Origin of the sequence: Dactylosporangium sp. CA-139066 (assembly GCF_050936175.1) — a bacterium.
Taxonomy (GTDB): Bacteria; Actinomycetota; Actinomycetes; order Mycobacteriales; family Micromonosporaceae; genus Dactylosporangium.
This window is the reverse complement of record NZ_JBNJNH010000001.1, coordinates 2149082-2378780: the sequence shown is the minus strand read 5'-3', so window position 1 is coordinate 2378780 and position 229699 is coordinate 2149082. Positions and strand designations below refer to the sequence as shown.

Genomic DNA, 229699 nt, shown 5'->3' with positions numbered 1-229699 from the left:
GGTAGAAGTACGTCTTGCCCCACTTGAGCACGCCCGCGTTCGGTGTCCAGACGCTATTGGCGGACAGGCCCGAGTCGGCGACCTGGTTGCCCTGGTCGTCGAAGACGACGAACTGGTACTGCAGAGCGTAGCCCGGCCAGTTGTCCGGGTCGTGACCGCGCGCCGAGAACTCCGGCGTCAGCGTGGTCACTGACGTGTTGTTCGCCGGGTACTGCGCGTCCATCTCCGGTCGCGTGTTGTCGGAGTAGTTCGCCTCGATCCACGGCGCACACGGGATCGAGCCGAACACAGAGTCGTTGCAGTTCAGGCCGGCGTCCTGCGACGTGAACCGCTTCCACGACAGATTGTCGCCTTCGTCGGCCCGGATCAGCAGGCCGTACTTGTTCTTGTGAACGCCCCAGTCGACCATTGCTGCCGTGTCCAGCCACGGCGCCGACCACGTCCCGTTGTTGCGGATCTGCGCCGTGTTGGTGCACGCCACCGAACTCGACGGGCTCGCCGACGCCACCAGCACACCGTCGTCGCCCGGCTGGTTGTTCCACGTCAGGCTGCTCTGCGACCAGTTGCCGGTGATCCGGTACACGTTGTAGGCGTGCCCGGTGCACTGCCCCGACGAGCCGGGGACCTGGTACGTCATGAACAGGTGCAGCCGCGCCGAGTCCAGCTTCACCCCGGACATCAGCGTCTCGAAGTCCTGGAACCGCAGAAACCCGCGAGCCTTGTTCTGCGTCGAGCCTGAGTCGTAGCGACCGGCCGCGACCGTGTCGTTGCTGCCGTGCGTCGTGCCGGCCTCGGTCGACAGCGAGTACGTGTCGCCGTTCGGGTAGACCTTCACCTGCGGGTCGAGCCGGACCGGGAACTGCCGCGCCGGGTCCCGCAACCACGCACCGTCGATCGTCATCCGCACCGCCGGCGCCCCGTTGACCGTGATCAGCTCGTAGCGCATGTCATACGACGTCGCGCCCGCACCGCTGCGGTCCGTCTTGGCGTCCTCGAGGTACCCCAGCGGCATCGTGGCGACCACCGCCCCCGCGCCGTCGGTGAACTCCACCGAACCTTCGGCGCCGATCCGCGGTGTCAGACCCTTCAGCCGCAGCGGGTACACGTACGACGTGGGCGCGTCGGCCGAACGCAGCACCAGCGTCTCCTTGGCCCCGTACGACCGCGCACCCAGCTGCAGATCAACACCGGGCAGCACCTGGCTGTACGTCGCCTGCTGCCCGTCCACGGCCGCCTTGCCCGGCGTCGCACCCGCCAGCGAGTACGCCAGCTCCGTGCCCTTCGTCGGATTGATCCGCACCAGATCGTCGTTGATCGGCGCCGCCGACGCGCTCAACACCTGCCCATCGGCGTCCAGCTTGCGGTTCACCCCGGCCGCGAAGCTCAGCTGGAACGCGTTCGCCCCCGCCTGCGGCCGCCCCTGCGCGTCCGCCCGGAGATTGTTGTCGATCGGCTGCCACGAACCGTCGCCCGTCTTGAAGTTGATCGGGTCCTGGAACACCCGCTGCGTGAACGTCCCATCGGCGTTCTGGAAGACGTCGGCGCGCTCCGAGGACTTCGCCGCGACCCGTTTGCTGGTGCGCGCGTCGAAGCCCTTCTTCGCTGGGCCGGTGCTGACATTCTCGGCCTTGGGCTGGTTCGGCTTGTACTTTGCCAGCTCGCCCTTGGCGTGCACCTTGGACTCGCTGTCCTTGGCCCGGTCCGCCGCCTGGTAGTGGCTGTTCGGGCCCTTGCCGAACAGCTGCTGCGGTCCCTTCGGGTCCTTGGCCCAGGACGCCGGCTGCCCCAGCCAGTCCCACAGCCAGGACACCGGGAAACCCTCGCCACGGCCGGTTGGCAGCACGCCGGACGGCACGCCGATGCTGAGCAGCATCGCCGCCATCACCACGACGCCGAGACGCCGTGTCAGCTGGCGCGGCCGCCGCTTGCGCATGGGCACAGCAGGCAGCACCGATCGACCGCTCACCGCAGCCTCCCCCGTGGAACCATCGATTGGGGTAGCAGTCTGCATGGTGGGCATCACGGAGCGCAAGGAATTCACAGATGAAGATAATTACAGCCGTCGAATGTCCTATTTGGAGTGATCACTGCCTCGGAGGTGCAATTTGCGGGCTACCGCAGCAGGCCGGGACCCGCTAGTGTCCGGACCGCGTGCCTGATCACACGGGGAGGTCGGCGATGCTCCGCACCCTCACGCACCGCCGTCTGGCCGTCGGCGGAGTGCTCCTAGTCGTTGCCGCCGCGGTCGTCATGTGGCTGGCGTGGCTCGACGACCCGGCGCCCGCGCCGCGGGAACGGCAGTACAAGGCGACCACGGCCTGTCTGCTCACCGACGACCAAGGGCTCGCGGGTCCCCTGGCCAAGCCCGCCTGGGACGGCATGCAGGACGCCTCGCTGGCCACCCTCATCAAGGTGCAACACCTCGCCATCACCGGCCCACAGACCGCGGCCAATGGGCTCACGTACTACAACACCCTCGGCGTCCAGCGCTGCACCGTCATCATCGCCGCCGGCGAGGTGCCGGTCGCCGCGATGATCCAGGGCTACGCCAGCTTCCCATCCATCAAACAGGTCGCCATCCACGGCGACACCAAGGACAAGCCCATCACCGTCATCGACACCGCCACACCCGACACGATCCGCAACAGCGTCAAGACCATCGTCGCCGCGGCCGCCTGACTCCGCCACCTACCCCGTCGTGCAGCACACCGCGATCTCCGCACCGTGACCCAGCCCTGAACAATGCCGAAGCCGGGGTACCGGTCGCGCCCGTACCCATGGACGGATTCCATCTCGCGACGTCGAACCCGAGCGGCTCGGCCTTCGCGACCGCAAAGGTGCGCCCGACACCTTCGACGTTGTACCTGTCGAAAATGACATCCGTGCAGGTCGCGGGCCCTCTTGGCGTCCGGGTCCGACCTTGGTCTGGTTCGGGGGCGTCGCCCGTGCCGATCGTCACCGATGACTACGCGATGATGCCGCCTCATGCTGCTGCGACTGGCGTACCTGGGCATCACGAACGCGTTTATGCTGCTGCGGCTGCTGCCTGGCGGCGACCGCGACAAGGACATCGAGATCCTGTTGTTGCGTCACCAGCTCGCGGTGTTGCAGCGCCAGCTCGACGGGCAGCGGGTCCGGTTCGAGCCGGTCGATCGGGCGTGGCTGGCCGCGCTGCTGCACCCGCTGCCGAGGCCGACCCTGCGGCGCCTGCGGCTGCTGGTCCGGCCCGACACGGTCCTCAAGTGGCACCGTGACCTGATCGCGCGCCGCCATGCCGTCGTGTCGCGGCCCCGGCGGCGCGGTCGGCCCCGCACGCTGCGGTCGATCCGGGCTTTGGTAGTTCGTTTGGCGAGGGAGAACGGCAGCTGATCTGGAACCAACGGCATCTGCTGCATGCGCTGCGGGAGTACGAGCAGTTCTACAACCTGCATCGACCGCATCAGGGGGTCGCGAACGTCCGGCCGCTGAAGCCGCTACCCGAACCGATCACCGACCCGGACCAACTCGCCCGGCTGGACATCCACCGACGCGACCGCCTCGGTGGCGTCCTTCACGAATACGAGCACGCCGCCTGAGCTGCCCGGATGGCATTTTCGGCAGGTACAGGGCTGACTCCAGCTCAAGCCCACGCCGACCCCGTGCGAATCCTCGCGTCCGCTGTCGACGTGCCGGGCATGGCCATCCAGCCCCTGCCTGGCCTGATGCCGACAGAACTGGACTCCGTTGACGAGCTGCTGTATTTCCAAGCCTATCTGCAGGCCGTCGGGCAAGCGCGCCGGACGCCGATGCTGCTACGTGCCCTGCTCGTGGCGGCGGTGTCCACGTTCGAACCGCTGGTTACCCGCATGATGCATCTGCTGCTGCAGCACACCGATCCCAGCACGTACCCGAACTTGACCTCACCGGAATTGGATGCGAAAGCCCGGAAGCTCTGCTTCGGTGCGCCAGAGCAGTGGCGTGACGTCCTGGTCAACCGATTCGGGGTGGCTGCGGCCGCCGACGCGGTCGACCGGCACGTGATCGCACACCGAGGCAGCGTCACCGACCAGCGGCACAGCGACAAGACCGGCACTGAACCGGGCACCGTCCTCACCCCGACCGCGGAGGACGTTCAAGCGGCGATCGACGACATCGGCGCCGCGCGCTTCGGCATCGTCGCCGCGGTCTGGGATCACCTCTCCCCGGGCATGGGCCGACGCCTGGCCGAATCCGGAGTTCCGTTCCACGAAAGTCTGCACGCCGGGCGGTGGCGGCAGGCCGCCGTGCTCGCCCGAGTCGAGGAAGCACTGGCCGCCGACGCGGCCGGCATTGCGGTCGCCAAGGTCAACCGGTGGATCACACTCGAGCAAGGAATGGGCTATGAAGCGATCCGAGACGGCGTCCAGGACTGGAACGTCGATGACCTTCCCACCGTGTTTTCGCTCGCCCGCCTGATCCTGCTACGCGACGATGAACGCGCACTGCGCATCGCACAGCAGCTGCTTACCTCCGGTGAACTGACCCAACAGCACATTGAGGACTGGCCGCTCTTCGACGGACCCAAGAGGACTGGACGCCTAACAACGCTCATCGCTGCCGAATCACCCGCGGACCGCAGCGCCACCCTGTAACCGCAACGCTTCCCGCCATCGGCCACGCAGCCCACCCCATTCATGCCCCGTTGTTCCCTCCGCGCGACTCAGCGGATAAGCGGGGCGGCTGGGTCGCTCAGCGATGCCACCGGAGCTCCCGCGGCCAGCCGCGGGAGCTCCGGTGGACGGCTTACGGGTTCCAGCCCCAGATCTGCTGACCGGCCTGGGTCGGACAGGAGGTGAGGCCCTGCGTCGTCGAGATTTCGTTGCCGTCGGTCATGACGTGGACGTTGTTGTAGTAGGTGTCCTGGTGGTTGAGCGAGTAGTTGCAGACCAGGACCCGCTGGCGGACAGTGGTCCCGGCACTCTTGATCGCCGGGAAGTAGGCGTTCTGGATCGTCTGATGGTGGTTGACGGCCGTGTCGTTGCCGGACATGACGATCAGGTGGTGGTTTCCTGGCAGCCCGAGCCACCAAGCGAGGGTCTGGTCCGCGCGGACGTTGGGGTGGTTGTAGTCGCAGGCGCCAAAGTCGGCCGGCGCGCCCGGATCGAAGAGAACGATGTACGTGATGCGACTGGCGCGGTCGGCGCCGTTGTGGTCTTTGAGGTATTTCAGGGCGTAGATCGGGCCGAGGCGGCCGAGGCTCCACCCGCCGAGGCGGGTGATGTCGCTGCCGCCGAAGTTGACCGCGGAGCTGTCGGGGGTGCACGCGGCACTGGGGTGCCAGCGTCCGTTAAACGTGCCGTTGTCGGTCAGCACCCGCGCGACGCCGAGGTCGCGGGCGGCCTGAGCGCCGGCGTCGCCCACACCGGAGTAGTAGGCGACATGGGCAGCCTGATTGACGGGCGGCGGCGGGGTGCCGCACTGGTTGACGCCGGCCACGACCTGGTTGGTGTTGGTGCCGTCGTTGATGTAGTGCGCGTTGAGGTAGCCGGTATTCGGCGTGCCAGACCCGGGCACCGTCGGCCGAGTGATGTTGGAGACGAAGTACCAGAGCCGGTTGGCGTAGGGACCAACTGCGTCGCCCCAGATGTAGCACTGCTCTTCGACGACGTCGCCGGCGTAGACGCCGTGGCCGGTGACGCGGTCGGTGTCGTTGACGCTGCCGCTGTTGCGGAACCAGACGCCGTCGGGCGGCTGCTCCGACGTGTTCATGACTGAGAACCGGGGCCCGGCCGCGGCGGCAGGGTTGGCGGTAGTCAGAACCCCGGTGGTGGTGGCGACCACCAGAATGGCCGCCATTGCGGGCCACCGCATGATGTTCTTCATCGTTGCGTGCTCCTTTGGAGTCGATGTGAGGATGCAGGGACGACTCCAATGGTTCGCTCGGCGCTGGCGGCGGTCGAGGGACAATTGTCGCCCGCGCCACGAACTGGTGAATCATCTAATTCGATCTTCGCGGCTCGCGGTCCTTCACCCGTGGGTGTCCAGGGACAATTAGCGCTTGTCCGTCTCTGCCTCTCTCCGGCATCATTGCCGAGCCACACGCTCGAATATGGAGGAGGATCATGCCGGACGATGTCCGCCCGATCCGCCATGCGGGAAAGATCTTTATTTGCTGGGCGTCTCTGCTCGCGAATTTCGCCATGGCGGCATGCAGCTCCGGCCACGATGCCACCCCACCGCCGTACCGGCTGCCGACCCCAGCAGTGTCGGACACCGCGGCGGCAAAGGCCCACCTTGACGGGCCCGGCGCGTCGATCATCGCGCTGCACCACATGGTTCAGCCATTGCTGGCCAGCTACTCTGCCGCGGCCTGCACGGACGTGATGACTGCGCTGCGAGGCCCCGCTGGCGTAGACGCCGCCGCGGCGGCATCCACGACACCTGACTCCGTGCTGGGTGAACTCGTCGTCGACGAATTGCACGTGCTCGCCGGCATGAATACCTGCCCGGCAGGCGCGTCCACCGGACAGCTCGCCACTGTCGATCGCCTACTGGGCGAGCGACTCCACCAACTGGGAGAGCCCGCATGAAGCTGCGTTGGTCGACCCTGCACATCGCCGTGCTCGCTGTTACAGCCGTCGCCGTCGGCCAGCCGACGGTCGCGTCCGCAGCGCCCAGGCAGGCCCCGAGCCGACCGGTCCGGTGGCTGGCTGCCGGCGACTCCTACTCCTCCGGCCAGGGTCTGCCCAACGCCTCCGGCGAATGCAAGCAGGCCCAGCCAGGATCAGGCTCGCGGGTCTACGCCACCGTCGCGGCACAGAAACTCGGCGCGTCGTTCGTCCGCCCGAACGATTTAGACCTGGTCGCGTGCGGCGGCGCCACCATTCGCGACGCGCTGAAGAATGTCGGCGCGCATCCGGCTCAATGGACGGCGGACGCCGGGAGATATGACCTGGTCACATTCACTCTCGGTGGCAACGATATCCGGTTCTCCGCGGTTATCATGCAATGCACTGGTATGCAGCAATTGCTGGGCAATTTCGCCACCGTCGGCGCCGTCGGCGCCGCTACGACCGCTCAAGGACAGCGACTGCCCTCTGACCCGGGGCACTACTGTCCCCAGGAAACGATCATTCGCCAGCGCATCGATGAGCTCGCCACAGCGTACGCAGACTTCCTGAAGACGGTGGCCGAGAACATCCTGGTACGCGGCGGCAACATCGTTGTCCTCGGCTACCCGGAGCTGATCGAGGACCCGAACCAGTGGACGGGCCTGCCACAGGCGGTGGACATCTGCCAGACCATCGGCCGGGCCGACGCCAACGAACTTCGCGGCCTCGGCGGATACCTCAACGCAACCATCGGCAATGCCGCCACGCAGGCCGACGGCAAGTGGAACGGCGTCCACGTGTCGTTCCTCGACGTGAACAGCGGCGGCGGACTGGGTATCGCCCGATCCGACGCCCGGCTGTTCGAACCATCGACCGGCACCCGACACAACCTGTGCTCCGCCGACTCGTGGATCAACGGCTTCACCAGTGTCGGCAACGGCGTCGGCTCTTTCCACCCAAAGCAGCAGGCGCATGACACGCAGGGCTCCCTGCTCGCCGACGTCCTGCCGCGATTGGACTGGAGCCAGACGCGAGGCCCAACCACAACGCCAGCGCCGACCGGTAGCGGTCCAGTCGGTGGCGGCCCGGCGAGCGGCGGGGGCGGTCCCGCTGGCCCACTGCAGTTCTCGATCGAAGGCTCCTGCACGAACACCGGCGGCACCCTCAGAGGCGCTTCGAGCGGCTTCACCCCCGGCGGCCGGTTCACCGTCTCCGCAACACGTCCGGACGGATCGCCCTACCCGCTGGGCGGGCTCGGCGGCGGGTCCGTACACAGCAACGGCAGCGTCACATGGTCGTGGCCCTGCGCAGGTAACCCACCCGGCGTGTATCACACGACGCTGGTCGACTCCGCGACCGGACGCAGCACCGGTCCGGTGGCATTCACCATCGGCACCGCGCCGCCACTGGACAGCCATCCGGTCTTCACCGTCATGAACACATCCGAGACGTCCCCGGACGGCGTGTGGTTCCGCAACAGCCCGCACACCGCGGACACCGATCGGGTTACCGGCCACGGCGTGTACGCCGGAAACCAGGTGCGGCTGGACTGCTATGGCTGGGGTGACGTCGTCGCCCCGTACAACAACAGCCTCTGGTACCGGGCGTCGAACTTGACCCGGCCCACCACACCGAATGGTGGCGCGAACACCGGATGGCTTAACGCCCACTACATCGACGACGGGCAGAAGGCGAACGTCGTCGACACGGGGGTACCGGCATGCTGAGCGTGCCGGCGCCCAGACCGGGCGTCGAGGCAGCGGTGGACGATCCGGCCTCGACGCTCGTCGGCCCCTGGACACCCAGCGATGAACTGCTCGAGAGCACCACGTACAAACTGATCCGGCCGTTCGAGACGGTGGCATTGCTGCTGCAGGCAACGAACCTCTTCGCCAGCGCGATCAACGACCGCTACGGGCCTGGCGGCGTGCCGGCGGCGCTGGCGTTGGGAGCCGCGCACCTCGCCCTAGCCGGCGTCGTGGTGCGGCATCGAGGTCCGCTGACCCGCGGCCGCACCTGGGCGGCGGCATGGATCGCGTTGATCTTCGTGGTGCAGCTGCTGCTCGCGCGTCTGCTCGCCCCGGGCGACTTCGCGGCGTACGGCATCGGCGTCCCAATGGGGAACTACGCCCTGATACCGCTGGCCGTGTTCGCGTTCTACCCCTGGGGCGGGTTCCGCAACGCCCGGCAACGCAGATTGCTCGAAGCAGGGCTCATCGTCGCCATCGTGCTGCACCCACTGCTGATCCTCGGGCTCATGCATCGGTGGGAGCTCACCGACAAGCACCTGCGCAGCATCGCGATGTACGCCGGATGGGCCCTCGTGTGGTTCCTGGTCGGCAAGGGGATGGCATGGCTGTGCCGCATCGCCGTCCGGGTAGAGACCAAAGCCCTGTCCGCCAGCTACACAGCGGCCCTCGGCGACCTGCACACCCACGTCGACAGGGCCGCGGATGAGATCGAGGCCGGAGACGACGCCCGCGCAGTGGCGCGGCGGCTGCGGCTGCTCACAGCCACCCGCCGCCGCCAGCTCCTACTGCAGGAGGACAACGTCGGCGCCGTCGACATTTTCAAGAACGAGATCCGGGCGTACGGGGACCGGCTGGAGCTTCTGTCCGGCCCTGCACTCGGCGGGCTCACGATCCCCCGCGAGCATGCGGTCCTGCTCAGCCAAGGACTCGCCGACCTGCTCAAGAACGTCGTCGTGCATGGCGGCGGGTCGGTCGAGGTCGACTTCGACGTTGCGGACGCGACGATGACTCTCGACGTGCGCGACCACGGCCCGGGCATGGACCCTGACCGGTTCGCCGCCCCGGGCAGCAGCTTGGAGCGGCTGCGAAAGAGGCTCCTGGAGCGGGGCGGAGATCTGCACCTGCTCCCGGCGCCGCTCGAAGGAGGCGTAGCCGTGCGCCTCACGCTTCCACTGCAACCCGAGAGGTGACGGCCGTGCGAATTCTGGTGGTCGAGGACATGGGGATCGCCGCAGAGATGGCCCACACCGAACTCGCCCAGGCGATATCGTGCGAGCCGGTCGTCGTCGCCGACCCGGTCGTGGCGCTGGACCACCTGCGACGGGAGCGCTACGACGCCGTCGTGGCGGACATGCTCTTCCAACCGCACTCCGACGACTTCGAACGGAGGCGACGCGACCGCAAGGTCCAGTTGACCGACGCCCGGCTGCACCTCAGCGGCCTGGCCCTGCTGCAGGCGGCCACCAAGGCCGAGACGCCGGCCGTCCTGTGGACCTCGGGGGAACCCAACAGGCGGCTGCACATGATGTTCGCTCGTGAGCAACTTCGCTGCCGTGGAATGTGCCCGAAGGACGTGAAGGGCAAGCTCGCGACAGCGGTGCAGGCCGTGGTGGATGGTCGCGAGTACATCGACCCGCTCCTGCGGATGCACCTGCCGCCAAGGTCCGCCCCGACGCTGCGTGAGACGTTCTTCAGTTCCAGATCGCGGCTCTCGATGTGGAGAGCGATGGCAGTGGGCCTGCACGACCACTCCCGCATCGGTCATGCCGCTGGCGTCAAGAGCGGCACGGTGCGCCGCAGCGTGGAGGAGATGCGTACGAAGCTGGTGGAGTTCGATCCCGGTTGCTCCCGCGACGGGCCGCCGACCCCGGAACTCGTTCGCTACGCGAGCCAAAACTGGGAGTTCTTCCTCGACGACACGGTTCGCGAGATCTACCCATGACCGGGCCTCAACTCAGCGCCGCGCGACGCCTGGAAGCGTGGATCCCGCGTGTCGCCCTCGTCGTGCTCCCGGCGGTCTGGGGCGTCCTCGCCGCCACCCTGCCCACATCGACCGACCGCGATCTCACCATCGATGTCTTCTGTACCACGGGGAACCCAGTCGTCGGAGTCTGGATCGAGTCCCAGTCCGGAGGCTCCGGATTCGCCCAGCCCGGCGAGCCGGGGACCGCTGCGGTCATCCGGTACACCTTCCGCCAGCAGTTCACCGGCCGCTACCAGGCACGGGTCGGCTGTGGTGGCAACAGACAGCAGTGGGGCCTCAGCGTCTCGTCCTCATTCAGCGACCGCACCTACCGACGGCTCGCCTGCAACGACGCCGACGCCGACACGGCCCGATCCGCTGGCTGCCGGGATCAGCCAGCGTGATGAACCAGGCCAACATTTGTCCGCAGTGCTAACGGGTTCTGACGACGAAAGTCAGAGGTGCCAGGGCAAGCGAAATGCAAGCCCCGCAATCGAAGGAGCACCTCAGATGTACAAGACGGCGCAGCGCGCACTACGCGCAGGCGGCCAGGCGGCACTCGTCGCGGCGATCACGGTGACCGCCGCCGTGGCCACGGCGAACCCGGCGTCCGCCGATACGGTCAACGGGTGCGCCCAGGGCTGGTCCCAGGACGTGGGCACCTGCATCTGGGTCGACACCGGTGCCAAGAACACCACCGACCACACCCAGTGGGTCAGCCAGATCAAGGTACAGAGGCCCCGCAACGCGTCGTCCGGTTTCCTGGAGGCGTGGGCCGGCAACGGCCCCACCGGCGTTGCCTGGTACCAGTCGGGCAACGGCGAGACCAAGACGTGGACGATCAACAAGTGGATCAAGACGGACTCGGGCATCTGCGGCGCCTACACCTGGCCCGGATCGTCCGACCGCTCGATCGCCTGCATCACCATCAAGGCCTGAGCCTCGGCGGGGCCAGGAAGCCGTTGGGTCGGTCCGGCTCTCAAGCCGGACCGGCCCCGCGGACGCCGGCAGGTCCATGTTCGACCAGTCCGTCGAGAGCGGTCCGGCACCGTCGAGCGCCCGAGCGCATCCTCCGCTCCAGTCGCATGATCTGCCGGCAGCACGCTCAGGGCAGCAGGCCAACAATCGTCGATCGGTGCGTCGTCACCCGAACGAGTAATCCGCTCGACCGATCGCATTGTCGAAGCAACACTCACCAGCGACGCCACGCATCGCATCGCCACGCTCGAAATCACCGCGCTATCCCGCCTGCGGCCAGATAGGGGCCCAATGCCAACAATCGTGCCACGCCATGTGCTACGTCAGCATCGAGCATCATCGAGTGCGGCCACCCCCATCAAGATCGGTGCGCGCGCCATGGCGGTCGCCGCCGCGTTCGCCACCGTGCTCGCTGGGGCAGTCTCGTCTGCGCACGCCGATACCACGGCGGACCGCAACGAGCAGCGCCGCTACACCGTGGAGACCGTCAATCTGGGCAACGGCCAGTTCATGCAGCGCAAGACCAACTTCGCCCAGGCCGGCTGCATGCCGAACAACACCTGCCGCAAGCCGTCGCCGTACAACAAGTTTGACTGGGGCACGGACAGCTGCAGCCCGCCCACCTTCGCGAGCTGGCGCAAGCTCTTCGACCAGGCATGCCAGCAACACGACTTCGGATACCGCAACCTCGGCAACGGTCTCGCCCTCGCCCGGGACGAGAACACCCGCAAGTGGGTCGACGACCGGTTCCGCGCCGAGATGAAGGCCATCTGCAACTACCGGTTCAGCGACTGGACCCAGTACGCCAACCTGCAGGCCTGCTTCAAGGAAGCAGACACCATGTACGGCTTCGTCCGCCTGTTCAACAACTGGCAGAAGCCAGCGACTACGCAACAACCTCCGGCAAACCCAGCTCCGCAACAGCCGGCCACGTACGCCGAGACCACCGGCGGCGCGACGAACACATGGACCAACTTCAGCAACGCCGGCGGCAGTGCCGGTCCGACCATCCCACGCAACACCAAAGTTCAGGTGGCCTGCAAGGTCACCGGCTTCAGGGTCGCCAACGGCAACACCTGGTGGTACCGAATCGCTTCAAGTCCCTGGAACGGCAGCTACTACGCGTCAGCCGACGCGTTCTACAACAACGGTCAGACATCAGGATCATTGCGCGGAACGCCGTTCGTTGACGATCGCGTCCAAGCCTGCTGAAGGAAGACGTCGTGACAGGCGCCTGGGACCCTCAGCACCCGGGCGCCGCCCGTAGTGCGGTGTTCAGCGGTGGGCGCCGCCAGCGCGCTCCCCGTGAAGGTCTCCGGCCGAGCAAACCCTGATCAGTGTCAGCTGCTCCTGTGGCAGGTCGGCGCTCGTCGGGATCTGATTCCGCCGGGCGTGGATCGTGGCCGTCGCGATCGGCGAGGCCCGACCGGCGCACCTCGCGCGATGAAGCTCACTGTTACCGGCGGCGCTCGGGCGTCCCGCAGCGGTCTGCTGGCGACCGGCCGTCGCGGCGGGGAGGACGACGACTACTCGAGCGCTCACCGTTCAGGTTGCCCGACCGGGGAGCGCCCAACGGAACGGAACGGACCTGCTGCGTTGACGAGTAGCCGCGTGCGAACGCACGGGAAGCATCGATGAGTTGTCGAAGTTCCCGCGCGGTGCACATGCTACGCGTCGATAGTCAGGACTCAGCCTTCCTCGCCTACATCAGCCTCCTCGTCGGCTGCCTGTGCTGTGCGGCGATATTGCGGATGGTCCTCGTCCATCTGTACTGCCGCGTGCAGGGCGACGGGGTAGCGGACACGACTGAGCCAGTTGAGCCACCCCCGCTTTCATGGAGCTTCTCGATCATGGTCTGATGGCCGTGGGGAGGAAGATCCGTGGCACCACCGAAGAAATATCCCGACGAGCTGCGGCAGCGTGCTGTGCGCCTGTATCGGGAGTCGGATCCGAAGCCGGTGATCCGGCGGCTGGCAGCGCAGCTCAACGTGCATCACGAGGCGCTGCGGCACTGGATCCGCCGGGCCGAGGCCGAGGCCGGTGAGCGCACCGACCAGCCCACCAGCGATCTGGTGGAAGAGAACCGCAGGTTGGCGCGGGAGAACCTTGAGCTGCGGCGGGCGAACGAGATCCTGAAGGCGGCGAGCGCGTATTTCGCCTCGGAGCTCGACCCGACCCGGCGACGGTCATGACGTTCATCGACGAACATTCGGACCGCTTCGCGGTCGCGCTCCTGTTACGGGTCCTGCAGATTAGTTCTTCCACCTACTACGCCTGGCTGCGTCAGGCCGTCCAGCCGTGTGACCGGGATCTGGTCGACCGCGGGCTGCTGTCCAACATCTACGAGATCTGGACTGCCTCGGGCTGCACCTACGGCGCGGACCGGGTCCACCGGCAGCTGCGCCGCGACGGCATCCGCGTCGGCCGCAAACGTGTGGAACGGCTGATGGCGGACCAGGGCTGGCAGGGGGCGTTCCTGCGCCGCGGCTGGCGCGGTGGTTCCACCCGTCAGGACCCGCGGGCGACGCCAGCGCCCGATCTGGTCAACCGCCAGTTCACCGCGACCGGCCCGAACCGGTTGTGGGTCGCTGACGCCACCCGCATCCGCTGCGGCGAGGGCGTGTTCTGGCTGGCCGCGGTCCGTGACGCGTTCTCCAACCGGATCGTCGGATGGAAGGCCGGCGACCGCTGCGACACCGATCTGATCCTCGGCGCCCTCGAGTACGGCATCTGGTCCCGCGATGTGCGCGACGGTCAGCTGATTCACCACTCCGACCGCGGGTCGAACTACACGTCGTTCCGGTTTACGCAACGCCTGTCCGACAACGGGATCCTGCCGTCGATGGGCTCGGTCGGCGACAGCTACGACTGTGAGACTGGTAGTCGCCGGTAGGCGGCCTGACTCTTGTTATGACTGACCCCGCGGTTTGGGTGTCCTTGCTGTTGAACTGTCGTCTGCCTGCCGGTGCAGCACCAGTGGTGCTGGCCGGGCGGGCAGTGACCTCATAGGAGCCTGATCGCAACAGGTCCCGTCACAGTCCCGTCCACCCGACCGGCCAGCGTCGCGAACCCCGTCGTCTCTGGTCTGAGGTGGAGAGAGCCCGCAATGCCCAGCATGAACCGCGATCCCCGGCTGCGTCGAGTCGTCATCGGCGTCGACACCCACAAGCATGTGCATGTCGCCGTCGCCCTGGACGACATCGGCGGCCGGCTCGACGCCCAGTCGTTCCCCGCCGACAAGGCCGGCTACGAACAACTGCTGGACTGGGCAGCATCGTTCGGTGCCAAACGGCTCGTGTTCGCCATCGAGGGCACCGGCTCCTACGGTGCCGGGCTGACTTCAGCCGTCCGGCGCCGCGACATTGGCGTCATCGAGGTCCTGCGCACCGACCGGCGCGACCGCCGGCTTCGCGGCAAGAGCGACACCATCGACGCCGAGAACGCGGCCCGCGCCGCACTCAACGGCACCGCCACCTCGGTCCCGAAGACCAACGACGGCACCGTCGAGATGCTCCGCCAGATCAAGGTGGCCAAGGATGTCGCAGTCAAGGCGCGCACCGCCGCGATGGTGACCCTCAAGGCCGTCATCGTCACCGCCAGCCCTGAGCTCCGTGAGCAGCTCCAGCCACTGTCGAAGATGGCGCTGATCGAACGCTGCGCCGGACTGCGCCCCGGCAGCATCGACACTGTCACCGCCGCGACCAAACACACCCTGCGTGCCATCGCCCGGCGCTGGCAATACCTCAACGACGAGATCAAGACCCACGAAGCGCTGCTGATCGAACTGACCGGAACCCTTGCACCGCAGCTGGTCGAGGCGTTCGGTATCGGAGCAGACACCGCGGCGGAGGTACTGATTGTCGCCGGCGACAACATCGACCGGGTCCGCTCCGAACCAGCCTGGGCCCGACTCTGCGGCGTTGCGCCGATCCCCGCCTCCTCCGGCATGACCAACCGCCACCGACTCAACCGCGGCGGCCACCGCCAGGCCAACGCCGCGCTCTACCGCGCCGTCATCGTCCGCATGCAACACCACCAACCCACCCGCGGCTACGTCGCTCGCCGCACCGCTGAAGGCAAGACCAAAGCCGAGATCATCCGCTGCCTCAAACGACTCCTCGCCCGGGAAATCTGGGCCCTCCTCCGCCCGCTACGCAGCACCAATGCGGCAACTTGACAAATATAGGAGCGTCAACGCGCTGATGGAGAACTTCTGGTCCACCCTGAAGATCGAACTCGTCTACCGCACCTCATGGCGCACCCGGGACGAGGCCGAGAACGCGATCTTCGCCTACATCGACGGCTGGTACAACACCCGCCGCATCCAACGCGACCTCGACTACCACAGCCCCGACGAATACGAGACCGCCTGGCACCGCCAAGCGGAGCCAGACAACCTCACCCCTGCACCAACCGGAGGCAGGTAACCACCGCTCCATCAAAGCGGGGGAAGCTCACGTCGAGCGCGGCGGTGATGACGGCTTTGCCGTAGCAGTCGGTGGCTTGTTCCCAGCGCTGGATGAGGGCGGGGCCGGCGGCGAGGACTTGGGTGAAGCCGGCGTCTGTGGCGTCGAGCGCGACGCGGATGCGCGGGTCGGTGGGGGCGAGGGTTTCGCCGCGTCGTCGTTCGGCCGGGCTGAGCGTGTCGGGTACTCGGATGGTGTGGGCGAGCAGGAGCAGGTCGCGGTCGTTGGCGTACGGGTCGGGCTGGCCGGCCAGGGGCCGGGCGGTGCGCATGCCGTACTCGTCGGGCCATAGCGTCGCGACCACGGCGGTCCCAGCGGTGATCAGCTGGCGCAGGGTGCCGGCGGGGAGTCCGGTCGGGTGGTTGAGGTAGCGCTGCAGTTCGTCGAGCCACAACACCGTGCGTGACGTTGGGGCGGTGGCGTGGTTGGTGATCGCGGTGGTGTCGCCGGGGTGCAGCAGCCACCATTCCGGGAAGTCGGCCCGGATCGCCTCGTACAGGGCTCTGGTCTTGCCGACTGACGACCCGCCGACGAGCAGTACGAACCCGCCCTGCGCCGTGGCGGCGGTGAGCGCGGTGCGCAGGTCTGCGTCCAGGTCGCGCGGAACATATGGGGGCAGCTCTCCGGCGGCGCCGGGGATCTGAATGGCGGCGTGCACGCCGAGGAGCCGCGGCCGGGCCTGTCGAGCTCGCTCAGCGCCTGCTGGGCGTGGTTGGTGGGCGGTAGCGACTCGTTCCCACGCGGCGAGCCACGGTCGCTGTGCCGCGTCATCGTCCAGGCCGCACGCGAGCAGGAACGTGCTCACCGTCTCGCGGGTCGGGGTGGTTTTCGCGTTGAGCAGGTCGCTCAACGTCGCCGCCGGCAGGGACCGAGGCCGTGCCGCCTTACGCAGCTCGGCGTAGGAACGACCGGCCCGCAACCGATCACATGCCTGGGCAAAGTCGGCAAGGGACTGCACCGCGTCCAAGCTGATCTGGCGGCTGCCGCTGGCCGCAGGTACCTGGTCGTCGGCCATGCGGGCGTCCTCCCGGCTGTTCGGCGTGTCCGTCGAACACTGACGGACCACCGTAGAACGCCACCGCACCCGGCCGGAACGCCGAGGTCACCCAGACCCGGTGACCCGACCCGCGGATCGGCCTTCTTCGCACCCCTTGCCGGACCTCTTGACCAGGCGCTTCCTCGAAGACATCGGGAGAGCGGCCGGCTCCCCGCCCGACCTCACGGACCCGGCCCAGCTACGACAGGCTCGGGACGCACTGGCCAACCTCCGCAGTCTGCCGGCAGACTCGGGACTCGACCCCGCCACCCGGGACGCGACGATTGCCGCATTGGTCTCAGCGCTGCCATGGCAGGCCGCCGTCACCATGACCGGGGCTCCGCGCGACAAGCTCACCGCGACCTACACCACCACGGCGCCCACATTCACACCCGATGCCACCAGCCGGCAGAGCATCGCCGTCGCCGCGTGGCCGAACACCGCCCCGCTCGCGCTCAACCTCCAACGCGTCCAGCCCACCGCATCCGACTATAAGGGCACCCTGCGCCTGCAGCGGCCCGACGGCACGACGGTCGACGCCACCGTGTCACTGGTCTGGACTCCCGGCACCAAGACGCTGCAGGGCAGCTACAAGTCCGCCACCGGCGCTGGTGGCCTGCAGATCACCTTCACCGCGCCGTGACCGTCCGGTGCTGGGAGGGCCGCCAGGCCGGTAGCCCTCCCAGCACCAACAAGAGCAGGAGCCACGTCCACGATGCCAACGCCGACCGACCGCATCCGACGAAGCCGCAGGACCATCCGCTTGGCCCGTGCGGTGGTTCCGTCGAACTGCAGACGGCGACGGCACGGTACGAATCCTCGATGCCACCGCTACCGCTGCGCCGCGGCGCATAGTTGTACGGCTGCGAATATCAAACGTTGGCCCGACGCGAGCCGTTTACGCCATCGAACTGTCGGACCCGACCACGGACATGGGCCACCGCGGCGTCACCGTGCCGTTGGATGGCGGCGCGACCACGACGGTGTCGATCGACGTAGACGCCGGTGGCTGGCAAGCCGGACAGCACACCATCACCGCAACGCTATCCAGCGACCTCGCCGGCAATGCGCTAGCGACCGACACCACAATCATCCAGATCAGCCCCTGACCCACCAGGGTCCACCACACGTATCCACATCTGGTGACTCGACTGTCCGACTACTTGAAGGAACCGCGATTCGTCGATAGGTTAGTACGCATGCATACCCGTTTCATGCGGGGATGCTACGGGTGGGGGGTAATGTCCCCCCTTCGACACAAACCATTACCCCAACGGTGGGCGTCCGATCTGTACCTGGACGTCCACCGTTTGCGTTTCAGGTTGGTATGTCAGCCGCACGCCGAGTTGGCGGTACACCTCGGCTTTGTCGGCGGGGTCGGCCCGGCGCAGGACGGTGATCGCGTCTGTGATTCCGCTGACCAGTTCCCTGATCTGAGTGGGGGTCAGCTTCCGGGCAGAAGCCGGCCGGCCGGCGATCTCCGCCTCGGCGACGGCGCGTTCGGCCTGCACCTGAGCGATCCAGCCAGTCACCACGGCCGGGCCACTCCCCGCCTCAAGCGCCGCGCGGCAGCGGGCCAGCCTGGTGTCACATTCGGCGAGTGCGGCCCTTGCCCGCAGAACCCCAGGTGGGATCTCGTCCTGCTGGACGGCCGCCAGGGCACTGATCGTGTCGTCACGCCGGATCGGGGTCGAAGAGCTGCGCCAGCCAGTTGTCGACCGGCTCGAAGACGACGTCCTCGCGCAGGTAGACGTTGCGCGAGTGCTCGATCCGGTTCGGGAGGGCGTACTCCTGCGGGAAACGGCAGCGGTAGTACGCCACGCCGTGGGCGTACTGGCCCTGCATCCGCCGCTCACAGACACCACAGTGCACCGCGCCCCGGAAGACGTACGGGTGGCGAGTGCGGTGGGTCACGTGCTTACCGACCTTTCGCAAAGTTACTTTGAACGCCGCAAGATCATCCGCAATCTACGTCCGAACGCCGCAATCCAAGCGAAATCGGTTCGGCGGATGACATAACCGAACCCATTCACAGATTATGCTTCCCCGTTGCCGTGACCGTGGGTCACGAGATCTGCCGCACCGGGAGCGAATTGCCTGGACCCCGGTACACTGGATCGCGGCTGAGTGCGCCAAGCTCGGCGGATCGTGTCTCTATCCGGATTGACGACGGCATGACCGCCACCGGCAACGAGGAGGTCCGCCGCCGCAAGCCCGACGACCAGTCGAGCGCGGCGACGCCCAGCACGAGGCCGAGTTGGGCGCCTTCGCGGCCCGCTGGCGCGACGCGTAGCGGCGGCCGGCTACCGCATGAGCGGGAACTTGGTCCAGTGCCGGCCGTCCGACGACTGGTACAGCGCGTACGCCATCGTGTCGAGCGCGAAGTACCCGTCGCCGCTGCGGTTCCGGCGTACCGGCATCGCCGTCGGTGAGAGGCCGTCCAGGTCCGCTGGGGCGAAGTGGCCGTTGCGCAGCTCGAGGTAGTTGAGTTCCTCGCCCACCTGCAGCGTGCGGGACATGCCGACGAAGAGCGTGCCGTCCGCGGCGACGAACGACCTGTAGAAGCTTTCGGTGCCGGTGTACGCGATGACGTCGCCGGTGCGTGTCCAGCTCCCGCCGAGGTGCTGCGAGTAGACGTACACCTGCCGCCTTTCGGGGTCCTCGACGATCGCATAGAGCGTCGTGCCGTCCGGCGACGACTGGACCGAGATGCTTTCGTTGCAGTCCTTGGTGCACGGCAGATCCGTGAACGCGTGGGTCTTCCAGGTCCGGCCCCGGTCGTCGGAGAACGCAACCGCCGGCCGCCCGGTGTTCTGCGCCTCGCCGGCGACCACGATGCGGTCGCCGCCAGGCTGGATCTCGCCGAAGGGATCGACAGCGTTGTACGCCGACATCAGGTCCGGTTGGTGCGCGAGCGGCGAGATCCGGCGGGTCTGCGGATCGACCGCGGACAGTTTGCACGGAGTCATCGCGACGGGCGCGCGGCACACCACCGCGGCCCCGGCGGGCACGGCCGGCACCGTCGCCGATCCGTCCGCCAAGTCGGCGAAGGTGCGGCCGCCGTCGGTGCTCAGCCGCATCGGCGGTGAGTCGTCGCCGCTCGAATTGGCCTTGGTGAGCAGTACGTTCACGCTCAATGCCGTCATGTCCTGCACCGCGAGACTGCTGCGCGCGGTCCAGGTCCGGCCGCCGTCGTCGGTCCCGAAGGTCGTGTCCGCCGCGCGGGCGTACGCGTGCTGCGAATCGGTCACCTCCGCCCAGCCCACTGTGACGGTCCGCGCGGAGACGGACGGGGACGGCGAGTTGTCGACGGGCGGCAGGGCGGTGTGCCGCTCGGGCAGCCACACGATCGCGGCCCCCACCGCGAGGATCGGGACGATCGCAAGCGCGGTCGCGACCACCGTCCGCCGTCGGTGGCGCCGCCGCCCGGCATCGAACAGCGCATCGGACGCGGCACGCGGCGCCGGTGCCGGCGAGCCCGCAAGGTCGTCCAGCAGATGCCTCAGTTCTTGCACGACTCCTCCTTCAGCCCCGCGCTGAGCCGCTCCCGCAAGGCACTGAGTGCCTTGGCGGTCTGGCTCTTCACGGTCCCCTCCGAGCACCCGAGCACCGCGGCGGTTCGGCGACGTCAAGCCCCTGGTAGTACCGGCAGACGATCGTCGTCCGCTGCCGCGGCGGCAGCTGCTGCAGCGCCGCGGCGAACAACATCCGGCTCGCGCTCGACTCGGCGCCCTCGCCGCCGACGGCCCCGTCCGGCACGTCGGCGTACGAGCGCTCCCGCCACCACCACGACCTGCGCGTATCGGCGAGAAAGGTCCGGACCAAGCAGGTGCGCACGTACGCGTCGAGCACCTGCGCGTCGCGGATCCGATGCCAGCCCGCCGCGACCTTGATGAACGTCGACTGCGTCAGGTCGTCGGCCCAGTGCCAGTCGCCGCACAGCAGATACGCCGTGCGGCGGACCACGATGTGCCGCACCGCGAAGTACTCCCCGAACCGCCGCCGGGCGTCGTCATCCGGTCGCATCCCGCCTCCTCGGCGTTTAAGTGCCTGGATCGCCCCGATGCGTTGCCCGCCGCCGCAAGGTTTTCACCGGAAGTTCGGCGTGATCGTAGGCTCAGGCCGCGAAGCTCCGCCCGGTGACGCCCGGCACCGTGACGGCGGCATGACCGGATACCCGCCGGAGGATGTCCGTCGGTCCGATACCTTCCGTTGTGCTGGCGGTGAGGGCTCGGACAACATGGAAGATCCGGGCTGCTCTGGCGATCCCGACTCGATCATGAGATTGAGCGTCGGTCAGGAGCGTGGAGCTCAGCTGATGACGGCCCGGTGCTTTGGTCGCGAGTGGCGGACAGCGTCGGCGAGCGAACGGACCGCGTCGGGGATCGCGGGGATGGGTAGCTGCGCGTAGCCGAGCAGGAGGGTCGGGCGCCCGGTGGTGGGCGGGATCCAGAACTCGTGCATGGTCGTCAGATCGATGCCACGGCGCCGGGGCCTGGCCGAGGATCGCTTGTTCGTCGTACTCGTCGGGTAGCTCGACGGTGGCGTGCAGCCCGGCGGCGATGCCGCGGGTGGTGGCCTCAGGCAGCGCGCGGGCCAGGTCCTCGAGGAGGAGGTCGCGGCGGCGTCGGTACCGGGTGCGCATCCGCCGACCTCGGCAGTCCGAAGCTTCGTCGCAACCACAGAGGTGGACTGGTCGGACCCCTCGTCGGTGGTCCGGTACCACGTCGACTACCGGCGCGCGCTGAGCGGTGACCGCCCATTCGACGAACCGGCTTACCGGGACCTCGTCCGCCGCGATGTCGCGCGGGCCCGCGACATCGCGGCTATGCAGAACCACGATCTCGTCGCGGGCGTCGAAGGGCCCGACCACCACTGGCTCGCGGCGCCGCCGCACGCTCGGCGGGGCTCAACCAGCCGTACACTTCGGCGGCGGGCAGACGGCGGCGGACCTTGACGCGCCCTCATGAGGAGGAAATCGCATGCAGGACCCTTCGGACTCGACAGAGATCGCCGAGCCCGCGGAGAACAGCCACACCACCGCCGATGCATCGACCACCTCAACGATGCTGGCGGAGGTGCTTCCGGGGGTCGCGGTCGTCTTCGGTGATGTTCCGGCCGAGCTCAGGGCCAATCTGATCGACTTCGGCCTCGTGTCGACCGCCCATCGGGAGCAGATCTCCGCAGTCCTGGCCTCCGTCGGTGCCGCGGCAACCACAGCCGGCAACCTCGGCACAACGTTCGCCAGCATCCAAGGGCTCTATCGGATCAGTGACGAGACCCGGGCCCTGCTGATGAGCGGCGCGTCACTCGCCGTCAAAGACGGAGCGAACCTGGGAGCCGTGATGGTCCCCGGCCGCATCGTCGCCCAGGCCCGCTTCATCCCGGTGAAGGCGTTCAGCGCGGCGCGGGCCGCGGCCGCGCTCGGGCCGGCCCTCGCCCAGATCGCCATGCAGATGCAGCTGACCGAGGTGACGGACCTGGCCAGGACCAATGTCGCGCTGACCAGCCAGGTCCTCACGGCCGCTCGCCACGCCCAGTGGGCCGAGTTGACGGCGCTCGTCGCCACCATTGATCGCGTCCTTGACCAGGCGCGGGAGATCGAGGCGGTTCCGACGTCCCTGTGGGACACCGTCGCGGGCAAACGTGCGGACCTGCAGACGCAGCTGGAGGTGTACCGGCTGAACGTCAGCGGTCACATCCGGCAGATCCAGCGGCTCGACACACGCGCCCGCCGCGAGTATCTCGAAATGAACGCCGAGGCGATCGTCTTCGACGCCAACGCCCTGCTGGCCTCCGTCAAGGCCTGGATCGGCTACCAGGCGCTGCACGCCGCACGGGCGAGGACCTCCGGACACGACGACGCTGACGAGGCACGGCTCGTCGAGGTCATCGCGCGCGACACTCAGCGGGAGTTCGACGCCGCTCTCGCCGAAACCACGAGCCTCGTCGGGTCGCTGACGCGAGAACTGCGCATCATCGCGGAACTCCCCGGGCGCGATACATTCACACTGTCGCTGCCGGGGATGGGCGGGGACGCGAAGGCTGCCCGACAAGCCTCAGCCCGCCTCCTCAAGGCAATCGAGCCACTTGCCGACGCCCTGCGCCCACCGGCCCCGCCCCTGGAGGCTCCCGGGATCGTGTGTGCACCCGCGTCGCTGGACCTCCAGCCGTACCTTCGCGTCCTGCGATGGTTCCTCGAAGACGGTGAAACGCTACGGGTCCTCGGCTTCCCCGACCAGGTCGATACCCTCGACCCCATTTCCGCGATTTTCGGCGGCGCGCTGGAGAAGCTAGCCGCGGCGCTGGACAAGGCCACGCCCGGAACACTGGTTGCCGTCACTGACCGCCGCATCGTCACAGCGAAAACCGACGCGTTCCTCGAACAGGGCGAGCTCCGTCTCGACATCCCGGTCGACCAGGTGCGATACGTCCGGGCGGCGACCGCAAAGGACAAGGCCGCCCGCCCGGCGATCGACCTCATCACGCGCGACGAGAACATCCGGTGGCTCTTCCCGGCCGACATCGACAACGCACACGTGGGCGCGCTCGCCGCCGTGCTCGCCGAGTCGATGACGATCCCAGAAGCCGAGCGCGACGAATTGCTGCGGTGGCGCCGCGCCTCCATCGAAGCCGGCGAGCGCAACGAGAGCGCAGCGGCGGACTCCATGGTGCCGGCCGCTTCTCCGGCAGGCGACACCGGGCCCTGACGGCCGGTCCGCCACCTGTCGCGGGTGGCCTGATCCTGGTTGCTGTACCGGCGGCACGCTACTGAGATACAGCGGGATCGCCACTAGACTTTCGTCGTGGCCGACATCAACGGGGGGTCGCACCGCCGGCCGCGGTGGGGCCGGTGATGACGGCGCGAATGCGGCGGCTCACGGTGGACCTGCCGCCGTGGGCGGTCGACGTCTTCCTGGCGGTGTTCGCCGGGGCCGCGACGGTGTACCGGATCGGGGCCGGCGTGCGGGAGGCCGGCGATCGGGCGCCGGACGCGGTCGGCTACGGCATCGGGCTGGCGATGTCGGTCGTCCTGCTCGCCCGGCGCCGGTGGCCGGCGCCGACGTTGACCATTGTCGCGGCGCTGTGGGTGTGGTACCACATGCGCGACTACCCGGGCGGCGCTCCCGCGGTGCCGGTGTGGGTGGCGTTGTACTCGGTGGCGGTTACGGCGAGGCGGCGTGCCGGCCTGGCGGTCGCCGGTGGCCTGCTGGTGTCGGACGCGCTCGCCCGCACGGCGCAGACCGGCGCTCGCCTGTTCGACGCCGCGCTCGACAGTTCCACGGTACTGTTCCTGGCCGCGCTCCTGCTCGGTGACGGGGTGCGCAGCCGGCGGGCCTGGCGGGCAGAGCACGAGGCACGCGCGGCGCTGCTGGTCGCGGAGCGGGAGCGGGCGACGGCGCAGATGCTCACGGAGGAGCGGCTGCGCATCGCCCGGGAGCTGCATGACGTTTCCGCACACACGCTGGCGGTGGTCTCGGTGCAGGCGAGCGTGGCCGCCGAGCTGATCGACGACGACCCGAAAGGGGCGGGCGAGGCGTTGGGCGTGGTGCGTAGCGCCTGCCGGGAGGCAATGGGCGAGCTCCGCGCGGCGGTCGGTGTGTTGCGCGCCGCCGACGTCACCGGTGTTCACGGTGCCGGTACGCCCGACGCACCGGCACCGGGGCTGGAGCGGTTGCGGGATCTGGCGACCGCGCACGGCGGGCGTGCACCGCGGATCAGCATCAGCTACGCCGGTGACCGGCGCCCGTTACCGCGACTGGTGGAGATCACCGCCTATCGGATCGTGCAGGAGTCGGTGACCAACGTGCTGCGGCACGCCGACGCGACCCGGGTCGACATCACGGTCGAGTTCGGCCGCGACGGGCTCGGGCTGGAGATCCGCGACGACGGCCGGGGCGCGCTCGCGTCGCGCGGGGATGCGTCGCCGGGCGGCAACGGGCTGGTCGGCATGGCGGAACGAGCGGCGAGCCTCGGTGGGTGGCTGGACGCAGGTCCGGGCGGCGAAGCCGGCGGGTTTCGGGTGCGGGCCTGGCTACCGGTGGGGGTGTGAGCGTGCCGATCCGGGTGCTGCTGGCCGACGACCAGACGTTGGTCCGGGCGGGCTTTCGCGTCCTGCTGGAGCGCGCCGACGACATCGAGGTCGTCGGCGAGGCCGGTGACGGCGACGAGGCCATCACGCTGGCCCGGGCGCATCGACCCGACGTCGTCCTGATGGACGTGCGGATGCCTGGCACGGACGGGTTAACCGCCACCGTGCGCCTGCTGGGTGACGAACGCCTGCCCGGCACGAAGGTGCTCATCCTGACCACGTTCGACCTCGACGAGTACGTTTTCGCCGCGCTGCACGCCGGCGCGAGCGGGTTCCTGCTCAAGGACGTCGGACCCGAGGAGCTGCGCAACGCCGTGCGCGTCGTCGCCGCCGGCGATGCCCTCCTCGCGCCGAAGGTGACCCGCCGGCTCATCGCCGCGTTCGCCGGCCGCACCGGCCGGCCGGGACCGCCGCTGGACCGCCTGGCCACGCTGACCGACCGCGAACGGCAGGTCGTCGCGCTCGTCGCGGACGGCCTGTCCAACCAGGAGATCGGCGACCGGCTCGGCATGAGCCCGGCGACCGCCAAGACGCACGTCAACCGGGCGATGGCCAAGCTCGACGCCCGCGACCGGGCACAGCTGGTGGTCATCGCCTACCGGTCCGGGCTGGCCGGCATACCGCGGTTGCGGTAGTCGCCGTAGCGCGGACGCGGTAAGGAGGTCGCGGCGCCGAGCGGACGGCCGCACACCGGCGGATCCCTACCGTCGACAGCATGACAACGACGAACGCAACCACCCGGGGATCGGGACCGCGCCCCGGCTCGGCGGTGCGACTCCTGCGCCGCTGGCCCTGGCGGTCCTCCGGGATCGCCGGCGGCGTCGGACTCGCGCTGATGCTGCTGCTCTACGCCGGAACGCCCCTGCGCGGCATCGCCCTGGCCAGCGCAACCAACATGGCAACGGTACTGTTCTTCCTGGTCGGCGGGGTGGTGCTGGCCGCGGCCGCCGGCACCGGTCCCTGGCCGTGGCGGCTGCTGGCCCGCCCGTTCACCGTCGCGCTCGTGCCGGCGTTGTCCTGCTGGTGCGTCATCGTGGCGCTCCGCGTCGCCATTCTCACCGGCGAGCCGTTCGCCGAGACGGTACTTCACGACGGCTTCGGCCGGGCGGTCGTGGTGTACCAGGCGGCCGTGCTCGCCGGCCTCGTGGCCGGCGCGCTCCGCTGGGTCGCGAGCCGCCTCACCGCGCTGCGGGAGGGCTGATGCGCCGGCTGACCGGCATCGTCGCCGGCGCGTGCCTCGTCGCCGCGCCCACGATCCAAGCGCTGTCCACGTACTTCTGGAACGACGGCTACCAGGGCGTCAACACCGGCACGCTGCTCATCCTGGCCACCGTCTGCTGGATCGTCGGCCTCACCGCCGTGTTCCGCTCGATCGAGGACCGGGTGCCGCGGTACACCGCGATCGCTCATCCCCTCGCGATGTACGGCTGTGTGGGCGGCGCCGCATTCGCCGTGCAGGGCATGCAGGAGGAACTGTTCAACGCCGACCACGTCGAGGCCGTCCGGCTGCTCGGTGAACACCCGTCCGCCGCGTTCCTGGCGTTTTGGGTCGCCGGCGTGCTGTTCCCCACGTCCGTCTTCGTCCTCGGCGCGGTCCTGACCCGAATCCGCGCCGTACCGGTCCCGGTCGGCCTGCTGACCTGCGCGGGCGCGTTGGCGTTCCCGCTCAGCCGCATCCCCCGGGAACCGGGCCTGGCGTACGTGGCCGACCTGCTGCTCCTGCTGCCGTTCGCGTACCTCGGCATCCGCCTCGCCGCCCAGGCACTCGGCACGCGGGCGCGGCAGCCGGCCACCCCATGAGACCGAAACACCGATCCCCCACCGGCACGACACTCAGTCAAGGAGAGAGCATGGAGCTCACCGTTCACACCTTCATCAGCCTCGACGGCGTCATGCAGGGACCCGGCGGCGCCCAGGAGGACACGAGCAACGGCTTCGACCGCGGCGGCTGGCTCGTCCCGCACAGCGGCGCCGGCCAGCTGACCCCGATCGACGCGTGGTTCCGCAAGGCCGACGCCGTCCTGCTCGGCCGCACCACGTTCCAGATGATGCGCGGCTACTGGCCGCAGGTGACCGACCCGGACAACGCCGTGGCCACCGTGCTGAACACGGGGCAGAAGTACGTCGTGAGCAACACCCTGTCGGACGCGGACTGGGGCAAGACGACCGTGCTGCGCGGCGACGTCGTCGAACAGGTGCACCGGCTCAAGGAACAGCCGGGCGGCGAGCTGCAGGTGCACGGCAGCTGGCGCCTGGTGCGCACGCTGCACGACGCCGGGCTCGTCGACGTCTACCGGCTGATCGTGTTCCCCGTCGTGGTTGGCGACGGCAAGCGCCTGTTCGCGCCGGGCGCCGTGCCGGCCACCTACCGGATCACCGAATCCGAGGCGATGGCGGGCGGGGACGGCGCGGTCGCGCTCAGCTTGCGCCGGACCGGGTTCGGCACGACGGGCACCGGCGAGTTCGTGGTCCGCGACGGCAAGGAAGCCATCGCCTGAACCGTACCGCTCAACCGCGGAGCACAGCTCGGCGCCCGCGTGCGCGCGCTCACCGTACGATGACGCGCGGTCGTTCCTACGCCCGGCCGCGCGCCACCAGCAGCCGTGCGTCGCTTTCGGCACCCAAACGTAGATCCACTCGGCACCCTCGGGGCTTGTTCCGCATTTTCAACATCCTTGACGTGCCTTGCTCGTCCGACTGGCCCGTGCGGATCGTCTGACCGGATCGACCTGCCCGTGACCACGTCAACCGGCTCACGTCTGCGTGAACCGGCTCGCCGCGCATGCTCCGCCAGGCGATCGTTGACTGCGTTACGCCCCGCCAGAACAGATTGGATCCGGCCCGTGTCCGCCGCCGTTTCCCAGACGCTGATCCTCGCCGAACGGGACTACATGTTCGGCGCCGGGACCTTGCGGCTCCGCGTCGAGAGCGTGTCCACCCACCGGTTCATCCAGGACAATGACATGTGGGTAATGGTCGAAGGGGTCGAGATCGGATGGGACGGGGCACCGCGCGACCAGCGCCAGGTGGCCGTCCGGGCGTCTGAGCTGAGCCGTTGATGCAACACTGCCCGGCACCCATCGGTACCCGGTACCCTGCTCAACAATGTATGTCTTAGATCGTGCGGAGCGGCCGATCGGCGCGCGCTCGATGACCACCGCCGACGTCGACGAGGCGCGGGTCACCATCAGCACGTACTTCTACCCGACCTTCCTCGACGTGCTCGGGCCCGCCGCCGATCTGTCGGCCCGGTTCGAACTGGTGGCGTCGGGGCCGGTGACGATCGGCGACATGCGCTTCGGTGTCGACGTGGGTATGCGGTTCGGCGAACTGGGCGCATACCACGTCGACCTGCCGTTGACCGGCGAGCTGTGGTGGCGGCAGGGCCGGCGGCCGGCGGTCGCCACGCCGGCCACCGCAGCCGTGTTCCAGCCCGTGGGTGACACCATTCTCGAACGGTGGCACGCAGACTGCCGGCTGCTGGCCGTCAAGATCGACCGATTGGTCCTGCAAACGCAGCTGGCGAGCCTGCTCGACGCCCCCGTCCGAACCCCGGTCGCCCTGGACACCGAGTTCGACGTATCCTCCGGGCCTGGCCGCACCTGGGCGGGGCTGGTGCGGGTGCTCGCAGCGGAGTCCCGCCTCTCCGGCGGTCTGCTCGGTCATGCCGGGCCCGCCGAGTACCTCCAGCAGAGCGTGATCGCCGGCCTGCTGGCGCTGGCGTCGCCGCAGTACCGAGAAGCGGCTGGGCCGGGCATCCGCGGCTGGGCGCCCCGCACCGTCAAGCGCGTCGTCGAGGCGATGCACGCCCGTCCCGCGTACCCGTTCACGATGGCCGCGCTCGCCGAGATCGCCGGCGTCAGCGCCCGCGCGCTTCAGGACGCGTTCCGCCGTCACGTCGGGACACCGCCGATGACGTACCTGCGCGAGCTGCGGCTGGCCAACGCACACCGGGAGCTGCACCGCGCCGGGCCGGAGGAGACCACCGTCGCGCAGGTCGCCTACGCCGCCGGTTTCGCTCACCTGGGCCGGTTCGCCGCCGCCTACCGCGCCCGCTACGGCGTCCCGCCGTCACAGACCTTGCGCGACTGAAGCTCGTGAAGGCTACGACCGCGCGGCGGTGATACGGCGTGACGTGGCCGTTGGCTCACGCAGGCGGATGCGGCGACAGCGGCCGGCACCTTGGCGACTTCCCGCAGGCACTCACCCATCTGGCCCTCATCAACGCCCCTGATCGCCGCGGGCCGGAAATGTGCCGGTCAGCGCATGCGCAGCGCGTCGAGCATGCCGTGCAGATGCGCCACGGCGGTCTCGACGTCGACGTAGTGCTGCTGGGCGGCGCGGACCTCCGCCGACAGCACGCCGCAGCGGTGGACCGCAGAGAAGTCCCCGTACGGAAAACGGTATCGGGCCTTGCGCTCCTGCGGCACCCCAGGATCGATTCCGAGGTGCCAGCGGCCGTACTCGACCCAGCCGTGCTCCTCGATGAACGCGTTCTCCTGGCGCGCGGAGGGCTGGTGCTCGCTCCACGCGTCCCGGTCGTCGAGCACGGACCGCCCCGCCTCGATGAGCTGCCTGGCGTGCCGGTATCCGGCGTCGTTGAGCGTGACCGCCATCCGCCTCGCCTCCTTCGGTCGGTGCCGCGGCCCGTCAAGGCATCACGGCGGCGAGCTGCTTGGGCATGCTGGCCTTGATGTCCGCCCACTCGGCCGCGGTGCCGAAGCGCTTCAGCGCGTTGAGCACGACGGTGATGAGCTGCTCGATGCCGCCCTCGACGTCGAACGGGAACTCCCGCCGCACCCGCGCCTCGAACTCCGCGCGGTGCATCTTCACCGGCACCCGGCTCGGATCCCAGCCGTCGTAGTAGATGCCGCGCACCAGCATCGGCAGCTGCGCCGCGAGTTGTGCAGACTCGTCGACCGGCAGGCGGTCGCGCAGCGCGTGCAGCACCGCTCTGAGCGCGGCGTACGACTGGGTGCGCCGTGTCCTGGGCCACCCGAACTCCTGCTCGATGTCGTGCAGCAACCGGTTCGTCTTGTCCACGGTGGCGTCGAATGAGTCGTAGCCCGTACCGCCACTCATCTGGTCCTCCTCCGGTAGGTAGAAGCGGCCATTACCCCGCCAGGGCGCGGCCATGCGAACGACACGGCCCAGCTCAGCTCCGGCTCATCGATGACCTCGCCGGCTGGTAGCTGTACGCCGCCTCCCGGACCGACTCGTCGCCCGGTGGCGCGATACCGGCGGTGTGAGGCGGCAGGCGCGGTTAGGCGTTACCGATCCGGGTAGTGGTCTGGGTTCGCTACGCGACCTGCGCCGGGCTGTCCCACACCGGAGGGACTTTCGCATGATCTCCCAAGACGTCGTCAACCGCATCATCCGGTTCCACGGTGGCCGCTTCCCGGTGATCTCGATGTATCTGGGCATCGGGCCGGACAAGTCCGCCCGCAGCCAGGTTGCGAGCCTGCTGCGCCAGATCGAACCGCTGAGCGAGGACCAGTCGCTGGACCACGACGTGCGGCTGTCGGTCCGGACCGACCGGCAACGCATCGAGGACCTCGCCCGCGAGGAGCGGCTGCAACCTGGCGGGCTCGGCATCTTTGCCTGCAGCGGCAACGGACTGTTCGAGCAGGTCTCGCTGCCCCGGCCGGTCCGGGATCGCATCGTGGTGGACGCGAAACCGTGGGTCCGCCCGATGCTGGCGGTCCTCGACGAGTACCACCGGATGTGTGTGGTGCTGGTAGACAAGGCCTGGGCACAGGTCTGGGAGCTGTATCTGGGCGAGATTCGGGAGATCACGCAGATCAAGGACCCGGCGCTGCGCAAGCCCGACTTCGCTGGCGGCATGGCAGAGTACCGGGTTCGCAACAAGGCCGACGAACTGAGCAAGCGCCACTACCGACGGGTCGGTTCCGTGCTCGACGAACTGCTGCGGACCGAACGCTTCGACGTGGTCGCCCTCGGCGGGCATCCGCACGAGATGACGGCCGTCACCGGGTTCCTGTCCCGCGACGTGGCAGCCCGGGTGGCCGGGACCTTCGCCGTTGACCCCGACACCGCGACAGTGGCCGACATCCGGCGCAGCGCCGAGGCCGTCATGGACCGCTACGAGCGCCACGAGGAACAGCGGCTGGTCGACGAGATCTTCGAGGCGGCCGCGGAGGGCCGGCCCGCCGCGATCGGTCTGGAGCCGTGCCTCTGGGCCGGCTCCGTGGCCGCAGTACAGCACCTGGTGATCGACGACGGCCCGGCCGTTCCCGGTGTTGTCTGCGACGAGTCCGGCTGGCTGGGCGCCTCCGGCCGGCAGTGCCCGCTGTGCGGGCAGCCCACCCGGGAGACACCGGACGTTCTCGACGAGCTGGCCGAATTCGTCGTCGAGGAGGGCGGCGCGGTGAAACATGTCGCGGACAACTCGCAGCTGCGCTCGCACCGTGTCGCGGGGAAACTGCGCTTCCCGCTCCCTCCCGCCCCACAACTCTGAGCCGCGCCGCTCACCCCCGCAGAGGGTGTCAAACCCCCATCGCCGGCGTCATCTCGGCGGCTCCGGCCGGAAGGCGTGGATCACGTCCTGTCCGCCCGCGATAACGCTGTACGTCGACTCCGGCATCTCGTTCCAGACGCCCGGCAGGTCGACCAAAGGTTCGGAGACGATCAGCCGGGACCCGTCCGACACCAGCCCGAGCGTGGGGATCTCCGGGTGGAGCATGCGCAGGCAGCGCGTCTCGGTGCTGTAGAACAGCGACCGCGATTGGTGCCGCGTGGAGTACCGGAACGCCCAGACCGTCGATCCGTCGGACGTGGCGACGGTCATCTGTACCGGGTCCGCGACATCGTGCCGGAGCGCGACGGCTTCGACGAATCCGACCATGCGGGCCACCGCGCCGGGCGGGTCGTCGCGCAGGCCGAAGGTGAGCGCCAGGAAGAACATCAGTTCGGAGTCGGTGGATCCTTCAATCGCGGGGAAGAACTCGGGGTCGACGGCCAGCATGAGGTCGCGTTTCAACGTGGCGAACCGGGCGATGGAGCCGTTGTGCATCCAGAGCCACCGCTCGTACCGGAACGGGTGGCAGTTGGTCTGCTGGACCGCCGTTCCGGTCGAGGAGCGCACGTGCGCCAGGAACAGCGGCGAACTGACATGGGCGGCCAGCTCGCGGAGGTTGCGGTCGCTCCACGCCGGGCTGACGGACCGGAGCAGCCCGGGGACGTCGCCCACGCCGTACCAACCGACGCCGAACCCGTCGCCGTTGGTGGTGTCCACGCCGAGGCGGGCGTGGCGACTCTGGTCGATGAGCGAATGGTCCGGCCTGTAGAGCATCTCCTCGAGCAGAAGTGGTGAGCCCGAGTACGCCAGCCACCGGCACATCGCCGCCTCCGCCCATCATCGTCCGTACGACACGAGTCTGTCTCGGCACCGTCCCGCCCTGTCGGCCCGGCGGAGGATTCGTGGGATGAGACGGCTATGGGACGTTGATGCGGTTCGACCTTGTGGATCGCATCGATACCCGGACGGCACGGGTCAGGCCGCGGCAACGGCGCGGCCTGACCCGTTATGAGACAGCCTCCGGTTACTCCGAGTCCGGGCCGGCGCCGGGGTCGGCCACGAACGCCGGACGCAGGCGACGGCGGCGGATGGTGAGCAGGGCGGCACCGGCGGCGACGAGGACGGCGCCGGACGCCACCATGCCGGTCACGGCGACGCCGGTCACCGGCAGGCCGCCACCATTGGTGGGCGGCACGGCGGGCGTCGTCGAGGGACCGTCCGTGGGGGGAGCCGTGCTGCCCTCCACGGTGCCCGAGTGGCTCGGCGACGGGCTGAGGGAGCTCCCCGGGGAGACCGAGACCGAGGCCGACGGCGAGGTCGACGGCGACACGGACGCGGACGGGGAGGTGCTGGCCGGGGTGCCGACGCAGGTGTGCGTCAGGTTGAAGTCCTTGGCCTTCGTCGCGGTGTTGTCGACGACGGCGGTGCCGTTCAGCAGGGTCCAGCCGGCGGGGACGACGACCCATGCCTTGCTGGTGCCGTTGGTGGTGATGCCGTCGGGGTACGCGTCGGTCGAGTCCGGCACGGCGATCGCCACGGTTGTCCCGCCGGTGTCGCGGAACGACAGGGCCAGGCTGACGAACTTGGCGTCGTTGCCCGGCAGTACGAAGACGAAGCCGTCCGAGGAGCCGCCGCGCAGGGCCGAGGGGATCTGGTCGCAGCTGTGCGAGGAGAAGCCGGCCGCCGTGGTGTTGCGGTGAGCGGAGTGTAACGGAAGCGTGGCCGAGGCGGCCGCCGTGCCGCCGAACAGCAGCACAGCCGTCGCGGCGGCGGCGGTCGCGGCGGCGCCGCGGGCGAGGATATGGGTCAGCACAGGGGGAATGCCTCCGAGTAAGAAGGGTGCAGATTGCGGCGCAAGCAGCGGCGCGGGGCGGCGGGGTGTTACAGGTGGGGCGGATGTGACGATGGGTGCCCGGGTGCGGACGGGCTGATACCTTGGCGGGCAATCGTGGCGCCGTAGTTGGGAGGCAACCGTGAGCGATGCCGGGCCGCGCGGTGAGCCGGCGAAGCGGGACGCCGTGCCGCATTCCGTGCAGAACGTCCACGCCAGTGGGGACGGCAGCGTCGCCATCGGGGTCATGAACGGTGGGGCCGTCTTTCACCAGGCGGCGGCGCCGGCTCGCAGCGCGGCCGGCAGGCGCATCCGGATCCTCATGCTGGCGGCCAACCCCGAGCCGACCGCCCGGCTGGCGCTCGACGTCGAGGCCCGCGAGATCAACGAGAAGCTGCGGCTGGCGCAGGACCGGGACGGCTTCGACCTGATCACGCGGTGGGCGGTGCGGCCGGACGATCTTCTGCAGGGGCTCAACGAGCACCGGCCGCACATCGTGCACTTCAGCGGGCACGGCACGAGCGCCGGGGAGATCATGCTGGCGGGCGCCGGTGGGGGGCAGCAGCCGGTCGCGGCGGAGGCGCTTGCGGCGGTGTTCCGGGCCACTGTGGACAACGTGCGGGTCGTGGTGCTCAACGCGTGCTACTCCGCCGTCCAGGCCGAGGCGATCGGGCGGCACGTCGACTGCATCGTCGGCATGCGGGCGCCGATCCACGACCGGTCGGCGGCGATCTTCGCCGCGGCGTTCTACTCCGCGCTGGGGTTCGGACGGTCGGTCCGGCAGGCCTTCGACCAAGGGGTGGCCGCCCTGATGCTCAACGGCATGCCCGACCACGACGTGCCGGAACTGGTCGTCCGGGCCGGCGCCGACGCGGACCGGCCGGTCTGAGGCGGCGGGCTCAAGCCGCGCCCTATCGAGGGATGCCAGCATCCGGGGCAGACCACGACGAACGTTCGCCGCGGCGCCCGGCCGCCGTGCCGACGACGCCGGCGATGAACTCGCCCACCGCCCGGTCGACGACGTCCCCGCTCGCGCCCAGCCGCGCCACGAGCGCGCGCAGGTCGCCGTCAACCGCGCCCGCAACGGCGTCGACGGAAGTCGTGATGGCCAATGTCATGGCTCCGGACGCGCAGGTCAAAACCCTTGATCCACGCTCCACCGCCCCTCGAGCCGGGCTCGATCGGCGGCTCCTCGTCCGTTCGGGGCGGCGTTGCAAGATCCTCGGACGAACCGGCGGCGGGACCCGGGCGGTTAAGGTGGCCCACGTGGCGCGCCTCGAGTTCCGGATCCTCGGCCCGATCGAGGGCCGGGCGGCCGACGGCGCCCCGATCGACCTCGGCGCGCGCAAGCAGCGGGCCGTGCTGGCGATGCTGCTGCTCGAACCGGGGCGGGTCGTCTCCGTCGACCGGATCGTCGCGGGGCTGTGGAACGGCGAGGCGCCGGCCAGCGCGACCGGGACGCTGCAGGCGTACGTCTCCCAGCTGCGCCGCGCGCTGGAGCCCGACCGCCCGCCGCGCACCCCGCCGGCCGTGCTGCTCACCCGCGAGCCCGGATACCTGCTCGCGATCGACGGCGACCAGGTCGACGCGGTGCGCTTCGCCGCCGGCGTCGAGGCGGCCCGCACCGCCCTCGCGCGCGGCGACCTGGAGGCGGCCGAGCGCGACCTGAACGCGGCGCTGCGCGAGTGGCGCGGCGCGGCCCTCGCCGACGTGGCCGACGAGGCGTTCGCCGCGGCCGCCGTCGCCCAGCTCGACGAGCTGCGCGACGGTGCGCTGGAGGACCTGTCCGAGGTCCAGTTGGGCACCGGGCGCACCGCCGCGGCGATCGCCGGGGCGCAGGGTCTGCTGGAGCGGCACCCGTTCCGGGAGCGGTCGTGGCGGCATCTGATGCTTGCGCTGTACCGGGAGGGGCGGCAGGCCGAGGCGCTGGCCGCCTTCCGCCGGGCCCGGACGGTGCTCGACGAGGAGCTGGGGCTGCCGCCGGGGCCGGAGCTGCGCGCGCTTGAAGCGGCGATCCTGCGCCACGACCCGTCGCTCGACGCTCCTTCGGCCCCGGGGTCCGCTGATTTTTCGATAAGTCGGGCGCTCCGCGCCACGACTTATCGCCTTTATCGCCCGGCGGGGGAAAAATCGGATATGTCGTGGCACGGAGTGCCCGACATATCCGGAGGGTCCGGAAGCTCCGCGATCGACGGAAGCGGCCGCGGGCCCGGAACCAGCGGAAACGACGGGAGCAGCCGAGCGCCGGGAAACAGCGGAAACGACAGGCCCGACCGAGGCCCTGCAACCGGCGGAGACGGCGCAGACGAGGAAAGCCGGGGACCAGGCCGAGGTCCAGCAAGCGGAGACGGCCGATTCCCCGGCAGCAGCGGACACGGCGGACTCGGCCGAGGGCCCGCAGGCAGCGGAGACGGCGCAGACGAGGGAAGCGGCGGACCGGGCCGAGGCGCTGCAAGCAGCGGAGACGGCCGGCTCCCCGGAAGCGGCGGAAGCGTCGCGAGCGGCGGAAGCTTCGAGCGTTCCGGCGACGGCCGTAACTTGCAAAGTGCCGGAAGTGGCCAAAGCCCGCAAAACACCCGAACCGCCGGAAACGGGCGAGCTCATGAGCACGGCGAGCCGCTCGTCGGGCGGCGCGCCGAAGAGGCGCGCATCCGTGAGCGCGTCGAGCAGGCCGGAGCGGGAGCCGGCGGCGTGCTGCTCGTCGCGGGCGAGGCCGGCATCGGCAAGAGCCGCCTCGCGGAGCGGGCCGCCGAGCTCGCGGCCGAGTACGGGATCGCGGTGGCCTGGAGCCGCTGCGTCGAGGCGAGCGCCACGCCGGCGTTCTGGCCGTGGGTGCAGGTGCTGCGGGCGCTGCCGCCGACCGGCGACGGGCAGCGCCTGCTCGACGTCCTGGCCGGGCGGGGCGAGACGCCGTGGCGCTCCGAGGACCCCGACACGGCGCTGTTCCACCTGCACGAGGCGGTGGCCGAGACGCTGCGGGCGCACGCCGAGGCGCGGCCGGTGCTCGTGGTCGTCGACGACCTGCACGCCGCCGACGCGTCGTCGCTGCAGCTGCTGGCCCACCTGGCGCCGGCCCTGCACCGGCGGCCGATCCTGGTGCTGGGCACGCTGCGGCCCGAGGCGGCCGACGCCGACCCGGCGCTGCGCGAGACGCTCGCGCTGCTGGCCAACGAGCGCGGCGCCGAACGGCTGCGGCTGGACGCGCTGACCGCCGAGGACATCGCCGTGTACGCCGGGCGGGCCGCCCCGGTCGCGCAGGCGCTGCTGGAGCGCACCGGCGGCAACCCGTTCTACCTCAAGGAGCTGCTGCGGCTGCTGGAGGCCGAGCACCCGGACGGGTGGGGCGACGCCCAGGCCGTGACCGGGACCGGGGTGCCGGAGAGCGTGCGCGACGTCATCGGCCGCCGGCTGTCCCGGCTGCCCGAGGCGACCCGCGCGATGCTGGAGACGGCGGCGGTCATCGGCCGCGACGTCGACCTGCTCCTGCTGGAGGCGGCGACCGAGGACCGCACCGCCGGCGGCCACGAGCTCGTCATGGCGGCGCTGGAACCGGCGGTCGCGGCCGGGGTGCTGCTGGAGGTACCGGACGGATGGGATTATCGCTTCTCGCACGCCCTCGTCCGGGACGCCGTCTACGGCGGGCTGAGCCGGCTGCGCCGGGCCCGGCTGCACCGGCGGGTCGGTGAGGCGCTGGAGGCGTACGACCGGGCCGAGGACCCGGCGTCGCTGGGGCGCCTGGTGCACCACTTCACGATGGCCGCGCGGCTGGGCGTCGCCGACCGGGCCGTGCGCTACGCCACCCGGGCCGCCGAGCTGGCGATGGCCCAGCTGGCGTACGACGAGGCCGCCCGCTTCCTGGAGCTGGCGCTGGGCGCGCTGGACCCGACCGGCCCGGGGGCGACCGGGCGGCGCGGGCGCCTGCTGGTGCAGCTCGGGGTGGCCCGGCGGGCCGCGGGCGACGTCGCCGGCACCCGCGCCGTGCTCGACGAGGCGCTGACGCTGGCCCGCGGGCTCGGCGACGACGAGCTGGCGATGGATGCGGCGACGCTCTTCGGCGGGGTGACGCTGTGGACGTGGCGGCCGTACCTCGTCGCCGACGAGCGGATGATCGGCATCCTGCGCGACCAGCTGGCCCGCCTCGACCCGGCCGACGGCGCCCGGCGCGCGGTGCTGCTCGGCACGCTGGCCGTGGAGCTGTACCACCACCCCGACCGCGAGCAGGGCCTGCAGTACGCCGCCGAGGCGGTGCGCCTGGCCCGCGAGCTCGGCGACCCCGAGCTGCGCTGGCGGACGCTGAACAACTACTGGAACGTGGCCTGGGCCCCGCAGCACGAGGCGGAGCGGCGGGCCGTCATCGGCGAGATGCTCGCGATCGAGCCGCTGCCGCGCACCGTCGAGGTGACCGCGCGGCTGCACCGGATGATGCTGGAGGCCGGCGACGGCGACGTCGCCGGGTTCGACGCCGACCTGGCCCGGTGCGTGCGCCTGGCCGAGGACATCCGCACGCCGGTCCTGCCCGCCCAGGTCGGCTACGCGCGGGCCGGCCGCGCGGTGCTGGCCGGCGACTGGAGCGCCGCCGAGCGGCTGGCCGACGAGGCGTTCGCCCTGCAGGAGCACACCAGCCTGTGGGGCACCCACTGGATCCGGCTGGTCCTGCTGTACACCAGCCGGCGCTTCCAGGGCCGCCCGGGCGAGCTGGTCGAGGAGCTGGTCCGGCGGGCCGACGAGCCGTTGCTGGAGCTGCTGCGCCCGACCGCGGTGCTGGCCGCGTGCGAGTCGGGCCAGGAGGACCGGGCGCGCGCCCTGGTCGAGCGCTGGGGCACCGCCCGCGAGCGGCTGTGGTGCTGGGAGTTCGTGGCGATGCAGTGGGCGCTCGTCGCCGCGCGGCTGGGCACCCCCGATCCGCGCGAGCTGTACGCCGAGATGCTCCCCTACGCCGAACGCTTCTGCACCCTCGGCTCGTCGTGCGCGACCTGGGGCACGCTGGACTTCGCGCTCGCCGCCCTCGCCGAGCGGCTGGGCGAGCCGGCCGCGGCGCTCGAGCACGCCCGGCGGGCCCTGGCCGCGCACCGGCGGCTCGGCGCGGCCCACCTCGTGGCCGCTAGCGAGGCCCAAGTCGCCGCCCTAGCGGTCGCCAAGTCCTGACCAACCGGCGTGCGGCACGGTGACCGCATGACCATCTCACTGAACTCTCTGCCGGCGATCGCCGGTCCCGTGTTCGTTCCCGGCGACGAGGGCTTCGCGGCCGAGATCGCCGCCTGGAACGTCGCCACCACCCACGAGCCGCTGGTCGTCGTCGGCGCCACCGGGCCGCAGGACGTCGCGGCCGCCGTGCGCTGGGCCGGCACGCAGGGCCTGCCGGTCTTCGTGCAGGCCACCGGGCACGGCGCGGTGCGCCCGGCCACCGGCGGTGTGCTCATCACCACGAGCCGGATGCGCGACGTGTCGGTCGACCCGCTCACCCGCCGGGCCCGCGCCGCCGCGGGCGTGCGCTGGTCGCAGGTGATCGAGGCGGCCGCGCCGCACGGCCTGGCCCCGCTCAACGGCTCCTCGTCGCAGGTGGGCGTGGTGGGGTACACCCTGGGCGGCGGCGCCGGCCCGCTCGGGCGCCGCTTCGGCTTCGCCGCCGACCACGTCCGCTCCATCGAGATCGTCACCGCCGACGGCGCGCTGCGCACCATCGACGCCGACCGCGAGGCGGACCTGTTCTGGGCGGTGCGCGGCGGCAAGGGCAACTTCGGCATCGTCACCGCGATCGAGTTCGACCTGTTCGAGGTCGACGGGTTCTGGGGCGGCGGCATCTACTTCCCGGGCACCCACGCCGCCGAGCTCCTGCACGCGTACCGCACCTGGTCGGCCGGCCTGCCGGAGGAGATGAGCACCTCGGTGGCGCTGCTGCGCCTGCCCCCGCTGCCCGAGCTGCCCGAGCCGCTGCGCGGGGCGTTCGTGGTGCACCTGCGGGTGGCCTACCTGGGCTCGGACGAGGACGGCGCGGCGCTGCTGGCGCCGATGCGGGCCGTCGCGCCGGCGCTGATCGACGACGTGTCGCGGCTGCCGTACGCGGCCGTCGACGCCGTGCACCGCGACCCGGTCGACCCGATGCCCTCGCGCGAGCGCGGCGTGCTGCTCGGCGAGCTCACCGCCGCGACCGTGGACCGGGTGCTCGACGCGGCCGGGCCGGCGGTGGACGTACCGCTGGCCATGGTGGAGCTGCGCCACCTGGGCGGCGCGTTCGCGCGGACGCCGGCCGTCCCCAACGCCGTGAGCGGCCGCGGCGCGCAGTACTCCCTGTTCGCGATCGGCCTCGGCCTGCCGGATCTGGTTCCGGTGGTGGACGCCGCGATCGACCGGGTGCTCACGGTGGACCGGCTGCCGAGCGGCCTGCTCAACTTCTCGGGCGAAGCGGCGCCGGAGGCGCTCCTGGCCAACTGGGCGCCGGCCGACCGGGACCGGCTTCTTCGGGTCAAGCACGCCTACGACCCGACCAACGTGTTCTGCGGCGGCCAGGCGATCGTCGCCTGACCGCCGCCTACGCCTGGTACGCGGGGACGCCGAGCAGCTCGTCGACCGTGACGAAGCGGTAGCCCCGCGCCAGCAGGCCCCGGATCGTCTCGCGCACGGCGACGACCGTCTCGGCGCGGTTGCCGCCGCGGCTGTCGAAGCCGTCGTGGAAGATGAGGATCGAGCCCGGCCGCGTCTTGGCGACGGCGCGGCGGGCCATCCGCACGCCCGAGGGCTGGAACACCTCGAACGCGTGGCCGAACTCGCCGGCCACGGGGTGCAGGCCGTCGCGGCGCAGCATCCGCAGCAGGGACGGCCGGCGCCACAGCCACGGGGTGCGGGCCAGCGCCGGCGTCCGGCCGAGGACCCGGGCCAGGATCCGCTGGCTCTGCTCGACCTCGCGCTCGAACGCCCGCGGCCGCAGGTAGGTGCCGAACCGGTGGGTCAGCGAGTGGTTGCCCACGACGTGCCCGGCGCCGACCGCGCGCACGGCGACGTCAGGGTGACGCTCGACGCACTGCCCGACGTGGAAGAACGTCGCCCGGACCTCGTGCTCGGCGAGGATGTCGAGGATCTGCGAGGTGTACGGCTCGTTCGGGCCGTCGTCGAACGTCAGTGCGACGACGCGTTCGGAGTCCGGGCCGCGGTACGGGTAGTCGCGCGCGGTCGGCGCGAAGGGCGACATCAGCAGCCAGTACGCGAAGGCGAGCGCGGCCGCCAGCGCCAGCAGCCCGGCCAGGACGGTCATCGCGCCGCCTCACGGAACGCCGGGGCGGACCCGAGTACGCGGCGTCCCGCGACGCGGTTCACCGCGTAGGTCAGCAGGTAGTGCACCGAAAGGCTCACGAAGACGTTGTACGCGAACCCGCGGGCGAGGCGCCGGCCGGAGGTGTAGGTCGGGTTGCCGTGGTCGTAGACGACCCGGCCCTGCTGCCGCAGCCGGCGCAGCTGGTCGAGCTCGTCGCCGCCCTGCGTGAGGGTGGTGTCGTAGCCCGTCCAGGCCTCGCGGCGGAAGGCGATGTTGGTCGCGCTGGCGTACACCGCGCGGCCGGTCATCCGGTAGGCGCCGTTGACCGCACCGAACAGCGCCCGGGCGTACACCTGGCCCCAGCGCGGCCCGTCGGCGTACCGGCAGGGCCCCACGACGGCCACGATGCGCTCGTCGGCGCGGAACCGCGCGTCGATGCGGCTGAGCCAGTCCTTGCCGTAGACCGTGTCGGCGTCGGCCGAGACGACGATCTCCCCGAGCGCCGCCTCCGTCCCCCGCTGCCGGGCGTTGCACACGCCGGGCACCGGCTCGGCCACGACGCGCGCCCCGAGGTCGCGAGCGATGCCCGCGGTGTCGTCCGTGCAGTTGTTGTCGACGACGATCACCTCGTACTCCCCGTCGAAGTCCTGCTTGCGCAGCGACAGGAGCGCGTCGGTGACGTAGTCGGCCTCGTTGAAGCACGGGATGACGATGCTGAACCTGGGCCTCTCTGACATGCGATGAGTCTTCAACAGCTGATCTACCGAATCGATCCGGAAGTCCCCCTATTTCCATCGGGGGCTTCCCCCCGACCCCGCGGTGGGACAACCCCGAGGCACGGGCCCGCCGCCGGGTGCGGCGGGCCCACTGCCGCGGGTCAGCCGCGGGTCAGGTGCCGTACGACCTGGAACTCCCCGAGCGAGTCGCCCCACTGCGTCGCGCACTGGGTGCAGTTCACCCGTCTGATCTGTCAATGCCCGCCCGCGAGGCGGCGCTACGCCGCGGCCCGGCGCGGGAGCACGATCATGAACGCGACGTACAGCGCGACCAGCAGCAGCGGGCCCGGCCCGATGGCGAAGAACGACCCGAGCAGCCACACCACGGGCCAGAGCCCGAGCATCCACCGCGGCACCAGGCCCGAGCGCCACGAGCCGGCCGCGAGCAGCCCGAGCGCGATGAGCGTGAGGAAGGAGCAGAGCACGTACGTGGGGCCCCAGCGCAGCTCCTCGCCGGCGAGGACCGAGGCGGCGCACTGGACGCCCAGCTCCGCGCAGGCGGCCGCGTTGAGCCAGGTGCCGACGGCGCCGAGCGCTCCGTCCCGGCCGTGCTGCAGCCGGTGTACCGCGAATGCATGCACGATGCCGACGATCGCGATCGGCACGCCGGCGGCGGTGTACCAGTAGTCGGCGGCGTACTTGAATACGCCGCCGTCGACGGTGGTGAAGAACGTGGCGACGATCGCGAACAGGATCAGCGTGAGGATACCGATGCCGAGCGCGACCTGGTCGACGCGGACCAGCCTCGCGTCGGCGGAACGGGAGCCGGTGGCGTTTACCGTGGTAGTGGTCATGGCCCAGGACGGTAGGCAGCGGCGGCGGCCGGATCGTCGCCCCGGCGGGCGAACGGTGCTCGTCCCGCCGGGGCCGGACGGTGCGGGCCCGGCGGGCGCGGCTGGCGGTGCTGCGCGAGCAGCGCGGGCGGATCGAGCGCGAGCAGCGGGCCAACGCGCGCTCGGCGGTGCTGGCCGAGCGCCTGCACATGCTGGAGCGGCTCCGGCCGACGCTGCTGCACGGCCTGCGCGCCCTGTCCGACGGGGCCGAGTCCGGCGCGGACCCGGCCGCGGTCGAGGCCGGCGCCCGGGAGCTGCTCACCCGCACCCGCGAGGAGGTGGTCGCGCTGAGCGCGCCGGCCGGCGAGGCCGGACCCGCAGCGCCGCCCGTCGCCGACCACCTGCCGGCGCTGCGGGCCGCCGCCCAGCCCTGGGTGGTGCTCGCCGCGGGCGCGATCGCGGCCGGCCTCGCCGCGGAGTCGGTCGGGGTCCTGGCCGTCCCCGCGGCCGGGTGGGTCGCCGTGCTCGCGAGCGTCGCCGTCGGGCTGCCGCTGGTGGTGGGCTGGCGGTGGCCGGTGCCCGCGGCCGCGCTGGCCTGGCTGGCCGCCGCGGCGTACTCCCGCCTCGGCGCGCCGCTCGTCGAAACCCTGTCGGAGGCCGGGCTCGTGTTCGTCACGTCGTTCCTGGCCGGTGCCCTGTCGCGGCGGCGGATGGCGGCGGTGGGCCTCGTCGTGTGCTGGGCCGGCCACGCCGCCACGGCGGCCAACCCCGAGATCCTCGGCGACGAGGCGGCCGTGCTGGTGTTCTGGCTCGGCGGCCTCGCGGTCAACGAGATGAACCGGCTGGTCGAGCAGACCCGGGCCAACAACGAGATCCTCGCCGGGCAGGAGGCCGCGGCGGCCCGCCGGGCGGTCGTCAGCGAGCGGGTCCGCCTGGCCCGCGAGCTGCACGACGTGATCGGCCACAGCCTCACGGTCGTCGCGCTGCAGGCCGGCGCCGCCCGGCGGCTGTCGGCCACCGACCCGGCCCGGGTGCCCGCCGTGATGCACACGATCGCCGCGGCGGCGCGCGATGGCCTCGCCGCGCTGGAGCCCACCGACGCCGAGCCGGACCTCGTCGCGATCATCGAGCAGACCCGCGCCACGGGCCTCCCGCTCGACACGGACGTGACGGACCTGGCCGCCCTGGCCCCGCCGCAGCGCGCCGTCGCACTGCGGGTCATCCAGGAGGCGCTCACCAACGTGCTGCGCCACGGACCCGGCTCGCGGGCCACGGTCGCGGTGCGCCGCGACGGCGAGCAGGTCAGCGTGCGCGTCACCAACTCGGCCCCGGACCGGCCGGGCAGCGGCCCCGTGATGGGTCGCGGGCTGGCCGGCATCCGCGAGCGAGTCACCGCCGCCGGCGGCCGCGTGAGCTGGGGCCCCCGCGCCGACGGCGGCTTCGAGGTGCGCGCCGTGCTGCCGCTGCCCGCGCCGGCGGACGCGCAGGCCCGGGCATGATCCGCGTCGCGATCGCCGACGACCAGCCACTGGTGCGCGGCGGGCTCCGGATGATCCTCGAGGGCGAGGCCGACATCGCGGTCGTGGCGGAGGCGGCCGACGGCGCCGAGGCGGTCGCCCTCGTCGCGGCCCACCGGCCGGACGTGCTGCTGCTCGACGTGCAGATGCCGGGCGTCGACGGCCTCGCCGCGATGCGGCAGCTCGCCGCGCGGGACACGGCCACGCGCGTGCTGATGCTGACGACGTTCGACCTGGACGAGTACGTCTACCACTCGATGCGCGCCGGCGCCTCGGGCTTCCTGCTCAAGGACATGCCGGGCGAGGACATCGTCGCGGCGGTACGCCAGGCCGCCCGCGGCGCCGACTCGTTGCTGGCCCCGTCGGTGACCCGGCGGCTCATCCGGCAATTCGCCGCCGCGCCGCCCCGGCCGGCCACCGCCGAGCTCGACCGGCTGACCGCCCGCGAGATCGACGTGCTGCGCCTGCTCGGGCACGGCCTGTCCAACGCCGAGATCGCCCGCGAGCTGTTCATCGGCGAGACGACGGTGAAGACGCACGTGGCCCGCGTGCTCATGAAGCTCGGCCTGCGCGACCGCGTCCACGCGGCGATCGCCGCGCATCAGGCCGGTCTGGTCTAGCCGGCCCCTCGTCGCCGGCGGCGGTCGCGGCCCGGGCCGGCCGTCGCCGTGCGTGACGACGATTTCGGGGATCACGTCCCGGAACGCTCGGTCCGCGCCCCGAGTCTGGAAGGAACCGTTTGGCGCCCTTGTGTCGTCTATCAACGAGAACTTCCCGACGGGGGCGAGGGGACGACATGCGAACACGGACCGTAGCGGCGCTGCTCGGGGCCGTCGTGGCGCTGGGCATGGGGGTCGACCTCGCAGGCGGCGCGGGCAGCCTGCCGCAGCCGGCGCTCGTGCGCACCGACAACACGGTGCCGGCCTGCGTGCGGGCCTCGACGGTGGCCGAGCTGCACGGGCACCGGCTGCGGGCCGACCCGCGGCGGCACCGGCAGTGCCGCAGGCGACCGCCGTCGCCGGGGGTGCCGTCCGGGCGGGCCGGTCGCCGGTGATGGCGCCGCTGGAGTGGTCGCTGCTGCACGGCAAGGTGCCGATCGCGACCGGGATCGCGGCCGCGGCCGGGATGGGGTGGCTGCTGTACCGGGCGGCCCGCGGGCGGGTGCGCCGCGGGCTGGTCGCCGGCGGGGCGGCGGTGACCCTCAGCGCGGCCGGCGGGTGGTGCGTCGACCACGTCTGGCGGCCGTTCCCCGATCCCCTGCCGCTCGCGGTACTCGGCTGGGTCGCGTTCGGGCTCGCCGGCGCGGGGCTGGCGATCGTGTGCTGGCCGAAGGCGGGCTGGCGGCGCCGCGGTACCGCCGTGCTGGCCGCGGCGGCGACCGTGCTCGGCGGGGCGCTCGCGATCAATGCGCTGTACGGGCAGTACGGCACGCTGCGCTCGGCGCTCGGGCTGCGGCCCGCCAACCAGATCGGGATCGACGACGTGGCGCCGCACGCGCGCCGCACCGTCGAGGCGGGGCCCGACCGGCCGCTGGCGCAGGTGTGGCACCGGCCGGCCCGGCTGGCCGACGCCGGGCGGCTGCTGAGCGCGTCCATTCCGGGCCGGCGGTCGGGCTTCGCGGCGCGGCCCGCCTGGGTGTACCTCCCGCCGGCCTACCTCGCCGCCGAGCGCCCCGTGCTGCCGGTCCTGGTCCTGCTCTCCGGGCAGCCGGGCAGCCCGCGCGACTGGATCGACGGGGGCCGCGTCGACCAGGTGATGGACCGCTTCGCCCGCGATCACGACGGGCTGGCGCCGCTGGTGGTGATCCCCGACGCGCTCGGGTCCCTGATGGCCAACCCGCTGTGCCTCGACTCGCGGCTCGGCAACGCCGAGACGTACCTCAGCGAGGACGTCCCGGCGTGGGTCCGGGCACACTTCGACGTCGACCCGAGCTTCCGGCACTGGGCCGTCGGCGGGTACTCCTACGGCGGCACCTGCGCCCTGCAGCTCGGCGTGCGCCGCCCCGACCGGTACGCGACCCTGCTCGACATCTCCGGCCAGAGCGAGCCGACCCTGGGCGACCGGGCCGGCACCGTGAAGGCGGCCTTCGGCGGGGACGCCGCCGCCTTCACCCGCGTCAACCCGCTCGACATCATGGCCGCGCAACGCTTCCCGGACACGGCGGCGCTGGTGGTCGCCGGGCGGGACGACAAGGACTACGGGCCGCAGCAGCGCACCGTGCGGGCCGCGTGCGAGCGCGCCGGGATGGCGGTGCAGTGGTGGGAGCTGCCGGGCGGGCACACGTGGGAGGTGTGGGGCGCGGGGCTGGTCGTCGCCGTGCCCCGGCTCGCCGTACGGATGGGCATCACCGCGTCATGAGAGCCGTGCTGCTGGGCGCCGCGGGCCTGCTCATCGTCACGGTGGCGCCGGACGGGCCGCTGGCGGTCGGGCCCGCGCCGGCGGCGATCGGGCTCGCCATGGCCGGGACGGCCCGGCTCGGGCCGCTCTGGCGCCGGCGGCTGCGGCTCGTGGCGTTCGCCGCGCTCGTCATGCTGCTGCTGTACGCCGGGCGGCCGGCCCACCTCGCCGCGTTCCTGGCCGCCCTGGCCGGGCTGGCGCTGGGGCGGCTGCTGCGGCGCGGCGATCCGCCGGTCGCCGCGCCGCCGACCCGGCCCGAGATCCGGGTGCAGCTGGCCCTCGTGGTCGCCGCCGGCGCCGTCGGGCCCGTCGTGGCGACGCTGATCGCGCGCCCGGAGGGGCCGCTCGCGCCGCTGCGGTACATCGTGCTCGCCCTCCCGCCCGCCCTCGCCGACGCGAACGCGGCCTGCGGCGACCCGGAGGAGCTCGCCGAGCAGTGCCACGCGATCCTGGCCCAGCTGCGCGACGCCGGGCTGGGGCCGCTGCTGCTGTCGGTCCTGCCGGCCGCGCTGCTGCTGCTCGCCGCCGAGGGCCTGCGGCGCGGGCGCCGCTTCGCGCTGCGGCTCGCCGTGCTGACCAACCTCGCGCTGGCCGGGCTCGCCGCCCGCGCCTTCGGCCTGGTACCGCGGCCCGGCGCGCCCGGGGACCTCGCGGAGACGGTGTCCGTGCTCGCCGCCGTGGGCCAGCCGCTGCTCGTGGCCGGGCTGCTGCTGGCGTGCCGCCGCCACTTCCCGCTGGTGCCGGCGCGGCGGCGGTACCGGGCGCTGTGGCTGCTCGGCGCGGGCGGGCCGGCCCTCGCCGCCGTGGCCTACCTCGTGGGCGGCTGCCTGCTGCGCCACCAGTTCGACCCGGCGCCGACCCCGGGGCAGCTGCTGGCCGACCTGCCGCTGCGGTTGCTGCCGGTCGGGTACCTCGACCTGTTCCCGCCCGCCTTCGTGCCCCGCGAGGCGCCGGCGCGCGTGCTGCACGGCTGGATCGGCACGGCGGCGTGGCTCGCGCTGCTGACCGCGATCGCGCGCACCTACCTCGGCGACGAGCCGGCGCCGGCCGGCGGCGACCCGGACCGGGCCCGGCGGCTGCTGGTCGAGCACGGCGGGGACGCGCTGTCCTACATGGTCACCTGGCGCGGCAACAGCTACTGGTTCAGCGACGACGGGCGCACGATGCTGGCGTACCGCGTCATCTCCTCCGTCGCCCTGACCCTCGGCGGGCCGGTCGGCGACCCGGCCGCGCGCGCCCCCGCGCTCGGCGAGTACAGCCGGTACTGCCTGGAGCGCGGCTGGACGCCGTGCTTCTACGGCATCACCGAGCAGTGCGCGGAAACGCTGCGCGAACACGGCTGGGGCCTGGTCCAGGTGGCGCAGGAGTCGGTCCTGCCGCTGGCCGGGCTGTCCTTCCGCGGACGGGCCTGGCAGGACGTGCGCACCGCGCTCAACCGGGCCCGGCGCGACGGGATCGAGGCGCGCTGGTGCCGCTTCAACGACACGGCACCGGAGATCGCCGCGCAGGTGCGGGAGCTGTCCGACGCCTGGGTCGGCGCCAAGGGCATGCCGGAGATGGGGTTCACCCTCGGCGGGCTGGACGAGCTGCGCGACGACGAGGTGCGCTGCCTGCTGGCCGTCGACCGGGAGGGCCGGGTGCACGCCGTCACGAGCTGGCTTCCGGTGTACGGCGGGGGCCGCGTCGTCGGCTGGACGCTGGACCTGATGCGCCGCCGCCCCGACGGCTTCAACGGCGTCATGGAGCTGCTCATCGCCACCGCCGCGCTGCACTGCCAGGCGGAGGGCGCGCAGTTCCTGAGCCTGTCGGGGGCACCGCTGGCCCGCGGCACCGCGGCGGCGCCGCCGAGCGGGCTGGCCCACCTGCTGGACCGGCTGGGCGGCGCCCTCGAGCCGATCTACGGGTTCCGTTCGCTGCTGGCGTTCAAGGCGAAGTTCCAGCCCGAGCACCGGCCGCTGCTGCTGGCCTACCCCGACCCGGCCGCCCTGCCCACGATCGGCAACGCGGTCACCCGCGCGTACCTGCCGCACCTCACCCTGCCGCAGGGCCTGCGCCTGCTGAGCCGGCTGCTGCGCGCGGCCCGCCCCGCCGAGCCGGCCCGGCGGACCGCGGGAGCATCCCGAGGTACACATGGGGCATGAGTCCTCGACGCCGGGTCATGTTCGCGGTGCTGGCCGCGATCGCGGTGCTCGCGGCGGGCGGCGTGGCCCTGCGGGCGGTCCTGCGCCACGGGCCGGCCCGCACGCCGGCCCAGGACCGGCCCGGCGCCGTCCTGCTGGTGCCCGGCTACGGCGGCGGCACCGACGGCCTCGACCGGCTCGCGGCGGCCATCCGCGCGACCGGCCGGACGGCGAGCGTGGTGGCCCTGCCCGACGGCGGCACCGGTGACCTGGCCGGGCAGGCCGACGCGCTCAACGCGGCGGCGGACGCGGCCCTGCGCCGGGCGCCGTCGGTCGACGTGATCGGCTACTCGGCCGGCGGGGTGGTCGCCCGGCTGTGGGTGCAGCGCCACGACGGGGTGCACAAGGCCCGCCGGATCGTCACCCTCGGCTCGCCCCACCAGGGTGCCCGCCTCGCCGCGGCCGGCGCGGCCGGGCTGCCCGGGGCCTGCCCGGACGCCTGCCAGCAGCTCGCGCCGGGCAGCCGGCTGCTGGCGCAGCTGCACTCGCCGGTGCCGACGCCGCCGCAGTGGCTCAGCATCTGGACCGAGCAGGACCAGACCGTGGTGCCGCCGGACTCCGCCCGGCTCGCCGGGGCCGTCGACGTCGACATCCAGCAGGCCTGCCCCGGCCGCACGGTCGGCCACGGCGACCTGCCGACCGACGACTACGTCACGGGGCTCGTGCTCGACGCCATCGGCACCAACCCGATCGGGCCGGCGCCGCCCTGCTGATCCGTCAGCTCGTGATGTCCTTCGTGGCGAAGTTCGCCCAGGCCAGGCCGAGGAAGACCGCGACGTACACCAGCTGGATCCCGATGCCGCGCTCGATGTCGCGCCAGAGCACGGGCTCGCGGAAGAAGTCGATCCAGGCCAGCCAGTAGCGGGTCGGCAGGTAGGGCCGCACGGCGGCGGCCGCGTCCAGCGCCGTGAACAGCTGGCTGGCCACCAGCGCGGCGAGCGCGCCCAGCGTGGCGCCCAGCGACGAGTCGCTGACCGTGGACAGGAACAGCGCGATCGCGCCCACGCCGAGCATGGACAGGGCGACGTAGAGCATCGCGGCCCCGATGCGCAGGGTCACCTGCCCCGGCGACAGCGCCGGGCCGGAGACCGAGACGACCGCCTCGCCGCCGGGCTGGACCGGGAAGAAGACCAGGCCGATGACGTACCCGCTGGCGACCACGGCCACGACGGCGCCCAGCACGAACGCCATCATCGACACGAGCTTCGCCAGCAGCAGGCGGGTCCGGCCGACCGGGCGGGCGACGAGGTAGCGCAGCATGCCGCTGCTCGCCTCGCCGGCCACCGCGTCGCCGCCGACGATCGCCACCGCGACCGGCAGGAACAGCGGCAGCACGATCGCGAGCGCGGCCGCCGGGAACAGCGACCCGTTGGCCAGCACGGCCGACAGGAACGCCGGCCCCTGCCCGGCGGCCGTGCCGATCCGGGTCGTGGCCAGCAGGATCGCCACCGCCAGCGGCAGCGCGCACAGCAGCGCCAGGCTGACCAGGGTCCGCGGGCGCCGGTACAGCTTGCGCAGCTCGACAAGGATCATCGCCGCTCCATCCGGTCGGTGCCGGCGCCGGTGGCCGCCAGCACCACCTGCTCGAGGGTGCGCCGCTCGGCGCCGATCTCGGCGACCCGCAGCCCCGCCGCGACCAGCTGCGCGTTGAGCGCCGCCGCGTCCGGGTGGATGACGGCGACCCGGTCGCCGTCGCGGTCCGCGACCCGCCCGTCCAGCAGCGCCACGACCCGGTCGGCGTCGGGGCTGCGCAGCACGACCCGGCCCGTCGGCGCCTGCAGCGCGGCCAGTTCGTCCTGCCCGACCAGCCGGCCGCGGTCCATGATCCCGACCCAGGTGCACACCTGCTCGACCTCGGCGAGCAGGTGGCTGGACAGCAGCAGCGTGGTGCCGGCCGCGTTGACCTCCAGCAGCAGCCGCCGGATCTCGTGGATGCCCTGCGGGTCCAGCCCGTTGGTCGGCTCGTCGAGGATCAGCAGGCGCGGGGTGCGCAGCAGCGCCGCGGCCAGCCCCAGCCGCTGGCGCATGCCCAGCGAGTACGCGCGGACCGGGCGGGCGTCGACCCCGGCGAGCCCGACCCGCTCCAGGGCCTCCTCGACGCGGCGGCGGCGGGTCCGGCGCACCGAGCGGCCGGCGGCGTCGAGCAGGCGCAGGTTGGCCCGGCCCGACAGGTGCCCGTAGGCGGCCGGCCCCTCGACGAGCGCGCCGACGTCGGGCAGCACCTCGTGCAGCCGGCGCGGGACCGGCCGGCCCAGGACCGAGATCTCCCCGCTGGTGGCGAAGACGAGCCCGAGCAGCATCCGGATGAGCGTGGTCTTGCCCGAGCCGTTGGGCCCGAGCAGCCCGTAGCGGGCCCCCTCGGGCACGGCCAGGTCGACGCCGTCGACCGCGCGGACCCGGCCGTAGGTCTTCGTCACCTGTACCGTCTCGATCACCGCAGCTCCCCCGCGGCCGCGGTCAGCCGGTCGGCGGCGACGAAGCCGGCGACGAGGTACGTGCGCCGGCCCGACCGCGTCACCACGATGTTGAGCACCGCCGAGCGCACCAGGTAGCCGGTGCCGGAGGCGAGCGGCTCGCCGCCGGCGTCGCGCAGCGCGGCCAGCGTGCGCTCGCCGAGCCGCCCGGGCACGGCGACGACGAAGAACCGCGACAGGCCCGCGCCGTAGGCGCCGAGAGCGCTGAGCGGCCCCGGCACCCGGTTCCGGCCGGCGAGGGTGGCCGGCAGGTTGGCCCGGGCGACCGAGTTCAGCGACGAGGTGATCTCCGACTGGGTGCTCGAGGCGAAGCCCGACGACCCGGCCGCCCGGGGCTGCAGCACGTCGGCCGCCGGCGGGTCGGTGCTGACCTCGAGGAACCGGGTCGTGAACGCGCCGCCCACGTCGACCTCCAGCGGCAGCCCGCTGCGCGGGTCGGCCCAGACGTCGATCGCGCCGATGGTCGTCTCCGGGTCGGCCGGCACGACCCGCAGCCCGGGCGCGGCGATCCCGGCGACCCGCCGGGCGGGCCGGGCCGACAGGGCCGCGCCGGCCCCGGCGTCGCGCAGCAGGCGCCGGGCCAGCTCGGGCGGGACCAGGTCGGAGGCCTGCGGCGGGCGCACCGCCGGCTCGCCGGCCGTCTCCGTCCACAGGTTGCGGCCGTAGTCCCAGGTGAACGCGGCCGACGCGGTGCGGAAGTAGTCCTTCTCACCCACCGGGTCGAGGACCGCCACCCGCCAGGCGTCCGGCCCGGCGTGCCACGCGCGCAGGCTGGTGGTCCCGCCGAACAGCGCGGCGGCGTCGCCGAGCTGCGGCAGGTCGGGCAGCACCACGGAGCCGCGGCTCTCGGCGTACCCCTGATAGGGCCCCTCGGCGGCCGCCAGCATCCGCTCGCGCAGCTCGCCCGGCGCGATCCGGGGCGCGTCGACCGGGGCGAAGGCGACCACGAGCGGGATCGCCACGAGCGCGCCGAGCATCGCCGCGACGACCGCCCACCGCCGTCGCGCCTCGCGCCGGACCACGCTCACCCGCCCAAGGGTACGACGGGCCGGCGGCGCCACCGCTGGTGTTCACCGGCAGCTCATCCCGCCCACCACTGCGGGCCGGGCGGGGTTGCGCCGGCGGTGCCAGGGTGAGCGGTCATGAAACGTACCGCTCGCGCCGGCTCGGTGCTGGCCCTCGCGCTGCTGGTCCTGGCCGTCCCCGGCACCGCGATGGCACTACGCGGCCGGCCTGCCCACGGCGGACCAGGTCTGGGCGATCGGGCCGGAGGACGACCGGCTCAAGCTCGTGTTCGACAAGATCGTCAACGCCGGCGGCGGGGAGCCGGTCAAGACGCCCCGGACGCTGGTGTACCAAGGAAAGACCCGGTATCAGTATCCGCAGTACGGCACCGTGCTGTACCGCCGGCAGGATTGGCTGGTGCGGCAGTGAAGCGGGTCGTGGCGCTGGTCGTGGCGCTCGTGCTCGGGGCCGGATGCTCGCTCGGCGACACCTTCGCCGACAACGGCACGGTGCGCGCGGACCCGCCCGAGGACGAGCTCGTCGGCGTCTGGACGGGTTACAGCAGCGCGGCCCGCTACGAGCTGAAGGCCGACCACACCTTCGTCGCGACCGCGGTCCCGCTCGTGCAGCTCTCCTCGGATCCGGCCGCGCGCCCGGAGAACGGCGGCCCCTTCCACGGCGACGGCCGATGGACCTACGAGCCCGGCCCGGACAACACGCGCGACCCGGTGCTGCGCTACGAGCACGTGTACGACCAGAACGACGTCCCGGTCCCGGGCACCCACTTCTTCCTGCACACCTCGACGCGGACCGAGACGGTCTCCCCCGACCACCGCCTCATCCTGAGCCTGACCGACGACTACCTCTCGAAGGCCGGCTGAGCGGGGTCATCGCGTCAGCTCGTACAGGCTGTTGAACGGGTTGTCCATCTCGACGCGGCGGACCCGCGCGAAGCCGGCCCGCGCGGCCAGGCGGGACAGCACCGGCTCCGGCAGGCCCAGCGTGCCCAGGCCCTCGCCGCCCTCGGCGAGGGAGGTGGTCATGCAGTACAGGACCGAGAAGCCGTACAGCAGCGCCGCGACCGGGCCGACGTTCTCGGCGGTGCGCTCCGAGCAGTTGGTCTCCAGGCAGAGGTGGCGGCCGCCGGGGCGCAGGGCGTCGCGGATCGCGCGGAGCAGGCCGGCCGGGTCGGCGGCGTCGTGGACGACGTCGAACGTGGTGATCAGGTCGTACCGCTCCGGCAGGCCGGCCGCGGCGTCCCGGACCTCGAAGCGCACCCGGTCGGCGACGCCGGCCGCCGCGGCCGACTCGCGGGCCGCGGCGACCGCGGCGGGCGAGACGTCGTAGCCGACGGCGGTGATCGCGGGGTAGGCGCGGGCCAGCTCGACCAGGGCCTGGCCGGTGCCGCAGCCGACGTCGGCGACGCGGGCGCCGGCGCGCAGCGTCGCCTCGGCCGCCGGGACCAGCGGAAGCCAGACCTGCACCAGCAGGTTGCGGTGCCAGTGGGCGCTGAACCGGCTCGTGCCCTCGGCGACGTCGGGGTGCAGGTCGCCGTGGCGGACCCCGCCGCCGCGGCGGAAGGCGGCGGCCACGTCGTCGTAGCGCTGGATGGCGCCGATGAGCTCCTGGTGTACACCACCGAAGAAGGCCGGACCGGGCTCGGCCGCGAGGGCCGGCACGTGCTCGGCTGGCAGCTCGTAGCGCTCCTGTGCCTCGTCGTAGGTCAGGTACCCGGCGGCGTGCAGGCCCGCGGCCCACTCCCGCACGTAGCGCTCGGCCAGGCCGGTGCGCCCGGCCAGCTCGCCGCTCGTGCCCGGGCCGCCGGCGGCCAGCTCCTTGAACAGGCCGGTGCGGTCGCCCAGGGCGGCGAGCACGACGGTCGCGGCGGCGGCCGTGTCGGCCAGCACCCGGCCGGCGAACTGCGCGGCGCGGTTCTCGTCCATGGCGGTACCTCCAGGAGACGTCGGTCGGACCGCGTTACCCACCCCGGCGCGCACTCCTTCGCGCATCGGGGATGAACGGGCCGGTCCGCACCCGGCCCGCAGGACGTTCGTTCGCGGGTTACGAGGTGTGACGCCGGACGTCATGTTCCGCGCCGACGTCGAAAACGGGGCGATCACCGACATCGCCATTTCCTGCACCGGGGACTGGGACGAGGCGACCGTCCGCCGCCACGCCGCGGAAGTCAAGCTGCTGCGCCCATGAACGACGACGGGTGGCGCCGCGCCGAGGCCGCCGACCTCGCGCTCGCCGCCGGCGACCTGCCGCCGGCGACCGAGGCGGTGCTTGCGCTCGCCCGCCGGCAGCGCTTCGATGCGCGGCCCGGGCTGATCCCGGCCCGGGTGCACGAGGTCTACGTGCGGGTCGAGGAGCCCGCGGCCCAGGCCGTGCTCGCCGCGGCGTCTCCACCGGCGCCGTGTGCCGCTACGACCCCGACCCCGAGGCGCCGATCAGCTGGCTGCTCTGAGCCGGCCCGGCGCCCGGCGCGACCCGGAGCACCCGGGCCGCCCAGGCGGGCAGCCACCAGTTCCACCGGCCGAACAGCGACACGGTGGCCGGCACCAGGAGGCTGCGTACGACGGTCGCGTCGAGCAGGATGCCCGCGCCCAACGCCGTGGCCAGGATCTTGATGTCGGTGCTGGGCGCGGTGGCCAGCGACACGAACGCGAGGAACAGGATCAGCGCGGCGCTGGTGACGAGCCGGCCGGTGCGGGCCAGGCCCTCGACGATCGCGGTGCGGGTCTCGGCGGTGGCGTCGTACTCCTCGCGCATCCGGGCCAGGATGAAGACCTCGTAGTCCATGGACAGGCCGTAGAGGAACGCGAAGCCCATGAGCGGCACCCAGAAGGTGATGGCGCCGGTCGCCGGCACGTTCCAGATGGTGGCGGAGCCGTGGCCGTCCTGCCAGACGAGGACGAGCACCCCGTAGCCGGCGGCCAGGGACAGCAGGTTGAGCACAACCGCCTTCACCGCGAGCAGGATCGAGCGGAACGCCCGGGTCAGCAGCACGAGCGTGACGGCGCCGATGAGCGCGAGCAGCCACGGGAACGGCGCGTACAGCGAGTGTTCGGCGTCGTACAGCAGGACGCCCAGTCCCCCGACCGGCGCGCCGGCGAACGCCGCGCGGACGCGGACGATGGTGTCCTTGCCGGCCCGGCTGCTCGCCTCGTCCCGCGGCAGCACCAGCGTGGGTCCGCGGCCGGCCTCGACGATCGCGTAGACGCCCGGGTCGTCGTCCAGTGTGGACGGCGGCCGGGCGCCGCCGGGGGCGAGCACCTCCATCGGGGTCAGGACGCCGCCCGGAATGCCGGCGGCGGTGAGGTCGCGCAGCCCGGTCGCCGCGGCCGGCCGCGCCGAGTGGGCCAGGGCCGCGCTGTCGGCGTCGCCGAGCCGGATGCCGGTCGCGGCCGCGGCCAGCAGGCCGAGTACGGCGAGGGCGCCGGCGGCGGCGAGCCAGCGGGCGCGCACGACGCCGCCGGCCCAGGCCCGCCAGGCCCGGCCCGCCGGGCGCCCGGGCCGCGGCCGCCGGGCGCGGGGCCACTCCAGGCGCGGGCCGGCCGCGGCCAGCAGCACCGGCACCAGGGTGAGGGTGACGAGGACGCTGACCAGGGGCACGAGGAGGCCGCCGTAGCCGACGCTGCGCATGAACGGCACGGGCAGCACCACCAGCGCGATCAGGCCGATGGCGACGGTGAGGCCACTGAGCAGCACGGCCCGGCCGGCGCTGGCCATCGCCCGGTGCACGGCCTCCTCGTTGGGATGACCGGCCGCCCGCTCCTCGCGCCACCGGGTGACCAGCAGCAGCGAGTAGTCGATGGCCACGCCGAGGCCGATCAAAGCGACGAGGAACTGCACGATGAAGCTCACGTCCGCGACGGCGGTGAGCCCGAGCACGATGAGGAACGTCGTGAGGATAGACACGGCGGCCACGAGCAGCGGCACGAGGGCCAGCAGCGAGCCGAAGACGAATGCCAGCACGAGCAGCGCGCCGAGGGCCCCGATGAGGGTCTCGGTGAGAACGCTGGTGCCGGAGCCGGTCCCGTCCACCGTGGACAGCTCGTCGAGGCCGGTGACGTTGACGGTCGCGCCCGGCGGCAGGGCGGCCGACATCGCGGCGCTCACCCGGGCGGCGTAGTCCGGGCCGCCCCGCGCCGGGGGCGTGAACACCAGGCCGAAGATCGTCCGGCCGTCCTTGCCGATGAAGCGGCGGTCGCCGGTGGTCGAGTACGACACGACGCGCAGCGACGGGTCGGCCGCCGCGGCGGCGAAGGCGCGCCCGAGCGCCGGGTCGTCGGGCGTGACCGCCGGCGGCAGCACGACGACCGGGACGAGCGGGTAGGCGGTGGCGCCGTTGCCGTAGGTGGCCAGGATCGCGTGGTTGGCCCGGTCGGCGGCGGTGTCGGGGAACGCGAAATCGTGCGACAGGCGGCCCGACAACCGGCCGGCCGCGGCCCCGCCGGCCACCAGCAGCACGAGCCAGGCCAGGACGACGGCCCGCCGGTGACGCAGCACGAACCGCGAGAGCCGTGTTATCTCAAACATGATTGTTCAAGATAGCGGAAGACCGGGGCGCGGGCTATCGTCGGGCAACATGAACTCGACTGTTCACGTTATCGGCGGCGGCCGGCCGCTGCGGGCCGTCGCCGGCGCGACCGCGATCCCGGGCGCGCTGCTGTTCCTGGCCGCCGTGGTCGTACACCCCAAGCGGGACGGGATGCACATCGCCGAGGTCGGGCAGCTGTACAGCGTGACGCACGGCCTGGAGGCGATCGGCCTGCTGCTGCAGGCGATCGGGCTGTTCACGATCGCCTGGGCCGGCGCGGAACGGCTCGCACGGCCCCGCGACCTGACCGCCGTGTACGCCGCCCTGCTCGGCACGATCTGGTACTTCGGCCTCATCGTCGTGGACGGCACGCGCAACCCGGTGACCGCTCGGTACGCGCCGGATCTCGTGCACACCCCGGCCGACCTCGACTCGGGCACGGCCATCATCGTGCTGCCGGCGCTGGTGTTGTTTCCGCTGGGGTACATCCTGCTGGGCCTGCTCAACGCCCGCCACGGCGCCCGCTGGGCGGGACTGCTCCTCGCCGCGGGCGCGGTCGTCTACACCACCGGCGGGCTGGCGATCTTCGGCCTCGGCCCCTCGTCGCCGGCCATCGAGGTCCTCGAGATCGTCGGCGCGGGGCCGTACGCGATCGGCTTCGTCCTCATGACCCGCTTCTGGACGGCGCCGGCCCGCCGGGTGGGGTGAGCGCGGCCAGGACCGTGGCGGTGATGTAGCGGGGCGCGTCGCGGGCCGAGAGCCGGCCCGCGGCGCAGTCCTCGGCGGCGGCATGCATGAGGCTGATCGCCGTCGTGGTGAGCCACTTCGCCGGCAGGTCGGTGCGGAAAGCCCCGGCCCGCCGGCCGCGCTCGACGACGCTCTGGATGCGCCGGCGCACCCTGTCGTGGCTGCCGTGCAGGCGCTCCGGGGGCAGCTCCCGCCCGGCCGCCCGCAGCACGGCCCGGAAGCGGTGCACGATCTGCCAGGATGCCTCGACCAGCCGGGCCAGCGCCGCGCCGGGCTCGCCGGTGGTGTCGACGCCGTCGAGCACCTCGTCGGCCTCGGCCATGGTGCGGGTCAGCACCGCGTCGAGCAGCTCGGCGCGGCTCTTGAAGTGCCCGTACAGCGTGACCCGCCCGACCCCGGCGGCCCGGGCGATGTCGCCGAGGCTCGCGTCGGGGTCTTCGGCCAGGCCGGCCACCGCCGCGTCGAGGATCGCGGCGATGTTGCGCCGCGCGTCGGCCCGCGGCATCCGGACGTCGTCGGTCATCGGCCCGACGCCCGACGAACGTCCGGATGCCGCACCGCGCGGGCCTGCGCCACCTGCATGCTCACTCCCTACAAGCTAGTGCACGTCAGACGCCGCCGAGTTGGCCCGTGCCGCGCCCCTGAAATTTCGCGCCGCCGCGCGGTGGGTATTGCGCGCGCAGCCTATGTACATGTATCGATGGTCTGTTTTCCTTTGGCACACCCCCCGAGGAAAGGACCACCGCACATGAGGAAAGCTCGCTCGGCGGCCATCCTGACCGCCGCCGCAACCGCCGCCGCCCTGGCCTTCCCCGGCGCCGCGCACGCCGCCGTGATCAGCCAGGCGTTCGCCGCCGACTCCGGCGACAGCTGCCACTACGGCTCCAGCTCCGGCACGCTGGGCTGGCAGGTCGGGCCCTCGCCGCTGCCGGGGCCCGGGGTCGCCGTCAGCGGCAAGGTCGCCGACCGTCCGCTGCCCGTCGACCCCGGCGCCGTCTGCCGCAACGACGGGTACTCCAGCACCGTCACGTTCGTCGCGTACCTCAGCGGCGCCGAGGTGGACCGGCAGAGCCGCACCGCCGACAACGCCACGGTGACGTTCTCGTTCACGCTCGGCGCCGCCGCCAAGGGCGTCGACCGCGTGGACGTCCAGGTCTGCCGCAACCCGGTCATCACGCTGCCGCCGAGCTACTGCGGGCGGGCGGTGACCTACCTGCGGCCGGCCGGCGCCTGAGCGCGGTCGCCGGCGCCTGAGCGCGGTCGCCGGCGCCTGAGCGCGGTCGCCGGCGCCTGAGCGCGGCCCGGAGGCAACCGGGTTCCGCGAAGGGTGCAGGCCGGTTGCGAGTCAACGGGTTCCGCCCGACATCGCGTCGGGTGGTTGGGCGGAACCCGCCTCCGGGCGGCCGGATCCGGCGCACAGCCCGTGATTCCTTGCCTGCGGTGGGTCATCGTGGACACCGGCGCCGCGACGGACCGCGGCGGGAACTGGAGCACCCAATGGCCTCATCTTCTTGGCGGAAGCGCGGCGTCGCGGCCCTCGCGGTCGCGGCCGCGGCGGCCGCCGGGCTCGGCGCGGCGGAGCCCGCCCACCGCATCACCAACGGCGGATGGGCCTCCGGCGCCTGGCTCGGCACCGCGGGCACCGCCACCGGCACCACCCTCTCGGCGGTACGCACCGCCATCAACGCCTCGACCGGGGCCGCGGCCACGCTGACCGGGCAGGGCGTCGGGGTCGCGCTCATCGACACCGGCGTCGCGCCGGTGCCGGGGCTGGCGGCGAGCCAGGTCGTCAACGGGCCGGACCTGTCGTTCGAGTCGCAGGACCCGGACCTGCGCTACCTCGACACGTACGGCCACGGCACGCACATGGCCGGCATCATCATCGGCAACGACACCGCGACCGGCACCGTGGGCCTCGCCCCGAAGGCGAAGCTGACGTCGGTCAAGGTCGGCACGTCCAACGGCGCGGTCGACGTGTCGCAGATGGTGGCGGCGATCGACTGGGTGGTGGCGCACCGCAACGACGACCCGGCCAACCCGATCCGGGTCATCAACCTCTCCTACGGCACCGGCGGCACGCCGAACTCGTGGACCGACCCGGTGCAGTACGCGGTCGAGCAGGCCTGGATGAAGGGCATCGTGGTCGTGGCCGCGGCCGGCAACGACGGCAACGGCGACCTCGTCGTCAGCGACCCGGCCAGCGACCCGGCCGTCATCGCCGTCGCCGCCGGCACGACCAAGGGCACGGCGAGCACCGCCGACGACGACTTCGCCTCGTTCACCACGATCGGCGGCAACAACAAGAGCATCGACCTCATCGCGCCCGGCGAGTCGATCGTCTCGCTGGCCGACCCGGGGTCCAACGTCGACCTGTCCTACCCGTCGGCGAAGGTCGGCACGACCCTGCTGCGCGGCAGCGGCAGCTCCCAGGCGGCCGCGGTCACCTCGGGGGCGATCGCCCTGCTGCTGCAGGCCCGCCCGACGCTGACCCCGGACCAGGTCAAGACGGTGCTGACCACGTCCTCGACGTACATCTCCGGCCTGGCCATGCAGCGCAACATCCGCGAGCTCAACCTGAACGGGGCGATCGCCTCGCAGAACCTGTGGGCGACCGGCTGGAACCACTCCACCGGCACCGGCAAGCTCGACGACGCCCGCGGTTCCAGCCGGGTGGTGCGCGACAACGTCGCCCTGAGCGGGGACAACAGCGTCTGGGGTCCGATCAGCACGGCCGCCTGGGCGCCCAAGAGCGCCAACGTCACGTCCTGGTCGGGCGGGACCTGGATGGGGTACCGCCTCGCCGGCGACGGCTGGACCGGCTCCTCGTGGGCGTCGAAGACGTGGGCCGCGGCGTCCTGGTCCGGCAAGCCCTGGAACGGCGCCACGACGTGGGCCGACCCCGACTGGGACGGCCACTACTGGTCGGGTCACTACTGGTCCGGGCACTACTGGTCGGGCCACTACTGGTCCAGCGACGACTGGTCGACCGCGATCTGGGACTGACCGCCGCACCGTGAACGCGCCGGGTTCCCCTTCGGGAGCCCGGCGCGTTCGCGTGCTCAGAGGTCCAGCAGCTCCACGGAGACCGACGCGACGTCGCCGACCTCGAGGCGCTGGGCGACGCGCACGGCCCGCTTGAGCGGCAGGGCATAGGCGTCCTTGCCCGGGAAGATCGAGGTCTTCCACGTGGTGGCCCCGATCCGGGCGCGCACGCGCAGCGAGCCGAAGCCCCGGCGCGTGCCCGCGGACAGCTCGCGGATCTCCTCCGACACGTCCTCGGGCAGGTTGACGAAGATCCAGGAGTCGCCCTGGCGCGCGTCCCACTGCCAGAGCCGGGCCTCGAAGTCGACGATCACCCCACCAGCATCACATGACCGCCCCCGGCCCGGCCGTCAGCAGCGACAGGGCGTGTTCGGCGACGGTGATGAGGGTCTGCTTCACCGAGTCGCGGGAGCGCGCGTCGAACAGCGCGAGGGGCACGTGACCGGCGATGGCGAGGGCCTGGCGGACCTCGTCGATGTCGTAGCGGGGCGCGCCCTCGAAGCAGTTCACCGCGGCCAGGTACGGCAGGTTGCGGTGCTCGAAGAAGTCCAGGGCGGCGAAGCTGTCCTGGATGCGGCGGGTGTCGATGATGACGACGGCGCCGAGCGCGCCGCGGATCAGCTCGTCCCACATGAACCAGAACCGGGTCTGCCCGGGGGTGCCGAAGAGGTACAGGATCAGGTCGTCGGCGATCGTGATGCGGCCGAAGTCCATCGCGACGGTCGTCGTGCTCTTGGCGGGCACGGCCGACGCGTCGTCCACACCCACGCCGGCCGACGTCATCACCGCCTCGGTGGTCAGCGGGGTGATCTCCGAGATGGCGCCGACGAGGGTGGTCTTGCCGGCGCCGAAACCACCGGCGACCAGGATCTTCACCGCGGTGATCCGGCTCGGGCCCGTGCGGTTGCGCCCGGACCGCCGCTCAGAGGTTGCGGAGTCCAATGAGAACCCTTTCCAGTACGTTGATCCGCTCCTCCGTGTCGCCCGCCTCCAGGGGCTCGTGGAGCGTGAGGATCCCTTCCGTGATCATGTCCGCCACCAGCACGCGGGCGACGCCGAGCGGCACCCGCAGGCTCGCGGCGATCTCCGCGAGCGACTGCGCCCGGTCGTTGCAGAGGTTTGCGATCAGCTGCCGGTCGCGCCCGGCGTACCGGCTGGCCTCCACCCCCCGCTGCATGGTCAGCAGCACGGCCTCGATGGCGATCTCGCGCGTGGGCTCGGTCCGGCCGCGGGTCACCGCGTACGGCCGCACGAGCGCCCCGCGCGGATCGTCCTCACCGCCTTGCACCATCACCGCCCGCCCTTCAGCCGCTCTCCCCGCCGGAGTTGCTTACCGGGCCACCGTCTCGCGCGGCGGCGACACCAGCGACTTGCCGACCCGCTCGACCAGCAGCGCCATCTCGTAGCCGACGTGACCGACGTCGCAGTGCCGGGACGCGAGCACCACCAGCGACGACCCGTCGCTGATCGCCATGAGGATCAGGTAGCCCGCCTCCATGTGCACGATCGTCTGCGCCACCTTGCCGCCCTCGAAGTGCCGGGCGGCGCCGTAGGTCAGGCTGACCAGGCCGGCCGTGATCGACGCGAGCTGCTCCGCCCGCTCCGGCGGGAGGTCGCCCGTGGCCGCCAGCAGCAGCCCGTCGGCCGAGACGGCGATGACGTGCGCGACCCCCTCCAGCGGCTGGGCGAAGCTGTCGAGCAGCCAGCTCAGGCTTTCCAATGCGCCGGACCCCGTCATGAGCGATTCTCCTCCGTTGCCTGGGACTGGTCCGCGGCCGCCCCGCCGGCCTGACGTCCACGCTGAACACCCCGCTGGTACGACGACAGCAGCCCCCGCAGCTCCTCGGCGCTCGGCCGCTTGAGCTTGGCCGGCCGGGCGGCCACACCGCCGGGCACGAGCTGGGCCTGCGGCGTGCGGATCGGCAGGCCGGAGCGGGTGCTGGAGTCGATCTGCGGGTTCTGCGCCGCGGCGGCGGCGCGCCAGCCCTCGTCGGCCCGGGTCCGCCAGCCGGCGGGCGCGGCGCCGGCGGCGGCCGGCGCCGGGGCCGGGGCCGGGGCGGGCGGCGGCGCCGGCGGGCGGGTGGCGGCGGGCGGCGGGGCGGCCGTGGGCGGCACCGGGGGTGCCGAGTAGCCCGGGACGCCGGTCGGCACCGTGGGCCCGGTCATCGCGCTGTGGCCGCGCTCGTGGAACCAGGTCGCCTCGATCTCGCGGAAGATCGGCAGCTCGGTGGTGTCGTCCTCGGCCACGACCGGCGCCCAGGACCGCTCGGGCCACGGCGCCACGAGGTCGGCCCAGCGGTCCTGCGCCGGCGCCTGCGGGGCCGGCGCCGGCTCCGCGGCCGGCGGCGGCCAGGACGGCGGCCGGGTCCTGGTGGCGTCGACCATGGTCGCGGTGCCGGCCGGCGTGGCGGCCTCGTGGCCGTTGCCGGCGTACCCGTTGCCGGGGTGGCCGTTGCCCGCGTACGCGCCAGGGCGCTCGGGCAGCGGCGCGGCCGGCCGGCGCGACGGCAGCGACGCCGGACGGTCGTCGCGGGGCAGCACGAGCGCGTTGGCGGGCAGCACGATCTCGGCGACGGTGCCGCCGCCGACGCTGGAGCGCAGCTGCACGGTGATGCGGTGCCGGGCGGCGAGCCGGCCGACGACCGCGATACCCATGAGGCGGAAGGCGCCGACGTCGACCGGCGCCGGCTCGGCCAGCCGGCGGTTGTAGTCCTCCAGCACGTCGGGGGCGATGCCGAGGCCGCGGTCCTCGATCCGCACGATCGTGCGGTCGCGCAGCCGCTGCCCGGCCATCACGACCGGCGCGTGCGGCGGGGAGAACCGCGTCGCGTTGTCCATGAGCTCGGCGAGCAGCCGCACGACGTCGTTGACCGCCGGGGCGGCGACGTAGACGTCGTCGTCGACCTCGGCGAACTCGACCCGCTCGTACAGCTCGATCTCCGACTGGGCGGCCCGGATCACGTCGATGAGCGGCGCGTCCTGGCGTCGCGGCGGCGCGGTGTCGGCGCCGGCGAGCACGAGGACGTTCTCGTCGTTGCGGCGCATCCGGGTGGCGAGGTGGTCGAGCTGGAACAGCTGGGCCAGGCGCTTCGGGTCCTCCTCGCCCCGCTCGATGCGGTCGAGCTGGCCGATCATCCGGTCGACCAGCGTCTGGCTGCGCCGGGCGAGGCTGAGGAACATGGACGAGACGCTGTTGCGCAGCACGGCCTGCTCGGCCGCGACCCGGACCGCCTCGCGGTGCACGGTGTTGAAGGCCCGCACCACCTCGCCGATCTCGTCCCGGCTGTCGAACCCGCCGGGTGCGCGGACCTGGGCGGCGATCTCCTGCGGCGAGCGCTCCTGGACGGTGCGGGCGTCGCGCAGCTGGAAGACCAGCTCGGGCAGGTCGTGCTCGGCGACGGTGAGCGCGGTCTCGCGCAGCCGGCGCAGCGACTGGATCATCGAGCGCGCCGTGATGAGCGCGAGGCCGATGACGAGCGCGAGGATCAGGAAGATCACGGCCGACTCGATGACCACCTGGCGGCGCACGACGGTGCCGATCGCGCCGGCGTCGTCGACGAGCTGGCCGTCGAGGCGCTCCTCGGTCCAGCGCATCAGGTCGTTCACGGCGCCGAAGACGGCGACCGCCTCCTCCGCCTTGAACGGCGGCGCCTGGCCGACCGTGCGCTGCAGGGTGCCGGTCATGTCGTCGGCCATCTGGGTCGCGTCGCCGGCGATCGTGGCCTCCACGATCTGGCGCTGCCGGACGCTGGCCGACAGGGAGAAGGCGACGAACGCCTCCTGCTGGCCGGTGAGGGTGGCCAGCAGCGCGGAGAGCTGGTGCGAGTCGAGCGGGCCGGCCTTGAGCGCGGCGTACGCGATCGCCTCCTGCTCCGACACCCGCGACTTCGCCTTGGAGAACGCCGCGGCCGCGCGCAGCTCGTCGGCGAGGGTCTGGTCGGTGGTCACCTGGGCGACGGCCTCGCGGTAGGAGACGAGGTCGTCGACGACGACGCCGTAGCGCAGCAGCACCTCGGCGACCGACACGCCCCGGCGGTCGCCGACGTCCTTGCGGATCGTGGCGAGCACCTCGAGCTGGGCGTCGATGCGCCGCAGCCGGTCGCGCACGCCGGCCGGCACGCCGCCGAGGGTGTCGCGGCGCTTGGTGTACCCGGCGACGGCGGCGTCGGTGCGCACGATCTGGCGGTTGTACGCCTCGGGCGTCGCCGACGGCGTGGAGAGCAGGGCCGCCGCGGCCATGCGCTCGAGGTGGACCTGCTGCGCGAGGCCCGACACGTCGGCCGACAGCCGGGTCAGGGCGCCGACCTGGGCGGCGTCGTTGGCGCGGCGGCCGGCGTCGCCGATGCGCAGCGCCGCCAGCGTCACGATCGCGATGATCGGGATCAGCAGGATGAGGCCGAGCTTGCTACGGATCCGGGCGTTGGCCAGCCGCGGCCGGCGTATGCGAAACCCGCGGCCGGCAGGCTTCTTCGATGCGGGCATGCAGATCTCCGCGTGCTCATGGTCGCCTATGGGTCCCGGCGGACGCTTTTGGGCCACCGTTTGCGTTCCGCGGCGGTGCCGGGCAGGTGAGGCCCGGTGGCCCGGGCGCAGGACAGGGCATTTCACCATGAACGACACGACCGGGGAAAGCCCAGCGGCAGGCTACCGGTAGGTGATCGAGCGTAGTGACGATCGACGATCAAGCACTTGGCCTCGGCATTCATGTCTGCCGCTGAGTAAAGCCCAGTCCGGGACCTGGGTAATTTAATCGAGTCGTTAACATCAGATTCAGCAGTGATGCCGGAACGCGCATTTCGAACCTCTTGACCACCCTCGTACGAGTTGGCAAGGTGTGGGTCGGCCAAACGCCGTCCACGACGGACGCGACTTCGATCGAGGGGAATCGACTTGCGGCGCTGGCACTATCTTGCCGCGATGCTTGCGGTGATCCTGACATCGACGACGGCATGCACTTACGTCAATGCCGAAGAAAAGGCGGACATCGTCGTCGGGGCGAGTCTCGAGCTCTCCGGCAGCACGTCGGACATCGGCGTGGCCTACCAGCGCGCACTGGAGCTGAAGGCGGAGCAGATCAACGCGAGCGGCCTGCTCGGCCGCCGGCGGATCGTCGTGCGCGTCCAGGACAACCGCGGCGACCCCGCGATCGCGCTGAGCCAGCTCACCGCCTACACCCAGGACGACTCGGTGACGGCGATCATCACCGGCGTCTGCGCCGACTGCATGAGCGGGGCCGCGAAGCAGATCCAGGACCGCAAGATCCCGGCGATCGCGCTGACCCCGGTCGCCGACGTCACCGCGCCGGCCGCCGATCGCAGGTACATCTTCCGCCTGGCCCCGAGCGCGGACGACGACGCCATCGTGCTCACCCGCGAGCTGGGCCAGGCCGGCCAGCGCAAGGTCGCGCTGCTGGCCAGCGACGACGCCTACGGGCGGGGCGGCGCGGACGCGCTGGCCCGCGAGGCCGGCAAGATCAACGCGAAGGTCGTCGCCCGGGCGCAGTACGCGCCGGCCGACAGCGACCTGGGCCACGCGGCCAGGGCGGCGCTGGCCGGCAACCCCGACGCGGTCGTGGTCTGGGGCTTCCCCCCGCAGGCCGCGCTCGCGGTCGGCGCCATCCGCGGCGCCAACTACCACGGCCAGGTGTACCTCGACGCCGCCGCGGCCGGCGACCTCTTCCTCGGCGGCCCGTTCGCGGCCGACGGCACGGCGCTGGTGTTCACCCAGACCCTGGCGATCGACGACGTCATCGCGACCACGCCGGCGAAGGCGGCGCGGCGGCAGTGGTTCCAGGACTACACGTCGCGCTACGGGACGTACCACGGCCACGCCTCGTTCGCCGCGGACGCCCTGCAGCTCATCGCGAACGCGGTGGCGCGCGCCGGATCACTCGACGGGCCCACCCTGCGGGCCCGGCTGGAGACGTCGCAGATCGACGGCCTGAGCGGACAAATTCGATTCACGCCCGACAATCATTCCGGTTTCATGCCGCAGTCTCTGACGATGCTCGAGGCGCGCGGCGGCCGGTGGCGGTTGCTCGGTTAGACCATCCGTTTAGCCCATACGTTCGAAAAGCGTCATCGGACATGACGGCGGGCCCCACCGCGACGGGCCCCGCCGAATACTGGAAATGAGAAATGGGGGCCAGGTAATGAGGCGTTATCGCGCTCTGCTCGCATCGGTGCTCGCCGTGGCGCTGATCGGCGTGGCGGGCTGCTCGGACTCGAAGGCGGAGCCCGCGGCGGCCGCCGGGGAGAACAAACAGCCGGACAAGGTCACCTATCTGACGGCATTCGGCGCGGTCGGCCGCGACGCATTCGCCTGGGTGGCGCAGGACAAGGGGTACTTCAAGGACGCCGGCATCGACGTCACCATCCAGCTCGGCGCGGCCACGGGTGAGAACCTCAAGGGCCTCGCGTCCGGCCAGGCCCAGTTCGCCAACCTGGACCTGATCGGCGCCTGGATCCTGGCCGGCCAGGGCCAGTACAAGGACTTCCGCACGATCGCGGCGATCCACCAGCAGACGCTGGTCTCGATCATCGCGCTCGACGGCGCCGGCATCAGCTCGCCGAAGGACCTCGAGGGCAAGAAGCTCGGCGCGGCGACGGGCTCGGTGAACCAGCTGCTCTTCCCGGCGTACGCCAAGCTCGCCGGCATCGACGCCACCAAGATCGAGTGGGTCAACGCCCAGCCCCCGCAGCTGCCCGGCCTGCTCGCCGGCGGCCAGGTGCAGGCGCTGAGCACGTTCCTCATCGGCCAGAAGGGCATCGAGAAGGCGGCCGGCGGCAAGAAGGCGGTCGTGCTGCCCTACAGCAAGTACCTCGGCGACCTCTACGGCAACGGCATCATCACCACGTCGAAGATCGCCAAGGAGAACCCGGACCTCGCCAAGCGGTTCCGCGACGCCTGCCTCAAGGCGCTGAAGTACACGATCGAGCACCCGGACGAGGCGGCCCAGATCCTCAAGAAGGCCCAGCCCGCCGCGGACATCACGGCCGCCGTCGGCGAGATCACGCTGATGACGCCGTACGTCAGCTCCGGCGCCGCGATCGGCGCGATGGACCAGGAGCGCGTCGCCCGCGCGATCGCCACCCTGCAGGCCGGCGGCCTCATCCAGGCCGGCCTCACGCCGGACGCGGTCGTGGACTTCTCGCTCACCCCGAAGGCGTGACGGTGACCGCGACGATCGACCCCGCGCCGGCGTACTCCTTCGACAACGACGACCCCGAGTCGGCCGGCCGGCACAGCCACCTGTCCGACATCCTCGACGGGTTCACCTTCGCGCGGCTCGGCACCCTCGGCGACCTGACCGGCAAGCGCTGCCTCGAGGTGGGCGCGGGCGGCGGCAGCGTCGCCCGCTGGCTCGCCGAGCGGGCCGGCGCAGGCGGCGACGTCCTCGCGACGGACCTCAACGTCCGGCACGTCCCGATCGGCGCCGGCTTCCGCGTGCAGCGGCACGACCTGGTGAGCGAGCCGGTGCCGGAAGGCCCGTGGGACCTCATTCACGCCCGGCTGGTCCTGCTGCACATCCCCGAGCGCGAGGAGATCCTCGCCCGGCTCGCGGCCGCCCTGGCCCCGGGCGGGGCGCTCGTCATCGAGGACTGGGCGACCGAGTTCGGCAACCTGACCCTCGCCGCGCCCGACGCCGAGACCGCCGGGGTCATCGAGCACTACCGGGACGTGCTGGTGAACCGGGTGCTGCCCAAGCGCGGCAACGACCCGACGTGGGCGGCCCGGGTGCACCAGGTGATGGTGGACAACGGGCTGGTCGGCGTGGACACGGCCATCGAGGCCGCGTCCTGGCCCGGCGGCAGCCCGGGCGCCGTGCTCATCGCGGTCAACGTGGCCCAGCTGCGCGAGGACTTCATCGCCGCCGGATTCTCCGAAGACCGCATCGAGCAGCTGTACGCCGCCGTGCACGATCCGCGCCTGGTCGTGCGCGGCCACTTCACCTACTCGACCATCGGCCGGCGGTGACCCGTGCCTGAAGAGCGCGTCGCGTCCCGCTGGTCCGGGCTCCCGCTGCCGATCGCCGGCGCCGCGGTCGCCGTCGGCCTGTGGTGGGGCGCGACGGCGCTGTTCGGCATCCGGTCCTTCTTCCTGCCATCGCCGCCGGACATCGTGGCGTCGTTCCGGGCCCAGCCGCAGTACCTGCTCAAGGAGGGCTTGACGACGCTGCAGGAGACGGCGGTGGGCTTCGTCATCGCCGTCGCCGCCGGCCTGCTCATCGCGATGGCGCTCACGATGTCGCGGGCCGTCGAGCGGGCCACGATGCCCCTGCTCGTGGCGCTCAACTCGATCCCGAAGGTGGCGCTCGCGCCGCTGCTCATCGTCTGGCTGGGGTACGGCCAGACGCCGAAGATCGTGATGATCGTGCTCATCGCCTTCTTCCCGATCGTCGTGGCCGCCGCCGCCGGGCTGACGTCCACGCCGGCGGACCTGGGCGAGCTCGCGTCGTCGCTGTCCGCGTCGTGGTGGCAGGCGTACCTCAAGGTGCGCCTGCCCTGGGCGCTCCCCCAGGTGTTCGTGGGCCTGAAGCTCGGCATCTCGCTGGCCGTCATCGGCGCGGTGGTCGCCGAGATCGCGAGCCCCAACGGCGGCCTCGGCGCGGTCATCGTGCTGTCCGGCAGCTCCCTGGACACCCCGCTCGCGTTCGCCGCCATCGCGCTGCTGGCGATCCTGAGCATCGTGCTGTTCTACCTCGTCGTCGCCCTGGAGCGGCTGCTGCTGCCCTGGGCGCGGGCGATCTCCGCGTAACCCGGGAAGATGGTGCTGGAGTGGCCATGATCGAGCTGACCGGGGTCTCCCGGACGTTCCGCACCCGCCGCGGCGACGTCGAGGCGCTGCGCGCCATCGACCTGACCGTCGCCGCGGGCGAGTTCCTGGCGGTCATCGGGCGGTCCGGCTGCGGCAAGTCGACGCTGCTGCGGCTCGTGGCCGGGCTGCTGCGCCCGAGCGAGGGCCGGGTCGCCATCGCCGGCACGCCGGTCGCCCGGCCGCGGCGGGACGTGGCGCTCATGTTCCAGCGCCCCGCCCTGCTGCCGTGGCGCTCGGTGCTCACCAACGTGCTGCTGCCGCTGGAGATCCGCGGCGGGGTGCGCGCCGAGGACCGCGACCGGGCCCGCGCGTTGCTGGACTCCGTGGGGCTGGCCGGCTTCCACCGGCGGCTGCCGCACGAGCTGTCGGGCGGCATGCAGCAGCGGGTCGCGATGTGCCGCGCCCTCATCCAGCGCCCGAGCGTGCTGCTCATGGACGAACCGTTCTCCGCCCTCGACGCCCTCACCCGGGAGGAGCTCGCCGGGCAGCTGCAGCAGCTGCACCTGGAGATGCGCCCGACCACCGTCTTCGTGACCCACTCGATCCAGGAGGCGGTGCTGCTCGCCGACCGGGTCGCCGTGCTCAGCTCGCGCCCGGGCCGGGTGCAGCGCATCATCACCGTCGACATTCCGCGACCGCGCTCGTTCGGCCACAACGCGCACCTGGCCGACGTCGCCTCGCACGTGGCCGAGCTGACCGACCTGCTGCACGCCAACGACGCGCAGCCGCTCGACGCACCGCGGATCGCCTAGGGACGGCAGTACGCCCAGCAGCAGCCGCCGTTTCCGCCGGGTCAGGAGGCGCTCAGGCGGCCGCCGCGGGGATCCGCGCCGAGCGGACGGGCTCCCGCAGCGGGCGGCCGGCCCGGAACACGGCCAGGGGCCACTCCCCCGGCGCCGGCTCGAGCAGCGCGGCGAGGCGGGCGGCGGTCGCGTCGCAGTCGATGATCTGGCTCAGCGGGTGTACCGCAAAGCCGCGCTCCGACAGGCCCAGCCACACCCGCAGCAGCGCCCGGCCGTGCTCGACGAGGGCAGCGGGCGACTCGGGCCGCCCGACGAGGACCAGCACGCTGCCGTCGTAGCGCAGCAGGCTGCGGGAGGCGGCGGCGAGCATCGCGGGCGCGCCGAGGCGCCGCGCCACCGGGTACACGACGGGGCTCAGCACCGCGGCGAGGCCCGACGCCTCGGCCCGGGACAGCTCCATCGCCTTGTCGGTGAGGCCGTCGACGGCGTAGCGCGGATGCCGCGGCGACAGGCGCATCCACTGCCGCAGCTCGGCGGCGACGGCCGGCGTGGCGAACATGTGCCGGTCGGCCGCCTCGAGCTGGACCGCGAGCGGGCGGGACGCCAGCGCGCGCAGGTCGGCGCCGGCCGCCACCTCGGCCACGACGGCGGGGTCGAGCGGGCCGGGCTCGTAGGCGCCGCGGGCGCACCGGCGGCGCTCGACGGCGGCCGCCGGGAACGGCGTCGCATACAGGGCTTCGGCCGGCACCAGGCGCGCGACCCGGCGCGCGGGCTCGTCGACGGCGATCTCCGCGCGGACCGGCAGACCGGCGTCGGCGGCGACGATGAGGCACGCCTCGACGAACGCGCCCAGCGACAGGAACAGGTCCCGCCGCGTGGGGTCGGAGTCGGGCAGCGCCCGCTGCGGGTCCCAGTGCACGTCGACGGCGTCGGTGCCGTACCGGATGACCCACGGCTGCGTGTTGTGCGCGCTCGGGGCCCGCCGGCACGCGTCCTCGCGCGCCCGCAGCTCGTCGACCCACGTCATCGGGGACCTCGCTCGTAGAAGGTGTAGCCGTGCAGGATGCGCCCGCCCATCCGGCGGTACTGCGACTGCGAACCCGGGTTGTCCCGCTCGACGTACGTGCTGCGCAGGCTGCGGTAGCCGCCGGCGCGCAGGTTGCGGTGCAGCTCCCGCGACAGCAGGCTCAGGTAGCCCTTGCCCTGCTCGTCCGGCACGGTGCCCTTGATGATGAGGATCGCCTCGCGGCGGTAGCGCCCGCGGGTGGCGAGCAGCCGCAGCTGGTTGAGCAGCCCGAGGCGGCCGCCGGTGCGCATGAAGAACTCCGACACGTCGGGCACGGTGACGATGAACGCGACCGGCCGGCCCCGCTTCTCCAGCCACAGCAGCAGCTTCTCGTCGAGCAGGTAGGCCAGCCCGTCGGTCTGCGCGGCGAGCTCGTCGGCGGAGATCTCGGTGTAGTACCCCAGCTGCGCGAAGCTGGCGTTGAGCATCTCCCGCAGGATCGGCAGCTGCTCCTTGAACCGCTTCCGGGAGCCGTAGCGGATCGCGAGACCCTCGGCGGCCACGCGGGCCTCGTCGAACGGGAACAGCGCGTCGGCGCCGGCGCTGGGCCCGGCCAGGTCGCAGATCCAGGTGTCGGACTCGAACCGGCGGGCGAAGCCGTGCCGCTCGTAGGCGGCCGGGTAGTACGCCGGGTTCCACGCCGAGTCGATGAAGCCGCGCTCGTCGAAGCCCGACGTGATGACGCCGCCGGTCTGGTTCGGCAGCAGCGCGACCGGGCCGAAGAGGGCGTCGGCGCCGGCGCCGTGGCGGTCCATCAGCTCGAACAGGGCCGCGGCGACCTCGTCGTCGTCGGCGAACTCGGTGAGGCCGAACAGCTGGTGGCGGCGGCCGAGCTTGGCGTCGAACTTGGCCTCGGTGTGCAGGCCGGTGCGCCCGACGACCTCGCCGTTGCCGTCGCGGACCACGTAGAGCTCCACCGGGCCGCGCCACCAGCGGGTGATGACGGCGGTGTCGAGGGGCACGTACCGGTCGGCCGGGTGCAGGCGCAGGGGCAGGTCGAGGAACGCCTTGAGCGTGGCGCGGTCCTCCACGCGTACGACATCGAGCGTCACGGCCGGTGCACCGCCGGGCCCTCGGTCTCGCGGGACAGCGCGGTGTACCGCTCGATGTGGGCCATCGTGCTGCCCTCGGCGCGCCAGACGCCGTTGGAGTAGCCGCTCTCCTCGGCGTTGTACAGCCGGATGTAGCCGCCGGTCGCGTTGCGCGTGCCGTGGTCGGTGATCCAGCACATCAGGTCGCGGTGGTGCTTGGTGCGGGCGAACTGCAGCAGCGCGTCGCGGTCGCGGAAGAACGCGATGGTGCCCAGGGTGAAGGGCCACTGCCAGTAGACGGTGTGCCAGCAGTACCCCGGCAGCCGCTTCATCTGGCGCACCATGCGGAACCAGGTGAACGACAGCACGAAGATGGAGTGGGGCCCGCGGTATCGGGTGGCACCCACGAACATCGCGCCGGCCTGGGCCAGCGGGGGTGCCTTGGAGAAGTCGGTGGTCCTCATGAGGCGGCGCTCCGGGCGAGGTAGACGTTCTTGATCTTACCGGTGGCGGCGAAGGGGCCGGTGCCGTGGTCGTGGACGTACACGCGCAGGTCGGCCGAGGTGGGGTCCTCGGCGAGGGACTCGGCGAAGTCGCGGCTGACCTCGGCGAGGTAGCGCAGCACGCCCTGCCGGCAGACGTCGGCGAGCTTGCGCCGCTCGTCGTCGCCCAGGTCCGCGCCGGAGCGCAGCTGCAGGTGTACCGCGGGCCGGCGCTCGAGGTCGTCGTACTCCTCCAGGGTCAGGCAGAACCCCTCCAGGAGATGGGCCTGGTCGTTGCCCTGGTACAGGCCGTTCTCGACGTCCTGCGGGTAGATGTTGGCGCCCATGTACGACACGGTGCTGTCGCGCCGGCCGAAGAGGAACAGCAGCGGCAGCCGCATCCGGTCGACCCGCAGCGCGGCCCGCAGCTCGGCCAGCGCCGCCGGGTCGGCGGAGACCACCTTGACGAGGTCGCCGAAGGAGAGCAGGCGGCCCTCGTCGCCGATGTTGTACCGCGCCTTCGGGGTCATGACGGCGGTGGTGTTGATGGTGCAGAGGATCTCGTCGTCGTCGGTCGTCTCGAGGTACGTCTCCAGGGGGTTGTACTGGAAGACCATCGGCAGCCGGTGCTCGTCGGGCCCGAGCAGCGCGGCCCGCAGGCGCTCGTCGGTGCGCAGCCGGCGGCGCAGCCACACGGTCAGGTCGGTCTCGCCGGCCATGCCGATGGTGAGGTCGCTGGCGCCGTAGCCGGAGCGCACCTTGACGAAGCGCCGCTCGAGGTAGTCGCGCAGCGCCTCCGTCATGCCCTCGCCGCCGACCAGGGCCGACAGCCGGTAGTCCGCCCACGGAAATGCCTCCGCGTCCATGCGGTCGAGCAGGTGCTTGAGGAACGGCGGGTACGCGGTGATGACATAGTCGAAGCCTGGGCCGAAGTGCCGCAGCGTGTCGATGATCTTGTCCAGATCCGGACCGGTGTTCTTCACCATCGCCACCCGCGCCATCGCGATGCCGGTGTTGGTGCCGGTCGCCCACGCCCCCATCGAGTACGCGTTGATGACGAACCGCCGCCGCGACGGGAACACCAGGGTCGTGTACCCGGCGAGGTTCTTGTGCACCGTGCGCAGTTCGCGGCGGCTGCGGATCCAGTTGTACGGCCGGCCGGAGGAGCCGGACGACTCGTCCACGACGCTGCCCTCGATCTCGATGCGCCCCTTCCAGCAGCGCTGCTCCTCGGGGTAGGCCTTGACGTAGGACAGCTTGTCGGTGGGCGGGTAGGACGCCAGCACGAACCACCGGAACTGCCAGCCGTTGCGGCGCAGGAAGTCGCCGTAGGCCGGCACGTCGATCGCCGCGAACTGGCAGGTCATCCACGCGTGCAGCCGGGCGAAGCGGCCCATCCACGGCCGGTAGTTGCGCGCCATGAGGCGCCAGACCGCCGGATGGGCGCGATACACGCCGTAGATCCAGGTCAGCGCGAAGCTGCAGATCCGCAGAAGCCATTGCCGCACGAAGCTCACTCGATCATTGTCCGGCCGGGGGCAACCGGCACGCCTGAGGCTCCCTACTCGGATCGGGTTGAGTACCGTCATCCGCATGGCCGGTACCCTGCTGCGCGCCGCCACCGTATGGGCCGGCCCGTCCTGCACGCCTTCGGCGGGCCCGCTGCTCGTCGACGGCGACCGCATCGGCGCGGATCCCTCGTCCGCGGACGAGGTCGTCGAGCTGCCCGGGGCGCACATCCTGCCGGGGTTCGTCGACTCCCACGCCCACGCGACCGTCACCGCCTGGCAGCCCCGCGGCGTCGACGGCGCGGCCTGGCCCGACCTCGACGCGGCTCTGGGCGCGATCCGGGCCGCCGCGGCGACCGACCCGGCCGCGCCGTGGCTGCTGTACTGGAACGCCCGCCCGTTCGCGTGGCCGCAGCGGCGCCTGCCGAGCGCCGCCGAGCTCGACGCCGCCGCCCCCGGCCGCCGGGTCCTGGTCAGCGGCGTCGACGTCCACCGCGGCGCCCTGTCCACGCCCGCGATGCGCGCCGTCGGGCTCACCACCGCGCGGGCGCGGGCCGGCGACGTCACCCGGGACCGCCGCGGCCGCCCGACCGGCGAGGTGTGGGAGCAGGCCTACGGCGAGGCCCTGGCCCGCGCCCTGGCCGACGTCGCCGACCACGTCAGCGAGTGCGACGCCGACACCCTGGTCCGCCTGGAGCTGGACCGCTGGCTGGCCCACGGCATCACGCACGTCCACGAGGCCTACGTCGCGCCGCAGCACCACGAGCGGATGCTGCGCCTGGCCGCCGCCGGGGCGCCCCGCCTGTCGTGGGCCGTCGGCGCCGCCGAGGGCCTGCTGACGCCGGTGCCCGGCCCGCAGGCGCTGCCGGCCGGCGACTACGGCGCCTCCGCCCGCGAGGCGAAGCTGTTCCTCGACGGCGGCGACCGCTGCGCCCTGCACCTGCCGGCCCGCGCCCTCGGCCGCCTCACCGCCGGCGCCCTGCGCGCCAGTCTGGCCGTGCGCAACGTGGGGCCGCTGCGCGACGCGATGCACCGCCCGGCCCGCGTGCACGGCGGGGAGCTGCGCGTGGAGTACCTGCGCTACCCGGACCGGGAGCTGGCCGACGTCCTGGCCCGGTTCGTCGCCGCCGGCGTGCGCCCCCGGCTGCACGCGCTGGGCAACCTCGCGGTGCGCCAGGCCGCGACCGCCCTGCGCACGATCGGCGCCCCGCCGGGCGCCGCCGTCATCGACCACCTGGTCCTGCTCGACCCGGCCACCACCGACCTGGTCGCCGCGTCGGGCGCCACGGCGACCCTCCAGCCGGGGTTCCTGACCACGTTCGGGCCGCAGATCGTCGGCACGGGCAGCCATCGGTACCTCACCGTGCTCGCCGGCCGCGCCCTGCTCGACGCCGGGGTGCCGCTGACCATCGGCTCCGACCACCCGGCCGGCCCGCTCGACCCGCTGGTCAACCTGCGGCTCGCGGTCGCCCGCACCCTGCCGGACGGCACGCCGCTGCAGCCGGCGCAGGCCCTGACCCCGGCCGAGGCGCTGCGCGGCTACACCACGGCCGCGGCCGCCGCGCTGGGCGCCCCGGGCGCCGGCGGCCTGTCCCCCGGCGAGCCCGCCGACCTGGTCGTCTGCGACGCCGACCCGTTCACCCCCGGTGCCCGGGTGACCCAGACGTGGGTCGCCGGCCGCCGCGTCTGGCCGCGCTGACCGCGTGGCGACGCCCCTGGTCGCCGGGGCGTCACGGCGCGGCCGCGGCCTCCTCGACGCTGCGGTACACGGGCAGGATGCGGTCCAGGTTGGTGATGTCCAGGACCTTCTCGATCATGGGCGGCGCGGCGGCCAGGCGCAGCCAGCCGCCCGCGCCGACCAGCGCGGAGTGGGTGCGCACGAACAGGTTGAGGCCGCTGGAGTCGCACATCGGCGCCTGGCTCAGCTGCAGCACGACGTGCGGGTCGGCCGCCGGGTCCAGGTCGCCCAGGGTGTCCGCGAGCGGGCGGAGCGTGTCGTACATGATCCGGCCGGTGACCTCGACCACCACCGGGTCACCCGGGATCATCCGCACCTCGATCGACTCCGCCACGCCCCGAGCCTAGCGGTCCCGATGGTTCGCGCATCCGGCGGCGGGTACGAGGACGCAGGTGAACGCAGCGAACGACGCCTGGCCGTGGCGCGCGGCGCTGGCCGAACTCGTGCGGCAGACCCGGCTGGCGCAGCCGGACGAGCTGGCCGGCGAGGTCGCCGCGGCGGCCGGGCCGCTCGCCCGCGACGCGTGGATCTACCTGGTGGACCAGGAGCAGCGCGAACTGATCGCGATGCCGCGGCCCGGCGCCGAGTCGCCGCCGTCACTGCCGGTCGAGACCACGCCGGCCGGGCGCGCGTTCATGGCGGTGGAGCCGGTGGCGCAGCCGGGCCGCCTGTGGATGCCGATGCTGGACGGGACCGAGCGCCTCGGCGTGCTGGAGCTGGTCACCGGCGGCGACGCCCGCTTCGACGACGAGGACTTCCTCGCCGGCTGCGACCTGTTCAGCCAGCTCGTCGGCCACCTGATCGCGACCAAGATCCCGTACGGCGACGCGCTGCTCAAGGTGCGCCGCCGGCGCCGTATGTCCGAGGCGTCCGAGCTGGTGTGGCGCCTGCTGCCACCGCTGACCTTCGTGTCGCGCCGCGCGGTCGTCTCCGCGATCCTCGAGCCGTGCTACGAGGTCGGCGGCGACGGCTTCGACTACGCCGCCGACCGCTCGTCGCTGTTCTTCGCGATCTTCGACACCGCCGGGCACCACCTGCGCGCGGGGCTGGGCACGGCCGTGGTGCTGGCCGCCGTGCGGGCGTCCCGGCGCAGCGACGAGGGCCTGGCGGAGATGGCCCGGGCGGCGGACCGGGCGCTGGAGGAGTACCTGCCGGAGCTGCGCTTCACCACGGGCGTGCTCGCCGAGCTGAACCTCGAGTCGGGCCGGCTGCGCTACCTCAACGCCGGCCACCCGCCGCCGCTGCTGCTGCGCCGCGGCCGGGTGGTGCGCGCCCTGGCCGCCGGCCGGCGGATGCCCTTCGGCGTGGCGGACCCGCACCTGGAGATCGCCGAGGATGCGCTGGAGCGCGGCGATCGGCTGCTGCTGTACACCGACGGCGTCACCGAGGCGAGGGACCGCCACGGGGAGGCCTTCGGCGCCGACCGGCTCGCCGTCCTCGCCGAGCGGGAGACCGGCCAGCTCCCGGCCCCGGAGGCCCTGCGCCGGCTCTGCCACGCGGCCCTGGCGCACTACGACGGCCCGCCCGCCGACGACGCCACGCTGATGCTGGTGGAGTGGTCGGCCGAGGCCGTGCGCACGATGCTGCCGGTCCCCTCGGCCGCGCCCGACTGAACCGCGAATGCCGGGCCGGCGGGCGGGTAGGGATGGGCCTGACCGAGCAACCGACCTCTTCCGGGGGTACACCGTGACGGCCACCAGCCTGCCGATGCTGCAGACCTACCCGCAGCCCATCAACCTCGACCGCGAACGGCTCGCCGGCGCGATCGACGCGCTCGTCTCCTGCAGCGAGGCGTGCACGGCGTGCGCGGACGCGTGCCTGAGCGAGAAGGACATCGCCGGGCTCGCCAAGTGCATCCGCACCAACATGGACTGCGCCGACATCTGCGCCGCGACGGCGCGGGTGCTGTCGCGGCACACCGGCTACGACGCCAACATCAGCCGCGCGCTGCTGGACGCCTGCGTGATGGCCTGCGCCAGCTGCGCCGACGAGTGCGAGCGGCACGCGGAGGCGCACGAGCACTGCCGCATCTGCGCCGAGTCCTGCCGCGAGTGCGAGGCGGCCTGCCGCGACCTGCTCACGACGATGTCGTCCTGAGCGACTCGGGCCGGGCCCGCAGGCCGCGCAGGACGACGTCGGCGAAGAAGGCGGCGGTGGCCTCGGCCCGCTCGGGCACCAGGCCGGCCGTGTAGCCGACGCCGCACAGGATGTTGCGCAGGTCGGCGGCGCCGACGCGGGCGTGCAGCACGCCCGCGTCCCAGGCGCGCCCCAGCAGGGCCTCGACCAGCCCGGCCATGTCGGTCATGGCCGCCGCCGTCCGCGGGTCGGCGGCCACCGCCGTCGCGAGCACCTCGCGCACGCCCACGTGCGCGACCTCCATCCGGACCTGGGCCCGGACCACCCGCTCGAGGCCGGCCCACGGGTCGGGGTCCCCGGCCGCCTCGACGAGCTCGGCCCGCAGCTGCTCCAGCGCCTCGAACGCGACGGCCTCCAGCAGCGCCTGGCTGGTCGGAAAGTGCCGGTACACGGTCCCGACCCCGACCCCGGCCCGGCGCGCCAGCGCGTTGAGCGCGACCGGGTGCCCGTCGGCCTCCAGCATCGCGCGCGCCTCGGCCAGCAGGGCGGAGCGGATCCGCAGCGAGTCGGAGCGGGTCGGGGCGGGCGGCATGCCTCGACTATAGCCGAAAGCGGATAGCCCGTCCTATCGGATAGTTCATCCGTTCGTGGTAGCGTCCAGAGCGGATGAACTATCCGATCTCACGGACGGAGCTGACCAATGGACGTCTTCATCACCGGTGCCAGCGGATACGTGGGCGGCGTGGTGACCGGGCGACTGCTCGCGGCCGGGCACCGGGTCGCCGCGCTCGCCCGGTCCGACCGGGCGGCCGAGCGGGTGTCCGCACTCGGCGCCGCGCCGGTCCGCGGCGACCTGCGGGACGCCGCCGCGCTGCGCGAGGCGGCCGGGCGGGCCGACGCCGTCGTGCACGCCGCCGTCGACTACGCCGATCCCGCCATGGCCGAGGCGGAGGCCGTCGCCCTGCGGGCCATGCTCGGCACCATCCCGTTCGTCTACACCAGCACCGGGCTCGTGTACGGGGGCGGGGCGGCGAGCGAGGACGACCCGGTCGACGAGGCGACCTCGGCGCAGCCGCACAAGGTGGCCGGGGAACGGATCGCGCTGGCTGCGGGCGGCACGGTCCTGCGGGTGCCGCTCGTGCACGGGCGGGACGGGTCCGCGCTCATCCAGGGGCTGCTGGCCATGGGCCGGACGCGGGGCATGGTGCCGTACATCGGCGAAGGCACCCAGACGTGGGCCGCCGTCCACGTCGACGACCTCGCCGACCTGTTCCTCCTCGCCCTGGAGAAGCCCCAGCCCGGTGGCGTCTTCAACGCCGCGCCGGGCGACACGTTCCAGATGCGGCGGCTGGCCGAGGCGCTCGCCCTGCGGGCCGGTGCCGCGGCCGTCTCGCTGTCATTGGACGAGGTCGCCGGGGTCGCGCCCCAGCTGGCGGTGCTGGCCCGCGACGGCGCGATGGACGGCGCCCGGGCCCGCTCGGCGTTCGGCTGGGCGCCGCACCGCCCGGCGCTGCTGGACGACGTGCGCGGCGCGGTCAGCTGACGCCGATGCGGGCCCACAGCGTGTCGGCCCACAGGTCGGCGGCGTACACCTCGGTGCCCGGCTCGTGCTTGCGGCCGCCCTCCCCGAGGTGCCCGGCGTCGACCGGCTCGTAGCCGATCTGCTCGATGAGGTCGAACACCTGGCGCTTGGCCTCCGGGTCGTCGCCCGACACCGGGATGCCGTAGCGGCGGTTCGCGCCCGCCGACCGGCCGTGGTCGAGCAGGTGGTCCCAGCGCATCGCGTTGAACGCCTTGACCACGCGGGCGCCGGGCAGGTGGAGTTGCAGCAGCTCGCTGCTCGTCACGCTGCCGTGCTCCAGCCGCTCGTCGCGACCGTCGCGCTCCGGGTCGTAGTTGGTCGCGTCGACGACCGTGTGGCCGGCCAGCGCGGCGGCGGGCAGGTCGCGGTAGTGGCCGAACGGTACGGCGATGATGACGACGCCGCCGTACCGGGCGGCCTGCTCGGCGGTGCGGGCGTGCGCGTGGTGGCCGAGGTGCGCCTCGAGGTCGAGCAGGGTGTCCGGGCCGCGGGAGTTGGCGATCGCGACATCGTCGCCGGCCGCGGTGAAGAGGTGGGCCAGCGTCGAGCCCATGTGACCCGCGCCGATGATGCCGATCTTCATTGCGGCCCCTTACCCGCCGCCGCCCGGATCACGCAACGGCTTCAGCGCCGGGGCAGCCGGGCGGCGGCGATCGCACAGCCGGCGGCGAGCAGGACGCAGGCCGACAAACCGGTCACCGCGCCCGCCTCCCAGCCCGACCGCGCCGACACCGCCACGAACAGCGAGCCGACCGTCGCCACGCCCGCGGCCAGGGCGGCCTGCTGCGCGGTGACCAGCGCCCCGCTCGCCGCGCCCGCGACCGGCGGCGGCACCTTCGCCAGCACCGCGCCGAACAGCGGCACCATCACCAGGCCGCCGAACAGCCCGGCGACCAGCATCGCCGGCGTGACCGACAGCGGGCTCAGGTCCGCGAAGCCCCACCTGACCTGCAGCGCAAGCGCGGCGAGGCCGGCGGCGAACCCGGCGGCGCCGGCCACGATCGCCGCGACGCCGCGGCGGGCCACGATGCGCTGCGCGACCAGCGACATCACCAGGAAGCCGGCCGCCATCGGGGTGAGCCCGAGCCCGGCCCGCAGCGGCGACCAGCCCAGCCCGGACTGCGCGAACACGGCGAAGACGAACATGAACCCGCCCACCGCCGGGAAGTACAGCAGAGCCACCGCCAGCCCCCGCCGCACCGCCGGCTCCCGCAGCAGCGAGGGCGGCAGCATCGGTGCCCGCCGGCCGCCGCGCTCGGCCGCCCGCTGATCGAGCCAGAAACCAAGCCCCAGCAACGGTACGGCGACCAGCCCGCCCACCGTCCACAGTGGCCAGTGCAGCTCCCGGCCCACCGACAGCGGCCCGAGCAGCAGGGCGAGGGTGCCGGCCAGCAGCAGCGCGCCGCGCGGGTCGACGGGCGACGGCGAGCCCGACCGGGACTGCGGCACGAGCCGGGCGGCGAACAGGCCGGCGATCCCGAGGGGCACGTTCACGAGGAAGATCGAGCGCCATCCGGTACCGGCGACGTCGGCCCGCAGCAGCAGCCCGCCGATCAGCTCGCCGGCGACGCTGCCCGCCCCGATCGTGGCGCCGAACAGCCCGAGGGCCCGCACGCGCGGCGCCCCGGTGTACGTGGCCTGGATCGTGGCGAGGACCTGCGGCACCATCGCGCCGGCGGCGACGCCCTGCAGCACCCGGGCGGCGATCAGCGTGCCCGCCGTGGGCGCGATCCCGCACAGCAGCGAGGTGAGCGTGAACGCGGCGAGCCCGAGCACGAACAGCCGCCGCCGGCCGTAGGCGTCGCCCAGCCGCCCGCCGGTGACGAGGCAGCAGGCGTACGCCAGCCCGTACCCGGCGACCACGAACTGCACGGCCGCCGGCCCGGCGCGCAGGTCGGCGCCGATCGACGGCAGCGCAACATTGACGATGAAGAAGTCGACGACGGCGAGAAACTGGGCCAGCAGGATCACGGGCAGCGCCCGCCACGCCGTGGCGGCGGCCGCCGGCTCGGTCCTCGGCAGCGTGAGTGTCATGCGACCAGTCGACGCCGGGCCCGGTACCGGAACCAGTGCGTGGTTATCCAGGTATCGATGCCACCTGGATCGGCCCCCCGGCGCGGGTGCATGCTGGTGACATGCCGGGTCGCCACACCGAGCTCGCCCAGTTCCTGCGCTCCCGCCGCGAGCGCCTCGCGCCGGCCGACTTCGGCCTCCCGGCCGGCCCGCGGCGGCGCACGCCGGGCCTGCGCCGCGAGGAGGTCGCGCAGCTCGCCGGCGTGGGCGTCACGTGGTACACCTGGCTGGAGCAGGGCCGCGAGATCACGGCTTCCGCGCAGGTGCTCGGCGCGGTCGCGCAGACCCTGCGCCTGGACCCGGGCGAACGCTCCCACCTGTTCACCCTCGCGGGCGTCTTCGACAACGCGGCGCCATGCGAGGCGGTGCCCCTGCCCCGGGCCGTCCTCGCCACCATGGAGGCCGTCCGCCCCTTCCCGGCGTACGTCGTGAACGGCCGTTTCGACCTCCTCGCCCACAACCCGGAGGCGGAGGAGATCCTCGGCGGCTTCGCCGGCGTCCCCCCGGCCCGGCTCAACATCATGTGGCTCGCGTTCGTGGAGCGCACGCTGGACGGCCGCATGGTCGAGTTCGACGAGGAGAGCGCGCGGCACGTGGCCCTGTTCCGCGCCTCGATGGCCGACCACCCCGACCACCCGGCGTGGAAGCGCCTGCGCGACGACCTGCTGGCCGCGTCGCCGATGTTCCGGGAGTACTGGGAGCGCTACGACGTCGGCCGCCCGATGGTGCGCCACAAGACGTTCCTGCACCCGCGGGCCGGTCGCATCAGCGTGGAGACGGCGAGCTTCACCATCAACGGCGGCCCGCCCCTGGCCCGCCTGGTCGTGTACTCCCCCGCCGACGAGTCCTCGGAAGCCGCCATGCACGCCCTGGTCCTCACCCCCGACGCCGCGTCGGTCGCCCCGGCCTGACCCCCGCAGCGTTGACATGTGACCAACGGGTCACCTTTCCGGGCATGACCGACATCGGACGCCGGCCGTCGGCCGGCTCGTTGCTGCTCGCCGGGGCCGTCTCCGGGCCGCTGTTCGTGGTGCTCGTGCTCGTGCAGGCCGCCACCCGGGACGGGTTCGACCCGGCCCGGCATCCGCTCAGCTCGCTCGCGCTCGGCGACCACGGCCGGCTCCAGATCGCCAACTTCGTCGTGTGCGGCGTCCTCGCGATGGCCGGCGCCGCCGGGCTGCGGCGGGCGCCCAGTCCGGGGCGGGCGAGCACCTGGGGGCCGTGGCTCGTCGGAGCCGGCGGCGCCGCGCTCGTCGTCGCCGGGGTGTTCCCCGCCGACCCCGTCAACGGCTACCCGGCCGGGGCGTCCGCCATGGAGCACCACTCGGCGGGGGGACGCGGGGCCCGGAACCGCGACTGCCGCCCGTGCCGCTCGAGGACCACGTTGCCGGCGTTGGCGGCCGCGGCGTCGTCGGCCACGTCGAGCTCGAGGACCTCGACGCGGGCCGGCGCGAGCCCGGCCGCCGCGCGGGCGCCCTTCGCCGCCGACCGGGCGCCGAGCAGCACCGTCCAGCCCCGCTCGGCGAGCCGGCGCGTCACCTCGAGGCCGATGCCCCGGTTCGCCCCGGTCACCAGCGCCACCCGCTCCTCGGTACCCATACGGCGATCCTACGGACCGTCACTGGGCCCGGCGGAGCCGTTCGCAGGCGTCCAGGGCCTGGTACAGCGCGCGCTCGACCCCGTTCAGGTCGCTGCGGGCCAGGGCCGTGCGGACCCGCGCCACGGAGGCGACCAGCAGGCGGGTCTCGCCGCGCGGGGCCGGTGGGCGGGTGGCGCCGCCGCGGATCCGCGTGATGGCGCCGCTCGTGGCCAGGCGGGCCAGGTCGCGGCGGGTGGTGGCCAGCGACGCCCCCGTCGCGTCGCGGACCTCGGTGAGCGTCACGTACTCGCGCTGGGCCAGCAGCTCGATGATGCGTTGGTGCCGGAGGGCGGGCAGCACGGCGGGCTCACGAGATCGGGTAGAGCTGGCCGCCGGTGTCCGACGCGACCGCGGGCGTGAAGTCGACCTCGCGGCCGTCGACCGTGAACCGGTACCGCGCCAGGCGGCGCACCGCCGGCGTGCGGTCCAGGTACTCCCGCAGCTGCTCCAGCTCCGCCGGCGTGAGCCAGCTGGGCGGGTCGGACACGGCCCGGAAGCCGCACACGTCCGCGAGGTCCCGCAGCCACTGCAGCTGCTGCGGGGTCAGCAGGTTGAGCTTGCTGCGGAAGTACACGACGTCCGGGTCGACCTCGGCCAGCGGGGACTGCCACAGGCGGTGGACGCTGTTGACGACGGCGTTTCGGGCCGTGGCGTCCGACGGGTCGACCGAGGCGTAGTTGTCCCACATCGGGGCCACGTCGGGGCCGCTGCGCAGGCCGTCGAGCAGGCCCAGCGAGGGCAGCAGGATGGCGCCGGAGCCCAGGAGGTACACGTCGTCGCCGGCGGTCTCGCGGATCACCCGGAGGGCCTCGCGGTAGATGCGCTCGCGGTCGCGGCCGGGGAGGTGGACGGCCGCGGCGTTGATGAAGTCGAGCTTGAGGTAGCGGAAGCCCCACTCGTGCACGACCTTGTGCACCAGCGCGGCGACGTGGTCGAGGGCCTCGGCCCGGGCCAGGTCCAGGGCGTAGTACGGGCCGCCCCAGTTGTAGCCGGCGACGACCGGCTCGCCGGAGCCGTCCCGCAGCAGCAGCGACGGCTGCGAGCGGGCCACGCGCGAGTGGGGCAGCGCGATGAACGGGGCCAGCCACAGGCCCGGCGTGAAGCCCGCGTCGGTGATGCGCTCGGCCAGGGCGCGCATGCCGCTGGGGAACTTCGCGTTGGGCTCCCAGTCGCCGACCAGCTCCTCCCACCCGTCGTCGATCTGCACGACGTCGAAGGGCAGGCCGGTCAGGTCGGCGACGTCCTTGGCGAGCTGGGTCTCGGTGACGTTCTCGTAGTAGGCGTACCAGCTGCACCACACGTTGCCGGCGCGGTTGCGCCCGGCGCCGAAGCGGGCCGCGAGCTGGTCGGTGTAGGCCCGGAAGACCTCCTCCTCCGGGCCGTAGGCCAGGAACCACTCGGATCCGGATGCATTGGGCCGTCCGGTGGCGTACCAGCCGGTGAGGGTGTCGTGGTCGGCGGTGAGCCGCGGGGTGTCCAGGCCGAGGGCGCCGAGCAGCAGCGTCCCGCCGTCGGGGCCCTGCAGCGCGGCGACCGCCGAGCCGTGGTGGCGGCCCGGGTCGTCGAAGGCCGGGTCGTCGGCGGTGACGAGCCGGGTCGGGTTGGGGATGCGCAGCGGCGGCTCGCTCAGCCGCCGCCAGCCGCACGGGCTCCACGAGTTGTGCCCGTGCCGGTAGAAGGAGGCGTCGCCGAGCCCGTGCAGGATCGCGACCCGGCCCGGGGGCAGCAGGAGGCCGCCCGGTACGGACTGGGGTGTCCCGTCGCCGGAGTGCTGGAGGGCGAAGTGGCGTCTGCCGAGCTCGACGACCTGAGCCATTGTTCTCCTTAGAGCTGAGATACGTGCCGTTTATTTGAAGAGCGCGTTGACCTGGTCGTTCGCCTTCTTCAGGGCGTCGGCCGGGGAGGACTGGCCGAGGACCGCGCCCTGCAGGGCGTCCTGGACGATCTGGGAGACCTCGTTGCCGTGGTCGGTGATCGGCAGGAAGAACGTGCCGCCGGGGGCGGAGGCCTCGTCGGTGAACACGTGCACGTCGCGGCCGGCCGCCTTGTGCGCGGCGAGGGCCTTGTCGGTGGCCGACTTGATGGCCGGGAAGACGACCGCCTTCTCACCCACGATGTCCTGGCAGGCGGACGAGCCGAGGAACTTCACCCAGGCCCAGGCCTCGTTCGGGTGCTTGGTGCCGGCGTAGATCGCGTCGGAGAGGCCGTTGATGGGGGTCTTGCGCCCGGTCGGACCCTGCGGCAGCGGCGCGAAGGCGTACTTCTGCTTCGCCCCGTCACCCAGGTACGAGCCGATCGTCCAGGAGCCGACGATGGTGTACGCCCCGTTGCCCGCGTCCATGACGGCGTCGCGGCTGAGGGTGGACTGCTTGTCGAACTTCGGGGCGTAGCCCGCGTCCATGATGTGCTTGAACCAGGTGATGGTCGCGGCCAGCTTCGGGTCGTCGTAGTTGTAGTGGGTGCCCCACGGGTTCTTGTCCGTGTACGTGAAGCCGTTGGAGACGGCCAGGTCGCCCCAGCCGTTCTGGCCCTGCGAGCCGTCGGCCCACTCCGGCAGGAAGCCGTAGACCTTCACGTGGGCCTTGTCGAAGGCCGGGTCCAGGCCGTTCTTGCCGTTGGCGTCCACGGTGGCCCTGGCGATCGCCTGCTCGAACGTGCCGCCGTCGGCCGGGTTCCAGGTGAGCTTGTCCAGGCCGGTGGCGTCGGTGACGTACTTGGTGTTGTAGACCAGGGCCATCGTGTCCCAGTCCTTCGGCAGCCCGTAGCGCTTGCCGTCCTTGACGAACAGGTCGGCCAGGCCCGCCTGGTACTGGCTCAGGTCGACCTTGTCCTTGTCGACGAAGGGCTGGATGTCGAGGATCTGGTTGCTGGTGACGAACTGCGGATAGTAGGAGGCGTGGTCGGTCCAGACGTCGGGGGCCGAGCCGCTGGCCAGCTGGGTGGTGAGGTTCTGCCAGTACTGCGCCCACGCCGTCTGCGAGATCTTGACGGTGACGTTCGGGTTGGCCTTGCTGAACTCGTCGGCGCAGGCCTGGTAGGCCGGCTGCTGCTTGTCGTCCCACAGCCAGTAGTTGAGGGTGACCTTGCCGCCGTCGGCGGCGTCGTCGGTGCCCGAGCAGGCGGCCAGCGGTAGGGCGAGCGCCGCGGCGGTGAGCACCGCCGCCGTGCGGGATGTTCTCAACACGGGGGTGTCCCTTCGACGTTACTTGATGCCGGTGAAATTGAGGGATTGCACCAGCCGCTTGCCCAGGAAGATGAGCAGCGCGAGGACGGGCAGGACGGACAGCGTGGAGGCGGCCATGAGCCCGGTCCAGTCCGGCTGGGTGTTCGGGGACTGCTGGAGAAACACGCCGAGCGCCACGGTGAGCACCCGGGTCTGCTCCCCGCGGCCGACGAGCAGCGGCCACAGGAAGTCCTTCCACGCCCACACCGAGGTGGTGAGCGCGATCGTGATGAGCGGCCCGCGGCTCATCGGCATGACGACCCGCCAGAAGATGCCCCAGCGCCCGGCGCCGTCGATCGTCGCCGCCTCCTCCACCTCGTGCGGGATGGACAGGAAGAACTGGCGCAGGAAGAACACCGCGAACGGGGTCATCAGCAGGTTCGGCGCGACCATGCCGAGGAAGTTGTCGATGAGGCCGAGGCCCTTCACCAGCGTGAAGTTGGGCAGCAGGGTGAAGATGGGCGGGACCATCAGCGCCGCGATGAGCACGCCGAAGAGCAGGTCCCGGCCGGGGAAGCGCAGCCGGGCGAAGGCGTAGCCGGCCAGGGCGCAGCAGAAGGTCTGCACGGTCGCGATGAGCGCGCAGTAGACGATGGAGTTCAGGGTGTACCGCACGAAGTCGATCTGCGCGCCGGAGCCCCCGGCCTTGCGCGCGGTGTCCGCGTCGACGAAGCCGAGCACCCGCCAGAAGTTGATCATCGTGGGGTGGGACGGGAACACGGCCCCGGCGTCGGCGTACAGGTCGGCGTCGGGGGTGAGCGCGGTGCGCACCATCCAGTAGAACGGCGCGACGGTGAGCACCAGGAACGCGATCAGGACGGTCCAGGCCAGCAGCCGGCCCAGGCGGAAGCGGCGGGTCATCGCGGGCCCTCTCAGGTCAGGTCGGATCGGGAGGCGCGCAGCAGCCACATCTGCACGGCGGTCAGCACGCCGAGGATGACCACGAGCACCATCGCGGCCGCGGAGGCGTAGCCCATGTGGAAGTACCGGAACGCCTGCTCGTAGATGTAGTAGTAGATGACCCGGGTCCCGCCGGCCGGGTCGCCCTTCGTCGTGACGGCCACGGTGTCGAAGATCTGGAACGAGCCGATCAGCGACACCACGAGCACCAGGGCCAGGATCGGGCGCAGCAGCGGCAGCGTGATCCGCCGGAACATCCGCCACTCACCCGCACCGTCCAGCGCCGCGCTCTCGTAGAGGTGCGGCGGGATCTGCAGCATGCCCGCGTAGAGCAGCAGGGCGGTGTACCCGGTGTACGCCCACGTGTTCATGAGCCCGACCGCCGGCAGCGCCCACGTCGGCGAGTTCAGGAACGCCGTCTTCGGCAGGCCCAGGCCCACCAGCAGGTGGTTGACGAAGCCGAGGTCGGCGTCGAGCAGCCACCGCCACACCAGCGCGACGGTCACGTTCGGCACCAGCCAGGGCAGCAGCATCGTGGCCCGCACGACCACGCTGCGGGTCAGCCGGTGCATGAGCGCGGCCAGGCCGAGCGCGAGCAGCGTCTGCGAGCCGATGTTGACGACCACGTAGTAGGCGGTCACCTTCAGCGCGTTCCAGAACTGGGTGTCGTCGACGAGGTGGGCGTAGTTGTCGCCGCCGACGAACTTCGGCGTGTTGAGCAGGCTGTAGTCGGTGAACGAGTACCAGACGCCGCGGACGGTCGGGTACAGGTAGAACACCGCGAAGCCGATGAGCACCGGCGCCAGGAACAGCCAGGCGACCCGCCGGTCGTCCCCGGCCCGGCGGCGCGGCGCGGGCGCGTCCGCCCCGTCGGGCGGATCCGGCACCGTTGCGGTGGCCACCGCAACGGTGTTACGCATCGTCACGATCCGACCTCGTTTCATTGAGGAACAGCTGATCGAAGATCTTCAAAATTGATGTCTTGCGGCGGGGGGTGGGCGGTCGCTAATAATGATGAAGCTCATGGAAACTTTGTCAACACCTCCTCGTATCGATTCGCCGTGCGAGGAGTCCGCCACCCCATCTCGTGGGAGGAACATCCATGCGCACCACCCCGCGGTGGCGCCGCTTAGCGCGCGCTGTCGTCACTTGCACGGTCGCCGCCACGGCCGTGCTCGTCCTCGGCCCGAGCGGCAGCGCCGCCGCGTTCACGGCCGTCCCCGCCGGTCCGCCCGCCCGGCCGGCCGCGCCCGGATCGCCCGGCGCGGGCCTGACCGACCACCCGCTGACCGCCGCCCCGAGCCCGCTGGACAACCCGCTCAAGGGCTTCGCCCGCTTCTACTTCCCCGGCGACAACCAGAACTCCGGCTACCCGCGCTCGCTCGCCTGGAGCTACTTCGGCCTGTCCGAGGTCATGACCAGCGCGACCGACTGCGGCAGCTACAACTGGTCCATCGTGGACAGTGCGCTGAACGAGATCGCCTCGTACGGCAACCAGGCCGCCATCCGGTTCTACATGGAGTACCCGGGCGGGACCGGCAGCCACCCCGGCAACGCCATCCCGCACTGCTTCGACGGGCACGTCACCTACCGCAACAACACCTACTGGGGCACCGTCTCCCCCGACTACGACAGCCCGTACCTGCTCAGCGCCGTGCAGAACTTCATCGCCGCGTTCGGCGCCCGCTACGACGGCGACCCGCGCATCGGCTTCATCAACCTCGGCCTCGTCGGGCTGTGGGGCGAGTGGCACACGTGGCCGTTCGACACCGACACCGCCGACGGCTACCCCAACCTCATGCCGACCGACGCCCACGCGGCGCAGATCGTCGCCGCGTTCGACGCCGCCTTCAACACCACCAAGCTCGAGATCCGCTACCCGGACTCGGCCGGCGGCGCCGCCAACGCCCGCGACATCGGCTACCACGACGACTCCTTCTGCTACAAGGAGGGCTCGCCGCTGGCCGGCGTCACCCTGCCGCAGTCCCTCGGCGGCGCGAGCTACGCCCAGCTGCAGCGCGCGCTGAACCAGGGCGTCGAGAACAAGTGGATCACCGACTCGATGGGCGGCGAGGTGCGCCCGGAGATCCAGAGCTCGGCGTTCACGTCGTGGCCCGGCGGCTCCGGCCAGGTCGACAACATGAAGGCCTGCATCGAGCTCGAGCACACCACGTGGAAGATCAACCAGACCAGCCAGAGCTACTCGCCGACCGACCCGAACGTGGCCGCGGCCGTGCGGCTCATGGGCTACGACCTCAGCGCCACCCACGCGTACTACGCCAACAGCGTCTCCGGCAGCACCGCCACCGTCGGCGTCACCATCGCCAACAACGGCGTGGCCCCGTTCTACTACCCGTGGACGGTGACGCTGGGGCTCAAGAACAGCGCCGGCACGGTCGTGAAGACCTGGGACACGCCCTGGGACCTGCGCACCGTGATGCCGCTGAAGATCCGGGCCTTCCCGGACTGGAACGTCGGCGCCGACCCCACCTACCGGGACTTCGGCTACCCGCAGTACTTCCAGAGCAGCGTGAGCCTCAGCGGCGTCGCGTCCGGCTCCTACCAGCTCGTCCTGCGGGTGAAGAACCCGCTGGAGGCGCTGAGCCCGGCGGCGAAGAAGCTGCGCTTCGGCAACGCCACCCAGAACGCCGACGGCTGGCTCGGCCTCGGCTCGATCGGCGTCGGCACCGGCGGTGGCGGCCCCGACACCACCCCGCCGTCGGCCCCCACCGGCCTGGCGTCGACGGGCGCCACCACGACGTCGATCTCGCTGTCGTGGAACGCGTCCAGCGACGACGTCGGCGTCACCGGCTACCAGGTGTTCCGCAACGGCACGCAGGTCGGTACCCCGACCGGCACGACGTTCACGGACACCGGGCTGACGGCCGGCTCCTACACCTACACGGTCAAGGCCCGCGACGCCGCCGGCAACGTGTCGGCCGCCTCGGCGCCGCTCACCGCCAGCACGTCGAGCACGCCGCCGCCCCCGCCCGGCCTGGTGCTCGACGACTTCGACGGCACGCCGGCCTACCCGTCGGCCGCCCAGAACGACCTGCACAAGTGGACCGGCGGCAACTGCTTCCTCAACGGCGGCGGCAACGGCGTCGTCTCCGGCGGGGCGCTCGCGCTGCAGTACAACAACTGTGGCTGGTTCGGCAGCGACGTCAACCAGGACGTGTCCGCGTACCAGTACCTCGTCGTGCGCATCAAGGGCGCGAGCGGCGGCGAGCAGACGCAGTTCAACCTGAGCCTCGGCGGCACCACGAAGGTCTTCGGCGACTACACCCTGGACGGCGGCGGCCACCCGGCCATCACCACCGCCTACCAGGACATCAAGATCCCGATGGCCGCCAACGGCATCAGCCGCACCAGCCCGGCCCAGCTCGCGATGGGCTTCTGGTACGGCGGCAACAGCACCATCACCATCGACAGCTTCTCCTTCAGCAACTGAGACGGGGCAGCTACCTGATGAAGCTGTTGAAGGGCAGGGCGGCCGCCGTGGCGGCGGCCGTCCTGGCCCTCCCCCTGCTCGGCCCGGCCGTGCACGCCGAGGCCGCACCGCCCGCCACCGTCGCCTACTCCGGCGACTACTCCACCGTCTTCACCAACCCCGAGCGCGGCTTCCACAACCGCTACGAGATCATCAACGACCCGAGCGTCAACGACTACGCGAGCAACACCATCCCGGGCTTCAACCCGGACATGCTCGACCGCACCTTCGCCCGGGCGAAGGCGGACGGCGACACGCTCATCCACTCCTACGTCCACCTCGACAAGTACCAGACGACGGACCTCCCGCCGGCGCTGCTGACCAACCTGGACAGCGGGCTGGCCGCGATCCGGGCCCAGGGACTGAAGATCGTCCTGCGGGTCGCCTACGTCTGGGACGGCTACTCCGCGGTCACCGAGCCGCAGATGGAGCGGCACATCGACCAGCTCGCCCCGGTGCTGGCCGCCAACGCCGACGTCATCATGCACCTGGAGGCCGGGTTCTTCGGGGCCTGGGGCGAGTGGCACGAGAGCCCCTACACGGCCGCCTCCGAGGAGAGTCAGGCGCCCGTGCGGTACCGGCTCGTCAAGAAGCTGCTGTCCAGCACCCCGGCGTCGATTCCGGTCGCGATCCGGTACCCCATCTTCAACTACGAGTTCGCCCAGCGCACCGCGCCGCCGCCGGGCTGCCCGCTGCCGGACAACTGCCTGCTGACCACGCAGGACTTCGACCGGCTCGGCTTCCACGACGACTGCTTCCTGGCCGACTCGGCCGACATGGGCACGTACGACCAGAACTCCTGGCTCGGCTGGTTCGACGTCGCCACCAAGAAGCAGTGGGTGTACGACATGGCGACCTCGACCGGCGGCAACAAGATCGTCGGCGGGGAGACCTGCAACGCCTCCGGCGGCAACGACGCCGCCGGGGTCAACGCGCAGTACGAGCTGTCCCGCCAGCACTGGACCGAGATCAACGAGGACTACGCGGCGGTCAACACCGACCTGTGGAAGAGCGCGAACATGGCCGCGTCGGGCAACGACCCGGCCGAGACGCTGTTCACCCGCATCAAGCGCAAGCTGGGCTACCGGCTGCGCCTGGTCGACGCGACCTTCCCGCCGCAGTCCGCGGCCGGCGGCGCCTTCACGTTCTCGGCCCACCTGGCCAACGACGGTTACGCCGGCATCATCAAGCCCCGGCCGGTGTACCTCGTGTTCGACGACGGCACGCACCGCTACAACGTCCCGTTGAACGGCGTCGACCCGCGCACCTGGCGGCCCGGCAACGTCACCGTGGCGACCCAGACGGTGACGCTGCCGGCGATGGTCAACGGCACGTACCGGCTGGCGCTGTGGCTGCCGGACCAGGCCTCCGGGCTGCGGGCCAACCCCGCATACTCCGTCCGGCTGGCCAACACCGGCACCTGGGACGCGGCCAAGGGCTACAACGTGCTGTCCAGCACCGTCACCATCGGCGCCTGCACCGGCGACTGCGCCCCGCCGACGGCGCCGGCGCTGGCCGCCCCGGTCGTCAACGGCACCTCGGTGTCGCTGTCGTGGTCCGGCGCGACCGACAACGTCGGGGTGACGGGCTACCGGGTGTACCGCGACGGCACGCAGGTGGCGACCCCGGCCGGGACGTCGTTCACCGACACCGGCGTGGCCGCCGGCGCGCACACCTACACCGTCACCGCCCGCGACGCCGCCGGCTTCGAGTCCCCGGCGAGCAACGCGGTGACCGCGACGGTGGCGGTGGTGACCCCGCCGCCGCCGGCCGGCCTGGTGCTCGACGACTTCGACGGCACGCCGGCCTACCCGTCGGCCGCCCAGAACGACCTGCACAAGTGGACCGGCGGCAACTGTTTCCTCAACGGCGGCGGCAACGGCGTCGTCTCCGGCGGGGCGCTCGCGCTGCAGTACAACAACTGCGGCTGGTTCGGCAGCGACGTGGCGACCGACCTGTCCGCGTACACCTATCTCGTCGTGCGCATCAAGGGCGCCGCCGGCGGGGAGCAGGCCCACTTCAGCCTGTCCCTCGGCGGCGCCACCAAGGTATTCGGCGACTTCACCCTGGACGGCGGCGGCCACCCGGCCATCACCACCGCCTACCAGGACGTCAGGATCCCGATGACCGCCAACGGCATCAACCGGGCCAGCCCCTCGCAGCTCGCGATGGGCTTCTGGTACGGCGGCAGCAGCACCGTCACCATCGACAGCATCTCGTTCCAGTAAGGATTCCGGTAAGGCGCACCCGCGGGGCCGGGCTCACCAGGGCTCGGCCCCGTCCGCGCTGAAGAAGCCGCCCGTCGGCCCGCCGGGACCGATCGCGGCGTAGCGGACCACGACGCTCGCCCCCTCGGCCGCGCTGAGCTGCCCCTGGTGGTTGTTGAGGTCGGTGGCGCACCAGCCCGGGCTGACCGCGTTCACGAGGATGCCCTCGGCCCGCAGCTCCTTCGCGTACTGCACGGTCAGCGAGTTGAGCGCGGTCTTCGACGGCACGTAGGTGGCCGAGGCCGGCATGGCGTCCCACTCGCCGTTCGCCGCCCGGTGCAGCGACCCGACCGTGCTGGAGACGTTGACGACCACCGCCGCGGCCGAGCGGCGCAGCAGCGGCAGCATCGCGTTGGTGACGGCCAGGACGCCGAACACGTTGGTCTCGAAGACCAGGCGCAGCCGCTCCAGGTCCATCGTCGACGGCTCCCCCGGCCGCCCGCCGGTGACCGCCGCGTTGTTGACGAGCACGTCCAGCCGGCCGTACTCCCGGTCGATCCACGCCGCCGCCTCGCCCGCCGACGCCGCGGCGGTCACGTCCAGCGCCACCGGGTGCACGTCGAGCCCGCCGGCGCGCAGCTCGGCGACCGCGTCCTCGCGCCGGCCCTTGTCCCGGGCGCCGAGCAGCACCGTCGCGCCCCGCGCGGCCAGCTGCGCGACGACCTCCCGCCCGATGCCCTTGTTGCCGCCGGTCACCAGCGCGATCCGGCCGGCCATGTCGTTGTCGCTCATGACGCCAGCTCATCACGCGCGAGGGCGGGGAACCATGACGGTCCGGGTCGCGAACGATACCCTGCGGGTATGGAACGGCTCGAGACGCGCGAACTGGCGTACTTCGTCGCGGTCGCCGAGGAGCAGCACGTCGGCCGCGCCGCCGACCGCCTCGGCATGGCCCAGCCGCCGCTGTCCCGGGCGATCCGCAAGCTCGAGCGGCGCATCGGCGTGCCGCTGCTGGAGCGGGCCGGCCGGGGCATCCGGCTCACCCCGGCCGGCGAGGTGCTCGCGCACGAGGCCCGCAAGGTGCTCGACGCCGCCACCGCCGCCGGCCTGCGCACGCGCAGGGCGGCCGAGGCGGGCCCGCGGCTGGTGCTCGCGATGAAGGCCGGCGCCGACGCCGGGCTGCTGCCCGAGATCCTGCGGCGGCACCGCGAACAGCCCGGCGCGGCGGCCGTCGACGTGCGCGTGTGCGGCCCCTGCGAGCAGGCCGAGCTGCTGCGCACCGGGGTCGCCGACGTGGCCCTGCTGCACCTGCCGTACGACGACGCGAGCGGCTTCGACACCGAGCTGCTACACGTCGACGGCCAGGTCGCCGTGCTGCGCCCGGAGCACCCCCTCGCCGGCCGCGCCGCCGTCCGCCTCGACGAGCTCGAGGGCGAGACGTTCCCGCGCTGGCCCGGCATGCCCGGCACCGGCCCGCTCATCCGGGACGGCTCGCAGCTGATGCAGCTGATCGCGCTCGGCGAGACGATCGCCCTGCTGCCCGCCGCGTCGGCCGAGCACCTGCGCCGCGACCTGGTCGCCGTGCCGGTCGCGGACGCCGGCCCGGTCTCGCTGGTCCTGGCCTGGCCGCAGCGCAGCCGCTCGCCCGCGCTCGCCGCCTTCGCCCGCGCCGCCGCCGACGTGGCCGGCGCGCCCGGGACGCCGGCGGATCAGCCAGGCACGAACCGGCGCTGAGCCGCGGCGGCGACCGGCGTCCGCGCGGCCTGGACGGTCGACGCGCCAGGGCGGCAGGGACGGCTCCCGCCGGCCCGGCCGGCCGCGGTGGCGGGCTTGCCATAGATCAGCGTCACGTTCCCGCCGATCGGTCAAGCGTTGCCGATCGGCGGGAGGCCGCGGTCGCGGGCTTGCGATCCACCGTGCAGTTTGTAAACTCCATAGCAATATTGGGCATCTCTTGGCGCGGCGAGGGGCAGACTGTGGCAGATCCGGTCATCGCGGGTACGGACCTGTCGCGGCTGCGTGAGCTCAACTCGCTGACGGTCGTGCGGGCGCTGCGGGACCAGCCCCCGGCCACCGTCACCGAGCTGGCCAAGCTGACCGGGCTGTCGCGGCCGGCCGTCGACGTCATCGCGCAGGGGCTCGTGAGCGGCGGCTGGGCGACCATCGTGGAGCCGGGCGGCAGCAGCGTCGTGGGCCGGCCGGCCCGCCGCTACCGGTTCCGGGCCACCGCCGGGCACGTCATCGGCGTCGACGTCGGCGTGCACAAGGTCCTCGCGCTGATGGCCGACCTCGACGGCAACGTGGTGCAGACGGCCCGGCGCTCGGTCGCCGCCGACGCCGACCCGTCCGAGCGGCTCGCCGCCCTCGACGAGGTGCTCGCCGCCTGCCTGCGGGAGTCGGGCAAGGCGGCCGCGGACATCTGGGCCGTCTCCGTCGGCGTCACCGGCCCGGTCGACGCCTCCGGCAAGACGACGCTGTTCACGCCGCTGCCGGGCTGGCAGACCGTCGACCTCGCCGCCCACCTCAGCGACCGGTTCACCTGCCCGATCGTGGTGGAGAACGACTGCAAGCTGGCCGCGCTCGCGGAGCGCTGGCGGGGTGCGGCGCGGGACGCCAACGACATCGTGTACCTGCTCGCCGGCATGCGCAACGGCGCCGGCCTCATCATCGACGGCGTGCTGCGCCGCGGCTTCGGCGGCGCGGCCGGCGAGATCGGCGCGCTCAAGGCGGTGCGCTGGCTCGCCGCGCCGTCGCACCTGCAAAACTGCCCGGGCGTGCCGGCCACGGTCAGCCCGGACGACGCCGCCGCGTGGGTGTTCAACGCCGCCCGCGACGGCAACCGCGACGCCCGCACCGCCGTCGGCCGCTACGTGAAGGACCTCGCCGTCGGCACGGCCGCGCTCGTGCTGGCCCTCGACCCGCAGATCGTCGTGTTCGGCGGCGGCTTCTCCCGCTCCGCCGACCTGGTCCTCGACCCGCTGCGCCGCGAGCTGCAGAAGCTCTGCCTGCGCGTGCCCGACGTGCGCGCCTCGACCCTCGGCGCCGACAGCGTCGCGCTCGGCGCGCTGCGCCTGGCCCTCGACGAGGTCGACCGCCGGGTGTTCACCCTCGGCCTGAGCGCTCCGGTGGCCCCTCGCCGGGACTGACGCTCTCCAGGCGCAGGAAGTGCTCCTGGGCCACGAAGCGCAGAGCGTCCAGGATGACGTCGAACATCACGATGCGCACGACGATCGTGGCCCGGTCCGACTCGGCGTCCTGCTTCGCCAGGGCCGCCGCCTCCTGGTGGCCGAGGGCCTCGACGGCGTCCAGGTAGGGCGCCAGGATGGCCACGTCGGCCTCGCCGGCGAACTGCTGCACGGCCGCCAGCGCGCCGGTCAGCGTGGCGTGGCCGGCCGAGTGACGGTCGACCCACCAGCCGCGGCCGGCCAGGGAGCGGTCGATCGTGGCGCCGGCCCGGCTCAGCGGGCCGTCGTCGAGCGGCACCGGGCGGCCGGCGAACAGCGCGGCCCCGACCACCTCGTGCAGCCGCACCAGCGACAGGTTGGGGTCGTCGACGGCGGCCAGGATCTCGCGCACCGCGGCCAGGCCGAGCCGGCCGACGGTGGTCAGGATCGCGATGAGCCGCAGCCGGCGCAGGTGGCACTCGTCGTAGCGGGCCTGGTTCTGCGCGGTCCGGGTGCCGGCGGCGACGAGGCCCGCGCGCAGGTAGAACTTGATGGTCGGCACCGGCAGGCCGCTGCGGCGGCTCAGGTCCGACATGCGCATCGCGGGCTCCTCACGTCACTTGCGGGTCGGGCGGGGACGGCGCAGCAGCAGGACGCCGGCGCCGAGCGCCACCGCGAGGTCGGCCAGCAGCAGCGAGCCGCCGAGCGGGTCCACACCGTGCTCGTGAGCGGCGTGGACCGGCGGCGCCGGGACGGCCCCGCGGGGGCGGGCGCCGGTGCCGACGCTGAAGGTCCGGGTGCCGATCGTCTCGCCGCCGCCGGAGAACACGACGTGGTACGCGATCGTGTAGTCGCCGGCGCCGGCGATGCGGACCGCGACCCGCAACCGCGTCCCGTCCGCGGCCGGCGGCCCGGCGTTCACGGCCCGGCCCGCCGCGTCGCTCACCGCCACGTGCGAGGCGGCCGCGTCGACCGGCCGCGAGCCGATCAGCTCCACGACCGCCGGCGGCGTGGACAGCGCCGCGCCGCCGGGCGGCACACTGTCCACAATGGCCGGTGCCGGGGCCAGCGCGAGCACGGCCCCGGCGAGCACGGGCAGCATCCGCTCAGCCCGCGACCGGCACGCAGCTGCAGTGCATGCGGTCCAGCTCGGCGTGGCTCGGGCGCAGGTGGAGGTACACCGCGACGACCATCGGGATGAAGACGATCGAGTTGTAGAACAGGTGCAGCTCGACCCGCGGGTAGACCAGCTGCAGGATGCTCGTCGGCACCGGGCGGCCGAACCACGGGTGGCCCGTCTGCGCCTGGATGAGCAGCAGCAGGTGCTCGATGTGGTGCCAGAACTGGATCGCCAGGGCGACCGTCCACCACGTGCGGGCGCGGCCGACGAAGCCGGGCCGCAGCAGCGCCAGCCCGATCAGCATCAGCAGCGCGTAGCCGTAGTGCATCCACTCCGACGTGACCAGCCACGGGTAGGCCAGGCCCAGCAGCCCGTTGGCCTTCGGTCTCGGCCAGCCGAGGACCCAGATCTGGTACGCCTGCGCGATGTGCTCGGCCCAGTGCCCGAGCACGACCACCATGAAGGCGTTGAGCGCGAACCGGTGGAAACGGTGATTCAGCGCGACCATGCCGCCACCATATCCACGGGCCGCCGCCGCCCGGTTCTTCGTGCTTGCCGACTTCGCCGCGTTGCCGCATGCCGGCTTGCCGGGTCGACCGGGCCGGTTGAGGTCGGCGAGCTTGCGGACGTGGTGCACCTCGATGTTCCCTATATGTTCCGATAGTTTCGACGAAGGCCGTCCACGACGGAGGGAGACCACCATGCCCGAGTCACCGGCCGACCTCGACGCGGCCGTGGCCCTGCTGGGCGACGTCACCGGCCGCAGCGTCGTCGACCTCGGCTGCACCGAGCCGGCGCTCGGCCGGCGCCTGCTCGACGACGGCGCCGGCGGCTACGCGGGGCTGGCCCGAGACGACCGGGCGCTCGCCGCCGCCGAGGACGCCCTGCGCGGCACTGCGGCGCGGCTGCGCGAGGAGGATCTGGACCGCTGGTCCGGCGCCGGGCTGGGCCGCTTCGACGCCGCCGTCTCGCTGCGGGCCCTCGACCGGGTCCGCAACCTGGCCCGCCTGTTCGACACCCTCTTCCATCACCTGCGCCCCGGCGGCCGGCTCGTGTTCTCGGTGCGCCACCCGGTGGCGAGCGCCGACCCGGAGCGGGGCTACCTCGACGAGGACCATCGCCGCTTCGACACCTACGTCCGCGAGCTGCGCTACAGCGGCTTCAGCGTTGTCGAGCTGGCCGAGCTCGGCGCGGGCGGGCGGCCTGAGTGGCTCGTGGTCCGCGGACAACGAAGGGAAGGCAGCACGGCATGAACGTCAAGGAGCAGCAGCGCACCACCTGGGACTCGATCAGCGCCGGCTGGCTGGCGGCGATGCCGGTCTTCGAGCGCGGCGCCGCCGCGGTGACCGCGGAGCTGGTGCGCCTGGCCGGCATCGGGCCCGGCGACCGGGTCCTGGACGCCGGCACCGGCCTCGGCGAGCCGGCCCGCACCGCCGCCGGGGTCGTCGGGCCCGCCGGGCGGGTGGTCGGCGTCGACCTGTCCGCCGCCATGCTCGACGCCGCCCGGCGGCGCCTGGGCCGCCTGTCCAATGTGGAGCTCGTCGTCGCCGACCTCGAGGCCGTCCCGCTGCCGTCCGGGTCGTTCGACGCGGCGCTGAGCCGGTGGGGGCTCATGTTCGCCGTCGACCACGCGGCGGCCTTCGGCGAGCTGCGGCGGCTGCTGCGGCCCGGCGGGACGCTGGCCGCGGCCACGTGGGCCGGGCCGGCCGAGGTGCCGATGATCGCCGCGGGCTACGCGGCGCTGAACGAGCGCCTGCGGTTCCCGGCGCCGCCGCCCGGCACGCCCGGGCCGTGGAGCATGTCCGACCCGGCCGCGCTCATGGAGGAACTGGACCGGGCCGGGTTCGTGGACGTGTCGGTGGCGCCGTTCCCGGTGCCGTTCCGCGTCGCCGACCCGGACGAGTACGCGGCGTTCACCCGGTCGGTCACCCCGCCGGCGGTGCTGGACATGATACGAGAGCGGTACGGCGCCGCCGACCACGCCGAGACGTGGGCGGACGTCGGCGCGGCCGTCGCCGACCATCGCGACGCCGACGGGCTCGACCTCACGTCCACGGCGCTGTGCCTGCGCGCGACCGCGCCATAGCTGAAGGGATTCGCACATGACCGACGCGCTCTGGCCCGCGGGGGCCGGCGAGGAGTACCGCAAGGCGCGCTCGGCGCTGCTCGACGCCGAGCGCGCGCTGCGCGACCGGGTCGAGGAGGTCGCCGCCGCGCGCCGGGCGCTGCCGCCGGGGGCCGTGCTCCCGGCGTACACCTTCGAGGAGGGCCCGGCCGACCTCGGCCTGGACGAGCCGGTCACCACGCCGGCCCTCGCGGACCTCTTCGGCGGGCACGACACGCTCGTCGTGTACCACCTCATGTACGCCCCGCAGGACGACGGCGCCTGCCCGATGTGCTCGATGTGGGTCGACGGCTTCCAGGGCGTCCACCACCACCTGGCCCGGCACACCGGGTTTGCCGTCGTGGCCAAGGCGCCCCTGCCGAAGCTGCGCGAGTGGGGCCGCCGGCGTGGCTGGGACGGGCTGCGGCTGCTGTCGAGCCATCGCAGCGACTTCAACCGCGACCTGCACGCCGAGGACGACGAGGGCCAGCGGCCCGGGCTGAGCGTGTTCCGGCGCCAGGACGGCACGGTCCGGCACTGGTACACCATGCACGCCGACTTCTCGCCCGAGGAGCGCGAGCGCGGCATCGACTCGTACTCGCCGGTCTGGTCGGTCCTGGACCTCCTGCCGCAGGGCCGCGGCGACTGGTACGCCGGTAACGACTACGCGGGGCGCTCGCGGGCCTCACTATAGAAAATTCAAGCGACCGGCCTTAGGGTGGTTCTTGACGTGCGGCGTTGATCGCCGCCAATGCCGAGGACTGGAGCAGCCGATGCCGGTCACCAACCCAACACCACGGCGAGCGCGGCGGTTGTCCGCGTTCGCCGCGTTCGTCGCCCTCCTGCCCGGCCAGGCGGCCGTGCCGATCGCGTCCGGCTACGGGCCGATCACGGTCGTCTCCCCCGGTGTGCAGGGCTCCGACGGCAAGACCTACCAGCTGACCAACCACCTGACCCGGGCCGCGACCCGCCACGACGGCAAGCGCGAGTGGCTGCTGGCCTGGGCCGGGGACGCCGACGGCAAGGACGGCGCACCCGACTTCGTGGCCGTCGTCGACGCCACCAAGGGCTCGCCGACGTACGGGCAGGTCGTCAACACCGCGACGTTCACGCCGCAGCTGCAGAACGAGCCGCACCACATGCAGTACGTCTGGCACAAGGGCGAGCGCATCTACGCCGGCGGCATCCTCTCGGACACCACGCTCGTCATGGACGCCTCCCAGCTGCCGGCGCTGAGGCTCACCGGCGTCAACCTGCCGGCCGACACGCCCTGCGGCTCCGCGCCCGACGCCTTCACCGTGCTCGGCGACGGCACCGCCTACGCCACCTACATGGGCGGGCCGAACGTGTCCGGCGAGTGCCGGTACAGCAACGGCGAGACCCGCGTGGGCAACGGCTACGGCGGCTCCCCCGGCGAGATCGTGCGCATCGGGACCGACGGCCGGACGCTGTCCGAGTCGCCGGCCGCGCTGCCCGGCGGCGAGGACCCGGCCCAGTGCACCAACATCCCGGCCCTGCTCAAGGCGTCGTGCGCCAACCCGCACGGCGCGCAGCTGCGCCCGGACCTGCACCGCATGGTGCAGACCGACTTCGCCGAGATCCGCAACTACCTCAACCAGCAGCCGCAGTTCGACCCGCACCTCATCCGCGACACCGTGCGCATCTACGACACCACGGACGTCAACGCGCCGAAGGTGCTGTCGGCGGCGCACCTGCCGATCGGGCCGCGGGCGGGCACCGAGAAGTACCCGGTGTTCAACGAGTCCCGCCTCGTCATGGAGACGACGGTGACCAACCGGCCCGAGCACCGCGGCGCGTTCGTGTCCACGATGTGGGGCGGCGCCGTGTACTACACGCCCGACATCACCGCGCCCGATCCACAGTGGACCGAGGTCTTCGACGACGAGGCGGCGTACCGCACCTTCCACCCGGACGGGACCGTGCCCAGCGGCGGCGACGGCGGGAGCTGGCTGCAGCTGAGCCCCGACGACCGGTTCCTGTTCCACACCGTGATCGGCGCCCAGCGCACGCTGTCGGGGCTGCCGCAGAACACGACGGTCGGCATGGTGTACGCCCTGGACGTGCGCAAGCTGCTCGCGGCCGGCAACGACCCGAAGTGCCGCATCGACACGATGGACGAGGTCGCCCGCGGCGGCGGCGAGCCCGACTGCCCGGCCCTGGCCGGCGTCCTGCCCGTGCACGACGAGACGTCCGGCGGCCCGCACTGGGGCACGATGGACAACTTCACGCTCGGCCACGACGGGTACTTCCACGAGACCGACCGCATCTCCCGCCTCGCCGTGGCCAACTACTTCGTGTGGAGCCTCGGCGGCGACGGCAACCACGAGGTGTGCATGGTCGACGTCGCGCCGAACGGCAAGCTGGGCCTGGACAGGTCGTTCCGCGACGAGCGGACGCACCAGCCGTGCGTGGCGTTCAACCGGGCCGACTGGCCGCACGGCTCCTTCGGCGACGCCCGGCCGCACGGGGTGCTGTTCGTCGTCAACGATCGGAACCTGCGATGACCGCATTCGCGCGGCGGGCCGGGACCCTTGCGGTCCTGGCTGCCGCGCCGCTGCTGCTGTCCGGCGCCCCGGCCTGGGCCCACGAGCACGGCGCCCCGGCCGGGGCGTCCGCGCCGGACGTCACCGCGGTGTTCGTGCGCTGCCTGGCCCTGCTCGGCGTCGCGGTCGCGGCCGGCCTGTCCGTCTCGGGCCGCCCGGGCGTGCGGCGCTGGACGATCGCGGCCGCGGTGACCGGCGCCGTCGCCGAGCTCAGCGCGGCGCCGTCGGTGGTGTCGGCGCTGCTGGCCGCCGCCGTCCTGGCGCTGCCCTGGCTGCCGGTCCGGGCGGCCGCCGCCGTCGGCGCCGCGGCCGGCCTGGGCGTGGTCCTGCCGGCGGCACCGCTCGGACCGCTCACCGTCGTGCTGCTCGCCGGGCTGGGCTGCGTGGCGCTGCAGTGCGCCCGGCCGGCGCCCGCCGTCGGGTGGCCCCAGGCGGCGGCCGCGGCCGGCGCCGTGGCCGTGGCCGTGTCGCTCGCCGGGGCGCCGCAGCCGCCCGATCCCGGGGTGCCGATGCTGCGCACGGTGGCGGTCGGCGCCGGCGCGCTGCCGGTGTTCGTCACGCCCCAGGCTCCCGGGTGGAACCTCGTGCACTTCGGCGCCGAGGATGTCCAGGCCGGCCTCGACCCGGGGGCGCTCACGCCGGCGCGGGCCCGGCCCGGTACCGCCGGATCGTGGGCCCTCGTCAACCTGCCCGCCGGCCGCAGCCGCCTCTGGATCGCCCGCGGCGGCGCCACCGGCTCCCTGAAGCTCGACACGGGCCGCACCCCCTCCCGTGCCGACGTGACCACCGACGACGGGCCCGAGTGCGCCAGCGCCGCGCTGGGCGCCGTCCTCGCCGGCTCCCGCGAGCGGGCCGGCGCCTGCCCGGCGCAGGAGCTCACGCGCGACGACGCCGGCGCCCTGCGGGCCATGGTGGCCTTCGTCGCCGGCCGGCACGCCGCCGCCGTCTCCGTCGTCTCCGACGGCTCGCCGCGCGGCGCCGCCGCCCGCGCCGTGGTCGAGTCCGCGGCCCGCGCCGCCGGGCTGCCGGTGACCGGGCCGGGCGAGCACCCCCTGTTCGTGCTGTCCGGCTGGGCCGCGGCCGACGCGACCCTGCGCGACGTCGGCGCCGGGCGGGTCCGGGCGCAGGGCTCCTACCTCGCGCCCTGGCTGCTCAACGGGCCGCTGCTGACCGCACCGAGCGCCCCGCTGCTGCCGCTGCGCTTCGACGTGCACGACAGCACGCCGTCGGGCTACCTCGCGGCGCTGACGGCCGCGTTCCCGGGCGAGGCGCCGACCGGGGTGGGGTACACCTCCTGGATGCGCCGCCACGACGTGCCCGCCGGGCCGTTGCGCCTCTACGCCGCCTCGCAGCTGTTCGTCCCGGGCGACCAGGGCCACGACCACCAGCACAGCGCCTCCTGGGTGCCCAGCGGTACGGTCACCGCGGTCACCGGCCGCCTCGCGTAGGTGCGCACAAAGGAACCGAGGCGCGGCGGCAGCCGCGCCTCGGTTCTGCTTTGCGGGCGGCGCTAGTGCAGCACCGCGTCGCTCACCACGAACAGTACGCCGTGCGGGCGCGCCCCGCCGACCGTGCCGTGCGGCCAGGTCTGGCGGTTGAAGCTCACGCACGGCTGGTGCGTCTGCTCGTCCTGGAACGACTGGTCGAGGCTGAGCGCCCCGGCCGGGCTGAGGTTCAGCATGCAGACGCGGTGGTCGCCGTCGATGCCGGTCTTCGCCACGAAGTAGTCCGACGTGGCGATCCGCTCGATGTGCCGGGCCTCGGTGTAGAACCCGCGGTGGTCCTTCGTGAACAGGTCCTCCGTGCCCCAGTGCGGGCCGACGCCCACGCCCGGCGACACCGAGTCGGCGATCGGCACGACGCCGGTCAGGGCCGGGCAGTCCGGCTCCCGGCCGCCGGCGGCGACCTCCTCGACGGTGTCGATGCGGCACTTCGGGTCGTTGCCGGCCGCGATGAGCTTCTGGATGTCCAGCACGAACACCATGCCGCTGTTGGACTTGCGCGGCACCCGCGGGTCGGAGCCCATGACGCCGTGGATGAGGAACCGGTCGTCGGGGGTGACCTGCAGCCAGCTGCCGCCGTCGTTCGAGCCGCTCAGCACGCCGCTCGGGTCGAACTTGCGGTAGGCGGCGGTGTCGTCGAACACCTCGTGCCACTGCGGCGCCGTGCTGGTGATGTCCGGCGTGTAGTACACCGCGCCGCCGGCCATCGTGGAGGCGAACGCGCCCTTGTGCTGGTGCTGGTTGGTGACGGCGTTCTCCATCACCATGCGGTTCTCGTCGAACGCGGGCAGCTGGTCAACCCGCGGCCCGGCGTCCAGGTACGACACCGAGCGCATCTTCGGGTTGTTCCGGTCGGTGATGTCCATGATCCGCACGGTGTTGCGCAGCAGGAACGGGTCCGTCTGCACCGTGCTGGAGTCGAGGAAGTTCTTGATCTCGGCGAAGTCGCTCACCACCATCAGGTTCAGGTCCTCGCGGACCTGCAGCCCGTGCGGGTTGGCGCACGTGGCCGGGGTGATGCTCGGCGTGTTGTGGCACTTGGCCGGGTCCTCGCCGCCCGGCAGCGCCATCGGGATCTCGGACAGCGTCCGGCCGTCGGCGCCGACCCGCACCACCTCGCCGGGCGAGCCGTTCGCGCCGTTGCCGACGCGGGTCTCGCCGTTGGTGTAGGTGCACGGCCCGGAGACGTCCGGGCCGCCGAGGTAGGTGGCGTAGGCGGTGCCGTCGCGCAGGGACCAGAACGCGTCCGGCGCCGAGCCGCACGGCGTGTCGGCGGCCAGGTTGATGCCGGTGATCTTCAGCGCCGGCAGGGCCTTCGAGTCGAACACGAAGCTCGAGTCGCTGAACATGCCGGCGGCGAAGATGTGCTGGCCCTTGTGCCAGATGTACTGCAGGTGGTGCGGCTCGTTCTGCTCCTGCGGGCTGACGGTCACCGTGTTGACGACCTGCCCGTAGGACTTCGAGCCCTTCGTCGCGTCGATGACGGCGATGAAGTCCTGCGCCGCGGGGTCGTTCGCGTTCGCCGCGCCCGCCCAGGCCAGCAGCCACTCGCGCGGCCCGCCGCGCAGCGCCGCCGGGGTCAGATGGTTGGTGGCCGTGTAGGTGCGGCCGTCGGTGCCGCGCACGCTGGAGGAGACCTCCGTGACGGCGTAGGCGGTGGCGCCCGCCCCGGCGACGAGGGCGGCGCCGGCCAGCACGACCAGTGCCGCGGCCCGCGCCGCGGTGGCCGCCCCCAGGCGGCCTCGGATCTGTTGACTGAGCATGACTGATACCTCAGGACATGTCGGCGGTCAGTTTGATCATGGCGTCCACCGCACGGTCGACCTCCTCGAGCGTGTTGTAGAGGTGCGGCGCCAGGCGGATCGCGTAGCGCTCCGACTCCGACTCCGCGCCGCGCACCGGGAAGAAGGTGAACCGCAGGTTGAAGCCGTGCTCTTCCTCCATTCGCTGCTCGAACTCGTGGAACTTGGCCAGGTCCAGCGCCAGGGCGTCGTCGCGGAACGGCTGGAACGCCACCATGCCGGAGTGCAGCCGCGCATCGTCGTACGGGCTGAACAGCGACGCGCGCCCCCAGTGCTCGACCACCCGCTCGCGGATGTGCGCGCAGAGGCCGAACACGTAGCGCTGGATGTGCTCCTGCCCGATCTGCTGCCAGATCTCGCTGGCGGCCCGCAGGGCGGGCGCTCGGGACAGGTCCGTGGTGCCGGTCTTCTGGATGAACGTCGCCATGTCGTACGCCGGCTCGGCGCCGTCCGCGCGGGGCGGAAGGGCGCCCTCGATGGGGTACCACAGCGAGATCACCGGCCAGAACGCCGGCAGGGGCAGCGGGTTGTGCTGCGGGAGCACCTTGTTGCGGGCATAGAGGATCCCGGTCCCCATGGGTCCGCACTGGTACTTCGAGCCAGAGCCGCTCAGGAAGTCGATGCCCAGCTCGTGCAGGTTGAACGCGAACTGGCCCGGCAGGTGCGCCCCGTCGACCACGGTGATGAGCCCGTGGCGCTGGGCCAGCTCGGCCAGCAGGCGGGTCGGCATCGTGGTGCCGGTGGTGAACGTGACCGCGGCCCACTCGAGGACCTTGGTGCGCGGGGTGATGGCCGCCTCGAACTGCTCGACGATCTCCTCGGCGCGCACGTCGTGGCCCAGGCGCGGGGTCAGCTTGCGCACGACCACGCCGCGCCGGTTGTGCAGCAGGTTGAGCGGCGCCTGCATGGTGTAGCACTCGTGGGTGGTGGTGACGACCTCGTCGCCCTCGCCGAGCTCGAGGCCGTTGAGGATGCGGGCGTTGCCGTCGGTGGCGCCCTGGACGACGGCGAGCTCGTCCCGGTCGCAGCCGTACGCCTCGGCGAGCACCTGCCGGGCCTCGTTCATCGTCGTCTCCGGGTACGGGTCCCCGGGGTGGCGCGCGTAGTGCTCGTCGCGCCGGCCGAGCAGGTCGAGCACGGGCCGCGGCACCGAGCCGATCGTCCCGGCGTTGAGGTGGGTGACCGCGGGGTCGAGGATGAAATGCTGTCGCAGCCGCTCCCAGTTGGCGCGGTTCGTCAGCGGCCCGGACGCCACGTCCCACACGGTCCGCTTGACGTCGATGGCCGATCGGGCGGCCTCCTCGGCCGCCGCGCGCAGCGCCTGCTCCACGGCGGCGGAGGCGGCCACCGGCGCGCCGGTCTCGGTCTTGTCCACGACAGGTGCCCCTTTCGGTTGCGTTGGTCAGGTCCGCGCCCGCAGCGCGGCCGGCGTCAGCGGCTCGGCGATCAGCCGGGCGTACCGCGGCCAGGCCTCCCCCGCGGCCAGCCAGCCGCCGACGAGGCGCTTGCCCTCGATGTAGGTGGTGGTGTAGGCCCGCCAGAGCGGGTCGGTGAGGAAGCGCAGCATCTGCCGGGCGCGGGCCTCGGTGACGAGCATCCAGCGGCCCAGGTACGCCACCACCTCGTCCTGGCTCGCGCCGCGGTCGTGCAGCAGCAGCGCGGCGTCCTGGCGGGCGGCGAGCAGTTGCCCGGTCAGCGCCTCGACGCGCTCGGCCAGCTCGCCGTCCAGGCGCAGCCCGGCCGGAGCGAGCACCGCCTCCGTCCACGCTCCCCAGCCGGGCCCGACGAGGGCGGCCAGCGCGGTCTCACCGGCCCCCTCGGCCAGGAGCGCCTGCGGCGTGTTGACGAGGCTGATGGCGTGTTCGCGCTGCCCGCGCCGCCGGCACAGCTCGGCGTCCTTGACGCAGTGCTCGGTGTGGTGGCCGGGGTACGCCTCGTGTGACATGACGAACGGCAGCGCGGTCATGCGGTGCCCGACGTCGGCGTTGAGGCTGATCCGGGAGCGGAATCCGCCGCGGTACTCGTTGAAGGCGTTCCACGGCTTGTCCGCCGTCAGCACCAGTTCGACGTGCTCGCCCGCCGGCAGTTCGACGAGCCCGGCCACGCGCTCGCGCAGCGCGGCGGACATCGCCTCCGCGCCGCGGCGCAGGTCCTCGCCGGCGAGGCGGTCGGCGTCGCAGAACGCCGCGACCCGCTCGGCCAGCGGGCCGGGGCCGGGCAGCAGCGAGCCGAGCTCGGCGTGCAGCTCGGCATAGCGCTGGGGGTCGGCCGGCTCGATGTGGACGTCGAAGTACTCCTCGACCTCGGCCACGAAGCCGATGTCGATGCCGGCCAGCCGGCGTCCGGCGCAGGCCAGCGCCCGCAGCTGCCCGTCGAGGAAATCCCGGCGCTGCGGCGGCAGGCCGTCGAGGCCGGCCCGCAGGGTGTCGGCCCGCCGGGCCAGGTCCGCCGGGTCCGGGACCGGCTCCGCGGCGACCTCGGCGCGCAGGCGCTCGCCGCCGGTCCAGCAGTCGACGTAGCCGTCCACGAGCCGGCCGAAGCGCAGCCCGAGGCGCAGGTACTCCTCGACCGTCGCCCCGGCCGCGTCCGCGGTCATGACGGCTTGACGCCGCAGACCACCAGCGCCTCGCCGGTCGGCCGGACCGGGCCCTCGGGGAACGCCTCGGCGAACGTGCGCCGCGCGTCCTCGTCCATCGCGCGCCGCTGCTCGTCGCTCAGCGATGCGAACAGCTTCATGAACGGCCCGGCTGTGTCGACGAACAGCCGCCACGCCGCCGCCGGGTCGGGCGCCTCGAAGATGGGCGCGATGAACCGGTCGCTTTCGAGGTCCACGAAGCCGGCGTCGCGCAGCACGCCCTCGAGCTGCTCCACGGTGGACAGCCCGACCGGACCGGGGGTGTCGGTGCCGAGCTTCGGCAGCGGCACGTGCCGGGCCACGATGCCGTTGGTGAGCATGAAGGGCATGCACAGGTCGGGCGCGCCGAGGGTCATGGCGACGAACCGGCCGCCGGGGCGCAGGGCCGCGAAGACCGCGCGGGCGGCGCCGACGCGGTCCGGGATGTACTGCAGGCCGGCGCGGCAGGTGGCCGCGTCGAACGTTCCCGGCTCCACGCCGAGGTCCGTCTCGTCGGGGATGACCCGGAACTCCACGTTGGCGATGCCGTGCCGCTCGGCGAACGCGGCCCCCTCGTCGACCATCGCCTTGGTCAGGTCGACGCCGAGCACCCGGCCGGCCGGCCCGACCGCCTCCGCGGCGGCGAACGTCGGGTTGCCGTTGCCGCAGGCCAGGTCGAGCACGTGCTCGCCCTCGGCGAGCTTGAGCAGCTGCAGCATCCGCTCGGTGATCGGCGCGCTCGGCCCGGCGAAGTTCGCCCGGTAGTCGCGCCAGCCGCCCGCGCACAGCGTCCACTCCTCGCGCTGCTGACGGCGCAGTGCCTCGGCGTCCATGGCCGCTCCCTCTCGTAGAGATCCACACGAATACTATCTTTTTCTAAAGTAGAGTCAACTTCCGCGAAGATCGCTAGTGCCCTGTTCGATCGGGAGTTCTTCCGGCTTGCCGAGATGCCGATGGATCGACTTCTGCTACCGTTTTCTGTATGACCGCAGTCATCACCGAACCGGCGATCGAGGTCGAGGGACTGGTCAAGACGTTCGCGGGCACGCGGGCGCTCGACGGTCTGGACCTGCGCGTGGCGCCCGGGACGGTCTACGGCTTCCTGGGCCCCAACGGCGCCGGGAAGACCACCACCGTGCGGATCCTGGCGGGCCTGCTGCGACCGGACGCGGGCACCGCGCGCGTGTTCGGCCACGACGTGGTGCGCGAGGATCGGGAGGTGCGCCGCCGCGTCGGGCTGACCGGCCAGTTCGCCTCCGTCGACGACGACCTGACGGGCCTGGAAAACCTGAAGCTGATCGGCCGGCTGGTCGGCTACCGCCCCGCGGCCGCGCGCGAGCGGGCCGGGGAGCTGCTGTCCGCGTTCGGCCTCGAGGAGGCGGCCGGGCGGCTCGTGAAGGGCTACTCCGGCGGCATGCGCCGGCGCCTCGACATCGCGGCCAGCCTGGTGTCGGTGCCCGAGCTCATGTTCCTCGACGAGCCGACGACCGGCCTCGACCCGCGCAGCCGCAACCAGGTCTGGGACATCGTGCGCGCCCTGGCCACGGCCGGCACCACGGTCGTGCTCACCACGCAGCACCTCGACGAGGCCGACCGGCTCTGCGACCGGGTCGCGCTCATCGACCACGGCCGCGCGGTCGCGGAGGGCACGCTGGGCGAGCTGAAGGCGTCGCTCGGCACCGGCTCGGTGCGCGTCCGGCTGGCCGACCCGGCCCGCCAGGCCGACGCCTCGCGCGTCCTGGGCGCGGCGCTGCGCGCCGAGGTGCATGCCTCGGACTCGGGCGAGCCCGGCCTGCTGGCGGCCGCCGTGTTCGACGTGGAGCGGGCCTCGGCCGCGCTGCGCGAGCTGGGCCGCGCCGGCATCGACATCACGGAGTTCACGCTCGGCCAGCCCACCCTGGACGAGGTGTTCATGGCCCTGACGGCCCGGCAGGAGGACCCGCGATGACCACAGCCGCCTTCACCCGCCGCTCGGCTCCGCAGCCGCCCGGCGCGATCGCCGTCGTGCTCGCCTTCGCCACCCGCACGCTGTGGAAGATCCGGCACAACCCGCAGCAGCTGTTCGACGCCGTCTTCTTCCCCATCGTCGTCACCCTGGTGTTCACCTACCTCTTCGGCGGCGCGCTGGCCGGCTCGACCCACGACTACCTGCAGTACCTCCAGCCGGGCGTACTGGTGCTGGCGGTGTCGCTGATCAGCATGAACACCGGTGTGGCGCTCAACGTCGACGTCACCAAGGGCATCTTCGACCGCTTCCGCTCCCTGCCGATCTGGCGCCCCGCGGTGCTGGTCGGCGCGCTGCTGGGCGACACGCTGCGGTATGCCTCGGCGGCCACGGTCAGCGTCCTGGTCGGCCTGCTCCTGGGCTTCCGCCCGGCCGGGGGCGCCGGCGGCGTGGTCCTCGGGATTCTGCTCATCGTCCTGTTCGCGTTCAGCTTCTCCTGGGTATGGACCACGATGGGCCTGATCGCCCGCAAGCCCGAGACCGTCATGAGCGTGAGCGGCCTGGCGCTGCTGCCGTTGACGTTCCTGTCCAACCTGTTCGTGAAGACCGACACGATGCCCGGCTGGCTCTCCGCCGCCGTGCAGGCCAACCCGGTCACCCACGTGGTGGCGGCGGTGCGGGGCCTGATGTCGGGCACCGCGACGGCCGCCCAGATCGGCGCCGCCCTGCTGGCGTGCGCCCTGCTGACCGCCGCCTTCGGCGCCGCGACGGCGATCCTCTACCGCCGCCAGTCCGAGGGGGACGGCCGCCTGCTGCGCCGCTGAACCGGTGAAATCCGCGAAGGTGGCGTGCGCGGGCGCGCACACTGCCGGATCATATAGCGGTAACGTACTCGATCAGAGGAAGGCCCGAGCATGACGACCAAGTCGCAGGAACTCATCGATCGGTACTTCGAGGCATACGCCGCCCACGACCTCGAGGCCGTGCGCGAGGTGCTCGCCGAGGACGCCACCTGGCACTTCCCCGGCCACCACGAGCTCGCCGGCACCAAGCGCGGCCCCGAGGAGATCGTGGCCTTCTTCGACCAGATGGCCGGCATGCAGCTGCGCCCCGACAAGTATGTCGTCGGCGCCAACGACGACTACGTCCTCGAGGCCCAGCGCGTCTTCAGCATCGACGAGAAGTTCGCGTTCGAGACCGAGACGTGCGTGCTGTGGAAGTTCGCCGACGGCCGTATCACGTCCGGCACGCACTTCTTCGCCGACCAGGACAAGGCCGACGCGTTCTTCACGGCCCGCCTGGCCGCCGCGAAGCGGCATTAGCACCGCGTTGCCCGGGGCGGCGCAGCGCACCCGCCGGGTGCGACGGCGCCGCCTCGCCGCGTGGCCCTCGCTCACTCCTTGGCGAGGACGATCACACGGTCGTCCGGGCCGAACGTCACGCTCGCCGCCTTGTCCGGGTTGAGCACGATCCCGTACGCCGGCGCCGCCTGCGCGTTCGCGGCCAGCCGGTAGCCGATCGCCGACTCGCCACGGATGCGGGCCGCCTCCAGCACCGTCTGGAAGTTGAGCGGGCGGCCGGCGCGGACGTACAGCTCGGCGGGCTTGAGGTAGATCTCGCAGCCCGCGGCGTCGAACAGCGTGCCGAACACGTCGGCGAGGTGCGGGTTCTCCGAGATCTGGGTCGTCATCAGGCTCAGCAGCTTGTCGCTGACGATGAAGTCGTCGGCCTGGGTGACCTGGGCAAGCTGGCGGTTGCGGTCGTCGCCCATCTCGCTGACGATCGAGAACTTCCCGTCGAGCTTCTGCTCCATGTCGCGCAGGTGCAGCAGTGTCACGAGGGTACGCGAGTCGGCCACCTGCCGGTCGACGTCGTCGTAGCACAGCGCGATGACGTGGTCGAAGCCGCCGATGCCGAGCGACTCGAGCACGGCCCGGTCGGCGCTGTCGTCCTCGGTGAGGGTCAGCGACAGGTTCCGCACCTCGGCCGTGAGCCGCTTCAGGCTGAGCGACACGTCGTGGTGCCGCGCCACGACGACGACCTCCGACCCGGCCGTCAGGTACTGGTCGAGCTGCTCGATGACCCCGACGGCCCGCTGGTTCCAGCCGAGGATCAAGGCCCGCTTCGGCGCCGCCACCGGATCCGGGCCGGCCACGATCAGCTCATGGTGGATCGGCGCGGGCGGCGCCATCACGACGGTGTCGTCGTCGGCCGAGATGGCGAGCAGGTCGTCGGCGGCGGCGATGCGGTAGTCGCTCGGCGGATTCAGCAGCACGGTCCCGTCGCCCTGGCGCACGCCGATGATCGCCGACGTGGGGTACGAGTGCAGTGCGGCGGCATACGTCTGGCCGGCCAGGCTCGGCTCGCGCCGGAAGTAGATCTCGTCGCCGCCGAAGTCGAGCAGGTCGGTGTACACGACGGACAGCCCGGACTGCAGGCACGTCTGGACGATCAGGCGGGCCGCCACGGCGGTGGCGTCGATGAGGTACGCGCCGGGACCGCCGGCCAGGCGGGCGGCCGGCATGTTCGACTGGTCCGACACGCTGCCGACGACCGTGCACCGGTTGTCGGCCTTCGTGACGGACAGCAGCATCTTGACCAGATGCGCGTCGCGGTCATCCCCCGAACCGGTGAGGATGACGACGGAACGGGCCTCGGCGATGTTCACCAGCGCGATGTCGTCCGGGTCGAGCGGGTCGCCGGTGCGGCACACGACCTTCGTACTGCGCAGGTCGCCGACCTTCGCGCGGATCTCGTCCTCCATCTCGACCTTGTCCTTGTCGGCGAGGACCGCCACGCACGCGCGGCGCTTGTTGCTGTTGGCCTCGACGAGTTCGCCGATGACCGTGAACACCTGGTCGGACCAGCCGAGGATCACGGTATGACCGGTCTCCAGCACGATCGAGCGGCCCTTGCGCAACTCCTGCAGCTTGCCGTCGAGGCCGGTGGTCAGCACACCGATGAACGCCGTGACGATGAAGATGCCGCCGATGGTGATGAGGAACGCGATGGCCACGAAGTACCAGTGCCCGGTGTCCCCGGCGACGGTACCGGGGTCGAGCGCGTGCAGCACGGCCTGCCACACCGACGCGAAGAACCCGCGGCGCCCGCCGTCCGCCGGCGTGGGGTCGATCAGCCAGACCAGGAGCCCGCCGGCGACCACAACCGCCACGGAGGCCAGCCCCAGCCACGCGACGAGGGCCGACGTACCCTCGGACATCGTCTTGTCGAACCAGTATCGGAAACGGCGACGCAGCGTGGCGGCGGCCATGGGCACCTCGGCTGGGCTGGGAATCGGGGAAGACCGGCGCACAATATAGCCGTTGTCCTGGCCGCACTGTCACATGTCTGTCGGGGTGCGTGCAGTGGCCGGTGATCCCCTCTCCCGGAACTTGCCGCGCAGGTGCTACGGGCGGCGGCCGACCGCCCCGTACGCCATGACGCGGGCGCTCGGCGTGCCCGGGTCATCGCCCGGCTCGGGGCGCCAGTCCGGCAGATACACCACGCCCGGGGCGAGCAGCTGGAAACCGTCCAGGAACGCGGCGATCTCTGCGCGGCCGCGCATGTACGCCGGGTTCTGGCTCTCCGCCGCCGTCAGGTCGATCATGTCGCGCACCGGCTCCGGGCGGCCGTCGTCGGTGCCGTGCGAGACCACCAGGTAGCTGCCGGGCGCCACGGCGTCGCGATAGCGGGTCACGATCGCCCGCGGGTGCTCCTCGTCCGCGACGTAGTGCAGCACGCCCAGCATCAGCAGCGCGACCGGGCGGCTCAGGTCCAGCAGCTCCGCGACCTCCGGGCTGCCGAGCACGCCCTCCGGGTCGCGCAGGTCGGCGTAGCCCATCCGGGCCCGCGGCTCGCCGGCCAGCGCCGCCCGGCCCCGCTCGACCGCGACCGGCTCGAAGTCCAGGTACACGACCCGGCTGTCCGGACGCACCGCGGCGGCGAAGTCCAGGGTGCTGTCGCGGTCGGGTATGCCGGAGCCGATGTCCAGGAACTGCTCGACGCCCGCCCGCGCGCAGGCCTGCACGGCGCGGCGCAGGAAGGCCCGGTTCAGGCGGGCCACGATCGGCACCTCCGGGACCGTCGCGATCATCTGGTCGGCGAACGCGCGGTCGACGGCGAAGTTCTGCTCGCCGCCCAGATAGACGTTGTAGACGCGGGCAGCGCTGGCCCGCGCGGTGTCGGCCTCAGGTTGCTTCGTCACAACGCCGATGCTAGATGTTTTTCAAGTGCATTGCTAGATTGCCAACATGGACGCACTCACCGGCATCGTGCTCGCCGGCGGGCGCGGCACCCGGCTCGGGGCGCTCACCGAGCGCACGAGTAAGCAGCTGCTGCCGGTCGGCGGGCGGCCGCTGGTATGCCGGGCCATCGACCAGCTCGTCGCCGCCGGGATCGAGGACGTACTGGTCGTCATCGACGAGCGGCACGCCACCCAGTTCCTCGGCACGCTGCGCGACGGGCGCGGGATCGGCCTGCGCAGCCTCGGGTTCGCCTGGCAGCCGGCCCGCGGGGCCGGGCTGCCCTCGGCGATCGGGCGCGTCGAGCGCCTGCTGCGCACCGACAAGTTCATCGCCGTGTGCGGCGACGTGCTCGTCGAGGACTCGCTCGAGCGGGCCGTGCGCGCATTCGCCGTACAGGACCGGGGTGCGCGCATGGTCGCCACCCACACCGCCGACACCGCCGGGCAGACCACGCTCGCCGTCGGCGGGCCGCTGGTGCGCGCCCTCGGCGACAAGGACCCGGACCGCCACGGGCCGGGGCTGATGGACATGGGGTTCTACTGCTACCACCGCGACGTCTTCGACCGGATCCGCGCCCTGCGGCCCTCGGGGCGCGGCGAGACCGAGATCTGGGACCTCAACCGGGCGTACGCCGCGCGGGGCGAGCTGTGGTGGACCGAGATCTCCGGGTGGTGGAGCGACGTCGGCGGCAGCCCGGAGGCCTACCGGGCCGCCGACTCGCGGTTCGCCCGGATTGACGCTTTAAAATCACATAGTTAGCCTGACAAGGACCAGACAGGACAGGAGTCAGACCGTGACGACCCAAGCCGGTCCCACCGACGTCGACGTCCGCGCGGAGCAGGTGTTCTTCGAGTTCCTCGGCAATCCGCCGGACGTCGAGCCCTACGCGAGCTACCGCTGGTTCCACGAGCACGCGCCGGTGTTCCGCGGCAGCAACGGGATGATCGTGCTGTCGCGCTTCGCCGACGTCGACGCCGTGCTGCGCCACCGCGACATGGGCCGCGGCGAGGAGTCGGTCCAGCATCTCACCGACCTGCCGCCGCGGCTGCTGGAGCCGGTGATGCGCCGCTGGAAGCGCACCATGGTGTTCGCCAACCCGCCATTGCACACGAAGATGCGGCGCAAGGTCGGCGCGCAGTTCCTGCCGCGGCACGTCGAGGCGATGCGCGAGCTGGTCGCCCGCCGCGCCCGCGAGACCATGGACGCGCTGGCGGACTCCCCCGGCGCCGACTTCGTCACGACGGTCGCCTCGCCGCTGGGCGGGGCCGCGGTCGCGGACCTGCTCGGCGTGCCCGAGGACGACCGCGCCGAGCTGGCCCGGCTCTCCCCCCGATCGATGGGCGTCTTCGACCCGATGACGGCGACCAGCGACCTCGAGGCGGCCGCCGCGGCCGAGATCACCATGGCCGACTACTTCGCCGACGCGCTCGAGGAGCGCCGCACGGCGCCCCGCGACGACCTGCTCACCCGGCTCGTCGCGCCGGCCGACGGCGACCCCCTCGAGCCCATCGAGATGGTGGCGGCCGCGGCCAACCTGACCAACGCCGGCAACGACACGACGACCAACCTGCTCAGCAACTCGATGTACGCGCTGCTGACCCACCCGGAGCAGCTGCGCCGGCTGCGCGAGCACCCGGAGCTGGTGCCGCGGGCGGTGGAGGAGCTGGCCCGCTTCGACCCGCCCCTGAACCTCAACCCGCGCACCGCGCTCGTGAAGACCACGGTCGCCGGGCTGGACCTGGAGCCCGGCGAGATCGTGGTCGGCATCCAGGGCGCGGCCAATCGCGACCCGCGCCGCTACACCGACCCCGACGCGCTCGACCTGGGCCGCGACGAGGGCGTCTCGCTCGCCTTCGGCGGCGGCGCGCACTTCTGCATGGGCGCCCACCTGGGCCGGCTGGTGATGAGCGAGTTCCTCACCTGCCTCATCACCCGGTTCAGCGGCGCCGAGCCGGCCGCAACGCCGCGGCGCCGCCCCGGCCACAACCTGCGCGGCTTCGCCGAGCTGCCGGTGCGCCTGAGCCGCTGAGTGAGGAGACGACCGTGCGGGTCCTGTTCCTTTCCACGCCCCTGCCCAGCCACACGTACCCGATGGTCCCGCTCGCCTGGGCGCTGCGGGCCGCCGGGCACGACGTGCTCATCAGCACGACCGACGACGCCATCGGGGTCACCGCGGCCGGCATCGACGTGCTCGACTTCGACCCCTCCGGCGAGTGCCCGTCGCTGGCCGAGATCAACGCCACCCGGCCCGACATCGTGGCCAGGCGGGCGACCCAGGTCGCCGACGGCGAGGTGCTGCTCATCGAGGCCACCCGGCAGTACGTCGACCGGATGGTCGCCGTCGCCGAGCTCTACGGCCCCGACCTCATCATCCACTCCCAGCTGCAGGGCGGCGGCCCGATCGCCGCGGCGAAGCTGGGCGTGCCGGCCGTCGAGCACGGCGCCAGCCTGCTGCGCAACGACGACTTCTACGACCGGCTGAGCGTGCTCATCCCCGACACGTTCGCCGAGCACGGCATCGACGGGCTCGACCCGCGGCGGGCCGTGCTGGACGTCGCCCCGCCGAGCATGGTGCCGGCCCAGGGCGGCGGCGAGCAGTGGCCGATGCGCTACGTGCCCTTCAACGGCGGCGGCCTCGTCCCCGGTGCGCTCGTCGCCGACGGGTCGCGCCCGCGCGTGGCGGTGACGATCGGCACCAACATCATGGCGCCCAACATGCGCGAGCTGCTCGACCGGCTGCTCGCCGCGGCGCCGGCCGTCGACGCGGAGTTCGTGCTGCTGCTCAGCGGCGTCGGGGCGGACCTCGGGTCGCTGCCGGCCAACGTCCGGGCGGTCACCGAGTGGCTGCCGCTGCGCGCGCTGCTGCGGGGCTGCGCCGCGATCGTGCACCACGGCGGCGCGGGGTCCATCCTGGCCGCTCTGGATGCGGGTGTACCGCAACTCGCGGTCCCGTCGGGCGCCCCCAACTACATGCAGTCCGACGCGGTGCGCGAGCGCGGCGCCGGCCTGAGCGCGAGCGCCGGCGAGCTCGACGCGGCGCTGCTGCGGCGGGTCCTCGACGACGACAAGCTGCGCCGCGCGGCCGCCGAGGTGCGCGACGAGATCGCCGGCCTGCCCACGCCGGTCGCGCTGGTGCCCCGCCTGGAGCGTTACGCGGGGACAGCGGCATGACCGCCACCGACCGCGCGTCGGTCGCGGAGCGGGCCGGCACGCGGCCGAGCCTGACGGGCCCGGCGGTGTTCGACGCCGCCGCGGCCGTGCGCGATGCGATCACCGTGGAGATCCGCGGCTGCCGGTACCCCGTCTCGCCGGTCGCCACCGGGTTCCTCGCGGTCCACGTGCGGGCGCCGGCCGATCTGGCGGTCGTCGCGCGGGCGCTCGCGCTGGGGCGGGCCGTGGCCGTCACCGGCGACCACGCGGCGGCCGCCGATCTCGCGGCGGCCACCGGCAGCCGGTTCACCGGTCACGGCCCCGTCTGCTTCCTCGTCCCCGAGGCGTTCGTGCGCCGCCACGCCGCCGTCCTGCGCCGCCGCCTCCCGCAGACGCCGGCCGGCCCGCCCCACCCGATCGCCCAGCGGGTGAGCGCGGTGCCGATCAGCGCCGGCCTCCTGCCCGTGCGCCCGGCGACCCGGTCCGCCCTCGCCCGCGCCCGGGCCGTGGTGATGACCGACTGGACGGCCGGCAACACGCTGCCCCTGTCCGGCCTGCGCATCGACGCGCCGCGGGTCACGGTGCCGTACGACATCGACGACTACGACGCCACCATCGCCGGCTTCAACCGGGCCCTGGACCGCCTGCGCGACGCCGGCGTGACCGAGGTGGCGCTGCTGGTCGAGGGCAACCCGGACACCCTCGACGTCCTCGACGGCATCGCGCTGCACCGCCGCACCGTCGAGGTCGTGCCCGGCGTGCCGGTGGCCCTGGCGGCGGCCGGCGAGTACGCGCGGTCGCTGCCCGCCGACCCGTTCCGCACCGGCCTGGCGTACCTGTCGGGCCTGCCCCACCGGCACGGCCAGACCCGCGCCGAGCTGCACGAGGAGCTGGCCGCCTACCTGTCCGCCGGCGTCACGTGCGTGCTGGTCGAGATGACGTTCGGCGACCTGCAGACGGCGATGCACGCCATCGACCGCACCGGCGAGGCCCGGCGCCTGGCGCTGCTCACGGATCTGTGGTCGCCGGCCCCGTCGATCCTGGTCGTCGACGCCGACCTCGCCGGCGCGGCCTCCGTGCGCCGGGCCCGCGCCCGCGGCACCCTCAACACGGTGCTCATCCACGCCGCGCAGGGCTGAGCCGTGCCCCGCGTCGGCGAGCTGCCCGGCGTCGAGCTCGTCTGCGGGGCTCCGGACGCGCCGGCCGGCACGGTGCTGGTGGCCGCCGAGGCGAGCCCCGCGGCCCTCGAGGAGGCGATCGCGGCCGGCGCCGGCGTGCTGCTCACCCACCGCCCGCCCGGTCCGGCCGGCGCCCCGGCGGCGCCCGCGACGACACCCAAGGGCCGCCTGATCCACCGGGCCATCGCCGCCGGGGTCGCGCTGTGCGCCCGGCCGCACGACGACCCGTTCCGCCCGCTGGCCGCCGCGCTCGGCCTCACCCGCCTGCGCGGGCCGGGAACCGATCTCGAGCCCCGGGAGCTGATCGCGACCGCCGTGCCGGCCGGTGCCGCCGGCCGGGTCGCCGACGCGATGGCCGCGGCGGGCGCGGGCGCCATCGGGGAGTACACCCGCTGCGCCTGGACCACACCCGGCACCGGCCTGTTCACGCCGGGCGACGCCGCGACGCCCGCGCTCGGGCGCCATGGCAGGGCCGAGGCGGCGGACGAGATCCGGGTCGAGATGCTGCTCCCCCGCGGGCGGCGGGCCGCGGTCCTGACCGCGCTGCTCGCCGCGCATCCGTACGAGGAGCCGGCGCTGCACATCGCCGACGTCCTCGTGCCGGGCCCGGGCGTCGTCGGCGAGCCGGCCGAGCCGCTGCCCCTGGCGGGGTTCGCCGAGGAGGTCGCCGAGCGGCTGGCCACCGCCGCGGTGCGCTACTGGGGCGACCCGGACCACCCGATCAGGACGGTCGCCCTCGGTACCCCGGCCGCCGACGCCTGGCTGGGCCTGGACGTCGCCGCGGCCGAGGCCGCCGGGTGGCGCGCGGTGCTCGACGTCGCCCGCGGCCCCGCCCTGCGTCCCTGGGCCGACGCGACCGCGCGGCGGCTGGCCCGCGCGGGGTTCTCCGCGCGGGCCGCCGAGCACCGGGGCGAGACCTGGCGCGTCACGCGAACGCGCTGACCTCCCACGGCTCGGTCGCGCCGTCCAGCCACAGGCTCGTCACGTCGAAGAAGCCGCAGTGCGGCAGGTACCGCACGTTGCGCAGCCGCGGCGAGTGCCGCCGGGGCGACACCATCGCGCAGGCCAGCAGCGGCACCACGGCGACGTCGCCGGTCACGAGGCGGTCCACGCGATGCCACAGCTCCTCCGCGCGGGACCGCGAGCCGGCCCGCAGCGCCGCGGCGACGAGCCGGTCGACCTGCGGGTTGTGGTAGCCGCCGTAGTTGGTGGTGCCGGGCGCGTCGTTGGACTCGAACAGCGGCTGCACCACGGCCCGGCCGTTGTCGCCGAACCAGTCGGGCACCCAGCCGGCCAGGGCGAGGTCCCAGGCGCCGGCGCGGGCCTGCGCCGGGTCGCCGAGCAGCCGGTCGTAGTACTCCCCCGGCGGGTAGGGCACGACGGCCAGGTCGATCCCGGCCCGGCCGAGGTCGGCGGCGATCGAGTCCAGCACGGCCCGCTGCTCGGGGATGTCGCGGACGGCGGCGACGAGCGTGAGGCGCTCTGCGGCCAGCCCGGCGGCGGCGAGCTCGGCCCGCGCCGCGCCCGGGTCGCCGCGGTCGCCGGGCGTCGGGAACGCGTTGAACGGCCGGTGCCCGACGCAGCCGGGCGGGATCACCCCGTGCTGGACCACACAGGGCACGCCGCCGCCGGCCAGGATCCCGGCCAGCGCCCGCTTGTCGACGGCGAGCGCGACCGCCCGGCGCAGCGCCGCCCGCCCCGTCAGGCCGCCGCGATTGGGGCTGCGGAGGTTGAAGACCAGATACGGGTTCAGGGTGTACCCCGCCGAGGTCGGCGGCCCCTCCTCGCCCCCGGCCGGCTCGCCGGTCCACGAGACCTCGTCCATCGACCAGGCCAGGTCGGCCTCGCCGCGGTCGAGCCGGCCGGCCACGACGCCGGCCGGCTCGCCGGTCGCGCTCACCTCGATCGCACCCACGAACTGCCCCCGGACCTGGTCCTCGTCGGGGTCCCACACCGGGTTGCGCTCCAGGCGCAGCAGCCGCCCGCCGTCGCGGTACAGCGCCAGGCTGTAGGGGCCGGCGGAGCGCAGGTGCCCGAACAGCTCGGTGCTGCCCGGCACGAACCGGTCGTACTCCCGCGGCACCGCCGACGCGCACGACAGCGCCAGCAGGTGCGGCAGGTCGTCGGCCGGCTCGACGAGCCGGATGCGCAGCGTCGCGTCGTCGAGCGCGGTGACGCCGGCGATCTCGTGCGCGTTCTGGAAGTCCGCCAGGGCCCGGGCGGTCGGCGGCCGGTCGCGAAACGCCGCCCGGTACTCGGCACAGTACTGCGCCATGCCGCCGATCGTGCTGGTGAAGTAGCGGATCGCGCCCGCGCCGGTGACCGGGTTGGCCAGCCGCTTCAGCGCGCGCACGAAGTCGCCGGCGACGACCGGCCGGCGGGGCACGCTGTCCCAGAGCACGCCGCGGCGCAGCCGCACGGTCCAGGTGCGCCGGTCCGCGCTGATCCCGCCGTTGCGCCGGGTCGGCAGCTCCTCGGCGACGTCGGCGACGAGCCCGAACGCCCGGCCCGGGTCGGAGAGGTCCACTGTGGATGGATAGGTGAACAGCTGGCGGGTCACCGCCCGCAGCAGCTGGGCCGAGGCCAGGTCGTAGGCGCAGGCCGGGTCGAGGTGGGTGACGGGGCCCGGCGCCGCGATGCGCAGCGTGCCGCCCCGGACGGGCTCGCCGGACCGCGCGCGGTCGAGATCGGCGGTCAACTGTGTCACATCGCCGAGAATACTATAGATTTATCAAGTATGGAGTCGATGATGAAACTTGCCGACGCCGCGCTCGGGCGGGCCGCCGGGCTGGGCGCGGGCCATGCGGCCGTGCGCGTCGCCCGCACGCGCCGCGGCGGGCTGCTGCTGCACGACGGGGGCCTGCGCGCGGCCGAGGACGTCACCGACAGCGGCCTGGCGGTGCGCGTGCGCCACGGCGGGGCGTGGGGCTTCGCCGCCGTACCGGAGCTGACCCCGGAGGCGGCCGCGGACGCCGCGGCGCGGGCGGTCGAGCTGGCCCGGTCCACCGCCGGGCTCTTCGGGCCGCCGGTCGAGCCGGCCGGCGAGCCCGTGCACCGCGACCGGACCTGGGTCTCGCCGCACCGGACGGCGCCGTTCGACGTGCCGGAGCCGCAGCGGGTGGCGCTGCTGGCCGACTGGGCGGCACGGCTGCTCGCCGCGCCCGGCGTCGCGCACGCCGTGACGAAGGTGCGGATGGCCGACGAGCGGACATTCTACGCCGACCTGGCGGGCTCGAGCATCACGCAGCGGCGCGTGCGCGTGCACCCGATGGCGGTCGTCATGGCGGCCGGCGGGCGCACGCAGCGCTCGCTGGGGCCGCCGGTCGCGCGCGGGTGGGAGTACCTGCTGGGCGAGGGCTGGGACTGGGACCGCGAGCTGGCCGGGCTGCCGGGCCTGCTCGCCGGCAAGGTCGCCGCCGAGCCGGTGCGGCCCGGCCGCTACGACCTGGTGATGGCGCCGTCGCACCTGTGGCTCACCATCCACGAGTCGGTCGGGCACGCCACGGAGCTGGACCGCGCGCTCGGGCACGAGGTGTCGTACGCCGGCGGCACCTTCGCCACGCCGGAGCAGCTGGGACGGCTGCGATACGGCTCGCCGCTCATGCACGTGACCGCGGACCGCACCACGGCGCACGAACTGGCCACGGCCGGCTACGACGACGAGGGCGTCGCCGCCCAGCGCTGGGACCTCGTGCGCGGCGGCGTGCTGTGCGGCTACCAGACCGACCGGGCGACCGCGGGCGCGGCCGGGCAGGACCGCTCGACCGGCTGCGCCTACGCCGAGTCGGCCCGGCACCTGCCGATCGCCCGGCTGGCCAACGTGTCGCTGCAGCCCGACCCGGCCGGCCCGGCCACCGACGCGCTCATCGCCGGCGTCGCCGACGGCATCTACCTCGCCGGCTCGGACAGCTTCTCCATCGACGCGCAGCGCCGGCAGTTCCAGTTCAGCGCGCAGACCTGCTACCGGATCCGCAACGGGCGCCTCGAAGGGCAGCTGGGCGGCGTGGCGTACCAGGCGGAGACCGTGGCCTTCTGGAACGCCCTGGCGGCGATCGGCGGGCCGGCCAGCTACGGCTCGTTCGGCGCCGACCTGTGCGGCAAGGGCCAGCCGGTGCAGGCGGCCGCGGCGAGCCACGGCGCGCCGGCGGCCGTGTTCGAGGGAATCACCGTCGTCAACACCGGGGAGGACGCATGACGAGCGTGCAGGAGACCGCGGAGCGCGCGCTGGGCTTCGGCCGGGCCGGCGGCTCGTACGTGGCCATCGTCGACGAGACGGCCGCCGCGCACCTGCGCTGGGCCCGCAACGCGCTCACCAGCAACGGCAGCACCCGCGTGCGGGACCTGACCGTCGTGGCCTTCGTCGGCGCGGGGGCCGGCGTCGCGGCCGGCGCCGTCAGCCTCGGCGGCGCCGCCGACGACGACGCGCTGCGCGAGCTCGTCCGGGCGGCCGAGCGGGCCGCCGAGCACGCCGGGCCGGCGCCGGACGCCGCGCCGCCGGTCCGGCCCGGCCCGGACGACCCCGGCTGGGAGCGGCCGCCGGAGGAGGTCACGGTCGACGCGCTGCGCGGCGCGGGGGCCGGGCTGGGCGCGCTGCTGGCGCGGTTCCGCGCGGCCGGGCGGGAACTGTACGGGTACGCCGAGCAGCAGGCCCGCACCACGTACCTGGCGTCGTCGACGGGACTGCGCCGCCGCCACGCGCAGCGCACGGCCCTGGCCGACCTGACCGCCCGCGACCGCGACGGCCGCTCGACGTGGGACGGCACCGGCGGCGAGGACCTGTCCGACCTGGACCTGCACGCGGCCGGCGACCGGCTCGCCGATCGCCTCGCCTGGGCCGGCCGGCGCCTGCCGCGGCCGCCGGGCCGCTACGAGGTGCTGCTGTCGCCGGCCTGCGTCGCCGACCTCATGATGCACGTGTACCTGGCCGCGGGCGCCACCGCGGCGGCGGACGGCGGCACGGTGTTCAGCCGGCCGGGCGGCGGCACCCGCATCGGCGACCGGCTCTCGGCGCTGCCGCTGACCCTGTCCAGCGACCCGGCCGAGCCCGGGCTGCGCTGCGCCCCGTTCGTCGTCGCCCGCTCGTCCAGCGCCGTGCGCAGCGTCTTCGACAACGGCCTGCCCCTCGCGCGCACCGACTGGATCGCCGGCGGCCGGCTGGAGGCGCTCGTGCAGACCCGCCGGTCCGCCGCCGACTCCGGGCGGCCGCTCACCCCGGAGGTCGACAACCTGACCCTGCGCGGCCCCGGCCGGGCCACGCTGCCGGAGATGGTCGCCGGGACGCGGCGCGGGCTGCTCGTCAACAGCCTGTGGTACCTGCGCGACCTGGACCCGCGGCAGCTGCTGCTCACCGGCGTCACCCGCGACGGCGTCTACGTCGTCGAGGACGGCGAGGTCGTCGGCGAGGCGGACGACTTCCGCTTCAACGAGAGCCCGGTCGCGCTGCTCGACCGGGTGGCCGAGGCGGGCGCGACCGAGCGCACGATGCCGCGCGAGTGGGGCGACTACTTCACCCGCACCGCGATGCCGCCGCTGCGGATCGCGGACTTCGCCATGTCAGCCGTCAGCCGGTGGAGGTAGCTACCCGAGTCGCGCGGACATGCGGGCAATGTGCGCCGGGGTGCAGCCGCAGCAGCCGCCGACCGCCGCCAGGCCGTAGTCGTCGCGCCAGCGGGCGGCCAGGTCGGCGAACGCCTCCGGGTTGAGGGCGGCCTCGGGCGCGCCGTCGCGGTTCTCGAGGTTCGGGTAGGCGCCGATCGGGCCCGCGCAGGCGCCGGCGAGGACGCGCAGGCACTCCTCGGTGTGCTCCGGCGTCGTGCAGTTCACCATCACCATCGCGGCGCCGTCGGACTCGACCGCCTTGGCGGCGGTGGCGAGCGGCTCGCCCGACAGGAGGCGGGCATCCGCGGTACACGCGAAGGAAACCCAGGCGCCCAGCCCGGCGCTCTGCGCGGCGTGCACGGCGATGCGGGCCTCCCGCTCGGTGTTCATCGTCTCGACGAGCGCGTCGCGCACCCCGGCCCGGGACAGCTCGGTGGCCAGCCACGCGTGCTCGGTGCGCAGCTCGTCGTCGGCCGGCACGAGGTCGGGCCGGTAGCAGTCCTCGACGGGCGCGACGGAGCCGACGATGCGCGTGTCCGCGGTGCCGGCGGCCAGGCGAGCGGCGAGGGCGACGCCGACGGCGGCGTGCACCATCCAGGCCAGCCCGGCGTCCTGCAGGCCGGCCCGCTGCAGGGTGCGCAGGTTGCAGCGCAGCGTGTTGGCGGTGATGACGTCGGCGCCGGCGCGCAGGTACCGCTCGTGGACGCCGCGCAGCACGGTGCGCCGCTCGTCGGAGAGCACGGCCCGGGTGGTCCACCAGGGCGCGGTCACCGCGATGCCGCCGCGCTGCAGCTCCGTCGCGGTGCCGCCGTCGAGCCGCAGGGTCTGCTCGGTCATGGGAGTCCTTTCATCATCATGGGAGCCGTTTCGTCATCAGGAGGACAGGGCGGCCGACAGGTCCTCGACCAGGTCGGCCGGGTCCTCGATGCCGATGGAGAGCCGGACGAGGGCGTCGGTGATGCCCAGCCGCCGCCGGGTGGCGCGCGGGACCGGCCGGTGCGTCATCGCGGCCGGCACCTCGATGAGCGAGCGCACGCCGCCGAGGCTGACGGCGGCGCCGAACAGCGTCACGCGCTCCAGCAGGCGCATGGGGTCGCCGCGGTACTCGAACGACACCAACGCCCCCGCCGCGCGCATCTGCCGCGCGGCGACCGCGTGCCCGGGATGCCCGGCCCGGCCCGGGTACAGGACGCGCTCGACGGCCGGGTGGTCCTCGAGCGCGGCGGCGACGAGCCCGGCGGTGCGGACCTGCCGCTCGACGCGCACCGCGAGCGTCTTGAGGCCGCGGTGCACGAGGTAGCAGTCGAGGCCGCCGGGCACGTTGCCGACGACGGTGCGGTAGCGCAGGAAGCGCTCGTGCAGGCCCGGCTCGTCGCAGACGACGGCGCCGCCGAGGACGTCGAGGTGCCCGGCGATGAACTTCGTGGTGCTGTACACCGAGATGTCCGCCCCCAGCGCGAGCGGCTGCTGCAGCACGGGGCTGGCAAGGGTGTTGTCGACGGCGAGCAGCGCGCCGCGCTCGTGGGCGAGCCGGGCGACCCGCTCGACGTCGACGATCTTCAGCAGCGGGTTGCTCGGCGTCTCGACCCACACGAGGTCGCACGGCCCCGGGTCGGGGTCGGCGGCCAGGTCGGCCCGGCGCACCTCGACGCCGCGCTCCCCCAGCAGCTCGAACAGCTCGTGCGTGCCGCCGTAGAGGTCGTCGCCGGCGACCAGCCGCGCGCCGGGGCCGAGCAGCGACAGCACGGTGGCCGAGGCGGCCTGGCCGGAGGAGTACACGGTGGCGAACCGCGCGTCCTCCAGGCCGGCCAGGCACTCCTCCAGATCCTCGCGCGTCGGCTGCTCGCCGCGGGCGTAGAAGTACCGCAGCGGCTCCTGCGAACCGCGGTCGTAGGCGACCCCGACGTGCACCGGCGGGACGAGCGCGCCGGTGCCGGGGGCCGGCCGCTGCCCACCGTGGACGAGACGGGTGTCGAACCTCATAGGAAGCGGGTGCCCGGGTGCTCGGCCGTCCACGTCGCCGGCTTGACGGTGGCGAGCGCGGCGCGCACCCGCTCGACGTCGGCCTCGGTGTTGTAGACGCCGAACGACAGCCGCACGGTGCCGAGCAGGCCGAGCGCGTCGAGGAAGACGCTGGCGCAGTGCACGCCGCAGCGCACGGCGACGCCGCTGGCGTCGAGATGAGCGCCGACATCGTACGGGTGGATGCCGTCGACGACGATCGACACGATGCCGCTCGGCTCGGACACCGGGTCGCCGACGATGCGGACCCGGTCGAGGCCGGCGAGGGCGTCGGCGGCGGCGCGCACGAGCGCCGCGCCGTGGCCGCGGACGGCGTCCCAGCCGAGGTCGCCGAGGTAGTCCAGCGCCGCGGCGAGCCCGACGGCGCCGGCCACGTGCGGGGTGCCGGCCTCCCAGCGCGCCGGGCCGGGCACATAGCGGACCGGCTCGTCGAGGCGGACGCCCTTCACGGTGCCCCCGCCGACCTGGTACGGCGGCAGCTGCGACAGCAGCTCCCGGCGCCCGTAGAGCACGCCGACGCCCATCGGGCCGTAGACCTTGTGCCCGGAGAAGCAGTAGAAGTCGGCGCCGAGCGCGCGCACGTCGACGCGCCCGTGCGGCACCGCCTGCGCGCCGTCGACAACCAGCGGCACGCCGCGGGCGTGGGCGGCGGCGGCGAACTCGCGCACCGGGTTGACGGTGCCGAGCACGTTGGAGACGTGGGCGACGGCGGCCAGGCGCACCCGGTCGTCGAGCGAGGCGGCGAACGCCGCGGGCGTCACCCGGCCCTGCTCGTCGGCCGCGGCGACGGTGAGCTCGGCGCCGGTGCGGTCGCACAGCTCCTTCCACGGCAGCAGGTTGGAGTTGTGCTCCAGGCCCGTGACGAGCACCTTGTCGCCGGCGCCGACCCGCCGCTCGCCGAGCGTCGCGGCGAGCAGGTTGGTCGCGGCCGTGGTGCCGGCGGTGAACACGATCTCCTCGGGCTCGGCGGCGCCGATCGTGCGGCGCACGGTCTCGCGAGCCTGCTCGAAGCGGTCGGTGGAGGCCATCGCGAGGCGGTAGTAGCCGCGGCCGATGTTACTGTTGGCGTTGGTGTAGTAGTCGGCCATCGCCTCGAGCATCCGGCGCGGCTTCTGCGTCGTCGCCGCGTTGTCCAGATAGGACAGTGCGGCGCCGGGCGCGCCGGGCGCGAAGAACGGGAAGTCGTCGCGGACCGCGGCCGGCAGCGGTCGCGCCGCGGTGGTCACGGAAGTCATACCAGCTCCTGTACGTCGGACGAGCGGGCGAACGTGCCTGTGAACCGGGCGGCGATCGCGCCGTCGAGGCCGATCACCTTCTGCACCGGATAGGGGCGGCGGGCCGGCGGCACGTATCCGGCCTCGCCGGGGCGCCGCCGGCGGCCGCCGGGGCCGCGGGTGTGCGGGCCGAAGAAGAACCAGCAGATCTGGCCGATCTGCTCGGCCAGCAGGACGGGGTGCACCGGCGGGGAGTACAGCTGCAGATGGCACCAGGTGGCCCGGAACTCGCCGCGCGGCCCGAAGCCGGCGCCCGGCAGCACGTGGCCGAACGCGTCGTGCACCGCGCGGAAGACGTCGTTGTGCGCCAGCCGGACGCCGTCGCTGACGATCCCGCTCGGCTCGGCCATCGGGTGCCCGCCGGTGGCGCCCGCGGGGCCGTGGCCGGCGCTGGTGAGGAACACGCGCAGGGTGCCCGTGCGGGTGACGCGCTCGATGAGGTCGCGGGAGTCACGGTACGGCTGGCCCTCGCCCCGCCACGGCCGCACCTGGATGCCGGCGGCCCGGACCGCGTCGAACTGCTCGAGCGTCTCGGCCTTGAGCCGGCGGTAGCGCCCCGGCACGGCCGGATCGTCGCTCACGACCGGGGCCGCCTCGTAGGCGTCGGCGATGTCGAGGCACAGGGCCTCGTCGGTCGGCGGGTCCAGCGCGCGCAGCCGGGCGAGCGAGCGCCCGGCCCCGGGCAGCCACGGCCGGCGATCGACGTAGCGCTGAGCCGCATCCGCGAGGTCCGGCACGATCCGCCTCCCGTCTCCTTCAGCTCACCACTCGGCGTTACTTCAATATAGTATAGCTTCGTACGGACATTCCCGTTGAGAGGTCGAGATCCATGACAACGACCAAGGACCGGCCGCCCCGCTATGGCGGCACGCTGCGACTGATGGGCCCCGGCGGGGTCGACCACATCGACACGGCCAGCGCGTACTACGCCACGTCCGCACAGATCCTGCGAGCGCTGTCGCGGCACCTGTTCGCCTACCCGGCCACCGACGACCTGTCCTCGCCCGAGGAGTCGTTCCGGCCGGCGCCCGACCTCGCGGCCGAGGTGCCGACGCTGGACAACGGCGGGATCAGCGCGGACCGGCGCACCTACACGATCCGGCTGCGCCCGGGCGTGCTGTGGGACTCCGCGCCGCCGCGCCCGGTCACCGCGCACGACGTGATCCGCGGCATCAAGCGCCTGCCCAACCCGGTCAACGGCGCCGGGGCGCTGCACTACTTCACCAGCACGATCGAGGGCATGCAGGAGTACTGCGACGCGTACCGGGCGGCGTTCGCCGACCGGCCGCCGACCCCGGCCGCTCTCGCCGAGTTCCAGGACACCCACGACATCGCGGGCCTGCGCGCGGCCGACGACCTCACGCTGGTCTTCCGGCTGCGGGCCCCGGCCAACGACTTCCTCAACATCCTGGCGACGGGGTTCACCGCGCCGGCGCCGGCCGAGGTCGACGCCTACGAGCCCGACAGCCTCGAGTTCCGCCGCAACCTGCTGTCCTGCGCCCCCTACCGGCTCACCCACTACGCCGAGCACGGCGAGGAGATCCGGATGGAGCGCAACCCGGTGTGGCGCAAGGAGACCGACCCGATCCGCAACCAGTACGTCGACGGCATCGAGATCACCGTGGCGAACCTGCCGGTGGACGAGATGGAGCGCCGGATGGACGCGGGCGAGGTCGACCTGGCCTGGTCGTTCACCGCCGTGTCATGGGACCGCCCCAAGCCGGGCCAGGACGCCGCGCCGCGCAGCTACCCCGGCTTCGCGCTCAATCCCTATCTGGTTTTCAACCTGCGCAGCCCCAACCAGGGCGGGGCGACGAGCAACCTCAAGGTGCGCCAGGCCATCGCCTACGCGGTGGACAAGGTCGCCATCGGCGAGATCCTCGACGTGCTGGACGCGCCGAACCGCCCGCTGCACTCGGTCATCCCGGCCGGCAGCGTCGGTCACCGCGAGTTCAACCCGTACCCGACCCCCGGCGACCGCGGCGACCCGGAGAAGGCCCGCCGCCTGCTCGTCGAGGCCGGCTACGGCGACGGCCTCACCCTGGTCGCCGCCGTGCGCAAGATCGGCATCCACGTCAAGGTGATGGAGTCGGTCGCCGCCGACCTGGAGAAGATCGGCATCACCCTGGACTGGCGCACGTTCTCCCAGGCCGAGTACTACGGCGGCGCCCTGTCCAACCCCGAGGCCGGCCGCGCCGGCGCCTGGGACATCGCCGAGCCCGGCTTCACCCCGGACTGGTTCGGCAACAACGGCCGCGTCGTCGTCCAGCCGCTGTTCCAGACCAACGACGCGCAGGGCACCACCAACTACGGCGGTTACAGCAACCCCGAGGTCGACGCGATGATCGAGCGGGCGCTGCAAGAGCCGGACCCGGACCGCGCCGAGGAGCTGTGGCACCGCATCGACGAGCGCATCATGCAGGACCTGCCGATCGTGCCGATCCTGTCCTTCGCGGCGATGACGTCGCGCTACTACGGCAAGCGCGTCCGCAACGCCGTGCACGTGCCGCAGATCGAGTTCTTCGACATCACCAACATCTGGCTGGACAGCGCGGCCTGATGCACGAATTGCGGGGGAAGGCGGTGCAGCCTTCCCCCGCTGGGCCGCGGGGGATTACGCGTGGTCCGGGTCATTCCCCCCGGGCCACGGTCCAGGTCGACGTGCGGCGGGCCGTTGGGACACGGGCTGCGTCGTTCTTGCCGCCCGAGCGCGGCGACGGCAATGTTGTCGGCGGCCTGCTCCCCCTGCCTTGCTCCGGGCCGTGGTGACACGTACGCAGATTCACTTGGACGAGGGGCTGTACAACGACGCTCGGCCGATGGTGGCGGGCGCCGGCGCGCCCGCTGCAACGCATAAGCGTGGTCCGGGTTCGTCGTTGCGCACCGGACATTCCTCCGGGCCGTCTGCCCCCGGCAGGCTCGCGCGGGTCATCATTCGGTGGTCCCGGCCGAAATGCGGTGGAAAATGGGTTGGCTGAATTTCCACGACGGCGATCTCGCGTCACGGTCTGCGCATTCTCGCCGCCTGGTCGAGCCGATAACAATGCGTCGTGAGTGCCGGGCCGCATTTGGGCGCGGCGTTGCCCGGCAGCATCGCGTTGCGTAATGGTTCTGGCTGCCGACGTCTGCGCCGGTCCGGCGGGGTCGGACAACCCGGTCGGCGATGGCGTCGAAGCTGGGGTTGGGGCAGAGCTGGCGCAGGCGCGGAAGCTGGCGCGGGGGCTGGCGGCGGCGCAGGGGCTGGCACGGGCGCGGGCGCGGGAGCTAGCGGCGGCGCAGGGGCTGGCGCAGGCACGGGAACTGACGCTGGCACAGGCGCGGGAGCTGGGGCCGGCGCGGGAGCTGGGGCCGGCGCGGGCGCGGGAGCTGCGGCCGGCGCGGGCGCGGGAGCTGGCGGCGGCGCGGGCGCGGGACCTGGGGCCGGCGCGGGCGCGGGAGCTGGCGGCGGCGCAGGCACGGGAACTGGCGGCGGCGCAGGCACGGGAACTGACGCTGGCACGGGCGCAGGAGCTGGGGCTGACGCAGGGGCTGGCGCAGGCACGGGAACTGACGCTGGCACTGGCGCGGGAACTGGGGCCGGCGCTCGCGGCGGAACTGGGGCTTGGGCTGGGGCCGGAGGCGGCACCGCTTCGGTCCGATGGTCGCCGCCCGCGGCCCCCGCTGCGGCCTTCTCGCGGGCCCGACGCAGCCGCTTGCTCGCGGACGCTGAAAAATCCTTTCTGACGGACAGTTGAGTCCCGGCTCGCGGACACCGGAATTCCTGGTGGGCGGTCAGGTGATCTCCGTCATGACCTCGTGTAGTGGATCTCCCCGGCGGGTTGGCTGGCGGGTTGCTGACCTTGCCGCCGACCGCACCGGGGAGACCGTGACCAAGTCTGACAGGGAGATCATGGAAATTTTGGAGGCGTACGACCTGACCGGGTGCGCGCACTCGGCGGGGCAGTTGGCCGGGTGTGACCCGAAGACGGTCCAGCGGTATGTGGCGCGGCGGGACGCCGGCGGCGGGGATCCGTTCGCGCGGGCGGTCCGGCCGAAGCTGATCGACGCGTTCCTGCCGAAGGTTGAGGAGCTCGTCGAGGCGTCGAAGGGCAAGGTTCGCGCGGACAAGGTGCATGAACGCCTGGTGGCGTTGGGGTTCGCCGGCACGCAGCGCACGACCCGGCGGGCGGTCGCGGCGGCCAAGAGCGCGTGGCGGGCTGGGCGGCGGCGCACCTACCGTCCGTGGGTGCCCGAGCCGGGGCTGTGGCTGCAGTTCGACTGGGGCGACGGGCCGCGGATTGGCGGGCGTAAGACGAGCCTGTTCTGTGCGTGGCTTTCCTGGTCCCGGTTCCGGGTGGTGATCCCGACCTGGGACCAGACCCTCGGTTCGTTGATCGCGTGTATGGACGCGACGCTGCGCCGTATTGGGGGCGCGCCGACGTATCTGCTGGGTGACAACGCCCGCACGGTCACGGTCGAGCATGTGGCCGGGGTCGCGGTGCGCCATCCGATGGTGGTCGCGGCGGGCCGGCACTACGGGGTCACGGTGCATACGTGTGAGCCGTTCGACCCGGAGTCCAAGGGCGGGGTCGAGGCCACGGTGAAGGTCGCCAAGGCCGATCTGGTGCCCACCGAGGCGAACCTGCGCGGCGAGTACGGCTCGTTCGCCGAGTTGGCCGCGGCGTGCGAGGCGTGGTGCGAGCACATCAACGCCCGCCCGCACCGCGAGACCGGCGTCGCGCCGGTCGAACGCCTCGCCGTGGAGCGGGGCCGGCTGCACGTGCTGCCGGCCAGCCCGCACACGGCGGCGCTGGGTGAGGAACGTCTGGTCGGCGACGACCAGACGGTGCGGTTCGGGTCGGTGCGCTACTCCACCCCGCCCGGACACGTCGACACCAGGGTGTGGTGCCGGGTCGTCGGCGACGAACTGGCGATCGTCGCGATGGGCCCGGCCGGAACCGTCGAGATCGCCCGGCACGCGCTGTCCACGCCGGGCAACCCCCGCATCCTCGACGTCCACTATCCGCACCATCCCGGCGGCAACCACCCCCGCCCGCCCCGGCCACGGGCCAGGTCGAAGGCCGAGGCGGACTTCCTGGCCATCGGTGACGGCGCGCACCAGTGGCTGATCGAGGCCGCCGCGACGGGCGTGGTCCGGGTCCGGGCGAAGATGGCCCGGGCGGTCGAGTTCGCCACCATCCTCGGCGCAGCCCGGGTCGACCAAGCGCTCGGCCTGGCCGCCGCGGCCGGCCGGTTCGACGAGCACGATCTCGGCTCGATCCTGGACCACCTCGACCGCCGCGGCGCCACCGGCGACCTGGTCCACGCCGACGAGACCCACTCTGCCCAGCCCGGCACCAGCGGCTGGGGACGGTTCGGCCGATGAGCCACCACGAACCGGTCCACCGGGTGCATCTGGACCGCGACGACGTCGACGACCTGGCACGGCTGCTGCGCCGGGTCGAGGACTGGCTGCGGCACGCCGGTGCCGACACCCGCGACGACCTCGCCGAGTTCCTCAACGGCCCCGGCAACGGCGTCCTCGCAGCCACCGGACTGCTCCACGCCCTCGACCACCACACCCTGCAGCTGCACCAGTTGCTGCGCGAACAGGACACCCAATGACCCGACCGACAACCCGACGCACCACCCCACCAGCAGCAGCACCCGCCGCGCCGGCCCTGCCCGACGAACTCGACCGGCTGCTACGCCGGATGCGGCTGCCCTACCTGCGACAAGCAGCGCCCGACGTCATCGCCACCGCCAAAGCCCAACGGTGGGACCCCGCCGAGGTGCTGCGCGTGCTCATCAACGAGGAAGTCATCGGCCGCGACGCCGCCACCCGACGGATGCGCCGCAAGACCGCGAACTTCCCCACCGGCAAGACCTTCGGCACCTGGCGACCGGACCAGTCCTCCATCCCGGCCCCCACCCAGCAGGCCCTGACCACCCTGGAATGGATCAGCCGGGCGGAGAACCTCGCCGTCGCCGGACCCTCCGGCACCGGCAAGAGCCACTTCGTCGAAGCCCTCGCCCACACCGCGATCGAGGCCGACCTGCGGGTGGCCTGGTTCACCCTCGAAACCCTCACCGGCACCATCGGCAGGGCCAAAGCCGACGGCTCCACCGCCCGCACCGTCGCCCGGATCTGCCGCAGCGACCTCATCATCGTCGACGACATCGGCATGCTCCCCGCCGGACAAGACGCCGCCGAAGCGTTCTACCGCATCGTCGACGCCGCCTACGAACGCCGCTCCATCGCCGTGACCAGCAACATCCACCCATCCGGCTTCGACACGATCATGCCCAAGACCCTCGCCACCGCGACCGTCGACCGGCTCCTGCACCACGCCCACCTGATCACCACCGAGGGCGACTCACACCGCCTGCAACAGGCCCTCGCCGGCAAAGGAGTCAAAGCCTTGACCTAACCCCACCAGGAGATCACCTGACCGTCAGCACGGAAATCTGGTGTCCGCCCACACCGAGCTTCAAAGACCGCAGGACAGGACTTCGTCCTGACCGTTGACACCGCTCGGCGTGCCGCCGGACGAGCCCACAATCCCGGGCCCGTTCATGTTCCCGCCGAAACTGTTCATTCACAGGAGAATAACTTCGCGACCGGCTCCGATCACGCATGGCAACCACTTCAAGCCTGTTAAACAATTGAAGCTGCGTGTGTCCTGAACGTGGAGGAGGTTCGGTAGGTCGAGCTTTGGAAGCGGTGCTGCACGGAAGATGAAGGTTGTTGGCCCTTCGGAGTCGCCCGGCGGCGGGAGGCTTCAAACCACCTCATGCTGCGTTGGCTGAAGACCGTCGTGGTGAGCGATGAGGAAAAGGCGCCCGAGAGGTGTCAGGTAGGGATCAGGAAGACGAACGTAAGTGAATCGTTGCTGACGTGTCGAAACAATTACAGACGACATCGAAACCGGGGTGTGCAGCTGATCCCGGGATGAGCCTGGCGGGTGTGCCGCTTTCTGGCCAGGCGGTGTCCGGCATGGAGACGACGTGAGCCTGGTCTGCGGCTTCCGTGTGGAACAGGAGAAGGCGTGCCCGGATACGCCGTGCTCGTGCGGGCAGGGGAGAGGGAGTGTCCCAAGCGGCGACACCGTAAGGGATCGAGTACCGATGCCGGGTGCGCTGGCGGACCGGCCCGTAGTAGTGGTGAGGGCCCTGTAATGGGGCTGGAGCGAAGGGGCCGGGTTGTCCGTGGCTGGTCTGTCCGATCAACCGGATGTTCTCCGGAAGGAGTCGCGTGGGCGAGCTGAAAGCAGCAGACAAGCCGTTTCAGATTTCGAAGCGGGCAGTCTGGGAGGCGTGGGAGAAGGTCAAGGCGAACAAGGGCGCGCCCGGTGTGGACGGACAGACGATCGAGCAGTTCGAGGCGGATCTGAAGAACAACCTGTACAAGATCTGGAATCGGATGTCCTCGGGGTCGTACTTCCCACCACCGGTGCGTGCGGTGGAGATCGAAAAGGCGCATGGGGGCGGCACGAGAATCCTTGGCGTGCCGGCCGTGTCGGATCGCGTCGCGCAGACGGTTGTGGCTATGGAGTTGGAGCGGAAGGTCGAACGGGTCTTCCACCCGGATTCCTATGGCTATCGGCCAGGGCGCTCCGCACTCGACGCCGTGGCTACCTGCCGGACACGGTGCTGGAAGACGGACTGGGTGATCGATCTGGACATCCGCAAGTTCTTCGACAGCGTGCCGTGGGACCTGGTTGTCAAGGCTGTCGAGGCGAACACCGACCTGCCGTGGGTGGTGCTGTATGTCAAACGGTGGTTGCATGCACCGCTGGCACTACCCGACGGGTCGTTGCAAGCCAGAGACCGGGGAACTCCACAGGGGTCCGCGGTCTCACCTGTGCTGGCGAATATGTTCCTGCACTATGCGTTCGACATCTGGATGGCCCGGCAGTTCCCCGGCGTCACCTTCGAACGCTATGTGGACGACGCGGTAGTGCACTGCGTCAGCCAGGCTCAGGCACGGCATGTGCTGGCGGCGCTACAGGAACGGATGCGTGAGGTCGGCTTGGAACTGCATCCGGACAAGACCAGGATCGTGTACTGCAAGGACAGCAACCGGCGCGGCTCCTACGAGCACACCGCGTTCACGTTCCTCGGGTACACGTTCCGAGGTCGGGAAGTACGGCCCAAGACCGGCAAGCGGTTCACCGGGTTCAACCCGGCGATCAGCAGCGACGCCTTGAAGAGGATCAGTCGTCAGGTGCGGTCCTGGCGGCTGCATCGGCACACCCAGATCTCCGAAACGGACCTCGCAGCATGGGTCAACCCCAAGGTGCGAGGCTGGATGCAGTACTACGGCGCCTTCTACCGTTCAGCGCTGTATCCCCTCCTGACGCGTATCAACGCCTACGTGATGCGCTGGCTCCGCAAGAAGCACAAACGGCTGCGCGAACGAAAGAGAGCACAGGAAGCCTGGACCCGAGCCGTCACCACAAGGCCCCGGTTCTTCGCCCACTGGGCTTGGGTGAACACCGTTCCCGCGGTCTGGTGACCAGGGCAACAAGAGCCGTATAACGAGAGATCGTTACGTACGGTTCTGTGAGAGCCGGGGGCTGAAATGCCCCCGGCTACTCGACCCCATGCCAAAATTATCCCAGATCCCACCCGCAGGGCCGCCCCGAAAACCATTCAGAAGTTCAGATGGTGAAAACCGCTTACGGGCGGGACCACCGAATGATGACCCGCACAATCCCGCCGGCGGCAGACGACCTGGAGGAATGTCCGGTGCGCAACGACGAACCCGGACCACGCTTATGCGTTGCAGCGGGCGCGCCAGCGCCCGCCACCATCGGCCGAGCGTCGTTTGTCAGCCCCTCGTCCAAGTGAATCTGCGCTCGTGCCACCACGGCCCACCATGGCCGCGGACCACGCCACGGCCGCAGACCACGCCACGGCCGCAGACCACGCCACGGCCGCAGACCACGCCACGGCCCCGGACCACGGCACGGCCGCGGACCACGAACACGGATCAGGCACCGTGGCGAGCAACCACCCGCCACGGCACAGCCGCGGACCACGAACACGAATCAGACACCGCAGCGAGCAACCGCCCGCCACCACGCATGGATCAGGCGCGGCGGCGGGTCGTGGTCTTCGTGCGGGTCGGGGGCTTGACCGACGCCGGCAGGTCGTCGGGGACCATGCCCGTCTCGATGCCGAGCAGGTCGCAGCACCGCAGCACCGCGTCCGCGTCGCCCTCCAGGCGCAGGCGGCCCTGCACCATCGCGACCAGCGGGGTCAGCCGGCCGGAGCCGATCTGCACGAACGTCGCCGCGTCCGTGGTGGCCGCCATCGCCGGGGCCTCGGCCGGGCCGCGCACCGCCCGGGCCGCGCCGTCGCGTACGTCGATGTGGAAGACCTGGTCGTCGACGTGGAACTCGTAGCGCTCGCTCACGCCGGCCAGGCGGCGCTGGTCGATCATCGCCTCGACGGCCAGGAAGCCCCAGTGCGGGCGGACGGTGTCGGCCTCGGAGCGCGGGCCGACGTAGTCCATGCCCCAGTGGGCCAGGCCCAGCACGATGGGGCGCAGGCGCTCGCCCTGCTCGGTGAGCTCGTACGCCAGCCGGGAGCCGCCACCGGGCAGGTCGGTCTGGCGCACGACGCCCATGGTGACGAGGAACTTCAGCCGCTCGGCGAGCAGGTTGGTGCCGACGCCGGGGAGGTCGGCGAGCAGGTCGCTGTAGCGGCGGGGGCCCATCAGCAGCTCGCGGACGATCAGCAGCGTCCAGCGCTCGCCGAGCACGTCCAGGGCGGAGGCGAGCCCGCAGTACTGATGGTAGGTGCGTTTGGCACCGGCAGCCGTCTTGTCCACGTCACTATCATATTCGATAGTAGACGTATCGACACCACCGGTTTCCATAACCATCCTTCAGGCCACTCAGGATCGGCCGAACAGCCCCTTCATCAGCACGGGCTTGGCAACCTCCTGGAAGTCGACGGCGGGGTCCAGGTCGCGGACGGTGCCTTCGATTACCAGTAGCGAGAGCAGGGGGAAGATCAGCTCCGGGGCGGCGTGCACGCCGTAGCGGCGCTGCAGGTCGAACATCTCGGTCGCGAACGCCATCAGGCTGAACTGGGCGGCGGGCAGGCCGTGGCTGCGCTCCACCAGGTCGGCCATGTGCTCCAGGAACGTGGGGACGTCGGCGTCGGGGCGCAGGCCGGTGCCGCTGCGCACGACGATCTCCGCGCAGTGCCGGCCGCGCCCGATCGACATGTTCATGAAGAACTCGGCGAACAGGCGGCGCAGCTTCTCGCTGAGCTGCACGCTGAAGCCGGCGTCGAGCACGACGACCTGGGCGCGCTCGGTGAAGTACAGGTTGCCGGGGTGCATGTCGCAGTGGACGAACCCGTCCACGAACAGCATGTGGTAGATCGCGGTCAGGCCGGAGGAGGCGAACCGGCGGCGGGCGGCGGCGGTGCACCTGGCGGCGGCGGTGGTGTCGAGGTCGGGGATGAACTCCATGACGATGCAGCGGGGGCGGGAGGCCTCGGGGTACACCTTCGGCACCCACACCCGCGGCACCCCGGACAGGTTCTGGCGCAGCCGGCGCAGGTTCTCGGCCTCGCGGACGAAGTCGAGCTGGTGCAGCACCGCGTCGCACATGTGCGCGACGACGTCGACGACGGGCACGTTGCGCAGGGCGGGCACGCGGGCGACGACGCCCGCGCCGGCCCGCATGAGGTCGAGGTCCAGCCGCATCGCGCGCTCGACGCCGGGCCGGCGCAGCTTCAGGGCGACGGCGCCGCCGCCGGCCAGCCGGGCCCGGTGCACGCAGGCGACGCTGCCGCTGGCCACCGGCGTGTAGTCGATCTCGGTGAACTCCGGCGGGTGCTCGCTGCCGTACGCCTGGGTGAGCGCGCGGCGGGTCTGCCGGGCGTCCAGCGCCGGCACCGCGTCCTGCAGCATCGACAGCTCGTCGCACAGCGCCGGGGCGAGCAGGTCGCGGCGGGTGCCGAGGACCTGGCCGGCCTTGACGAACGTCGGGCCGAGGGCCGCCAGCAGGCGGGCGATGCGACGGTACCGGTACTGCCGCCCGGCCGCGCGCCCCCTGCGCACCGCGATGGCGGCCTCGCCGGCCAGCGCGGGCACGAGGTGGACGAGCACGACGGCGGCGACGAGGCCGGCCCGGCCGGCCAGCGCGACGAAGCGCGGCATCGGCGCTCACCCCTTCACGATGCCGGGCACCTCGATCGCCCGCAGCTGCAGCGTGGTGTAGTCGCAGTACCAGATCCGGCTGCCGTCCCAGGTCACGCCGGTGGGGTTGCCGGCCACCGAGTAGGAGGCGACGTCGCGGTGGTCCTCGAGGTCGACCACGTTGATCATCGCGTTCTGGTAGTCGGCGTAGACGAGGTAGTTGTCGGAGACGGTGAGCCCGGCGACGCTGTAGCGGACCGGGAAGCTGGCCAGCAGCGACAGGTCGGCCGAGTCGCGCAGGTCGACCTGGCGCAGGTCCTCGTAGCCGAACCAGATCCCGTCGCTGGTCGCCTCCAGCCCGCAGAGCAGGTTGTCGGGGCGCGGGTTGGCCACGGTGTCGAGCTCGGCGCCGGTGGCGGGGTCGATGACCCGCAGGTCGCGCCGCTCACCGACGACCTGGATGAGCCGACCGTCGAGCGTGGTGAGGTCGGTGCGCACGCCCGGGCACGGGATGCGGTGGGTGACCTCGGCGGTGACCGGGTCGAGGGCGAAGATCTGGTTGGAGACGGCCTCGGAGAACCACAGCACGTCGCCGGACCAGGTGAGGCCGCACAGCTTGATGGCCCGGACCGGGATGTCCTTGACGGTCTGCGCCGCAAACGGCATCATGCGCTCCTCTGCCTGATCACGCCGCACTCGAGCCGCCAGTCGGTGGCGACCCGCACGCCGTCGGGGCGGCGCGGGCGATGGATCTCGACCCGCAGCTCGTCGCCGGCGGCCACGGAGGTGGGCCGCAGCGGCCAGATCCAGGTGGCCCAGTTGCAGCCCGCGTACGACGGGAAGTTGGACAGCGCGACGCCGTCGGCGAGGTCGGCCTCGAAGTAGCCCACCAGCGCGTGCAGGCGCCCGGGCTCGTCGATGCTCAGCCGCCGCCCGCCGCGCGGCCTGGCGTCGCCGTCGCGGCCGAGCTCGCTGTCCACGACGGTGACGGGCGGGCCGAGCAGCCGGGGCGCGCGCTGGAAGAAGTGCAGCTGGGCCGCGGGCGGCACGGCGTCCACGACGGCGTCGAGGCGGTAGCCGAGCCGGTCGTCGTCCCACACGCCCCAGCCCTCGCCGTCGAACTGGATCGGGGCGAGCCTGGTGACGAGGCGGCGGGGCACGACGCGGCCGCCGGGGCGCAGCAGCCGCCGGGCGACGGCGGCGAGGACCTCGGCCATCTGCTCCTCCGGCCCGAGGTTGCCCATCATCTCCGACACGAGCACGTCGGCCCGCACCCCGGCGGGCAGCTGCGCCGTCCGCGCGTCGGCCACGATGAGTGTGAGGCGGTCCTTGAGGTCGTTGTCGGCGGTGATGCGCGCGGCGACGTCGGCCATGCGCGGGTCGCCCTCGACGGCGTACACGTGCCCGGCCCCGTGGCGCAGGGCGAGCATGGACAGCACCAGCGTGCCGGCGCCGATGTCGACGACGATGTCGCCGGGCCCGACGGCCCGTTCGATCGCCCGGTCGTAGGCGCGCAGGCGCGGCCCGTCGGAGAGCATCACCTGGTGCGTCATCAGCAGCGGTCGGTCCATGCGTCCTCCCGGTTTGGCGGTGTCCCCTCCGGTGCACGACCGGAGGGGACACCTCGAGCCCGCAATACTTTACTTTTTTATAGTTGTACCGCGGGTTCGGTGCGCCGTCAAAGTCAGACGTTGACGGCGGCGTGCTCGCCGACGTACGCGTCGCGCATGACCAGGTTGACGCCGGTCAGGCGGGCGCGCGGGGTCTCGTCGGTGGTGACGAGCGCCGTGTCGGTGCCGCTCAGGCGCAGCTCGGTGCCGGTCGCGTCCATGTCCCGCAGCTTGCCGTCGATGTGCACGGCGTTGGCCGCGTAGAGCGTCTGGCTCGGCGTGACCAGCTCGAACTCCGCGTCGATGTGCAGTTCACCGGGGAACTTGACGCGGCTGAGGCTGTCCTCGGTGCCGTCGCCGAGCGTGCCGCCGGACACCCGCGGCCAGCTGGCGCGCAGCATGACCCGCCCGCCGAGCTCGTCGCTGTGCCCGACCATGGCCACGCGGGCCAGTTGCGCCAGCACGCCGGCGCCCTCGTCGTGCTTTTCGGGGCCGAACAGCAGGACCTCGGCACCGCCGGCGAGGCGGTGGTCGCCCTGCAGGTCGATGCGCGCGGTCTTGCCGTTGACCTCGACCTCGATCTGGCCCTCCATCGACGTCTGCATGATCATCGACGGGTCGACCAGCATCGACATGCACGGGCCGGCACTGGGGGCGAAGAACAGGTTCGGGGTGATGCCGACGGGCTGGTTCTCGTCGTTGGACGGGTACCAGGCCTCGGGCAACGTGGTACCGCGGACCACGTTGGGCGCCTGCATGACCTCGAACGGGCCGTCGCCGCGCGGCCGGCCCAGGTACGGACCGGTCAGCGGCTTCTTGAAGGGCGGCACGCTGTCGACGACACCGTAGATGTCGATGACGTTGCGGTGCGCGAGGCGCAGCGTGCTGGACTCCAGGATGCCGAACCGGCGGATGTAGAACTCCGCCGGGAAGTTCTTGCCCGGGACGATCTGGCGCACGTGACCGGAGTTGGGCAGGAACGGGTTGGAGAGGACCTGAATGCGGTCGTCCAGCTCGTAGCTGAAGCCCTTGATGCCGACCTCAGGAGCGCTGATCAGCTCGGTCTCGAACTCCGCGTAGCCCTTGTCGTCCACGCGGTGCTCGAAGCCCGGCATCGGCCACTTGTTCAGCTGCACGAACCCGGAGAGGTTGATCGTCTCGCGCCGGCCGCTGTAGTAGTCCTCTCCGAACACCACTGTGGCCGCGGCCAGGATGTGCGGTCGGATGGGCTTGGGCTCGAGGTTCAACGACTCGTAGGTCTCCCTGTTTGAACTCAATCCAGACACCTCCAAGGTCTGTTGAGTCGTTGTGCGGCGGGGAGCCGCCGCGTGGGGGCCTCGGCGAGCCCCCATGAGCCAGACACTATATGTTTTTGTAGTAAGTCGTCAATCGGTGCGGGCCTGTCCGCGCGCGAATCCGGCTTACTATACGAACCAGAAGTCACTTGCGGACGGAGGAGGAGGGATGTTCGAGCGGTTCACCGACCGAGCACGAAGGGTTGTCGTCCTGGCGCAGGAGGAAGCCCGGATGCTCAACCACAACTACATCGGCACCGAGCACATCCTGCTCGGCCTCATCCATGAGGGTGAGGGCGTGGCGGCCAAGGCGCTTGAGAGCCTCGGCATTTCGCTGGAGGGTGTCCGCCAGCAGGTCGAGGAGATCATCGGCCAGGGGCAGCAGGCGCCGAGCGGGCATATTCCGTTCACGCCACGCGCCAAGAAGGTCCTTGAGCTGTCGCTGCGTGAGGCGTTGCAGCTGGGGCACAACTACATCGGCACCGAGCACATCCTCCTTGGTCTGATCCGGGAGGGTGAGGGCGTCGCCGCCCAGGTCCTGGTGAAGCTGGGCGCCGACCTGAACCGGGTCCGTCAGCAGGTGATCCAGCTGCTCTCCGGCTACCAGGGCAAGGAGCCCGCCGCCGCGGGCACCGGCGCTCCGGGTGAGGCGGCCCCGTCCACGAGTCTGGTGCTCGACCAGTTCGGCCGGAATCTCACGCAGGCCGCGCGGGAGGGCAAGCTCGACCCGGTGATCGGCCGGGAGAAGGAAATCGAGCGGGTCATGCAGGTGCTGTCCCGCCGGACGAAGAACAACCCGGTCCTGATCGGCGAGCCCGGCGTCGGCAAGACCGCCGTCGTGGAGGGCCTGTCGCAGCGGATCGTCAAGGGCGAGGTCCCGGAGACGCTGAAGGACAAGCAGCTCTACACCCTCGACCTCGGCGCCCTCGTCGCCGGCTCCCGCTACCGCGGCGACTTCGAGGAGCGGCTGAAGAAGGTCCTCAAGGAGATCCGCACCCGGGGTGACATCATCCTGTTCATCGACGAGATCCACACGCTCGTCGGGGCGGGTGCTGCGGAAGGCGCGATCGACGCGGCGAGCATCCTCAAGCCGATGCTGGCCCGGGGTGAGCTGCAGACGATCGGCGCGACCACCCTGGACGAGTACCGCAAGCATCTGGAGAAGGACGCCGCGCTCGAGCGCCGGTTCCAGCCGATCCAGGTCGGCGAGCCGTCCCTCGCCCACACGATCGAGATCCTCAAGGGCCTGCGGGACCGGTATGAGGCGCACCACCGGGTGACGATCACCGACGCCGCGCTGGTCGCCGCCGCGACCCTGGCCGACCGGTACATCTCCGACCGCTACCTGCCGGACAAGGCGATCGACCTGATCGACGAGGCCGGCGCCCGGATGCGGATCCGGCGGATGACCGCCCCGCCGGACCTGCGCGACTTCGACGAGCGGATCGCGCAGGTGCGCCGGGACAAGGAGTCCGCGATCGACGCGCAGGACTTCGAACGCGCCGCCCAGCTGCGGGACAAGGAGAAGCAGCTGCTGGGCCAGAAGGCGCAGCGGGAGAAGGAGTGGAAGGCCGGCGACCTCGACGTCGTGTCCGAGGTCGACGACGAGCAGATCGCCGAGGTCCTGGCGAACTGGACCGGGATCCCGGTCTACAAGCTGACCGAGGAAGAGACCGCCCGGCTGCTGCGCATGGAGGACGAGCTGCACAAGCGCCTCGTCGGCCAGGAAGACGCGGTCAAGGCCGTCTCCAAGGCGATCCGCCGCACCCGCGCCGGGCTGAAGGACCCGAAGCGGCCGTCCGGCTCGTTCATCTTCGCCGGCCCGTCCGGCGTCGGGAAGACCGAGCTGTCCAAGGCCCTCGCGGAGTTCCTGTTCGGCTCCGAGGACGCGCTCATCCAGCTGGACATGTCCGAGTTCCACGACCGCTACACCGTCTCGAGGCTCGTCGGCGCCCCTCCCGGCTACGTCGGCTACGACGAGGGCGGCCAGCTGACCGAGAAGGTCCGCCGCCGGCCGTTCTCCGTGGTCCTGTTCGACGAGATCGAGAAGGCCCACCCGGACGTGTTCAACACCCTCCTGCAGATCCTGGAGGACGGGCGGCTGACCGACGGGCAGGGCCGCATCGTGGACTTCAAGAACACGGTGATCATCCTGACCACCAACCTCGGCACCCGCGACGTGGCCAAGGCCGTGTCCCTGGGCTTCCAGGCCTCCGAGGACACCGAGTCCAACTACGAGCGGATGAAGCAGAAGGTCAACGACGAGCTCAAGCAGCACTTCCGCCCGGAGTTCCTCAACCGCATCGACGACACCATCGTCTTCCACCAGCTCATGCAGGACCAGATCCTCGGCATCGTCGACCTGATGATCGCCCGGATCGAAACCCAGCTCCGCAACAAGGACATGGGCCTCGAGCTGACGGACAACGCCAAGAAGTTCCTGGCCAACAAGGGCTACGACCCCGTGCTCGGCGCCCGGCCACTACGCCGCACCATCCAGCGCGAGATCGAGGACGCCCTGTCCGAGCGCATCCTGTTCAACGAACTGCGCCCCGGCCAGATCGTGGTCATCGACTGCGAAGGCGACCCCGCCCAGTTCGAGAAGGCCAAGCTGGTCTTCGGCGGCGCCGACGAGCCCGCCGAAGTCGCCGCCTGAACGAGCGACGGTCCCGCCCCCGGGCGGGACCGGCTCACGGGCAGGCCGCCGCGGCCAGCCGCAGCGGCTCCGCGGTCAGCACCGGCGGGTCGATCAGCCACGGCCGGTGCAGGAGCCGCGGGTTCGGCGGCGACCACCGCCCGCTCGACAGGCCCGCGGTCACCACCCCCGTGCGATAGCTGTCCGGGACCTGGTCGACCAGCGACGCCGTCACCGGCCAGCCCTCCTCGAGGGCCAGCACCCGCACCCGGTAGTCGCCGGCCGGCGCCGTGGCCTCGCTCAGCGTCCACTGCGGGCCGTGCTCCGCCGACAGCCCCGGCCCTTCGGCCACGGCATCGCCGGGCAGCGGCGACAGGCCCAGCAGCACCATCGGCGCGCGGCGGACCAGCCGGCCGGTGACCTCGCGGGCCAGCCGGCGCAGCCGCTGCGGCGGCATGCCGACCAGGCGGCCGAACTGCGTGGTGAACGTGCCGACGCTGGTGTACCCGACCCGCCCGCTGATCGCGGCGACGGTCAGCTTCGAGTGCAGCAGCAGCCGCTTCGCCTCCGCCATCCGCAGGGCGGCCAGGAAACGCGCCGGTGGCAGCGTCGTGGTCTCCCGAAAAATCCTATGGAAATAGAAGGAGCTGAAGGACACCGTGCCCGCAATCTCGTCGAGCGTCCACGGCGCGGACAGATCGCGCCGCATGGCGTCCACCGCCCGGGACACCACCTCCCGATGCTTGTCGGACCGAAGGTTCTCCACGAGCGAGACGGTCATCACACCTCCCGGTAGAGCGCACGCCGAAGTCGGGGGCGTCCACCACGGACCCCCGCCGCCTTCGAAATTTTCCTATATTTTTATAAAGCTCCGCCATTTGCGCAACCGGTGCGCCGTGATCAACGCATTGAGGTGCGTATATTCCAGGTCGGCCCCTTCGGGTCTACCCTGCCGAGCTCAGCTCGGCAAGTTGGGAGAAGACAGCCGCGACGGGACCTGGCGATTATGAGGAAAGTCCACCGTCGTCGACTGCATTGGACTTGTCATGCCTGGTCCCTGGCTGACCCTCCGGCGCCGCGTCCTCACCCCGGACGTCTCGGACACCGATCTCGCCAAGCGCGGCTTCCGCATCGGCGCCGCCGCGGCCCGCACCACCCTGCAGGACGCCGGGCGCAGCTTCGTCGGCGGGTACGCCGCGGCCGCCGGCACCCGCTCCCCCGCCGGCGCCGAGGCGCTGCTGGAACAGACCCCGGCGCCGCTGCGCGGATTCGCCTACGAGGGCGCCGCGATGGCCTACGCCGTCATGGACGGGCTGCGGCTCGGCCGCGACGGCGTCGCCCGGTTCCTCGCCGGCCCCGGCGCGGCGCACGTGTACATGGTGCACGTCGGCGCCGGCTGGGCGCTGGGCCGGCTGCCCCGGTGGCGATGGCGGGCCGTCTTCCCGCGCGACCCGCTGCTGCGCTGGCTGGCGCTGGACGGCTACGGGTTCCACCAGGCGTACTTCCGCACCGCCCGCTACGTGCGCGACCGGCACGAGGAGGACACCGCCGCCTGGCCGGTGCCGGGCCTCGGCGGATACGGCCGCCGCGCGATCGACCAGGGCATCGGGCGGGCGCTGTGGTTCGTCGAGTGCGCCGACGTCGACGCCGTCGCGGCCACCGTCGCCGGCTTCCCCGCCCGCCGCCACCAGGACCTCTACGGCGGCGTCGGGCTCGCCGCCACCTACGCCGGCGGCGTGGGCGAGGACGCGCTGAACCGCCTGTGGGAGCACGCCGGGGCGCACCGCCCCGCCGTCGCCCAGGGCGCCGCGTTCGCGGCCAAGGCGCGCGAGCGGGCCGGGCTGGTCACGCCGCACACCGAGCTGGCCACCGCGGTGCTGTGCGGGCTGTCCGCGGCCGCCGCGGCCAAGCTCTGCGACGAGACGCTGGCCGGGCTGCCCGACGGGCCCGAGGACGGCGAGCGGCCCGCCTACGCGCGCTGGCGCGAGCGGATCGCCGGCGAACTGCGGCAGCTGGGGAGGTGCTGAGCCGTGGCCGTGCTACGTGGCTGGGCGCGGCGGCAGGCGGCCGGGATCGTCGCCCTGCTGCTCATCGCCGCCGTCTACCTGATCGTCCGCCCGCCGGACGCCGACGCGGCCGAACGGGCCGAGATCGCCGCCGGCTACCGGTTCACGCCCGAGTCGATCGCGCTGCCCGGCGGCTACGAGCAGCACACGATCCGGCAGGTGAACCAGAAGTACGAGCGGATCCGGGCCTGGATCTCCTCGGTCGGCGCCGGCATCGCCATGAACGACCTCGACGGCGACGGCCTCGACAACGACCTGTGCACCACCGACGTGCGCATCGACCGCGTCGTGGTCTCCCCGACGCCGGGCGCGCGCTCGGGGCGCTACCAGCCCTTCGCGCTGGACACCGGCACCCTGCCGATGAACGACCACATCGCCCCGATGGGCTGCCTGCCCGGCGACTTCAACGAGGACGGCCACACCGACCTGCTGGTCTACTGGTGGGGCCGCACGCCGGTGCTCTTCCTGCGCGACCCGGCCGTCACGACGCTGAGCGCCGCCGCGTTCCGCCCGACGGAGCTGGTGGCGAACACCCCGGGCCCCGGCGGCCGGTACACCGGGCCGCAGTGGAACACCAACGCCGCCTCCGTCGCGGACTTCGACGGCGACGGCCACGACGACCTGTACATCGGCAACTACTTCCCCGACGGCCCGGTCCTCGACCCCGGCCAGGACGGCGGGGTGACGATGAACGAGTCGCTCTCGGCGGCGTACAACGGCGGCGACGACCACATCCTGCGCGCCACCGGCGGCGGCCACTACACCGAGGCCAAGGGCGTGCTGGGCCGCGACGTCAGCGACGGCTGGACGCTCGCCTCCGCCGCCGCGGACCTCGACGGCGACCAGCTGCCCGAGCTGTACATCGCCAACGACTTCGGCCCCGACCGGCTGCTGCACAACCGCTCCACCCCCGGGCACATCGACTTCGCGGTGGTGCAGGGCGAGGGCAGCCGGTGGAACGTGCCGAAGTCCAAGCGCATCGGCTACGACTCGTTCAAGGGCATGGGGGTCGACTTCGGCGACCTCAACCACGACGGCATCTACGACATGCTCGTCAGCAACATCACCACGTCCTTCGGCATCCAGGAGAGCAACTTCGCGTTCATGAGCACCGCCCGCGACGAGGCCGACGTGCACCGCAGCCTCGACGCCGGCACCGCGCCCTGGCGCGACGACAGCTCCGGGCTCAACCTCGCCTGGAGCGGCTGGAGCTGGGACGCGAAGCTGGCCGACTTCAACAACCGCGGGCAGCTGCAGGTGGTGCAGACCGCGGGCTTCGTGAAGGGCACCGTGAACCGCTGGGCCCAGCTGCAGGAGCTGGCGACCGCCAACGACGAGCTGACGAGCAACACGCTGTGGTGGCCCAAGGTGCAGGAGGGCGACGACCTGGCCGGCGGGCAGCACCTGCACTTCGACGCCCGCGGCGCCGACGGCCGCTTCCAGGACGTCAGCCAGGAGCTGGGCATGGCCGTGCCGGTCCCGACCCGCGGCATCGCGGTCGGCGACGCCGACGGCGACGGCCGGCTCGACCTCGCCGTGGCCCGGCAGTGGGACCAGCCGGTGTTCTACCACAACGACAGCCCCGACCCGGGTGACTACCTGGACCTGCGGCTCGACCGCGAGACCACGGGCAGCCCGGCGATCGGCGCCGAGGTGCGCGTCACCACCGCCGACGGTCGGCACCTGATCGGTCAGGTCGACGGCGGCAGCGGCCACTCCGGCAAGCGCGCGTTCGGCGTCCACATCGGACTCGGCGCGGCGGCCGGGCCGGTGGACGCGCACATCGTCTGGCGGGACGGCACCGGAACCGTCCGGCAGCAGGACCTGCGCCTCAGTCCGGGCCGTCACACGCTCACGCTCGGCGCGCAGGCCCAGGAGACCACGTTCGAGGAGGGGACGGCATGACCGCGACAACCAGGGCGCCGAAGGACCCGCGGGTCATCGCGCTGCGCAACTTCGCCATCTCGATCACGGTGTTCAACATCGTGGGGTACAGCTTCCTCGGCTTCGAGCAGCCCGCGCTCTGGCCCGTCCTGGCCCTGCTGACCGCCTACGCCACGGAGATGGCGCTCGAGGTCATCGGCGCGCGGGGCGAGGACCGGCCGCCGCGGTTCGCCGGCCGCGGGGTGCGGGGGTACGTCGAGTTCCTCTACCCCGCGCACATCACCGCGCTGGCCGTGAACATGCTGCTGTACGTCAACGACCGCGTCGGCGTGATGCTGCTCGGCGTCATCGTGGCGATCAGCGGCAAGTGGCTGCTGCGGGCCCCGGTCAACGGCCGGCTGCGGCACTTCATGAACCCGTCCAACTTCGGCATCAGCGTCGTGCTGCTGGTATTCCACTGGGTGTCGATCGCGCCGCCGTACCACTTCACCGAGAACCTGCACGGCTGGGCCGACTGGATCGTGCCGGTCGTCATCGTCATCGGCGGCACGATGCTCAACGGCAAGCTCACCAAGCGGATGTGGCTCATCGCGGGCTGGCTGTCGGTGTTCGTGGCGCAGGCGGTCGTGCGCGGCCTGGTGCTGCACACCGCGATCCCCAGCGCCCTGGGCATCATGACGGGCGCCGCGTTCATCCTGTTCACCAACTACATGGTCACCGACCCGGGCACCACGCCGACCCGGCCGCTGTCGCAGTTCGCGTTCGGCGGCGGGGTCGCGTTCGTCTACGCGCTGCTCACCGGCGCGTCGATCGTCTACGGGCTGTTCTTCGCCACCGCCATCGTCTGCGCCGTCCGCGGCGGCTTCCTGTGGTCGCTGCACATCGTGCGGGAGCAGGAGCGACGGCGGGCCGAGGTCGTCCGGCCGGAGTCCCCGGCCGTGCGCCAGCAGCCCGCGCGCGAACCGGCGGTCGCGGCGTGAGCGGGCCGCAGCGTTGCGGAGGAGCCGCGAACCATAGGCACAGCGCTGACTCACGCCGGCGCCGAAGCGAAGCGGAGGTGACGGCGTGAGCGGGCCGCAGCGAAGCGGAGGTGACGGCGTGAGCGGGCCGCAGCGAAGCGGAGGAGCCGCGAACCATAGGCACAGCGCTGACTCACGCCGGCGCCGAAGCGAAGCGGAGGTGACGGCGTGAGCGGGATCGCGATCGTCGGGCTCGGGTGCCGGTTCCCCGAGGCGGCGACGCCGGAGGAGCTGTGGGGCAACGTGGTCGCGAGCCGGCGGGCGTTTCGCCGGCTCCCGGCCGAGCGCACCCGGCTCGAGGACTACTGGGCGGCCGACCCCGGCGCGCCGGACCGCTTCTACGCCCGGTACGCGGCGGTCATCGAGGGCTACGCGTTCGACCGCGTGCGGTTCAAGGTGCCCGGCAGCACCTACCGCTCCACCGACCTGACGCACTGGCTGGCCCTGGACACCGCCGCCGACGCGCTGGCCGACGCCGGTTTCTCCGACGGCGACGGGCTGCCGCGCGAGCGTACCGCGGTCGTCGTGGGCAACACGCTCACCGGCGAGTTCACCCGCACCAACGTGATGCGCCTGCGCTGGCCGTACGTGCGCCGCGTCCTCGGCGCGCAGCTGCGCGAGGAGGGCTGGGACGACGAGCGGCTGGCCGGGTTCCTGGGCCGGCTCGAGGAGCGCTACAAGGCGCCGTTCCCGCCGGTCACCGAGGACACCCTGGCCGGCGCGCTGTCCAACACGATCGCCGGGCGCATCTGCAACCAGCTCGACCTCAAGGGCGGCGGGTACACCGTCGACGGCGCCTGCTCCTCGTCGCTGCTGTCGGTCGTCACCGCCTGCCGCAGCCTGGCCGACGGCGACGCCGACGTGGTCGTGGCCGGCGGCGTGGACCTGTCCATCGACCCGTTCGAGATCGTCGGCTTCGCCAAGGCGGGCGCCCTGGCCACCGGCGAGATGCGCGTGTACGACGCCCGCGCCTGCGGCTTCTGGCCCGGCGAGGGCTGCGGGATGGTCGTGCTGATGCGCGAGGAGGACGCGGTCGCCGCCGGTCGCCGGGTGTACGCCTCCGTGGCCGGCTGGGGGATCAGCTCCGACGGCCGCGGCGGCATGACCCGCCCGGAGCTCGCCGGCTACCGGCTGGCCCTGCAGCGGGCGTACGAGCGGGCCGGCTTCGGCATCGACACCGTGCCGGTCTTCGAGGGCCACGGCACCGGCACGGCGGTCGGCGACACCACCGAGCTGCGGGCCCTGTCGCAGGCCCGGCGGGCCGCCGGCGGCACCCGCACGCCGCCGGCTCCCGCGGCGATCGGCTCGGTCAAGGCCCTCATCGGGCACACGAAGGCCGCGGCCGGCGTCGCCGGGCTGATCAAGGCCACGCTCGCCGTGTACCACCGGGTGGTACCGCCGACCCCGGGCTGCGAGCAGCCCAACGCCGAGCTCACCGGCGAGGGCGCGGTGCTGCGGGCGGTACCGCGGCCCGAACCCTGGCCGGCCGGCGCCCCCGTGCGGGCCGGCGTCACCGCGATGGGCTTCGGCGGCATCAACACCCACCTCGTGCTCGAGGGCGCGCCCGGCGCCGACCCGGTGACCGGCGGCGCGCTCGACGTGCGGACCCAGGACGCCGAGCTGCTGCTCGTCGACGCCGACGACGAGGCCGGCCTGCGGGCGCGGCTGAGCGAGCTGGCCGGCGCGGCCGCCGGGCTGTCCTACGGGCAGTTGGGCGACCTCGCCGCGCAGCTGTCGGACCGGCTGGCCGGCCGGCCGTGGCGGGCCGCCGTCGTGGCCCGCTCGCCGGAGGAGGCCCAGCGCCGCCTCGGCGCCGCTGCGGCTGGCGGGCAGGCCTGCGACCCCGACGGCGGGCTGGTCGTGCACCGCGTCGACAAGCCGGCCCGCGCCGCGTTCCTGTTCCCCGGCCAGGGCTCCGGCCGCGGCGTGTCGGGCGGCGCCCTGCGCCGCCGGTTCCGCGCCGCCGGCGACGTCTACGCGCGGGCCGCGCTGCCGTCCGGGCGCGACACCGTCGCCACCGAGGTCGCCCAGCCGCGGATCGTCACCGGCTCCACCGCCGCCCTGCGCGTGCTCGACGAGCTCGGCGTGCGCGCGTCCGCGGCCGCCGGGCACAGCCTCGGCGAGCTCACCGCCCTGCACTGGGCCGGCGCCGTGGACGCGCCCGGGCTGCTGCGCATCGCGTCGGTGCGCGGCGCCGCGATGGCCGCGAGCGAGGAGGCCGGCGCGATGGCCGGGCTGGCCGCCGGCCCCGACGCCGTGCGGGCGCTCATCGGCGCCGAGCCCGTCGTCATCGCCGGCTACAACGGCCCCCGCCAGACCGTGGTCGCGGGGGCCGAGGCCGCCGTGCAGCGGGTCTGCCGGTCCGCGTCCGCGACGGGCGTCGAGACCACGCCGCTGGCCGTGTCGCACGCGTTCCACTCCCCGCTCATGCGCCCGGCCGCCCGCCGCTTCGGCACGTGGCTGGCCGGCGAGCGCTTCGCGCCGCTGCGCGCACCGGTGCTGTCCACCGTCACCGGCGAGGCGCTGGCGCCCACCGCCGACCTGCGCGAGCTGCTGCGCCGGCAGATCACCGAGCCGGTGCGCTTCGCCGCGGCCGTCGGGGCGCTGCGCGGCGACGCCGACGTGCTCGTCGAGGTCGGGCCGGGCCGGGTGCTGACCGGCCTGGCCCGCCGGCTCGTCGACATCCCGGTCGTCGCCACCGACACCGACGACGAGTCCCTCGCCACCTTCCTGACCGCCGTGGGCACCCTGTGGGCGCTGGGCCACCCGATCGAGCCGGGGCCGCTGTTCGCCGACCGGCGGGTGCGGCCGCTCGATCTCGAGGCGACGCCGCGGTACCTCACGAACCCCTGCGAGGCGGCGCCCGAGGACCTCGTCGAGGCGGCCGCGGCGGAGCCCGGCGCGCAGGACGTCCCCGCGGGCGGCGGGCCGGGCGGGGACGCCGACGTGCTCGAGGTGGTCCGCCGCATCGCCGCCGAGCGGGCCGAGCTGCCGCTGGCCGCCGTGCGGGCCGAGACCCGCCCGCTGGACGAGCTGCACCTGAGCTCGATCGCGGTCGGGCAGCTGGTCAACGAGGCCGCGCGCACGCTCGGGCTGCCCGCCGTACAGGCGCCGCTGAACTTCGCCACCGCGACCATCGACGAGCTGGCCCAGGCGCTGCGCGGCTCGGCCGGCGAGCGCCACGAGCCGGCCGACCCGGATGCGGTGCCCGGCGCCGTGCCGTGGGTGCGGCCGTTCACCGTCGAGCTGGTCGCCGAGCCGCTGCCGGGCGGGGCCCGCACCGCGGAGCCCGACCCGGACGGCTCCTGGCGGGTGTACGCCCCGCCCGAGCATCCGTTCGCCGGCCTGCTCGGCCTGGCGCTGGACAACGCCGGGCTGGGCGCCGGGATCCTCGTCTGCCTGCCCGACGACTGCCAGGACGCCGACCTCGACATGATGGTGCACGCGGCCCGCGAGGCGATGGCGCAGTCGCTGCCGGCCCGCCTGGTCGTGGTCCAGCACGGCCGGGGCGCCGCGGGCCTGGCCAAGACGGCCCGGTTGGAGGCGCCGGGGCTGCGCACCACGGTCATCGACACGCCGTTCGTGCCCGACCTGCTGCAGCGGGTCGTGGCCGAGGTGGCCGCCACGACCACGTTCGCCGAGGCGCACTACGACGAGGAGGGGGTCCGGCGCGTACCGCAGCTGCGCACCCTCCCCCGCGACCTCCCGCCGTCGGCGGCGGCCCCGCTCGGCCCCGGCGACGTGCTGCTGGTGACCGGCGGCGGCAAGGGCATCACCGCCGAGTGCGCCCTGGACCTCGCGGCCGGCGGCGCCGCGCTGGCCATCCTCGGCCGGTCCGACCCCGGCGAGGACGCCGAGCTGGCCGCCAACCTCGAACGGATGCGCGCGGCCGGCCGGACCGTGCGCTACGCGCGGGCCGACGTCACCGACCCCGGCGCCGTGCGCGCCGCCGTCCTCGCCGTCACCGCCGAGCTCGGCCCCGTCACCGCGGTGCTGCACGGCGCCGGTGGCAACGAACCCGTACCGCTGCCGCGCCTGGACCCCGGGGCCGTGCGGGCCACACTGGCGCCGAAGGTCGGCGGGCTGCGGGCGGTGCTGTCCGCCGTCGACCCGCAGCGCCTGCGACTGCTGGTGACGTTCGGCAGCATCATCGCCCGCACCGGCCTGCACGGCGAGGGGCACTACGCGGTGGCCAACGAGTGGCTCGCCGACCTGACCGCGCGTCTGGGCCGCCGGCTGCCGCACTGCCGGGTGCTGTGCCTGGAGTGGTCGCTGTGGTCCGGCGTCGGCATGGGCGAGCGGCTGTCGGTTGTGGAGTCGCTGCAGCGGGCCGGGATCACGCCGATCACGCCCGACGAGGGGGTGCGGGTGCTGCGCGAGATCCTCGCCGTGCGCACGCCGAGCGTCGTGGTGGTGTCCGGCCGTACCGGCGGCCTGGACACGATCGGCCGGGAGCGGCCCGGGCTGCCGCTGCTGCGGTTCCTGGAGCGGCCGCTGGTGCACTACGCCGGCATCGAGCTCGTCGCCGAGGCCGACCTGTCCCCCGCGCACGACCCGTACCTCGCCGACCACGACCTCGACGGCAACCTGCTCGTGCCGGCGGTGCTCGGCCTCGAGGCGATGGCCCAGACCGCCGGGGCGCTGCTGCCCGGGCGCGGCCTGCCGGTCGTGCTCGACGCCGAGTTCGCCCGGCCCGTCGTGGTGCCGCCCGGCGGCAGCACCACGGTGCGCATCGCCGCCGTCGCCACCGCCGCCGACCGGGTCACGGTCGCCGTGCGCAGCGACGAGACCGGCTTCGCCGTCGACCATTTCCGGGCCACGCTCGCGTTCGGGGCCTGCGACGCGCCGCCCGGCGACGCCCCGCCGCCCGTACCGCTGTCCCCGGCGCCGCTGGACGCCCAGCGGGAGCTGTACGGCCCGGTGCTGTTCCAGGGCCGCCGGTTCCGGCGGGTCCGGCACTACCGCCGGCTCGCCGCCCGCCACGTCGAGGCCGGCATCGCGTGCGACGAGGGCGTCGAGTGGTTCAACGCCTTCCTGCCGCAGCACCTCGTGCTCGGCGACCCCGGCGCCCGCGACGCGTTCATGCACGCGCTGCAGGTCTGCGTGCCGGACGCGACCCTGCTGCCGGTCGCGGTGGCCCGCATCGAGCCGGCCGGGCCGAAGCTCGCCGCCGCCGAGCGGGTCACGCTCAGCGCCGTGGAGCGCGGGCGCGACGGCGACACCTACACCTACGACGTCGCCGTCCGCGACACGCTCGGCACCGTCGTGGAGCGCTGGACCGGGCTGCGGCTGCGGGCCGTGCGCAAGAGCGACGGCCGCGGGCCGTGGGTGCCGGCGCTGCTCGGGCCGTTCCTGCAGCGCCGCCTCGAGGAGCGCTTCGGCGCCGGGATCGCGGTCGCGGCCGGACCGGGCACCGGGCCCCTCGACCTCGAGGCGCGCCGCGCCGCCACCGCCGCGGCCCTGGGCCAGGCGCTGGGCCGGCCGGTCACCGTGCGCCATCGCGGCGACGGCCGGCCGGAGGTCACCGGCGGCCCCACCGTCTCCGCCGCCCACAGCGCCGTGCTGCACCTGGCGGTCGCGGCCCCGGGCACCGTCGCCTGCGACGTCGAGCCGGTCGCGCCGCGGCCGTGGAGCGACCTGCTCGGCCCGCGCACCGCGCTCGTCGAGCAGCTCATCGCGCCGGGCGCCGAGTCGCCCGACGCGTCCGCGACCCGGGTCTGGTGCGCCGTGGAGTGCCTGGCCAAGGCCGGCGTGCCCGAGCCCGCGCCGTTGACGCTCGTGCCGGGCGAGCGCGCCGACGGCTGGGTGCTGCTGCGCTCCGGCGACCTGACCATCGCGACGTTCGTCTGCACGTTGCGCGACGCCGGCGCGCCCGTGGCGCTGGCCGTGCTGTCCCGGAGGAGGTGAAACCGTGCACCGCGCCTACATCTACGAGCACGTCGTCGGCTTCGAGGAGACCAACCTCGTCGGCAACGTGTACTTCGTCAACTACCTGCGCTGGCAGGGCCGCTGCCGCGAGCTGTTCCTGCGCGAGCACGCGCCCGAGGTGCTCACCGAGCTCAAGGACGACCTGCGGATGTTCACGCTGCGGGTCGAGTGCGACTTCTTCGCCGAGCTCGACGCGTTCGACGAGCTGATCGTGCGGATGAGCCTGGCCGAGCTGACCCAGACGCAGCTGGAGCTCGGGTTCGAGTACCTGCGCGGGAGCACCCCGGTGGCCCGCGGCCGGCAGCGGATCGCGTGCATGCGGGCCGTCGACGGGCAGATCGCGCCGACCCATGTGCCGGCCGCGCTGGTGCGCGCCCTCGCGCCGTACCGCGCCGCCGACCAGGTGGCCGGCCATGCTTGATGTGACGGTCGAGGCGCCGCTGCGGGCGGTGCTGGGCACGTTCGCCACCGGGGTGACGGTCGTGACGGTCGGCGACCCGGTGCCGCACGGCATGACCGCGAACTCGTTCACCTCGGTGTCGCTGGACCCGCCGCTGGTACTCGTCTGCGTCAACCGCGGCAGCGTCATGCAGCGCCGGCTCGAGCGCGCCGACTGCTTCGCGGTGTCGGTCCTCGACGCCGCGCAGCGCGACGTCGCCGCCCGCTTCGCCGACCGCTCCCGGCCCGGCGGCGCCGCCCAGTTCGACGGCGTCGCCTGCGAGCCCGGCGCCCACACCGGCGCCCCGCTCATCGCCGGTGCCCTGGCCTGGCTGGAGTGCCGGCGCTGGCGCACCTACGACGGCGGCGACCACTGGATCCACGTCGGCCGGGTGCTGTCGGTACGCCGGGCCGCGCACGGCGACGCCCTGATGTTCTTCGAAGGCCACTATCTCGACGGAGGTCACCATGACGCTGACCGTTCCTGAAACCGCGACTCCCGTCCGCCGCGGGCGGACCGTGGCGATCGGCGCCGCCGCCGGCGTCCTGCTGGCGTTCCTGTGGTCGTCCAAACTGGTCGACCAGGTCATCGGCGAGCGCGTGGCCGACGCGATCCTCGGCCGCGACGCCGACGCGAGCGCGATCGCCGGGACGTTCGGCGGGCTGCTGTTCGCGTTCGTCTCCGGCTTCGCCGGCACGTTCACCGCGTGCAACATCGCGATGGCGGCGTCGATCGGGCCGATGAGCGTCGCCGGCGGGGCCGGCGAGCGCCCGTCCGCCCGCGCCTTCCTGCGCCCGGTCGGGCTGCTGGCGCTCGGCATGGTCGCCGTCTCGGCCACCTACGGGTTCGTCGGCGTGCTGCTCGGCGACCGCCTGCCGCAGCTGTCCGGCGCCACGGCCGGTGGGATGCCGGTGCGGGTCATCCAGTCGGCGGTGGTGTTCGGGGTCATCGGGCTGGCCCTGGCGTACCTCGGCCTGGCCATGCTCGGCGTCCTACCCGACCCGTTCGCGACCCGCCCGGCGTGGCGCGTGGTGGCGCTGGGCGCGCTCATCGGCGGCTTCCTCGTCGGGCGCCCCTACCCGCTGTTCAACAAGCTGTTCCACTGGGCCGCCGACACCGGCAACCCGTTCTACGGCGCCGGCGCGCTCGCCCTGCAGTCGCTTGGCAACGTCGTCATCGTCACCGTGGTGTTCGCGCTGCTGATGGCCGGCACCCGGGGCCGCTTCCTGCACTGGCTCACCGCCGACCCGCGCCGCACGATGGCGCTCGCCGGCGCGCTGCTCATCGCCCTGGGCGTCTTCGACGTCGTGTACTGGGACCTGCGGGTGCCCGCGCACTTCGGCTACGGCTGGTTCCCCGCGGCGCCGTACAACATGTGACGCCGCGGGGCCGGTGCTACAGGTAGGCGATGGCGGTGCCGACGATCTCCGTGTTGCGCGCGCACTGGGCGATCGACGTGTCCCGGCCCGGGCCGTACACGAGCGAGCCGTTGGCATAGAACTGGCGCCCGTCGCCGAAGCGCTCGCAGGTCAGCCGCAGGTACCAGCGCTCGGTCAGCGTCGTGGTGCACGTCGCCGACATCAGGTTCTGCGACAGGTTCGAGCCGTACACGCACCCGGTGACCGCCGCCGCGGCCGGCTGGGCGCTCAGCCCGACCAGTCCGGCCGCGGCGAGCACGCCGGCGGCCGCCACATTGCGGATTCGCATTTGCCCTCCTCGATAGGTGTGGACCGAGCGTAGTGAGCGCGGCGACCGGCGAAGTCTCATCGCCGTCTCAACCGCGACCCGCCGGACATCGACGTCGATCTTGCTATCCTGCCGTGATGCCGACCGCGTTACCCGACGCGCGCCGGGTGCTCGCCGGCCTGCTCGGGCCCGCCCGGCCGCCCTCGGCGCCGCGGGTCGTCAACCTCGTCGGCCCGCTGGGCGTCGGCAAGTCGCGGCTGCTGGCCGAGGTGGCCGGCCCGGGCTCGGGGGTGCCGAGGCCGTGGATCTTCGACGGCGCCGACAGCGAGCCCCGTATCCGCGCCGCCCGCCGCCGGATGCGCCGCGCCCCGGCCGGCACCGTCGTCGTGGTCGCCGGCCGGCGGCCCCTCCTGGGCCGGCCGGCCTGGGGCGGCGAGCCGGCCGCCGTCGTCGAGCTTGCGCCGTGGCCGCCGGAGCGCATCCGCGCCCTGGTCGCCTCGCTCGGCGTGACCGGGTCCGGCTCGCTCGACCTCGCCGTGCGCATCGGCGGCGGCATCCCGCTGCTGGCCCGGGCGGTCGCCGGGGCGCTGCTGTCCGGCGCGGATCCCCGCTCGCCGGGGGCGCTCGCCGATGCGGCCGCTGATGTCGTACTGCGCCGCCTCCGCCTGGAGGCCCCCGCCCTCGACCCGGCCGCGCTGCCGGTCCTCGCCACCGTCGACGGCGCCGACGAGGAGCTGCTGTCCGCCCTGACGCCGCTGCCGCGCGGCCGCTTCGACGAGCTCGCGCGCCTCAGCGTGGTGCGGGCGGACGCGCACGGCCTCGCGGTCGCGGAGCCGTTCCGGACGGTGCTCGACCTCGCGTACCGCTGGCGGAAACCGGGGCAGCGAAGACAGCTCGCCGCGAAGGCCGCCGCCCGCCGCCACGGCCAGGTCGCGCTCACCGCCGACGCCCGGCTGCGGGCCCGCATCGCCGAGCAGGTGCTGTTCCTGTCCGCGCGCCCGCGGCTGCGCGACGACCTGTTCGCCGAGCTGCCCGGCCCGATGCGGGTACGCCCGGGCGAGGCCGCCGACGCCGGCCACATGGGCCGCCTGACCCGCCAGTGGGCCGCCACCGAGGGCCTCGACGCCCGCGGCGCCGACCGGATGCTGCAACGCTGGCTCGACGGCGCCGAGCACGGCTTCCACATGCTCGTCGACGGCGAGGACCGCCCCGTCGGCATGGTCAACCTGACACCGCTGGACGCCGGCCCCGCCCCGGTCCTGGAGCCACTGCTGCAGCAGCACGCCGAGGCGCTGGCCGGCTCCGGCACCGGCGGGGCGGTGGTCGGGATGATGGCGGTCGACGAGCGCCACGCCCGCTTCCAGCCGCTGCTCGTACGCCAGATCCTGGCTCAGGGCATCTCCCGCGGCCGGCTCGTCGTGTCGACGCCGTGGCTGCCGTACCAGCAGATGTGCGCCCGCTTCGGCCTGCGCCGGGTCGGGCAGACCCGCGACGACCTGTACCGCTGCGGCCGCACCAACGCGGTCTACGCCCGCGGCTTCCGCCCGGCGCAGCTGCCCGCCTGGCTGGGCCGGCTGCAGGCGCCGCCTTCGCCGGAGCAGGAGCCGGACGTCGCGGTCGTGCGCGCCGCCCTGGAGGCCCTGCGGGCCGGCCGCCCGGCACTGCCGCCGCTGGCCGACCGGGTGATGGCCGCCGTCGTCGCGCTCGGCGCCTCGCCGTCGCCGGTGGACCGGGAGGCGGCGGCGGTTTTGGGCGGCTACTACGTGCGCGGCGCCGGGGGCCACGAGCTCGTCGCGCACTCGCTGCATCTGAGCCGGGCGACGTACTTCCGCCGCCTGCGCCAGGGTTTGGCCCGCGTCGCCGAACTCCTGGCGTGACCCCTGCGGCGGTGACCACGCATACCTCGGGCCTGTTCGCCGAGTTCCCAGCCCGTCGTGGATGTGGGCCCAGTCGATCGCCAGCACTTCCCCGGCCGCATCGCCGAGGTCGCCCCGAGCAGCGCTTGTCGCGGCCGGTGACCGGTTGCACATCGCGCCGACGGGGCGACGGCCGGCGCGGGGCGGGGGAGCAGACTCGGGCCGGTGGCGTGGTGGATGTATCCGGTGCTGCTCGCGGCCGGGTTCGGCGGCGGCCTCGTCGGCTCCGTGGCCGGGGTCGCGTCGCTCGTCAGCTATCCGGTGCTGCTCGCCCTGGGCCTGCCGCCCGTCGCCGCGAACGTCACCAACAGCGTCGCGCTCGTGGGCAGTACCGCCGGATCGGTCGCCGGATCGCGGACCGAACTGGAGGGCCAGGGCCGCCGGATCCGCTGGCTCGCCGTGGCCGCCGTCGCGGGCGGGATCGCCGGCAGCGGCCTGCTGCTGCTCGCCCCGGCCGAGTCGTTCGAGCTGATCGTCCCCTGGCTGATAGCCCTGGCCTCGGTCGCGGTGCTGTTACCCCGCCGCCCGACCGAGGTCGAGCACGGCAACAGCTGGGCACTGACCGGCGGGGTCGCGCTGATCGGCGTGTACGGCGGATACTTCGGCGCCGCCGCCGGCGTCATGCTGCTGGCCCTGCTGCTGGCGATGACGCCGGACTCGTTCGCGCGCGGCAACGCGATGAAGAACGTCCTGCTCGGCGCGGCCAACGCCGTGGCCGCGCTGGCCTACGCGGTGTTCGGGGCCGTGCACTGGATCGCGGTGCTGCCGCTGGGCCTCGGCTTCTTCATCGGCGGCCGGATCGGCCCGGCCATCGTCCGGCGCACCCAGCCGAAGCTCCTGCGGGTGCTGGTCGCCCTGCTGGGCCTCGGCCTCGCCGCGAACCTCGCCTGGCACGCCTACCGGTAAGGGCGCCCCCAGCCACGCGCCCGCCGAGTCTCGGCGCAGCCGCGGGTTTGTTTGTCAGTCCGCACTGACAACCTTCGGGCGCGCCTCCCACCATGCTGTTTGTCAGTGCACACTGACAAACCTCGGCACGCCGGGCCAGCCGCGGACCAAGCCAGCGCGCCTGACGTTGAGAGCGGCCCCAGCCACGCGCCCGCTGGGCTTGGCGCAGCCTCGCGGTTGTTTGTCAGTCCACACTGACAAACTTGGGTCCGCCTCCCACCATGCGCACGCTGGGGCTTGGCCCAGCCTCGCAGTTGTTTGTCAGTCCACACTGACAAACTTGGGTCCGCCTCCCACCATGCACACGCTGGGGCTTGGCACAGCCTCGCGGTTGTTTGTCAGTCCACACTGACAAACTTGGGTGCGCCTCCCACCATGCGCACGCTGGGGCTTGGCACAGCCTCGCAGTTGTTTGTCAGTCCACACTGACAAACTTGGGTGCGCCTCCCACCATGCGCACGCTGGGGCTTGGCACAGCCTCGCAGTTGTTTGTCAGTCCACACTGACAAACTTGGGTCCGCCTCCCACCATGCGCACGCTGGGGCTTGGCACAGCCTCGCAGTTGTTTGTCAGTCCACACTGACAAACTTGGGTGCGCCTCCCACCATGCGCACGCTGGGGCTTGGCGCAGCCTCGCAGTTGTTTGTCAGTCCACACTGACAAACTTGGGGCACGCCTTCCACCATGCTGTTTGTCAGTGCACACTGACAAACCTCGCGACGGCACGCCTGGCCCAGCCGCGCACGAGGCCCGGCCTCATCGGTAGGCGCGGCGAGTCTGGAACGGTAGGCACGGCGAGTCAGGAACAGTAGGCACGGCGAGTCAGGAACAGTAGGCGCGGCGAGTCTGGAACGGCGGGCGCGGCGAGTTCGGCCGCACACCAGGCCGGCGTGCCTACCGGTGAGGCGGTCCCAGCCGCGGGACAGGCGGCGGGCGGCGAACGCGCCGGCCACCGCGCCGAGCGCGAGCAGCGCGGCCGCCGGTAGGAGCGTCCGCGACAGCCGGCCGTCCAGCGCGGACTGCAGCATCGACAGCGCCCAGTGGCCGGGCGAAGCCTCGCCGGCGGCCCGCGGCCACGGCGGGAACAGGATCGTGGGCACCAGCGCGCCGCCGAGCCTGGCGAGCACGAGTGCGCCGATGGCGCTGGCCGCGCCGAGTTCGCCGGAGCTGCGCACCATGGCGGCGAGGGCGGTGCCGAGCGCGAGCAGCGCTGGCGCTCCAGACCGCGGCGGCGAGGGCCGGCAAACCGTATGCGCCGGCACCGCGCGGGTGGGTGCCGGTGAGCGTTGTGCCGTACAGCAGAAGGCTCCCCTACTGCAGCAGCAACACCGCGTAGGCGGGCAGGGTCTTGCCCAGCAGCAGCTCGTAGCCGCGGGTCCGCCTGGCGCGCAGCCGGTCCCACGTGTGCCGGGCGCGCTCGGCCAGGGTCGTGGTGCCCACAATGGACAGTGCCAGCATCGAGTACAGCACCATCATCCCGGTGATCATCTTCGCCGAGCCGCCGGCCGCCGCGCGCTGGAAGACGGGTCGCAGGACCGGCACGAGCTGGCCCGGATCGCGGGGCGGCAGCAGCCTGTTGTGCCGGGCGACGGCGGCGATGCGCCGCAGGGAGCGCCTCGACAGGGCCGGGCTCAGGCCATGTCGAGAGTGGCGTGGCGGCGGCTCTCCCGCTCGAACCACGCCAGCAACCCCAGGCCCACGGCCGCGTACACCAGCCCCAGCCCGGCCTCCGCGAACAGGTCCGCGCGCACCGCGCCGAGTGTCGCGCCGGCCGCGACCCGCCGGGCCGCGTCGATGCCGTGCGTGAGCGGCATCCAGTGGGCCGCCGCGGCCATCCAGGGCGGCAGCGACGACAGCGGCACGTTGACGCCGGCGAAGATGAGCAGGATGCCGAACAGGATGTTGGGCAGCACCGCCGTCTCGCGCACCCGCAGGGCGAGCGCGGCGTTGGCCAGGCCCAGCCCGGTGCAGGCGAAGGCCGACACGGCCACGACGAGCGTGAGCGGGACGGCGGACTCCGGCCGCAGGTGTACCCCCAGCAGCAGCGCCCCCGCGAACAGCGCGACGACGGACACGACGAGCCCGTTGACGATGACGGGCAGCGCCCGGCCGAGGAACAGCGGGATGCGGGCGGCCGGCGAGGCCAGCAGCAGCGGCAGCGTCGCCTGCTGCCGCTCGCCGCTGATCGTGTTGCCCATCGCGAACAGGCAGGGGATCGAGGCGTACTGCACGGCGTTGCCGATGACGAAGAACGCGTCGTCCTGGGCGCCCGCGGCGCGGCCGACGTAGGCGAAGAACAGGATCTGGAAGATCGGACCGAGGACGAACGTGGGCACGAGGATCCACGGGCTCAGCCACGAGAACAGGGCGCGGTAGCTCGTCAGCCCGCCGATGAAGAAGAGCCGGACGGCGTTCACGACAGCGCCAGCGTCGCGTTGGCGCGGGCCGAGTCGAGCAGCCGCCGGGCCAGCAGGGTGCCGAGGATGCCGTAGACGGCGGCGAGCCCGAGGCAGCCGGCGATGCCGGGCAGCGGGTTGCCGCCGACCGCGGCGGCCCGCACCGCGTCGATGCCCCAGGTCGGCGCGAGCAGCCACGACACCGGCCGGCTCCAGCCGGGCAGCAGGGACAGCGGCACGAGGAAGCCGCACAGCAGCCACACCGGGAACTCCAGCGCCGTGCCGAGGGCCCAGGCGGTGCGGTACCGGACGGAGGAGACCGCGACCAGGAAGCCCAGGACGCCGACCGCGGCCACGGTGGCCAGGCAGGCGGCCACGAACGCCAGGGGGTCCCGCACGGTGATGTCGATGCCGAACGCGAACCGCCCCCACAGCAGGGTGGCGACGAGGCTGTACGCCCCGACGGTGGCCATCGACAGCGTCATCGGCAGGATCAGCAGCGGAAACGGCGTCGGCGCGGCGACCAGCAGCTCGAGGGTGCCCTGGCGGCGCTCCTGCTGCAGCGACGAGGCGGCGGTCGTGCTCGTCGACGACCACACGCCCATGATGCTCGCCCCGATCGCCGCCGACAGCAGCGCCGGGCCGGACGCGCCGGCGCCGCGGTACATCATGAAGACGGTGTTGGCGAAGAACAGCGGGTAGAGCACGCCGAGGATGCCGTCGAACGCCGAGCGGCTGCGCAGCTTCAGCTGCAGCCACCAGGCGACGGCGACGACGCGGACGTACCTCACGACTGCCCGACCAGCTCGACGTAGGCGTCCTCGAGCGTCGGCGAGCGGGTGGCGACGCGCCCGACCCGGGCCCCGTCGAGCAGCCCGAGCACGGCCGGCGTCAGCTCGGCGCCCGGCTCGGTGTGCACCAGCAGCACCTGCGCCGGCCCGCGCTCCTCCACGCTGACCGAGCGCACCCCGCCGAGCCCCCGCACCCGGTCGGGGACCTCCCCCGCGAGCCCGAACACCTCGAACTCGACGACGTTGCCGACGCTGACGCGCTGCTTGAGCTCCTCCGGCGTGCCGCCGGCCAGGATGCGCCCGCCGCTGATGACCGCGATGCGGTGGCACAGCTCGTCGGCCTCGAACATGTAGTGCGTGGTCAGCAGGACGGTCGTGCCGATCTCGACGAGCGCCTTGACGGTCTGGCGCAGCTCGCGCGCGCCGACGGGGTCGATGCCGATGCTGGGCTCGTCGAGGAACAGCACCTCGGGCCGGTGCAGCAGCCCGCGCGCGATGTGCAGCCGCTGGCGCATGCCCCGCGAGTAGCCCTCGACCCGCTCGCGTTCGCGGCCGTTGAGCCCGACCAGCTCGAGCAGCTCGCCGATGCGCGCCCGCTGCTCGCGGGCCGGCACGGCGTACAGCTCGGCGAAGTAGCGCAGGTTGTCCAGCCCCGACAGCCGGTCGTAGAGCCCGCGGTCGCCGCCGAACACGTACCCGACCCGCCGCCGCACCTCCCGCGGCTGCGCCACGACGTCGTAGCCGAGCACCCGCACCCGCCCGCTCGTCGGCAGCAGCAGGGTGATGAGCATCTTGATGGTCGTGGTCTTCCCGGCTCCGTTGGGCCCCAGCAGCCCGAACAGCTCGCCCCGCTCGACGCGGAAGCCGACCCCGCGCACCGCCTCGACGACCTTCTCGGTGCGCCGCAGCCGCGAGCGCGACCGGAACGTGCGCGTCAGATCCTCCACCTCGATGACGGGCATCCGCTCCCCCTCGCGACCCATCGACGGCGTCCGTTCAGGGCTCGAACCTAACATCGATCGCCCGCGCGCGATGTCCCCTCACAGCGCAGGGACGACCCTCGACACGTGCCCGGTCGCGGGATCGACGACCACGAGCAGCCCGCCGCCGCGCGCGTACGCCGGATCGCACAACAGCACCGCCACCTCCCCGTCGCGCCGCACGACCTGCGCATCGACCAGCGACCCGTGCCCACGCCGCGCGGCGACGCCCCGCGCGATGGCGATCAGCTCCTCGTCGTCCACGGCCCCGATCGTGGCACGCGCGATCACCCGCCACAGGCGAGGGGCGGCCGCCCGGGACGGGTGAGGCTGGACGAGCCGGGGCTAACCCGGGCAGAGGACGCACGCCCGTTTTGGAGGAGCCATGAGCAGTGTTTCAGGGCACGCCGGGCAGCCGGCGGCCCGGGTGGCGCACGAGGTGGCGGTGCCGTTCTGGCGGCTCATCGGCGTCGGCGCGGTGACGGTGCTGTTCGGGCTGGCGGTGCTCGCGTGGCCGCACGCGACGCTGCGCCTGCTGGGGATACTCGCCGGCGTGTGGCTGCTGGCGATCGGCCTGCTGCGCGTCGGTGGCGCCTTCCGGGCCGGGCCCGACGAGGCCGGTCATCACGTGTCGGTACGCCAGGTCATCGACGCCGCGTTCGGCCTGCTGCTGGCGGTGGTCGGCATCGCGTGCCTGGTGTCGGCGTCGGCCGGCGTGGTGACCGTGTCCGTGCTCATCGGCCTCGCCTGGATGCTCAGCGGCTTCGCCGCGATGCTGCTGGGCACGTTCGCGGCGGGCCCGACGCGGTCCTGGCTGCTGGGGATGGGCACGGCCGCGGTCGTCGTCGGCCTGGTGTTCCTGTTCTGGCCCGGCGTCTCGCTGCAGGTGCTGGTGCTGCTGACCGGGATCGCCGCGGTGGCGTTCGGCATCGCCGAGATCGCCATCGCCATCAGCGCCCGGCGAGCCCTCACCGCCCGCTGACCGGCACCGGGGCCGGGTGCGACCCGGCCCCGGTGCGGCGGGCGATCAGCCGACCGGCACCTCGCGCGCCGCTTCGGCGGCGGGGGCGGGCGCCGGCCGGCCGTTGCGCAGCACCCGGGTCAGCATGGCCGGGGTCAGCAGCGACTGCGGGGGCCGCATGAGGTTGGTGACCTCGAGGAAGCGGCGCGCGACGGCGGCGTCGTGCCCGGTCGCCGCCTGGACGCGGGCGACGTACGCGTTGAGCATCTCGGTCCGCCGGCTGCGCGGCCCGTCGACGAACGGGTACGCCAGGTCGCCGCCCGCCGACATGTCCCACGGCACGTCGACGACGCGGGCCGCCCGCGCGTAGAACCGGCGCGGCAGCCCGTCGAGCCCCTTCCTCAGGGCCAGGCCGAGCTCGCGCGCCTCGGCGACGGCGACCGTCATCCCCTGGCCGTACGCCGGGTTGAAGCTGCACAGCGCGTCCCCGATGGACACCAGCCGCTCCGGCAGCCGCGTGAGCCGCTCGTAGCGCCGGCGCACGCTGCCGGGCAGGCGCAGGCGCATCGGGTCGTTCAGCGGCTCGGCGTCGCGCATCAGGCGGTGCAGGCGCGGGTCGGGCAGCTTCGCGGCGAAGGCGAGGTACCCGTCCGGGTCGGCCGGCGGGGCCTGGCCGGCGCCGACCCCGAGCAGGGTGACCATCCAGCGGTCGCCCTCGACGCCGAGGGCGATGCCGCCGTACGGGCGGGCGGGGCCGCCGGGCGCGTTGAGGATGGCGGCGAAGTCCTCGCGGCCGGGCACGCGGCGGTAGTCGCGGGAGACGTAGACGGTGCCGGCGTCGATGCGATCCTCGGCCGGCCGCTCGAAGCCCAGCGCCGCGAGCCAGGCCGGCCCGCGGTTGCCCCGCCCGGTGGCGTCGACGACGAGGTCGGCCCGGACCTCGTGCTCGGCACCGCCGCTGAGCGGCCGCACGGTGGCGCCGGTGACGCGGGTGCCGTCGAAGCACAGCCCCGTCGCCTCGTGGCCGTCGAGCACGGTGATGCCGGGCAGCGCGGCCACGCGGCGGCGCAGGCACGCCTCCAGCGCGGCCCGGCTGACCGTGAGCCCGCCCAGGCCCGACGCGGCGCGCGGGGCGGGCCGGTCGCCGAAGACCCAGACGACGTCGCGCTGGATGTCCAGCGGTACGGCGCCCTGCCCGGCCAGCTCCGCGGTGAACCCGGGGAACAGCTCCTCCAGCACCTCCCGCCCGCGGGCGAGCAGCCCGTGGCCGTGCTCGCCCTGCGGCACCCCGCGGCGGTCGGCGGCCCCGTCGGGCAGGGTGTCGCGGTCGAAGACGGTGACCCGGTCAAATGTATTGAGCAGCGCGCGGGCCGCCGCAAGCCCCGCGATGCTGGCGCCAAGAACTACGGCGTGGCGGTGGTTGTCAGACATCCATCCACGGTGACGCATGCCCCGGCGCGGCACCGTCGGCATTGGGACAGCCCGGCTGTCCGGTCGCAGGGGCGGCTAAAGTGCGTGGTGTGGTGCACATCCGGCAGTTCGACTGGCCCGACTACGACGCCGTGGTGGCACTGTGGACGGTCGCGGGCAATGATGTGGTACTGCGGCCGGAGCTCGAGGCGAAGCTCGCCCGCGACCCGGAGCTGTTCCTGGTCGCCGAGGCCGCCGGGGGCGCGGTCGTGGCCGTGGTCCTGGGCGCGTACGACGGCCGCCGCGGCTGGATCCTGCGCCTGGCCGTCGACCCCGGCCACCGCCGCCGGGGCGTGGCCGGCGACCTCGTCGCCGAGCTCGAGCGTCGGCTGCGGGCGCTGGGCTGCCCGCGGGCCAACCTCATGGTCCTGCCGGACAACGAGGCCGGCCTGCGGTTCTGGCAGTCGCGGGGGTACGTCCCGGTCCCCGACGTGCTGTGCACCAAGCCGCTCTAGGACCCCAGGTCGGTGTAGGCCACCAGCTGGATCGCGAGCACGCCGACGACCAGCGCCTCCACGATGGACAGGAGGACGAACGGCCAGGCCCACGGCCCGTTGACCCAGTACACGACGAGGGCGCTGAGCGCCGGCAGGCAGAACACGCCGAGGTCCACGACGAGCTGGAGGCGCTTGCGCATCGGACGGCGCGGATCGGACCGGTGCGCGTCCTCCCACCCGAACACGTCGTCGGCCCCCGCGGCGAGCCTGGGCCGCAGGACGTCGCGGATGTACCGCCCGATCGCCGACACCTTCTCGTCGTTCACGAGGTAGGTCCACCCGAGCACCACGGACACGGGCGGCAGCAGGAGCAGCAGGTTGGCGTGCCCCTTCGCGGAGAGCGTGGCCGCGACGACCCCGGCCATCGAGGCGAGCGTGGCGTAGACGAGGTTGTCGCGGAACCCGATGCGCGTCTTCTGCTCGTCCTTGAGCCGCTCGTACTCCACCAGCCACAGCTTCTCGCGACTGATCTCCGGTTCCGCCATGCCCAGCCCCTCCGTCGTACGAACTCGGTGGTGCGATCGTGTCATTGTCGATGGCCGACCGGACGAACGACACCGACGCACCCCGATCCCGCCTCTTCGCTGTGGCAAAGTGTCGAGGTGGCTGACGCATCCTCGGCCGGACTCCCGGCGGCCGACGCGGTCGTCCTGACGGCGCTGCCGGAGGAGCGCGACGCGTTCCTCGCCGTGCTCGACGGCGTGCAGCCCGTCCGCCGCAACGGCGTCGACCTGCACACCGCCCGGCTCGGCGGCCTGCTCGTCGCCGTCGACTCCCTGCACGGTATGGGCAACCCCGGCGCCGCGGTCACGGCCGGCGCGCTGCTGGCCAGATGGCGCAGCCCGCACGTGCTGCTCGTCGGCATCGCCGGCGGCGTCGGCGCGGCCGGCGTGCGCATCGGCGACGTCGTCGTGCCCGACCAGGTCGTCGGCTACGAGCCCGCGAAGGTCCGCCCCGACGGCCCGCAGCGCCGCCCCGAGGCGTACCGCCCGGACTTCGACCTGCTCACCGTGGCGCAGAGCGTGCAAGCCGAGGAGTGGGTACCGCGGATCCGCGCCGAGCGGCCCGCCCCCGACGACCCGGCCGTCCACTTCGGCACCGTGCTCAGCGGCGAGAAGGTCATCGCCGACGCGGCCCTGCTCGCCGAGCTGCGCGCGGAGTGGCCCAGGACGGTCGGCGTGGAGATGGAGAGCTTCGGGGTCGCGCTCGCCGCCTACCGCTTCGGCGGCCGGTTCCTGATGGTCAAGGGGGCGAGCGACCTCGCCGACGCGGCCAAGGACGACCGCTGGCGGGCGTACGCCGCCGAGGCCGCGGCCCGCTTCGCCGTCGCGGTGCTGCACCGCCTGCCGGCCGCCGACCCGGGCCGCCTGCCGGACCTGCACGTCCCCGGCCCGGTCATGGTGCAGGTCTGCCGGCGCCTCGTGCACGACTGGCCGGAGCTCGCGCGGTACTTCGAGATCCCCGAGCACACCCGCGCGGCCTTCCGCCAGGGCGACGAGCCGGCCCGCGTGTGGGAGTGGCTCGCCTCCCGCCGCCGCCTGCGCGAGCTGCCGGCCGCGCTGGTGGCCCTCGGCCGCGAGGACCTGGCCGAGGAGCTGCTGCATGTCGCCTGATCCCGCGGCTCGGGTTTCTTAGGTCCGGCTTTGGTGACGGTTAACAGCGCCTGAGTGGTGGTGGCGATCGGCGGTGCGTCGGGTAGCCTCCGCGAGGCGTTCCGGGGCGGCATGTCTGCGGAAATGTGTCGGGGCAGCGAGGAGGCAGGGACATGACGCAAAACGTGATGCAACCGTACGATGGGCGCCTGGTGGCGGGTCCCGGGGAGCCGCAGGCGCCGCGCGGGGACATCGGCGAGCAGGCCAAGGCGCTGCAGGTGCTCACCATGGCGCAGCGCACGGCCGAGGAGCACATCGAGTCGGCGCGGCGCGAGGCCGAGCACATCCGCGGCGAGGCGCACGCCGAGGCTCGGCACATCGTCGGGGAGGCGCAGGCGCAGGCCGACTCGCTGCGCGACGAGGCCGAGAACCTGCTCAACCGGGCGCGCAGCGCGGCCGAGAAGGTGGCCCGCGACGCGCAGGAGTTCGCCGCCGGCACCGAGCGGCACGCCGCCGAGGTCATGGGCGAGGCGCAGGGGCGCGCCGAGGACATCGTGCGCGACGCGCAGGCCAACGCGCAGGAGATCAAGCAGCGGGCGGAGCGCATCTACGAGGACGTCGTGGGCGGGCTGACCGCGAAGCGGCAGGCGCTGCAGGCGCAGATCGAGGCGCTCGAGCAGTTCGACCACGAGTACCGCTCGCGGCTGACCGGGTTCATGCAGCAGCAGATGCGGGCGCTGTGGGTCGGGCAGCCGCAGGTCGAGCCGGCGTTTCAGGACTCGGCGCCGGTCGCCGGCGAGCTGCTGCCGGCCGACCACGACGAGCACGAGGACGACCGCGAGCCACAGCTCGCCGACTGAAACTTCCGAAGCGCACCCCCCGGGGCCCGCGCGGCCCCGGGGCATCTCCTTGACAGCGCTCGACCCGGCCACCGGCCGCCGGGCGGGACGGCCGCGGGGCGGGGGCGGCGGCACGGCGACCGGCGCGGGCTCGGCGGCGGCGTCGAGGTCGATGACCGCCGGGCCGCGCACCCGCGCGCAGCAGGCGAGCCGGGCCGATGGGCCGAGGTCGAGCCGGCGCAGGGTGGCGGCCTCCTCCGCGGTCGGCGGGGACAGCTCGCCGGAGACGACGCGCACCGGGTCGGCGCCGCAGACGCCCATCCGGCAGCCGGCCTCGATCGGCAGCCCGTCGCGCTCGGCGAGCTCGAGGAGGCTCGCGCCGGGCTCGGCGACGACCCGCCGCTCGTGCGGCCGGAACGTCACCTCGATGCCGTCGGCGGCGGCCGCCGCGAGGGGCAGGGCCGTCGCGATGGCCGGGGTGGCCGCCGCGTGCCGCACATACCGCAGTCGTACGCCATGAGTCCGCCACAGCCACACCCCGGCCACGACCGGCACGCCGATGCGCAACCTCGACCCGGCCGCCGGCGACGATCCACAGGCAGCGCTCGGCGGCGCCGGCGGCCAGGACGGTCTCGCCCGGCCGGTACCGGCGGGCGGGGGCGTGCTCGCGCACGAGGGCCCAGGCCCGCTCCCCGGCGTCGCGCAGCAGCGCCGCGCCGCCCGGCTCCGGCGGCGCGCCGGGATACGTGAACAACGAGTCGTCCATCGACCGCAGACAGTATCCCGGCCGTGCAAGCGGACAGTTCGGCGTTTCGGGTGTAACGCTGCGCGTGCGAGGCCGTCAGGATCCCCGGAGGGCGCACCGGTGACGCTTGGGAGGCCGCAGGGATGGACAGCTACTGCGCGTGGGGGGACCTCGACGGCGACTCGGTGTAGTGCACGGCGGCGGCGACGGGCTCCTTGACGAGGTGCAGGGTCGCGGGACCGTTGACGCGCGAGATCCGAATGCATAGCGTCCCCGGCATGTCGCTCTTGTCCGATCTGGTGGACGCCGTCACCGCCGGCTCGATCGAGGTGGTCGACCTGACCGCCCCGCTCAGCGGCGACACGCCGATCCTGCAGCTGCCCGCGCCGTTCGGGAACACCTGGCGCTTCGAGTTCGAGGAGATCAGCCGGTACGACGACCGGGGCCCGGCGTGGTACTGGAACAACTTCCGCTCCGGCGAGCACACCGGCACGCACTTCGACGCGCCCATCCACTGGGTCACCGGGCGCGACGGCGAGGACGTCGCCCAGGTGCCGGCCCGCAAGCTGGTCGCGCCGGCCGTCGTCATCGACCGCGCCGACCGGGCCGCCGAGGACCCCGGCTACCTGCTGCAGATCGACGACGTGCGGGCCTGGGAGGCCGAGCACGGGCCGCTGCCGGCCGGCGGCTGGCTGCTGTACCGCACCGGCTGGGACGCCCGCGGCGAAGACGACGCGGCGTTCCTCAACGCCGGCAACACCCCCGGCATCTCGGTCGAGTGCGCCCAGTGGCTCGCCGCGGAGGCGCCGATCGTCGGCTTGGGCGTGGAGACCGTCGGCACCGACGCCGGGGCCGCGCACTCCTTCGACCCGCCGTTCCCGTGCCACTCGTTCCTGCTCGGCGCCGGGAAGTACGGCCTGACGCAGCTGCGCAACCTGGACCGCCTGCCGACCCGGGGCGCCGTCGTGATCGCGGCCCCGCTGCCGATCCTGCGCGGCTCGGGCAGCCCGGCGCGCGTCCTCGCCCTCGTCGAGCGCTGAGGGCCGGGCCGTGCTCGTCGCCGAGGCCGTCGGGCGGGCGCTGGTCGCCGCCGGCGTCGAGTGCGCGTTCGGCGTGGTCGGCAGCGGCAACTTCCATCTGACCAACGCCCTCGTGGCGGCCGGCGCGCGGTTCGTCGCCGCCCGGCACGAGGGCGGCGCGGCGGTGATGGCCGACGCCTACGCCCGCACGTCGGGCCGGCTCGGCGTGCTCACCCTGCACCAGGGGCCGGGCCTGACCAACGCGCTCACCGGCATCGCCGAGGCGGCCAAGAGCCGCACGCCGATGGTGGTGCTCGCGGCCGACACCGGTGCGGCCGGCGCCCGGTCGAACTTCCGGCTCGACCAGGCGGCCCTCGCCGCCGGCGTCGGCGCCGCCTACGAGCGGGCGGCGACGGCCGAGTCCGCGGTCGCCGACGTGCTGCGCGCGGCCCGCCGGGCCCACGCCGAGCGGCGCACGGTGCTCGTCAGCCTGCCGCTGGACGTGCAGGGCGGCGACACCGCGCCGCCGCCCGCCGTCGTCGCGATGCCGCCGCTGCCGGCGATGGCGCCGGACCCGGCCGCGGTGGCCGCCCTCGCCGACCTGCTGCAGGGCGCCCGGCGGCCCGTGTTCGTGGCCGGCCGCGGGGCCCGCGACCCGCTCGCCGCCGCCGCGATCGCCGCCCTGGCCGAGCGGTGCGGCGCCCTGCTCGCCACGTCCGCCGTCGCCAAGGGACTGTTCAACGGCAATCCGTGGTACCTCGACGTCTCCGGCGGCTTCGCCTCCCCTACTGCCGCCGAGCGCATCGCCGCCGCCGACGCCGTCGTGGCGTGGGGCTGCGCGCTCAACATGTGGACGACCCGCCACGGCCGGCTGCTGGGGCCGGACGCCGCCGTCGCCCAGGTCGACGTCGACGCCGAGGCGCTGCACGCCAACCCGCGGGTCGGCCTCGGCGTCCTCGGCGACGCCGGCGCCACCGCCGCGGCCGTCGGCGAGCTGCTCGCCGCCCGCGGGCACACCGCCGAGGGCTGCCGGGCCGAGCCGCTGCCGTCAGTGCGGTGGCGGGACGTGCCGTACGAGGACGAGGGCGGCGACGGGCGCATCGACCCGCGCACGCTGTCGATCGGCCTCGACGACCGGCTGCCGGCGCAGCGGACGCTCGCCGTCGACTCCGGCAACTTCATGGGCTATCCGTCGATGTACCTCTCCGTGCCCGACACCGCCGGCTTCTGCTTCACCCAGGCGTTCCAGTCCGTCGGCCTCGGCCTGGCCACCGCGGTCGGCGCCGCCGTCGCCCGCCCCGACCGCCTGACCGTGGCCGCGCTCGGCGACGGCGGGTTCCTCATGGGCGTCTCGGAGCTGGAGACGGTGGTGCGGCTCGGCCTGCCGATGGTGATCGTGGTGTACAACGACGCCGCCTACGGCGCCGAGGTGCACCACTTCGGGCCGCACGGCCACCCGCTCGACACCGTGGTGTTTCCCGACACGGACCTGGCCGCGATCGCCCGCGGCTACGGGTGCGCGGCCGCGACCGTTCGGGCGCCGGACGATCTCGAAACCGTCGCCGAATGGGCCGCCGGCCCGCGCGACCGTCCACTGTTGATAGACGCGAAGGTCACCGGCGTCCGCGGCTCGTGGTGGCTGGAGGAGGCGTTCCGGGGACACTGACCGCAGGCCCGCTCACAGCAGGTCGGCCAGCGTGATCGGCAGGTGGCGCACGCGCCGGCCGGTCGCGTGGAACACGGCGTTGGCGACGGCGGCGGCGACGCCCACCAGCGACACCTCGCCGAGGCCCTTCACGCCGACGGGGTTGAGCAGCCGGTCGGGCCGGTCGACGAACTCGACGTCGATCCGCCCGACGTCGGCGTTGACGGTCAGCGGGTACTCCTCCAGGGTCGCGTTGACGAACCCGCCGTAGCGCTCGTCGACCTCGAGCCGCTCGCGCAGCGCCGCGCCCAGGCCCCACACGACGCCGCCGCGGACCTGGCTCGCCGCCGTCACATGGCTCGCCACCCGGCCGCAGTCGGCGACGCTCACCACCCGCGGCACGCGGATCCGCCGGGTGCCCGCCTCGACGCGGACCTCGACGAAGTGCGCGATGAAGCTGAAGGCGACGAAGTCGTCGTACACCGGACCGGCCAGCGTGACGAGGCCCGTCCGCGCCCGCTCCAGCATCGGCTGCGGCAGGCCGTTGGAGGCGCTCACGGCCACCGGCCCGCCGGCCGGCGCCCGCCCGCCGAGGGTCTCGCGCAGCTTCAGCACGGCCGCGTGTACCGCGGGCAGCGCCGACGACGTCCCCCACGACCCGGCCGTCAGGTGCTGCGCGGCAACCCGCGTGTCGCCCAGCCCCACGCTGACGCGGTCCACCGGCACGCCCATGAGGTCGGCGACGAGCAGCGCGATCGCGGAGCGGATGCCCTGACCCATCTCGTGGCCGTCGACCTCGACGCCGAAGCGGCCGTCCGGGTACGCCACCGCCCGCGCGACCGCCGGCGTGGTCGCGACCGGGTAGGCGCCGATCGCCACGCCCCAGCCGACCTGCGCCCCGTCGGCCGCGGTCCACGTCGCCGGCTCGGGGCGGCGCTTGCCCCAGCCGAACAGCTCCGCGCCGCGGGTCAGGCACTCGGCGACGTACCGGGACGAGAACGGCCGCCCGGTCACCGGGTCCTGCGTGGTGTCGTTGGCCAGCCGCAGCTCCACCGGGTCGCGGCCGGCGGCGTTGGCGAGCTCGTCGACGGCGCACTCCATGGCCCAGGCGCCCGGGTGCTCGAACGGCGCCCGCATGTACCCCGGCGTCTGCACGTCGGTCTGCACCAGCCGCTGCCGGCCGCGGAACGCCCCGAAGCCGTACAGCCGCGACGTCACGTCGGTGAACATGGCCGGGAACAGGTCGTGGCGCGACGTCTGCTGGTCCGCCTCGTGCACCGCGGCGAGCAGCCGCCCGTCGCGGTCGGCCCCGACGGCGATGCGGTGGCGGCTCACCGGCCGGAAGCTCGCCTGATGGAACACCTGCGGCCGGCTCAGCACCAGCTTCACCGGCCGGCCGAGGCGCCGCGCGGCGACGGCGAGCGGGCCGATGTGCGGCTGCAGGGAGTTCTTCTGGCCGAAGCCGCCGCCGGTGTACGGCGAGACGACCTCGATCCGCTCCGCGTCGATGCCGAGCTGGCGGGCCAGCCCGTACCGGATCGACGAGGCGTTCTGGGTGCCCTCGTGCACGACGAGGGTGTCGCCGCGCCAGTGCACGACGGCGCCGATGAGCTCCATCGGGGCGGAGTTCTGCGCCGGGTGCTCGTAGACGGCGTCGACGGTCACGTCGGCCCTGGCGAGCTCCGCGTCGGCGTCGCCGACCACGATGTCGGCCAGGAACGGCAGCGGGATCGCCTCCTGCTGCAGGACGACCGTCGCGCCCGGGTCGTCGATGGTGACGGCGTGCGGCTCGGCGTCGTAGCGCGCCTCGACGAGCTCGGCGGCGTGGGCGGCGGCGACCGGGTCGTCGGCGACGACGAGGGCGACGGGCTGCCCGCGGTACGCGATGCGGTCCGTGGTCAGCGGCTGGAGGCTCTGGAAGGCGAACCCGTCGGCCATGAGGAACCCGGCCGGGCGCAGCTCGTCCTCGCCGAGGCGGGTCAGCACGAGCCGCACGCCCGGCACCGCCTCCGCGCGGGACGTGTCGAGCGCGGCGATCCGTCCACGGTCGACGGTGGCGGTCGCGAGCGCCGCGTGCAGCAGCCCGTCGGGCACCCGGTCGGCGGCGAACAGCGCCGCACCCATGACCTTCTCGCGGGCGTCGACCCGGGCGCGGGAGCCGCTCATCGATCCTCCGCAAGGGACATCAGCGCGTCGGCGACGGTGCGGGCGCCGAGCTCCACCTTGTACGCGTTGTCGCGGCCCGGCCGCGCCCCAAGCATGGCGATGCCGCCGGCCTCGCGCGCGCCGGCGGCGGTGAGCGGGCGGCCGATGACGGCCCGCTCGGCCTCCGCGGCCCGCCAGGGCACGGTCGCGACGCCGCCGAGCGCGATCCGGCACTCGCGGACCTCCCCGCCCGCGCCGCGCACGACGCCGACGGCGGCCGCCGCGAGCGCGAACGCGTAGCTTTCCCGGGGCCGGACCTTCAGGAATGCCGACTCGCGCGCGACCGCCGAGGCCGGCACCCGCACGCGGGTGATGAGCTCGCCCGGCCGCAGCGTGTGCTCGAGGTGCGGCGTGTCGCCGGGCGGGCGGTGCAGGTCGGCGATCGGCAGGGTGCGCGCCCCGGCCGGGCCCTCGACGTCGACGACGGCGTCGAAGGCGATGAGGGCGACGGCGAGGTCGCCCGGGTACGTGGCGATGCAGTCCTCGCTGCCGCCGAGCACGGCGTGGCCGCCGTCGCGGCCGCCGAGGGCCGCGCAGCCGCTGCCGGGGTCGCGCTTGTTGCACGGGAACGGCGCCCCGGCCCGGAAGTAGGTGCAGCGGGTGCGCTGCAGCAGGTTCCCGCCGATGGTGGCCATGTTGCGCAGCTGCTGCGACGCGGCCCGCCACAGCGACTGCGCCACGGCCGGGAAGTCGCGCACCACGGCGGGGTGGGCGGCCGCGCGGGCCATGCGGGTCCCGGCGCCGATGACGAGCTCGCCGCCGGCGACGCCGATGTGATCGAGTTCGGGCAGGCGGTGGATGTCCACGACGGCCGCCGGTGTCTCGACGCCGATTTTCATGAGGTCGTACAGCGTGGTGCCCCCGGCCAGCGCCCGGAACCGGGAGCCTCCGTCGCGCAGCGTGTCCAGGGCCTGGGCCAGGTTCTCGGGCCGGTGGTAGGCGAACGGGCGCATCGCTCACGCACCCGCCTGCAGCGCGTACTGCCGCACCGCGGCGACGATGCCGACGTAGGCGCCGCAGCGGCAGACGTTGCCGCTCATGTACTCCCGCACGGTCTCCTCGTCGCCGGCGTTGCCCTCGGCGATGCAGGCCAGCCCGGACATGATCTGGCCGGGCGTGCAGTACCCGCACTGCAGCGCGTCGTGCTCGATGAACGCCCGCTGCAGCGGGTGCAGCGCGCCGCCCTCACCCGCGACCCCTTCGATGGTGGTGATCTCCTGCCCGTCGGCCTGCACGGCCGGGGTGAGGCAGGCCAGCACCCGCCGGCCGCCGACGTGGATCGTGCAGGCGCCGCAGTGGCCCTGGTCGCAGCCCTTCTTGGTGCCGCACAGCACCAGCCGCTCCCGCAGCACGTCGAGGAGGCTCTCCCGCGGGTCGAGGTCGAGATGGACCGCCCGCCCGTTCACGCCAAAGGCCACTGTCTGTACCACGGCGCCGTCCTGCCCGGGCGGCGGCCGGTCTAACGCGGCTTCACCCCGGCGGGCGCCACCCGGGCACTACGCCGAGGAGGCCCGCAGGGCGGCGGTCACGTCGGCGAGGGTGGCGAGCTGCTCGGGGGTGAGCGCGTCGACGAACAGCTCGCGGACCGCGCGCAGGTGCGGGAACGTGGCGGCGCGGAACGTCTCGGCGCCCGGCGCGGTGAGCACGACCTCGGCGCCGCGGCTGTCGGTGGCGCACTCCTCGCGGCGGATCAGGCCCCGCGGCTCCATCCGGGCCAGGTGGTGCGACAGCCGGCTGCGCTGCCAGCCGACGGCCTCGGCCAGGTCCGAGGAGCGCAGCCGCCCGCCGTCGGCCTCGCTCAGGGCCAGCAGGACGGCGTAGTCCGCCGGCGACAGCCCGGTCTCGCTCTGCAGCCGGGCCGACAGCTGCGTGCGCAGCGCCTCGGCGGTCTCGATGAAGTCGCGCCACACGCGCAGCTCGTCGCGCGTCGGCAGGCGCCGCGCGCGCCCCCGCGTGTTCCCGGCCACAACCATCGCCTCCTGATTGACGCGTCAATCATATGCGACGCACGATTGACGCGTCAATTACATCTCGGGAGGGAGCCGGCCATGGAGGTCACATTCGGCCTGGACACCTTCGGCGACGTGCCGGAGGACGACAAGGGCGCACTCATGTCGTACGCCGCGGCCATCCGCCAGGTCGTCGACGAGGCCGTGCTGGCCGACGGCCTCGGCGTCGACGTCATCGCGCTGGGCGAGCACCACCGCCCGGAGTACGCCATCTCGTCCCCGGAGACGGTGCTCGCCGGCATCGCGGGCCGCACCTCGCGGATCCGCCTCGGCTCGGGGGTCACCGTGCTCAGCTCGGACGACCCGGTGCGGGTGTTCCAGCGCTTCGCGACCGTGGACGCCCTCTCCGGCGGGCGGGCCGAGGTGATCCTCGGGCGGGGCTCGTTCACCGAGTCGTTCCCGCTGTTCGGGTACGACCTGCGCGACTACGACGTGCTGTTCGAGGAGAAGATCGAGCTGTTCGCGCGGCTGCTGCGGGAGGAGCCGGTCACCTGGAGCGGCACGACCCGCGCCCCGCTGCGCGACGCCGACGTGTTCCCGAAGACCGAGTCCGGCCGCCTCGAGACCTGGGTCGGCGTCGGCGGCTCGCCGCAGTCGGTGGTCCGCGCGGCCCGCTACGGGCTGCCGCTCATGCTGGCGATCATCGGCGATTCACCGGAGCGGTTCGCGCCGTACCTGACGCTCTACGAGCGGGCGGCGGGCGAGTTCGGCACGACCGCGCACCCCGTCGGCATGCACTCGCCCGGGTTCATCGCCGACACCGACGCGGAGGCCAAAGAGACCTTCTTCCCGCGGTACAAGGAAATCCGCGACCGCATCGGCAGGCTTCGCGGCTGGCCGGCGCTGCGGCGCGAGGAGTTCGACCACGAGGTCGAGCACGGGTCGCTGTACATCGGCTCGCCCGAGACGGTGGCCCGCAAGATGGCCCGCACCATCACCCGTCTCGGGGTCGGCCGGTTCGACCTCATCTACACGGCCGGCTCGCAGCCGGCGAGCGCCCGCCTGCGGGCCGTCGAGCTCTACGGCGCCAAGGTGCTGCCGATGGTCAAGGAGCTGATCGCCCGATGACCGCGACGGTCGGCATCCTCGGGGCCGGCAAGGTCGGCACGGTCCTGGCCCGGCTGGCCGTGGCGGCCGGCTACCGGGTGCTGGTGGCCGGCTCCGGCCCGGCGTCGGCGATCTCGCTCATCGTGGAGGTCGTGGCGCCGGGCGCGGCGGCGGTGACCGCGGCCGAGGCGGCGCAGCAGGCCGACGTGGTGATCCTGGCGCTGCCGCTGGGCAAGTACCGCACGATCCCGGCCGGGGCGCTGCGCGGCAAGCTCGTCGTCGACGCGATGAACTACTGGTGGGAGAACGACGGCGAGCGCCCCGACCTCACCGATCCCTCCGTCTCGTCCAGCGAGCTGGTCCGCGACTTCCTGCCGGGCGCGCGGGTCGTGAAGGCCTTCAACCACATGGGGTACCACGACCTGGACGAGCAGGCGCGGCCGGTCGGCGCCCCGGGCCGGCGGGCCCTGGCGATCGCGGGCGACGACCAGGCGGACCGGGCGGCGGTCGCGGAGCTGGTCGACCGCCTCGGCTTCGACCCGGTCGACGCCGGCCGCCTCGCCGCCGGCGCACTGTTCGGCCCGGGCACCGAGCTCTTCGGCGCCAACGCGAGCGCCGAGGAGGTCCGGCGCGCCCTTTACCGGCAGACGGCGGCAAGATAACGTTATTTCGCAGCATACGGGATCGGCGCCCGCGTGCGACCGCCATCGCGCGCTCGCCGGTCGTCGGCGGGCCGCGCCACCGCCGACCGAGAGGAACACCCCTCATGAGACGCAGCCGTCTCATCACCGCCGCCGCGGCGTCCGTCCTGGCCGCCGCGGCGCTCACCATCGCCGGCGCGCCGCCGGCCGGTGCCGACACCGTCACCGCCGCGCAGGCGTGGCGGATCGTCCAGCAGTACCAGGGCGTCTGGACCGCCCCGCCGAGCCACATGACGTCCGGCGACACCGTCGACGGCCCGCTGCTGGGCAACGGCGACATCGGCGTCACCGTGGGCGGCCCGATCAGCAACCAGACGTTCTACCTGGGCAAGAACGACTTCTTCTCGCTGGGCTCGCACGCCATCAAGCCGCTCGGCCGGGTCGTGTTCGCCGTGCCGGGCCTGGCCGGCGCCAGCTACCGGATGGTGCAGGACATCGCCCGCGGCCAGGCCCAGGGCACCTACACCCTCGGCGGCACCACGCTCACGGCGACGAGCTGGGTGTCGGCCACCAGCGGCGTGTTCGTCACCTCGCTGTCGGTGACCGGCTCCAGCCAGGCCGCCAGCTTCACCGTGCAGAACGGCGCCGGCGCCACCCCGGCGGTGTCCACGAGCGGCTCGGTGCTCAACGCCGAGGTCTCGGCCGACGGCTCCGGCCCGCAGGCCCGCGTCGCCTCCCGGGTCATCGGCGGCAGCCAGTCGATCGCCGGCAACCGGCTCAGCGTCACGCTCAACCCGGGCACCACCTACACGTTCGTCGCCGGCATCGTCTCGTCGATCGACAGCTCGGGCTACCAGAGCGCCGCCACCGGCCTCGTCTCGGCGATGACCCAGGCCGACGCGGACACCCTCGGCGCCGCGCACCGCTCGTGGTGGCAGGGCTTCTGGCAGCAGTCGTACGCCGAGATCCCCGACAAGGCCGTCGAGAAGCAGTGGTACGGCTCGCTGTACATCCTGGGCTCGACGTCGCGCGGCGGGAAGTACGCGCCGGGCCTGTGGGGCAGCTGGATCACCGGCAACATGAACTGGAACGGCGACTACCACACGAACTACAACTACCAGGCGCCGTTCTACGCGGCGCTGTCGACGAACCACATCGCGCTCATGGAGCCGTACGACCAGCCGGTCCTCGACTGGCAGTCGCCGGGCCAGGCCCTGGCCGCGCAGCAGGGCTTCACCGGCGTGCTGTACCCGGTCGGCCTCTCCCCGCGCGGCACCAGCGCCGACATGAACCTGCACAACCAGAAGTCCAACGCCGCCAACGTCGCCTCCGTCATGATCATGCGCTGGCTGTGGACCCGCGACACGGCGTACGCCCAGCGGGTGTACCCGTGGCTCAAGCAGGTCGCCCTGTTCTGGCAGAACTACCTGACGGTCGACGGCTCGGGCACGTACCACGTGCAGAACGACGCGCCCCAGGAGGACAACCCGTACCCCCAGACCGACAGCACCCTCACCCTCGGTCTGCTGCACCTGCTGATGGGCGGCCTCGCCGACATGAGCGCCGCGCTGGGCCAGGACGCCGGGACGCGCACCACGTGGTCGAACATCGACGCCCACCTGGCCCCGTTCGCGACCACGACGGTCAACGGCCAGACGGTCTTCCGCGAGACCTCGACGGGCGCCGGTTTCGTCAACGACGGCAACGACATCGTGATCCAGCACGTGTACCCCGGCCTGCAGGTCGGCCTGAACAGCTCGGCGAGCCTGTTGCAGACCGCGCGCAACACGGTGGGCCAGATGACCGCGGCCTGGCACGGCGGCAACGCCCCGCCCACGTTCTACGCCGCGGCCGCCACCGTCGGCTACGACCCCGCCACCATCCTCGCCGGCCTGCGCGCCGAGGCCACGCAGTACGCGTACCCGAACATGGCCATCCACCACAGCGGCGGCGGCATCGAGGGCGTCAACGTCGTCGCATCGGGCCTGGACGAGATGCTGCTGCAGTCGTCCCAGGGCGACATCAAGGTCTTCCCGGCCTGGCCCGCCGCCACGAGCGCCAAGTTCGGCGACCTGCTGGCCCGCGGCGGCTTCCTGGTGTCGGCCGCCCGGGCCGGTTCGACGGTGCAGTACATCCGCATCGTGAGCCAGAAGGGCGGAACCGCAACGGTCACGAACCCGTTCGGCGGCTCGGTCCAGGTGTACCGCAACGGCACCTCGGCCGGCACCATGACCGGCTCCCGCCTGACCCTGCCGACCACCGCCGGCGAGACGATCGCCCTGGCCCCTGCCGGCACGCCCCTGTCGACGATCAACACCCAGCTGTCGCAGCCACTGCAGTCGGGCGGTTCGACGTCGTCCTCCTTCAGCAGCGGCTTCGAGTCATCGGGCCCCCCGCTGACCTGGACGAACACGGTCGACCCGTCGGGCGGCGGCCTCGCCGCCGTCGGCGGCCTGTGCTGCGGCCTGACGGCCCCCGAGGCCGGCCCGAGAACGTCCGAGACGTTCCACGGCGGCACGGCATCCTTGATGTACTCGGGCGCCGCCCAGGGCGGTTCCGCCGTGCACGCCTACCTGAAGCTCTACGACCTGTCACCGGCCCCACTGGCCATCGGCGGCGGCAAGACGCTGAGCTACTGGATCTACCCGCAGAGCAACGCCACCACCCCGTACGTCCCCGCCGGCTCGACCAACAGCACCTGCGTGGCCATCGACCTGATCTTCACCGACGGCACCGCGCTGCGGGATTCGGGCTCGGTCGACCAGACCGGGGACGGCGCCCATCCGTCGGCGCAGTGCGGCCACCTGACGTTGGACGCCTGGAACCAGGTGACGGTCAACCTGGGGACGCGCAACGCAAATAAAGAAATCAATCGAATCGTGGTCGGCTTCGACGCCCCGAACGCAACGGGCGGCTATCGGGGGTACATCGATGATCTGAGCATCGCTTAGCTCCCGCACGACGCGGGCCTGGCGAGCCAACCTCACCGGGGGCCTGGAGCCCCCTCCGAGCGAGGCTCACCAGGCCCGTCCGCCGTCCTCCGCCCGCCGTTTTCGCCCGCGGCCTCCCTCGCACCTCGCACCTCGAGGCCCGCCGTCCTCCGCCCGCCACCGGCCACTTGCGGCCCACGCCTCGCAGCTCGCGGCCCTCCGCCCGTGGGCCGCGGCGGCGGCGGCGGCGGCGGCGGCGGCGGCGGCGGCGGCGGTAAGTTTGTCCGCACTTACTTACAAGCGCAACCCGCGTCCAGCGTCCGCGGTCGTTCTCCGCTGGCGGCTGCGGGTTTGTCCGCACTTACTTACAAGCGCAACCCGCCGTCCACCGTCCGCGGTCGTTCTCCGCTGGCGGCTGCGGGTTTGTCCGCACTTACTTACAAGCGCAACCCGCCGTCCACCGTCCGCGGTCGTTCTCCGCTGGCGGCTGCGGGTTTGTCCGCACTTACTTACAAGCGCAACCCGCCGTCCACCGTCCGCGGTCGTTCTCCGCTGGCGGCTGCGGCTGCGGCTGCGGCTGCGGCTGCGGCTGCGGCTGCGGCTGGCGGTGAGTTTGTCCGCACTCACTTACAACCGCAACCGTCCACCGTCCGCGGTCGTTCTCAGCCCGCCCGCGCCTCGCGCCTCGCAGCCCGCCATCCTCCGCCCGCGGCGGTCGTGTCCGCAGCCGGCACCTCGCAGCCCATGGGGCGGTCGTTCTCCGCCCGCGGGCCGCGGCTGGCGGCTGGCGGCTGGCGGCTGGCGGCTGGCGGCTGGCGGCTGGCGGCTGGCGGCTGGCGGTGAGTTTGTCCGCACTTACTTACAACCGCAACCGCAACCGCAGCGGCCGTGCCGGTTTGTATGTGTGCACTTACTTACAACACCCGCCCCAGCGTGGGGCGGGTGTTGTAAGCCGTCGTCTCGCCGTCCGTGGCTGCGCTGTCGCCGACAGGTGGACGCTCGGAGACCTCGTGGCGCGCTCAGCCAGGCTGGCCGGGCATGTTCACGTTGGAGAGCGTGCCGATGCCCGGCACGTGCCAGGTTCGGCCGGCGTTGGTTGTCAGTGTGGACTCACTTACAACCGTTGCGGGTGGCTGCGAGTCGGGGGGCGTTGATGATTCGGTCGTCGATCGTGGATGCGGTTGACCGAACGTGGGCTCGATGCCGAATAGGCCGGCGATGATCGCCTCGGCGATGCCAACGCCGGCTATCGCGTCGCGGTTTGACACTCCCGCCTCGGCGACCCGTGCGCCGACCGTGCGGATTGCGTCGCCGGGCGTCGCGATGCCCGCCGCGGGCGCAATGCCGGCCGGGTCCGCGATACCGCCGACGGCCGAAGCCGTGACACCGCCGACAGCCGGGGCCGCAACACCGCCAACGTCCGGGGCCGTGACGCCGCCGACGGCCGGGGCCGCAATACCGCCAACGGCCGAACCCGTTACACCGCCAAGGGCTGCCGCGCCGTCCGCCCCGGCCGACGGCGAATCTGTGACACCGCCAAGGGCCGAGTCCGCGATACCGCCAAGGGCCGGGGGCGCCGCGGCGGTGGGGGTGACGATCTCCTGCGCCTGGCCCCACAGGGCGCCCGATGCGGCGGCCGGAGTCGCCGCCAGCAACCTGGCGGCCAGGTCGCGGCGGCCCAGCCTCGCCAGACCGTAAGCCGTCACGCCGGGCCAGGCGCCGAACGCGCCCGCCGCGCCGTGGTCGGGGCGGTTCGCCGTGGGCGCGGCCGGGTCGTCGAGAGCGAGCGCGCGCATCCACGGGCCGGCCAGGAGCTTCGACTCGACGAAGGCGACCATCGCGGCGCGCTGCTCGCGTGGGAGGTCGGCGTGCAGGTACGCCGCGGTGAGGCCGAAGTCGAGGCAGTGGCCGATGACGTCGTCGCCCGAAGGGCGGCGGATTCGCCAGCGGCCGTCGGCGGTGGCGAGGGCGAGCACCGCCTCCGCCAGGCGGGACGCGTCCGACTCGGCCGCGGAGGCGCCGGGTGTGTCGCCCCGGGAGTGCAGCAGCCGGGCGTACGCGCGCAGCATGCCGACGTACGCGGCGTTGAACGACGCTACCGCGTGCACGTAGCCGGGTACGCACTCCAGGAGGCGCCACGGGTCGGGGCCCAGGTCGGCCAGGACGCCGCCGGTCGCCTCGGTCGTGCGGGACGACCAGCCGTAGGCCAGCGCGCGGACGTGCTCGAGGACGGTGCGGGCGCCCGCCGTCTCCGACAGGAACGCCGTGTCGCCCGTGACCGCAACGTAGTGCTCGATCAGGCGGAACAGCGAGTAGTCCGTGGCCACGTAAGCGTTGCCCAGCGGGCCGCCGCTTCTCGTGTCGAAGCCGAAACAGTCGCCGTACGGCGTGGACAGGGCGCGCAGCAGCCAGGTGCGCAGGCCGGCGGGGTCCAGCATGGCGTACAGCCGGCTCCACTCGGTGTGGTCCCAGAAATAGGTGGTCGTGGCGCCCAGGCGCGGGCCGCCGGTCAGGAACACCGGGGCCTCGGCGCTCGCCCGCATGTTGCGCATGTACAAGGCGAGCAGCGCGGCCATGTAGTAGGCGCGGCCGACGCCGGGGTCCTCGGCGTGCAGTGTCGGCAGGTGGCCGCTGAACGCGTCGTTGCCCGGCGTGAACATCTTGTGCCACAGGGCGTTCCAGCCCGACTCGACCGCGGCGAACGCGGCGTCGAAGGACTCGGCGAGCTTGGCGGAGCGGACCGTGACGGCGTCGTCGATGCCGTACGCGCACACGAAACCGATCGTCCGGGAGGCGCCCGGCGGCAGGGTGACGTGCCAGGACGCGCGGGCGCCGCAGCCGTACTCCTCCGCGGTGTCGGGCGGCGCGGCGAACGCGTACGCGGCGCGGGCCTCGGAGCGGGTGTCGGCGATGGTGACGTGGGCGCCGTCCCAGACCGGCTTCCACCGCGTTGAACGCGTCCAGTGCCGGGTCCGGGCCGCCGGGCGGCCGTCGACGCGCAGCTGGGCGTGGTCGGCGTGCACGGCCAGCTCCACGCGGTGCCAGGCGCCGACGGTCAGGGGCGTGGTCGCGTACTCCTGCTCCCCTGCGATGCCGAACCAGAGCCGGCCGCGGTCGAGGCCGGCCTGCAGCGAGTCGGGGTGGTTGCCGTGCGTGAGCAGGATGCCGGTGTCGTCGGGGGCTTCCGGGCGTACATCGAACGCCAGAACGTCCCCCGGGCGCAGCTCGAAGGCGTCCAGGGCGAGCTCGGTCTCCGGCCGCAGGGTGTGCTCGCCGCGGATGCGCAGCGTCGCCGTTGCCGAGCGGGTGTGCGGGTACACGGTGTCGGGGCTGACGTGGCGCGGCAGCTCGTGGGAGAGGTCCATGATGTCGGTGTCGGCGTCGCGCTGGATGCCGGGCGGGCGGGGGCGGCCGAGGCGCAGCACGCGGCGGCCGGGGCCGAGCAGGTAGTGGGCCGGTGCGCCGCCGCGGGTGGTGGCCCGGATCCGTTCCAGCGTCATGAAGTCGTGGTGGTTGCCGGCCGTCCACGGCACGTCGTACAGCCAGCCCCAGCCGGTCTCGGTGTGCGCGACGGCGGCGTACAGCTCCTGCTCGACACGGCAGGTGACGGGCTGCGCGGAATGGTTCGTCAGGCGTACGCGCCACAGCACCTCGTCGGCGGCCGGCGTCATGCGCGTGTCGCTGACGACAGTCACGGCGGAGCCGGAGTGCACGCGGGTAACGCCCCACGGTTTCCACAGCAGACGCTGGGCCGGCGGGACATGGCCGTCGAGGCGCAGGACGCCGGTGTGGTAGCCGAAGGTGTACGGCGGCGCGGCGAGCCAGGACAGCGACGTCAGGTCGTGGTTCACGTGGGCCTGGCCGACCTGGTTGCGCAGGGACGGCAGGTGGGCCAGGTCGGCGGCGGCCATCCACTCCCCGGCGACGTCGGCCAGCGGCGGGACGCCGCTCACCGCGACGATCCCTGGGTCAGGCCGGCGACGAAGTGCTTCTGCAGGAACAGGTACCCGACGACGGGGATGACGCCGGCGAGGAACATGATGCCGAACAGCTGCCCGAAGCTCGTCTGGTACTGGCCGACGGACAGGTACAGGCCGGTCGTGATGGTCTGGCCGGTCAGCGGGCCGAGGATGAACAGCGGGTTGAGGAAGTCGTTCCAGATCCACAGCGACAGGAAGATGGCCACGGTGGCGGTCGCCGGGCGGACCAGCGGCATGACGATGCTCCACCAGATGCGCAGGCCCGTGGCGCCGTCGAGGCGGGCCGCCTCGATGATCTCGTCGGGCACGGCGCGCATGAAGCCGGTGTAGACGAACACGCCGAACGAGAAGTACCCGCCGGCCACATTGGACAGGATCAGGCCCGGGTAGGAGTGGTCGAGCCCGACGGCGGTCAGGATCTGGATCGTCGGCAGGAGTACCACCTGGGGCGGGATCATCAGGCCGGCGGCCAGCAGCGCCAGGACCGTGGCGCGGGTCCGGGTCCGGCGGCGGGAGACGTACAGGCTGAAGATGGACGTCAGCGGGATGAGCAGCACGATCGAGCAGGCCACCACGATGAGCGAGTTGCGCAGGCCCTGCTGCAGCAGCTCGTCCGGGCGGCCGACCGCGGTCGCGAGGTTGGACAACGTCGGATGCAACGGCGGGGCGGCGGGACTGCTTCTGATGTCATCCTCGGACTTGAACGCGTTGACGATCGTGACGTAGATGGGGCTGACGAACAGGAGGATGACGACGCCCGCGGCGAGCAGCCGGAGCCGGTTTCCATACGTTGTCACAGGTCGATCTCCCGGCGGCGTAGAGCGCTCGTCACGGACAGGGCGATGACGGCCGATGCGAGCAGCAGGAACATCGCGACGGCCGAGGCGTAGCCGAAGCGGTCGGTGGTGAAGGCGAGCTTCACGATGTACTGGGCGGTGGACTGCGTGGCATAGGCCGGGCCGCCGGACGTCAGCACGGCGATGATGTCGTACAGCTTGAGGACCGTGATGAGCGAGATGGTGACCGAGATCGTGGTCGCCGGCGCCACCATCGGCCACGTGATGAGCCGGAAGCGCTGCACGGGGCCGGCGCCGTCGATCGCGCCGGAGTCGTAGAGCTCGCGCGGGATGTGCTGCAGCGCGGCGAGGTACACCACCGTGGTGAACCCCGACAGCACCCAGGCCACGACCACGCCGACCGAAACCCGCGCCATGCCCGGCGTACCGAGCCAGTCGATCGGGGCCGATACCACGCCGGCCGACACGAGCACGTCATTGAGCAGCCCGTCGTGGGTCAGGATCGTCTTCCACACGAAGCCGACGATGATCCCGGAGATGACCTGCGGCAGGAACGCGATCGTGCGCAGCGCGCGGTACGAGCGCCCGGTGCCGTTGAGCAGCAGCGCGAACGCGATGCCGAGCACGTTGGCGGCGACGGTGACCCCGAACGCGAGCGCGAGGGTGTACAGCACGCTGGCCGACAGCTCCTCGTCCTGCCACATCTCGCGGTAGTTGGCCAGCCCGATGAACGCGCTGTCGCTGCGCAGCGGGTTCTGGTCGGTGAAGCTGCTGCGCAGGCTCATGAAGACGGGTACGACGATGAACGCGACGTACAACACGAGGCCGAGGCCGGCGATCGAGCGCAGGCCGAGATCCTGGGTCTTGCGCTGTGGCACGGGTGGTTCCCTCCGATGTGGACGGCGGCGGGGCCTGCCCGGGGCCCCGCCGCCCGGTAATGCCTGTTACTTGGTGGCGCTCGCCCAGGCGGTGTCGAGCTTGGCCAGCTGGGCCGCGACATCGTTGGAGTTGAACAGCCCCTGCGCGGCGGCGAAGAAATCGTTGTTCAGGGAGCCGGGCAGCGAGTCGTCGTTGGTGGCCCAGGCGATGGCGTACACCTTCTTGTTCTGTTCGGTCACGAAGGAGTACGACGCCTTGAACACCGGGCTGACGCTCACGCCGTAGTCGTCGAGCGTCTTGCCCTTGAGCATCGGGAACGCGCCGTCGCCCTCGATCAGCGACTTGAGGTTGCCCGGGTCGAGCGACCACGCCTGCGCGAACGCCGTCGCCTCGGCCATGTGCTTCGTGTGGGCGTTGATGGCCATCGAGCCGCCGACGGAGAACGGCACGACCAGCGAGCCGTCGTCGGTCGGCCACGGGAAGACCCCGATGTCCTCCCATTTGTCCTTCGGTACGGAGCCGAGGTACCAGCTGCCCATGGGGTACATGGCGGCCTTGCCGGCGTTGAAGTTCGTGATGGAGTCGGCGTAGGAGACGTTGAGGGCGCCGTCCTCGAAGTACCCGTTGGTCACCAGCGTGCGGACCTTCGTGGCGGCGGCGACCACGTCGGCGTCGGTGAACTTGACCTGGCCGGCGTACCGCTTCTGGATCCAGTCGGGGTTCTTGCCCAGCACGTCCGCGCTGAACGCGCCGACCAGCGGCATGCCGGCCGCGAACGGGTCGTTGCCGCCGAGCTCGATCGGCGTGATGCCCTTGCCCTTCAGCGTGGCGCAGGCCTGCAGGAAGTCGGACCAGGTCTTGGGCACCGCGACGCCGGCCTGGGCGAACAGCTTCTTGTTGTAGAAGACCAGCGGGATGATCTGGGAGTTGGTCGGCGGGATGTACACCTTGGATTTGATGGCATTGCCCTGCGGCAGCAGGAAGTTCGCGTCGATCCAGGACTGGTCGTACGGCTGCAGCAGGCCAGCGCCGGTGTACTGCGCCGGCGTGATCGACTGCAGCAGGTCCGGGAACTGCCCGGAGGCCTGTAACTGCTTGGCGTAGGCGTCGCGGTCGGTGTTCGGGGCGACGAGCTGCTTCACGGTGAGCCCGGGCACCTTGGCCTGCGCGTTGGCGATGGACTTCGACCAGAACTCGGCGGTGAGGGACGGGGTGTTGAACGTCATGTAGGTCAGCGTCACCTGGCCGTCCGCGGCGTCCTTCGAGCACGCGGCGGCCAGCAGGACGCTTGCCGCGGCGAGCGCGGCAAGGCATTTTCGGAGCATGACATCCTTCCTGGATGGCTTCCTGGCGGGGGAACGTGCCTTGCGCTTTACCAGCGAGATAACGTTGTCTCGCCGGTTACAGTAGAGTGTCGCCACGCGGTGTCAAGAGGGCGCGACAAACATCGAGGGAGAGCCAGCGTGAACCAGGTCCGAGCACGGCAGCGCCGCCCCACGATGGCCGACGTGGCGCGCGAGGCCGGCGTCGCGCTGCGCACGGTGTCGCGCTACGTCAACGGCGACGACACCGTCGGCCCGCAGTTCGCCGAGCGGATCCGGGCCGCCATCGACGAGCTGGACTTCAAGGTCGACGAGCGGGCCCGGCAGCTGCGCAGCGGCCGGACGGGCACCATCGGCGCCGCCGTGCGCAACATCTCGGAGGCCCACCCGGTGCTCAGCGCCATCGAGGCCACCGCGCGCGCCGCCGGGCTGATGGTCGTGGCGATGTCCACAGAGGACGATGAGCGGCTGGAGCGCGACGCCGTGCGCTCGATGTCGGGCCGGCGCATGGACGGCATCATCATCGAGCCGATCGCGGAGAATCACGGGTACCTCCAGGCCGAGATCGACTCGGGCCTGCCCGTCGTCGCCTTCGACCGCCCCGCGACCGGCGTGGACGTCGACACCGTGCTCACCGACAACCCCGGCGGGATCGCCCAGGCGTTCGAGCACCTCTACCGCCAGGGCCACCGCCGCATCGCGTACATCGGCGACGACGAGCGCATCTACACCGGCCACGTGCGCGCGATGGCGTTCCGCACGTGCGCGGCGGCGGCCGGCGCCGCGCACGACGGCCTGGTGCATCCCGGCCCGGTCGACCAGGCCCGCATCGCCGCCGCCCTGGCGTCGGTGCGCCACGGCCCCGACCCGGTCACGGCGGTCATCACCGGCAACGCGTCGACGACGGTGGCCGCGATCCGGGCGCTGGGCGCGGACTTCGGCGCGGTCGCGCTGGTCGGATTCGACGACTTCCCGGTCGCCGACCTGCTGCGCCCCGGCCTGACCGTGGTCGCGCAGGGCGACGAGGAGATCGGCCGCACGGCGTTCGAGCTGTTCCAGGCCCGCCTGGCGCAGCCGGACCGCCCGATCGAGCGCGTCGTCGTGCCGACTCGCCTGGTGGTGCGAGGCTCCGGGGAGCTCGCCGTCTAGCGTCGCCGCAGGGTTCGTACCGATGCCGGAAGCAGTGCCATGACGGCCGAGACGAACATGACGGCGGCGGTGACGGCGAGCCAGGTGCGCTCGCCGGTGAGCGCGGCGACCGGCCCGGTGAGCGCCAGCCCGAGCGGCCGCATCACGAACGACCCGACCTGGTCGAAGGCGAACACCCGGGCCAGCTTGTCGGGCGCGATGTTCTGCTGGATCGCCAGGTCCCAGTTGACGCTGAACACCTCGAGCCCGAACCCGTGCACGAACGCGCCGGCGAGGATGACCGGCAGCGGCACGGGCAGCGCCATGGCGAGGGGGAAGCACGCGGTCAGGGCGAGGAATGCGGTGCCGGCCAGCAGCATGCGGCGCGGCCGGTAGCGCAGGCTCACGATGCCGCCGGCGATGAACCCGGCCATGAGCGCGGCGAGGGCCAGGCCCCAGGCCGCCCCGCCGAAGAGCCGCGTCACGCGGACCGGGCCCAGGACGCCCTGGATTCCGCCGTACATCAGGTGGTAGATCAGCGCCTGCGCGATGAGCAGCCACAGCCACGTGTGCCGGAACACTTCGCGCGCCCCGGCGCCCATATCGCGCAGCATCGATTGCTGTTCCGCCGGTTCCTGCTGCCGGTCGACCCGCATCGCGGTGAAGCAGACCGCCGCGACCGCGAACGTCAGGGCGTCGACGCCGATCGCCCAGCCCGGCCCGAACAGCGCGACCAGCACGCCGCCGAGGCTGAAGCCCACGACCATGGCGGCGTTCTGCGACAGTCGCAGTACCGAAACCGCGGCCGGAAGGGCCTCCACGGACACGGTCTGCGGCACCACGGCGCGCGAGCTCGGCCCGGCGATCGCCACGAGCGCACCGTTGACGGCGCTGAGCGCGGCCAGCATCGGTACGGTGGCGACGCCCGTCGTCAGGCTGACGGCCACGACGGCCTGGCAGATGCAGGCGAGCGCGGCGGCCCCGCGCATGAGCAGCGTGCGGGAGAACCGGTCGCCGAGCACGCCGGCGAAGAGCGTCGTGACGACGTCGACCAGCGCGTAGGCCGCCACGACCAGCCCGAGCTCGGTGGCCGAGCCGCCAAGGTGCAGCACCGCCAGCGCCATCGCCACGGGCGTGATCGCCGAGCCGAGCGCGTTGAGGGTGCGCCCGGTGAGCAGCCACCGGAAGCCGTTGGAACGCCAGGGCGAGCTCACGACGAGCGGCCGTTCGAGCACAGCGGTCATGGTGGCCAAACTATTTCGCTGACGAACTTTTTGTCAACGAACTAGTGGTAGGCTTCACGGCGTGCCCGAGGACTTCGCCGATCGCCACGTCGCCCGCTGGCGGGACCATTGGATCGAGATCCCGTTCGACGACCGGATCGAGGCCGCGACCGTGCGCCTGTCGAAGATCGCGCGCTATTTCCGCGACACCACCGAGGCGGCGGCCATCGAGGTGGGGTTGCAGCTGTTCGAGTACCAGACGCTGCACATGCTGATGATCCGTGACACCCCCGGACACGCGTCGCCGCGCGCCCTGGCCGAGGACCTGGACGTGTCGCCGGCCGGGATGACCGGCCGCCTCGACGCGCTGGAGAAGGCCGGTTACATCAAGCGGACGCCGAGCGCGACGGACCGCCGGAGCGTGAACATCGAGGCCACGACGGCCGGCGTGGCGATCTGGCGCCGGGCGATGGCACTGCGCGGCCGCGCCGAGGTCGACCTGCTCAACAGCCTGTCCGAGCGCGAGCTGGCGACCTTCAACCGCCTGCTGAAGAAGCTCACGACGACCATCGAGCACCAGGAGTGACGTCTCGCTCGCTCCCCGCATTGCTGCACGTGCGGATTTTTCGGGGTCGGCTAGCCTAGGAGGGGCAAGACCGGAAGCGGCCCGCGCTCACCCGGTCCGTCGCTAGGATGCGCGCGTGCGTATGGTTCTCCCGCAGTCGTTGCGTGACTTGATCGCCTCGGGCCCGATGACCCACGTGAGCACCGTGAACCCGGACGGCAGCCCCCACGTCACGGTGGTGTGGACCGGCTTGGACGGCGACGACCTCGTGAGCGGCCACTTGGCGTACCACAAGAAGCTCCGCAACATCGAGCGCGACCCGCGGGTGGTGCTCTCGTTCGACGCGCCGCGGACGCCGGGCGTGCTCATGAACGAGTACGCGTCGCTGCGCACCCACGCGACGATCGAGCCCAGCGACCGCGCCTGGGACCTGCTCAACGATCTCACGAAGGTCTACGTCGGGCCGGAGACCGAGTTTCCGGCGCCGCGCGGGCCGGGCTTCATCGTGCGGTACTCGGTGGAGCACATCGGCGGCGTCGGGCCCTGGGTGGTGGCCACGGCCCTCTAGGGGGCGCGGCCGCCGGGCGCCACGACACCGCACTGCCGCTCGGCGCGCGTTGCCCGTGAACGCCGCCCCACATCCGCCGCCGCGCCCCACATCCGCCGCCGCGCCCCACATCCGCCGCCGCGCCCCACATCCGCCGCCATGCCCCACATCCGCCGCCGCGCCCCGCATCCGCCGCCGCGCGCCGCATCCGCCGTTGACTGGCGCATCCGCCGCATGCGCCGTCGGCCGCCGCATGCGCTGCCGGCCGGTGGCGACGGTGCGGGCCCGACGCGGCGAACGGCCGTGACGCCCTGCGCCGGCACGATCAGCCGGGGGCCTCAAACGCACCGCTCATCGCGTGATTTGTCCCGATTTTTCGTGACATAGGCGAAGAGTCGCAAAGCATCTGGCGGGTGCCTGTCACGTCCAGGACCATCGCGAGGCGGCCCACCGGGTGGAGCAGGCGGAAGGAGCGGCCGTTGGCGACGGCGAACCGGCGGGCGGCCAGCAATGTGCGTACCAGGCCGACGTCGGCCAGCGTCACCTGCTCCACGTCCAGCTCGATCGCCGTGCGGCCGGCGGCCTCCGCGGCCGCGATTGCGGCGCGCAGCGCGTCCAGCAGGCGGGCGCGGTTCACGCGGTCGAGGCGGCCGGCGGCGATCAGGCGCAGCACCAAATCCCCTGGTACGACCGGGCGAACCGTGATCCACCCGCTGCGCGCTTCGGCTGGCATCATCTGGCGCCCCACTTCGTGGTCGCGATATGACGGCACCAGATTGGCCGCCGGCGCGGGCGGCTGACTACGTCCCAAAGCGAGCGATCCGAACGATGTTATCCGCTGAGCGAAGCGACTCGCCGGGTATAGAGTTCGTTCTGTGTACCATCCCGTCGATGTCGGGAGGTCGTGGCCTTGTCAGCGTCCGAAGAGATCGACTTACGCACGCGCGACCGCGACGCCGTGGTCGAGGTGCTCAACGGGATCGCGGCACACGAAGCGCGGGTCGCGTTCGCCGACCCGGCCGAGGTTGACCTGCATGTGCGCAGCGGCGCGGCCGGGGGCCTCGGCGGGGTACGCCTCCGGCTCGACGGCGTCGGATACGCCGCGGCCAACGAGCCGCTCGACTTCATCCTCGCCGGGGTCGTGCTGGCCGGGCGGTCGGCGTTCCGCGAGGGCGCGCGGGAGACGCGGCTGACCAGCGGCGACGGGTGGATCTTTCCGGTCGGGGCGGCCTACTCCGGGGAGTACGGCGGCACGACCCTCAACATGATCAGCGTTCCGGTGACGGTGGTCGCGCAGCTCGCCGAGGCCACGAGCGGGGTGCCCGCCGCCGAGCTGCGGTTCGTCTCGCCGCGGCCCGTCGACGAACCCATGCGGCGGTACTGGGCCGGGACCGCCGCCTACCTGGCCCGCCAGCTCACCGAGCCCGGCGCCTCCCAGGCGCCCCCGCTGCTGGCCGCCCAGCTGGAGCAGCTCGCCGCGTCCGCGCTGCTGCGGGTGTTTCCCAACACCACCATGACCGCCGCCCGCACGCCGGACGGCGGGCGGGTCGCGCCGGCCGCGCTGCAACGGGCCGTTGCGTTCATGGACGCGAACCCGGACCGGCCCCTCACCGTCGCCGAGATCGCCGCCGCGGCCGGGGTCGGCGCCCGCGGGCTGCAGAGCGCGTTCCGCCGGCATCTGGGGACGAGCCCGCTGGGGTACCTCCGCGGCATGCGCCTCGAACGCGTGCACCGCGAGCTGCAGGCGGCCGACCCGCACACCGGCGTCACCGTGCGCTCGGTCGCGCGGCGGTGGGGGTTCGCCAACCCGAGCCGCTTCGCCGCGGAGTACCGCAGCGTCTACGGCACCCCGCCCAGCCGCACGCTGCGCGGGTAAGGCGGCGGCGCCGTGACCACGCTCTTCGAGACCACCGACATCGAGGCCGCGCATCAGGCCCTCGTCAGCATGTACGGCCAGCTGCGCCTCACCGTCACCGGCACCGGGCACCACGTCCGGCTCGCCCGCCATCCGCTCGGGCCGATCGATCTGCACCACGACGCGTTCACGATGTCGCTCGAGGTCGACACCGAGCCCTTGCCGATGGTGGCGATCGGGCACGTGCTTCGCGGGCGGTACACCGTCAGCGCCCGCCGGCACCGCACCGACAACCGCGCCGGGGACCTGTTCATCGTGGCCCCGCCGGGCGAGCCGTTCCACACCCGCATCGACGGCGGCGAGGGCGAGGGCTGCATCATCGACCCCGCGCTGCTGACCCGCATCGCCGGCACCGCACCGGGACGGGCGCCCCGCCCGATGCGATTCACGGGCTACACCCCGGTTTCGGCGCGGGCGGCGCGGTTTTTCATCGACACGTACGCGTACGTGCGCGACACCGTCGTCAACACCGCCGCCGCCGAGGAACCGCTGCTGGCCGCCAACGCCGCGCGGATGCTCATCGCGGCGGCCCTGGTCACCTTCCCCAACAACGCGCTGCACGAGCCCACGATCGAGGACCGCCACGACGCGCACCCGGCGGCGCTGCGGCGCGCGGTCGGGTACATCGACGCCAACGCCCACCGCGACATCAGCGCCGCCGACATCGCGGCCGCCGCGCACGTCACCATCCGCACGCTGCAGCTGGCCTTCCACCGGCACCTGGCAACGACGCCGACCGCGTACCTGCGCCGGGTCCGCCTCGAGCACGCCCACCGCGAGCTGCTGGCCGCCGACCCGAGCCACACGACGGTCGGCGCGGTCGCGGCCCGCTGGGGCTTCGTCAACCACAGTCGCTTCACCGCGCACTACCGCGCCGCTTTCGGCCTCCCCCCGTCCGCCACCCTGCGCCAGTGAACCCGAGCAAACCGTATTTATCTGGTGCCAGGCGAAAAATCCGAAAAGTCGGGCGCGGAGCGCCCGACTTTTCGCATCAAGGCGGGCTGGACGAGCGCGAGGCGGGCCATCGAGCGGCGGCGCGGCCATGGTTGCGCGCCTGACGTGTCGACACCCGCGGCGTCGAACGGCCGACCGTTCGGCTCAGCGCCACCCGCCGCGCACGAGGCGGACCGCGGCCCCCGCCCCGCATCGGCCGCCCGCCGGGCGTCGCTGCGCTGAGCGCCGACTGCTCGCGTCAAGACCAGCGACTGGCGCGAGGCTGGTCGCAGGGGCGATGCAGCGCGCCGGGCATGCCGAGGGCTGCGGCGCCGAGCGGGCGGGCGTTCGCCCCGACACCGGGCGGCGGGTGTGCGGCGGCCAGCAGGGCGTGGCCGAGGGCAGTGCCGCGCGCGAGGCGGACCGCGGCCCCGCCCCGCATACGGCCGCCCGCCGGGCGTCGCTGCGCTGAGCGCCGACTGCTCGCGTCAAGACCAGCGACTGGCGCGAGGCGGGTCGCAGGGGCGATGCAGCGCGCCGGGCATGCCGAGGGCTGCGGCGCCGAGCGGGCGGGCGTTCGCCCCGACACCGGGCGGCGGGTGTGCGGCGGCCAGCAGGGCGTGGCCGAGGGCAGTGCCGGCCGCACGGACGACCAGTGGCCCACTCATGGCCGGCGACAGTGCGCGGCGCACCGGGCGACCGGTAGGCCCACACATTGCCGACGACACTGCCCGGCGCACCGGGCGACCGGTAGGCCCACACATTGCCGACGACAGTGCCCGGCGCACCGGGGCGCCGGGCGGGCCCACGCATGGTCGACGACGCTGCCGGGCGAGCCGGGAGCGCCCACGCGGTGGCGGCGGTGGTGGCCGGCGCGCCGGGGACGGGCGGCGTCGCGGACCGGCGTCGCGGACCGGCGTCGCGGACCGGCGGGGCGGACCGGCGGGGCTACTCGCGCCAGCCCGTCATCTCGATGCCCTTCGCGGTCTCCACGCGGTAGCCCAGGCGGAACACCTGCGACTGGCCCTCCGGGAGGGTGAAGCGCCACGTCAGCACGCCCATCTCGGTGCGCTCGGCCGGGGGTGGCTCCACGGCCGTCTCGCGCACGGCGATGCCGTCGTGGCGGCTCACCGGCATCTGGTCGAGCACGGTGATGCGGACCGGGCGGCCGGTGTAGTTGCCGATCGTGGTGCGGTATTCGACCTCGCGGCGGCGGGCCGAGCCGAGCGTGGCCTTGGTGGCGGTGCGGCGGGTGAGCTCGCGCTCGACGCGGACGCGGTCGTCGAGGCCCAGGGCCAGCTCCAGCTCCTCGCCCGGTGCCCACGTCGACAGCTCCGTCTTGCTGACGAAGTCGGCCTCGTGGAAGACCGCGGCCGGGCCGGGCGGGAGGGTGTGCTGCGAGCTGTTCACGACGACGGCGCGCACGTGGACGTCGGTGGAGCGGGCGGGGGCGGTGACGTGGTCGAGGCGGGCGGCGAGGTCGAACACGGCGATCGTGGCGCGGGCCGTGGTGCCGTCGGCGGGGACGGCGACGGGGCGGGCTGGGCGGTAGGTCGCGGCGACCGCGCCCTCCTCGACCTGGGCCTCGGCGTGCTGGACGGGGGCCGCCACGTCGAGCATCGCGGCCGCCGCGGCGGGGGCCGGGGCCGAGCGGGCCATCGGCCGCGGCGGGCCGCCGGGGGCCGTGCCGAAGGCTGCCATGGGCTGGGGCATCGGCGGGGGCAGCGGGACGAACAGGTCGAGATACCACGGCTGGAGCTCGGGGATCGTGGCCACGCCCGACGTGCGGGCGGTCGACAGCGCCAGCTCGCACTCGGGCCAGTCCTCGCCGGTGCGCTGCTCGACGAGGCCGAACCAGGTCACCTGCAGCTGCTCGCCGACGAGGCGCACGTCGTAGGTGGAGCGCCAGCCGGCGTTGGGGACCTGGTAGGAGACGTCCAGCTCGACGTCGCCGGGGGCGGAGACGGACAGGGCGACGACGGCGTAGCGCAGGTCGGGCTCGCGCTTGCCGGCCAGGTCGCCGAGGCGGCGGTCCAGGGCCGCGATCTGCTCGGCGACCTCGATGCGGCGCCGCTGCAGGGTGCGCAGGCCGGCGAGGACCTCGGTGAGCTCGTCGCCCATCGTGGAGGTGAACTCGGCGACCGAGGCGGCGCTCGTCGCGCCGGTGGCGACCGCCCGGGCGTAGGCGCCGCTGGCGCGCTCGCCGAGGTCGGTGAGGAACGCCTGGCGCTGGCGCAGGACGGTCTCGCGGTCGTCGAGCTCGGCGGTCTCCTCCTCGAGCGTGCGGCGCTCCTCGCGCACCCCGATCAGGGTGGTGTCGGACGGTGTGGCCTGGCGGCGCAGGGCGAGGTCGACGCCGAGGACCGTGGCCGGGCCGCGGCCGCTGACGCGGATCGAGTCGTCGTCGAGGTTCATCGGCAGGGGGCCGACCTCGACGGTGCGGTCCCCGGCCTCGAGCGTCGTCCGGACGCGCCGGGTCACGCGGGCCTGGGCGGGATAAACGGTGACGGCAACGATCGGAGCGTCGAGCGGCTTGTCCACGATCAGCACCGTAGCAGTCGAGTACGACAAAAAAGGCTGTCACAGAAAGCGGGTGGGCGGCATCTGGATGGCAACCGAGATGGAAGGAAACGCCATGGAACCGCGCATCAACCTCATGACGAGCGAAATCGGCCTCAAGATCGGCAAGCGGTTGGCCAACATCAGCACCGTCCTGGAGCAGTCGAGCCTGCCGAAGGGGCTGCAGGAGCTCGTCAGCCTGCGCTGCAGCCAGATCAACGGCTGCGCCTGGTGCGTCGACCTGCACACCAAGGAGGGCGCCGCGGCCGGTGAGTCCGCGGTCCGCCTCCACCAGGTCGCGGTCTGGCGGGAGTCGGCCGTGTTCAGCGACGCCGAGCGGGCCGCCCTGGCGCTGGCCGAGGAGGGCACCCGGCTCGCCGACGCCCACCACGGCGTGTCCGACGAGACCTGGGAGCAGGTGGGCAAGCACTACGACGAGGAGGCGGCGGTCGCGCTCGTGTGCCTGGTCAGCCTGGTCAACGCGGCCAACCGCCTCGGCGTGGTGCTGCGCCAGCCGGGCGGCGGCTACGAGGTCGGGATGTTCTCCGGGCTGACCGGCTGAATCAGGTACTCGGCGCCGGCCCGCGCCGCCCACCGCAGGCGCCACCGGCCCGGCGGCGCGCCGCCGGCGGCGACGAAACCGGTGCCGCGAACGGCGCCGGGCGACGGTAGCTCGACCGTGAGGGGGCCGTCCGCGCCCGCGACGACCTGAGCCGAGACGAGGCGGCGGGCGGCCCAGGTGAGCGCGACGGTGTGGCCGCCGCGGCAGCGGATGCCGCGGACGGCCCCGCCGTCCCAGCCGGGCGGGAGCGTCTCGAGCAGGCTCACGGTGCCGTCGTGGCTCTGCACGAGCAGCTCGGTGATGCCGGCGACGACCCCGAGGTTGCCGTCGATCTGGAAGATCCAGCCGGTGGGGCGGGCGGCGTCGGGGTGCAGGGTGAGCAGCGACGGTGAGCACAGCTCGTCCAGCAGCGCGTCGACGCAGCGGGCGGCCAGCTCCGGGTCGCGCAGGCGGGCGGCCAGGCACAGGATCCAGGCGCGGCTCCAGCCGGTGTGGCCGGAGCCGTGGGCGAGCCGGGCCTGCAGCGCGCGGGCGGCGGCGGCGAAGTGGGCGGGGGTGCCGGTCTCGGTGATGCGGGTGCCGGGGTACAGCCCGTAGAGGTGCGAGAGGTGGCGGTGGCCGGGCTCGCGGGGAGGGCGGTCGTCGTACCACTCCAGCAGCGCCCCGTCGGCGCCGACCGGCACCGGGCGCAGCACCGCGAGGGCCGTGGCCGCGTCGGCGGCGAGGTCGTCGCCGGGCGCCAGGGCCGTGTACCGCGTCAGGACCTCCCGGGCGAGCTCCTGGTCGAGCGCGGCGCCCCATGAGGTGGCGGCGTGTCCCGCGGTACCGACGAGGAAATGATGCTCCGGAGAGGTCGAAGGGCTGAAGACCAGCTCCCCGGCCCGGTCGAAGACGAGCATGTCCAGGGTGAAGCGGGCGGCGGCCCGCAGGACGCAGCGCGCGAGATCGGGTGCGGCGCCGAAGTCGTGGTGGTCCCAGGCGTGCGCGGCCAGCCACAGCAGGGCGGAGGGCCAGTTCGCCCACTGCGGGTCGCCGGGGACGGGGGCGGTGAAGCGCCACAGGTCGCTGTTGTGGTGCGCGGCGGCGCCGCGGGCGCCGTAGTGGAACGCCGCGGTCGCCTCGCCCGCCGCGGCCAGCTGGGCGACCAGGTCGAGCAGCGGGCCGTGCAGTTCGGGCAGGCCGGTGGTCTCGGCCGCCCAGTAGTTCATCTGGGTGTTGATGTTCGTGGTCCAGTTGCTGCTCCAGCCGGGGCGCACGTCGGCGTTCCAGATGCCCTGCAGGTTGGCCGGCTGGGTGCCGGGGCGGGAGGAGGCGATGAGCAGGTACCGCCCGAAGTGGAACAGCAGCTCCGCGCCGGGCCGGGCGCCGTGCAGCCGCAGGTCGGCGCGGTCGAACAGGCTCCGGTGGTCGGCCGCGTGGCGTTCGCGCAGCCGTGACAGCGGCTGGCCGGCGAGCCGGTCGACGCGGGCCAGCGCCTCGGCGGCCAGCGCGTCAGGGTCCGCGACCGGGCGGCGGTCGTGGCCGCGGAAGCCGGTGGCGACGGCGACGAGGAGCCCGCCGGGAGCGAGGGCGGCGGCGACCGCGAACCCCATCCCGGCGGCGACGGTGCCGTCGTCGTCGGGAAGGTCGGCGGCGTACACCACGGCCGGCTCGGCGTCGACGTAGTTGGGCAGCACGTGGGCGGGCGCCCGGCCGGTCCACACGACCCGGCCGCCGCCGAGGGAGCGCATGGCCACGCCCGGGTGCGGCGAGTGCAGATGGGGCAGGTTGCCGTCGAACCCGCCGTCCGTCATCAGCACCAGTACGTTGTCGGGGGCGGACACGAACGCGGTGAGGCGGACGGGGCCGGCGCCGGTGACGTATTCGACGACCGCCTCGGCCGCGGCGAGGTCCAGGTGACGCCGGTAGCCGTGACCCGGCAGCGCATAGCGCCACGAGAGCCGGCCGATCGGCTGGTAGGACTGCGTGTAGGCCGAGCCCTGCAGGCCACGGGCCAGCGATTCGGCCCGCAGGTGCTCACCGGCGGCGATCGCGCGGCGCAGCTCGGGCAGCAGCCGGGAAGGCGGCGGGCCGCAGGGCGGGGCGAGGGGGCCGCCCGACCAGAGGGTGTCGGCGTTCAGGTCCAGCCGTTCGGTCCCGATCGAACCGTGCAGCATGGCGCCGAGGGCGCCGTTGCCCAGAGGGAAGCCGTCGTGGAAGTCCGCGGCCGGGGTGTCGAGCTCGATGCGGTACCTCATCGGTGGTCCAGCAGGAACACCCGGTCGCCGCGGCGGACCGCCTCGACGCCCGGCGGCAGGCCGGCCACGACGGGCTCGACGCCGGCGTCGGCGCAGACCCGGGCGAGCAGCCGCGCGAGGGCGTCGGGCTCGGGGAGGGTGGTGACGTACCAGGCGGTGCCGCCCCCGTACCGATGGCGAAGGATCGCGGGGCGGCCGTCCAGCGGGCCGCCGCGATAGGCCGCGACGACGTCGGCGCCGCTAGCCTCGGCCCATTCGCCCCACATCGAGGCGGTGAAGTCGCCGAGCGCGGCGGAGGCGACGTCGAGCGGGGTGAGCACCGGCCAGTGCTCCTCGACCCGCACCCCGAACACCTCCCGCAGCGGGCCGGGCCAGCCGCCGGTGTAGATGCGCTCGGCGGGGTCGGCGACGCCGCTGAACGGGCCCATGACGAGGGTGCCGCCGCCGGCGACGTAGGCGGCGAGGTTGGCGGCGGCGTCCGGCGCGACCTGGTACAGGTTCGGCACCAGGACGAGGCGGTAGCGCCCGAGCGCGCCCGCGGCCGGCGCGAAGTCGCACGTGATGTTGGCCCGCCACAGCGGGGCGTAGTAGTCGGTGAGCCGGTCGACGTACCGGAAGCCCTCGTGCGGCTGGTGGTCGAGCTCGACGGCCCGCCAGGCGTCCCAGTCCAGGACGATGGCGACGTCGGCGGCGACCGTCGTCCCCTCGACGCCGGACAGCTCGGCCAGCTCGCGGCCGAGCTCGCAGATCTCGCGGAACACCCGGGAGCCGGGCCCGGCGTGGGGGACCATCGCGCCGTGCGCCCGCTCGGCGCCCTGCCGCGACGCCCGCCACTGGAAGTGCAGGACCGCGTCGGCGCCGCGGGCGACGGCCTGCAGCGACCACAGCCGGTTGAGGCCGGGCCGCTTCGGGGTGGCGACCGGCCGCCAGCTGGCCGCGCCCGGCGACTGCTCCATGAGCAGCCACGGGCGGCCGCCGCCGAGCGAACGCACGACGTCCTTCGACATCGCACCGCGCAGGGCGGCGCCGGGGTCGTTCGGGTCCGGATAGGTGTCCAGCGAGACGACGTCCTCCTCCGCGGCCCACCGCCAGCCGTCGGTGTGGCGGTAGAAGTCCATGAAGTTGGTGGTGACGGGCACCGCCGGGTTGCGGGCGCGCACCGCGTCGCGCTCGGCGGCGAAGCACTCCAGCAGCGCGTCGGACACGAACCGCTGGTAGTCGAGGTCCTGCAGCGGGTTGATGACGTACTGCACCCGCCGCGGCGGCAGCACCTCCGCCCAGTCGCCGTAGCGCTGCGACCACACCGCCGTGCCCCAGGCGGCGTTGAGGCCGTCGAGGTCGCCGTAGCGGCGGGCGAGCCAGCCGCGGAAGCGCCGGGCGCAGTGCTCGCAGTGGCAGGCGGTGCCGTACTCGTTGCCGATGTGCCACAGCCGCAGGGCCGGATGGTGGGCGTAGCGGTCGGCGAGCGCCTCGGTGACGGCGAGGGCGGCCCGGCGGTAGGCCGGCGCGCACGGGCAGTACTGGTTGCGGGAGCCGTAGAGGCGCCGCACCCCGTCCGGGCCCTGCGGCAGGGTGTCGGGGTGGCGGTGGCCGAGCCACGGCGGCGGCGACGCGGTCGGGGTGGCCAGCGCCACCCCGATGCCGGCGCCGTGCAGCAGGCCGAGGACGTCGTCGAGCCAGCCGAAGGTGTACCGCCCGGGCTCGGGCTGCAGCGCCGCCCACGCGAACACGCCGACGGTCACGAGGTTGACCCCGGCCTCGCCCATGAGCCGCACGTCCTCGGCCCAGACGTCCGGCTCCCACTGCTCGGGGTTGTAGTCGCCCCCGAAGCCCAGTGCCACCGCCCTCAGCCCTTGATCGCGCCGAGCAGCATGCCCTTGGTGAAGTGCCGCTGCACGAAGGGGTAGGCCACGAGGATCGGGATCAACGTCAGCGTCACGACGGCCATCTGCAGCGACAGCTGGGCGATCACCTGGTGGCCGGCGTACTGCCCGGTGCCGGTGGTGCCGGTCCCGGGCATCTGCGAGCCCTGCAGCGTGTACGTGTACAGCACCATCTGCAGCGGCCATTGCCCGTTGTCGGGCAGGTACAGCAGCGCGTTGAAGAACGAGTTCCAGTACCCCACGGCGTAGAACAGCGTGATCACGGCCAGCACGGCGCGCGAGGTCGGCATGACCACCGACCACAGGATGCGCCACTCCCCCGCCCCGTCGATCCGCGCGGCGTCGAGCAGCTCCGTCGCCGTGCCGGCGAAGAAGCCCCGCAGCACAAGGATGTTGAACACGCTGACCGCCGCCGGCAGGACCATCGTCCAGTAGCGCCCGTACCCGCCGAGCGCGGTGACGATGAGGAACGACGGGATGAGCCCGCCGCTGAAGAACATGGTGACGACGAGGAACATCAGAATCGTTCGGTGGGCGAACGTTCCCGGGCGCGACAGCCCGTAGGCGCACAGCACGCTCACCACCATCGACAGCAGCGTGCCGACGGCGGTGATCGCGAGGCTCACCAGCAGCGAGTGGGTGATTAGCTGGTTGGTGAAGATCTGCCGGTAGGCCTCGACGGTCAGCTCGCCGGGCACCGTGACCATCCCGCCGGCCCGGTTGATGGCGGCCTGGGTGGAGAAGCTCGTGAGCACGATGGAGTACAGCGGCACGATGACGACGGCGACCACGACGAACAGCGTGACGCCCTTGGCGGCCTTGCCCACCGGCCCGGCCGGCTCTTCCCAGGCGGGCCTTCTGTCAGCGGTCATGTCTGCGGTACAACCCGTCCTCGCCGAAGGCGTGCGCCAGCTTGTTCGCGCCCAGCACCAGCAGCAGTGACAGGACGCCCTTGAACAGCCCGGCGGCGGCGCCGTAACTGAAGTTGTTGTTGACCACGCCGTAGTAGTACGAGAACGTGTCGAGCACCTCGGACGCGTCGCGGCCGACGGCGTCGCGCTGCACCAGCATCTGCTCGAAGCCGACGGTGAGCGCGTTGCCCAGGCGCAGCACGAGCATGAGCACGATGACGCCGCGCATGCCGGGCAGCGTGACGTGCCACAGCCGCCGCCACCGCCCGGCCCCGTCGGCGGCCGCCGCCTCGTACAGGTTCTGGTCGATGGCCACGATGGCCGCGAGGAAGACGATGATGCCCCAGCCCGCCTCCTTCCACACGGCCTGGGCGGTGACGAGGTACCGGAACGTGTCCGGGTCGGTCATCACGTCCCAGGTGCCCAGGCCCTGGCGGCGCAGCAGCGTGTTGAGCGCGCCGGCGCCGCCGAGCATCTCCTGGAACACGGTGACGACGAGGACCCACGAGAAGAAGTGCGGCAGGTAGACCACGCTCTGCACGAACGAGCGCACGCGGGCGTTGACCACCTCGTTGAGCAGCAGGGCCAGGGCGATCGGCACCGGGAAGTACAACACCAGCTGCACGGCGCTGATCACCAGGGTGTTCCGCAGGGCCTGCCAGAACAGCGAGTCCTGCAGGAGCCGCTCGAAGTTGTCGAGCCCGACCAGCGGGCTGTACCAGAACCCGGAGTAGATGTCGTAGCTCTGGAACGCGGTGACGAGCCCGAACATCGGCGCGTAGGCGAACACGCCGAGGAGCACGACCGCCGGCAGCGTCATGAGCAGCAGCGAGCGGTCCCGCTGCAGCCGCACCCGCCACCGGCGCCCGGTGCCACTCACTTGCCGGTGCCGTACTTCTCGCGGATGCCGTCGTAGAACTTGCGCAGGTCGTCGCCGCCCTGCCGGCGCCAGTTGGCGACCGCGTCGGTCCACGCCGAGATCGGCTTGCGGCCGAGCTTCACGTCGGTGATGGTGTCCATCATCGGCTGGCTCAGCGAGGAGAACTGCTGCGGCTCGGTGACGTTCATGCCGTAGAACAGCGGCTTCACCATGTGCTTGACCGCCTCGGCCTGCCAGGCCGCGTAGTCCTTGACGACCTGGGTGGCGCCGGACTGCACGGTGGTGGCCGAGGCCGGGCAGGCCAGGAACTGGAACGTGGTGGCGATCTCCTTGCTGCCCTGCTCGGTCAGCAGCGGGTTGCCTTCGGTCATGGTGAAGTGGGTGCCGGTGACGCCGAAGTTGACGGTCAGCCACTCCGCCGAGCCGTAGGGCGCGGCCAGGTAGTTGGCGACCGAGAGCAGCTCCTTGATCTGGGCCTCGCTCAGCTTCTTGTTGAGATAGCTGAACATGGCCGCGCCGTTGCCGATCTGGATCTTCGCGTCCCCGGGCTTCGCACCGAAAAGCTTGAAGGCCTGGCGGTTGTACTGCGGGTTCGCCGCCGTCCCGGACTTGAAGTCGTCGCCGTTCCACGCGCCGGTGCCGTCGGCGCACACCGCGACCTTGCCGCTCCAGAAGCGCTGCTTGGCGTTCTTGCTGTTGTTGGCGACGGCGTCGGGGTGCAGGTAGCCGGCCTTGACGAGCTTCGCGTGCCAGTTGAGGGCCTCGACGATGCCGTCGGTCTCGTAGCGGTGCTGCAGCTTGCCGGCCGGGTCGAGCGTCCACGGGTAGCCGGTGCTCGGGAAGTCGAACACCTGGCAGATGTAGCCCGCGTCGTTGCCGAACAGGTCGTCGAACGCCCACTGCCCGGCGGCGGCGTTGGTGAGCGCCTTGCCGATCGCCTCCAGGTCGTCGATCGACTTGACCTCGGGCGAGACGCCGGCCTTGTCGAAGATGTCCTTGCGGTAGAAGTACGCGCCGGCGATGACCGCGTTGGAGGAGTAGATCGGCAGGCCGTAGAGCTTGCCGTTCCACACCCCCGACACCCAGGCGTTCGTGGAGAGCGCGGCCAGGTTGGGGTACTGCTTGACCTTGTCGCCGGCCAGGTACGGCGTGAGGTCCGCGAACTTCGTGGCCACCGCCTCGCCGAAGTTGAGCTTGGTGGTCGTCCAGCTGGGGATGTCGATCCAGTCGGGCAGCTTGTCGGCGGCGAACAGCGGCGGCAGCAGGTCGGCGTAGGTGTTGCCGTCGGCGGGCTGCAGCTTCAGGGTGGTGCCGAGCGCCTTGTTGACGGCGTCGTAGTACGCGTTGCCGCTGGACGGCGGGATGGCGCCCCACAGCGGCGTCATCGTGGCGTAGGAGCCGCCGGAGCCGACGGTGCCGGTGACCGTGCGCGGCGGGTTGGCCGGATAGGACAGGAAGGCCGGGTCGGTCGAGGCGCCGTTGGCCCCGGCGACGACCGGGATGTCGGGCTTGACCACGCTGCTCGGCACGTACGCGGGCAGCGCCCGGGTCAGGTCGGTGTCGCTGGTGGTGCCCTCGTTGCGCGGCTTGGGGCTGCCGCAGGCATCCAGCAGCGGCGCGGCGGCGACGACCGCGACGGAGGCGAGCAGGCCGCGGCGGCTCAGCCCGGGACTGGTTCCCATCTGGTTCTCACCCTCGAGTGGAGGTAGCGCAACGTTGTCGAAGCGCTTCGAGGCACAGACCGTAGGACATCGATGAACGCCCCACAAGCAGTCCCGGGACCCCGCCGTCCACGCTGGGCAAACGCGCCGATTTCCGTGAAAGTTGCACGGCTTGACAGGACCCTGGCGGTCCCCGATTATCGAAGCGCTTCGAAACCATTCAGGAGGTCACGCCCGTGACGGACCGTGTCGCCGAGCTGCTCGCCCGGCTCACGACGGCGGAGAAGATCGCGCTGCTGCACCAGGCGCAGCCGGCCGTGCCCCGCCTCGGCCTCGCCGCGTTCCACACCGGCTGCGAGGCGCTGCACGGCGCCGCCTGGCTCGGCCCGGCCACCGTCTTCCCGCAGGCCGTCGGGCTCGGCGCGACCTGGGACCGCTCGCTGCTGCGGGAGGTGGGCGCGGCCGCGGCGACCGAGGTGCGCGCCTACGGGGCCTCCCGCAACGTGTGGGCGCCCGTGGTCAACCCGCTGCGGGACCCGCGCTGGGGCCGCAACGAGGAGGGGTACAGCGAGGACCCCTACGCCACCGCCCAGCTCGCGATCGCCTACTGCGCGGGCCTGCGCGGCGACCACCCGTCGGTCTGGCGCACCGCACCCGTGCTCAAGCACTTCCTCGCCTACAACGTCGAGACCGAACGCGACCTGGTCGACATGCGGGTGCCGGCGCGGGTGCTGCACGAGTACGAGCTGCCGGTCTTCCTCGAGCCGCTGCGCGCGGGCGTGGCGGCCGGGGTCATGCCGGCGTACAACCTCGTCAACGGCGTGCCGAACCACGTCCACCCGCTGCTGGCGCTGCTGCGCGAGGCCGCCCCGGACATGGTGGTGTGCTCCGACGCGTACGCCCCTTCCAACCTGCTGCGCCAGTTCCCCTCGGCGGCCGAGTCGCACGCCGCCGCCCTGCGCGCCGGCGTGGACAGCTTCACCGACAACGGCACCGACCCGGAGCCCACGATCGACGGCCTGACCGCGGCCCTGGCGCGCGGCCTCATCACCGAGTCCGATGTGGACGCCGCCGCCGGCCGCCTGCTCGCGATGCGGGCCCGCACCGGCGAGCTCGACCCCTCGTCCGACCCGTATGCCGGCACGCCGCGCGAGGTCATCGCCTGCGCCGCGCACGCCCGGCTCGCGGCCCGCGCCGCGGCGGCCGGCATCGTGCTGCTGAAGAACTCGCCCGGCGCCCTGCCGCTGAGCGGCTCCGCGAACGTCGCGGTGATCGGCCACCTGGGCGACCGGGTCCTGCGCGACTGGTACAGCGGCACCCTGCCCTACGCGGTCACCGTGGCCGGGGCCCTGGGCGGCGTGACCACGGTGGACGGGCTGGACCGGGTCGACCTGGGCCTCGGATCCCTGTTCGCGCACCAGGACTGGGGCACCAGCGTGCAGTGCCCCGTCCCCGTCCACACACTGCGCAATGTGGACACCGGCCTCTACCTCACCGCCGACGACGACGGCAACGCCACCGCGACGGCGCCGGCCCCGGACGGCTGGGAGGTCCGCGAGCTGTGGGAGCTGCACCCGGCCCCGGACGGCCGGATCCGCCTGTACAACAACGCGCTGCGCCAGTACGCGGCCGGTGTACCGCCGCTGGAGTGGCGCGTGGTGTCCGGCGGCATCGAGGAGGCCGTCGCCGCGGCCCGCGCCGCCGACCGCGTCGTGCTGGTGCTCGGCAACGACCCGCACATCAACGGCCGCGAGACGGTCGACCGCGACGGCCTGTCCCTGCCCGACCGGCAGGAGGCGCTGCTGCGCGCGGTCGTGCAGGCCAACCCGGATACGGTACTCGTGCTGGTGTCGAGCTACCCGTACGCGATCGACTGGGCCGACGCCCACGTCCCGGCGATCCTGTGGACGTCCCACGCCGGCCAGGAACTGGGAACGGCGGTGGCCGGCGCGCTGCTCGGCCACGCCAACCCGGCCGGCCGCCTGCCGCAGACCTGGTACCGCGCCGGCGCCGAGCTGCCGGACCCCACCGACTACGACATCATCGGCTCGGGCTGGACGTACCAGTACCACCGCGATCCCGGCGAGGTGCTCTACCCGTTCGGCCACGGACTGTCGTACACCACCTTCTCCTACGGCCCCCTGTCGCTGGACGGCCTGACGGCCTCGGTCACGGTGACCAACACCGGCGACCGCGCGGGCGACGAGGTGGTGCAGCTGTACGTGACCCCGCGCTGCTGGCCGGTCCCGGCTCCCCGGCGCCGCCTGGCCGGCTTCGAGCGCATCCCGCTGTCGCCCGGCGAGTCCCGCGAGGTCCGCTTCGAGGTGCCGCCGGCGGCCCTCGCCTACTGGTCCGAGGCCGACTCGCGGTTCGTCACGCCGGCCGGCGAGTACCTGTTCGCGGCCGGCCCGTCGACGGCCACGATGACCTTCCTGTAGGGGTGGGCGGGGGTCCTGGTCGGCGCCGGGGCCCCCGCTTCTACTCGCCGCGCCGGACGGCGCCGGGCGCGCGCCTTCAAGCAGCGCATCCACGCCCTGCTGCACGCCGAGCTGGTCCGGCTCGGCGGCCCGGACCCGGATGAGACCGCCGAGGCGCTGCTGGCGCTGACCGACGGCGTCCTGGTCGCGGCGACCATCCGCCCCGGCGGCGCGCCGGCCCGCGCCGCCCGCTCAGCCGCCGACCGCCTGCTGTAGCTCGCGCAGGTACTCCTCGTGCCCGGCCCGCAGCCGTTTGGCCCCGAACAGCACCCTGACCAGCGGCCCGTCGAGCGACTCGCGCATCGTCACGCGGGTGCGCCCGCCCGGCAGCGGCTCGAGCACCTGCTGGTCGACGGCCTTGTACCCGGCGACGACCCCGCTCCAGGTCAGCTCCCGCCCCGGTTCGACCACGGCGAACGTCGAGTTGACGGCGACGGCGCCGAGCTTCCACCGGAACGAGACCCCCGGCGCCATCTCGCCCAGCCGCAGCACGCGCCGCTTCGGCGACCACTCGGGCCACGAACGCAGGTCGGCGAGGACCGCCCACACGCGCTGCGGCGGGGCGTCGATCACGATGCTCGACTCGGACGTCACGGGCGCCGCGGCGTCGATCCGCCCCTGGAGCGCGTACTCCCGATGCAACACGGCCAGCTTCATGAGAGCAATGCTCTCTCTTGTGAGCGATGATGTCAACTAATCGGGTCGAGGCCGATGCCGTCCAGCAGCATGCGCGCGACGAGCCGGAGCTGACCGGGGGTCGCGGCCTCGCGCAGCGCGGACAGCGACGACGCCGTCACGTCGAACAGTGACACCGTCCGCGCATAGGGGTTCGCGCGCGGCACGAACCAGATGTGACAGCGGTACGACGCCGGTTCGAAGCGGCCGTTGCGCAACACCGGGGCCAGCAGCACCGTCGTGGCCGGATCCACCTGGCGCTCGAGGGCCGCCGGCGAGCTCCACCGCGCCGTCATGCCGATCTCCTCGGCCTCCCGCTGCAGGCGCACGAGGTCGTCGAACCGGGCGACGCGCACCGTGAAGTCGGGGTCGCGCGACGAGACGTGCCAATGCAACGGCTCCGGGTGGGCCGTCACGGTTTCATGACGGCACATCAATGCGTTGACGAAATGGGTGAATATCTGCAATCTTAGATTTCCCCGTCCGCAAGAAGTTAGCAGAGTCTTGCAACTTCGAGGCAGGCGCGCCGCCAACCGCCCGCCGCACTAGAGCTCGTCGTAAGAGCATCAGCGCCCGGGCCTGGGCGTGCCACCGCCGATGTGCCCGACTTCCGTGGGCACGGCCGCCGGGCCGAGGGGCGCTCCGTGCTGTCGTCTGAAACGGAGCAGAGGACACCCCCATGAGATCAAAGCTGCTCGCCGGAGCCCTGACGGTCGTACTGGCCGCCGCCGGCGCCGCCGCCTCGTCCGCACCCGCCCACGCCGCCGGTGGGCCCAACCTCGCGCTCGGCAAGGCCGCCACCGCCAGCGGCGTCAACGGCCAGTACGTGGCCGCGAACGTCAACGACGGCAACCAGGCCAGTTACTGGGAGAGCCCCAACAACGCGTTCCCGCAATGGGTCCAGGTGGATCTCGGCAGCGCCACGAGCGTCGACCAGGTCGTGCTCAAGCTGCCGACCGGCTGGGGCAACCGCACACAGACGCTCAGCGTCCGCGGCAGCACCGACGGTAGCACGTTCAGCGACCTGTCGGCGTCGACCGGGCGCGTCTTCGACCCGGGCACCGCCAACACGGTGACCGTGAACTTCACCGCGGTCACGACCCGCTACGTGCGGGTCAACGTCACCGCGAACACCGGCTGGCCCGCGGCGCAGCTGTCGGAGCTGGAGATCTACGGCGCCGGCGGCACGACCAACGGGCAGAACTTCGCCGCCGGCCGCCCGGCCACGGCGAGCAGCAGCGTCGGCGGCTTCGCGCCGGGCAACGTCACCGACGGCAACCAGGGCACCTACTGGGAGAGCAACGCCGGCGCGTTCCCGCAGTGGATCCAGGTCGACCTGGGCACGGTGCGCAGCGTCAACCGCGTCGTGGTGAAGCTGCCGACCGGCTGGGGCGCCCGCAACCAGACGTTCAGCGTGCGCGGCAGCACCGACGGCAGCACCTTCACCGACTTCCTCAGCTCGGCGTCGTACGCGTTCAACCCGTCGGCCGCGAACACCGTCACGGTCAATGTCAGCACGACCGCGGCGCGGTACGTCCGGCTGAACTTCACCGCCAACACCGTGCAGAACGCCGCGCAGGTGTCGGAGCTGGAGGTGTACGGCAGCACCGTCGACCCGCCGCAGCCGCCGACCGCGCCCGGCAACCTCGCCTACACCGAGACCACCCCGGGCCAGGTCAAGCTCACCTGGACGGCGTCGACGTCCGCCCAGGGCATCGCGAGCTACCTCGTGTACGCCAACGGCACCGTCCGCGCCACCGTGGGCGGGAGCGTGCTGACGTACACCGACACGCAGCCCGTCTCGTCCACCGTGACCTACTGGGTGCGGGCCCAGGACCCGGCCGGCAACCAGTCGGCCGACAGCAACCACGTGACCCGCACCGGCACCACGAACCCGCCGCCCGGCACCAACCTGGCGCCCGGCAAGGCGATCGAGGCGTCGTCGTCGGTCTTCTCGTTCGCGGCGGCCAACGCCAACGACGGCAACGTGGCCACCTACTGGGAGTCCAACGGGTTCAACTCGACGCTGACGCTGCACCTGGGCGCCAACGCCGACCTCACCTCGCTCGGGCTCAAGCTCAACCCGGACACCGCCTGGGGCCCGCGCACGCAGAGCATCGCCGTGCTCGGCCGCGAGCAGTCCGCGACCGGCTTCACGACGCTGGTCGCCCGCGCCGACTACGCGTTCAGCCCGTCGGGCAACCAGAACACGGTGACGATCCCGCTCACCGGCCGGGTCGCCGACGTGCAGCTGCAGTTCTTCGCCAACACCGGCGCGCCCGGCGGCCAGGTCGCCGAGCTGCTGGCGTTCGGCACGATGGCGCCCAACCCCGACCTCGTGGTCACCGGGGTCTCCTGGACGCCGGCGTCGCCGAACGAGTCGACCCCGATCACCCTGTCCGCCACGGTGAGCAACAGCGGTACCGCCGCGGCCCCCGCGACGACCGTGAACTTCGCCCTCGGCGGCGCGGTCGCCGGCAGCACCGCCGTCGGGGCGCTGCAGCCCGGCGCGTCCACCACTGTCACCTTCAACGCCGGCACGCGCGGCATCGGCAGCTACCCGGTGAGCGCGACCGTCGACCCGGCCAACTCGGTCATCGAGCAGAACAACGACAACAACACGCTCGTCGCCTCGACGAACCTCGTCGTGGTCCAGGCGCCCGGCCCGGACCTGCAGGTGCTCGCGGTGGCCAGCAACCCGGCCAGCCCGGCCGCCGGCGCCGCGGTGTCCTTCACGGTGCAGGTGAACAACCGGGGTACCACCGCGGTCACCGCCACCACGGTCACGCGGGTGAGCGTCGGCGGTACCACGCTGAACGCCAACACCGGCACGATCAACGCCGGCCAGACGGTCACCGTCGCCGTGCCCGGCACGTGGACCGCGGTCGCCGGCGGCGCCACCATCACCGCCACCGCCGACGCGACCAACGTCGTCGCGGAGACCAACGAGACCAACAACTCCCTGTCGCAGTCCATTGTGGTCGGTCGCGGCGCCGCGGTGCCGTACACCGAGTACGAGGCCGAGAACGGCACGTACCAGGGCACGCTGCTCACCGCCGACCCGCTGCGCACGTTCGGGCACACGAACTTCGGCACCGAGTCCTCGGGCCGCAAGTCGGTGCGCCTGGACAGCGCCGGCCAGTTCGTCGAGTTCACCTCGACCAACCAGGCCAACTCCATCGTGGTGCGCAACTCGGTGCCGGACTCGGCCTCGGGCGGCGGCCAGGACTACACGATCAGCCTCTACGCCAACAACGTCTTCGTGCAGAAGCTGACCCTCTCCTCGCACTTCAGCTGGTTGTACGGCAACAGCGACGACACCGAGTCCCTGTCCAACACCCCGGGCGGCGACGCGCGCCGGCTCTTCGACGAGTCGCACGCGCTGCTCTCGCAGAGCTACCCGGCGGGCACGAAGTTCAAGCTGCAGCGCGACAACGGCGACAACGCGGCGTTCTACGTCATCGACCTGGTCGACCTGGAGCAGGTGGCCCCGCCGCTGTCCCAGCCGGCCGGCTGCACGTCGATCACGCAGTACGGCGCGATCCCGGACGACGGCAAGGACGACACGGCGGCGATCCAGCAGGCGGTGATGGACGACCAGAACGGCGTCATCTCCTGCGTGTGGATCCCGCAGGGCCAGTGGCGGCAGGAGCAGAAGATCCTGACCCCGGACCCGACCCGCGGGCAGTACAACCAGAAGGGCATCCGCAACGCCGTCATCAAGGGCGCCGGGATGTGGTACTCCCAGCTGTACACGACCACCGAGCCGCAGAACGTGGTCGGCAACATCAACCACCCGCACGAGGGCAACGTCGGCTTCGACATCGACGACAACGTCCAGCTCTCCGACATCGCCATCTTCGGCGACACCACCAACCGCAAGAACCGCGGCCACGGCCTGAACGGCCGCTTCGGCAAGAACACGAAGATCTCCAACGTCTGGATCGAGCACACCAACGTCGGCGCCTGGGTCGGCCGCGACTACAGCGACACGCCCGCATACTGGAACCCCGCCGACGGCCTGCAGTTCTCGGGGATGCGCATCCGCGACACGTACGCCGACGGCATCAACTTCGCCAACGGCTCCCGCAACTCGACGGTGTTCAACTCCTCGTTCCGCACCACCGGCGACGACTCGATGGCAGTCTGGTCGAGCACCTACGTCAAGGACCAGTCGGTCGACATCGGCCACGACAACCACTTCACCAACAACACCGTGCAGCTGCCGTGGCGGGCCAACGGCATCGCCATCTACGGCGGGTACGGCAACGTCATCGAGAACAACCTGGTCTCCGACACGATGAACTACCCCGGCATCATGCTGGCCACCGACCACTCCCCGATCGCGTTCTCGGGCACCACGACGATCGCGAACAACGGGCTGTACCGTTGCGGCGGGGTGTTCTGGGGCGAGCAGCAGAAGTTCGGCGCGATCACGCTGTTCGCGCCGTCGAGCGACATCGTCGGGGTCACCATCCGCGATACCGACGTCATGGACTCCACCTATGACGGCATCCAGTTCAAGGCGGGCAGCGGGGCCTACCCGAATGTCGCGATCACCAATGTCCGCATCGACAAGTCCAACAACGGCGCGGGCATCTTGGCGATGGGCAGCGCCCGGGGCAGCGCGACGCTGACGAACGTGACCATCACCAACTCCGCGACGGGCAATGTCGTCAAGGAGCCGGGCTCGCAGTTCGTCTTCAACGGAGCCCCGAACTAGCACGCACCGCACGGAGACGGGGGTTCCGGCCACAGCCGGAACCCCCGTTCGTCATGTCAGGCCGGTCCCGGCTTTGCGTCCGGACTTCCGATGCCGCCTCGCCAGGGGCCGGGCACCGGTCCGGTTGTAAGTCAATCCACACAAACTTACGGCCACGCCGAGCCGGCCGGCAGCCGCGCGCGCCAGTTGGTAAGTCAGTCCGCACGAACTTACGAGCACGCCGAGCGGCCACGCAGTCAGCCGGCTGCGCCCGATGTAAGTCAGTCCACACAAACTCACGAGCGCGCCGAGCAGCCACGCAGTCAGCCGGCCGCGCCCGCTGTAAGTCAGTCCACACAAACTCACGAGCGCGCCGAGCAGCCACGCAGTCAGCCGGCCGCGCCCGATGTAAGTCAGTCCACACAAACTCACGAGCGCGCCGAGCAGCCACGCAGTCAGCCGGCCGCGCCCGCTGTAAGTCAGTCCACACAAACTCACGAGCACGCCGAACCGCCAAGCGACCAGCTGGCCGCGGCCGATGTAAGTCAGTCCGCACAAACTTACGAACACGCCGAGCTGGCAGGCGGCCGAGCGGCGGCGCCTACGAGCGCTTCGAGCCGGAGAACGGCCCGCGGCCGTTGTAAGTCAGTGCACACGCACTCACAACCACGCCGAGGTGGCGCACGGACGCAGGCGTTGTAAGTCAGTCCGCACAAACTTACGAGCGCGCCGAGCTGACGGGCGGCGAACCGCCGGCACCTACGAGCGCCTCCAGCCACGAACGGCCCACGGCCGTTGTAAGTCAGTGCACACGCACTCACAAGCACGCCGCGCCGACGCGCGGGCGCGGGCGTTGTAAGTCAGTCCGCACAAACTTACGAGCGCGCCGAGCTGGCCGGCGGCCGACCGGCGGCGCCTACGAGCGCTTCGAGCCGGAGAACGGCCCGCGGCCGTGGTAAGTCAGTGCACACGCACTCACAAGCACGCCGAGGTGGCGCGCGGGCGTGGCGTTGTAAGTGAGTCCGCACAGACTTACAAGTGACCAGGGCGAGGACATAGGCGCCGGGATTGCCGGGCGCGGCGGCCGAAATATTTCGGAATGGCGGATCGACTGCCTTCTTCTTGGAACAAAGTGTCACAACGTTGACCGGCATGCGGATCGATGTGCACCATCTCCGAAATGGTTTTCGGTCGGAAGACCCGATCTGAGGACGTGAGAGATGAGTCGATTCGCCCGCCCGCCACGGGCCCTGGTCGCCGTGCTCGCGGCCGTCCTGGTGCCGCTCGTCGGGCCCGCCACAAGGGCCGTCGCCGCGCCGGTGACGTTCAGCAGCACCGTCGCCAGTCAGGCCGCGGCGAACTGCATGGACGTGCCGAACTCCGCGGCCACGAACGCTCTGCAACTGATCGCCTACGGCTGCCACACGGCGGCCAACCAGACCTTCACGTTCACGCCCGTGTCGGGGGTGGCGAACACGTACACGATCGGCACCGTCACGGCCGGATCATGCGTCGACGTCACCGGGCAGTCCACTGCCGACAACGCGGCGATCATCCAGTACACCTGCAACGGCCAGACCAACCAGCGCTTCCGGCTGCAGGCGGTCACGATCGCCGGCGTCACCAACACGTTCAACCTGGTGGGCGCGCAGTCCGGCAAGTGCATCGCCACGGCCGCCGACAGCACCGCGGCGAACGCGAAGCTGGTACAGCTGCCGTGCACGAGCGCGCTGACCCGGGTGTGGCGGCTCGCGGGGTACGACCCGGGCAGCACCGGCGGCGGGACGCGGACGTTCACCAACCCGCTCGACCCGCAGGGCCCCGATCCGTGGCTGACCTACTACAACGGGTATTACTACCTGGCCGCCACGACCTGGAACCGCACCATCACGATGCGCAAGTCCGCGACGCTGGGCGGGCTGGCCACGGCGCCGGAGACCGTCATCTTCAACCTGACGCGCTCCACCGGCGCCGGCACCATGTGGGCGCCCGAGTTCCACCTGCTCAACGGCCCCAACGGGCAGCGGTGGTACCTCTACTACGTCGCCGGCGTCGAACCGTACAACCTCGGCACGCAGCGCATCCACGTCCTGGAGAGCTCCGGGCTGGACCCGATGGGGCCGTACACGTGGAAGGCCGACCTGCTCGATCCCACGCAGGACAACACGTGGGAGTTGGACCCGACCATTCTGCAGCTGAATGGTCAGCTCTACCTGCTCGGCACGTACTACGACGGCTCGCAGCCGATGTTCATCCGGCCGCTGTCCAACCCGTGGACGGCGTCGGGCACGCGGCACCTGCTGGCCACCCCGACGTACAGCTGGGAGACCGTCGGCGGCGCCGTGAACGAGGCGCCCGAGGTGATCACGCACGGCGGCAAGACGTTCATCGTGTTCTCGGCGAGCCACTGCTCCACGCCGGACTACAAGCTGGGCCTGCTGACGTACAACGGCGGAGACCCGCTGAGCTCCTCGTCGTGGGTCAAGACGTCCACGCCGGTCTTCCAGCGCTCCAACGCCAACGGCGTCTACGGGCCCGGGCACAACGGGTTCTTCAAGTCGCCGGACGGCACCGAGGACTGGATGGTGTACCACGCCAACTCCTCCGCGAGCGGCGGCTGCGACATGAACCGCAGCACCCGCGCGCAGAAGATCACGTGGAACGCCGACGGCACCCCGAACCTGGGCGTCCCGGTCGCGCTGGGCACGCAGCTGGTCGTGCCGTCCGGGGAGCCGGCCCCGTGAGGTAACGGGGCAGCGGAACCGGCGCGAGGTCCGTACCGTCTCACGTGACATGGCTGGAAGAACCGCCGCCGTCGCGGCCCTCGCGCTACTCCTGCTCGCCGGCTGTGCCCGGCCCGCCGCAGTCGGCGGGCCGGGCACCGCGGCCGCCGACGTGCACGACGCCTGGACTTCGTGCGCGAAGGCTATCGACGATCCGCGCAGTTCCGCCGGCGCAAGCGCGCTGGAGCTGCCGCGGCTGCCCGCGGACTTCACGCCGGCCGGGGTCGTGGTGTGCGCGATGGATCTGCAGACCCGCGCCGACGGCGGCCAGGACGAGGTGATGGCCGAGCGGCACGGGTCCAAGGTGGACGGTCTCACCGCGGCGCTGCGCCTGCCCGACAAGCCGCTGACGGCGACCGCCTGCGACCTGGACCTGCCGGGCGTGGCCTGGTTCGCCATGATCGACGCGGGCGGGCGCTGGGTGCGGCCCGGCATCGCCCACGACGACTGCGGCAAGCTGCGCATCGAGGTCCGCGACGCGGTGGAGCACCTGGAGCTTCGCACCGTGGCCACGACCGTGCTCGCCGAGATGAAGTCCGCGGCGGCGGCCAAGGCCGGCTGCGAGCAGCAGTGGTCCGACATGGTCGGCACGGTGACGTCGAACGAGCCGGCGCCGCAGGAGCACCCGTTCGACCCGCCGAAGAGCGACGTGCGCCTGTGTGTGTACACCGTGCCGGCGAGCGAGCAGGGCAGCGCCAAGCCGGCAGGCACGTTCGAGCGCGGCGGCCCCCTGCCGGCGGCGACCTGGACGGCGCTGCGCTCGGCGATGCTCCCGGCCGGGCCGGCCCGGCCGTGCCCGGCGCACGCGAGCCGGTTCGCGCTGTTCCGACCGGCCGCCGACAACGGCGGCGAGGTGTACGTGGAGCTCGACGGCTGCTACCGGATGCTCTGGTTCGGCCCGTCCGGCGCGGCGCTGCGCCAGGGCTCGGCGGCGATCGCCGACCAGATCACCAAGGCGCTGTAGCCCTGTATCTTTCACCGGTCGTCCCCAGGTCGGGCGCCTTGTGAAGCGCTTCGATTGAGTTTCGAAACACCGGCGCGTACTCAGGTACGACATGAAGCGAAGACTCGCCCTCGCGGGCGCCGCGTTCCTCGCGGCAGCCGCATCGATCCTGGTGTACGCCCAGCCGGCGTCCGCCGCCGTCGGCCTGCACATCAGCGGCCGCAACATCGTCGAGGCCAACGGCTCGAACTTCATCATGCGCGGGGTCAACCACCCCCACGTGTGGTACACGAGCCAGACGAGCGCGTTCGCGAACGTGAAGGCGCTGGGCGCCAACACCGTCCGCGTGGTGCTCGGCAGCGGCAAGCGGTGGGGCCCGTCCACCGACATCCCCAACATCATCTCGCTGTGCAAGGCCAACAAGCTCATCTGCGTGCTCGAGGTGCACGACACCACCGGCTACGGCGAGGACGGCGCCGCCGCCACGCTCGACGAGGCGGTCAACTACTGGATCAGCCAGAAGAGCGCCCTCGTCGGCCAGGAGAGCTACGTCGCCATCAACATCGGCAACGAGCCGATCGGCAACAACAACCCGGCACAGTGGACGGCCGCCACCGCCGCCGCGATCCAGAAGATGCGCAGCAACGGCTTCCAGCACCTGCTCATGGTCGACGCCCCGAACTGGGGCCAGGACTGGCAGAACGTCATGCGCGACACCGGCCAGACGGTCCTGGACGCCGACACGCAGCACAACACCGTGCTGTCGATCCACATGTACGCCGTGTACAACACCGCCCAGAAGGTCATCGACTACCTCGACGCGATCCAGGCGAAGGGCTGGCCGCTCGTCATCGGCGAGTTCGGCTGGCAGTTCTCCTCCAGCGAGGTCGACCACGAGACGATCCTGGCCCAGGCGCAGGCCCGCGGGCTGGGCTACATCGGCTGGTCGTGGTCGGGCAACACCGACCCGATCCTGGACATGGCCACGAACTTCGACCCCGGCCAGCTCACCACCTGGGGCCAGCGGATCTTCAACGGCACCAACGGCATCAAGGCCACCTCGAAGGAGGCCTCGGTGTACAGCGGCGTCATCACCTCGCCCAGCGTCAGCGTGTCGCCCAGCCGCAGCGTCTCGCCCTCGCCGAGCCGTAGCGTGTCGCCCTCGCCGAGCCGCAGCGCGTCCTCGTCGCCGCCGCCGGCCGGGCGCACCTGCACCGCCGCGTACTCGATCGTCGGCCAGTGGCCGGGCGGCTTCCAGGGCGACGTGAAGGTGACGGCCGGCTCCTCGGCCATCTCCGGCTGGACGGTCACCTGGACGTTCGCGAACGGCCAGACGATCACGCAGTCGTGGAACGCCACGGTCACGAGCAGCGGCTCGGCCGTGACGGCCAGGAACGTGAGCTACAACGGCGGCCTCGGCGCCGGTGCGTCCACGAACTTCGGGTTCCTGGGCTCGTGGAACGCAACCACCAACGCCATGCCCACGCTCAGCTGCACCGCGAGCTGAGCGTGCGCTACGGGCCGGGTGTGGCGGCACCCGGCCCGTAGCCGTCCTCAGCCCCCGTACACCTCCAGCTCCCACAGCGAGTAGCCCCACTGGGTCCCGCGCTGCGTCGCGTAGACCCGCACGTACCGCCCGGATCCCGTCACACCGAGGTCGTCGATCCCGCCGTCGCCGGTGGTCGTGGAGCCGACGGTGGTCCAGGTCGTGCCGTCGTTCGAGGTCTGGATCTGGTACGCCTTGCCGTACGCGGCCTCCCAGTTGAGCCGGACCCGGTTGACGGTGCGGGTGGCGCCCAGGTCGACGGCGATCCACTGTGGATCGGCGTAGAGGCTCCCCCACCGCGTCGCGGCGTTGCCGTCGACGGCGTTGGCGCCGACGAGGACGTTGCCGCTCTCCACAGAGGACACCGTCACCGGACGTCCCAATGCGAGATTGCTGGTGCCGTACACGTTCAGGTCCCACAGCGAGTAGCCCCACTGGGTTCCCCGCTGCGTGCCGTACACGCGCACGTACCGGCCGTTGCCAGACAGCGCGATGTCGTCCACCCCGCCGTCGCCGGTCGTCGTGGAGTACACGGTGGACCAGGCCGAGCCGTCGGGTGACGTCTGGATCTGGTACGCCCTGCCGTACGCCGTCTCCCAGTTCAGCCGGACCCGGCTCAGCGGGTAGGCGGCGCCGAGGTCGACTGCGATCCACTGTGGATCGCTGTAGGCGCTCGACCACCGCGTCGCCGAGCTGCCGTCCACCGCCGCCCCGCCCGGACGGCCCGGGTCGTCCGTCGAGGACACGGTGACCGGGCGGCCCCGCGCGAGGTCGGCTGGCGCCGGGGTGGTGCCGTCGGCCTTGATGCGGATGTTGCGGTAGAAGACGTGGGCGGCGTCGCCGTCGTTCTGCACGCCGATGTACCCGTTGGCGATGTTGCGGGTGCTCATGTAGTCGTTGATCTTCACGCCGTTGAGCGACACCTCGACGTGCTGGCCGTGGACCTGGATGTCGTAGGTGTTCCACTGCCCCGGCGGGTGCAGGTTGGCGGCCCGCAGGGCGGCGTCGGGCGCCTGGAAGCTGTAGACGCTGCCGGTGGTGCGGGTCGGGTCGGCGTCGGAGGCGTCGATCTGGATCTCGTGGCCGGCGCTGACCGGCGCCCACGGGTCCCCGTTCGGGTCGGGGAACCCGATGAAGACGCCGCCGTTGTCGTCGCCGGGCATCATCCAGTCGACCCGGAGCGAGTAGTTGCTGAAGGTGCTCAGGGGGTACCACAGCAGGCCCATGCCCCCGAAGGAGCTCAGCGTGCCGTCGCTGCCGAGCGTGAAGCCGCCCGGGCCGGCCTGCCGCCACTTGCTGAGGCTGGCCTGCGTGCCGTCGAACAGCGCCGTGTAGCCGTCGTCGGCGTGGGCGGGGGCCGCGGCCGGCAGGACGGCCGCGGCGGCCAGCGCGAGGGTCACGACCCCGCGGAGGAATCTGCGCACGGTGGCTCCTTTCAGGCGCCGTTGACTTCGAGTTCCCACAGGGAGTAGCCGTACTGCGTGCCGCGCTGGGTGCCGTAGACCCGCACGTAGCGGCCGGTGCCGGTCACGGCGACGTCGTCGAGGCCGCCGTCGCCGGTCGTGGTGCTGTACACGGTGGTCCAGGTGGCGCCGTCCGGCGAGGTCTGGATCTGGTACGCCTTGCCGTACGCGACCTCCCAGTTGAGCCGGACCCGGTTGACGGTCCGGGTGGCGCCCAGGTCCACGGCGATCCACTGTGGATCGCTGTAGGCGCTGGACCACCGCGTCGCCGGGTTCCCGTCCACGGCCTGGTTCCCGCCCCGGCCGGGGTCGTCGGTGGACGAGACGGTCACCGGACGCCCCTGCGCGAGGTTGCCGGAGCCGTACACGCTGAGGTCCCACAGGGAGTAGCCCCACTGGGTCCCCCGCTGCGTGCCGTAGACGCGCACGTACCGGCCGGTGCCCGAAAGCGCGATGTCGTCCACCCCGCCGTCGCCGGTCGTCGTGCTGTACACCGTCGTCCAGGTCGCGTTGTCGGGCGAGGTCTGGATCTGGTACGCCTTGCCGTACGCGACCTCCCAGTTCAGCCGGACCCGGCTCAGGTTGTACGCCTGGCCGAGGTCCACGGCGATCCACTGTGGATCGCTGTAGGCGCTCGACCACCGGGTCGACGCGTTGCCGTCCACCGCGAGGCCTCCGGCGCGGCCGGGGTCGTCGGTGGACGACACCGTCACCGGCCGGCCGCGGGCGACGTCGACCGGCCCGGTCCCGCCGGTGAACGTGAACGTGTCCACGTTGAACAGTGCGCCGGTGCCGCCCTTGAACGTGAGGTACAGCTGATGGGTCCCGCTCGGCGGCGCGATGGCGGTGCTGACGTCGACCCAGTTCTCCCAGCCGCCCGTGCCCGGAATCGGCACCGATCCCGCGAGGGGCCCGGTCGGCGAGTCGGTCCGGAACTCGAGCGTCCCGCCCGCCGTGGCGGACGCGACCCGGGCGGTCACGCCGGTGGCCCCGGCCAGGTTGTACGGCGTGAACGCGACCCAGTCGCCGTTGTCGATGGCGCCGACGTAGGAGCCCTCGGCCGTCGTGGTGTTGTAGACGGTGAGGTTGCCGCTGGAGGACCCGAAGTGCTCGGCCTGGCGGTGCCGCGGCTGCAGCACGATCTGGGCGTGCGCGCTGAGCCCGCCCCGGTCGGTGTAGGCCGCGTCGATGACCCCGAAGATGTTGTCGCTCGGGTTGTGCTCGCTGTTGGCCGACGTCTGCAGCACGCCGGAGCAGCCGGTGGCGCTCGTGATCGGGTGGCCGTGCTGGTCGTGGCCGAGGATGAAGTTCACGCTCACGTGGGCGCAGTCGATCGCGCCGTCCTCCGGGTCGGTCACGCTCACCTGGAACGGCACCGCGTCGCCGAAGTCGAACAGCGCACCGTTCGCCGGTCCAACGATCGACACGGTCGGGGCCGTGTTGCCCACCGTCACCGTCGCCGAGGCGCTGCCGGAGTTGCCGGCCGGGTCGGTGACCGTGAGCCGGGCGGTGTAGGTGCCGTTCGTGGTGTACGTGTGCGAGGGGTTCGCCTGCGTCGACGTCCCGCCGTCGCCGAACGCCCACTGGTAGGTCAGCGCCCCGCCCTCGGGGTCGCTGGAGCCGGCCGAGCTGAACGCGACCGTGAGCGGCGGCTGGCCCGAGGTGCGGTTCGCGCTCGCCACCGCGGTCGGCGCCCGGTTGCCGCCCGGGACGCCCTCGAAGCGGTACAGCGCCGAGTTCTCGTCGCCGTTGAACCACCCGGCGCCGTAGTCGAGGACGTACAGCGCGCCCTCCGGCCCGATCGCCATGTCCATGATGTGCTTGTGCGTCCAGCCGAAGTTCGCGACCGGCCCGGGGCTGCCGTCGGCGTTGACGGTGACCGTCTTGATCCAGTCGAGGGAGAACTCGCCGGCGAAGAACTTGTTGTCGTAGGCGGCCGGCAGCTTGGCCGGCGAGTTCAGGTTCGCGTCGTAGTGGTACACCGGGCCGGCCATGGGGCCGCCGCCGGTCTCGCCGAGCGGGGAGCCGGGCTGGTTGTCGTACGACAGCCACGCGGGCTTGGCCGCCGGCAGGTTCGTCAGGCCGGTGTTGTGCGGCGAGTTGTTGACCGGGGCGTTGCAGTTGAACTTCGGGCCCGAGACGCCGGTGGCGAAGTCGTAGTCGTTGTACGGGCTGTTGTACCCCTGGCAGTAGGGCCAGCCCTCGTTGCTCGGCCCGGTGATCCGGTCGAACTCCTGATGCCCGCCCTCGCCGCGGTTCGGGTCGTTCGTGTCCGAATCGGCGGCGTAGTTGCCGATGTAGACGACGCCGGTCGAGCGGTCGACCGACATGCGGAACGGGTTGCGGAAGCCCATCGAGTAGATCTCGGGGCGGGTCTTCGCCGTGCCGGGCGGGAACAGGTTGCCGGCCGGGATGGTGTACGTCCCGTCGGCCTGCGGCCGGATCCGCAGCAGCTTGCCGCGCAGGTCGTTGGTGTTGCCGGCGGTGCGCTGGGCGTCGAAGTCCCAGCTGTAGCCGGGGCGTTCGTCGATCGGGGTGTACCCGTTCGACGACCACGGCTGCGTGTCGTCCCCGGTCGTCAGGTACAGGTTGCCCTGCGCGTCGAAGTCGATGTCGCCGCCGACGTGGCAGCACATCCCGCGGTCGGTGGTGACCTGCAGCATCCGCTTCTCGCTGGCGAGGTCCACGGTCCCGTCGGCGCGCACGGTGAAGCGGGAGAGCTGGTTGTACCCCTGCCAGCGCGCGAAGTCAGCGTCGGTGCCCGTCGATGGGGCGTCGCCGGCCGGCGTGCTCAGGGGCGGGGCGTAGTACAGATAGATCCAGCGGTTCGTCGAGAACGACGGGTCGGCCGCGATGCCCTGCAGGCCCTCCTCGTCGTGGGTGTACACCGGAATGGTCGCCGCCAGCTTCGTGTTGCCCGCGGCGTCGGTGGAGAAGACGCGCCCGTCCCGCGAGGTGTGCAGGACGGTGCGGTCGGGCAGCACCGCGAGCGACATCGGCTCGCCCATGGCGGTCGGCCCCTTGGCGAGCGTGACCTCTTGCAGGACGTCGGCGGCGAGCGCCGTCCCATTCTGGGACAGCGCAACAACATTGGCGGCGGCGAGCAGGATGACGGCAACGGCGGCGGTGCGCCTGCGCATTGGCGGACTCCTCGTCTTGGAAAGAGGGCGCGCCGCCGCCCGAAGTTTTCGACGAAAGCTGCCGAACTTTCGTCGACTTCGATGAAAGCCTGCGGGTCAAAGTGGTGTCTGTCAATACGTTCGGCCAACCCTTGACAAAAGGCAAAACTGTCAGTCAGGTTTCCTGTTAATTCACGACCTTTGGAAGGTGGTCCATGCGTCGTTCCCACCTCGTAGCCGGCGCCGCGGCTCTGCTCGCCGCCCTGATGCCGGCGAGCGCCGCCCACGCGGGAGAGGCCCGGCACACCCTGCCCGAGCACGTCTTCGCCCCCTACTTCCAGTCCTACACCGACGCCAGCCCGGCCGCGGTCGCCAAGGCCTCCGGCGCGCGGTACCTCACCATGGCGTTCCTGCAGACCCAGTCGACGGGATCGTGCGAGATCCTGTGGAACGGCGACCCGGCCAAGCCCGTGTCCCGCTCCGTCTACGGCGCCGACATCGCCCGCATCCGCGCCACGGGCGGCGACGTCGTCCCGTCGTTCGGCGGCTACGCCGCGGACAGCACCGCCACCGAGATCGCCGACAGCTGCACCGACGTCGGGAAGATCGCCGCGGCGTACCAGAAGGTCGTCACGACGTACGGCGTCACGCGGCTGGACATGGACATCGAGGACGCGTCACTCAACGACACGGCCGCGATCGACCGCCGCAACCAGGCCATCCGTCTGGTACAACGGTGGGCGGAGCGCGAGCACCGCCCGCTGCAGATCGTCTACACCCTGCCGACGACCCCGCACGGCCTCGAGCCCAACGCCGTCAACGTGCTGCAGAGCGCCCAGCGCTTCGGCGCCCGCGTCGACATCGTCAACATCATGACGTTCGACTACTACGACGACCAGCCCCACGACATGGCCGCGGACACGAAGACCGCCGCCGCTGGACTGGTGCAGACCCTCCGGCAGCTGTACCCGCACCGCTCCACCGCCCAGCTGTGGTCGATGGTCGGCATCACGGAGATGGCCGGCATCGACGACTACGGTTCGGGCGGCGAGCCGGGCCCCCTGGAGGTCTTCACGTCGTCGGACGCCCGCGATGTGACGCGTTGGGCGACGGAGCACCGAATCGGGGAGCTGTCCTTCTGGGCGCTCGGCCGGGACAACGGGGGCTGCCCCGGGACGGCCGGCTCGGACGACTGCTCCGGCGTCGGTCAGTCCCCGTACCAGTACACCCACATCATGGCCCCATTCACCCGCTGACCCCGTTCTGCGGTTCACCCCGCTCGGACGCCGCTGAAACGGCCGTTCGGGCGGCGGGCTGGGACGACCGCTCGGACTGCCACTGACACGGCCGCCCGGACGCCGCTCGGTCCGCCGCTCGGACGGCCCGTCAGTCCGCCGCTCGAACGCTGCTCAGTCCCGCCCGCCCGGGCGCCGCTCCCGCCGCTCGGCCCGCCGCCCGGACGGCCCCTCAGTCCGCCGCTCGAACGCTGCTCAGTCCCGCCCGTCCGGGCGCCGCTCCCGCCGCTCGGCCCGCCGCCCGGACGGCCCCGCGGCCGGCCGCTCAGTCCGCCGTGAGGTCCGCAGCAAGCTCGTCCGGTGCCCGCATCCGCCACGCATCCGTGACAAGCTCGCGGAGGCGATCCCGATCCACGGCCTCCAGCCGGAGCATGACGAGCGGCATCCCGTCGTACGCGGGCGTGGTGAAGAACCGCTCCGGCTCCCCCAGCAACAACGCCTGCTTCTCGGCCTCATCCCCCACGTAGAGCACGGCGACATCGGTCCGGATCACCCGCGGCTTCCCGGGCAGCCGCTCCGGATAGGACCAGACGAACCCCTTGTTCCCCACCCGGAAGTCGAACCCCTCGCTGTCGATCTCGACCACATGCGGCAACGCAAGCGCCACCCGCCGCACGTCGTCCGCGTCCACCATGCCGCCCAGGGTACCGAGCCACCGTGCCGCCGCTCACATCGCTTGCGTTAGTGGCCCTAACGATCTAGTTTCGTTGGTGTGGCCAACGTTAGTTGTCCAAACGATTAGGACCGCCAGGCGACCAGGACCAAGGAGCGCACCATGACCACCGAATTCGGAACACAGCTCATCGGCCAGACCGAGAAGGCGCTGAACGCCATCCTGGATCGCCAACTGGCCGGCACCGGCATCACGGAGCCGCAGTGGGTGACCCTGACTCTTACGGTGCGCGCCGGCGCCCCGTTGCCCGGCGACACCCTCGCCGCCCGCGTGGCCGCCGCCACGAAGGTGGATCGTTCGGAGGCGCACGACCGCCTGACCGAGCTGACGACCGCCGGCCTGATCCAGGAGAACGCGGACGGCACGGTCACCCCGACCGAGCGCGGCAAAGCGCAATGGACAACGGTCCGCGCATCGATCGAGACGATCACCGCCGACCTGTGGGGCGACCTCCCCGCGCCCGACTTGACCACCGCCGCCACCGTCTTGACGACAGTCTTACAGCGCGCAAACACCTTGCTCTCCGCCTGAGCCCCTCCCCCGCCCGCTCAACCCCTTGTACGTACGTGTGCACTCACTTACAACAGCCCGCGACCGCTACGAGCGAGTAAGTTTGTGCGCACTGACTTACAACGGCTCCGCGCCGGCCGCGAGACAACGTGGAGTTTGTGCGCACTGACTTACAACGGGCCCCGCGCCGGCCGCGAGACAACGCGGAGTTTGTGCGCACTGACTTACAACGGGCCCCGCGCCGGACACCGAACCACGGGGAGTTTGTGCGCACTGACTTACAACGGGCCCCGCGCCGGACACCGAACCACGGGCAGTTTGTGCGCACTGACTTACAACAACCCCCGCGGGGGCCGTGAACGACGTGAGTTTGTGCGCACTGACTTACAACGACCCCGCGCCGGCCGCGAGACAACGTGAGTTTGTGCGCACTGACTTACAACAGCCCCGCGGCGACCGCGGTCGCACCGAAAAGCTGACGGAGCGGCGCGACAACTGACGGAGCACGGCAAAGACTGACCACGCGCCGCGGGAGGTGGGAACGCGTCGCGGAAACCGAGCAGCGCGGCCGGGGTTGTAAGTGTGTGTGCACTGACTTACAAGCGAGGGAGGCGCGGACGGGGCGGGCAACGGGCGGCGAGCGACGAGGTGCCGGGCGGACCCTCCAAAGGAGGCGGGCGGGCGGCCACCTTTGGGGGAAGCCGGCGCGACAGGGCGCGGGCATCGTGGCGGCATGGCCGTGCTTGAGCTGCGCGACGTGCGCAAAACCTACCCAGGCGAACCGCCCGTCGAGTCGGTGCGCGGCGTCGACCTCGTCGTCGAGGCCGGGGACATGCTCGCCATCTCCGGCGCCTCCGGGTCCGGCAAGTCCACGCTGCTCAACCTCATGGCGACCCTCGACCGGCCGACGCACGGGTCCGTGGTCATCGACGGGATGGCGGTCGAGGGGCTCAGCGACCGGCAGCTCGCGGGCGTGCGGGCGCACCGGGTCGGCGTGGTGTTTCAGCAGTTCTTCCTGCTCGAGGCGCTCGACGCGCTCGACAACGTGGCCGGCGGGCTGCTGTACCGCGGGGTGCCGGCCGGCAGACGGCGGGCCGCGGCCGAGGAGGCGCTGCGGCGGGTGGGGCTCGGGCACCGGCTCCATCATCGGGTGACGAAGCTGTCCGGCGGCGAGCGGCAGCGGGTGGCGATCGCGCGGGCCGTGGTCGGGCGGCCGGCGATCGTGTTCGCCGACGAGCCTACCGGCAACCTCGACTCCAGCAACAGCGGCGAGATCATGGAGCTGCTCGGAGAGCTCAACGCGGGCGGCACCACCATGGTCATCATCACGCACGAGCCGGCGGTCGCGGAGGCGTGCCGACGCCGGGTCGTCATGCGCGACGGCCGGCTCATCCACTGACGAGCGTCGTGACCCTCGAATTCCGGGCGTACGCGGCAACCCCCGAATTCCGGGCGTACGCGGCAACCCCCGAATTCCGGGCGTACGCGGCAACCGCCGGATCCCGGGCGTCCGCGGCAACCGCCGGATCCCGGGCGTGCGCGGCAACCTTTGCAGGAATCGCCCGGCTGGCTCGTCCGCTGACGAGCGTCGTGACCCCCCGAATTCCGGGCGCCCGCGGCAACCTTTGGGGGAATCGCCGAGGCGGCGCGGCGCGGACCGTGAGCGCATGAGGATCCGACTGCTCGCCGCGCTCGCGACGGCGACCCTGACCCTGCCCGCGGGCGCCCTGGCCGGGTGCGACGGCAGCTCGCCCGGCGCCGCGGCGACGACCGCGGCCGGCGCCGGCAACCGGGCCGCGCTGGCCGACGCCGCGCAGTGCATGCGCGCCAACGGGTTCCCGGACTACCCGGACCCGGTCGAGACCAACGGCACGTGGGCGTTCCCGCAGTCCGCGGCCGACATGGCGCAAAAGCCGGCGCCGGAGTGCACGGACCTGTTCCGGCGGGCGGGGGCGCTGCCGGGCCCGGCCGGGCGGGCGGTGACGCCGGAGGAGCTGGTCAAGCTGCGCAAGTGGGGCGACTGCATCCGCGCCAACGGGCTGCCCGACTGGCCCGACCCGGACGCCGACGGGATCTTCCACCCGCAGCCGGCCGCGCCCGCCGAGGACGATCCGCGCTGGGTGAAGGCCGACACCGCGTGCCGGGGCCTCGAGCCGGGGCCGATCAGCGTCGACGCCGGGGCCGGCGCGAGGAAGACGGGCTGAGCGGCCATGACCGAACTGGAACGGCCGTGAGCCGCGCGGGCCGGGTCGTGACCGGCGTCGCGCTGGCCGGCATCGCGGGGGTCACCGGGCTCGTGGCCGCCGAGCGGGTCGCGCACCGCGAGGGGCCGCCGGCGCCGGCCTCGGTGGGGACCTCGACCGCATCGGTGACCCGCAAGACCATCTCGGAGCGGCAGTTCGTCACCGGCACGCTCGGCTACGCGGGCACGTACGTCGTCGCCGGCTCCGGGGCGGGCACGCTCACGTGGGTGCCGCCGACCGGCGCCGTCGTCAACCGGGGCGACGGGCTGTACGAGGTCGACGGGCGGCGGGTGACGCTGCTGTACGGCGGCCGCCCCGCCTGGCGCGACTTCGTCTCCGGCATGAGTGACGGCGTCGACGTCGAGCAGCTGGAGGGCAACCTGCGCGACCTCGGGTTCGGCCAGGGGCTGACGGTGGACCAGAAGTTCACCTCCGCCACGTACGCCGCGATCCGCCGCTGGCAGCAGGCCGTGCACGCCACCGTGACCGGGAGCATCCCCCTCGGGACGGTCGCGTTCCTGCCGAGCGCGGTGCGGGTCAGCGGGCACGAGATGCAGCCGGGGGCGCGGGTCGAGCCGGGGGCGACGGTGGAGTACGGCACCAGCAACACCCCGGCGGTCAACCTGGCGGCCTCGACCCAGCAGCTCGGCTGGATCCGCATCGACACCCAGGTCGTGGTCACGCTGCCCGACGGCAAGACGCGCAACGGCAAGGTGAGCGCCATCGGGGCGACGACGGCCTCGGCCGCCGGCCAGGCGCAGGGCCAGGGCGGGAACCAGAACCAGAGCACCGCGGCCGTGACCGTGAGCCTCGAGGGCGAGGTGAGCGGCTTCGTCGACCAGGCCGCCGTGCAGGTGTGGGTCGTGCGCGCCACCCACCAGAACGTGCTGACCGTGCCGATCCAGGCGCTCAACAGCGTGGCCGACGGCAAGTACGAGGTGGTCGTGGTCGACGGCGCGAGCACGCGGCGGGTCCCGGTGCAGACCGGGCTGTTCGACGATCTCGCCGGGACCGCGGAGGTCAGCGGCGACGGCCTTGCCGAAGGAGCGAAGGTGCAGGTTCCCCGTGAAGACGCATGAGGTCCCCCGCAGCACGCTGCGCGCCGCCGATCTGCTGCCGACCGGCTCGCTCGGGCTGCGCTCGCGGAAGGTGCGGGCGCTGCTGTCCGGCCTCGGCATCGCGATCGGGATCGCCTCGATCGTGTCGGTGCTCGGCGTGACCAGCTCCAGCCAGTCCGCGCTGCTGGCGCAGATCGACCGGCTCGGCACCAACCTGCTGACCGTCGCCAACGGGCAGCCGAGCTCGGGGGTCGAGCAGATCCTGCCGGAGACGGCCACGCCGATGATCCGGCAGCTGCCGCACGTGCAGGCGGTCGCGCCCACCGCGAAACTCGCGGGCGTCAACGTGTACCGCAACGACCACATCGCCCCCGGGCGCACCGGCGGCCGTTCCGTGCGCGCCGCCGACGCGACGCTGCTGTCCACGCTGGACGGTGCGCTGCTCGCCGGACGGTTCATCAGCGGCGACGACTCGCCGGTCACGGTGCTGGGCTACTCGGCGGCCGAGACGCTCGGCATCGACGACGTCAGCGGCAACGACCGGGTGTGGATCGGCGGGCACTGGTACAACGTCGTGGGCATCCTCAAGCCGTTCGTCCTCGCCCCCGAAATCGACCAGGCCGCCGTGGTGTCGTTCGAGTCGGCCGCGCACCTGCTGGCCTACAACGGCCACCCCAGCCGCATCTACATCCGCGCCGAGACCGAGCACGTCACCGACGTGGCCGGGGTGCTCGCCGGCGCGGCCAACCCGGAGGACCCGTCGCGGGTCGCGGTGAGCCGCCCGTCGGACGCGCTGACCGCCCAGCTGCAGGTGAAGCAGGCCGGCGCGGGGCTGATCCTCGGGCTGGGCGCGATCGCGCTGCTCGTCGGGGCGATCGGCATCGCCAACGTCATGGTGATCGCGGTGCTGGAGCGGCGCACGGAGATCGGCCTGCGCCGGGCGCTCGGCGCGACCCGCGGCCACGTCGCGGCGCAGTTCCTCACCGAGTCGCTGATCCTGGCCACGCTCGGCGGGGTCGCCGGCATCGTCATCGGCGCCGGCGTGACCGTCGGCATGGCGATGAACAAGGGCTGGGCGACGCTGATCCCGGCCGAGGCACTGTGGGGCGGCCTGGGG

General features: G+C 72.7%; 206 protein-coding genes and 2 pseudogenes (2 of these 208 cut by a window edge). 115 read left to right on the top strand and 93 right to left on the bottom strand.

Features of this window, described 5'->3' with window-relative positions; genetic code table 11:
• Positions 1-1966 carry the start of a LamG-like jellyroll fold domain-containing protein gene (locus ACQEVU_RS10890; RefSeq protein WP_433322604.1) on the bottom strand. Its footprint begins 8930 nt before the window's first position, so the window shows 1966 of its 10896 coding nt (coding positions 1-1966); the start codon lies at positions 1964-1966; its stop codon lies off the left edge, out of view.
• A 212-nt stretch (positions 1967-2178) separates the two neighbouring features.
• Between ACQEVU_RS10890 and ACQEVU_RS10885 the strand changes: the two genes are divergently transcribed.
• From ACQEVU_RS10885 to ACQEVU_RS10875, 3 genes are all read left to right on the top strand, one after another.
• A complete protein-coding gene (locus tag ACQEVU_RS10885; RefSeq protein WP_433322603.1) occupies positions 2179-2679 on the top strand; it encodes a hypothetical protein in 501 nt (166 codons plus the stop codon).
• Between the two features lie 306 nt (positions 2680-2985).
• Positions 2986-3369: a hypothetical protein gene (locus ACQEVU_RS10880; RefSeq protein ID WP_433322602.1), complete on the top strand. Its 384-nt coding sequence runs from the start codon at positions 2986-2988 to the stop codon at positions 3367-3369.
• Between the two features lie 269 nt (positions 3370-3638).
• Positions 3639-4610, top strand: coding sequence for a hypothetical protein (locus ACQEVU_RS10875; RefSeq protein ID WP_433322601.1), 972 nt, complete (start codon positions 3639-3641; stop codon positions 4608-4610).
• A 151-nt stretch (positions 4611-4761) separates the two neighbouring features.
• On the opposite strand, the gene ACQEVU_RS10870 is transcribed toward ACQEVU_RS10875, so the two are convergent.
• On the bottom strand, positions 4762-5841 hold the full coding sequence (locus ACQEVU_RS10870; protein WP_433322600.1) for a hypothetical protein: 1080 nt from the start codon (positions 5839-5841) through the stop codon (positions 4762-4764).
• Between the two features lie 239 nt (positions 5842-6080).
• Between ACQEVU_RS10870 and ACQEVU_RS10865 the strand changes: the two genes are divergently transcribed.
• The 11 genes from ACQEVU_RS10865 to ACQEVU_RS10815 all read left to right on the top strand — a co-directional run bounded on the left by ACQEVU_RS10865 (position 6081) and on the right by ACQEVU_RS10815 (position 15688).
• Positions 6081-6548 (top strand): hypothetical protein, encoded by a 468-nt coding sequence (locus ACQEVU_RS10865; protein WP_433322599.1) that lies wholly within the window; start codon positions 6081-6083, stop codon positions 6546-6548.
• Positions 6545-8296 (top strand): GDSL-type esterase/lipase family protein, encoded by a 1752-nt coding sequence (locus ACQEVU_RS10860; RefSeq protein ID WP_433322598.1) that lies wholly within the window; start codon positions 6545-6547, stop codon positions 8294-8296. The genes ACQEVU_RS10865 and ACQEVU_RS10860 overlap by 4 nt, the downstream gene beginning before the upstream one ends.
• A complete protein-coding gene (locus ACQEVU_RS10855; protein ID WP_433322597.1) occupies positions 8290-9510 on the top strand; it encodes an ATP-binding protein in 1221 nt (406 codons plus the stop codon). Before ACQEVU_RS10860 ends, ACQEVU_RS10855 begins: the two co-directional genes overlap by 7 nt.
• A 5-nt stretch (positions 9511-9515) precedes the next feature.
• On the top strand, positions 9516-10262 hold the full coding sequence (locus tag ACQEVU_RS10850; RefSeq protein WP_433322596.1) for a hypothetical protein: 747 nt from the start codon (positions 9516-9518) through the stop codon (positions 10260-10262).
• Positions 10259-10687 (top strand): hypothetical protein, encoded by a 429-nt coding sequence (locus ACQEVU_RS10845; protein ID WP_433322595.1) that lies wholly within the window; start codon positions 10259-10261, stop codon positions 10685-10687. The genes ACQEVU_RS10850 and ACQEVU_RS10845 overlap by 4 nt, the downstream gene beginning before the upstream one ends.
• 106 nt (positions 10688-10793) lie before the next feature.
• Positions 10794-11222, top strand: a complete 429-nt coding sequence (locus tag ACQEVU_RS10840) for a hypothetical protein (RefSeq protein ID WP_433322594.1) — start codon at positions 10794-10796, stop codon at positions 11220-11222.
• 417 nt (positions 11223-11639) lie between these two features.
• Positions 11640-12473: a phospholipase A2 gene (locus tag ACQEVU_RS10835; protein WP_433322592.1), complete on the top strand. Its 834-nt coding sequence runs from the start codon at positions 11640-11642 to the stop codon at positions 12471-12473.
• Positions 12474-13141: 668 nt separating this feature from the next.
• On the top strand, positions 13142-13453 hold the full coding sequence (locus tag ACQEVU_RS10830; protein WP_433322591.1) for a transposase: 312 nt from the start codon (positions 13142-13144) through the stop codon (positions 13451-13453).
• The gene (locus ACQEVU_RS10825; RefSeq protein ID WP_433322590.1) at positions 13450-14154 is read left to right on the top strand and encodes an IS3 family transposase; all 705 of its coding nucleotides are present in this window, start codon (positions 13450-13452) and stop codon (positions 14152-14154) included. Before ACQEVU_RS10830 ends, ACQEVU_RS10825 begins: the two co-directional genes overlap by 4 nt.
• A gap of 222 nt (positions 14155-14376) precedes the next feature.
• Positions 14377-15438 (top strand): IS110 family transposase, encoded by a 1062-nt coding sequence (locus ACQEVU_RS10820; protein ID WP_433322589.1) that lies wholly within the window; start codon positions 14377-14379, stop codon positions 15436-15438.
• Positions 15425-15688 carry an IS3 family transposase gene (locus tag ACQEVU_RS10815; protein ID WP_433322588.1) on the top strand — a complete coding sequence of 88 codons (264 nt, stop codon included), beginning with the start codon at positions 15425-15427 and terminating at the stop codon, positions 15686-15688. Before ACQEVU_RS10820 ends, ACQEVU_RS10815 begins: the two co-directional genes overlap by 14 nt.
• On the opposite strand, the gene ACQEVU_RS10810 is transcribed toward ACQEVU_RS10815, so the two are convergent.
• Complete coding sequence (locus ACQEVU_RS10810; RefSeq protein ID WP_433322587.1) at positions 15660-16742, bottom strand: hypothetical protein; 1083 nt, start codon at positions 16740-16742, stop codon at positions 15660-15662. The genes ACQEVU_RS10815 and ACQEVU_RS10810 overlap by 29 nt on opposite strands.
• 313 nt (positions 16743-17055) lie before the next feature.
• Here ACQEVU_RS10810 and ACQEVU_RS10805 point away from each other — a divergent pair, with 313 nt between their 5' ends.
• Positions 17056-17406: a hypothetical protein gene (locus tag ACQEVU_RS10805; RefSeq protein ID WP_433322586.1), complete on the top strand. Its 351-nt coding sequence runs from the start codon at positions 17056-17058 to the stop codon at positions 17404-17406.
• A 127-nt stretch (positions 17407-17533) separates the two neighbouring features.
• On the top strand, positions 17534-17872 hold the full coding sequence (locus ACQEVU_RS10800; RefSeq protein WP_433322585.1) for a hypothetical protein: 339 nt from the start codon (positions 17534-17536) through the stop codon (positions 17870-17872).
• A gap of 156 nt (positions 17873-18028) precedes the next feature.
• Here ACQEVU_RS10800 and ACQEVU_RS10795 read toward each other — a convergent pair whose 3' ends face one another.
• The 5 genes from ACQEVU_RS10795 to ACQEVU_RS10775 form a co-directional block, all read right to left on the bottom strand.
• Entirely contained in the window at positions 18029-18298 is a 270-nt protein-coding gene (locus tag ACQEVU_RS10795) for a hypothetical protein (RefSeq protein ID WP_433322584.1), read from the bottom strand.
• 139 nt (positions 18299-18437) lie between these two features.
• Positions 18438-18677: a zinc ribbon domain-containing protein gene (locus tag ACQEVU_RS10790; RefSeq protein WP_433322583.1), complete on the bottom strand. Its 240-nt coding sequence runs from the start codon at positions 18675-18677 to the stop codon at positions 18438-18440.
• 389 nt (positions 18678-19066) lie between these two features.
• Positions 19067-20278, bottom strand: a complete 1212-nt coding sequence (locus ACQEVU_RS10785) for a hypothetical protein (RefSeq protein WP_433322582.1) — start codon at positions 20276-20278, stop codon at positions 19067-19069.
• A gap of 67 nt (positions 20279-20345) precedes the next feature.
• Complete coding sequence (locus tag ACQEVU_RS10780) at positions 20346-20789, bottom strand: sigma factor (RefSeq protein WP_433322580.1); 444 nt, start codon at positions 20787-20789, stop codon at positions 20346-20348.
• 285 nt (positions 20790-21074) lie between these two features.
• A complete protein-coding gene (locus tag ACQEVU_RS10775; protein WP_433322579.1) occupies positions 21075-21227 on the bottom strand; it encodes a hypothetical protein in 153 nt (50 codons plus the stop codon).
• 82 nt (positions 21228-21309) lie between these two features.
• Here ACQEVU_RS10775 and ACQEVU_RS10770 point away from each other — a divergent pair, with 82 nt between their 5' ends.
• The 9 genes from ACQEVU_RS10770 to ACQEVU_RS10730 all read left to right on the top strand — a co-directional run bounded on the left by ACQEVU_RS10770 (position 21310) and on the right by ACQEVU_RS10730 (position 28947).
• Complete coding sequence (locus tag ACQEVU_RS10770) at positions 21310-21720, top strand: hypothetical protein (RefSeq protein WP_433322578.1); 411 nt, start codon at positions 21310-21312, stop codon at positions 21718-21720.
• Positions 21721-21745: 25 nt separating this feature from the next.
• Positions 21746-23473, top strand: a complete 1728-nt coding sequence (locus ACQEVU_RS10765) for a hypothetical protein (protein ID WP_433322577.1) — start codon at positions 21746-21748, stop codon at positions 23471-23473.
• Between the two features lie 146 nt (positions 23474-23619).
• Complete coding sequence (locus tag ACQEVU_RS10760; protein WP_433334890.1) at positions 23620-24816, top strand: sensor histidine kinase; 1197 nt, start codon at positions 23620-23622, stop codon at positions 24814-24816.
• Between the two features lie 2 nt (positions 24817-24818).
• Positions 24819-25490: a response regulator transcription factor gene (locus ACQEVU_RS10755; protein WP_433334888.1), complete on the top strand. Its 672-nt coding sequence runs from the start codon at positions 24819-24821 to the stop codon at positions 25488-25490.
• 80 nt (positions 25491-25570) lie between these two features.
• Positions 25571-26056: a hypothetical protein gene (locus ACQEVU_RS10750; protein ID WP_433322576.1), complete on the top strand. Its 486-nt coding sequence runs from the start codon at positions 25571-25573 to the stop codon at positions 26054-26056.
• Positions 26056-26655 (top strand): hypothetical protein, encoded by a 600-nt coding sequence (locus ACQEVU_RS10745; protein WP_433322575.1) that lies wholly within the window; start codon positions 26056-26058, stop codon positions 26653-26655. The genes ACQEVU_RS10750 and ACQEVU_RS10745 overlap by 1 nt, the downstream gene beginning before the upstream one ends.
• Before the next feature lie 50 nt (positions 26656-26705).
• Complete coding sequence (locus ACQEVU_RS10740; protein ID WP_433322574.1) at positions 26706-27353, top strand: dihydrofolate reductase family protein; 648 nt, start codon at positions 26706-26708, stop codon at positions 27351-27353.
• Positions 27354-27698: 345 nt separating this feature from the next.
• Entirely contained in the window at positions 27699-27914 is a 216-nt protein-coding gene (locus tag ACQEVU_RS10735) for a hypothetical protein (protein WP_433322572.1), read from the top strand.
• A gap of 46 nt (positions 27915-27960) precedes the next feature.
• Positions 27961-28947, top strand: coding sequence for an AraC family transcriptional regulator (locus ACQEVU_RS10730; RefSeq protein WP_433322570.1), 987 nt, complete (start codon positions 27961-27963; stop codon positions 28945-28947).
• A 167-nt stretch (positions 28948-29114) separates the two neighbouring features.
• On the opposite strand, the gene ACQEVU_RS10725 is transcribed toward ACQEVU_RS10730, so the two are convergent.
• Both ACQEVU_RS10725 and ACQEVU_RS10720 read right to left on the bottom strand, forming a co-directional pair.
• Positions 29115-29471: a hypothetical protein gene (locus ACQEVU_RS10725; protein WP_433322569.1), complete on the bottom strand. Its 357-nt coding sequence runs from the start codon at positions 29469-29471 to the stop codon at positions 29115-29117.
• A gap of 34 nt (positions 29472-29505) precedes the next feature.
• Complete coding sequence (locus ACQEVU_RS10720) at positions 29506-29937, bottom strand: DUF2267 domain-containing protein (protein ID WP_433322568.1); 432 nt, start codon at positions 29935-29937, stop codon at positions 29506-29508.
• A 163-nt stretch (positions 29938-30100) separates the two neighbouring features.
• Here ACQEVU_RS10720 and ACQEVU_RS10715 point away from each other — a divergent pair, with 163 nt between their 5' ends.
• Positions 30101-31333, top strand: a complete 1233-nt coding sequence (locus ACQEVU_RS10715) for a hypothetical protein (protein WP_433322567.1) — start codon at positions 30101-30103, stop codon at positions 31331-31333.
• A gap of 48 nt (positions 31334-31381) precedes the next feature.
• Here the strand turns inward: ACQEVU_RS10715 and ACQEVU_RS10710 are convergent, their stop codons facing one another.
• Both ACQEVU_RS10710 and ACQEVU_RS10705 read right to left on the bottom strand, forming a co-directional pair.
• Positions 31382-32215 carry a class II glutamine amidotransferase gene (locus ACQEVU_RS10710; RefSeq protein WP_433322565.1) on the bottom strand — a complete coding sequence of 278 codons (834 nt, stop codon included), beginning with the start codon at positions 32213-32215 and terminating at the stop codon, positions 31382-31384.
• A 202-nt stretch (positions 32216-32417) separates the two neighbouring features.
• Positions 32418-33206 (bottom strand): LPXTG cell wall anchor domain-containing protein, encoded by a 789-nt coding sequence (locus ACQEVU_RS10705; RefSeq protein ID WP_433322564.1) that lies wholly within the window; start codon positions 33204-33206, stop codon positions 32418-32420.
• Between the two features lie 160 nt (positions 33207-33366).
• Here ACQEVU_RS10705 and ACQEVU_RS10700 point away from each other — a divergent pair, with 160 nt between their 5' ends.
• Positions 33367-34113 (top strand): CHAT domain-containing protein, encoded by a 747-nt coding sequence (locus ACQEVU_RS10700; protein ID WP_433322563.1) that lies wholly within the window; start codon positions 33367-33369, stop codon positions 34111-34113.
• 22 nt (positions 34114-34135) lie between these two features.
• Here ACQEVU_RS10700 and ACQEVU_RS10695 read toward each other — a convergent pair whose 3' ends face one another.
• On the bottom strand, positions 34136-34342 hold the full coding sequence (locus ACQEVU_RS10695; protein WP_433322562.1) for a hypothetical protein: 207 nt from the start codon (positions 34340-34342) through the stop codon (positions 34136-34138).
• A gap of 148 nt (positions 34343-34490) precedes the next feature.
• On the opposite strand from ACQEVU_RS10695, the gene ACQEVU_RS10690 reads away from it, so the two are divergent.
• Together ACQEVU_RS10690 and ACQEVU_RS10685 are read left to right on the top strand one after the other, a co-directional pair.
• Positions 34491-38369 (top strand): BTAD domain-containing putative transcriptional regulator, encoded by a 3879-nt coding sequence (locus ACQEVU_RS10690; protein WP_433322561.1) that lies wholly within the window; start codon positions 34491-34493, stop codon positions 38367-38369.
• A gap of 27 nt (positions 38370-38396) precedes the next feature.
• The gene (locus tag ACQEVU_RS10685) at positions 38397-39746 is read left to right on the top strand and encodes an FAD-binding oxidoreductase (RefSeq protein WP_433322560.1); all 1350 of its coding nucleotides are present in this window, start codon (positions 38397-38399) and stop codon (positions 39744-39746) included.
• A 7-nt stretch (positions 39747-39753) separates the two neighbouring features.
• Here ACQEVU_RS10685 and ACQEVU_RS10680 read toward each other — a convergent pair whose 3' ends face one another.
• From ACQEVU_RS10680 to ACQEVU_RS10670, 3 genes are all read right to left on the bottom strand, one after another.
• Complete coding sequence (locus tag ACQEVU_RS10680) at positions 39754-40473, bottom strand: polysaccharide deacetylase family protein (RefSeq protein WP_433322559.1); 720 nt, start codon at positions 40471-40473, stop codon at positions 39754-39756.
• Entirely contained in the window at positions 40470-41210 is a 741-nt protein-coding gene (locus ACQEVU_RS10675) for a glycosyltransferase (RefSeq protein WP_433322558.1), read from the bottom strand. The genes ACQEVU_RS10680 and ACQEVU_RS10675 overlap by 4 nt, the downstream gene beginning before the upstream one ends.
• 257 nt (positions 41211-41467) lie before the next feature.
• Positions 41468-42043 (bottom strand): hypothetical protein, encoded by a 576-nt coding sequence (locus ACQEVU_RS10670; RefSeq protein WP_433322557.1) that lies wholly within the window; start codon positions 42041-42043, stop codon positions 41468-41470.
• Positions 42044-42123: 80 nt separating this feature from the next.
• Here ACQEVU_RS10670 and ACQEVU_RS10665 point away from each other — a divergent pair, with 80 nt between their 5' ends.
• From ACQEVU_RS10665 to ACQEVU_RS10640, 6 genes are all read left to right on the top strand, one after another.
• Entirely contained in the window at positions 42124-43521 is a 1398-nt protein-coding gene (locus ACQEVU_RS10665) for a sensor histidine kinase (protein ID WP_433322556.1), read from the top strand.
• The gene (locus ACQEVU_RS10660; RefSeq protein WP_433322555.1) at positions 43518-44159 is read left to right on the top strand and encodes a response regulator; all 642 of its coding nucleotides are present in this window, start codon (positions 43518-43520) and stop codon (positions 44157-44159) included. Before ACQEVU_RS10665 ends, ACQEVU_RS10660 begins: the two co-directional genes overlap by 4 nt.
• 176 nt (positions 44160-44335) lie before the next feature.
• A complete protein-coding gene (locus ACQEVU_RS10655; protein ID WP_433322554.1) occupies positions 44336-44593 on the top strand; it encodes a hypothetical protein in 258 nt (85 codons plus the stop codon).
• Complete coding sequence (locus ACQEVU_RS10650; RefSeq protein WP_433322552.1) at positions 44593-45897, top strand: alpha/beta hydrolase; 1305 nt, start codon at positions 44593-44595, stop codon at positions 45895-45897. Before ACQEVU_RS10655 ends, ACQEVU_RS10650 begins: the two co-directional genes overlap by 1 nt.
• On the top strand, positions 45894-48077 hold the full coding sequence (locus ACQEVU_RS10645; protein ID WP_433322551.1) for a bifunctional lysylphosphatidylglycerol flippase/synthetase MprF: 2184 nt from the start codon (positions 45894-45896) through the stop codon (positions 48075-48077). The genes ACQEVU_RS10650 and ACQEVU_RS10645 overlap by 4 nt, the downstream gene beginning before the upstream one ends.
• Positions 48074-48829 (top strand): esterase/lipase family protein, encoded by a 756-nt coding sequence (locus ACQEVU_RS10640; RefSeq protein ID WP_433322550.1) that lies wholly within the window; start codon positions 48074-48076, stop codon positions 48827-48829. The genes ACQEVU_RS10645 and ACQEVU_RS10640 overlap by 4 nt, the downstream gene beginning before the upstream one ends.
• A gap of 4 nt (positions 48830-48833) precedes the next feature.
• Here ACQEVU_RS10640 and ACQEVU_RS10635 read toward each other — a convergent pair whose 3' ends face one another.
• Genes ACQEVU_RS10635 through ACQEVU_RS10625 form a run of 3 tightly spaced genes read right to left on the bottom strand, consistent with a single transcriptional unit; the run spans position 48834 to position 51618 of the window.
• Positions 48834-49649, bottom strand: coding sequence for an ABC transporter permease (locus ACQEVU_RS10635; protein WP_433322549.1), 816 nt, complete (start codon positions 49647-49649; stop codon positions 48834-48836).
• Positions 49646-50551, bottom strand: a complete 906-nt coding sequence (locus tag ACQEVU_RS10630) for an ABC transporter ATP-binding protein (protein ID WP_433322548.1) — start codon at positions 50549-50551, stop codon at positions 49646-49648. Before ACQEVU_RS10630 ends, ACQEVU_RS10635 begins: the two co-directional genes overlap by 4 nt.
• Complete coding sequence (locus ACQEVU_RS10625; RefSeq protein ID WP_433322547.1) at positions 50548-51618, bottom strand: hypothetical protein; 1071 nt, start codon at positions 51616-51618, stop codon at positions 50548-50550. Before ACQEVU_RS10625 ends, ACQEVU_RS10630 begins: the two co-directional genes overlap by 4 nt.
• A gap of 262 nt (positions 51619-51880) precedes the next feature.
• Between ACQEVU_RS10625 and ACQEVU_RS10620 the strand changes: the two genes are divergently transcribed.
• A complete protein-coding gene (locus tag ACQEVU_RS10620; protein ID WP_433322546.1) occupies positions 51881-52024 on the top strand; it encodes a hypothetical protein in 144 nt (47 codons plus the stop codon).
• Complete coding sequence (locus ACQEVU_RS10615; RefSeq protein WP_433322545.1) at positions 52021-52476, top strand: hypothetical protein; 456 nt, start codon at positions 52021-52023, stop codon at positions 52474-52476. Before ACQEVU_RS10620 ends, ACQEVU_RS10615 begins: the two co-directional genes overlap by 4 nt.
• A 6-nt stretch (positions 52477-52482) precedes the next feature.
• Here the strand turns inward: ACQEVU_RS10615 and ACQEVU_RS10610 are convergent, their stop codons facing one another.
• Positions 52483-53538: a class I SAM-dependent methyltransferase gene (locus ACQEVU_RS10610; protein ID WP_433322544.1), complete on the bottom strand. Its 1056-nt coding sequence runs from the start codon at positions 53536-53538 to the stop codon at positions 52483-52485.
• Positions 53539-53665: 127 nt separating this feature from the next.
• On the opposite strand from ACQEVU_RS10610, the gene ACQEVU_RS10605 reads away from it, so the two are divergent.
• On the top strand, positions 53666-53800 hold the full coding sequence (locus ACQEVU_RS10605) for a hypothetical protein (RefSeq protein WP_433322543.1): 135 nt from the start codon (positions 53666-53668) through the stop codon (positions 53798-53800).
• A 219-nt stretch (positions 53801-54019) separates the two neighbouring features.
• On the opposite strand, the gene ACQEVU_RS10600 is transcribed toward ACQEVU_RS10605, so the two are convergent.
• Positions 54020-56137 (bottom strand): MMPL family transporter, encoded by a 2118-nt coding sequence (locus ACQEVU_RS10600; RefSeq protein WP_433322542.1) that lies wholly within the window; start codon positions 56135-56137, stop codon positions 54020-54022.
• Positions 56138-56186: 49 nt separating this feature from the next.
• Here ACQEVU_RS10600 and ACQEVU_RS10595 point away from each other — a divergent pair, with 49 nt between their 5' ends.
• Positions 56187-56846, top strand: coding sequence for a hypothetical protein (locus ACQEVU_RS10595; RefSeq protein WP_433322541.1), 660 nt, complete (start codon positions 56187-56189; stop codon positions 56844-56846).
• On the opposite strand, the gene ACQEVU_RS10590 is transcribed toward ACQEVU_RS10595, so the two are convergent.
• Complete coding sequence (locus ACQEVU_RS10590) at positions 56803-57408, bottom strand: TetR/AcrR family transcriptional regulator (RefSeq protein WP_433322540.1); 606 nt, start codon at positions 57406-57408, stop codon at positions 56803-56805. The two genes, ACQEVU_RS10595 and ACQEVU_RS10590, sit on opposite strands and share 44 nt — an antisense overlap.
• Before the next feature lie 225 nt (positions 57409-57633).
• Between ACQEVU_RS10590 and ACQEVU_RS10585 the strand changes: the two genes are divergently transcribed.
• Entirely contained in the window at positions 57634-58119 is a 486-nt protein-coding gene (locus tag ACQEVU_RS10585; protein WP_433322539.1) for a hypothetical protein, read from the top strand.
• 263 nt (positions 58120-58382) lie between these two features.
• Positions 58383-59888: a S8 family serine peptidase gene (locus ACQEVU_RS10580; RefSeq protein WP_433322538.1), complete on the top strand. Its 1506-nt coding sequence runs from the start codon at positions 58383-58385 to the stop codon at positions 59886-59888.
• A 56-nt stretch (positions 59889-59944) separates the two neighbouring features.
• On the opposite strand, the gene ACQEVU_RS10575 is transcribed toward ACQEVU_RS10580, so the two are convergent.
• From ACQEVU_RS10575 to ACQEVU_RS10555, 5 genes are read right to left on the bottom strand one after another with little or no spacing between them, the layout of a single operon-like run.
• Positions 59945-60241, bottom strand: coding sequence for a DUF1905 domain-containing protein (locus tag ACQEVU_RS10575; protein ID WP_433322537.1), 297 nt, complete (start codon positions 60239-60241; stop codon positions 59945-59947).
• A 10-nt stretch (positions 60242-60251) separates the two neighbouring features.
• Positions 60252-60869 carry a GTP-binding protein gene (locus tag ACQEVU_RS10570; RefSeq protein ID WP_433322535.1) on the bottom strand — a complete coding sequence of 206 codons (618 nt, stop codon included), beginning with the start codon at positions 60867-60869 and terminating at the stop codon, positions 60252-60254.
• The gene (locus ACQEVU_RS10565) at positions 60850-61215 is read right to left on the bottom strand and encodes a DUF742 domain-containing protein (RefSeq protein ID WP_433334886.1); all 366 of its coding nucleotides are present in this window, start codon (positions 61213-61215) and stop codon (positions 60850-60852) included. The genes ACQEVU_RS10570 and ACQEVU_RS10565 overlap by 20 nt, the downstream gene beginning before the upstream one ends.
• Before the next feature lie 42 nt (positions 61216-61257).
• On the bottom strand, positions 61258-61665 hold the full coding sequence (locus ACQEVU_RS10560) for a roadblock/LC7 domain-containing protein (RefSeq protein ID WP_433322533.1): 408 nt from the start codon (positions 61663-61665) through the stop codon (positions 61258-61260).
• On the bottom strand, positions 61662-64409 hold the full coding sequence (locus tag ACQEVU_RS10555) for a sensor histidine kinase (protein WP_433322531.1): 2748 nt from the start codon (positions 64407-64409) through the stop codon (positions 61662-61664). Before ACQEVU_RS10555 ends, ACQEVU_RS10560 begins: the two co-directional genes overlap by 4 nt.
• A 435-nt stretch (positions 64410-64844) precedes the next feature.
• Between ACQEVU_RS10555 and ACQEVU_RS10550 the strand changes: the two genes are divergently transcribed.
• The 5 genes from ACQEVU_RS10550 to ACQEVU_RS10530 all read left to right on the top strand — a co-directional run bounded on the left by ACQEVU_RS10550 (position 64845) and on the right by ACQEVU_RS10530 (position 69496).
• Positions 64845-65972: an ABC transporter substrate-binding protein gene (locus ACQEVU_RS10550; protein WP_433322529.1), complete on the top strand. Its 1128-nt coding sequence runs from the start codon at positions 64845-64847 to the stop codon at positions 65970-65972.
• Positions 65973-66078: 106 nt separating this feature from the next.
• Positions 66079-67098, top strand: coding sequence for an ABC transporter substrate-binding protein (locus tag ACQEVU_RS10545; RefSeq protein ID WP_433322527.1), 1020 nt, complete (start codon positions 66079-66081; stop codon positions 67096-67098).
• 2 nt (positions 67099-67100) lie between these two features.
• Positions 67101-67904 (top strand): class I SAM-dependent methyltransferase, encoded by an 804-nt coding sequence (locus tag ACQEVU_RS10540; protein WP_433322525.1) that lies wholly within the window; start codon positions 67101-67103, stop codon positions 67902-67904.
• Between the two features lie 3 nt (positions 67905-67907).
• Entirely contained in the window at positions 67908-68684 is a 777-nt protein-coding gene (locus ACQEVU_RS10535; RefSeq protein ID WP_433322523.1) for an ABC transporter permease, read from the top strand.
• 26 nt (positions 68685-68710) lie between these two features.
• Positions 68711-69496, top strand: a complete 786-nt coding sequence (locus tag ACQEVU_RS10530) for an ABC transporter ATP-binding protein (protein ID WP_433322521.1) — start codon at positions 68711-68713, stop codon at positions 69494-69496.
• Between the two features lie 52 nt (positions 69497-69548).
• Here the strand turns inward: ACQEVU_RS10530 and ACQEVU_RS10525 are convergent, their stop codons facing one another.
• The 4 genes from ACQEVU_RS10525 to ACQEVU_RS10510 are packed head-to-tail and all read right to left on the bottom strand — an operon-like array spanning position 69549 to position 73583.
• Positions 69549-70514: a hypothetical protein gene (locus ACQEVU_RS10525; protein WP_433322519.1), complete on the bottom strand. Its 966-nt coding sequence runs from the start codon at positions 70512-70514 to the stop codon at positions 69549-69551.
• The gene (locus ACQEVU_RS10520; protein WP_433322517.1) at positions 70511-71605 is read right to left on the bottom strand and encodes a hypothetical protein; all 1095 of its coding nucleotides are present in this window, start codon (positions 71603-71605) and stop codon (positions 70511-70513) included. Before ACQEVU_RS10520 ends, ACQEVU_RS10525 begins: the two co-directional genes overlap by 4 nt.
• Positions 71602-72048: a DUF4188 domain-containing protein gene (locus ACQEVU_RS10515; RefSeq protein WP_433322515.1), complete on the bottom strand. Its 447-nt coding sequence runs from the start codon at positions 72046-72048 to the stop codon at positions 71602-71604. Before ACQEVU_RS10515 ends, ACQEVU_RS10520 begins: the two co-directional genes overlap by 4 nt.
• Positions 72045-73583, bottom strand: coding sequence for a phenylacetate--CoA ligase family protein (locus ACQEVU_RS10510; protein WP_433322513.1), 1539 nt, complete (start codon positions 73581-73583; stop codon positions 72045-72047). Before ACQEVU_RS10510 ends, ACQEVU_RS10515 begins: the two co-directional genes overlap by 4 nt.
• A gap of 76 nt (positions 73584-73659) precedes the next feature.
• Here ACQEVU_RS10510 and ACQEVU_RS10505 point away from each other — a divergent pair, with 76 nt between their 5' ends.
• On the top strand, positions 73660-75273 hold the full coding sequence (locus tag ACQEVU_RS10505; RefSeq protein WP_433322511.1) for an amidohydrolase: 1614 nt from the start codon (positions 73660-73662) through the stop codon (positions 75271-75273).
• Positions 75274-75304: 31 nt separating this feature from the next.
• Here ACQEVU_RS10505 and ACQEVU_RS10500 read toward each other — a convergent pair whose 3' ends face one another.
• Positions 75305-75646: an STAS domain-containing protein gene (locus tag ACQEVU_RS10500; RefSeq protein ID WP_433322509.1), complete on the bottom strand. Its 342-nt coding sequence runs from the start codon at positions 75644-75646 to the stop codon at positions 75305-75307.
• Positions 75647-75704: 58 nt separating this feature from the next.
• Here ACQEVU_RS10500 and ACQEVU_RS10495 point away from each other — a divergent pair, with 58 nt between their 5' ends.
• Entirely contained in the window at positions 75705-76925 is a 1221-nt protein-coding gene (locus ACQEVU_RS10495; protein WP_433322507.1) for a PP2C family protein-serine/threonine phosphatase, read from the top strand.
• 73 nt (positions 76926-76998) lie between these two features.
• Positions 76999-77409 carry a four-helix bundle copper-binding protein gene (locus ACQEVU_RS10490; RefSeq protein WP_433322505.1) on the top strand — a complete coding sequence of 137 codons (411 nt, stop codon included), beginning with the start codon at positions 76999-77001 and terminating at the stop codon, positions 77407-77409.
• Here the strand turns inward: ACQEVU_RS10490 and ACQEVU_RS10485 are convergent.
• A complete protein-coding gene (locus ACQEVU_RS10485) occupies positions 77390-77980 on the bottom strand; it encodes a TetR/AcrR family transcriptional regulator (protein ID WP_433322503.1) in 591 nt (196 codons plus the stop codon). The two genes, ACQEVU_RS10490 and ACQEVU_RS10485, sit on opposite strands and share 20 nt — an antisense overlap.
• A 108-nt stretch (positions 77981-78088) precedes the next feature.
• Between ACQEVU_RS10485 and ACQEVU_RS10480 the strand changes: the two genes are divergently transcribed.
• Complete coding sequence (locus ACQEVU_RS10480) at positions 78089-78931, top strand: NAD-dependent epimerase/dehydratase family protein (RefSeq protein WP_433322501.1); 843 nt, start codon at positions 78089-78091, stop codon at positions 78929-78931.
• Here the strand turns inward: ACQEVU_RS10480 and ACQEVU_RS10475 are convergent.
• Both ACQEVU_RS10475 and ACQEVU_RS10470 read right to left on the bottom strand, forming a co-directional pair.
• On the bottom strand, positions 78924-79553 hold the full coding sequence (locus ACQEVU_RS10475; protein WP_433322499.1) for an NADPH-dependent F420 reductase: 630 nt from the start codon (positions 79551-79553) through the stop codon (positions 78924-78926). The two genes, ACQEVU_RS10480 and ACQEVU_RS10475, sit on opposite strands and share 8 nt — an antisense overlap.
• A gap of 41 nt (positions 79554-79594) precedes the next feature.
• Positions 79595-81004: an MFS transporter gene (locus ACQEVU_RS10470; protein WP_433322497.1), complete on the bottom strand. Its 1410-nt coding sequence runs from the start codon at positions 81002-81004 to the stop codon at positions 79595-79597.
• Positions 81005-81105: 101 nt separating this feature from the next.
• Here ACQEVU_RS10470 and ACQEVU_RS10465 point away from each other — a divergent pair, with 101 nt between their 5' ends.
• Both ACQEVU_RS10465 and ACQEVU_RS10460 read left to right on the top strand, forming a co-directional pair.
• On the top strand, positions 81106-81954 hold the full coding sequence (locus ACQEVU_RS10465; RefSeq protein WP_433322495.1) for a helix-turn-helix transcriptional regulator: 849 nt from the start codon (positions 81106-81108) through the stop codon (positions 81952-81954).
• Positions 81955-81998: 44 nt separating this feature from the next.
• Positions 81999-82304 (top strand): annotated as a pseudogene (locus ACQEVU_RS10460) (DUF998 domain-containing protein); the annotation flags it as partial.
• Between the two features lie 29 nt (positions 82305-82333).
• Here ACQEVU_RS10460 and ACQEVU_RS10455 read toward each other — a convergent pair.
• The 6 genes from ACQEVU_RS10455 to ACQEVU_RS10430 are packed head-to-tail and all read right to left on the bottom strand — an operon-like array spanning position 82334 to position 87725.
• Complete coding sequence (locus ACQEVU_RS10455; RefSeq protein ID WP_433322493.1) at positions 82334-82642, bottom strand: SDR family NAD(P)-dependent oxidoreductase; 309 nt, start codon at positions 82640-82642, stop codon at positions 82334-82336.
• Positions 82643-82661: 19 nt separating this feature from the next.
• Entirely contained in the window at positions 82662-82982 is a 321-nt protein-coding gene (locus ACQEVU_RS10450; protein ID WP_433322491.1) for a DeoR family transcriptional regulator, read from the bottom strand.
• A 7-nt stretch (positions 82983-82989) separates the two neighbouring features.
• Positions 82990-84498 (bottom strand): glycoside hydrolase family 36 protein, encoded by a 1509-nt coding sequence (locus tag ACQEVU_RS10445; protein WP_433322489.1) that lies wholly within the window; start codon positions 84496-84498, stop codon positions 82990-82992.
• A 30-nt stretch (positions 84499-84528) separates the two neighbouring features.
• Positions 84529-85866, bottom strand: coding sequence for an ABC transporter substrate-binding protein (locus tag ACQEVU_RS10440; protein ID WP_433322487.1), 1338 nt, complete (start codon positions 85864-85866; stop codon positions 84529-84531).
• 18 nt (positions 85867-85884) lie between these two features.
• On the bottom strand, positions 85885-86766 hold the full coding sequence (locus ACQEVU_RS10435) for a carbohydrate ABC transporter permease (protein ID WP_433322485.1): 882 nt from the start codon (positions 86764-86766) through the stop codon (positions 85885-85887).
• A gap of 11 nt (positions 86767-86777) precedes the next feature.
• The gene (locus ACQEVU_RS10430) at positions 86778-87725 is read right to left on the bottom strand and encodes a carbohydrate ABC transporter permease (RefSeq protein ID WP_433334884.1); all 948 of its coding nucleotides are present in this window, start codon (positions 87723-87725) and stop codon (positions 86778-86780) included.
• 182 nt (positions 87726-87907) lie between these two features.
• On the opposite strand from ACQEVU_RS10430, the gene ACQEVU_RS10425 reads away from it, so the two are divergent.
• The gene (locus ACQEVU_RS10425) at positions 87908-90256 is read left to right on the top strand and encodes a DUF4832 domain-containing protein (RefSeq protein ID WP_433322483.1); all 2349 of its coding nucleotides are present in this window, start codon (positions 87908-87910) and stop codon (positions 90254-90256) included.
• Between the two features lie 17 nt (positions 90257-90273).
• A complete protein-coding gene (locus tag ACQEVU_RS10420; RefSeq protein ID WP_433322481.1) occupies positions 90274-92523 on the top strand; it encodes a DUF4832 domain-containing protein in 2250 nt (749 codons plus the stop codon).
• A 33-nt stretch (positions 92524-92556) separates the two neighbouring features.
• Here ACQEVU_RS10420 and ACQEVU_RS10415 read toward each other — a convergent pair whose 3' ends face one another.
• Complete coding sequence (locus tag ACQEVU_RS10415; protein WP_433322479.1) at positions 92557-93294, bottom strand: SDR family NAD(P)-dependent oxidoreductase; 738 nt, start codon at positions 93292-93294, stop codon at positions 92557-92559.
• Between the two features lie 69 nt (positions 93295-93363).
• On the opposite strand from ACQEVU_RS10415, the gene ACQEVU_RS10410 reads away from it, so the two are divergent.
• Complete coding sequence (locus ACQEVU_RS10410) at positions 93364-94236, top strand: LysR family transcriptional regulator (protein WP_433322477.1); 873 nt, start codon at positions 93364-93366, stop codon at positions 94234-94236.
• A 242-nt stretch (positions 94237-94478) separates the two neighbouring features.
• Entirely contained in the window at positions 94479-95648 is a 1170-nt protein-coding gene (locus ACQEVU_RS10405) for an ROK family protein (RefSeq protein WP_433322475.1), read from the top strand.
• Here ACQEVU_RS10405 and ACQEVU_RS10400 read toward each other — a convergent pair.
• Genes ACQEVU_RS10400 through ACQEVU_RS10390 form a run of 3 tightly spaced genes read right to left on the bottom strand, consistent with a single transcriptional unit; the run spans position 95605 to position 97294 of the window.
• Positions 95605-96267, bottom strand: coding sequence for a MerR family transcriptional regulator (locus tag ACQEVU_RS10400; protein ID WP_433322473.1), 663 nt, complete (start codon positions 96265-96267; stop codon positions 95605-95607). The two genes, ACQEVU_RS10405 and ACQEVU_RS10400, sit on opposite strands and share 44 nt — an antisense overlap.
• A gap of 15 nt (positions 96268-96282) precedes the next feature.
• Complete coding sequence (locus tag ACQEVU_RS10395; protein WP_433322471.1) at positions 96283-96768, bottom strand: copper resistance CopC family protein; 486 nt, start codon at positions 96766-96768, stop codon at positions 96283-96285.
• Between the two features lie 4 nt (positions 96769-96772).
• Positions 96773-97294, bottom strand: a complete 522-nt coding sequence (locus tag ACQEVU_RS10390; protein ID WP_433322469.1) for a hypothetical protein — start codon at positions 97292-97294, stop codon at positions 96773-96775.
• Positions 97295-97487: 193 nt separating this feature from the next.
• Between ACQEVU_RS10390 and ACQEVU_RS10385 the strand changes: the two genes are divergently transcribed.
• The 5 genes from ACQEVU_RS10385 to ACQEVU_RS10365 all read left to right on the top strand — a co-directional run bounded on the left by ACQEVU_RS10385 (position 97488) and on the right by ACQEVU_RS10365 (position 102902).
• Positions 97488-98039: a methyltransferase domain-containing protein gene (locus tag ACQEVU_RS10385; RefSeq protein WP_433322467.1), complete on the top strand. Its 552-nt coding sequence runs from the start codon at positions 97488-97490 to the stop codon at positions 98037-98039.
• Positions 98036-98872: a class I SAM-dependent methyltransferase gene (locus tag ACQEVU_RS10380; protein WP_433322465.1), complete on the top strand. Its 837-nt coding sequence runs from the start codon at positions 98036-98038 to the stop codon at positions 98870-98872. The genes ACQEVU_RS10385 and ACQEVU_RS10380 overlap by 4 nt, the downstream gene beginning before the upstream one ends.
• A 16-nt stretch (positions 98873-98888) precedes the next feature.
• A complete protein-coding gene (locus tag ACQEVU_RS10375; protein WP_433322463.1) occupies positions 98889-99584 on the top strand; it encodes a DUF899 family protein in 696 nt (231 codons plus the stop codon).
• Positions 99585-99663: 79 nt separating this feature from the next.
• Positions 99664-101415, top strand: a complete 1752-nt coding sequence (locus ACQEVU_RS10370) for a hypothetical protein (protein ID WP_433322461.1) — start codon at positions 99664-99666, stop codon at positions 101413-101415.
• Entirely contained in the window at positions 101412-102902 is a 1491-nt protein-coding gene (locus ACQEVU_RS10365) for a hypothetical protein (protein WP_433322459.1), read from the top strand. The genes ACQEVU_RS10370 and ACQEVU_RS10365 overlap by 4 nt, the downstream gene beginning before the upstream one ends.
• Positions 102903-102964: 62 nt before the next feature.
• Here the strand turns inward: ACQEVU_RS10365 and ACQEVU_RS10360 are convergent, their stop codons facing one another.
• From ACQEVU_RS10360 to ACQEVU_RS10345, 4 genes are read right to left on the bottom strand one after another with little or no spacing between them, the layout of a single operon-like run.
• Positions 102965-104719 (bottom strand): hypothetical protein, encoded by a 1755-nt coding sequence (locus ACQEVU_RS10360; RefSeq protein ID WP_433322457.1) that lies wholly within the window; start codon positions 104717-104719, stop codon positions 102965-102967.
• A 10-nt stretch (positions 104720-104729) separates the two neighbouring features.
• Positions 104730-106133, bottom strand: coding sequence for an aminotransferase class V-fold PLP-dependent enzyme (locus tag ACQEVU_RS10355; protein WP_433322455.1), 1404 nt, complete (start codon positions 106131-106133; stop codon positions 104730-104732).
• Positions 106134-106160: 27 nt separating this feature from the next.
• Positions 106161-107354, bottom strand: a complete 1194-nt coding sequence (locus tag ACQEVU_RS10350) for a DUF885 domain-containing protein (protein ID WP_433322453.1) — start codon at positions 107352-107354, stop codon at positions 106161-106163.
• Positions 107351-108205, bottom strand: a complete 855-nt coding sequence (locus ACQEVU_RS10345; protein ID WP_433322451.1) for a class I SAM-dependent methyltransferase — start codon at positions 108203-108205, stop codon at positions 107351-107353. Before ACQEVU_RS10345 ends, ACQEVU_RS10350 begins: the two co-directional genes overlap by 4 nt.
• Before the next feature lie 149 nt (positions 108206-108354).
• Here ACQEVU_RS10345 and ACQEVU_RS10340 point away from each other — a divergent pair, with 149 nt between their 5' ends.
• The 3 genes from ACQEVU_RS10340 (at position 108355) to ACQEVU_RS10330 (ending at position 110639) form a co-directional block, all read left to right on the top strand.
• Positions 108355-109320, top strand: a complete 966-nt coding sequence (locus ACQEVU_RS10340; protein WP_433322449.1) for an ATP-binding cassette domain-containing protein — start codon at positions 108355-108357, stop codon at positions 109318-109320.
• Complete coding sequence (locus ACQEVU_RS10335) at positions 109317-110141, top strand: ABC transporter permease (RefSeq protein WP_433322447.1); 825 nt, start codon at positions 109317-109319, stop codon at positions 110139-110141. The genes ACQEVU_RS10340 and ACQEVU_RS10335 overlap by 4 nt, the downstream gene beginning before the upstream one ends.
• Before the next feature lie 90 nt (positions 110142-110231).
• The gene (locus ACQEVU_RS10330; RefSeq protein WP_433322445.1) at positions 110232-110639 is read left to right on the top strand and encodes a nuclear transport factor 2 family protein; all 408 of its coding nucleotides are present in this window, start codon (positions 110232-110234) and stop codon (positions 110637-110639) included.
• 71 nt (positions 110640-110710) lie between these two features.
• Here the strand turns inward: ACQEVU_RS10330 and ACQEVU_RS10325 are convergent, their stop codons facing one another.
• Both ACQEVU_RS10325 and ACQEVU_RS10320 read right to left on the bottom strand, forming a co-directional pair.
• Positions 110711-112588 (bottom strand): CASTOR/POLLUX-related putative ion channel, encoded by a 1878-nt coding sequence (locus ACQEVU_RS10325; protein WP_433322443.1) that lies wholly within the window; start codon positions 112586-112588, stop codon positions 110711-110713.
• 135 nt (positions 112589-112723) lie between these two features.
• Positions 112724-113521, bottom strand: coding sequence for an SAM-dependent methyltransferase (locus tag ACQEVU_RS10320; protein ID WP_433322441.1), 798 nt, complete (start codon positions 113519-113521; stop codon positions 112724-112726).
• A gap of 46 nt (positions 113522-113567) precedes the next feature.
• On the opposite strand from ACQEVU_RS10320, the gene ACQEVU_RS10315 reads away from it, so the two are divergent.
• The 5 genes from ACQEVU_RS10315 to ACQEVU_RS10295 are packed head-to-tail and all read left to right on the top strand — an operon-like array spanning position 113568 to position 118831.
• On the top strand, positions 113568-114320 hold the full coding sequence (locus tag ACQEVU_RS10315; protein WP_433322439.1) for a sugar phosphate nucleotidyltransferase: 753 nt from the start codon (positions 113568-113570) through the stop codon (positions 114318-114320).
• Between the two features lie 34 nt (positions 114321-114354).
• Positions 114355-115590: a cytochrome P450 gene (locus tag ACQEVU_RS10310; protein ID WP_433322437.1), complete on the top strand. Its 1236-nt coding sequence runs from the start codon at positions 114355-114357 to the stop codon at positions 115588-115590.
• Positions 115591-115604: 14 nt separating this feature from the next.
• Positions 115605-116732: a nucleotide disphospho-sugar-binding domain-containing protein gene (locus ACQEVU_RS10305; RefSeq protein WP_433322436.1), complete on the top strand. Its 1128-nt coding sequence runs from the start codon at positions 115605-115607 to the stop codon at positions 116730-116732.
• Positions 116729-117850, top strand: coding sequence for a hypothetical protein (locus ACQEVU_RS10300; RefSeq protein WP_433322435.1), 1122 nt, complete (start codon positions 116729-116731; stop codon positions 117848-117850). Before ACQEVU_RS10305 ends, ACQEVU_RS10300 begins: the two co-directional genes overlap by 4 nt.
• A gap of 3 nt (positions 117851-117853) precedes the next feature.
• The gene (locus ACQEVU_RS10295; RefSeq protein ID WP_433322434.1) at positions 117854-118831 is read left to right on the top strand and encodes a Nif3-like dinuclear metal center hexameric protein; all 978 of its coding nucleotides are present in this window, start codon (positions 117854-117856) and stop codon (positions 118829-118831) included.
• Here ACQEVU_RS10295 and ACQEVU_RS10290 read toward each other — a convergent pair.
• Entirely contained in the window at positions 118815-120596 is a 1782-nt protein-coding gene (locus tag ACQEVU_RS10290) for an ABC transporter substrate-binding protein (protein WP_433322433.1), read from the bottom strand. The genes ACQEVU_RS10295 and ACQEVU_RS10290 overlap by 17 nt on opposite strands.
• A gap of 39 nt (positions 120597-120635) precedes the next feature.
• On the opposite strand from ACQEVU_RS10290, the gene ACQEVU_RS10285 reads away from it, so the two are divergent.
• Entirely contained in the window at positions 120636-122084 is a 1449-nt protein-coding gene (locus tag ACQEVU_RS10285) for a TldD/PmbA family protein (protein ID WP_433322432.1), read from the top strand.
• On the top strand, positions 122081-123466 hold the full coding sequence (locus ACQEVU_RS10280; protein WP_433322431.1) for a metallopeptidase TldD-related protein: 1386 nt from the start codon (positions 122081-122083) through the stop codon (positions 123464-123466). Before ACQEVU_RS10285 ends, ACQEVU_RS10280 begins: the two co-directional genes overlap by 4 nt.
• On the opposite strand, the gene ACQEVU_RS10275 is transcribed toward ACQEVU_RS10280, so the two are convergent.
• From ACQEVU_RS10275 to ACQEVU_RS10260, 4 genes are read right to left on the bottom strand one after another with little or no spacing between them, the layout of a single operon-like run.
• Positions 123467-124324 carry a homocysteine S-methyltransferase family protein gene (locus ACQEVU_RS10275; RefSeq protein WP_433322430.1) on the bottom strand — a complete coding sequence of 286 codons (858 nt, stop codon included), beginning with the start codon at positions 124322-124324 and terminating at the stop codon, positions 123467-123469.
• A 36-nt stretch (positions 124325-124360) separates the two neighbouring features.
• Positions 124361-125470 (bottom strand): trans-sulfuration enzyme family protein, encoded by a 1110-nt coding sequence (locus tag ACQEVU_RS10270; protein WP_433322429.1) that lies wholly within the window; start codon positions 125468-125470, stop codon positions 124361-124363.
• Entirely contained in the window at positions 125467-126744 is a 1278-nt protein-coding gene (locus ACQEVU_RS10265; RefSeq protein ID WP_433322428.1) for an aminotransferase class V-fold PLP-dependent enzyme, read from the bottom strand. Before ACQEVU_RS10265 ends, ACQEVU_RS10270 begins: the two co-directional genes overlap by 4 nt.
• Positions 126741-127520 carry a hypothetical protein gene (locus ACQEVU_RS10260; protein WP_433322427.1) on the bottom strand — a complete coding sequence of 260 codons (780 nt, stop codon included), beginning with the start codon at positions 127518-127520 and terminating at the stop codon, positions 126741-126743. Before ACQEVU_RS10260 ends, ACQEVU_RS10265 begins: the two co-directional genes overlap by 4 nt.
• Positions 127521-127612: 92 nt before the next feature.
• Between ACQEVU_RS10260 and ACQEVU_RS10255 the strand changes: the two genes are divergently transcribed.
• From ACQEVU_RS10255 to ltrA, 6 genes are all read left to right on the top strand, one after another.
• The gene (locus ACQEVU_RS10255; protein ID WP_433322426.1) at positions 127613-129343 is read left to right on the top strand and encodes an ABC transporter substrate-binding protein; all 1731 of its coding nucleotides are present in this window, start codon (positions 127613-127615) and stop codon (positions 129341-129343) included.
• Positions 129344-129888: 545 nt separating this feature from the next.
• The gene (locus ACQEVU_RS10250) at positions 129889-130506 is read left to right on the top strand and encodes a hypothetical protein (protein ID WP_433322425.1); all 618 of its coding nucleotides are present in this window, start codon (positions 129889-129891) and stop codon (positions 130504-130506) included.
• Between the two features lie 166 nt (positions 130507-130672).
• Complete coding sequence (gene istA / locus ACQEVU_RS10245) at positions 130673-132148, top strand: IS21 family transposase (RefSeq protein ID WP_433334882.1); 1476 nt, start codon at positions 130673-130675, stop codon at positions 132146-132148.
• Positions 132145-132387, top strand: a complete 243-nt coding sequence (locus ACQEVU_RS10240; RefSeq protein ID WP_433322424.1) for a hypothetical protein — start codon at positions 132145-132147, stop codon at positions 132385-132387. Before istA ends, ACQEVU_RS10240 begins: the two co-directional genes overlap by 4 nt.
• Complete coding sequence (istB, locus tag ACQEVU_RS10235) at positions 132384-133193, top strand: IS21-like element helper ATPase IstB (protein WP_433322422.1); 810 nt, start codon at positions 132384-132386, stop codon at positions 133191-133193. The genes ACQEVU_RS10240 and istB overlap by 4 nt, the downstream gene beginning before the upstream one ends.
• Before the next feature lie 824 nt (positions 133194-134017).
• Complete coding sequence (ltrA, locus tag ACQEVU_RS10230; RefSeq protein ID WP_433322421.1) at positions 134018-135280, top strand: group II intron reverse transcriptase/maturase; 1263 nt, start codon at positions 134018-134020, stop codon at positions 135278-135280.
• A 576-nt stretch (positions 135281-135856) separates the two neighbouring features.
• On the opposite strand, the gene ACQEVU_RS10225 is transcribed toward ltrA, so the two are convergent.
• The 5 genes from ACQEVU_RS10225 to ACQEVU_RS10205 form a co-directional block, all read right to left on the bottom strand.
• Complete coding sequence (locus ACQEVU_RS10225) at positions 135857-136600, bottom strand: winged helix-turn-helix transcriptional regulator (RefSeq protein WP_433322420.1); 744 nt, start codon at positions 136598-136600, stop codon at positions 135857-135859.
• 66 nt (positions 136601-136666) lie between these two features.
• Entirely contained in the window at positions 136667-137944 is a 1278-nt protein-coding gene (locus tag ACQEVU_RS10220) for an ABC1 kinase family protein (RefSeq protein WP_433322419.1), read from the bottom strand.
• A 6-nt stretch (positions 137945-137950) separates the two neighbouring features.
• The gene (locus ACQEVU_RS10215) at positions 137951-138592 is read right to left on the bottom strand and encodes a hypothetical protein (RefSeq protein ID WP_433322418.1); all 642 of its coding nucleotides are present in this window, start codon (positions 138590-138592) and stop codon (positions 137951-137953) included.
• Positions 138589-139494, bottom strand: coding sequence for a methyltransferase domain-containing protein (locus tag ACQEVU_RS10210; RefSeq protein WP_433322417.1), 906 nt, complete (start codon positions 139492-139494; stop codon positions 138589-138591). The genes ACQEVU_RS10215 and ACQEVU_RS10210 overlap by 4 nt, the downstream gene beginning before the upstream one ends.
• Before the next feature lie 113 nt (positions 139495-139607).
• Positions 139608-140810: a DUF6004 family protein gene (locus tag ACQEVU_RS10205; RefSeq protein WP_433322416.1), complete on the bottom strand. Its 1203-nt coding sequence runs from the start codon at positions 140808-140810 to the stop codon at positions 139608-139610.
• A 187-nt stretch (positions 140811-140997) separates the two neighbouring features.
• On the opposite strand from ACQEVU_RS10205, the gene ACQEVU_RS10200 reads away from it, so the two are divergent.
• Complete coding sequence (locus ACQEVU_RS10200; protein ID WP_433322415.1) at positions 140998-143484, top strand: ATP-dependent Clp protease ATP-binding subunit; 2487 nt, start codon at positions 140998-141000, stop codon at positions 143482-143484.
• Positions 143485-143518: 34 nt separating this feature from the next.
• Here ACQEVU_RS10200 and ACQEVU_RS10195 read toward each other — a convergent pair whose 3' ends face one another.
• Positions 143519-144244, bottom strand: coding sequence for a helix-turn-helix transcriptional regulator (locus tag ACQEVU_RS10195; protein ID WP_433322414.1), 726 nt, complete (start codon positions 144242-144244; stop codon positions 143519-143521).
• A 265-nt stretch (positions 144245-144509) separates the two neighbouring features.
• On the opposite strand from ACQEVU_RS10195, the gene ACQEVU_RS10190 reads away from it, so the two are divergent.
• The 7 genes from ACQEVU_RS10190 (at position 144510) to ACQEVU_RS10160 (ending at position 156178) form a co-directional block, all read left to right on the top strand.
• A complete protein-coding gene (locus ACQEVU_RS10190) occupies positions 144510-145490 on the top strand; it encodes a DUF1702 family protein (protein WP_433322413.1) in 981 nt (326 codons plus the stop codon).
• Between the two features lie 3 nt (positions 145491-145493).
• A complete protein-coding gene (locus ACQEVU_RS10185) occupies positions 145494-147434 on the top strand; it encodes a CRTAC1 family protein (RefSeq protein WP_433322412.1) in 1941 nt (646 codons plus the stop codon).
• Positions 147431-148393: an enediyne biosynthesis protein gene (locus ACQEVU_RS10180; RefSeq protein WP_433322410.1), complete on the top strand. Its 963-nt coding sequence runs from the start codon at positions 147431-147433 to the stop codon at positions 148391-148393. The genes ACQEVU_RS10185 and ACQEVU_RS10180 overlap by 4 nt, the downstream gene beginning before the upstream one ends.
• Before the next feature lie 207 nt (positions 148394-148600).
• Positions 148601-154339: a type I polyketide synthase gene (locus ACQEVU_RS10175; protein WP_433322409.1), complete on the top strand. Its 5739-nt coding sequence runs from the start codon at positions 148601-148603 to the stop codon at positions 154337-154339.
• Positions 154340-154343: 4 nt separating this feature from the next.
• Entirely contained in the window at positions 154344-154781 is a 438-nt protein-coding gene (locus ACQEVU_RS10170) for an acyl-CoA thioesterase (protein WP_433322408.1), read from the top strand.
• Positions 154774-155286, top strand: coding sequence for a flavin reductase family protein (locus ACQEVU_RS10165; protein WP_433322407.1), 513 nt, complete (start codon positions 154774-154776; stop codon positions 155284-155286). Before ACQEVU_RS10170 ends, ACQEVU_RS10165 begins: the two co-directional genes overlap by 8 nt.
• The gene (locus ACQEVU_RS10160; protein WP_433322406.1) at positions 155267-156178 is read left to right on the top strand and encodes a hypothetical protein; all 912 of its coding nucleotides are present in this window, start codon (positions 155267-155269) and stop codon (positions 156176-156178) included. The genes ACQEVU_RS10165 and ACQEVU_RS10160 overlap by 20 nt, the downstream gene beginning before the upstream one ends.
• A 16-nt stretch (positions 156179-156194) precedes the next feature.
• Here the strand turns inward: ACQEVU_RS10160 and ACQEVU_RS10155 are convergent, their stop codons facing one another.
• Positions 156195-156506 carry a hypothetical protein gene (locus ACQEVU_RS10155; RefSeq protein ID WP_433322405.1) on the bottom strand — a complete coding sequence of 104 codons (312 nt, stop codon included), beginning with the start codon at positions 156504-156506 and terminating at the stop codon, positions 156195-156197.
• A gap of 116 nt (positions 156507-156622) precedes the next feature.
• Between ACQEVU_RS10155 and ACQEVU_RS10150 the strand changes: the two genes are divergently transcribed.
• Both ACQEVU_RS10150 and ACQEVU_RS10145 read left to right on the top strand, forming a co-directional pair.
• Positions 156623-158362, top strand: coding sequence for a hypothetical protein (locus ACQEVU_RS10150; protein WP_433322404.1), 1740 nt, complete (start codon positions 156623-156625; stop codon positions 158360-158362).
• 204 nt (positions 158363-158566) lie between these two features.
• The gene (locus tag ACQEVU_RS10145) at positions 158567-159307 is read left to right on the top strand and encodes a sulfite exporter TauE/SafE family protein (protein ID WP_433322403.1); all 741 of its coding nucleotides are present in this window, start codon (positions 158567-158569) and stop codon (positions 159305-159307) included.
• Positions 159308-159915: 608 nt separating this feature from the next.
• Here the strand turns inward: ACQEVU_RS10145 and ACQEVU_RS10140 are convergent.
• The 6 genes from ACQEVU_RS10140 to ACQEVU_RS10115 form a co-directional block, all read right to left on the bottom strand.
• Positions 159916-160524, bottom strand: coding sequence for a hypothetical protein (locus ACQEVU_RS10140; RefSeq protein WP_433322402.1), 609 nt, complete (start codon positions 160522-160524; stop codon positions 159916-159918).
• A 133-nt stretch (positions 160525-160657) separates the two neighbouring features.
• On the bottom strand, positions 160658-161026 hold the full coding sequence (locus tag ACQEVU_RS10135) for a hypothetical protein (RefSeq protein ID WP_433322400.1): 369 nt from the start codon (positions 161024-161026) through the stop codon (positions 160658-160660).
• Positions 160978-161763, bottom strand: coding sequence for an ABC transporter permease (locus tag ACQEVU_RS10130; protein WP_433322399.1), 786 nt, complete (start codon positions 161761-161763; stop codon positions 160978-160980). Before ACQEVU_RS10130 ends, ACQEVU_RS10135 begins: the two co-directional genes overlap by 49 nt.
• A complete protein-coding gene (locus ACQEVU_RS10125; protein WP_433322398.1) occupies positions 161760-162533 on the bottom strand; it encodes an ABC transporter permease in 774 nt (257 codons plus the stop codon). Before ACQEVU_RS10125 ends, ACQEVU_RS10130 begins: the two co-directional genes overlap by 4 nt.
• Entirely contained in the window at positions 162530-163516 is a 987-nt protein-coding gene (locus ACQEVU_RS10120; protein WP_433322397.1) for an ABC transporter ATP-binding protein, read from the bottom strand. The genes ACQEVU_RS10125 and ACQEVU_RS10120 overlap by 4 nt, the downstream gene beginning before the upstream one ends.
• A 57-nt stretch (positions 163517-163573) precedes the next feature.
• Positions 163574-163777, bottom strand: a complete 204-nt coding sequence (locus ACQEVU_RS10115) for a hypothetical protein (protein WP_433322396.1) — start codon at positions 163775-163777, stop codon at positions 163574-163576.
• 121 nt (positions 163778-163898) lie between these two features.
• On the opposite strand from ACQEVU_RS10115, the gene ACQEVU_RS10110 reads away from it, so the two are divergent.
• Positions 163899-164495, top strand: a complete 597-nt coding sequence (locus ACQEVU_RS10110; RefSeq protein ID WP_433322395.1) for an HdeD family acid-resistance protein — start codon at positions 163899-163901, stop codon at positions 164493-164495.
• 45 nt (positions 164496-164540) lie between these two features.
• On the opposite strand, the gene ACQEVU_RS10105 is transcribed toward ACQEVU_RS10110, so the two are convergent.
• Complete coding sequence (locus ACQEVU_RS10105; protein ID WP_433322394.1) at positions 164541-165905, bottom strand: NAD(P)/FAD-dependent oxidoreductase; 1365 nt, start codon at positions 165903-165905, stop codon at positions 164541-164543.
• Between the two features lie 89 nt (positions 165906-165994).
• Here ACQEVU_RS10105 and ACQEVU_RS10100 point away from each other — a divergent pair, with 89 nt between their 5' ends.
• A complete protein-coding gene (locus ACQEVU_RS10100; protein ID WP_433322393.1) occupies positions 165995-166399 on the top strand; it encodes a GNAT family N-acetyltransferase in 405 nt (134 codons plus the stop codon).
• Here ACQEVU_RS10100 and ACQEVU_RS10095 read toward each other — a convergent pair.
• Positions 166396-166926 (bottom strand): hypothetical protein, encoded by a 531-nt coding sequence (locus ACQEVU_RS10095; protein ID WP_433322392.1) that lies wholly within the window; start codon positions 166924-166926, stop codon positions 166396-166398. The two genes, ACQEVU_RS10100 and ACQEVU_RS10095, sit on opposite strands and share 4 nt — an antisense overlap.
• Before the next feature lie 117 nt (positions 166927-167043).
• Between ACQEVU_RS10095 and ACQEVU_RS10090 the strand changes: the two genes are divergently transcribed.
• A complete protein-coding gene (locus tag ACQEVU_RS10090; protein ID WP_433322391.1) occupies positions 167044-168054 on the top strand; it encodes a hypothetical protein in 1011 nt (336 codons plus the stop codon).
• A 191-nt stretch (positions 168055-168245) separates the two neighbouring features.
• Entirely contained in the window at positions 168246-168893 is a 648-nt protein-coding gene (locus ACQEVU_RS10085; RefSeq protein WP_433322389.1) for a DivIVA domain-containing protein, read from the top strand.
• Positions 168894-169073: 180 nt separating this feature from the next.
• Here ACQEVU_RS10085 and ACQEVU_RS10080 read toward each other — a convergent pair.
• Positions 169074-169883, bottom strand: a pseudogene (locus ACQEVU_RS10080) (2Fe-2S iron-sulfur cluster-binding protein); the annotation flags it as partial.
• Between the two features lie 12 nt (positions 169884-169895).
• On the opposite strand from ACQEVU_RS10080, the gene ACQEVU_RS10075 reads away from it, so the two are divergent.
• Together ACQEVU_RS10075 and ACQEVU_RS10070 are read left to right on the top strand one after the other, a co-directional pair.
• Positions 169896-170657 carry a cyclase family protein gene (locus ACQEVU_RS10075; RefSeq protein ID WP_433322387.1) on the top strand — a complete coding sequence of 254 codons (762 nt, stop codon included), beginning with the start codon at positions 169896-169898 and terminating at the stop codon, positions 170655-170657.
• 10 nt (positions 170658-170667) lie between these two features.
• Positions 170668-172302, top strand: a complete 1635-nt coding sequence (locus tag ACQEVU_RS10070) for a thiamine pyrophosphate-binding protein (RefSeq protein ID WP_433322385.1) — start codon at positions 170668-170670, stop codon at positions 172300-172302.
• A 12-nt stretch (positions 172303-172314) separates the two neighbouring features.
• Here ACQEVU_RS10070 and ACQEVU_RS10065 read toward each other — a convergent pair whose 3' ends face one another.
• From ACQEVU_RS10065 to ACQEVU_RS10050, 4 genes are all read right to left on the bottom strand, one after another.
• Positions 172315-174447: a xanthine dehydrogenase family protein molybdopterin-binding subunit gene (locus ACQEVU_RS10065; protein ID WP_433322383.1), complete on the bottom strand. Its 2133-nt coding sequence runs from the start codon at positions 174445-174447 to the stop codon at positions 172315-172317.
• The gene (locus ACQEVU_RS10060; protein ID WP_433322381.1) at positions 174444-175439 is read right to left on the bottom strand and encodes an FAD binding domain-containing protein; all 996 of its coding nucleotides are present in this window, start codon (positions 175437-175439) and stop codon (positions 174444-174446) included. Before ACQEVU_RS10060 ends, ACQEVU_RS10065 begins: the two co-directional genes overlap by 4 nt.
• A gap of 3 nt (positions 175440-175442) precedes the next feature.
• Positions 175443-175892, bottom strand: a complete 450-nt coding sequence (locus tag ACQEVU_RS10055) for a (2Fe-2S)-binding protein (RefSeq protein WP_433322379.1) — start codon at positions 175890-175892, stop codon at positions 175443-175445.
• A 90-nt stretch (positions 175893-175982) separates the two neighbouring features.
• Positions 175983-176459 carry a MarR family winged helix-turn-helix transcriptional regulator gene (locus ACQEVU_RS10050; protein WP_433322377.1) on the bottom strand — a complete coding sequence of 159 codons (477 nt, stop codon included), beginning with the start codon at positions 176457-176459 and terminating at the stop codon, positions 175983-175985.
• 75 nt (positions 176460-176534) lie between these two features.
• Here ACQEVU_RS10050 and ACQEVU_RS10045 point away from each other — a divergent pair, with 75 nt between their 5' ends.
• From ACQEVU_RS10045 to ACQEVU_RS10035, 3 genes are all read left to right on the top strand, one after another.
• Entirely contained in the window at positions 176535-177563 is a 1029-nt protein-coding gene (locus ACQEVU_RS10045; RefSeq protein WP_433322375.1) for an LLM class flavin-dependent oxidoreductase, read from the top strand.
• Positions 177560-178204 (top strand): NADPH-dependent F420 reductase, encoded by a 645-nt coding sequence (locus ACQEVU_RS10040; RefSeq protein WP_433322373.1) that lies wholly within the window; start codon positions 177560-177562, stop codon positions 178202-178204. Before ACQEVU_RS10045 ends, ACQEVU_RS10040 begins: the two co-directional genes overlap by 4 nt.
• A 104-nt stretch (positions 178205-178308) precedes the next feature.
• The gene (locus tag ACQEVU_RS10035; protein WP_433322371.1) at positions 178309-181134 is read left to right on the top strand and encodes a glycosyl hydrolase family 95 catalytic domain-containing protein; all 2826 of its coding nucleotides are present in this window, start codon (positions 178309-178311) and stop codon (positions 181132-181134) included.
• Positions 181135-182132: 998 nt separating this feature from the next.
• Here the strand turns inward: ACQEVU_RS10035 and ACQEVU_RS10030 are convergent.
• From ACQEVU_RS10030 to ACQEVU_RS10015, 4 genes are all read right to left on the bottom strand, one after another.
• Positions 182133-185066 carry a LamG domain-containing protein gene (locus ACQEVU_RS10030; RefSeq protein ID WP_433322369.1) on the bottom strand — a complete coding sequence of 978 codons (2934 nt, stop codon included), beginning with the start codon at positions 185064-185066 and terminating at the stop codon, positions 182133-182135.
• Positions 185063-185890, bottom strand: a complete 828-nt coding sequence (locus tag ACQEVU_RS10025) for a carbohydrate ABC transporter permease (protein ID WP_433322367.1) — start codon at positions 185888-185890, stop codon at positions 185063-185065. Before ACQEVU_RS10025 ends, ACQEVU_RS10030 begins: the two co-directional genes overlap by 4 nt.
• Entirely contained in the window at positions 185887-186768 is an 882-nt protein-coding gene (locus ACQEVU_RS10020) for a carbohydrate ABC transporter permease (protein WP_433322365.1), read from the bottom strand. The genes ACQEVU_RS10025 and ACQEVU_RS10020 overlap by 4 nt, the downstream gene beginning before the upstream one ends.
• Before the next feature lie 66 nt (positions 186769-186834).
• Positions 186835-188094 (bottom strand): ABC transporter substrate-binding protein, encoded by a 1260-nt coding sequence (locus ACQEVU_RS10015; protein WP_433322363.1) that lies wholly within the window; start codon positions 188092-188094, stop codon positions 186835-186837.
• Between the two features lie 138 nt (positions 188095-188232).
• Between ACQEVU_RS10015 and ACQEVU_RS10010 the strand changes: the two genes are divergently transcribed.
• Complete coding sequence (locus ACQEVU_RS10010) at positions 188233-189240, top strand: LacI family DNA-binding transcriptional regulator (protein WP_433322361.1); 1008 nt, start codon at positions 188233-188235, stop codon at positions 189238-189240.
• On the opposite strand, the gene ACQEVU_RS10005 is transcribed toward ACQEVU_RS10010, so the two are convergent.
• Positions 189237-190463 (bottom strand): MFS transporter, encoded by a 1227-nt coding sequence (locus ACQEVU_RS10005; protein WP_433322359.1) that lies wholly within the window; start codon positions 190461-190463, stop codon positions 189237-189239. The genes ACQEVU_RS10010 and ACQEVU_RS10005 overlap by 4 nt on opposite strands.
• 61 nt (positions 190464-190524) lie before the next feature.
• Here ACQEVU_RS10005 and ACQEVU_RS10000 point away from each other — a divergent pair, with 61 nt between their 5' ends.
• Both ACQEVU_RS10000 and ACQEVU_RS09995 read left to right on the top strand, forming a co-directional pair.
• On the top strand, positions 190525-191028 hold the full coding sequence (locus ACQEVU_RS10000; RefSeq protein WP_433322357.1) for a MarR family winged helix-turn-helix transcriptional regulator: 504 nt from the start codon (positions 190525-190527) through the stop codon (positions 191026-191028).
• Positions 191029-191149: 121 nt separating this feature from the next.
• On the top strand, positions 191150-191575 hold the full coding sequence (locus ACQEVU_RS09995; RefSeq protein ID WP_433334880.1) for a PPOX class F420-dependent oxidoreductase: 426 nt from the start codon (positions 191150-191152) through the stop codon (positions 191573-191575).
• A gap of 304 nt (positions 191576-191879) precedes the next feature.
• Here the strand turns inward: ACQEVU_RS09995 and ACQEVU_RS09990 are convergent, their stop codons facing one another.
• On the bottom strand, positions 191880-192227 hold the full coding sequence (locus tag ACQEVU_RS09990) for an STAS domain-containing protein (RefSeq protein ID WP_433322355.1): 348 nt from the start codon (positions 192225-192227) through the stop codon (positions 191880-191882).
• A gap of 237 nt (positions 192228-192464) precedes the next feature.
• On the opposite strand from ACQEVU_RS09990, the gene ACQEVU_RS09985 reads away from it, so the two are divergent.
• From ACQEVU_RS09985 to ACQEVU_RS09975, 3 genes are all read left to right on the top strand, one after another.
• Positions 192465-193430: an AraC family transcriptional regulator gene (locus ACQEVU_RS09985; RefSeq protein WP_433322353.1), complete on the top strand. Its 966-nt coding sequence runs from the start codon at positions 192465-192467 to the stop codon at positions 193428-193430.
• Positions 193431-193442: 12 nt separating this feature from the next.
• A complete protein-coding gene (locus ACQEVU_RS09980; protein WP_433322351.1) occupies positions 193443-194384 on the top strand; it encodes an AraC family transcriptional regulator in 942 nt (313 codons plus the stop codon).
• A gap of 316 nt (positions 194385-194700) precedes the next feature.
• Complete coding sequence (locus ACQEVU_RS09975; protein ID WP_433322349.1) at positions 194701-194874, top strand: hypothetical protein; 174 nt, start codon at positions 194701-194703, stop codon at positions 194872-194874.
• A 476-nt stretch (positions 194875-195350) separates the two neighbouring features.
• Here ACQEVU_RS09975 and ACQEVU_RS09970 read toward each other — a convergent pair whose 3' ends face one another.
• Positions 195351-196943, bottom strand: a complete 1593-nt coding sequence (locus ACQEVU_RS09970) for a mucoidy inhibitor MuiA family protein (protein ID WP_433322347.1) — start codon at positions 196941-196943, stop codon at positions 195351-195353.
• A 94-nt stretch (positions 196944-197037) separates the two neighbouring features.
• On the opposite strand from ACQEVU_RS09970, the gene ACQEVU_RS09965 reads away from it, so the two are divergent.
• Positions 197038-197523, top strand: a complete 486-nt coding sequence (locus ACQEVU_RS09965) for a carboxymuconolactone decarboxylase family protein (protein WP_433322345.1) — start codon at positions 197038-197040, stop codon at positions 197521-197523.
• Here ACQEVU_RS09965 and ACQEVU_RS09960 read toward each other — a convergent pair.
• From ACQEVU_RS09960 to ACQEVU_RS09940, 5 genes are read right to left on the bottom strand one after another with little or no spacing between them, the layout of a single operon-like run.
• Entirely contained in the window at positions 197487-199760 is a 2274-nt protein-coding gene (locus ACQEVU_RS09960) for a glycoside hydrolase family 95 protein (RefSeq protein WP_433322343.1), read from the bottom strand. The genes ACQEVU_RS09965 and ACQEVU_RS09960 overlap by 37 nt on opposite strands.
• Positions 199757-201601 (bottom strand): beta-galactosidase, encoded by a 1845-nt coding sequence (locus ACQEVU_RS09955; protein ID WP_433322341.1) that lies wholly within the window; start codon positions 201599-201601, stop codon positions 199757-199759. The genes ACQEVU_RS09960 and ACQEVU_RS09955 overlap by 4 nt, the downstream gene beginning before the upstream one ends.
• A 5-nt stretch (positions 201602-201606) precedes the next feature.
• A complete protein-coding gene (locus ACQEVU_RS09950; protein ID WP_433322339.1) occupies positions 201607-202515 on the bottom strand; it encodes a carbohydrate ABC transporter permease in 909 nt (302 codons plus the stop codon).
• Positions 202505-203434 (bottom strand): ABC transporter permease, encoded by a 930-nt coding sequence (locus tag ACQEVU_RS09945; protein WP_433322337.1) that lies wholly within the window; start codon positions 203432-203434, stop codon positions 202505-202507. The genes ACQEVU_RS09950 and ACQEVU_RS09945 overlap by 11 nt, the downstream gene beginning before the upstream one ends.
• Positions 203431-205116, bottom strand: a complete 1686-nt coding sequence (locus ACQEVU_RS09940) for a hypothetical protein (protein ID WP_433322335.1) — start codon at positions 205114-205116, stop codon at positions 203431-203433. Before ACQEVU_RS09940 ends, ACQEVU_RS09945 begins: the two co-directional genes overlap by 4 nt.
• 215 nt (positions 205117-205331) lie before the next feature.
• Between ACQEVU_RS09940 and ACQEVU_RS09935 the strand changes: the two genes are divergently transcribed.
• Both ACQEVU_RS09935 and ACQEVU_RS09930 read left to right on the top strand, forming a co-directional pair.
• Positions 205332-207533 (top strand): beta-glucosidase family protein, encoded by a 2202-nt coding sequence (locus tag ACQEVU_RS09935; RefSeq protein WP_433322333.1) that lies wholly within the window; start codon positions 205332-205334, stop codon positions 207531-207533.
• Between the two features lie 15 nt (positions 207534-207548).
• On the top strand, positions 207549-207788 hold the full coding sequence (locus ACQEVU_RS09930; protein WP_433334878.1) for a TetR family transcriptional regulator C-terminal domain-containing protein: 240 nt from the start codon (positions 207549-207551) through the stop codon (positions 207786-207788).
• Here ACQEVU_RS09930 and ACQEVU_RS09925 read toward each other — a convergent pair.
• Positions 207765-208229, bottom strand: a complete 465-nt coding sequence (locus ACQEVU_RS09925) for an SRPBCC family protein (protein WP_433322331.1) — start codon at positions 208227-208229, stop codon at positions 207765-207767. The genes ACQEVU_RS09930 and ACQEVU_RS09925 overlap by 24 nt on opposite strands.
• A 32-nt stretch (positions 208230-208261) precedes the next feature.
• Positions 208262-208663: a hypothetical protein gene (locus tag ACQEVU_RS09920; RefSeq protein WP_433322329.1), complete on the bottom strand. Its 402-nt coding sequence runs from the start codon at positions 208661-208663 to the stop codon at positions 208262-208264.
• Between the two features lie 263 nt (positions 208664-208926).
• Here ACQEVU_RS09920 and ACQEVU_RS09915 point away from each other — a divergent pair, with 263 nt between their 5' ends.
• The 4 genes from ACQEVU_RS09915 to ACQEVU_RS09900 all read left to right on the top strand — a co-directional run bounded on the left by ACQEVU_RS09915 (position 208927) and on the right by ACQEVU_RS09900 (position 218182).
• A complete protein-coding gene (locus tag ACQEVU_RS09915; RefSeq protein ID WP_433322327.1) occupies positions 208927-212970 on the top strand; it encodes a discoidin domain-containing protein in 4044 nt (1347 codons plus the stop codon).
• Positions 212971-214169: 1199 nt separating this feature from the next.
• Positions 214170-215693, top strand: a complete 1524-nt coding sequence (locus tag ACQEVU_RS09910; RefSeq protein ID WP_433322325.1) for a family 43 glycosylhydrolase — start codon at positions 214170-214172, stop codon at positions 215691-215693.
• Between the two features lie 49 nt (positions 215694-215742).
• Positions 215743-216696, top strand: coding sequence for a hypothetical protein (locus ACQEVU_RS09905; RefSeq protein ID WP_433322323.1), 954 nt, complete (start codon positions 215743-215745; stop codon positions 216694-216696).
• Positions 216697-216787: 91 nt separating this feature from the next.
• Entirely contained in the window at positions 216788-218182 is a 1395-nt protein-coding gene (locus tag ACQEVU_RS09900; RefSeq protein WP_433322321.1) for a cellulase family glycosylhydrolase, read from the top strand.
• A gap of 47 nt (positions 218183-218229) precedes the next feature.
• Here the strand turns inward: ACQEVU_RS09900 and ACQEVU_RS09895 are convergent, their stop codons facing one another.
• Positions 218230-219645: a discoidin domain-containing protein gene (locus tag ACQEVU_RS09895; protein ID WP_433322319.1), complete on the bottom strand. Its 1416-nt coding sequence runs from the start codon at positions 219643-219645 to the stop codon at positions 218230-218232.
• An 11-nt stretch (positions 219646-219656) separates the two neighbouring features.
• The gene (locus ACQEVU_RS09890; protein WP_433322317.1) at positions 219657-222824 is read right to left on the bottom strand and encodes a galactose-binding domain-containing protein; all 3168 of its coding nucleotides are present in this window, start codon (positions 222822-222824) and stop codon (positions 219657-219659) included.
• A 194-nt stretch (positions 222825-223018) separates the two neighbouring features.
• On the opposite strand from ACQEVU_RS09890, the gene ACQEVU_RS09885 reads away from it, so the two are divergent.
• A complete protein-coding gene (locus ACQEVU_RS09885; RefSeq protein ID WP_433322315.1) occupies positions 223019-224059 on the top strand; it encodes a chitinase in 1041 nt (346 codons plus the stop codon).
• Positions 224060-224363: 304 nt separating this feature from the next.
• On the opposite strand, the gene ACQEVU_RS09880 is transcribed toward ACQEVU_RS09885, so the two are convergent.
• Positions 224364-224732 (bottom strand): MmcQ/YjbR family DNA-binding protein, encoded by a 369-nt coding sequence (locus ACQEVU_RS09880; protein WP_433322313.1) that lies wholly within the window; start codon positions 224730-224732, stop codon positions 224364-224366.
• Between the two features lie 141 nt (positions 224733-224873).
• Here ACQEVU_RS09880 and ACQEVU_RS09875 point away from each other — a divergent pair, with 141 nt between their 5' ends.
• The 5 genes from ACQEVU_RS09875 to ACQEVU_RS09855 form a co-directional block, all read left to right on the top strand.
• Positions 224874-225302, top strand: a complete 429-nt coding sequence (locus tag ACQEVU_RS09875) for a hypothetical protein (RefSeq protein WP_433322311.1) — start codon at positions 224874-224876, stop codon at positions 225300-225302.
• 712 nt (positions 225303-226014) lie between these two features.
• Positions 226015-226680: an ABC transporter ATP-binding protein gene (locus ACQEVU_RS09870; RefSeq protein ID WP_433322309.1), complete on the top strand. Its 666-nt coding sequence runs from the start codon at positions 226015-226017 to the stop codon at positions 226678-226680.
• 268 nt (positions 226681-226948) lie between these two features.
• On the top strand, positions 226949-227485 hold the full coding sequence (locus ACQEVU_RS09865; RefSeq protein ID WP_433322307.1) for a hypothetical protein: 537 nt from the start codon (positions 226949-226951) through the stop codon (positions 227483-227485).
• A gap of 26 nt (positions 227486-227511) precedes the next feature.
• On the top strand, positions 227512-228603 hold the full coding sequence (locus ACQEVU_RS09860; protein WP_433322305.1) for a peptidoglycan-binding protein: 1092 nt from the start codon (positions 227512-227514) through the stop codon (positions 228601-228603).
• A protein-coding gene (locus ACQEVU_RS09855; protein WP_433322303.1) for an ABC transporter permease crosses the window boundary here: on the top strand, positions 228590-229699 show its 5' portion. The gene runs 90 nt beyond the window's last position; the window shows 1110 of its 1200 coding nt (coding positions 1-1110); the start codon lies at positions 228590-228592; the stop codon falls past the right edge of the window. Before ACQEVU_RS09860 ends, ACQEVU_RS09855 begins: the two co-directional genes overlap by 14 nt.

Excerpts from the sequence above, each read along its gene's own strand:
- ACQEVU_RS10885 (WP_433322603.1), top strand. The coding sequence starts at position 2,179 with ATGCTCCGCACCCTCACGCACCGCCGTCTGGCCGTCGGCGGAGTGCTC.
- ACQEVU_RS10880 (WP_433322602.1), top strand. The coding sequence starts at position 2,986 with ATGCTGCTGCGACTGGCGTACCTGGGCATCACGAACGCGTTTATGCTG.
- ACQEVU_RS10870 (WP_433322600.1), bottom strand. The coding sequence starts at position 5,841 with ATGAAGAACATCATGCGGTGGCCCGCAATGGCGGCCATTCTGGTGGTC.
- ACQEVU_RS10865 (WP_433322599.1), top strand. The coding sequence starts at position 6,081 with ATGCCGGACGATGTCCGCCCGATCCGCCATGCGGGAAAGATCTTTATT.
- ACQEVU_RS10860 (WP_433322598.1), top strand. The coding sequence starts at position 6,545 with ATGAAGCTGCGTTGGTCGACCCTGCACATCGCCGTGCTCGCTGTTACA.
- ACQEVU_RS10855 (WP_433322597.1), top strand. The coding sequence starts at position 8,290 with ATGCTGAGCGTGCCGGCGCCCAGACCGGGCGTCGAGGCAGCGGTGGAC.
- ACQEVU_RS10845 (WP_433322595.1), top strand. The coding sequence starts at position 10,259 with ATGACCGGGCCTCAACTCAGCGCCGCGCGACGCCTGGAAGCGTGGATC.
- ACQEVU_RS10840 (WP_433322594.1), top strand. The coding sequence starts at position 10,794 with ATGTACAAGACGGCGCAGCGCGCACTACGCGCAGGCGGCCAGGCGGCA.
- ACQEVU_RS10835 (WP_433322592.1), top strand. The coding sequence starts at position 11,640 with ATGGCGGTCGCCGCCGCGTTCGCCACCGTGCTCGCTGGGGCAGTCTCG.
- ACQEVU_RS10825 (WP_433322590.1), top strand. The coding sequence starts at position 13,450 with ATGACGTTCATCGACGAACATTCGGACCGCTTCGCGGTCGCGCTCCTG.
- ACQEVU_RS10820 (WP_433322589.1), top strand. The coding sequence starts at position 14,377 with ATGAACCGCGATCCCCGGCTGCGTCGAGTCGTCATCGGCGTCGACACC.
- ACQEVU_RS10815 (WP_433322588.1), top strand. The coding sequence starts at position 15,425 with ATGCGGCAACTTGACAAATATAGGAGCGTCAACGCGCTGATGGAGAAC.
- ACQEVU_RS10810 (WP_433322587.1), bottom strand. The coding sequence starts at position 16,742 with ATGGCCGACGACCAGGTACCTGCGGCCAGCGGCAGCCGCCAGATCAGC.
- ACQEVU_RS10780 (WP_433322580.1), bottom strand. The coding sequence starts at position 20,789 with ATGCGACCGGATGACGACGCCCGGCGGCGGTTCGGGGAGTACTTCGCG.
- ACQEVU_RS10775 (WP_433322579.1), bottom strand. The coding sequence starts at position 21,227 with ATGCACGAGTTCTGGATCCCGCCCACCACCGGGCGCCCGACCCTCCTG.
- ACQEVU_RS10765 (WP_433322577.1), top strand. The coding sequence starts at position 21,746 with ATGCAGGACCCTTCGGACTCGACAGAGATCGCCGAGCCCGCGGAGAAC.
- ACQEVU_RS10760 (WP_433334890.1), top strand. The coding sequence starts at position 23,620 with ATGACGGCGCGAATGCGGCGGCTCACGGTGGACCTGCCGCCGTGGGCG.
- ACQEVU_RS10750 (WP_433322576.1), top strand. The coding sequence starts at position 25,571 with ATGACAACGACGAACGCAACCACCCGGGGATCGGGACCGCGCCCCGGC.
- ACQEVU_RS10745 (WP_433322575.1), top strand. The coding sequence starts at position 26,056 with ATGCGCCGGCTGACCGGCATCGTCGCCGGCGCGTGCCTCGTCGCCGCG.
- ACQEVU_RS10740 (WP_433322574.1), top strand. The coding sequence starts at position 26,706 with ATGGAGCTCACCGTTCACACCTTCATCAGCCTCGACGGCGTCATGCAG.
- ACQEVU_RS10730 (WP_433322570.1), top strand. The coding sequence starts at position 27,961 with ATGTATGTCTTAGATCGTGCGGAGCGGCCGATCGGCGCGCGCTCGATG.
- ACQEVU_RS10725 (WP_433322569.1), bottom strand. The coding sequence starts at position 29,471 with ATGGCGGTCACGCTCAACGACGCCGGATACCGGCACGCCAGGCAGCTC.
- ACQEVU_RS10720 (WP_433322568.1), bottom strand. The coding sequence starts at position 29,937 with ATGAGTGGCGGTACGGGCTACGACTCATTCGACGCCACCGTGGACAAG.
- ACQEVU_RS10710 (WP_433322565.1), bottom strand. The coding sequence starts at position 32,215 with ATGTGCCGGTGGCTGGCGTACTCGGGCTCACCACTTCTGCTCGAGGAG.
- ACQEVU_RS10695 (WP_433322562.1), bottom strand. The coding sequence starts at position 34,342 with ATGACATTGGCCATCACGACTTCCGTCGACGCCGTTGCGGGCGCGGTT.
- ACQEVU_RS10685 (WP_433322560.1), top strand. The coding sequence starts at position 38,397 with ATGACCATCTCACTGAACTCTCTGCCGGCGATCGCCGGTCCCGTGTTC.
- ACQEVU_RS10680 (WP_433322559.1), bottom strand. The coding sequence starts at position 40,473 with ATGACCGTCCTGGCCGGGCTGCTGGCGCTGGCGGCCGCGCTCGCCTTC.
- ACQEVU_RS10675 (WP_433322558.1), bottom strand. The coding sequence starts at position 41,210 with ATGTCAGAGAGGCCCAGGTTCAGCATCGTCATCCCGTGCTTCAACGAG.
- ACQEVU_RS10670 (WP_433322557.1), bottom strand. The coding sequence starts at position 42,043 with ATGACCACTACCACGGTAAACGCCACCGGCTCCCGTTCCGCCGACGCG.
- ACQEVU_RS10660 (WP_433322555.1), top strand. The coding sequence starts at position 43,518 with ATGATCCGCGTCGCGATCGCCGACGACCAGCCACTGGTGCGCGGCGGG.
- ACQEVU_RS10655 (WP_433322554.1), top strand. The coding sequence starts at position 44,336 with ATGCGAACACGGACCGTAGCGGCGCTGCTCGGGGCCGTCGTGGCGCTG.
- ACQEVU_RS10650 (WP_433322552.1), top strand. The coding sequence starts at position 44,593 with ATGGCGCCGCTGGAGTGGTCGCTGCTGCACGGCAAGGTGCCGATCGCG.
- ACQEVU_RS10645 (WP_433322551.1), top strand. The coding sequence starts at position 45,894 with ATGAGAGCCGTGCTGCTGGGCGCCGCGGGCCTGCTCATCGTCACGGTG.
- ACQEVU_RS10640 (WP_433322550.1), top strand. The coding sequence starts at position 48,074 with ATGAGTCCTCGACGCCGGGTCATGTTCGCGGTGCTGGCCGCGATCGCG.
- ACQEVU_RS10635 (WP_433322549.1), bottom strand. The coding sequence starts at position 49,649 with ATGATCCTTGTCGAGCTGCGCAAGCTGTACCGGCGCCCGCGGACCCTG.
- ACQEVU_RS10610 (WP_433322544.1), bottom strand. The coding sequence starts at position 53,538 with ATGGACGAGAACCGCGCCGCGCAGTTCGCCGGCCGGGTGCTGGCCGAC.
- ACQEVU_RS10600 (WP_433322542.1), bottom strand. The coding sequence starts at position 56,137 with ATGTTTGAGATAACACGGCTCTCGCGGTTCGTGCTGCGTCACCGGCGG.
- ACQEVU_RS10595 (WP_433322541.1), top strand. The coding sequence starts at position 56,187 with ATGAACTCGACTGTTCACGTTATCGGCGGCGGCCGGCCGCTGCGGGCC.
- ACQEVU_RS10590 (WP_433322540.1), bottom strand. The coding sequence starts at position 57,408 with ATGACCGACGACGTCCGGATGCCGCGGGCCGACGCGCGGCGCAACATC.
- ACQEVU_RS10585 (WP_433322539.1), top strand. The coding sequence starts at position 57,634 with ATGAGGAAAGCTCGCTCGGCGGCCATCCTGACCGCCGCCGCAACCGCC.
- ACQEVU_RS10580 (WP_433322538.1), top strand. The coding sequence starts at position 58,383 with ATGGCCTCATCTTCTTGGCGGAAGCGCGGCGTCGCGGCCCTCGCGGTC.
- ACQEVU_RS10560 (WP_433322533.1), bottom strand. The coding sequence starts at position 61,665 with ATGACGGGGTCCGGCGCATTGGAAAGCCTGAGCTGGCTGCTCGACAGC.
- ACQEVU_RS10555 (WP_433322531.1), bottom strand. The coding sequence starts at position 64,409 with ATGCCCGCATCGAAGAAGCCTGCCGGCCGCGGGTTTCGCATACGCCGG.
- ACQEVU_RS10550 (WP_433322529.1), top strand. The coding sequence starts at position 64,845 with ATGCTTGCGGTGATCCTGACATCGACGACGGCATGCACTTACGTCAAT.
- ACQEVU_RS10545 (WP_433322527.1), top strand. The coding sequence starts at position 66,079 with ATGAGGCGTTATCGCGCTCTGCTCGCATCGGTGCTCGCCGTGGCGCTG.
- ACQEVU_RS10530 (WP_433322521.1), top strand. The coding sequence starts at position 68,711 with ATGATCGAGCTGACCGGGGTCTCCCGGACGTTCCGCACCCGCCGCGGC.
- ACQEVU_RS10525 (WP_433322519.1), bottom strand. The coding sequence starts at position 70,514 with ATGACGTGGGTCGACGAGCTGCGGGCGCGCGAGGACGCGTGCCGGCGG.
- ACQEVU_RS10515 (WP_433322515.1), bottom strand. The coding sequence starts at position 72,048 with ATGAGGACCACCGACTTCTCCAAGGCACCCCCGCTGGCCCAGGCCGGC.
- ACQEVU_RS10505 (WP_433322511.1), top strand. The coding sequence starts at position 73,660 with ATGGCCGGTACCCTGCTGCGCGCCGCCACCGTATGGGCCGGCCCGTCC.
- ACQEVU_RS10485 (WP_433322503.1), bottom strand. The coding sequence starts at position 77,980 with ATGCCGCCCGCCCCGACCCGCTCCGACTCGCTGCGGATCCGCTCCGCC.
- ACQEVU_RS10480 (WP_433322501.1), top strand. The coding sequence starts at position 78,089 with ATGGACGTCTTCATCACCGGTGCCAGCGGATACGTGGGCGGCGTGGTG.
- ACQEVU_RS10475 (WP_433322499.1), bottom strand. The coding sequence starts at position 79,553 with ATGAAGATCGGCATCATCGGCGCGGGTCACATGGGCTCGACGCTGGCC.
- ACQEVU_RS10470 (WP_433322497.1), bottom strand. The coding sequence starts at position 81,004 with ATGACACTCACGCTGCCGAGGACCGAGCCGGCGGCCGCCGCCACGGCG.
- ACQEVU_RS10465 (WP_433322495.1), top strand. The coding sequence starts at position 81,106 with ATGCCGGGTCGCCACACCGAGCTCGCCCAGTTCCTGCGCTCCCGCCGC.
- ACQEVU_RS10455 (WP_433322493.1), bottom strand. The coding sequence starts at position 82,642 with ATGGGTACCGAGGAGCGGGTGGCGCTGGTGACCGGGGCGAACCGGGGC.
- ACQEVU_RS10445 (WP_433322489.1), bottom strand. The coding sequence starts at position 84,498 with ATGGCTCAGGTCGTCGAGCTCGGCAGACGCCACTTCGCCCTCCAGCAC.
- ACQEVU_RS10435 (WP_433322485.1), bottom strand. The coding sequence starts at position 86,766 with ATGACCCGCCGCTTCCGCCTGGGCCGGCTGCTGGCCTGGACCGTCCTG.
- ACQEVU_RS10430 (WP_433334884.1), bottom strand. The coding sequence starts at position 87,725 with ATGCGTAACACCGTTGCGGTGGCCACCGCAACGGTGCCGGATCCGCCC.
- ACQEVU_RS10425 (WP_433322483.1), top strand. The coding sequence starts at position 87,908 with ATGCGCACCACCCCGCGGTGGCGCCGCTTAGCGCGCGCTGTCGTCACT.
- ACQEVU_RS10420 (WP_433322481.1), top strand. The coding sequence starts at position 90,274 with ATGAAGCTGTTGAAGGGCAGGGCGGCCGCCGTGGCGGCGGCCGTCCTG.
- ACQEVU_RS10415 (WP_433322479.1), bottom strand. The coding sequence starts at position 93,294 with ATGAGCGACAACGACATGGCCGGCCGGATCGCGCTGGTGACCGGCGGC.
- ACQEVU_RS10410 (WP_433322477.1), top strand. The coding sequence starts at position 93,364 with ATGGAACGGCTCGAGACGCGCGAACTGGCGTACTTCGTCGCGGTCGCC.
- ACQEVU_RS10400 (WP_433322473.1), bottom strand. The coding sequence starts at position 96,267 with ATGCGCATGTCGGACCTGAGCCGCCGCAGCGGCCTGCCGGTGCCGACC.
- ACQEVU_RS10395 (WP_433322471.1), bottom strand. The coding sequence starts at position 96,768 with ATGCTGCCCGTGCTCGCCGGGGCCGTGCTCGCGCTGGCCCCGGCACCG.
- ACQEVU_RS10390 (WP_433322469.1), bottom strand. The coding sequence starts at position 97,294 with ATGGTCGCGCTGAATCACCGTTTCCACCGGTTCGCGCTCAACGCCTTC.
- ACQEVU_RS10385 (WP_433322467.1), top strand. The coding sequence starts at position 97,488 with ATGCCCGAGTCACCGGCCGACCTCGACGCGGCCGTGGCCCTGCTGGGC.
- ACQEVU_RS10380 (WP_433322465.1), top strand. The coding sequence starts at position 98,036 with ATGAACGTCAAGGAGCAGCAGCGCACCACCTGGGACTCGATCAGCGCC.
- ACQEVU_RS10375 (WP_433322463.1), top strand. The coding sequence starts at position 98,889 with ATGACCGACGCGCTCTGGCCCGCGGGGGCCGGCGAGGAGTACCGCAAG.
- ACQEVU_RS10370 (WP_433322461.1), top strand. The coding sequence starts at position 99,664 with ATGCCGGTCACCAACCCAACACCACGGCGAGCGCGGCGGTTGTCCGCG.
- ACQEVU_RS10365 (WP_433322459.1), top strand. The coding sequence starts at position 101,412 with ATGACCGCATTCGCGCGGCGGGCCGGGACCCTTGCGGTCCTGGCTGCC.
- ACQEVU_RS10360 (WP_433322457.1), bottom strand. The coding sequence starts at position 104,719 with ATGCTCAGTCAACAGATCCGAGGCCGCCTGGGGGCGGCCACCGCGGCG.
- ACQEVU_RS10350 (WP_433322453.1), bottom strand. The coding sequence starts at position 107,354 with ATGACCGCGGACGCGGCCGGGGCGACGGTCGAGGAGTACCTGCGCCTC.
- ACQEVU_RS10345 (WP_433322451.1), bottom strand. The coding sequence starts at position 108,205 with ATGGACGCCGAGGCACTGCGCCGTCAGCAGCGCGAGGAGTGGACGCTG.
- ACQEVU_RS10340 (WP_433322449.1), top strand. The coding sequence starts at position 108,355 with ATGACCGCAGTCATCACCGAACCGGCGATCGAGGTCGAGGGACTGGTC.
- ACQEVU_RS10335 (WP_433322447.1), top strand. The coding sequence starts at position 109,317 with ATGACCACAGCCGCCTTCACCCGCCGCTCGGCTCCGCAGCCGCCCGGC.
- ACQEVU_RS10330 (WP_433322445.1), top strand. The coding sequence starts at position 110,232 with ATGACGACCAAGTCGCAGGAACTCATCGATCGGTACTTCGAGGCATAC.
- ACQEVU_RS10325 (WP_433322443.1), bottom strand. The coding sequence starts at position 112,588 with ATGGCCGCCGCCACGCTGCGTCGCCGTTTCCGATACTGGTTCGACAAG.
- ACQEVU_RS10315 (WP_433322439.1), top strand. The coding sequence starts at position 113,568 with ATGGACGCACTCACCGGCATCGTGCTCGCCGGCGGGCGCGGCACCCGG.
- ACQEVU_RS10300 (WP_433322435.1), top strand. The coding sequence starts at position 116,729 with ATGACCGCCACCGACCGCGCGTCGGTCGCGGAGCGGGCCGGCACGCGG.
- ACQEVU_RS10285 (WP_433322432.1), top strand. The coding sequence starts at position 120,636 with ATGATGAAACTTGCCGACGCCGCGCTCGGGCGGGCCGCCGGGCTGGGC.
- ACQEVU_RS10280 (WP_433322431.1), top strand. The coding sequence starts at position 122,081 with ATGACGAGCGTGCAGGAGACCGCGGAGCGCGCGCTGGGCTTCGGCCGG.
- ACQEVU_RS10275 (WP_433322430.1), bottom strand. The coding sequence starts at position 124,324 with ATGACCGAGCAGACCCTGCGGCTCGACGGCGGCACCGCGACGGAGCTG.
- ACQEVU_RS10270 (WP_433322429.1), bottom strand. The coding sequence starts at position 125,470 with ATGAGGTTCGACACCCGTCTCGTCCACGGTGGGCAGCGGCCGGCCCCC.
- ACQEVU_RS10265 (WP_433322428.1), bottom strand. The coding sequence starts at position 126,744 with ATGACTTCCGTGACCACCGCGGCGCGACCGCTGCCGGCCGCGGTCCGC.
- ACQEVU_RS10255 (WP_433322426.1), top strand. The coding sequence starts at position 127,613 with ATGACAACGACCAAGGACCGGCCGCCCCGCTATGGCGGCACGCTGCGA.
- ACQEVU_RS10250 (WP_433322425.1), top strand. The coding sequence starts at position 129,889 with ATGGTTCTGGCTGCCGACGTCTGCGCCGGTCCGGCGGGGTCGGACAAC.
- istA (WP_433334882.1), top strand. The coding sequence starts at position 130,673 with ATGGAAATTTTGGAGGCGTACGACCTGACCGGGTGCGCGCACTCGGCG.
- ACQEVU_RS10240 (WP_433322424.1), top strand. The coding sequence starts at position 132,145 with ATGAGCCACCACGAACCGGTCCACCGGGTGCATCTGGACCGCGACGAC.
- istB (WP_433322422.1), top strand. The coding sequence starts at position 132,384 with ATGACCCGACCGACAACCCGACGCACCACCCCACCAGCAGCAGCACCC.
- ACQEVU_RS10220 (WP_433322419.1), bottom strand. The coding sequence starts at position 137,944 with ATGCCGCGCTTCGTCGCGCTGGCCGGCCGGGCCGGCCTCGTCGCCGCC.
- ACQEVU_RS10215 (WP_433322418.1), bottom strand. The coding sequence starts at position 138,592 with ATGATGCCGTTTGCGGCGCAGACCGTCAAGGACATCCCGGTCCGGGCC.
- ACQEVU_RS10210 (WP_433322417.1), bottom strand. The coding sequence starts at position 139,494 with ATGGACCGACCGCTGCTGATGACGCACCAGGTGATGCTCTCCGACGGG.
- ACQEVU_RS10200 (WP_433322415.1), top strand. The coding sequence starts at position 140,998 with ATGTTCGAGCGGTTCACCGACCGAGCACGAAGGGTTGTCGTCCTGGCG.
- ACQEVU_RS10195 (WP_433322414.1), bottom strand. The coding sequence starts at position 144,244 with ATGACCGTCTCGCTCGTGGAGAACCTTCGGTCCGACAAGCATCGGGAG.
- ACQEVU_RS10190 (WP_433322413.1), top strand. The coding sequence starts at position 144,510 with ATGCCTGGTCCCTGGCTGACCCTCCGGCGCCGCGTCCTCACCCCGGAC.
- ACQEVU_RS10180 (WP_433322410.1), top strand. The coding sequence starts at position 147,431 with ATGACCGCGACAACCAGGGCGCCGAAGGACCCGCGGGTCATCGCGCTG.
- ACQEVU_RS10165 (WP_433322407.1), top strand. The coding sequence starts at position 154,774 with ATGCTTGATGTGACGGTCGAGGCGCCGCTGCGGGCGGTGCTGGGCACG.
- ACQEVU_RS10160 (WP_433322406.1), top strand. The coding sequence starts at position 155,267 with ATGACGCTGACCGTTCCTGAAACCGCGACTCCCGTCCGCCGCGGGCGG.
- ACQEVU_RS10155 (WP_433322405.1), bottom strand. The coding sequence starts at position 156,506 with ATGCGAATCCGCAATGTGGCGGCCGCCGGCGTGCTCGCCGCGGCCGGA.
- ACQEVU_RS10150 (WP_433322404.1), top strand. The coding sequence starts at position 156,623 with ATGCCGACCGCGTTACCCGACGCGCGCCGGGTGCTCGCCGGCCTGCTC.
- ACQEVU_RS10140 (WP_433322402.1), bottom strand. The coding sequence starts at position 160,524 with ATGGTGCGCAGCTCCGGCGAACTCGGCGCGGCCAGCGCCATCGGCGCA.
- ACQEVU_RS10120 (WP_433322397.1), bottom strand. The coding sequence starts at position 163,516 with ATGGGTCGCGAGGGGGAGCGGATGCCCGTCATCGAGGTGGAGGATCTG.
- ACQEVU_RS10110 (WP_433322395.1), top strand. The coding sequence starts at position 163,899 with ATGAGCAGTGTTTCAGGGCACGCCGGGCAGCCGGCGGCCCGGGTGGCG.
- ACQEVU_RS10105 (WP_433322394.1), bottom strand. The coding sequence starts at position 165,905 with ATGTCTGACAACCACCGCCACGCCGTAGTTCTTGGCGCCAGCATCGCG.
- ACQEVU_RS10095 (WP_433322392.1), bottom strand. The coding sequence starts at position 166,926 with ATGGCGGAACCGGAGATCAGTCGCGAGAAGCTGTGGCTGGTGGAGTAC.
- ACQEVU_RS10075 (WP_433322387.1), top strand. The coding sequence starts at position 169,896 with ATGTCGCTCTTGTCCGATCTGGTGGACGCCGTCACCGCCGGCTCGATC.
- ACQEVU_RS10065 (WP_433322383.1), bottom strand. The coding sequence starts at position 174,447 with ATGAGCGGCTCCCGCGCCCGGGTCGACGCCCGCGAGAAGGTCATGGGT.
- ACQEVU_RS10060 (WP_433322381.1), bottom strand. The coding sequence starts at position 175,439 with ATGCGCCCGTTCGCCTACCACCGGCCCGAGAACCTGGCCCAGGCCCTG.
- ACQEVU_RS10050 (WP_433322377.1), bottom strand. The coding sequence starts at position 176,459 with ATGGTTGTGGCCGGGAACACGCGGGGGCGCGCGCGGCGCCTGCCGACG.
- ACQEVU_RS10045 (WP_433322375.1), top strand. The coding sequence starts at position 176,535 with ATGGAGGTCACATTCGGCCTGGACACCTTCGGCGACGTGCCGGAGGAC.
- ACQEVU_RS10040 (WP_433322373.1), top strand. The coding sequence starts at position 177,560 with ATGACCGCGACGGTCGGCATCCTCGGGGCCGGCAAGGTCGGCACGGTC.
- ACQEVU_RS10035 (WP_433322371.1), top strand. The coding sequence starts at position 178,309 with ATGAGACGCAGCCGTCTCATCACCGCCGCCGCGGCGTCCGTCCTGGCC.
- ACQEVU_RS10015 (WP_433322363.1), bottom strand. The coding sequence starts at position 188,094 with ATGCTCCGAAAATGCCTTGCCGCGCTCGCCGCGGCAAGCGTCCTGCTG.
- ACQEVU_RS10005 (WP_433322359.1), bottom strand. The coding sequence starts at position 190,463 with ATGACCGCTGTGCTCGAACGGCCGCTCGTCGTGAGCTCGCCCTGGCGT.
- ACQEVU_RS09995 (WP_433334880.1), top strand. The coding sequence starts at position 191,150 with ATGGTTCTCCCGCAGTCGTTGCGTGACTTGATCGCCTCGGGCCCGATG.
- ACQEVU_RS09975 (WP_433322349.1), top strand. The coding sequence starts at position 194,701 with ATGCAGCGCGCCGGGCATGCCGAGGGCTGCGGCGCCGAGCGGGCGGGC.
- ACQEVU_RS09965 (WP_433322345.1), top strand. The coding sequence starts at position 197,038 with ATGGAACCGCGCATCAACCTCATGACGAGCGAAATCGGCCTCAAGATC.
- ACQEVU_RS09960 (WP_433322343.1), bottom strand. The coding sequence starts at position 199,760 with ATGAGGTACCGCATCGAGCTCGACACCCCGGCCGCGGACTTCCACGAC.
- ACQEVU_RS09950 (WP_433322339.1), bottom strand. The coding sequence starts at position 202,515 with ATGACCGCTGACAGAAGGCCCGCCTGGGAAGAGCCGGCCGGGCCGGTG.
- ACQEVU_RS09940 (WP_433322335.1), bottom strand. The coding sequence starts at position 205,116 with ATGGGAACCAGTCCCGGGCTGAGCCGCCGCGGCCTGCTCGCCTCCGTC.
- ACQEVU_RS09925 (WP_433322331.1), bottom strand. The coding sequence starts at position 208,229 with ATGAAGCTGGCCGTGTTGCATCGGGAGTACGCGCTCCAGGGGCGGATC.
- ACQEVU_RS09915 (WP_433322327.1), top strand. The coding sequence starts at position 208,927 with ATGAGATCAAAGCTGCTCGCCGGAGCCCTGACGGTCGTACTGGCCGCC.
- ACQEVU_RS09910 (WP_433322325.1), top strand. The coding sequence starts at position 214,170 with ATGAGTCGATTCGCCCGCCCGCCACGGGCCCTGGTCGCCGTGCTCGCG.
- ACQEVU_RS09905 (WP_433322323.1), top strand. The coding sequence starts at position 215,743 with ATGGCTGGAAGAACCGCCGCCGTCGCGGCCCTCGCGCTACTCCTGCTC.
- ACQEVU_RS09900 (WP_433322321.1), top strand. The coding sequence starts at position 216,788 with ATGAAGCGAAGACTCGCCCTCGCGGGCGCCGCGTTCCTCGCGGCAGCC.
- ACQEVU_RS09890 (WP_433322317.1), bottom strand. The coding sequence starts at position 222,824 with ATGCGCAGGCGCACCGCCGCCGTTGCCGTCATCCTGCTCGCCGCCGCC.
- ACQEVU_RS09885 (WP_433322315.1), top strand. The coding sequence starts at position 223,019 with ATGCGTCGTTCCCACCTCGTAGCCGGCGCCGCGGCTCTGCTCGCCGCC.
- ACQEVU_RS09880 (WP_433322313.1), bottom strand. The coding sequence starts at position 224,732 with ATGGTGGACGCGGACGACGTGCGGCGGGTGGCGCTTGCGTTGCCGCAT.
- ACQEVU_RS09875 (WP_433322311.1), top strand. The coding sequence starts at position 224,874 with ATGACCACCGAATTCGGAACACAGCTCATCGGCCAGACCGAGAAGGCG.
- ACQEVU_RS09870 (WP_433322309.1), top strand. The coding sequence starts at position 226,015 with ATGGCCGTGCTTGAGCTGCGCGACGTGCGCAAAACCTACCCAGGCGAA.
- ACQEVU_RS09865 (WP_433322307.1), top strand. The coding sequence starts at position 226,949 with ATGAGGATCCGACTGCTCGCCGCGCTCGCGACGGCGACCCTGACCCTG.